Source organism: Denitraticella aggregata (assembly GCF_048158365.1).
Classification (GTDB): Bacteria; Pseudomonadota; Gammaproteobacteria; order Burkholderiales; family Rhodocyclaceae; genus Azoarcus_F.
Map to the genome: position 1 here is coordinate 1 of NZ_JBLLNL010000005.1, position 226888 is coordinate 226888.

At 64.7% G+C, this 226888-nt stretch carries 213 protein-coding genes, 1 tRNA gene and 2 pseudogenes (1 of these 216 cut by a window edge); 104 read left to right on the forward strand and 112 right to left on the reverse strand.

The genetic code is table 11. The annotated features are described in order from the left end of the window. The first annotated feature begins 182 nt into the window (after positions 1 to 182). From ACKVEX_RS07690 to ACKVEX_RS07700, 3 genes are all read left to right on the forward strand, one after another. Complete coding sequence (locus ACKVEX_RS07690; RefSeq protein WP_473215126.1) at positions 183 to 428, forward strand: type II toxin-antitoxin system Phd/YefM family antitoxin; 246 nt, start codon at positions 183 to 185, stop codon at positions 426 to 428. Then, a complete protein-coding gene (locus tag ACKVEX_RS07695) occupies positions 425 to 850 on the forward strand; it encodes a type II toxin-antitoxin system VapC family toxin (protein ID WP_473215127.1) in 426 nt (141 codons plus the stop codon). Before ACKVEX_RS07690 ends, ACKVEX_RS07695 begins: the two co-directional genes overlap by 4 nt. A 278-nt stretch (positions 851 to 1128) precedes the next feature. Beyond that, the gene (locus tag ACKVEX_RS07700; RefSeq protein ID WP_473215128.1) at positions 1129 to 1554 is read left to right on the forward strand and encodes a CBS domain-containing protein; all 426 of its coding nucleotides are present in this window, start codon (positions 1129 to 1131) and stop codon (positions 1552 to 1554) included. 21 nt (positions 1555 to 1575) lie between these two features. Here the strand turns inward: ACKVEX_RS07700 and ACKVEX_RS07705 are convergent, their stop codons facing one another. Then, the gene (locus ACKVEX_RS07705) at positions 1576 to 2013 is read right to left on the reverse strand and encodes a YqaA family protein (protein ID WP_473215129.1); all 438 of its coding nucleotides are present in this window, start codon (positions 2011 to 2013) and stop codon (positions 1576 to 1578) included. A gap of 238 nt (positions 2014 to 2251) precedes the next feature. Here ACKVEX_RS07705 and ACKVEX_RS07710 point away from each other — a divergent pair, with 238 nt between their 5' ends. Further along, the gene (locus ACKVEX_RS07710) at positions 2252 to 2368 is read left to right on the forward strand and encodes a hypothetical protein (RefSeq protein WP_473215130.1); all 117 of its coding nucleotides are present in this window, start codon (positions 2252 to 2254) and stop codon (positions 2366 to 2368) included. Positions 2369 to 2391: 23 nt separating this feature from the next. After that, positions 2392 to 3888, forward strand: a complete 1497-nt coding sequence (locus ACKVEX_RS07715; RefSeq protein ID WP_473215131.1) for a carboxypeptidase M32 — start codon at positions 2392 to 2394, stop codon at positions 3886 to 3888. Between the two features lie 45 nt (positions 3889 to 3933). Here ACKVEX_RS07715 and ACKVEX_RS07720 read toward each other — a convergent pair whose 3' ends face one another. Then, on the reverse strand, positions 3934 to 4134 hold the full coding sequence (locus ACKVEX_RS07720) for a hypothetical protein (protein ID WP_473215132.1): 201 nt from the start codon (positions 4132 to 4134) through the stop codon (positions 3934 to 3936). 339 nt (positions 4135 to 4473) lie between these two features. Here ACKVEX_RS07720 and ACKVEX_RS07725 point away from each other — a divergent pair, with 339 nt between their 5' ends. After that, positions 4474 to 5685, forward strand: coding sequence for a LysM peptidoglycan-binding domain-containing protein (locus ACKVEX_RS07725; RefSeq protein ID WP_473215133.1), 1212 nt, complete (start codon positions 4474 to 4476; stop codon positions 5683 to 5685). A 7-nt stretch (positions 5686 to 5692) separates the two neighbouring features. Here ACKVEX_RS07725 and ACKVEX_RS07730 read toward each other — a convergent pair. The 3 genes and pseudogenes from ACKVEX_RS07730 to ACKVEX_RS07740 all read right to left on the reverse strand — a co-directional run. After that, positions 5693 to 5875, reverse strand: a pseudogene (locus ACKVEX_RS07730) (pirin-like C-terminal cupin domain-containing protein); the annotation flags it as partial. 33 nt (positions 5876 to 5908) lie between these two features. Continuing rightward, positions 5909 to 7294 (reverse strand): nucleotide 5'-monophosphate nucleosidase PpnN, encoded by a 1386-nt coding sequence (gene ppnN / locus ACKVEX_RS07735; RefSeq protein WP_473215134.1) that lies wholly within the window; start codon positions 7292 to 7294, stop codon positions 5909 to 5911. A gap of 153 nt (positions 7295 to 7447) precedes the next feature. Further along, on the reverse strand, positions 7448 to 7708 hold the full coding sequence (locus ACKVEX_RS07740; protein WP_473215135.1) for a hypothetical protein: 261 nt from the start codon (positions 7706 to 7708) through the stop codon (positions 7448 to 7450). A 321-nt stretch (positions 7709 to 8029) separates the two neighbouring features. On the opposite strand from ACKVEX_RS07740, the gene ACKVEX_RS07745 reads away from it, so the two are divergent. After that, entirely contained in the window at positions 8030 to 9721 is a 1692-nt protein-coding gene (locus ACKVEX_RS07745; RefSeq protein WP_473215136.1) for a hypothetical protein, read from the forward strand. Between the two features lie 104 nt (positions 9722 to 9825). Here the strand turns inward: ACKVEX_RS07745 and ACKVEX_RS07750 are convergent, their stop codons facing one another. From ACKVEX_RS07750 to ACKVEX_RS07790, 9 genes are all read right to left on the reverse strand, one after another. Next, positions 9826 to 10524, reverse strand: a complete 699-nt coding sequence (locus tag ACKVEX_RS07750; protein ID WP_473215137.1) for a GntR family transcriptional regulator — start codon at positions 10522 to 10524, stop codon at positions 9826 to 9828. 139 nt (positions 10525 to 10663) lie between these two features. Then, on the reverse strand, positions 10664 to 12007 hold the full coding sequence (locus ACKVEX_RS07755; protein WP_473215138.1) for a TRAP transporter large permease: 1344 nt from the start codon (positions 12005 to 12007) through the stop codon (positions 10664 to 10666). 30 nt (positions 12008 to 12037) lie between these two features. Continuing rightward, positions 12038 to 12562 (reverse strand): TRAP transporter small permease, encoded by a 525-nt coding sequence (locus ACKVEX_RS07760; protein WP_473215139.1) that lies wholly within the window; start codon positions 12560 to 12562, stop codon positions 12038 to 12040. Beyond that, the gene (locus tag ACKVEX_RS07765; RefSeq protein ID WP_473215140.1) at positions 12550 to 13617 is read right to left on the reverse strand and encodes a C4-dicarboxylate TRAP transporter substrate-binding protein; all 1068 of its coding nucleotides are present in this window, start codon (positions 13615 to 13617) and stop codon (positions 12550 to 12552) included. Before ACKVEX_RS07765 ends, ACKVEX_RS07760 begins: the two co-directional genes overlap by 13 nt. Before the next feature lie 421 nt (positions 13618 to 14038). Further along, positions 14039 to 14497, reverse strand: a complete 459-nt coding sequence (locus ACKVEX_RS07770) for a DUF4399 domain-containing protein (RefSeq protein ID WP_473215141.1) — start codon at positions 14495 to 14497, stop codon at positions 14039 to 14041. A gap of 172 nt (positions 14498 to 14669) precedes the next feature. Next, positions 14670 to 15104 carry a CBS domain-containing protein gene (locus ACKVEX_RS07775; RefSeq protein ID WP_473215142.1) on the reverse strand — a complete coding sequence of 145 codons (435 nt, stop codon included), beginning with the start codon at positions 15102 to 15104 and terminating at the stop codon, positions 14670 to 14672. Positions 15105 to 15303: 199 nt separating this feature from the next. Next, positions 15304 to 16782, reverse strand: coding sequence for an aldehyde dehydrogenase (locus ACKVEX_RS07780; RefSeq protein WP_473215143.1), 1479 nt, complete (start codon positions 16780 to 16782; stop codon positions 15304 to 15306). Between the two features lie 37 nt (positions 16783 to 16819). Further along, positions 16820 to 16972 carry a hypothetical protein gene (locus tag ACKVEX_RS07785; RefSeq protein WP_473215144.1) on the reverse strand — a complete coding sequence of 51 codons (153 nt, stop codon included), beginning with the start codon at positions 16970 to 16972 and terminating at the stop codon, positions 16820 to 16822. Next, positions 16973 to 17203 carry a PIN domain-containing protein gene (locus tag ACKVEX_RS07790; RefSeq protein ID WP_473215145.1) on the reverse strand — a complete coding sequence of 77 codons (231 nt, stop codon included), beginning with the start codon at positions 17201 to 17203 and terminating at the stop codon, positions 16973 to 16975. It abuts the gene before it with no gap. 375 nt (positions 17204 to 17578) lie between these two features. Between ACKVEX_RS07790 and ilvD the strand changes: the two genes are divergently transcribed. After that, positions 17579 to 19261 carry a dihydroxy-acid dehydratase gene (gene ilvD / locus ACKVEX_RS07795; RefSeq protein ID WP_473215146.1) on the forward strand — a complete coding sequence of 561 codons (1683 nt, stop codon included), beginning with the start codon at positions 17579 to 17581 and terminating at the stop codon, positions 19259 to 19261. A 178-nt stretch (positions 19262 to 19439) separates the two neighbouring features. Beyond that, complete coding sequence (locus tag ACKVEX_RS07800; RefSeq protein WP_473215147.1) at positions 19440 to 19787, forward strand: endonuclease/exonuclease/phosphatase family protein; 348 nt, start codon at positions 19440 to 19442, stop codon at positions 19785 to 19787. 492 nt (positions 19788 to 20279) lie between these two features. Here the strand turns inward: ACKVEX_RS07800 and ACKVEX_RS07805 are convergent, their stop codons facing one another. Both ACKVEX_RS07805 and ACKVEX_RS07810 read right to left on the reverse strand, forming a co-directional pair. Further along, positions 20280 to 20690: a DUF4332 domain-containing protein gene (locus ACKVEX_RS07805; protein ID WP_473215148.1), complete on the reverse strand. Its 411-nt coding sequence runs from the start codon at positions 20688 to 20690 to the stop codon at positions 20280 to 20282. A gap of 362 nt (positions 20691 to 21052) precedes the next feature. Then, positions 21053 to 21129 (reverse strand) — tRNA-Arg (locus ACKVEX_RS07810). Positions 21130 to 21277: 148 nt separating this feature from the next. Here ACKVEX_RS07810 and ACKVEX_RS07815 point away from each other — a divergent pair. Continuing rightward, entirely contained in the window at positions 21278 to 21736 is a 459-nt protein-coding gene (locus ACKVEX_RS07815) for a c-type cytochrome (protein WP_473215149.1), read from the forward strand. Between the two features lie 112 nt (positions 21737 to 21848). On the opposite strand, the gene ACKVEX_RS07820 is transcribed toward ACKVEX_RS07815, so the two are convergent. Together ACKVEX_RS07820 and ACKVEX_RS07825 are read right to left on the reverse strand one after the other, a co-directional pair. After that, a complete protein-coding gene (locus ACKVEX_RS07820; RefSeq protein WP_473215150.1) occupies positions 21849 to 23840 on the reverse strand; it encodes a UvrD-helicase domain-containing protein in 1992 nt (663 codons plus the stop codon). 77 nt (positions 23841 to 23917) lie between these two features. Then, a complete protein-coding gene (locus ACKVEX_RS07825; protein ID WP_473215151.1) occupies positions 23918 to 25180 on the reverse strand; it encodes a D-amino acid dehydrogenase in 1263 nt (420 codons plus the stop codon). Between the two features lie 453 nt (positions 25181 to 25633). Between ACKVEX_RS07825 and dksA the strand changes: the two genes are divergently transcribed. Continuing rightward, a complete protein-coding gene (gene dksA, locus ACKVEX_RS07830) occupies positions 25634 to 26065 on the forward strand; it encodes an RNA polymerase-binding protein DksA (protein ID WP_473215152.1) in 432 nt (143 codons plus the stop codon). Between the two features lie 63 nt (positions 26066 to 26128). On the opposite strand, the gene lipA is transcribed toward dksA, so the two are convergent. From lipA to ACKVEX_RS07880, 10 genes are all read right to left on the reverse strand, one after another. Continuing rightward, entirely contained in the window at positions 26129 to 27076 is a 948-nt protein-coding gene (gene lipA / locus ACKVEX_RS07835; RefSeq protein WP_473215153.1) for a lipoyl synthase, read from the reverse strand. Positions 27077 to 27107: 31 nt separating this feature from the next. Continuing rightward, positions 27108 to 27725, reverse strand: a complete 618-nt coding sequence (gene lipB, locus ACKVEX_RS07840; protein ID WP_473215346.1) for a lipoyl(octanoyl) transferase LipB — start codon at positions 27723 to 27725, stop codon at positions 27108 to 27110. 86 nt (positions 27726 to 27811) lie between these two features. Further along, on the reverse strand, positions 27812 to 28078 hold the full coding sequence (locus ACKVEX_RS07845; RefSeq protein WP_473215154.1) for a YbeD family protein: 267 nt from the start codon (positions 28076 to 28078) through the stop codon (positions 27812 to 27814). A gap of 7 nt (positions 28079 to 28085) precedes the next feature. After that, positions 28086 to 29213 (reverse strand): D-alanyl-D-alanine carboxypeptidase family protein, encoded by a 1128-nt coding sequence (locus tag ACKVEX_RS07850; RefSeq protein WP_473215155.1) that lies wholly within the window; start codon positions 29211 to 29213, stop codon positions 28086 to 28088. Positions 29214 to 29318: 105 nt separating this feature from the next. Further along, positions 29319 to 30494 (reverse strand): septal ring lytic transglycosylase RlpA family protein, encoded by a 1176-nt coding sequence (locus ACKVEX_RS07855; RefSeq protein ID WP_473215156.1) that lies wholly within the window; start codon positions 30492 to 30494, stop codon positions 29319 to 29321. After that, positions 30491 to 31633: a rod shape-determining protein RodA gene (gene rodA, locus ACKVEX_RS07860; RefSeq protein WP_473215347.1), complete on the reverse strand. Its 1143-nt coding sequence runs from the start codon at positions 31631 to 31633 to the stop codon at positions 30491 to 30493. The genes ACKVEX_RS07855 and rodA overlap by 4 nt, the downstream gene beginning before the upstream one ends. 7 nt (positions 31634 to 31640) lie before the next feature. Further along, a complete protein-coding gene (mrdA, locus tag ACKVEX_RS07865; RefSeq protein ID WP_473215157.1) occupies positions 31641 to 33539 on the reverse strand; it encodes a penicillin-binding protein 2 in 1899 nt (632 codons plus the stop codon). Between the two features lie 19 nt (positions 33540 to 33558). Next, on the reverse strand, positions 33559 to 34080 hold the full coding sequence (gene mreD, locus ACKVEX_RS07870; RefSeq protein WP_473215158.1) for a rod shape-determining protein MreD: 522 nt from the start codon (positions 34078 to 34080) through the stop codon (positions 33559 to 33561). A 3-nt stretch (positions 34081 to 34083) separates the two neighbouring features. Further along, a complete protein-coding gene (mreC, locus tag ACKVEX_RS07875) occupies positions 34084 to 34995 on the reverse strand; it encodes a rod shape-determining protein MreC (RefSeq protein ID WP_473215159.1) in 912 nt (303 codons plus the stop codon). Between the two features lie 59 nt (positions 34996 to 35054). Beyond that, positions 35055 to 36098: a rod shape-determining protein gene (locus tag ACKVEX_RS07880; protein WP_473215160.1), complete on the reverse strand. Its 1044-nt coding sequence runs from the start codon at positions 36096 to 36098 to the stop codon at positions 35055 to 35057. A gap of 120 nt (positions 36099 to 36218) precedes the next feature. Between ACKVEX_RS07880 and gatC the strand changes: the two genes are divergently transcribed. The 7 genes from gatC to ACKVEX_RS07915 all read left to right on the forward strand — a co-directional run bounded on the left by gatC (position 36219) and on the right by ACKVEX_RS07915 (position 43947). Then, complete coding sequence (gene gatC, locus ACKVEX_RS07885) at positions 36219 to 36506, forward strand: Asp-tRNA(Asn)/Glu-tRNA(Gln) amidotransferase subunit GatC (protein ID WP_473215161.1); 288 nt, start codon at positions 36219 to 36221, stop codon at positions 36504 to 36506. Positions 36507 to 36573: 67 nt separating this feature from the next. Continuing rightward, a complete protein-coding gene (gene gatA / locus ACKVEX_RS07890) occupies positions 36574 to 38049 on the forward strand; it encodes an Asp-tRNA(Asn)/Glu-tRNA(Gln) amidotransferase subunit GatA (RefSeq protein ID WP_473215162.1) in 1476 nt (491 codons plus the stop codon). A gap of 27 nt (positions 38050 to 38076) precedes the next feature. After that, positions 38077 to 39546 (forward strand): Asp-tRNA(Asn)/Glu-tRNA(Gln) amidotransferase subunit GatB, encoded by a 1470-nt coding sequence (gene gatB / locus ACKVEX_RS07895; RefSeq protein WP_473215163.1) that lies wholly within the window; start codon positions 38077 to 38079, stop codon positions 39544 to 39546. Positions 39547 to 39680: 134 nt separating this feature from the next. Continuing rightward, on the forward strand, positions 39681 to 40811 hold the full coding sequence (locus ACKVEX_RS07900) for a YeeE/YedE family protein (RefSeq protein WP_473215164.1): 1131 nt from the start codon (positions 39681 to 39683) through the stop codon (positions 40809 to 40811). Positions 40812 to 40877: 66 nt separating this feature from the next. Further along, positions 40878 to 41699, forward strand: coding sequence for a class II glutamine amidotransferase (locus tag ACKVEX_RS07905; RefSeq protein WP_473215165.1), 822 nt, complete (start codon positions 40878 to 40880; stop codon positions 41697 to 41699). Positions 41700 to 41885: 186 nt separating this feature from the next. Further along, a complete protein-coding gene (locus ACKVEX_RS07910) occupies positions 41886 to 42290 on the forward strand; it encodes an HIT family protein (protein WP_473215166.1) in 405 nt (134 codons plus the stop codon). A gap of 40 nt (positions 42291 to 42330) precedes the next feature. Continuing rightward, positions 42331 to 43947: a hypothetical protein gene (locus ACKVEX_RS07915; protein ID WP_473215167.1), complete on the forward strand. Its 1617-nt coding sequence runs from the start codon at positions 42331 to 42333 to the stop codon at positions 43945 to 43947. Here ACKVEX_RS07915 and phoR read toward each other — a convergent pair. Continuing rightward, positions 43916 to 45262 carry a phosphate regulon sensor histidine kinase PhoR gene (gene phoR / locus ACKVEX_RS07920; RefSeq protein WP_473215168.1) on the reverse strand — a complete coding sequence of 449 codons (1347 nt, stop codon included), beginning with the start codon at positions 45260 to 45262 and terminating at the stop codon, positions 43916 to 43918. The genes ACKVEX_RS07915 and phoR overlap by 32 nt on opposite strands. 50 nt (positions 45263 to 45312) lie before the next feature. Beyond that, on the reverse strand, positions 45313 to 46014 hold the full coding sequence (phoB, locus tag ACKVEX_RS07925) for a phosphate regulon transcriptional regulator PhoB (protein WP_473215169.1): 702 nt from the start codon (positions 46012 to 46014) through the stop codon (positions 45313 to 45315). 239 nt (positions 46015 to 46253) lie between these two features. Here phoB and ACKVEX_RS07930 point away from each other — a divergent pair, with 239 nt between their 5' ends. From ACKVEX_RS07930 to ACKVEX_RS07945, 4 genes are all read left to right on the forward strand, one after another. Then, positions 46254 to 46676: a gamma-butyrobetaine hydroxylase family protein gene (locus tag ACKVEX_RS07930; RefSeq protein ID WP_473215170.1), complete on the forward strand. Its 423-nt coding sequence runs from the start codon at positions 46254 to 46256 to the stop codon at positions 46674 to 46676. A 2-nt stretch (positions 46677 to 46678) separates the two neighbouring features. Then, on the forward strand, positions 46679 to 47416 hold the full coding sequence (ubiE, locus tag ACKVEX_RS07935) for a bifunctional demethylmenaquinone methyltransferase/2-methoxy-6-polyprenyl-1,4-benzoquinol methylase UbiE (protein ID WP_473215171.1): 738 nt from the start codon (positions 46679 to 46681) through the stop codon (positions 47414 to 47416). A 76-nt stretch (positions 47417 to 47492) separates the two neighbouring features. Further along, positions 47493 to 48350, forward strand: coding sequence for a Tim44 domain-containing protein (locus ACKVEX_RS07940; protein WP_473215172.1), 858 nt, complete (start codon positions 47493 to 47495; stop codon positions 48348 to 48350). A gap of 36 nt (positions 48351 to 48386) precedes the next feature. Continuing rightward, on the forward strand, positions 48387 to 49010 hold the full coding sequence (locus tag ACKVEX_RS07945; protein WP_473215173.1) for a ubiquinone biosynthesis accessory factor UbiJ: 624 nt from the start codon (positions 48387 to 48389) through the stop codon (positions 49008 to 49010). 118 nt (positions 49011 to 49128) lie between these two features. Here ACKVEX_RS07945 and ACKVEX_RS07950 read toward each other — a convergent pair whose 3' ends face one another. The 9 genes from ACKVEX_RS07950 to ACKVEX_RS07990 are packed head-to-tail and all read right to left on the reverse strand — an operon-like array spanning position 49129 to position 56020. Next, positions 49129 to 49554, reverse strand: coding sequence for a F0F1 ATP synthase subunit epsilon (locus ACKVEX_RS07950; RefSeq protein ID WP_473215174.1), 426 nt, complete (start codon positions 49552 to 49554; stop codon positions 49129 to 49131). A gap of 57 nt (positions 49555 to 49611) precedes the next feature. Further along, complete coding sequence (gene atpD, locus ACKVEX_RS07955) at positions 49612 to 51009, reverse strand: F0F1 ATP synthase subunit beta (RefSeq protein ID WP_473215175.1); 1398 nt, start codon at positions 51007 to 51009, stop codon at positions 49612 to 49614. Positions 51010 to 51034: 25 nt separating this feature from the next. Beyond that, positions 51035 to 51904, reverse strand: coding sequence for a F0F1 ATP synthase subunit gamma (gene atpG, locus ACKVEX_RS07960; protein WP_473215176.1), 870 nt, complete (start codon positions 51902 to 51904; stop codon positions 51035 to 51037). Positions 51905 to 51925: 21 nt separating this feature from the next. Continuing rightward, a complete protein-coding gene (gene atpA, locus ACKVEX_RS07965; protein WP_473215177.1) occupies positions 51926 to 53464 on the reverse strand; it encodes a F0F1 ATP synthase subunit alpha in 1539 nt (512 codons plus the stop codon). 12 nt (positions 53465 to 53476) lie between these two features. After that, the gene (locus ACKVEX_RS07970) at positions 53477 to 54013 is read right to left on the reverse strand and encodes a F0F1 ATP synthase subunit delta (RefSeq protein WP_473215178.1); all 537 of its coding nucleotides are present in this window, start codon (positions 54011 to 54013) and stop codon (positions 53477 to 53479) included. 3 nt (positions 54014 to 54016) lie between these two features. Continuing rightward, complete coding sequence (locus tag ACKVEX_RS07975; protein ID WP_473215179.1) at positions 54017 to 54490, reverse strand: F0F1 ATP synthase subunit B; 474 nt, start codon at positions 54488 to 54490, stop codon at positions 54017 to 54019. Between the two features lie 37 nt (positions 54491 to 54527). Then, a complete protein-coding gene (gene atpE / locus ACKVEX_RS07980; RefSeq protein WP_473215180.1) occupies positions 54528 to 54773 on the reverse strand; it encodes a F0F1 ATP synthase subunit C in 246 nt (81 codons plus the stop codon). A 54-nt stretch (positions 54774 to 54827) separates the two neighbouring features. Next, a complete protein-coding gene (gene atpB, locus ACKVEX_RS07985) occupies positions 54828 to 55676 on the reverse strand; it encodes a F0F1 ATP synthase subunit A (RefSeq protein WP_473215181.1) in 849 nt (282 codons plus the stop codon). A 2-nt stretch (positions 55677 to 55678) separates the two neighbouring features. Then, on the reverse strand, positions 55679 to 56020 hold the full coding sequence (locus ACKVEX_RS07990; RefSeq protein WP_473215182.1) for an ATP synthase subunit I: 342 nt from the start codon (positions 56018 to 56020) through the stop codon (positions 55679 to 55681). A 249-nt stretch (positions 56021 to 56269) separates the two neighbouring features. Between ACKVEX_RS07990 and ACKVEX_RS07995 the strand changes: the two genes are divergently transcribed. Continuing rightward, entirely contained in the window at positions 56270 to 57604 is a 1335-nt protein-coding gene (locus ACKVEX_RS07995) for an MFS transporter (protein ID WP_473215183.1), read from the forward strand. Between the two features lie 7 nt (positions 57605 to 57611). Here the strand turns inward: ACKVEX_RS07995 and ACKVEX_RS08000 are convergent, their stop codons facing one another. The 7 genes from ACKVEX_RS08000 to tpx all read right to left on the reverse strand — a co-directional run bounded on the left by ACKVEX_RS08000 (position 57612) and on the right by tpx (position 65126). Beyond that, positions 57612 to 58463 (reverse strand): ParB/RepB/Spo0J family partition protein, encoded by an 852-nt coding sequence (locus ACKVEX_RS08000; protein ID WP_473215184.1) that lies wholly within the window; start codon positions 58461 to 58463, stop codon positions 57612 to 57614. Positions 58464 to 58486: 23 nt separating this feature from the next. Continuing rightward, the gene (locus tag ACKVEX_RS08005) at positions 58487 to 59257 is read right to left on the reverse strand and encodes a ParA family protein (RefSeq protein WP_473215185.1); all 771 of its coding nucleotides are present in this window, start codon (positions 59255 to 59257) and stop codon (positions 58487 to 58489) included. After that, positions 59257 to 59880: a 16S rRNA (guanine(527)-N(7))-methyltransferase RsmG gene (rsmG, locus tag ACKVEX_RS08010; protein WP_473215186.1), complete on the reverse strand. Its 624-nt coding sequence runs from the start codon at positions 59878 to 59880 to the stop codon at positions 59257 to 59259. Before rsmG ends, ACKVEX_RS08005 begins: the two co-directional genes overlap by 1 nt. Further along, on the reverse strand, positions 59877 to 61793 hold the full coding sequence (gene mnmG / locus ACKVEX_RS08015; protein WP_473215187.1) for a tRNA uridine-5-carboxymethylaminomethyl(34) synthesis enzyme MnmG: 1917 nt from the start codon (positions 61791 to 61793) through the stop codon (positions 59877 to 59879). The genes rsmG and mnmG overlap by 4 nt, the downstream gene beginning before the upstream one ends. Before the next feature lie 180 nt (positions 61794 to 61973). Continuing rightward, the gene (locus ACKVEX_RS08020; RefSeq protein ID WP_473215188.1) at positions 61974 to 63656 is read right to left on the reverse strand and encodes an ABC1 kinase family protein; all 1683 of its coding nucleotides are present in this window, start codon (positions 63654 to 63656) and stop codon (positions 61974 to 61976) included. Beyond that, complete coding sequence (locus tag ACKVEX_RS08025) at positions 63656 to 64330, reverse strand: DUF6781 family protein (RefSeq protein WP_473215189.1); 675 nt, start codon at positions 64328 to 64330, stop codon at positions 63656 to 63658. Before ACKVEX_RS08025 ends, ACKVEX_RS08020 begins: the two co-directional genes overlap by 1 nt. 295 nt (positions 64331 to 64625) lie before the next feature. Next, entirely contained in the window at positions 64626 to 65126 is a 501-nt protein-coding gene (gene tpx / locus ACKVEX_RS08030; RefSeq protein ID WP_473215190.1) for a thiol peroxidase, read from the reverse strand. Positions 65127 to 65424: 298 nt separating this feature from the next. Between tpx and ACKVEX_RS08035 the strand changes: the two genes are divergently transcribed. Together ACKVEX_RS08035 and mobA are read left to right on the forward strand one after the other, a co-directional pair. Then, positions 65425 to 66249 (forward strand): formate dehydrogenase accessory sulfurtransferase FdhD, encoded by an 825-nt coding sequence (locus ACKVEX_RS08035; RefSeq protein ID WP_473215191.1) that lies wholly within the window; start codon positions 65425 to 65427, stop codon positions 66247 to 66249. After that, positions 66246 to 66821 (forward strand): molybdenum cofactor guanylyltransferase MobA, encoded by a 576-nt coding sequence (gene mobA / locus ACKVEX_RS08040; RefSeq protein ID WP_473215192.1) that lies wholly within the window; start codon positions 66246 to 66248, stop codon positions 66819 to 66821. Before ACKVEX_RS08035 ends, mobA begins: the two co-directional genes overlap by 4 nt. A 24-nt stretch (positions 66822 to 66845) precedes the next feature. Here the strand turns inward: mobA and ACKVEX_RS08045 are convergent, their stop codons facing one another. The 10 genes from ACKVEX_RS08045 to ACKVEX_RS08090 all read right to left on the reverse strand — a co-directional run bounded on the left by ACKVEX_RS08045 (position 66846) and on the right by ACKVEX_RS08090 (position 76331). Beyond that, positions 66846 to 67361 carry a DUF6505 family protein gene (locus tag ACKVEX_RS08045; protein WP_473215193.1) on the reverse strand — a complete coding sequence of 172 codons (516 nt, stop codon included), beginning with the start codon at positions 67359 to 67361 and terminating at the stop codon, positions 66846 to 66848. A 126-nt stretch (positions 67362 to 67487) separates the two neighbouring features. Next, entirely contained in the window at positions 67488 to 68585 is a 1098-nt protein-coding gene (locus ACKVEX_RS08050; protein ID WP_473215194.1) for a formate dehydrogenase subunit gamma, read from the reverse strand. Between the two features lie 11 nt (positions 68586 to 68596). Beyond that, positions 68597 to 68791: a hypothetical protein gene (locus tag ACKVEX_RS08055; protein WP_473215195.1), complete on the reverse strand. Its 195-nt coding sequence runs from the start codon at positions 68789 to 68791 to the stop codon at positions 68597 to 68599. Between the two features lie 72 nt (positions 68792 to 68863). Beyond that, positions 68864 to 69451: a formate dehydrogenase FDH3 subunit beta gene (fdh3B, locus tag ACKVEX_RS08060; RefSeq protein ID WP_473215196.1), complete on the reverse strand. Its 588-nt coding sequence runs from the start codon at positions 69449 to 69451 to the stop codon at positions 68864 to 68866. A gap of 21 nt (positions 69452 to 69472) precedes the next feature. Continuing rightward, the gene (locus ACKVEX_RS08065) at positions 69473 to 72355 is read right to left on the reverse strand and encodes a formate dehydrogenase subunit alpha (protein ID WP_473215197.1); all 2883 of its coding nucleotides are present in this window, start codon (positions 72353 to 72355) and stop codon (positions 69473 to 69475) included. A gap of 49 nt (positions 72356 to 72404) precedes the next feature. After that, positions 72405 to 72614, reverse strand: a complete 210-nt coding sequence (locus tag ACKVEX_RS08070) for a twin-arginine translocation signal domain-containing protein (RefSeq protein WP_473215198.1) — start codon at positions 72612 to 72614, stop codon at positions 72405 to 72407. A 66-nt stretch (positions 72615 to 72680) separates the two neighbouring features. Then, positions 72681 to 73298 carry a TorD/DmsD family molecular chaperone gene (locus ACKVEX_RS08075; protein ID WP_473215199.1) on the reverse strand — a complete coding sequence of 206 codons (618 nt, stop codon included), beginning with the start codon at positions 73296 to 73298 and terminating at the stop codon, positions 72681 to 72683. A 5-nt stretch (positions 73299 to 73303) separates the two neighbouring features. After that, the gene (locus ACKVEX_RS08080; RefSeq protein ID WP_473215200.1) at positions 73304 to 75031 is read right to left on the reverse strand and encodes a 4Fe-4S binding protein; all 1728 of its coding nucleotides are present in this window, start codon (positions 75029 to 75031) and stop codon (positions 73304 to 73306) included. Continuing rightward, entirely contained in the window at positions 75028 to 75765 is a 738-nt protein-coding gene (locus ACKVEX_RS08085; RefSeq protein WP_473215201.1) for a DUF3306 domain-containing protein, read from the reverse strand. The genes ACKVEX_RS08080 and ACKVEX_RS08085 overlap by 4 nt, the downstream gene beginning before the upstream one ends. Next, the gene (locus ACKVEX_RS08090) at positions 75762 to 76331 is read right to left on the reverse strand and encodes a DUF3305 domain-containing protein (RefSeq protein ID WP_473215202.1); all 570 of its coding nucleotides are present in this window, start codon (positions 76329 to 76331) and stop codon (positions 75762 to 75764) included. Before ACKVEX_RS08090 ends, ACKVEX_RS08085 begins: the two co-directional genes overlap by 4 nt. A gap of 359 nt (positions 76332 to 76690) precedes the next feature. Here ACKVEX_RS08090 and ACKVEX_RS08095 point away from each other — a divergent pair, with 359 nt between their 5' ends. Further along, positions 76691 to 77638, forward strand: coding sequence for a sigma-54 interaction domain-containing protein (locus tag ACKVEX_RS08095; protein ID WP_473215203.1), 948 nt, complete (start codon positions 76691 to 76693; stop codon positions 77636 to 77638). A gap of 13 nt (positions 77639 to 77651) precedes the next feature. Here ACKVEX_RS08095 and apbC read toward each other — a convergent pair whose 3' ends face one another. Further along, positions 77652 to 78746: an iron-sulfur cluster carrier protein ApbC gene (gene apbC, locus ACKVEX_RS08100; protein WP_473215204.1), complete on the reverse strand. Its 1095-nt coding sequence runs from the start codon at positions 78744 to 78746 to the stop codon at positions 77652 to 77654. Positions 78747 to 78852: 106 nt separating this feature from the next. Here apbC and ACKVEX_RS08105 point away from each other — a divergent pair, with 106 nt between their 5' ends. Further along, positions 78853 to 79515: an ankyrin repeat domain-containing protein gene (locus ACKVEX_RS08105; protein WP_473215205.1), complete on the forward strand. Its 663-nt coding sequence runs from the start codon at positions 78853 to 78855 to the stop codon at positions 79513 to 79515. An 11-nt stretch (positions 79516 to 79526) separates the two neighbouring features. Here ACKVEX_RS08105 and ACKVEX_RS08110 read toward each other — a convergent pair whose 3' ends face one another. The 7 genes from ACKVEX_RS08110 to def form a co-directional block, all read right to left on the reverse strand. Next, a complete protein-coding gene (locus ACKVEX_RS08110; protein WP_473215206.1) occupies positions 79527 to 80231 on the reverse strand; it encodes a Rieske (2Fe-2S) protein in 705 nt (234 codons plus the stop codon). A gap of 81 nt (positions 80232 to 80312) precedes the next feature. After that, positions 80313 to 80891: a molybdopterin-guanine dinucleotide biosynthesis protein B gene (gene mobB, locus ACKVEX_RS08115; RefSeq protein WP_473215207.1), complete on the reverse strand. Its 579-nt coding sequence runs from the start codon at positions 80889 to 80891 to the stop codon at positions 80313 to 80315. Next, positions 80875 to 82281 carry a sigma-54-dependent transcriptional regulator gene (locus ACKVEX_RS08120; protein ID WP_473215208.1) on the reverse strand — a complete coding sequence of 469 codons (1407 nt, stop codon included), beginning with the start codon at positions 82279 to 82281 and terminating at the stop codon, positions 80875 to 80877. The genes mobB and ACKVEX_RS08120 overlap by 17 nt, the downstream gene beginning before the upstream one ends. 149 nt (positions 82282 to 82430) lie before the next feature. After that, the gene (locus ACKVEX_RS08125; RefSeq protein ID WP_473215209.1) at positions 82431 to 84530 is read right to left on the reverse strand and encodes a sensor histidine kinase; all 2100 of its coding nucleotides are present in this window, start codon (positions 84528 to 84530) and stop codon (positions 82431 to 82433) included. A gap of 35 nt (positions 84531 to 84565) precedes the next feature. Continuing rightward, the gene (gene htpX / locus ACKVEX_RS08130) at positions 84566 to 85411 is read right to left on the reverse strand and encodes a zinc metalloprotease HtpX (RefSeq protein ID WP_473215210.1); all 846 of its coding nucleotides are present in this window, start codon (positions 85409 to 85411) and stop codon (positions 84566 to 84568) included. Between the two features lie 63 nt (positions 85412 to 85474). Further along, positions 85475 to 86473, reverse strand: coding sequence for a methionyl-tRNA formyltransferase (fmt, locus tag ACKVEX_RS08135; protein ID WP_473215211.1), 999 nt, complete (start codon positions 86471 to 86473; stop codon positions 85475 to 85477). Beyond that, entirely contained in the window at positions 86470 to 86973 is a 504-nt protein-coding gene (gene def / locus ACKVEX_RS08140; RefSeq protein ID WP_473215212.1) for a peptide deformylase, read from the reverse strand. Before def ends, fmt begins: the two co-directional genes overlap by 4 nt. A 178-nt stretch (positions 86974 to 87151) precedes the next feature. Here def and ACKVEX_RS08145 point away from each other — a divergent pair, with 178 nt between their 5' ends. From ACKVEX_RS08145 to ACKVEX_RS08160, 4 genes are all read left to right on the forward strand, one after another. Continuing rightward, positions 87152 to 88300 (forward strand): LysM peptidoglycan-binding domain-containing protein, encoded by a 1149-nt coding sequence (locus ACKVEX_RS08145; protein ID WP_473215213.1) that lies wholly within the window; start codon positions 87152 to 87154, stop codon positions 88298 to 88300. A gap of 58 nt (positions 88301 to 88358) precedes the next feature. Next, entirely contained in the window at positions 88359 to 89486 is a 1128-nt protein-coding gene (dprA, locus tag ACKVEX_RS08150) for a DNA-processing protein DprA (RefSeq protein WP_473215214.1), read from the forward strand. 17 nt (positions 89487 to 89503) lie between these two features. Next, positions 89504 to 89971 (forward strand): Smg family protein, encoded by a 468-nt coding sequence (locus ACKVEX_RS08155; RefSeq protein ID WP_473215215.1) that lies wholly within the window; start codon positions 89504 to 89506, stop codon positions 89969 to 89971. Positions 89972 to 90274: 303 nt separating this feature from the next. Then, entirely contained in the window at positions 90275 to 92818 is a 2544-nt protein-coding gene (locus tag ACKVEX_RS08160; protein ID WP_473215216.1) for a DNA topoisomerase III, read from the forward strand. Positions 92819 to 92878: 60 nt separating this feature from the next. On the opposite strand, the gene ACKVEX_RS08165 is transcribed toward ACKVEX_RS08160, so the two are convergent. The 3 genes from ACKVEX_RS08165 to ACKVEX_RS08175 all read right to left on the reverse strand — a co-directional run bounded on the left by ACKVEX_RS08165 (position 92879) and on the right by ACKVEX_RS08175 (position 95465). Continuing rightward, entirely contained in the window at positions 92879 to 94027 is a 1149-nt protein-coding gene (locus ACKVEX_RS08165) for an NAD(P)/FAD-dependent oxidoreductase (protein ID WP_473215217.1), read from the reverse strand. Between the two features lie 142 nt (positions 94028 to 94169). Beyond that, positions 94170 to 95108, reverse strand: coding sequence for a hydrogen peroxide-inducible genes activator (locus tag ACKVEX_RS08170; protein WP_473215218.1), 939 nt, complete (start codon positions 95106 to 95108; stop codon positions 94170 to 94172). 135 nt (positions 95109 to 95243) lie between these two features. Next, entirely contained in the window at positions 95244 to 95465 is a 222-nt protein-coding gene (locus ACKVEX_RS08175) for a hypothetical protein (RefSeq protein ID WP_473215219.1), read from the reverse strand. Between ACKVEX_RS08175 and ACKVEX_RS08180 the strand changes: the two genes are divergently transcribed. Further along, the gene (locus ACKVEX_RS08180) at positions 95464 to 97395 is read left to right on the forward strand and encodes a TonB-dependent receptor plug domain-containing protein (protein ID WP_473215220.1); all 1932 of its coding nucleotides are present in this window, start codon (positions 95464 to 95466) and stop codon (positions 97393 to 97395) included. The genes ACKVEX_RS08175 and ACKVEX_RS08180 overlap by 2 nt on opposite strands. Before the next feature lie 74 nt (positions 97396 to 97469). Beyond that, on the forward strand, positions 97470 to 98924 hold the full coding sequence (locus tag ACKVEX_RS08185; protein ID WP_473215221.1) for a DegQ family serine endoprotease: 1455 nt from the start codon (positions 97470 to 97472) through the stop codon (positions 98922 to 98924). A 163-nt stretch (positions 98925 to 99087) separates the two neighbouring features. On the opposite strand, the gene ACKVEX_RS08190 is transcribed toward ACKVEX_RS08185, so the two are convergent. After that, entirely contained in the window at positions 99088 to 104904 is a 5817-nt protein-coding gene (locus ACKVEX_RS08190; RefSeq protein ID WP_473215222.1) for an excinuclease ABC subunit UvrA, read from the reverse strand. Positions 104905 to 104994: 90 nt separating this feature from the next. Here ACKVEX_RS08190 and ACKVEX_RS08195 point away from each other — a divergent pair, with 90 nt between their 5' ends. Next, positions 104995 to 105513, forward strand: coding sequence for an isochorismatase family protein (locus tag ACKVEX_RS08195; protein ID WP_473215223.1), 519 nt, complete (start codon positions 104995 to 104997; stop codon positions 105511 to 105513). 124 nt (positions 105514 to 105637) lie between these two features. On the opposite strand, the gene ACKVEX_RS08200 is transcribed toward ACKVEX_RS08195, so the two are convergent. The 4 genes from ACKVEX_RS08200 to ACKVEX_RS08215 all read right to left on the reverse strand — a co-directional run bounded on the left by ACKVEX_RS08200 (position 105638) and on the right by ACKVEX_RS08215 (position 107227). Continuing rightward, a complete protein-coding gene (locus ACKVEX_RS08200) occupies positions 105638 to 105943 on the reverse strand; it encodes a hypothetical protein (RefSeq protein WP_473215224.1) in 306 nt (101 codons plus the stop codon). A 378-nt stretch (positions 105944 to 106321) separates the two neighbouring features. Then, positions 106322 to 106717 (reverse strand): CBS domain-containing protein, encoded by a 396-nt coding sequence (locus ACKVEX_RS08205; RefSeq protein WP_473215225.1) that lies wholly within the window; start codon positions 106715 to 106717, stop codon positions 106322 to 106324. Between the two features lie 13 nt (positions 106718 to 106730). Continuing rightward, positions 106731 to 107078 carry a P-II family nitrogen regulator gene (locus tag ACKVEX_RS08210; RefSeq protein ID WP_473215226.1) on the reverse strand — a complete coding sequence of 116 codons (348 nt, stop codon included), beginning with the start codon at positions 107076 to 107078 and terminating at the stop codon, positions 106731 to 106733. Then, on the reverse strand, positions 107075 to 107227 hold the full coding sequence (locus tag ACKVEX_RS08215; RefSeq protein WP_473215227.1) for a DUF1538 family protein: 153 nt from the start codon (positions 107225 to 107227) through the stop codon (positions 107075 to 107077). The genes ACKVEX_RS08210 and ACKVEX_RS08215 overlap by 4 nt, the downstream gene beginning before the upstream one ends. 256 nt (positions 107228 to 107483) lie before the next feature. Between ACKVEX_RS08215 and arfB the strand changes: the two genes are divergently transcribed. The 10 genes from arfB (at position 107484) to ACKVEX_RS08265 (ending at position 115286) form a co-directional block, all read left to right on the forward strand. After that, on the forward strand, positions 107484 to 107897 hold the full coding sequence (gene arfB, locus ACKVEX_RS08220; RefSeq protein WP_473215228.1) for an alternative ribosome rescue aminoacyl-tRNA hydrolase ArfB: 414 nt from the start codon (positions 107484 to 107486) through the stop codon (positions 107895 to 107897). A 20-nt stretch (positions 107898 to 107917) separates the two neighbouring features. Further along, the gene (locus ACKVEX_RS08225; RefSeq protein WP_473215229.1) at positions 107918 to 108427 is read left to right on the forward strand and encodes a Na+/H+ antiporter subunit E; all 510 of its coding nucleotides are present in this window, start codon (positions 107918 to 107920) and stop codon (positions 108425 to 108427) included. Continuing rightward, on the forward strand, positions 108424 to 108738 hold the full coding sequence (locus ACKVEX_RS08230; RefSeq protein WP_473215230.1) for an MrpF/PhaF family protein: 315 nt from the start codon (positions 108424 to 108426) through the stop codon (positions 108736 to 108738). Before ACKVEX_RS08225 ends, ACKVEX_RS08230 begins: the two co-directional genes overlap by 4 nt. Next, positions 108731 to 109063, forward strand: coding sequence for a monovalent cation/H(+) antiporter subunit G (gene mnhG / locus ACKVEX_RS08235; protein WP_473215231.1), 333 nt, complete (start codon positions 108731 to 108733; stop codon positions 109061 to 109063). The genes ACKVEX_RS08230 and mnhG overlap by 8 nt, the downstream gene beginning before the upstream one ends. Continuing rightward, entirely contained in the window at positions 109063 to 109329 is a 267-nt protein-coding gene (locus ACKVEX_RS08240; protein ID WP_473215232.1) for a Na(+)/H(+) antiporter subunit B, read from the forward strand. The genes mnhG and ACKVEX_RS08240 overlap by 1 nt, the downstream gene beginning before the upstream one ends. After that, the gene (mbhE, locus tag ACKVEX_RS08245; protein WP_473215233.1) at positions 109326 to 110027 is read left to right on the forward strand and encodes a hydrogen gas-evolving membrane-bound hydrogenase subunit E; all 702 of its coding nucleotides are present in this window, start codon (positions 109326 to 109328) and stop codon (positions 110025 to 110027) included. Before ACKVEX_RS08240 ends, mbhE begins: the two co-directional genes overlap by 4 nt. A 21-nt stretch (positions 110028 to 110048) precedes the next feature. After that, positions 110049 to 110345, forward strand: coding sequence for a cation:proton antiporter subunit C (locus ACKVEX_RS08250; RefSeq protein WP_473215234.1), 297 nt, complete (start codon positions 110049 to 110051; stop codon positions 110343 to 110345). Then, on the forward strand, positions 110342 to 111808 hold the full coding sequence (locus ACKVEX_RS08255; RefSeq protein ID WP_473215235.1) for a complex I subunit 5 family protein: 1467 nt from the start codon (positions 110342 to 110344) through the stop codon (positions 111806 to 111808). The genes ACKVEX_RS08250 and ACKVEX_RS08255 overlap by 4 nt, the downstream gene beginning before the upstream one ends. Next, positions 111805 to 113304, forward strand: coding sequence for a complex I subunit 5 family protein (locus ACKVEX_RS08260; RefSeq protein ID WP_473215236.1), 1500 nt, complete (start codon positions 111805 to 111807; stop codon positions 113302 to 113304). Before ACKVEX_RS08255 ends, ACKVEX_RS08260 begins: the two co-directional genes overlap by 4 nt. Positions 113305 to 113540: 236 nt before the next feature. Then, entirely contained in the window at positions 113541 to 115286 is a 1746-nt protein-coding gene (locus ACKVEX_RS08265; protein WP_473215237.1) for a complex I subunit 5 family protein, read from the forward strand. Here ACKVEX_RS08265 and ACKVEX_RS08270 read toward each other — a convergent pair. Together ACKVEX_RS08270 and ACKVEX_RS08275 are read right to left on the reverse strand one after the other, a co-directional pair. Beyond that, positions 115273 to 115419, reverse strand: coding sequence for a DUF2256 domain-containing protein (locus tag ACKVEX_RS08270; RefSeq protein WP_473215238.1), 147 nt, complete (start codon positions 115417 to 115419; stop codon positions 115273 to 115275). The two genes, ACKVEX_RS08265 and ACKVEX_RS08270, sit on opposite strands and share 14 nt — an antisense overlap. Positions 115420 to 115554: 135 nt before the next feature. Next, the gene (locus ACKVEX_RS08275; protein ID WP_473215239.1) at positions 115555 to 116019 is read right to left on the reverse strand and encodes a DUF3429 domain-containing protein; all 465 of its coding nucleotides are present in this window, start codon (positions 116017 to 116019) and stop codon (positions 115555 to 115557) included. A 268-nt stretch (positions 116020 to 116287) separates the two neighbouring features. Between ACKVEX_RS08275 and ACKVEX_RS08280 the strand changes: the two genes are divergently transcribed. Then, entirely contained in the window at positions 116288 to 116437 is a 150-nt protein-coding gene (locus ACKVEX_RS08280) for an entericidin A/B family lipoprotein (RefSeq protein ID WP_473215240.1), read from the forward strand. A gap of 79 nt (positions 116438 to 116516) precedes the next feature. On the opposite strand, the gene ACKVEX_RS08285 is transcribed toward ACKVEX_RS08280, so the two are convergent. The 5 genes from ACKVEX_RS08285 to ACKVEX_RS08305 form a co-directional block, all read right to left on the reverse strand. Then, entirely contained in the window at positions 116517 to 117401 is an 885-nt protein-coding gene (locus ACKVEX_RS08285; protein WP_473215241.1) for a DMT family transporter, read from the reverse strand. 24 nt (positions 117402 to 117425) lie between these two features. Further along, positions 117426 to 117818 (reverse strand): hypothetical protein, encoded by a 393-nt coding sequence (locus ACKVEX_RS08290; RefSeq protein ID WP_473215242.1) that lies wholly within the window; start codon positions 117816 to 117818, stop codon positions 117426 to 117428. 256 nt (positions 117819 to 118074) lie between these two features. Beyond that, positions 118075 to 119187, reverse strand: a complete 1113-nt coding sequence (locus tag ACKVEX_RS08295) for an alpha/beta hydrolase (RefSeq protein WP_473215243.1) — start codon at positions 119185 to 119187, stop codon at positions 118075 to 118077. Between the two features lie 79 nt (positions 119188 to 119266). After that, a complete protein-coding gene (locus ACKVEX_RS08300) occupies positions 119267 to 120823 on the reverse strand; it encodes a GTPase family protein (protein WP_473215244.1) in 1557 nt (518 codons plus the stop codon). Next, positions 120820 to 122049 (reverse strand): YcjF family protein, encoded by a 1230-nt coding sequence (locus tag ACKVEX_RS08305; RefSeq protein ID WP_473215245.1) that lies wholly within the window; start codon positions 122047 to 122049, stop codon positions 120820 to 120822. The genes ACKVEX_RS08300 and ACKVEX_RS08305 overlap by 4 nt, the downstream gene beginning before the upstream one ends. Positions 122050 to 122352: 303 nt before the next feature. Here ACKVEX_RS08305 and ACKVEX_RS08310 point away from each other — a divergent pair, with 303 nt between their 5' ends. Beyond that, a complete protein-coding gene (locus tag ACKVEX_RS08310) occupies positions 122353 to 122751 on the forward strand; it encodes a hypothetical protein (protein WP_473215246.1) in 399 nt (132 codons plus the stop codon). A 60-nt stretch (positions 122752 to 122811) separates the two neighbouring features. Here the strand turns inward: ACKVEX_RS08310 and ACKVEX_RS08315 are convergent, their stop codons facing one another. The 4 genes from ACKVEX_RS08315 to ACKVEX_RS08330 form a co-directional block, all read right to left on the reverse strand. Continuing rightward, a complete protein-coding gene (locus tag ACKVEX_RS08315; protein WP_473215247.1) occupies positions 122812 to 123318 on the reverse strand; it encodes a hypothetical protein in 507 nt (168 codons plus the stop codon). A 193-nt stretch (positions 123319 to 123511) separates the two neighbouring features. Further along, a complete protein-coding gene (gene efp / locus ACKVEX_RS08320) occupies positions 123512 to 124069 on the reverse strand; it encodes an elongation factor P (RefSeq protein ID WP_473215248.1) in 558 nt (185 codons plus the stop codon). 64 nt (positions 124070 to 124133) lie between these two features. Then, on the reverse strand, positions 124134 to 125294 hold the full coding sequence (gene earP / locus ACKVEX_RS08325; RefSeq protein ID WP_473215249.1) for an elongation factor P maturation arginine rhamnosyltransferase EarP: 1161 nt from the start codon (positions 125292 to 125294) through the stop codon (positions 124134 to 124136). Positions 125295 to 125592: 298 nt separating this feature from the next. Then, positions 125593 to 126297: a 16S rRNA pseudouridine(516) synthase gene (locus ACKVEX_RS08330; protein WP_473215250.1), complete on the reverse strand. Its 705-nt coding sequence runs from the start codon at positions 126295 to 126297 to the stop codon at positions 125593 to 125595. Positions 126298 to 126662: 365 nt separating this feature from the next. Between ACKVEX_RS08330 and ACKVEX_RS08335 the strand changes: the two genes are divergently transcribed. Continuing rightward, a complete protein-coding gene (locus ACKVEX_RS08335) occupies positions 126663 to 127133 on the forward strand; it encodes an SRPBCC family protein (protein WP_473215251.1) in 471 nt (156 codons plus the stop codon). Between the two features lie 82 nt (positions 127134 to 127215). Next, complete coding sequence (locus ACKVEX_RS08340) at positions 127216 to 128142, forward strand: recombination-associated protein RdgC (RefSeq protein WP_473215252.1); 927 nt, start codon at positions 127216 to 127218, stop codon at positions 128140 to 128142. A gap of 320 nt (positions 128143 to 128462) precedes the next feature. Here the strand turns inward: ACKVEX_RS08340 and ACKVEX_RS08345 are convergent, their stop codons facing one another. Then, the gene (locus ACKVEX_RS08345; RefSeq protein WP_473215253.1) at positions 128463 to 129686 is read right to left on the reverse strand and encodes a CaiB/BaiF CoA transferase family protein; all 1224 of its coding nucleotides are present in this window, start codon (positions 129684 to 129686) and stop codon (positions 128463 to 128465) included. A gap of 2 nt (positions 129687 to 129688) precedes the next feature. Beyond that, the gene (locus tag ACKVEX_RS08350; RefSeq protein WP_473215254.1) at positions 129689 to 130876 is read right to left on the reverse strand and encodes an acyl-CoA dehydrogenase; all 1188 of its coding nucleotides are present in this window, start codon (positions 130874 to 130876) and stop codon (positions 129689 to 129691) included. A 182-nt stretch (positions 130877 to 131058) separates the two neighbouring features. On the opposite strand from ACKVEX_RS08350, the gene ACKVEX_RS08355 reads away from it, so the two are divergent. After that, positions 131059 to 131958, forward strand: coding sequence for a LysR family transcriptional regulator (locus tag ACKVEX_RS08355; protein WP_473215255.1), 900 nt, complete (start codon positions 131059 to 131061; stop codon positions 131956 to 131958). A 191-nt stretch (positions 131959 to 132149) separates the two neighbouring features. Continuing rightward, complete coding sequence (locus ACKVEX_RS08360) at positions 132150 to 132302, forward strand: DUF3309 family protein (protein ID WP_473215256.1); 153 nt, start codon at positions 132150 to 132152, stop codon at positions 132300 to 132302. Between the two features lie 18 nt (positions 132303 to 132320). Here the strand turns inward: ACKVEX_RS08360 and ACKVEX_RS08365 are convergent. Beyond that, positions 132321 to 132842 (reverse strand): annotated as a pseudogene (locus tag ACKVEX_RS08365) (prenyltransferase); the annotation flags it as partial. Between the two features lie 396 nt (positions 132843 to 133238). Here ACKVEX_RS08365 and ACKVEX_RS08370 point away from each other — a divergent pair. The 8 genes from ACKVEX_RS08370 to ACKVEX_RS08405 all read left to right on the forward strand — a co-directional run bounded on the left by ACKVEX_RS08370 (position 133239) and on the right by ACKVEX_RS08405 (position 142801). After that, the gene (locus ACKVEX_RS08370) at positions 133239 to 134882 is read left to right on the forward strand and encodes a peptidoglycan-binding domain-containing protein (protein WP_473215257.1); all 1644 of its coding nucleotides are present in this window, start codon (positions 133239 to 133241) and stop codon (positions 134880 to 134882) included. A gap of 60 nt (positions 134883 to 134942) precedes the next feature. Continuing rightward, positions 134943 to 135485, forward strand: coding sequence for a ferritin-like domain-containing protein (locus ACKVEX_RS08375; protein ID WP_473215258.1), 543 nt, complete (start codon positions 134943 to 134945; stop codon positions 135483 to 135485). Positions 135486 to 135694: 209 nt separating this feature from the next. Beyond that, a complete protein-coding gene (locus ACKVEX_RS08380; protein ID WP_473215259.1) occupies positions 135695 to 136993 on the forward strand; it encodes a helix-turn-helix domain-containing protein in 1299 nt (432 codons plus the stop codon). A gap of 54 nt (positions 136994 to 137047) precedes the next feature. Then, positions 137048 to 139645: a chemotaxis protein CheB gene (locus tag ACKVEX_RS08385; RefSeq protein ID WP_473215260.1), complete on the forward strand. Its 2598-nt coding sequence runs from the start codon at positions 137048 to 137050 to the stop codon at positions 139643 to 139645. Positions 139646 to 139774: 129 nt separating this feature from the next. Further along, entirely contained in the window at positions 139775 to 139996 is a 222-nt protein-coding gene (locus ACKVEX_RS08390) for a hypothetical protein (protein ID WP_473215261.1), read from the forward strand. 404 nt (positions 139997 to 140400) lie between these two features. Then, positions 140401 to 141126, forward strand: coding sequence for a proteasome-type protease (locus ACKVEX_RS08395; RefSeq protein WP_473215262.1), 726 nt, complete (start codon positions 140401 to 140403; stop codon positions 141124 to 141126). 53 nt (positions 141127 to 141179) lie between these two features. After that, positions 141180 to 141920 carry an N-formylglutamate amidohydrolase gene (locus tag ACKVEX_RS08400; protein WP_473215263.1) on the forward strand — a complete coding sequence of 247 codons (741 nt, stop codon included), beginning with the start codon at positions 141180 to 141182 and terminating at the stop codon, positions 141918 to 141920. Positions 141921 to 141979: 59 nt separating this feature from the next. Beyond that, positions 141980 to 142801: a transglutaminase-like domain-containing protein gene (locus tag ACKVEX_RS08405; RefSeq protein ID WP_473215264.1), complete on the forward strand. Its 822-nt coding sequence runs from the start codon at positions 141980 to 141982 to the stop codon at positions 142799 to 142801. 10 nt (positions 142802 to 142811) lie between these two features. Here ACKVEX_RS08405 and ACKVEX_RS08410 read toward each other — a convergent pair whose 3' ends face one another. Next, entirely contained in the window at positions 142812 to 143792 is a 981-nt protein-coding gene (locus ACKVEX_RS08410) for a diguanylate cyclase domain-containing protein (RefSeq protein ID WP_473215265.1), read from the reverse strand. A gap of 618 nt (positions 143793 to 144410) precedes the next feature. Between ACKVEX_RS08410 and ACKVEX_RS08415 the strand changes: the two genes are divergently transcribed. From ACKVEX_RS08415 to ACKVEX_RS08470, 12 genes are all read left to right on the forward strand, one after another. Beyond that, on the forward strand, positions 144411 to 144995 hold the full coding sequence (locus ACKVEX_RS08415; protein ID WP_473215266.1) for an outer membrane lipoprotein: 585 nt from the start codon (positions 144411 to 144413) through the stop codon (positions 144993 to 144995). Positions 144996 to 145228: 233 nt separating this feature from the next. Beyond that, positions 145229 to 145402, forward strand: coding sequence for a hypothetical protein (locus tag ACKVEX_RS08420; protein WP_473215267.1), 174 nt, complete (start codon positions 145229 to 145231; stop codon positions 145400 to 145402). Further along, the gene (gene atpD / locus ACKVEX_RS08425; protein ID WP_473215268.1) at positions 145399 to 146910 is read left to right on the forward strand and encodes a F0F1 ATP synthase subunit beta; all 1512 of its coding nucleotides are present in this window, start codon (positions 145399 to 145401) and stop codon (positions 146908 to 146910) included. The genes ACKVEX_RS08420 and atpD (ACKVEX_RS08425) overlap by 4 nt, the downstream gene beginning before the upstream one ends. Continuing rightward, positions 146897 to 147301, forward strand: coding sequence for a F0F1 ATP synthase subunit epsilon (locus ACKVEX_RS08430; protein WP_473215269.1), 405 nt, complete (start codon positions 146897 to 146899; stop codon positions 147299 to 147301). Before atpD (ACKVEX_RS08425) ends, ACKVEX_RS08430 begins: the two co-directional genes overlap by 14 nt. After that, complete coding sequence (locus tag ACKVEX_RS08435; protein WP_473215270.1) at positions 147294 to 147638, forward strand: AtpZ/AtpI family protein; 345 nt, start codon at positions 147294 to 147296, stop codon at positions 147636 to 147638. Before ACKVEX_RS08430 ends, ACKVEX_RS08435 begins: the two co-directional genes overlap by 8 nt. Further along, on the forward strand, positions 147631 to 147993 hold the full coding sequence (locus tag ACKVEX_RS08440) for an N-ATPase subunit AtpR (protein WP_473215271.1): 363 nt from the start codon (positions 147631 to 147633) through the stop codon (positions 147991 to 147993). The genes ACKVEX_RS08435 and ACKVEX_RS08440 overlap by 8 nt, the downstream gene beginning before the upstream one ends. Continuing rightward, positions 147990 to 149138, forward strand: coding sequence for a baeRF3 domain-containing protein (locus tag ACKVEX_RS08445; protein ID WP_473215272.1), 1149 nt, complete (start codon positions 147990 to 147992; stop codon positions 149136 to 149138). The genes ACKVEX_RS08440 and ACKVEX_RS08445 overlap by 4 nt, the downstream gene beginning before the upstream one ends. Positions 149139 to 149161: 23 nt before the next feature. After that, positions 149162 to 149872: a F0F1 ATP synthase subunit A gene (locus ACKVEX_RS08450; protein ID WP_473215273.1), complete on the forward strand. Its 711-nt coding sequence runs from the start codon at positions 149162 to 149164 to the stop codon at positions 149870 to 149872. A 31-nt stretch (positions 149873 to 149903) separates the two neighbouring features. Continuing rightward, positions 149904 to 150185: a F0F1 ATP synthase subunit C gene (locus ACKVEX_RS08455; RefSeq protein WP_473215274.1), complete on the forward strand. Its 282-nt coding sequence runs from the start codon at positions 149904 to 149906 to the stop codon at positions 150183 to 150185. A gap of 4 nt (positions 150186 to 150189) precedes the next feature. Then, a complete protein-coding gene (locus tag ACKVEX_RS08460; RefSeq protein ID WP_473215275.1) occupies positions 150190 to 151044 on the forward strand; it encodes a F0F1 ATP synthase subunit delta in 855 nt (284 codons plus the stop codon). Beyond that, positions 151041 to 152690 (forward strand): alternate F1F0 ATPase, F1 subunit alpha, encoded by a 1650-nt coding sequence (locus tag ACKVEX_RS08465; protein ID WP_473215276.1) that lies wholly within the window; start codon positions 151041 to 151043, stop codon positions 152688 to 152690. The genes ACKVEX_RS08460 and ACKVEX_RS08465 overlap by 4 nt, the downstream gene beginning before the upstream one ends. Continuing rightward, the gene (locus tag ACKVEX_RS08470) at positions 152687 to 153586 is read left to right on the forward strand and encodes a F0F1 ATP synthase subunit gamma (RefSeq protein WP_473215277.1); all 900 of its coding nucleotides are present in this window, start codon (positions 152687 to 152689) and stop codon (positions 153584 to 153586) included. The genes ACKVEX_RS08465 and ACKVEX_RS08470 overlap by 4 nt, the downstream gene beginning before the upstream one ends. On the opposite strand, the gene ACKVEX_RS08475 is transcribed toward ACKVEX_RS08470, so the two are convergent. Then, the gene (locus ACKVEX_RS08475) at positions 153583 to 154674 is read right to left on the reverse strand and encodes an AI-2E family transporter (RefSeq protein ID WP_473215278.1); all 1092 of its coding nucleotides are present in this window, start codon (positions 154672 to 154674) and stop codon (positions 153583 to 153585) included. The two genes, ACKVEX_RS08470 and ACKVEX_RS08475, sit on opposite strands and share 4 nt — an antisense overlap. A gap of 426 nt (positions 154675 to 155100) precedes the next feature. Here ACKVEX_RS08475 and ACKVEX_RS08480 point away from each other — a divergent pair, with 426 nt between their 5' ends. The 8 genes from ACKVEX_RS08480 (at position 155101) to ACKVEX_RS08515 (ending at position 171128) form a co-directional block, all read left to right on the forward strand. Next, the gene (locus tag ACKVEX_RS08480; protein WP_473215279.1) at positions 155101 to 155340 is read left to right on the forward strand and encodes a prenyltransferase; all 240 of its coding nucleotides are present in this window, start codon (positions 155101 to 155103) and stop codon (positions 155338 to 155340) included. Positions 155341 to 155484: 144 nt separating this feature from the next. Beyond that, the gene (locus ACKVEX_RS08485) at positions 155485 to 157860 is read left to right on the forward strand and encodes a phosphoketolase family protein (RefSeq protein WP_473215280.1); all 2376 of its coding nucleotides are present in this window, start codon (positions 155485 to 155487) and stop codon (positions 157858 to 157860) included. Beyond that, the gene (locus ACKVEX_RS08490; protein ID WP_473215281.1) at positions 157857 to 166670 is read left to right on the forward strand and encodes a glycoside hydrolase family 94 protein; all 8814 of its coding nucleotides are present in this window, start codon (positions 157857 to 157859) and stop codon (positions 166668 to 166670) included. Before ACKVEX_RS08485 ends, ACKVEX_RS08490 begins: the two co-directional genes overlap by 4 nt. Before the next feature lie 147 nt (positions 166671 to 166817). Continuing rightward, positions 166818 to 167837, forward strand: a complete 1020-nt coding sequence (locus ACKVEX_RS08495) for an extracellular catalytic domain type 1 short-chain-length polyhydroxyalkanoate depolymerase (RefSeq protein ID WP_473215282.1) — start codon at positions 166818 to 166820, stop codon at positions 167835 to 167837. A 121-nt stretch (positions 167838 to 167958) separates the two neighbouring features. Then, positions 167959 to 169074: a PRC-barrel domain-containing protein gene (locus ACKVEX_RS08500; RefSeq protein ID WP_473215283.1), complete on the forward strand. Its 1116-nt coding sequence runs from the start codon at positions 167959 to 167961 to the stop codon at positions 169072 to 169074. Positions 169075 to 169283: 209 nt separating this feature from the next. Next, positions 169284 to 169931, forward strand: a complete 648-nt coding sequence (locus ACKVEX_RS08505; RefSeq protein WP_473215284.1) for an alternative oxidase — start codon at positions 169284 to 169286, stop codon at positions 169929 to 169931. A 265-nt stretch (positions 169932 to 170196) separates the two neighbouring features. After that, positions 170197 to 170352 (forward strand): DUF3096 domain-containing protein, encoded by a 156-nt coding sequence (locus tag ACKVEX_RS08510; protein WP_473215285.1) that lies wholly within the window; start codon positions 170197 to 170199, stop codon positions 170350 to 170352. A 32-nt stretch (positions 170353 to 170384) separates the two neighbouring features. Further along, entirely contained in the window at positions 170385 to 171128 is a 744-nt protein-coding gene (locus tag ACKVEX_RS08515; RefSeq protein ID WP_473215286.1) for an alpha/beta fold hydrolase, read from the forward strand. Positions 171129 to 171152: 24 nt separating this feature from the next. Here ACKVEX_RS08515 and ACKVEX_RS08520 read toward each other — a convergent pair whose 3' ends face one another. The 3 genes from ACKVEX_RS08520 to ACKVEX_RS08530 all read right to left on the reverse strand — a co-directional run bounded on the left by ACKVEX_RS08520 (position 171153) and on the right by ACKVEX_RS08530 (position 172038). Next, the gene (locus ACKVEX_RS08520) at positions 171153 to 171467 is read right to left on the reverse strand and encodes a BON domain-containing protein (RefSeq protein ID WP_473215287.1); all 315 of its coding nucleotides are present in this window, start codon (positions 171465 to 171467) and stop codon (positions 171153 to 171155) included. A 142-nt stretch (positions 171468 to 171609) separates the two neighbouring features. Further along, positions 171610 to 171786, reverse strand: coding sequence for a hypothetical protein (locus ACKVEX_RS08525; protein WP_473215288.1), 177 nt, complete (start codon positions 171784 to 171786; stop codon positions 171610 to 171612). Between the two features lie 72 nt (positions 171787 to 171858). After that, positions 171859 to 172038: a CsbD family protein gene (locus tag ACKVEX_RS08530; protein WP_473215289.1), complete on the reverse strand. Its 180-nt coding sequence runs from the start codon at positions 172036 to 172038 to the stop codon at positions 171859 to 171861. Positions 172039 to 172370: 332 nt separating this feature from the next. On the opposite strand from ACKVEX_RS08530, the gene ACKVEX_RS08535 reads away from it, so the two are divergent. After that, a complete protein-coding gene (locus tag ACKVEX_RS08535) occupies positions 172371 to 172919 on the forward strand; it encodes a phasin family protein (RefSeq protein ID WP_473215290.1) in 549 nt (182 codons plus the stop codon). Positions 172920 to 173001: 82 nt separating this feature from the next. Here ACKVEX_RS08535 and ACKVEX_RS08540 read toward each other — a convergent pair whose 3' ends face one another. The 3 genes from ACKVEX_RS08540 to ACKVEX_RS08550 are packed head-to-tail and all read right to left on the reverse strand — an operon-like array spanning position 173002 to position 174177. Continuing rightward, positions 173002 to 173400: a hypothetical protein gene (locus tag ACKVEX_RS08540; protein ID WP_473215291.1), complete on the reverse strand. Its 399-nt coding sequence runs from the start codon at positions 173398 to 173400 to the stop codon at positions 173002 to 173004. Continuing rightward, positions 173400 to 173837 (reverse strand): hypothetical protein, encoded by a 438-nt coding sequence (locus ACKVEX_RS08545; RefSeq protein ID WP_473215292.1) that lies wholly within the window; start codon positions 173835 to 173837, stop codon positions 173400 to 173402. Before ACKVEX_RS08545 ends, ACKVEX_RS08540 begins: the two co-directional genes overlap by 1 nt. A gap of 13 nt (positions 173838 to 173850) precedes the next feature. Next, positions 173851 to 174177: a hypothetical protein gene (locus tag ACKVEX_RS08550; RefSeq protein ID WP_473215293.1), complete on the reverse strand. Its 327-nt coding sequence runs from the start codon at positions 174175 to 174177 to the stop codon at positions 173851 to 173853. Positions 174178 to 174512: 335 nt separating this feature from the next. Between ACKVEX_RS08550 and ACKVEX_RS08555 the strand changes: the two genes are divergently transcribed. Both ACKVEX_RS08555 and ACKVEX_RS08560 read left to right on the forward strand, forming a co-directional pair. Continuing rightward, entirely contained in the window at positions 174513 to 176693 is a 2181-nt protein-coding gene (locus ACKVEX_RS08555; protein WP_473215294.1) for a phage holin family protein, read from the forward strand. 72 nt (positions 176694 to 176765) lie between these two features. Further along, positions 176766 to 177002 carry a hypothetical protein gene (locus tag ACKVEX_RS08560; protein WP_473215295.1) on the forward strand — a complete coding sequence of 79 codons (237 nt, stop codon included), beginning with the start codon at positions 176766 to 176768 and terminating at the stop codon, positions 177000 to 177002. A gap of 34 nt (positions 177003 to 177036) precedes the next feature. Here ACKVEX_RS08560 and speB read toward each other — a convergent pair whose 3' ends face one another. The 3 genes from speB to ACKVEX_RS08575 form a co-directional block, all read right to left on the reverse strand. Continuing rightward, a complete protein-coding gene (gene speB, locus ACKVEX_RS08565) occupies positions 177037 to 177996 on the reverse strand; it encodes an agmatinase (RefSeq protein WP_473215296.1) in 960 nt (319 codons plus the stop codon). 152 nt (positions 177997 to 178148) lie between these two features. Further along, the gene (locus ACKVEX_RS08570; RefSeq protein WP_473215297.1) at positions 178149 to 179831 is read right to left on the reverse strand and encodes a flavin monoamine oxidase family protein; all 1683 of its coding nucleotides are present in this window, start codon (positions 179829 to 179831) and stop codon (positions 178149 to 178151) included. Beyond that, complete coding sequence (locus tag ACKVEX_RS08575; RefSeq protein ID WP_473215298.1) at positions 179828 to 180634, reverse strand: carbon-nitrogen hydrolase family protein; 807 nt, start codon at positions 180632 to 180634, stop codon at positions 179828 to 179830. The genes ACKVEX_RS08570 and ACKVEX_RS08575 overlap by 4 nt, the downstream gene beginning before the upstream one ends. A 227-nt stretch (positions 180635 to 180861) precedes the next feature. On the opposite strand from ACKVEX_RS08575, the gene ACKVEX_RS08580 reads away from it, so the two are divergent. Then, the gene (locus ACKVEX_RS08580) at positions 180862 to 182382 is read left to right on the forward strand and encodes an AAA family ATPase (protein ID WP_473215299.1); all 1521 of its coding nucleotides are present in this window, start codon (positions 180862 to 180864) and stop codon (positions 182380 to 182382) included. A 21-nt stretch (positions 182383 to 182403) separates the two neighbouring features. Here the strand turns inward: ACKVEX_RS08580 and ACKVEX_RS08585 are convergent, their stop codons facing one another. After that, on the reverse strand, positions 182404 to 182751 hold the full coding sequence (locus ACKVEX_RS08585; protein ID WP_473215300.1) for a hypothetical protein: 348 nt from the start codon (positions 182749 to 182751) through the stop codon (positions 182404 to 182406). 190 nt (positions 182752 to 182941) lie between these two features. On the opposite strand from ACKVEX_RS08585, the gene ACKVEX_RS08590 reads away from it, so the two are divergent. The 3 genes from ACKVEX_RS08590 (at position 182942) to trmA (ending at position 188133) form a co-directional block, all read left to right on the forward strand. Next, positions 182942 to 184081 carry a metallophosphoesterase family protein gene (locus ACKVEX_RS08590; protein WP_473215301.1) on the forward strand — a complete coding sequence of 380 codons (1140 nt, stop codon included), beginning with the start codon at positions 182942 to 182944 and terminating at the stop codon, positions 184079 to 184081. After that, a complete protein-coding gene (locus ACKVEX_RS08595; RefSeq protein WP_473215302.1) occupies positions 184078 to 186813 on the forward strand; it encodes an AAA family ATPase in 2736 nt (911 codons plus the stop codon). Before ACKVEX_RS08590 ends, ACKVEX_RS08595 begins: the two co-directional genes overlap by 4 nt. A 231-nt stretch (positions 186814 to 187044) precedes the next feature. Beyond that, on the forward strand, positions 187045 to 188133 hold the full coding sequence (trmA, locus tag ACKVEX_RS08600) for a tRNA (uridine(54)-C5)-methyltransferase TrmA (protein ID WP_473215303.1): 1089 nt from the start codon (positions 187045 to 187047) through the stop codon (positions 188131 to 188133). Positions 188134 to 188182: 49 nt separating this feature from the next. Here trmA and ACKVEX_RS08605 read toward each other — a convergent pair whose 3' ends face one another. From ACKVEX_RS08605 to dnaA, 4 genes are all read right to left on the reverse strand, one after another. After that, on the reverse strand, positions 188183 to 188641 hold the full coding sequence (locus ACKVEX_RS08605; RefSeq protein WP_473215348.1) for a diguanylate cyclase domain-containing protein: 459 nt from the start codon (positions 188639 to 188641) through the stop codon (positions 188183 to 188185). Positions 188642 to 188665: 24 nt separating this feature from the next. After that, positions 188666 to 191155, reverse strand: coding sequence for a DNA topoisomerase (ATP-hydrolyzing) subunit B (gyrB, locus tag ACKVEX_RS08610; protein WP_473215304.1), 2490 nt, complete (start codon positions 191153 to 191155; stop codon positions 188666 to 188668). A gap of 161 nt (positions 191156 to 191316) precedes the next feature. Continuing rightward, positions 191317 to 192423: a DNA polymerase III subunit beta gene (dnaN, locus tag ACKVEX_RS08615; protein WP_473215305.1), complete on the reverse strand. Its 1107-nt coding sequence runs from the start codon at positions 192421 to 192423 to the stop codon at positions 191317 to 191319. A 69-nt stretch (positions 192424 to 192492) separates the two neighbouring features. After that, positions 192493 to 193914 carry a chromosomal replication initiator protein DnaA gene (gene dnaA / locus ACKVEX_RS08620; RefSeq protein WP_473215306.1) on the reverse strand — a complete coding sequence of 474 codons (1422 nt, stop codon included), beginning with the start codon at positions 193912 to 193914 and terminating at the stop codon, positions 192493 to 192495. A 291-nt stretch (positions 193915 to 194205) separates the two neighbouring features. On the opposite strand from dnaA, the gene rpmH reads away from it, so the two are divergent. The 17 genes from rpmH to ACKVEX_RS08705 all read left to right on the forward strand — a co-directional run bounded on the left by rpmH (position 194206) and on the right by ACKVEX_RS08705 (position 213222). After that, the gene (rpmH, locus tag ACKVEX_RS08625; RefSeq protein WP_002926183.1) at positions 194206 to 194340 is read left to right on the forward strand and encodes a 50S ribosomal protein L34; all 135 of its coding nucleotides are present in this window, start codon (positions 194206 to 194208) and stop codon (positions 194338 to 194340) included. Between the two features lies 1 nt (position 194341). Continuing rightward, on the forward strand, positions 194342 to 194704 hold the full coding sequence (gene rnpA, locus ACKVEX_RS08630) for a ribonuclease P protein component (protein ID WP_473215307.1): 363 nt from the start codon (positions 194342 to 194344) through the stop codon (positions 194702 to 194704). Next, entirely contained in the window at positions 194698 to 194931 is a 234-nt protein-coding gene (yidD, locus tag ACKVEX_RS08635; RefSeq protein ID WP_473215308.1) for a membrane protein insertion efficiency factor YidD, read from the forward strand. The genes rnpA and yidD overlap by 7 nt, the downstream gene beginning before the upstream one ends. Positions 194932 to 194935: 4 nt before the next feature. Next, positions 194936 to 196594 carry a membrane protein insertase YidC gene (yidC, locus tag ACKVEX_RS08640; RefSeq protein WP_473215309.1) on the forward strand — a complete coding sequence of 553 codons (1659 nt, stop codon included), beginning with the start codon at positions 194936 to 194938 and terminating at the stop codon, positions 196592 to 196594. Further along, entirely contained in the window at positions 196563 to 197924 is a 1362-nt protein-coding gene (gene mnmE, locus ACKVEX_RS08645) for a tRNA uridine-5-carboxymethylaminomethyl(34) synthesis GTPase MnmE (protein WP_473215310.1), read from the forward strand. Before yidC ends, mnmE begins: the two co-directional genes overlap by 32 nt. Before the next feature lie 234 nt (positions 197925 to 198158). Beyond that, positions 198159 to 198932 carry a TSUP family transporter gene (locus ACKVEX_RS08650; protein ID WP_473215311.1) on the forward strand — a complete coding sequence of 258 codons (774 nt, stop codon included), beginning with the start codon at positions 198159 to 198161 and terminating at the stop codon, positions 198930 to 198932. A 201-nt stretch (positions 198933 to 199133) separates the two neighbouring features. Further along, a complete protein-coding gene (speD, locus tag ACKVEX_RS08655) occupies positions 199134 to 199520 on the forward strand; it encodes an adenosylmethionine decarboxylase (protein WP_473215312.1) in 387 nt (128 codons plus the stop codon). Further along, entirely contained in the window at positions 199520 to 200407 is an 888-nt protein-coding gene (gene speE / locus ACKVEX_RS08660) for a polyamine aminopropyltransferase (protein ID WP_473215313.1), read from the forward strand. Before speD ends, speE begins: the two co-directional genes overlap by 1 nt. A 42-nt stretch (positions 200408 to 200449) precedes the next feature. After that, complete coding sequence (rsmB, locus tag ACKVEX_RS08665; protein WP_473215314.1) at positions 200450 to 201763, forward strand: 16S rRNA (cytosine(967)-C(5))-methyltransferase RsmB; 1314 nt, start codon at positions 200450 to 200452, stop codon at positions 201761 to 201763. Positions 201764 to 201794: 31 nt separating this feature from the next. Further along, positions 201795 to 202331 carry a DUF4390 domain-containing protein gene (locus tag ACKVEX_RS08670; protein WP_473215349.1) on the forward strand — a complete coding sequence of 179 codons (537 nt, stop codon included), beginning with the start codon at positions 201795 to 201797 and terminating at the stop codon, positions 202329 to 202331. Continuing rightward, the gene (locus ACKVEX_RS08675; protein WP_473215315.1) at positions 202328 to 204445 is read left to right on the forward strand and encodes a sensor histidine kinase; all 2118 of its coding nucleotides are present in this window, start codon (positions 202328 to 202330) and stop codon (positions 204443 to 204445) included. The genes ACKVEX_RS08670 and ACKVEX_RS08675 overlap by 4 nt, the downstream gene beginning before the upstream one ends. A 38-nt stretch (positions 204446 to 204483) precedes the next feature. Next, complete coding sequence (locus ACKVEX_RS08680; protein WP_473215316.1) at positions 204484 to 205728, forward strand: sigma-54-dependent transcriptional regulator; 1245 nt, start codon at positions 204484 to 204486, stop codon at positions 205726 to 205728. Positions 205729 to 205846: 118 nt separating this feature from the next. After that, entirely contained in the window at positions 205847 to 206461 is a 615-nt protein-coding gene (locus tag ACKVEX_RS08685) for a hypothetical protein (RefSeq protein ID WP_473215317.1), read from the forward strand. Positions 206462 to 206509: 48 nt separating this feature from the next. Then, positions 206510 to 207913 carry a Trk system potassium transporter TrkA gene (gene trkA, locus ACKVEX_RS08690; protein WP_473215318.1) on the forward strand — a complete coding sequence of 468 codons (1404 nt, stop codon included), beginning with the start codon at positions 206510 to 206512 and terminating at the stop codon, positions 207911 to 207913. A 2-nt stretch (positions 207914 to 207915) separates the two neighbouring features. Beyond that, positions 207916 to 209373, forward strand: coding sequence for a TrkH family potassium uptake protein (locus tag ACKVEX_RS08695; protein WP_473215319.1), 1458 nt, complete (start codon positions 207916 to 207918; stop codon positions 209371 to 209373). A gap of 183 nt (positions 209374 to 209556) precedes the next feature. Further along, a complete protein-coding gene (gene hemE, locus ACKVEX_RS08700; RefSeq protein ID WP_473215320.1) occupies positions 209557 to 210630 on the forward strand; it encodes a uroporphyrinogen decarboxylase in 1074 nt (357 codons plus the stop codon). 405 nt (positions 210631 to 211035) lie between these two features. Further along, positions 211036 to 213222 carry a primosomal protein N' gene (locus ACKVEX_RS08705; protein ID WP_473215321.1) on the forward strand — a complete coding sequence of 729 codons (2187 nt, stop codon included), beginning with the start codon at positions 211036 to 211038 and terminating at the stop codon, positions 213220 to 213222. Positions 213223 to 213284: 62 nt separating this feature from the next. Here the strand turns inward: ACKVEX_RS08705 and ACKVEX_RS08710 are convergent, their stop codons facing one another. The 4 genes from ACKVEX_RS08710 to ACKVEX_RS08725 form a co-directional block, all read right to left on the reverse strand. Continuing rightward, complete coding sequence (locus ACKVEX_RS08710) at positions 213285 to 214226, reverse strand: ROK family protein (protein ID WP_473215322.1); 942 nt, start codon at positions 214224 to 214226, stop codon at positions 213285 to 213287. Beyond that, complete coding sequence (locus ACKVEX_RS08715; RefSeq protein WP_473215323.1) at positions 214223 to 214969, reverse strand: uracil-DNA glycosylase family protein; 747 nt, start codon at positions 214967 to 214969, stop codon at positions 214223 to 214225. The genes ACKVEX_RS08710 and ACKVEX_RS08715 overlap by 4 nt, the downstream gene beginning before the upstream one ends. 2 nt (positions 214970 to 214971) lie before the next feature. After that, positions 214972 to 216267, reverse strand: a complete 1296-nt coding sequence (locus ACKVEX_RS08720; RefSeq protein ID WP_473215324.1) for an AmpG family muropeptide MFS transporter — start codon at positions 216265 to 216267, stop codon at positions 214972 to 214974. 68 nt (positions 216268 to 216335) lie between these two features. Further along, on the reverse strand, positions 216336 to 219206 hold the full coding sequence (locus tag ACKVEX_RS08725; protein WP_473215325.1) for an EAL domain-containing protein: 2871 nt from the start codon (positions 219204 to 219206) through the stop codon (positions 216336 to 216338). 359 nt (positions 219207 to 219565) lie between these two features. On the opposite strand from ACKVEX_RS08725, the gene ACKVEX_RS08730 reads away from it, so the two are divergent. Beyond that, positions 219566 to 219883, forward strand: a complete 318-nt coding sequence (locus ACKVEX_RS08730; RefSeq protein ID WP_473215326.1) for a hypothetical protein — start codon at positions 219566 to 219568, stop codon at positions 219881 to 219883. 35 nt (positions 219884 to 219918) lie between these two features. On the opposite strand, the gene metW is transcribed toward ACKVEX_RS08730, so the two are convergent. The 6 genes from metW to ACKVEX_RS08760 all read right to left on the reverse strand — a co-directional run bounded on the left by metW (position 219919) and on the right by ACKVEX_RS08760 (position 225257). Further along, complete coding sequence (metW, locus tag ACKVEX_RS08735) at positions 219919 to 220527, reverse strand: methionine biosynthesis protein MetW (RefSeq protein WP_473215327.1); 609 nt, start codon at positions 220525 to 220527, stop codon at positions 219919 to 219921. Beyond that, entirely contained in the window at positions 220524 to 221651 is a 1128-nt protein-coding gene (metX, locus tag ACKVEX_RS08740) for a homoserine O-succinyltransferase MetX (protein ID WP_473215328.1), read from the reverse strand. The genes metW and metX overlap by 4 nt, the downstream gene beginning before the upstream one ends. Positions 221652 to 221912: 261 nt before the next feature. Then, positions 221913 to 223643, reverse strand: a complete 1731-nt coding sequence (gene ptsP, locus ACKVEX_RS08745) for a phosphoenolpyruvate--protein phosphotransferase (protein ID WP_473215329.1) — start codon at positions 223641 to 223643, stop codon at positions 221913 to 221915. Positions 223644 to 223647: 4 nt separating this feature from the next. Continuing rightward, positions 223648 to 223917 carry an HPr family phosphocarrier protein gene (locus ACKVEX_RS08750; RefSeq protein WP_473215330.1) on the reverse strand — a complete coding sequence of 90 codons (270 nt, stop codon included), beginning with the start codon at positions 223915 to 223917 and terminating at the stop codon, positions 223648 to 223650. A gap of 7 nt (positions 223918 to 223924) precedes the next feature. Continuing rightward, complete coding sequence (locus ACKVEX_RS08755) at positions 223925 to 224308, reverse strand: PTS sugar transporter subunit IIA (protein WP_473215331.1); 384 nt, start codon at positions 224306 to 224308, stop codon at positions 223925 to 223927. 79 nt (positions 224309 to 224387) lie between these two features. Further along, entirely contained in the window at positions 224388 to 225257 is an 870-nt protein-coding gene (locus ACKVEX_RS08760; protein WP_473215332.1) for a hypothetical protein, read from the reverse strand. A 337-nt stretch (positions 225258 to 225594) separates the two neighbouring features. Here ACKVEX_RS08760 and ACKVEX_RS08765 point away from each other — a divergent pair, with 337 nt between their 5' ends. Next, positions 225595 to 226888, forward strand: the 5' portion of a protein-coding gene (locus tag ACKVEX_RS08765) for a BCCT family transporter (protein ID WP_473215333.1). Its footprint extends 338 nt past the window's final position; only the first 1294 of its 1632 coding nucleotides appear in the window; its start codon is at positions 225595 to 225597; its stop codon lies beyond the right edge, outside the window.

Sequence of the window (226888 nt, forward strand, 5' to 3'; positions counted from 1 at the left end):
GAGGTCCGGCGACAATTGGGTCGTATCAATGCGTACCGGGGGCTCTCAGCCCTTGAGCGGTCCCTGCACCACTGGTGCGCCGTTGGCGAACGAATTGGAGGCCAGCGCCATGCTGACAGAACGCCGTTCTTGATTCCTTCTCAACTGGTCTATAGACTGGTCTATATCGACCGGAGAACATCATGAACCTTGAAATCGGCTCGTATGAGGCCAAAACGAAACTCCCGGAGTTGCTCCGCGGCGTGCAGGCGGGCAAACGCTACACGATCACCCTGCGTGGCGAGCCGATTGCCGATCTGGTGCCGGCCGAAGGCACCAAACAAGCGGATCTCGTGGCGGCCGTCGAGGCAATGCGTCAGTTCATGCGCGCAGCGCCGCCCGTCACGGGTATCGATCTCAAGGCGCTGATCAACGAGGGGCGGGCATGAGCTTCGTGCTCGACAACTCGGTAGCGATGTGCTGGCTGCTGGTTGATGGAAAGCCTGCTGACGTGGCTTACGCCGAAACCGTGCTGGGCGCACTGCGTGAACGGCAGGCGCTGGTCCCTTCTCTGTGGGCTCTGGAGGCTTCCAGTGTCATCGCCAGAGCTGAGGCCAAAGGGCTTCTTACCGAGGCCCGATCACAGGCGTTCGTCTTCCTCCTGGAGCGGCTGAATATCGCGACGGATACGGCCACGGCGGCGCACGCCCTGAGCGACACCCTGCACCTGGCGCGCCGTTACAAGCTGCCGGCCTACGACGCGGCGTACCTGGAATTGGCTCTGCGAACCGGCTCACCGCTTGCAACGCTGGACGCAGATCTCAAGAAAGCGGCGAAGGCCGCGGGGGTCAAACCGTTCGTCCCTGATTGACCCGCGGAGAGTCGGCACCCAGCCCATTGCCAGTCCAACGCCAAGGCTGCTGGCGAACACAGCAAGCGCCTCGTGCGGTTGGATCGGCAGCCACATGCCGGCACTCGCGTGTCCCGCCGGGAAGCAGTACCCTGCCTGCCAGCCTTGCGGTACCGCGTCGAGCAGGCGCAGGAGCGGGCAGGGGCCGCCGTACCCGAACCCCGCTGGGTGCCTGTTCTGCCGGATCGTTCCGGCCTAGAATGTGGATGAATCCCTGCACAAGCCTGACGGAGCCCCTCATGACCAACCGGACAATATCCTTCATCGTCAAGGACCAGAACCCGCTGGTGCTGCGTCCCACTGACACCGTGAAGCACGCCTGCGAATCCATGTACGAACGGCGGGTCGGCGCAGTGCTGGTCGTGGACGGCCACAGGAAGCTGCGCGGCATCTTCACCGGACGCGACGTGGTGCGGGTGATGGCGAGCAATCCCGCCGGCGGCGAGACCCTGCTGAAGGACGTGATGACCCAGGCGCCCGACACGATACTGGCCGGCAGCACGGCAATCGAGGCCCTGCGCGCGATGGGCGACGGCGGCTACCGCCACCTGCCGGTGCTGGACGCCGACGGCAAGGTGCTCGGCATCGTGTCCCGCAGCGACTTCAAGGGCCTGGAACTCGACAAGTTCGAGGACGAAGTCAGCCTGTGGGAACGGATCTGCTGAAGACAGCGAAACCCGGGCGCATCAGCCGAGCACGCCCTGCGTCAGCGCGGCCAGCACGAGGTAGCGCCCGGCCTTCGCGACGGTCACGATGAGCACGAAGCTCCACAAGGGTTCGCGCATCACGCCCGCGATTACCGTGAGCGGGTCGCCGATGATCGGCATCCAGCTCAGCAACAGCGACCACCTGCCGTAGCGGTGGTAGTTCGCCTGGGCCTTTTCGAGGCGCTCGGGCCGCACCGGAAACCACGGCCGGTCGCGCCAGTGTTCGAGGTAGAGCCCGAGCAGCCAGTTCACCACCGATCCGAGCACGTTGCCGGCGGTGGCCACCACGATCAACGCCCACGGCGGATGCGCGCCATTGACCAGCAGGCCGACCAGCACCGCCTCGGACTGCAGCGGCAGCAGCGTGGCCGCGCCGAACGCGGACAGGAACAGGGCGACATAGGCTGCAGAGATCATCGGGGAAGGCTCGTGACGGTCATGCACGGACTGCGCCGTGCGGGATTGGTTCGGATCCGGGGCTGCGCTGCCGCCGGCGTTCGCACAATCGTACGCCTGGCGCCCGTCATTCTTGGCGGACGCGCGCTTTCGGGCCATCATCGGGCAGAAGCCCGCTGAGGGCGGATTTCAGCGAAAGGCGCCGCCGACGAACGCATGCGGCCGGCCGCCGACGACCAGCAACCGACGGGAGGCGACGATGATCATTGGCGTGCCGCGAGAGATCAAGGTGCATGAATACCGCGTGGGGCTCACGCCGGCCAGCGTGCGCGAGGCGGTGGCGCACGGTCACCATGTCGTCTTTTGCAATCACTGACCCCGACCGCCCGGAAGACACCCATGCCCACATCGCCCGCCTACGCCGAACTGGTGTCCGTTCATGCCCGGCTGTATCGACTCGAGCATGTCGAATCGATGCTGTCGTGGGACCGCAGCACGATGATGCCGCCTGGCGGCAGCGCCGCGCGGGCTGCGGCGGATGCGGAGCTACGCAGTCTGATCCACGGCATGCGGCGCGCCCCGCGGCTTGCCGAGTTGATCCAGCGCGCCGAGGACGAGCCGCTCGACCCGTTCGAACGTGCGAACCTGCGCGAGATCCGACGCGACTGGCGCGACGCCAACGCGCTGCCCGAAACGCTGGTGGCCGCCATGTCCTTGGCCGCCGCGCGCTGCGAACACGCCTGGCGCAGTCAGCGCCCCGCCAATGACTGGGCGGGTTTTCTGGACAACTTCCGCGAGGTGGTGCATTTCGCGCGGGAGGAGGCGCTGCGCCTGGCCGATGCGACCGGACTCGCCCCTTACGACACGCTGGTCGACCGGTACGAACTGGGCATGACCGGTGCGTTGCTCGACCGTCTGTTCGGTGCGCTGCAGGCCTGGTTGCCGGACCTGATCACGCGTGCGCAGCAGGTGCGGCGTGACGAGGCCGTCGTCGTTCCCGCAGGGCCGTTTCCGGTCGACACTCAACGTGCGCTGGGCCGCGCGGTGATGGACGTGTTCGGTTTCGACTTCGACGCCGGACGGCTCGACGAAAGCACCCATCCGTTCACCGGCGGCGTGCCGGAAGACGTGCGGGTCACGACCCGCTATCGCGACGATGACTTCCTGTCCGCGCTGTACGCGACGATTCACGAGACCGGCCACGCGCGCTACGCCCAGGGCCTGCCGCGGGCGTGGCTGGGCCAGCCGGTGGGGCGGCCGCGCTCGTACGCGATCCACGAGAGCCAGAGCCTGTTCCTGGAGATGCAGGTAGGGCGTAGCCGCGCCTTTGCCGAGGTGCTGGCGCCGATGCTGCGCACTCACCTGGGCAAACGGGCCGGATTCGATGCCGACAACCTGTACCGGTTGCTGACGCGGGTCGCCCCCGGGAAGATCCGGGTGTCGGCCGACGAACTGACCTACCCCGCACACGTCATGGTGCGCTACCGGGTCGAGCGCGCGCTGATTTCGGGCGAGATCGAGGCCGAGGACATCCCGGCACAATGGGACGAGGGCATGATGACGCTGCTCGGCGTCGATACCCGCGGCGACTACCGTGACGGCTGCATGCAGGATGTGCACTGGCCAGGAGGTGCGTTCGGCTACTTCCCGACCTACACGCTGGGCGCGATGTATGCCGCGCAATGGGCCGCCACGCTGCGATGCGCGGTACCGGACGTGGATGCACGCATCGCTACAGGCGACCTGCACCCGCTGTTCGACTGGCTCGGCACGAACGTCTGGTCGCAGGCCAGTCGCTGGGAGACGCGCGAACTGGCGCGGCAGGCGAGCGGATCGAACCTCGATCCGGCCCATTTCCGCACGCATCTGGAGGCACGCTACGGCGGCACGCCGTGACGCACCATGACGCGCGACGACGTCAGGCGCCGCGCGCCGATCCGGTCATTCGATGCGGGTCGGATGGTGCCGTTTCAGGATCTCGACGACCCCCGCTTCGATCGCCTCCGGGACCATGACTTTCAACTGCGTCTTTTCGTCGTCGCGATACAGCTCTTCGCTCGGCAAACCGTCGGCGACCAGTTCATTGACCGCGTTGGTCAGGGCTTGTGCGTTGTCGTAGGTTGCGGTGATGGTCTTGCTCATGGAATCCTCCTGTGCGTCGATCGTCGATGGAAGAACGCGCAGCCGCCTCCCCTCTGACTTTAGTTTGCATGTTGCCGGTTTTCAATCGCGGTCCGGCCAGACCCGGATGCGCGGTCATTTAAAACCGGAACGTTCCATCCGGTTCAATGGGTCTAGACTGGCACGCTAGCGGCGACCGAAACACTGCCCCCGATCCTGGGAAATGGCAATTCGTCGCCGAGATGCTTTAATGGAAATTCAGCCAAGACGTATGGACGCTCGAAGTTCGAGCACGCACGGGCGCAGCCAGACCACCGGGTCCGAACAGCCCGCCCGCCAGCAATGAAAGGGGAGAATCAGATGGTGCCGGGCAAACTCGAAACAACACCGATTACGACACGCTCACGACCCGCACGAAATCCGATCGCGATCGGGTTGGCCGTGTTGCTGACGCTGTCCTTGCACACGGTTGCACTGGCGGATACGCATCAGGCGGCGCCGGCGGGCGCGATGCAGGCCGATGATGCGGTGAAGGCACTGGATCAGCAGCTCACCGCAGCCCAGGAAGCCACGCGTGCGGCCGAACTGCAACGCGACGAGGCCCTAGCGCAGGTGATTGCCGAGCGGCGCACGCGCGAGGAGGCCGCGGCGGCCCTCGCGGCGCGCGAGGCCGAACTCGCAGAGGCCGGCAGGACGGCCGCCGCGAGCGCAGACGAGCTCGCTCAGTTGCGCGGGGCGCTGGAGGCGGCGCAGGCCCGCGTTACCGAAGCCGATGCCGCGTACGCGGCACTCGAAGCCGAACTGGCCAGCGCACGCAGCGCTGCCAGCGCCAGCGAGTCGGAACTGGAACGCCTGCGCACGCAACTGGTCGGCGCCGAGTCGGCCCGCGACGAAGCGACCGCGATGCTCGCCACGCGCGACGCCGAACTCGCCGAGGCGCGCACGGCCGCCGCCACCGGCGCGGAGGAGCTGGACCGGTTGCGTTCTTCGCTCGACGCGGCCATGTCGGAGCGCGACGCGGCGCGGTCGGAACTCGACTCGGCGAGCAAGCTGCTGGCCGAGGCCGAGGCGGGTCGCCAGGCGCTCACCGACCAGCTGGCCGCGGCCGCGCGCGACGCCCAGGCGCTTGCTGCACGCGCAGACGCCGCGACCGCGGAAATTGAGTCACAGCGGGTGGCACTGTCGTCTCTGCAGGCCGAGCTCGAAGATGTGCGCACGCGGCTCGCGCCGGACGAGGGCGGGACGGCATCGGTGGAGGCGGCGCGGGTCGCCGCCGCCGAGGCGACGGCAATCTACGTGGAGCTCGCGCAGCGCTACCGTCGCAACGTGACGCCGGAGCAACGGATGGAGCTGGAGGAAGCCGCAAAGGAACAGGCCGCCGCCCAGACCTTCGTCGCACGCATCACCGGGGCCCGAGGCCTCTACTTGGTCCGCCCGCTGGACACGCTGGCCATCATCGCGACGCGATTCTATGGCGACAGCGCGCTGTGGCCGCGACTGCACGATGCGAACCGCCATGTACTCGGAAACCCTGACCACGTGGAGACCGGCCTGACGCTTGTGGTGCCCTGAGCAGCGCTCATTCGGGCAACGGGATGAATTCGATGTCGTCGCCCGGAACCTTGGGAAAGCGCCCTTCCTCCCAGTCGCGCCTGGCCTGTTCGATGCGGCCCTTGCGGCTCGCGACGAAATTCCAGTCGATGAAGCGCGAGCCGAGGTGTGCGCCGCCGATGACCGCGATGCGCGATTCCTCGGTCGCGTCGACGACGACGCCCGGCGCTGTTCGCCGGTTCGCTCACGCCGTGTCGGTGACGACCTTGTAGCAGGGACGATAGGCGCTGCCGGCCAGTTTCATCCGGCCCTGCTCGACGAACGACGACAGCAGCACGTCCATCGGGCCCATGATCGCCGGGTCGCCGAGGATCTCGAACAGGCCGTGTTTCTCAATCGACAGGATGCCCTCGTTCTTGACGTTGCCGGCGACGACCCCGGAGAAGGCGCGACGCAGGTTCGCGGCCAGCAGATGGGCCGGCTGCTTGCGGTGCAGGCTGAGCTTGCGCATGTTCTGGTGCGTGGGCCGGAAGGGTTTCTGGAAGTCGTGGTCGATGCGCAGCAGCCAGTTGAAATAGTAGGCGTCTCCGGTGTCCTTGCGATGGGCGCGCACGTCCGCGATGCCGGCCTGGATCTCGCGCGCGACCGCCACCGGGTCGTCGATGATGATCTTGTACAGTCGCTGGGCCTCGGCCCCCAGGGTCTGGCCGATGAAACCGTCGATCCGCCGGAAATACGCCTCGGCACTGCCGGGCCCGGTGAACACCAGCGGAAACGGCACGCCCGCGTTGTCGGGATGCAGCAGGATGCCGAGCACGTACAGGATTTCCTCGGCCGTGCCGACGCCGCCCGGAAACACGACGAAGCCATGACCGGCGCGAACGAAACCTTCGAGGCGCTTCTCGACATCCGGGAAGATCACCAGCTCATTGACGATGGGGTTGGGCGCCTCGGCCGCAATGATGCCCGGCTCGGTGAAACCGAGATAGCGTGCATGGGCCAGCCGCTGCTTGGCATGACCGATCGTGGCGCCCTTCATCGGTCCCTTCATCGCCCCCGGGCCGCAACCGGTGCACACGTCCAGACCGCGCAGCCCCAGCTGGTATCCGACCCGCTTGGTGTAGTCGTACTCCTCGCGACTGATCGAATGCCCGCCCCAGCAAACGACCATGTTCGGATGGTCGATCGGCTGCACGACGCCAGCGTTGCGCAGAATGTGGAAGACCGCGTCGGTGATGCCCTCGGAGCTGCCCAGGTCGAAGCGCGCACCCGTGCTGCCGCCGATCTCCTGGCTGGCATAGATCACGTCGCGCAACACCGTGAACAGGTGTTCCTGGATGCCGCGGATCATCACGCCATCGACGAAGGCGCTGGCCGGTGCGCCCCGGATGTCGAGCTTGATGCCGCGCGAGCGCTGCACGATGTCGATCTCGAAGGAGCGGTAGCGCTGCAACAGTTCCCGACCGTCATCGAGCTCGTTGCCGCAGTTGAGCACCGCCAGCGAACAATTGCGGAAGAGCTCGTGCAGGCCGCCCTGGCCGTGATCGGACAAGGCGAGCGCCTCGGCGCGGGACAGCACCTCCATGCGTCCGACCGGAGAGATCTGCGCATCGACGACTTCAGAGTCCATATTGGGGTTCTTCATGCTTGAGTAAAGTGGTCAGCCCTGTTGATCATCATTTGGACCCGAACCACCGCCGGTCGTTGTGGTCCTTGCGATCGCCTAGCCTCACCGCGACGCCGCGCAGTGCAGTGGGCCACGAAGGGTATCGGAGATCGGCCTTCAGCGCGACTTGTGCGCGCGCGGCTTGTGTTCCCGCGGCCTGGGTTGCTTGTACTTTCTGAATATCTCGCGCACGTCCCGCTGCGCCCGCTCCAGCGTGCACAAGCCGGGATCGTCATCATGCAGCGTGAAGAAGTCGTCCGCCTGCGCACGCATCACCAGCTGGATCGCCGCATCTTCCTCCATCGTGTAGATTTCGGTGAGCAGGGTCGCGACCTCGTCGAGATAGGCCTCGTAGGTCATGTGTTCGGCTTGGGGCATGGTCATTCGCTCGATGGACGATCGGTGGCAGGGTGCTGCGGACTGCGATTGTGCCACCGTGACCGGGCCGAATGCGCAACTGTGCGTGTCATCGGCCATTCGATGTCGAAGCGGTCGGACGAGTTCTGCGGCGATGTTCGTCCCCTTGCACTCAAATCGGTTGGCATCAATGCCGCGGGGAAGCCTGCGGCCTCAAAAAGGCGACCCGTCATTGCGTGCAAAACTTACTATATACGGGCCGATTAAAGAACACATGCTTGACGCAGATCCATTTCTGCATGCAATCTAGAGCCACCCTTGACGAAATGGAGAGAACGTAAAATGCTCAACTCTCACTCCTCGGCTACCCTTCGCTCTGAAGATGTCCAGTCGCTGCGTTCGCCCCCTTCCGGCCTGCCCGTTCATCCGCAACCACCGCTGCTAGGCTCCCGACCCCCGCGGTGCCCGCCATTCGTAGAAGTAAGCAGCGTCGATCAACTGCTGCCCTACCTCGAGCATGTCGCACAACGCCCATACAACCACGGACTCAACGCGTGCTGGGATCTAAAACCCGGTGAGCGTGTACTGCTGCGGGTGGACAACTGGCACAGCGAACTGACGATACAGGCGTGCCAGCGCATCCTTGAGAAATACCAGATCAAGTACGACATTCAGAAGATCGATCGTGGTCCGGTGCCGCAGTGGGTGGGTTCGGACGAGGTAGAGTACTACTTGTTCCGGACCAAGGAACTGGCCGAATGGATGGACATGTGGGAAGAGGAGGAGAAGAAGCAGAAGTACGACAAGATCTTGATGGGTTATGGTGGCCCGGTTCTGGCCGAACGCTTCATTAAGATCCAGCGCATGCCCTTCATCACGCCCGAGATTCTCGCCTCGCCGGCGCATGCGATGCCGATCGAGGTCATCAATGCGATGGACGCGTGGGCCTGGGAGCGGATCCGAAGTGCACGCCGGGTCCGGATCACGGATCCGGAAGGCACGGATATGTCGTTTACGAACCACGACGAGTACTGGGATGCGAAGCGCGAGTTCTACAACCCGGAACTGACCGCCAACACCTGGCGCGGCAACGAACACTTTGGCAAGACCTACCTGCCCGGACATATCACCGGGCGCCCGTGGATGTTTCACCCGACCAAGGAAGACGGCTGCGGTGTCATCGCCGGCACGACAAACCACATCGCGCCCTGCGACTGGACGCAGCTGATCGTTGAGAACTCAAAGATCACCAGAATCAATGCCGGCGGGGCCTTCGGCGACAAACTGCGCGAGGTCATGGAGCTCACCAGAGACTCACAGTATCCCGGCTTTCCGGACAAGGGAATCATGCACTGGTGGGAAGCGTCGATTGGAACGAATCCCCACATTCACCGCCCGCGCAAAGATTTCCCGTCCGGCTTTGTAAACTGTCTTTATGAACGTGTGCGTTCCGGCGTCATCCACATGGGTTTCGGAACCATCATCTCGTCCATGACCGAACGTGAAGCGGCGCGCATGGGCCTGTTGGTAGGCCATTGGCATCTGCACCTCTACTTCCCGACCTATACGGTGGAACGCTCGGGCGACAACGAGAACGTCATCGAGAACGGTCGTCTGCTGGCGCTGGACGATCCGGCCATCCGCAAACTGTGCTCGAAGTATGGCGACCCCGACCTGTGGCTGGACGAGAGCTGGAATCCTGCGGTTCCTGGAATAAATATGCCAGGCGGATACTGGGAGCATTATGCGAAGGATCCGCTCCACTGGGTCAAGACCGAGCTGGAAGTGTGTCGCAACTACCATCCGATGTTCATGCGGATGGTGGGCGCCGACAACAAGTATTGTCAGGGTGAAGGCGCTCGCTGGTGGAAGGGCGGCTGCTGCGAACACAGTGGCGTGCACGCCCCGGTGCTTCCCGGCAACTGCTGCGACACCGAAGCAGCGACAGAGCCAGGAAGCGGCTGCTGTCACGCACCGGACGCCGAAGCCAAGGCGCACCGTGACGAGGTCTGGAATCCCCTTGCGGGTGTCTGACCGAGCCATGCCCGGCGTCCGAGCGGCGACCTCGTCCGGGCGCTGCGCACCTACGCTGACTTTTCGATCATCGACCGGCCGCGCAGAACGGGCTTCCGGCAGCCCTAGCCCGATAACAGGCCGATCTGTTGAGCCAGCGCACGCTTGTTCTCGCGACTTCGCCGGGCATGCTCTCGCATCAGCGCTTCGGCACGGGCTCCCTCGCGACGGACCAGTGCAGTCATCAGGTCTTCATGATCGCTTTGCGCCCGCTCCAGAAACGACAAGGCCAGCATCGGGTGAGCGCCGCTCAGGCCGAGAGCGCCCGCTGCAGCCAGCGGCATCTTGATCACATACTCGAGTGTGGCGCGAAGCACGTCGCTGCCCGCGGAATCGACCAGAATCCGGTGAAAGCGCGCATTCATGTCGGCCCACCGGGCGGTATCCAGCGACGCATCGCCATCGCTGGCTGCCCCGAGGATCGATCGACCCTCTTCGATGCATCCGATCAGTCGCGCATGGGCCTCATCGCTTAAACCGGCCTCCGCGACCATTCTTGCGGCGAGACCCTCGAGCGCACCGCGAACATCGACCGCCTCGGCCACTTGATCCAGCGTCACACGGCGGACCTGGAACCCGCGTTTTCCGACGCGCTCGACCAGTCCTTCCGTTTCGAGTTCGCCCAGCGCCAGGCGCAGCGGGGTCCTCGAAACGCCGAGCTCTGGGGCAAACTCAAGTTCCCGAATACGCTGACCAGGCTCCAGTTCTCCGCTCAGTATCCGGCGCCGCAACTCGGTCGCCACCTGCTCGATCAGTGAACTCATCGTGATTCCGAAGCAATATCCAAGTAAGGGTTGGCCTGATCCGGCCAACAACGCGCCGAGGACGCTCACGCCGTGATTCACCCGGATCGGAGTACGCAAAATCTTAACATGCCAGCGGCGACCCCTTTATAAGTCAATGTCATCCGGACATTGACGGGATCAGCAGCGAGATCTGCGGGAAAAGCAGGATTGCCGCGAGCACGACGAAATCCAGGATCAGGAACCAGCCTATACCTCGAAACACATGCTCCAGACGTACCTCGCGTGGCGAAACCGACTTGATCACGAACACGTTCAGTCCGACCGGCGGGGTAATCAGGCCGATCTCGAGCAGCTTGATGACCACGACGCCGAACCAGATCAGATTCAGGCCATAGCCATCGACGATGGGAATTACGAAGGGGAGCGTGAGCACCAGAATTCCGATCGAATCGAGAAACATCCCGAGAACGATGTATAGCAGCACGAGGGCCAGAATCACGACGACGATCGATGCGCCCGTGCCCTGAACCCAGTCCAGCAGTCTGGGCGCGATGCGTGTCAGCGACGCGAATGACACGAAGATCTTCGCGCCGAGCGCGATCATAAAGATCATCGCGGTCTGCCGGGCAGTCTCGCTGAAGGCCGCGTAAAGATGCTTGAGACTGAGCCTGCGGCGCATGAATCCGATCAGAATCGCAACAGTAAGGCTCACCCCTGCAGCCTCCGTCGGGGTGAAGAGTCCGAAGAATAGGCCTCCGACAATGATTACGAGCAGCAACAGAGTCGGCCAAAGGCCCACAACCGCGCGAAGATGGTCGGCACGACTGTAGCTTTCGTCGGCCATTGGGGCATCCTGGGGCCGCAAGCGCACCCACACCCATGTCGTGACGAGATAGGACAGCAAGGACAGCAGGCCCGGAAGAATGCCGGCGAGAAAAAGCCACTTGACCGACTGCTCCGTGAAGATCGCATAGATCACGAACAGCAGGCTGGGTGGCACAAGCGAACCCAGCGTGCCGCCAGCTGCAACCGCCGCGGACGCTAGCCTCGGGTCGTAGCCAAAGCGCAGCATCTCGGGGACGGTGATACGCCCCATGGCAGCTGCGCAGGCTACGCTGGAACCCGAAACTGCGGAGAACCCGCCGCATCCCATGATCGACGCCATCGCAAGGCCGCCGGGCATCCTTGCCAGCCAGATCCGCAGCGACTGATAGAGGTCAGTCGTAATTCCGGCATGATAGGCCACGTGTCCGAGACCGATGAACAGCGGAATCATGCTCAGAGGGTAGTTATGGACGAAATCGAACGCTGTTGTTCCGATCACCGAGAGGGTCGGCGTCAGTCCGCGATCCGAATCAAAGCTTGCTCCCGGCCTCCACGAGAAGAACAGAAACAGACCCACGGTTGCGACACCACCCAGGGCATACGCGATCGGCACGCGCAGCACGAGCAGCATGACGACTGCGCTCAAGGCCAGCCCAACGAGGAGATTGGGGTCCATCTGCGAGCCTTTACCGAAGACGAGCTTCTTCTAGGATTGCGCTTTCCGGCGGGACATGGCGCCGTTCAGGTCGATCAGCAGCATCACGACAAGCCGCAGGACGAATGCGGCGGCACCCAGCGCGAACACTGCGTGACCGATCCACATCGGTATGTCCAGTGCGCCGTAATAGTATTCACCGGTGGCCAGGGAGCGCATCAGCAATCGGCTGCTCGCCCACAACAATACGCCCCCGAAAACCAGGCCCACCACATGTCCGACCGCGGCTAGCAGTCGCTGCGAACGCTCGCCTGCCCGTTGCGTGAACACTGTGACTGCGATCTGCTCGCGCATCGCGGTGAGCACGGCGAGCGGGAACAGGATGACCAACACCATCATCTCCTGGACCAACAGCACGCTGTCGGGAATCAGGGGTTGGCCGAGCAGTCGCGACAGCACGCTCACCGTGACGAGCACGCACAACATTGCCACCGCCGCGGTCGCAATCTGTGCCAGAAGCCCCTCGGCCCAAGTGGCCCGAGCGGGCTTCAGTTCGTCTGCACTCAGCGGGTCCATGGATAGCCGTTGCCGTCCAGCTCCTTCGCATGGACGGTAATATATGCGAGATAGGCATCGAGTATCGCTCGACCGTCCAGGCCATCCGCATTGGCTTGTTCGACCCATTTCTGCACGTGATGCTGACCGGCTTCGAGCAACCCGCGCCGCTCGTCTTCCGGAAGCACCTTCACGGAAACGGCATTTCCGTCTATGCCCTGCTCCATCGCGGCCTTGTCCGTGTCGCTGCTTTCCTGCAGCGCATGCGAGAAGCGGTCGATGAACTCGCTCCCAAGTTCGTGAATGGTCGCCTTGTGCGCGTCACTGAGGCGATCATAGGCAAGCTTGCTCATGAACACGCCGAAGGACAGGTTCTGCCCCCAATCGAGCGCAAGCACATGAGGCGCAACCTCGTATTGCCGATAGGCGCGAATCGAGTAGTAGTAATTCTGGTTGCAGTCGACCAGGCCGCTATCGAGCGCCTGATAGACGTCCGCCTGCGACATGCGTTCGATCTGGGCCCCCAGATCCGCCAGCGCATCGCCGTACGGTCCCGACGCTCGAATGCGCAAGCCGCGGATGTCCGCGAGACTCTGGATTTCCTGACGACATACGAGTTGAATCGGGCCGGTGGAAAAATTCGTGATGTACACGACGCCGGCGCGTTCAAACTCAAGCTGAAGCGCCGGATGCTCTCTCGCGAGATCGTAGATCGCGCGCTGCCCCACCCAGATATCGGAGTTCTCGACCGGGAGATCACCAATGTTATAACCACGCAGCTCGCGGGGGTGTGCGAAGCCAATCACGGTTCCCGCATCAGCCACCCCGGATCCGAGACCCTCGAGCGTGGCCCGCATACCGAGCAAGGATCCTCCCCAGTGAAACTCGAACTCCACCTCACCACCGGTGCGCGCCTTGGCTTCATCGGCGAACCACTGCAGTACTTCGGCACGCGTGCCTCGGTTGGGTCCGTAATCCGAGAACCTAAGGGTTTCGGCCACGACGTGCGTCGCCATCAGCGCAGTGGTCGCAAGGATTGCCGTCAAAGCAGATTTTTGCACGATTCTTCTGATCATTATTCGTCTCCTACTCCTTTGAGCTGAGGGGGCCACATGTCCCATGCAAAAAAGTGCAGTGCCCGGAAGTCACGATATTGATCCACCTGCAGCAAAACATCGCCGGATCCGCACATCTTCATTTATTGCATGCAAACAAGTTCTTTTTCTCGAATGTATCACAGCCGAGATCGTTGTAAAGACGATTATGCATGCAATCTATCGCATGCGCTGCACTTGATGATGAGCATTAACGGCGGCGGTCGCCGAGCGGCTTGAGGAAGAAACGAGTCGTGACAGGATTTGGAATACCCGAATGATCGATGCGCACGGACTCACGCCGTCGATTCGGGCACGCGGGATATGCAGGTCGGGTCCGCCCCCCGCCGGTTCGAGCCGAGCCTCGGGCCGACCGGCGCCGGCAGGACGGCCCGGTTTGCGACTACTGGGTCACGGTGATCGTGATCCTGTCGCTCATGAGCGGCGGATCATGCGGGATGTGGTTCTTGTCGCCGAGAAGCAACTGCAATGTATGCGTGCCGGCGGGCAATTCGAGCGTGGTCTCGGTCTGACCGCCGCCGAAATGGCGGAACTGGTCGGTCGCAGCCAGCGGCGCATCCATCGGAGGCAGTTCGGTCACATTGACCAGGATGTGGTGATGGCCGGTCTTGTCCATGTCGACGCCGGCCGGCGCCACACCGATGCCCCGCAGGCCCATGACGACCTTCACCGGACCGGCGATCGTCGCACCGTCGCTGGGCTCGATGAAGTAGACGCTCGCGCCTTCCGGCGCAGGTGTTCGAGGCACCTCGGCGAAGGCCGATGCCACGAGCAAGGCCGTCGCAACGGCCGCCGTACCGAATCGAAGCAAAGAAGAGCTGCGGCTACGCAATGTCGTCATGATTTGTCTCCTGTTGGATGATCGGAGTCACCGGTGGTATTCCCGGCGCTCGCCGCGACCCGGGCGCGCGGTGCTGACGCCTCCGGGTCGCAAGCCCTTTTATCCGACTTATTCAGTCGGGTATTTGAAACATAGTCGGCTCATCCGCCTGGGTCAAGCAGCGACCGACGCATCAGAGTATGGTCGTGATCTCTTCGCGCAGCACCAGTTCCTCGCTGAACGCAAGGGCGTCGAGGGATAGCGCGTCGCGCGCGGTGACGATACCGACCGGAATCCGTCCGCCGGTGACGATCGGGATATGACGGACCTGGTTCTCGTACATCATGTGCAACGCGTGGCCGAACGGACGCTCCTCGGTGAGCGTCATCGGGTCGACGGTCATGACCTCGGACACCGGCGTGGCGTCCGGATCCAGGCCGGCGGCGAGCACCCTGAAGGTCGCGTCGCGCTCGGTGAAGATCCCGGCCAGGACACCGTCAGTGGTGATCAGCGCCCCGCTGCAACGCTGCTCGGCCATCATGCGGGTCACCGCACGCACCTGCGTCGAGGCATCGACGCACACGAACGGGCGGCCGTTCAGGATTTCCTTGATCGGATGGGCTGGCATGCTGGTCTCCTGCGCTCGTTCACCGGGACGCCTCGTGCCAAGGGCTCCGCCCGGACCGGCCTGCGCCAATACCCGGACGCCATTAGTACGAGAGTATGCGTTGAATTGTAGCCTGAGCATCTGACACTGTATGCAAAAATGATTTTTTACAAAGATGGTGCGGCCTGGTCGATGCGTCCGCCCCGCGCGCCCCGTTCGCTCAACCCAGAACAAACGGATTCGCGATTTCCTTGTTCGTATTGATCCAGATGCTCTTGACCTGCAGATACTCCTTGATCATTTCCTGTCCGTTCTCGCGCCCGATGCCCGAACGCTTGTAGCCGCCAAACGGGGACATGTAGCTGACCACGCGGTACGCATTCACCCACACCGTGCCGGCACGAATCCGTTTGGTCATCTTCAGCGCACGCCCGATGTCCGAGGTCCAAACCCCGGCCGCCAAGCCGTACAGCACGTCGTTCGCGATCTCGATCGCCTCTTCCTCGTCCTTGAAGCGGATGATGGACAGGACCGGACCGAATACTTCCTCCTGCGCGATGCGCATGTCGTTGCGCACACCGGTGAAGATCGTCGGCTCGACGAACCAGCCGTCGCCGCACTCGGGGCCGCTTCCCGGCTTGCCGCCGAGCACGCAGGTGGCCCCCTCCTGCTTCGCGATGTCGATGTAGGACAGGATCTTCTGGTACTGCGGCTGGGTGGTCACCGGACCGACCTGAGTGATCATGTCCATCGGGTCGCCCATCCGGGCGGTGCCGGCAAGCGCGACGAGTTTCTCGACGAACGCGTCATGAATGCTGTCCTGAAGCAACAGCCTCGACCCGGCCAGGCAGGTCTGCCCGGTCGCCGCGAAAATGCCCGACACCGCCCCCTTCACCGCGTTGTCGATGTCCGCGTCGGCAAAAACGATGTTCGGCGACTTGCCCCCGAGTTCGAGCGACACGTGCTTGAGACCGCGTGCCGCGGCCTGATAGACCGCGACACCGCCCGCCTCCCCACCGGTAAATGCGACCCTCGCCACCTTGGGATGCTCAACCAGCGCGGAGCCGACTTCGGCGCCGTAGCCGGTGACCACGTTGAATACACCCTTCGGAAAACCAGCTTCTTCCACGAGCTTCGCGAATTCCAGCATCGACGCGGACGTGAACTCCGAAGGCTTGACGACGACGGTGTTGCCGGCCGCCAGGGCAGGTGCGATCTTCCAGCTTGCCAGCAGCAACGGCGAGTTCCACGGCGTGATGATGGTGACCACGCCCAGCGGTTCGTACTGGGTGAAGTTGAACATGCCCGGCTTGTCCGATGGAATGGTCGCTCCCTCGACCTTGTCCGCCAAGCCACCGAAGTAGTAATACCACTCCGGCATGTAGCGCATCTGCCCGAGCATCTCCGCCTTGAGCTTGCCGTTGTCGGTGACCTCGACGTCCGCGAGATGCTCGGCCTCCCGCGCGATCAGGTCGCCGAGTTTCCTCAGCAGCGCGCCGCGCGCACTGGGGGTCATGTCGGCCCACGCACCGCGATCGTAGGCCGCATAGGCGGCATTCACCGCTGCGCTCGCGTCCTCGGTCGTGCCCCGCGGGATCAGGGCCCAAGGCTGACCGGTAAACGGGTTCTGGGATTCGATGTACCCGCCGGAAGATGGACCCTTCCATTCGGCACCGATATACATCTGGTATTTTTTCATCGTCGCTCCTGTCTGGGAGTGATTGTCCGAGCCTTCATCATTGCGGGTAGCCGCCCGGTCTGAGCGGCAGCGCCGAAGGCCTCGAGGAGGTGCGCAGCTCGATCATGTCGTCTTGGCCGCGCAGACGAGGCTCGAAGCCGAGTCCGGCGATCTTGATCGGACCCATGCGCCACTGCGCTGCGGTCGTCACTCATCCTTGCAAGGCTTCACTTGGAAGGTGGTGAAAGGCCGCCGCCTCGTTGAGACGACGGTCGAGACTGGCCAGGCGTGCCCCGGTTCTGTGCGCAACGGCCAGATGCAGGGCGTCTCCGGTGCGCAGCGCCAGCGGCGAATCGATGAACACCGCCGCGGTGCGAAAATCGGCCGAACTTCGCACCGCGGAGATCGAGCCGGCCGATTTCCGCACCGCGGCGGTGTTCATCGGTTCAACTCGCGACAACATGGTCAACTAGACCCGTATATTCGCACTCGTTGACCACCGAGTAAACGGTTGCTGCGCCCGGTTTCAGCCAACCAGCCTGATCGGCGTTAGTCGCTAATGAAAACAGCCACCGCACAAAGGCGCTGGTCGCCGTTTCTCGCCAGGGGATCAATGACTCCGACCCCATTGATCCAGGTCGCACGAGGTCGTGTTTCAACGGAACCTTGAACGATTGATGGCTGATAATGGTCAGGGCGATATGAATGCGACCGCATCCCGACGATCCGGTTGCGAAGAGGTGCGGAACCAGAGCTACGCGTCGTCTGGTCCGCGCAAGATGCCCGAGGATTCGGGCGACCACCTGAGCCTATCACGATGACAAAAATCACCGAAAACATGCGCAAGTACTCCTCGAAAGTGGTCGATGGCGTCGAGGCCGCCCCGGCGCGTTCCATGCTGCGCGCAGTCGGCTTCACCGACGAGGACTTCAACAAGCCGCAGATCGGCATCGCCTCGACCTGGGCCAACGTCACGCCGTGCAACATGCACATCGACAAACTCGCAGAGGAGGCTGAGAAGGGCGCCAACGCCGCGGGAGGCAAGGCGGTGATCTTCAATACGATCACCATCTCCGACGGCATCGCCAACGGCACCGAGGGCATGAAGTATTCGCTGGTGTCGCGCGAAGTCATCGCGGACTCGATCGAAACCGTGGTCGGCTGCGAAGGCTTCGACGGGCTGGTCGCCGTGGGGGGGTGCGACAAGAACATGCCCGGCTGCCTGATCGGCATGGCTCGCCTCAACCGCCCATCGATCTTCGTCTACGGTGGCACCATCCGGCCGGGCAGCGGGCACACCGACATCATCTCGGTGTTCGAGTCGGTCGGCCGGCACGCCTCGGGGGAGTTCAGCCTGGCGCAGGTCAAGCATGTCGAGGAGACGGCCATTCCCGGACCGGGCTCGTGCGGCGGAATGTACACCGCCAACACCATGGCCTCGGCCATCGAAGCCCTGGGCATGTCCCTGCCGGGGTCTTCGGCGCAGGACGCGATCTCGACCGACAAGGGTGCGGACGCTTTTCGCGCTGGTCAGCAGGTGCTGGAACTGCTCGCCCGCGACATCAAGCCGCGCGACATCATGACCCGCAAGGCCTTCGAAAACGCGATCCGCGTCATCATCGCACTGGCCGGCTCGACCAATGGCGTATTGCATCTGCTGGGCATGGCGCACGCCGTCGGCGTGGAACTGACGCTGGACGATTTCACCGAGATCGGCAAGACGACCGCGGTGCTCGCCGATCTGCGCCCGAGCGGCCGCTACATGATGTCCGAGCTGATCGCGATTGGCGGCATACAGCCGCTGATGAAGCGCATGCTGGATGCCGGGATGTTGCACGGCGACACGCTGACCGTCACCGGCAAGACACTCGCCGAGAATCTGGCCGACGTTCCCGATTATCCCGCTGACCAGGACATCATTCGCCCGTTCGACAACCCGATCAAGAAGGATTCGCACCTGGTCATCCTGCGCGGCAACCTGGCACCCACCGGCGCGGTCGCCAAGATCACCGGCAAGGAAGGGCTGCGGTTCTCGGGCCGCGCGCGCGTCTATCACGGCGAGGAAGCGGCGCTGGCCGGCATCCTCGGCGGCGAGGTCGTCGCCGGTGACGTCATCGTGATCCGCTACGAGGGGCCGAAGGGGGGCCCGGGCATGCGCGAGATGCTCTCGCCGACTTCCGCGGTGATGGGCAAGGGGCTTGGCAAGGAGGTCGCACTCATCACCGACGGGCGCTTCTCCGGCGGTTCGCACGGTTTCGTGGTGGGACACATCACCCCGGAGGCCTTCGAGGCCGGCCCGATCGCGTTGATCGAGAACGGCGATGCCATCACCATCGATGCCGAGACCCGCGAAATCATCCTCGACGTGCCCGAGGCCCAACTCGCCGAGCGCCGGGCACGCTGGACCCAGCCGAAGCCGCTCTACACGCGCGGGGTGCTGGCCAAATACGCGAAACTGGTTTCGAGCGCGTCGGAAGGGGCCGTCACCGACAAGCAATGATTTCCTGCCGACGGTGTATCGCTACATCGCACTGAACCCAGTGCGCGCCAACTTGGTGAGCCGGTCTTCGGCGTCTATGCCAAAGTGAGCGCCGGCGGCGGAATCGAGGCCGGTGCCAGTGTCAGCTCCCCACGAGGCAGCGGCCGCTTGCGCGACTGCTCCGACTGCAGCGGTCGCTATGACGCAAAGCTTCACCGTCGTGAGTGCGAACCTTCACCTCGGACGGAAGGATCTGGATGCCCTGCACCGTTGGGTCGATAGCATCAGTGCGGACGTTTTTGTGCTCCAGGAGGTCAATGGAGAGGCGGCAGAAACCATCAAACAGTGGCAGGACTATCCCTACCAGCTCGTGACCCCAGAAGAAGGGCCATTCGGTCTTGCGGTGCTGTCCCGACATCCGCTCGGAGATACCGAAGCACTCGAATCCATTGAGCAGCCGCTTCGCCATCGGACCTTCGTCGGCTGGCAGGACAAACAGATCGCGCTCTCGGCCATCCATCCCATGCCGCCGATCAGTCCGCTGTAACACGAGCGGCGAGCTCAGATGCTCGCAGATGAAGCCCGCTGGGCGCGTTCGGTCGAGGTTCCCGCCATCGTCGCGGGTGATCTCAACGCAAGTCCGTAGTCATCGGCCATGCGGCCAGTCGCTGCCAACGGGCTGAATCGTGCAACCACACTGGCGCCGACATGGTGCTCCCCGTGATTCCGATCGATCACGTTCTGACGAGCACCGGGTGGCAACTGGTCAAATCAGGGGTGGGACCGGACATCAGCTCGGACCACCGGCCGGTGTATGCGGTGTTGAGACTGGGTGAGTCATGAACGAGTTGGAACGCCGAGGCAAGCGCTGACAATCAGCGCTCTTAGTCTGGGGCTGAGGGTCTCGTCAATGACCATTGTCGGCCAACTGCTGGCTGCCATCCGCCTGCTGAGCGGCGAACGCAAACTTGCACCGGCGGCGGTGTCGCTCTGATTCATGCCGCCAGCCGGCAGCGACGTGATCGGAAAGTAAGAACGCTCAGTATTCGAGCATGCGCGGCAATTCCTTGGCCTGCGCGATCCATTTGGTCACTTCGGTTTCCGTCGGCACACGGCGGGTCAGCTTCTTCTGCTCGTTCACTTCTGCCATCGCGGTCGTCAGGTTGGCTGCATTGCGCCGGGCCAGCTCAGGCACCGTGTCAACGCCGGCAGCTTCGAGCAATTCGGCGTACTCGGAGCCAACACCGTTGATCCGGTAAAGGTCCACCATGTTGGCGAACTTCAGCACCAGCTTGTCGGTCAAGCCGGCCTTTTCCGCCAGATCCTTGCGCTGCTTTGGCGTGCGGGCGTTTTCGAGCAGACCGTCTGTATCCTTGACGCCAGCGCTACGCAGCTTTTCGCCGGTGACCGGACCAATGCCTTCAACATCCTCGATTTTTTTGTTTGCCATTCTGTGACTTCCGTCTGGTTAAAAATGGAAGGCGCAGTTTAAGGCAAATAACTAAGCCATAGGTAATGCTATATATCTTTTTGGCATAACTTTGGAGAAAATTCGACCAAGTTTCCAGGGGGCAGCCGCTGACATCAAACGACCAGCCTGAGAATTGCCGAGCGGGCCACGACAACCTGAAGCAAGGAAAGGACTACGAGGTTTTTTCCGATGCTGGAAACAACCCCCCAAGGTGGCCGCCCATAACAAAAAACCGACACAAGGCCGGTTCTCTGCTCTTGAACCTAGGTCTAAACCCGAAACTCTGTTTCCGTACTCATTCCGTACGACTCAGAGTAACTTAACCTAAGTCCTTGATTATATGGCGCGCCCGGCGCGATTCGAACGCACGACCCCTGCCTTCGGAGGGCAGTACTCTATCCAGCTGAGCTACGGGCGCGGGGGCTTGACAGCCGGATACGGATGTATCCGACACAAGGCGCGAAAGGATATACCGGAATTATCTGCAAGTCTATGCACTGCGGCACAAAAAGGTTTTTGTGACGTTATAATCGTGATTCCGCTCCGGCCAGTCAAAAGGATCAAGCATGTCGAAAACCCGTGTTCAGCCTGCCGCCCGGCGGCACTCCAGCTTTGTGCTTCCTGTTGTCGGTCTGCTCGCGGCCGCGGTCATGGCCGGCTGCGGCAGGGCGCCCGAGGTCGATGTCGAGCGCACCGCGAGCCTTATCCAGCCGGTCGCGCGAATCGAGCTCCAGCGGGTGCAGGTGGCCGCGGGCAACCGGACCGGTTCGGAGATCTACCAGGCCCTGTGTACCAGCTGCCATGCGGCAGGCCTGCTCGCAGCGCCGAAGACCGGCGACGCCGCGGACTGGGCCGACCGCATCGCGCAGGGCTTCGACGCGATGGTGACGTCGGCCATCAACGGCAAGGGTGCGATGCCTGCACGGGGTGGCGGCGCCGACCTGACCGACACCGAGGTCGCGCGTGCGGTGGCCTATCTGCTGAACACCGCGGGTGGGGACTTCACCGAACCGCCGGTCGAATAAACACGACGCCCGATGCTGCATTGATCGAGAAGGGTGGCTGTTGGTCACCCTTCCCGTTTTCCGGACACACGGCAGCTACCGGGGTGCGCATCTTCGGCCCGTCCCACGCGCATCAGGACTTGCCGCGCGCCTCGAGCATCGCCCACAGGTTGGCCGCCCGGGCACGCCCATCCTCGCGGGAGACCGGCTGGTTGGACTTGCGGTCGTGGATCTTCACGTCCTCGCCCATCTCCTCGATGAAGCGCGACGGCTCGCACACGCGGCTGTCCTTGCCCGCCTTGCGCCGTTCGCACCATGTGATGTTGAGCGTGCGCTGCGCGCGCGTGATGCCGACATACATCAGGCGTCGTTCCTCGTCGAGTCTGTCCTCGTCGATGCTGGACTGGTGCGGCAGCAGACCTTCCTCCACGCCGATCATGAACACGTGCTTGAACTCCAGGCCCTTGGACGCATGCAGCGTCGCGAGTTGCACGCCGTCGAAATCCGGATCTTCCTTGTCCAGCATCGAGATCAGCGCAATGGTCTGCGTGAGTTCGATCAGGTTCTTGCCGTCCTCCTCGCCCTTGCGCCCGAGCCAGCCGACGAAGTCGCGCACGTTGTTCCACTTGGACTCGGCCTCGCGTGGGTCGAGGTGCTCGAACAGCCACGCCTCATAGCGGATCGCCGCGAGCAGGTCTTCGAGCAGTTGCGCGGCCGGTTCGCGCGGCGCCCGGTACTGCAGCCGGTTGATGAAGCCGGCGAAGGCCTGCACCAGTTCGAGCTGATGCGGCTTGAGATGCTGGACCACGCCCTCCTCGAAGCATGCGGCGAACAGACTGACATGGCGCCGGCCGGCGTAGCTGCCCAGCGCCTCCAGCGTGGCGGCGCCTATACCGCGGCGAGGCATCGTGATCGCGCGGATGAAGGCGAGATCGTCGTCCTCGTTGACCATCAAGCGCAGATAGGCGATCAGGTCGCGAATCTCGGCCTTGTCGAAGAAGGACTGGCCGCCCGACAGCACATACGGGATCTTCTGATTGCGCAAGTGTTGCTCGACGATCCGGGCCTGATGGTTGCCACGGTACAGGATCGCGTAGTCGGAAAAGCGGGTGCGCTGCTCGAACCTGTGCGCCGAGATCTTCATCGCGATCGACTCGGCCTCGTGCTCGGCGTCGCGGCAGGCGGTCACCACGATCTGCTCGCCGGCACCGTGCTCGGACCACAGGCGCTTGTCGAACAGTTTCTCGTTGTTCGCGATCAGCGTATTGGCCGCATGCAGGATGCGCGCCGACGAGCGGTAGTTCTGCTCCAGCTTGATGACTTTCAGTTCCGGATAGTCCTGCTTGAGCAGCTTCAGGTTCTCGACGTCCGCGCCGCGCCAGGCGTAGATCGCCTGATCGTCATCGCCGACCGCGGTGAAGGCGCCGCGCACGCCGGCGAGCAGGCGCAGCAGCCGGTATTGCGCGCGGTTGGTGTCCTGGTATTCGTCGATCAGCAGATAACGCAGCCGGTTCTGCCATCGCTCGCGCACTTCCGGGTGTTCATCCAACAGCCGCACCGGCAACGAGATCAGGTCGTCGAAGTCCACCGCCTGGTAGGCCCGCAGCGTGCGCTCGTACTCCTTGTACAGGACGGCGGCCGAGCTGGACAGTTCGTTCTCCGCAAGTTGCGCCGCCTCCTCCGGCGTGATCATCGCGTTCTTCCACGACGATATCTGCCACTGCATCTGCTTGGCGATGCCCTTGTCGGCATCACCGGCGATGTCGGCGACGATCTGCACCGTGTCGGACGCGTCCAGGATCGAGAACTGCGGCTTCAGCCCGCAATGTGCCGCCTCCTGACGGATGATGCGCACGCCCAGCGCGTGGAAGGTGCATACGGTCAACCCCTTGGGCGCCCGCCCGCCCATCAGCCCGGCGACCCGCTCCTGCATCTCCCGGGCCGCCTTGTTGGTGAAGGTGATCGCGGCGATGTTGTTCGGATTGATGCCGCACTGGTCGATCAGCCACGCGATCTTGTGCGTGATGACCCGCGTCTTGCCGCTGCCGGCACCCGCAAGCACCAGGCTGGGTCCGTCCAGATAGCGGATCGCCTCGCGTTGCGGTGGGTTGAGATGGGCAGACATGCGGGCGGCGGCCGGACCTGGGTGAAGGCTGGGGGAGGCACAGTGTACCCGAGCGGGCATGCCCCGGCACCCGGTCTTCAGGTCTCGCCGTAGCCCCTCAACTCGACCGCCGGCGTGTCGCCGGAGATCAGATCGCCGAGCGCCGCACCCGAACCGCAGGCCATGGTCCAGCCCAGTGTGCCGTGCCCGGTATTGAGCCACAGGTTCGGGTAGCGCGATCGACCGACGAAGGGCACGCTGGACGGAGTGACCGGCCTGAGGCCGCACCACAGGGCCGGTTCGGCCGATGGTCTGAGCTGCGGAAACAGTGCGTGGGTTCGACGCAGCAGGGCCTCCGAGCGCGAAGGGTTCGGTCGCAGGTCGTAGCCACAGAACTCGGCGGTCCCGGCCACGCGCAGACGGTTCCCGAGCCGGGAGAACACCAGCTTGTGCGCATCGTCGGTCATGCTCGTGACCGGGGCGACGCTGTCCTCGGACAGCGGGATCGTGGCCGAGTAGCCCTTGGCCGGATAGACCGGCAGCCGAATGCCGAGGGGGCGCAGCAGCAGCGGACTGTAGCTGCCCATGGCGACGACGAAGCCGTCGGCGACCTCGGTGTCACCCTGCAGCGTCGTGATCGATGTGATCCGCCCGCCGCTCTCGTTGATTGCGCTCACGGTCGTGCCATAGCGGAACTGCACGCCGCGCAGTCGACAGCGCTCGGCGAGTTGGGTCGTGAACGCCCGGGCGTCGCCCGATTCGTCCGCAGCGGTGAAGTCCCCGCCCACCAGCTGGCCGCGAATCGCCGACAGGGCCGGCTCGATCGCGACGCATTCGTCGGCCGAGACCACGCGACGGTCGCAGCCCAGCTCGCGCAGCGTCGCAACCGCGTCGACCGCATGGCGATATTCGTCCGCATCGGTATAGATGTGCAAGATGCCGCGTTCCAGCTGATCGTAGGCCAGCGGTTCGCCGTCGCTCGCCAGGCGGGCGCGCAGGCGCTTGAGCTCCTGTTCGCTGTACAGCGCCAGCTCGACGATGCGACGGATGTTGGTCCGCGTACGTGACGGCAGGCACTCGCGCAGAAAACCGGCCGTCCATGCCAGCAGCGCCGGGTCGGGACGCAGTCGGAACAAGAGCGGCGCGTCTTCGCGGCCCAGCCAGCGCAACGCCTTCAGCGGTGTGCGCGGATTGGCCCACGGTTCCGCATGCGAGACCGAGATCTGCCCGCCGTTGGCAAAGCTGGTTTCCAGGGCCGGGCCGGGTTGCCGGTCGAAAACGACCACATCATGACCCTTGCCGGAAAGGTACCAGGCAGTGGTCACTCCGACCACGCCGCCACCCATAATTGCGATCTTCATTCGGACATCCTATCCAGTCCGGCAAGAATGGCCGGACGCGAACCTCACACGCCTGCGCGCCCGCCTGCTGAAGCACGGCAACGCTCCGCGGTCACGCCCTCTTCGATGCGGGTCTCGGGCTGCTGAACCGGGTCGCGGACCGACAGGTCGCATCGGAGTCGAAGCACCGGAGCGTCGTACCGGAAGGCGAAGCGACGGGAACGAGGGGCTCAATCCTACCGTCTTGTGACGTTTCTGGTGGACAAGTCGTGCGGGTCGGGCTCAAATACCCGGACAGCACCGCCGGACGATGGGCGAATGCCCGGATCGTCCGGTCGGGCAATGAACGGCGGGCCTGGCGGGCAGCACTGTTCGACATGCCATGGCCGGCGACGACAAGCGTCGGAATCCGCGAGGATCCGTCCGCTCATGGCCCATAATGATTTTGCGGACCTTGTTCAGGAGTGGTCGAGAATGATGAAAGAAAACCCTTCGGAGACGTCCGGCCCAAGCGCGGAAGAGATTCTGGCGATGCCCGACAGCGACTACATGAACGCCACGCAACTCGACTTCTTCCGCTCGATGCTGCAGCGAATGCGCGACGAGCTGCTCGAGAACGGCCAGTCCACGATCGCCCATCTGCAGGAAACGGCGGCCACGCCGGACGAGGCCGATCGCGCGACGCAGGAAGAGGAGCAAGTGCTCGAGCAACGCATTCGCGACCGGGAGCGCAAACAGATCCACAAGATCGACAGCGCGCTCGACCGGATCGCCAACGGCACTTATGGCTACTGCGAAGTGTCGGGCGAACCGATCGGCTTGCGCAGGCTGATAGCCAGACCGACCGCCACGCTCAGCATCGAGGAGCAGGAGCGGCACGAGCGCGAGGAGCGGATGTTCCGCTGACGCGGGTGTGCGTGCCTGCTCCGGACACCTTACGGAGGCGTAACACCGCCGTAGGCGCCGTCACTACACCACCCCGGCGCCTTGCGCCTGCTGGTCGGCCCAGTAGCTGGACCGCACCATCGGCCCGCAGGCCGCGTTCCTGAAGCCCATCTTCAGCGCCTCGGTTTCGAACATCCTGAACACGTCGGGATGGACGTAGCGCAGCACCGGCAGATGACCGGGCGACGGTTGCAGATACTGGCCGATGGTCAGCATCTCGACATCATTGGCGCGCAGGTCCCGCATCACCTCGAGGATCTCTTCATCGGTCTCGCCCAGGCCGACCATCAGGCCGGACTTGGTGGGCACGTCCGGATGACGGCGCTTGAACTCCTGCAGCAGCTTAAGCGAATACGCGTAGTCCGAACCCGGTCGGGCCTGCCGGTACAGCCGGGGTACGGTTTCGAGGTTGTGGTTCATCACGTCCGGCGGGGCCTGGTCGAAGATCTCCAGCGCAATCTCCATGCGTCCGCGGAAGTCCGGCACCAGGACCTCGATGCGGGTTCCGGGCGAGGCTTCGCGAGTGGCACGGATGCACTCGACGAAATGCTGGGCACCGCCGTCGCGCAGATCGTCGCGATCGACGCTGGTGATGACCACGTAGTTCAGGCGCATCGCGGCGATGGTCCTGGCGAGATCGGCCGGTTCGTTCTGGTTCAGCGGCTCCGGGCGGCCATGACCGACGTCGCAGAACGGGCAGCGACGGGTGCAGATGTCTCCCATGATCATGAAGGTCGCGGTGCCCTTGCCGAAGCATTCGTGAATGTTCGGGCAGGACGCCTCTTCGCACACGGTGTGCAGCTTGTGCTCGCGCAACGTGGCCTTGATCTCGTTGAAGCGCTCGACCTCGTCGCCGGCGCCGAGCTTGATGCGGATCCAGTCCGGCTTCTTCAGGCGCTCGGCCGGGACGATCTTGATCGGGATGCGGGCGGTCTTGTCGGCGCCGCGCTGCTTGCGCGTTGTTGTTTCCATTTTTTACTCTTTTTCAGGTCGTTCTCTGTTCTCAGGGGTGCGTCGTCACCGGCGGCAACAGCCGGCAAAGGTGATCGAGCAGTCGTTCACCCGCCTCTTCGACACTCACGGACACGCCGAATTCCGCGAGCTGGACGGTTTTCAGGCCCTCGTAACCGCAGGGATTGATCCACGTGAACGGCGTCAGATCCATATCGACATTGAGGGCCAGACCATGATAACTGCAGCCGTTTCGAACGCGAAGGCCGAGGGCGGCGATCTTGGCCTCGGCGACATACACGCCCGGGGCGCCCACGCGGCGTTCGGCATGGAGTCCGTAGTCGGCCAGACAATCGATCAGGGCCTGTTCCATCAGGTACACCAGCTCGCGGACCTTGAGCCTGCGTCGCGCCAGATCGATCAGCAGATACACCACCAGCTGACCCGGCCCGTGGTAAGTGATCTGTCCGCCACGGTCGATCTTCACCAGCGGGATGCCGCCATCGCGCAACAGGTGTTCCGGCCTGCCCGCCTGGCCTAGCGTGTAGACCGGTGGATGCTGCAGCAGCCAGATCTCGTCGGGCGTCGCCGAGTCGCGGGCGTCGGTGAACCGACGCATCGCGGTCCATGTGGGTTCGTATTCGACCCGGCCGAGACGACGCACCGCCAGCAGCCCGGACCGCCCCTCGACTTCGAGCGGGGTCTGCGCGGCGTGGACATCGGCTGCGGTAGACAATGCGCTCGCCGGCGAGACCGTCACAGCACCACCTTGACCAGCGGATGGCCGCTCAGTGCGCGATAGAGCCCATCGAGCTGCCCCTGCGAGACCGCACGGACGGTGCAGGTCAGCGACAGATAGTTGCCCTTGCTCGACGGCCGCATCTCGACTGACGCGGGGTCGAAGGTCGGATCGTGCCTGAGCACGACCTCGACGATGGTCTGTGCGAAGCCCTCGACGCGGGCGCCCATGACCTTGATCGGAAAGTCGCACGGGAATTCGATCAGGGTCTCGCGCTGACTCATCTCCGACTCACAGGCTCTTGATCCACAGCACCAGTGCGTCCCACAGACGCCCGAAGAATCCGGCGACCTCGACGTCCGCCAGCGCCACGACCGGATATTCGCCGAGCAGGCGGCCATCGAGACTGAGGGCCAGCACACCGATCGGCTGTCCCTGCTGGATCGGCGCCATGACCGGCTGGTTGCTGGTCAGCGCAGCCTCGACACGCTGGGACTGATCCTTGGGCAGCGAGATCACGAAGTCTTCGGTGAAGCCGACCGACACCTCGTTGACCTTGCCCTTCCACACGCGAAACTGCGACAGGTCCTGCCCGGCGGTGTAGAGGCGCACGGTGTCGAAGAACTGAAAACCATAGTTGAGCAGCTTCAGGGACTCCTGCGCCCGGATCGTCTCGGACTCCGATCCGAGCACGATCGAGATCAGTCGGCGCGGCCCCCTGAGGGCGGAAGACACCAGGCAGTAGCCGGCTGCACGCGTGTAGCCGGTCTTCATGCCATCCACGGTCGGGTCCAGCCACAGCAGGCGGTTGCGATTGGGCTGCGTGATATCGTTGTAGGTGTACTCGCGCTCGGAATACAGCGTGTAAAACTCGGGAAAATCGCGAATCAGCGCGGATGCGAGCAGCGCGAGGTCGTTGGCGGTGGTGTACAGCCGGTCATCGGGCAGGCCCGAGGAGTTGGTGAAATGGGTGTTGCGCATGCCGAGACGCTCGGCCTCGCGGTTCATCAGGTGGGCGAAGGCCTCCTCCGAGCCGGCGATCAGCTCGGCCAGCGCGACACAGGCGTCGTTGCCCGACTGGATGATCATGCCTCGGATCAGCTGTTCAACGGTCACCGCCTTCCTGGGTTCGATGAACATGCGCGAACCGATCATCTTCCAGGCCTTCTCGGACACCGGCACTTCCCGCTCGAGACTGATCGTGCCCGCCTTCAGCGCGGCAAACGTGACATAGGCGGTCATCAGCTTGGTCAGCGATGCGGGCTCGATGCGTTCATCCGGATTGTGCGCGGTCAGGACCTGACCGGTATTGTGGTCGAGCAGCAACCATGCATTTGCGGCCAGTGACGGCGCCGGCGGCGTCTGGGCCGAGGCGTTGAGCGAGAAGACGACGAGGAGCAGGGTGATCAGAAAGCGCATAGGAGAGTCAATTCAAAGGGGCGGAGTGAGGGAGTGCGTCATTGTACCGGCTGAACGCTCAGCGGCGACCCAAGCACATGGCAGACCGCCGACGGACCGTACGGTTCAGCGAACGACCACGAACGGTTGCAGCTCGAGCAGGGTTCCGATCCGCTGCGCTTCGACGCGGGCATGATCGGCCGACGCGAACGGGCCGAGTTGCAGCCGATAACGCCCGCCGTCGTCGAGCAGCTGCAACCGGTCGGCGAACACCGCCAGTTCGCTGCGAATTCGCTCGACCAGCGTCTCGGCGTTGGCCGGGGTCGAGAACGCCCCGAGCTGCAGGTAGGCGCCTTCCTCCTGCGCAGCGACCGGAATCACCTGGACCGAGGACGGCACAGCGACTGAAGCCGGCGCCGGATCAGCGGAAGCGACCGGCGGCCGCATCGGCTGGGGGCCAAGATCCAGTGCGGCGACCTGCATGAACCGGGGCGGTGGCGCCCTTTGAGTCGGCCCGGAGGGCACGGGCGGTGCCTGTGCGATCGCAGTGCCGGCGGCCAGACCGGGCACCGCCAGGACGCCGCGCGCCATCGCGACCTCGATGTCGCGATGGGTGATTGTCTCGACCTCGACATGCGCACTGCCGCTGTTGATGTAGCCGAGTCGGTGCGCGGCGGCATAGGAAAGATCGATGATGCGACCGCGCAGGAAGGGGCCGCGGTCATTCACGCGCACGATCACCGAGCGGCCGTTGCCGAGATGGGTCACGCGTACATAACTCGGGATCGGCAGGGTCGGATGCGCCGCGGTCATCGCGTACATGTCGTAGCGCTCGCCATTGGACGTCGGATTGCCGTGGAAACGACGGCCGTACCAGCTCGCATGCCCGCGCTGCGAGAACGGGCGCAGCTCGGTCATCGGCACGAAGCTCTGGCCGAGTACCGTGTACGGCCGCAGGGCCGGTCGATGCAGGGGTTCGATACGCGGCGTCGCATCCGGGATGTCGTCCAGATTCGCCGGCACGACGTCATGCGGGCCGTCGTCCTTGTAGTAGGCCCCGCCACGACTCGAACCGCCGCTGGCCGCGGCGGTGCTCGCGACTGCGGCCGGACCGCTGTCGGACACACGCGGCGCCTTGCCGCCACAGGCGCTGAGCACCAGCGACAGCAGCAATGCGATCGCAATCCCACCCGCCTGGCCGCCGCACGCACCGTACAAACGGTGCCGGAGACCGGTCACGCCCACATCGCGACCGTGCGAATCGTCCCCATCACATCCCGAGTACTTTTTCACACGCATCATTCCTTCGCAGCCACACGACTGCGCTCTATGCTCATCAGCATACCCATCCCGATGCACAGTGTCACCAGTGCGGTGCCGCCGTAGCTCACAAACGGCAGGGGCACCCCCACCACCGGCAGGATACCGCTGACCATGCCCATGTTAACAAAGGCATAGGTAAAAATGATCATCGTGATCGCACCGGCAAGCAAACGGGTCGCGAGCGTCGGTGCGCGCGCGGTGATGATGAACCCGCGCAGGATCAGCAGCAAATAGGCGCCGAGCAGGACCAGCGCCCCGATCAGGCCGAACTCCTCGGCGAGCACCGAGAAGATGAAATCGGTGTGGCGCTCCGGAATGAACGCCAGGTGCGTCTGCGTTCCGTCCAGCCAGCCCTTGCCGAGCAGCCCGCCCGAACCGATCGCAATCGTGGACTGGATGATGTGGAAGCCCCTTCCGAGCGGATCCTGGGTCGGGTCGAGCAGGGTGCATACCCGCTGCTTCTGATACTCACGCAATATCCGCCAGTCGAATTCCGGCTGGCACAGCATGTCGCCGAATCCGACGATCGCGCCGATGCCGACCATGCCCAGCACGACCACCGGCACGATCAGCTTCCAGGACAGGCCGGCGAAGAAGATCACGTAAAGCCCGGCCGCAGCCACCAGCAGGCTGGTGCCCAGATCGGGCTGGATCACGATCAGCCCGAGCGGCACCGCAAGCAGCACGGTCGCGACGACGAAGGTCCCGAAGCGGATCGTGCCCTCACGCTGCTGGAAATACCAGGCCAGCATCAGCGGCACCGCGATCTTCATCAGCTCCGACGGCTGGATGCGGGCCACGCCCAGATCCAGCCAGCGTTTGGCCCCCTTGGAGGTGTCGCCGAACAGGACGACCCCGACCAGCAGCAACACGCCCACCGCGTAGAGCGGCACGGCCAGCGACAGCAGCCGCTTGGGCGGAATCAGCGACACAACCCACATCGTGCCCAAACCGGCGACCAGGTGAATCTGCAGCGTCGGCAGGCGCTCCGGCGAGGCGCTCGTCATCAGCACATACGCGAATCCGAGCAGACCGGTCAGGACCAGCAACAGAAACGGATCGATCGGACGCAGTCCCGCCTGGATCAGCATCAGGGGGTGGAGTCGCCAGTTGCTCACGTCGCGCTCACTGTTCCAGTTCGGCAGCCAGCCGCTCGTCGATTTCATCCACGGGCACTTCGATCGGCTTGCCGAGCACATGGAAATCCATCACCTGGCGCGCGATCGGTGCCGCGGACTGCGAGCCGAAACCGCCGTTCTCGACCAGGACCGCGAGCGCAATCGTCGGATTCTCGGCCGGGGCGAAACCGATGAACCAGGAATGGTCGCGCAGCCGCTCGGCGACATCGCCCTCGACATAGCGCTGGCCCCTGAGCGAGAACACCTGCGCGGTGCCGGTCTTGCCACCTGACGAATAGGCGGCGTCCTTGAATACCCTCGCTGCGGTGCCTTTGACATTGACTTCCACCATGGCCGCTATCACCGCGTCGAAATTGCGCTGATCGAACGGAATGCGCGCGACCGGCTCCGGCTCGACCGGACGCCGCTCTCCGGTGACCGGATCCACGACGTGGCGCACCACGTGCGGCCGGTAGATCTCGCCACGGTTCAGCATGGCCGCCAGCGCGTTGGCCATCTGCAGCGGCGTGTAGGCGTTATAGCCCTGACCGATGCCCACCGAGATCGTCTCGCCGCCGTACCAGGTCTGATGTTCGCGCGACGAGAAGCGGGCGCGCTTCCACGCCGGTGACGGCAGCACACCGGAGGCTTCGCCGGGCACATCGATGCCGGTGCGCTGGCCGAAACCGAAGGGCCGCATGAAATCCGCGATCGCGTCGATGCCCAGTTCATGAGCCAGCTGGTAGTAGTAGGTGTTGCAGGAGTAGACCAGCGTCTTGTGCAGGTCCACATTGTTCTGGCAGTTCGACTTGCGGTCGACAAAACGGTGACCGACGAAGGTGAACAGCCCCTGGCCGTTGAAGCGCTGGTCCACCGTGCGACGGCCGCTCTCGAGGCCGGCCAGCGCCATGAAGGGCTTGAAGGTGGAGCCCGGCGGATACGCGCTGTACAGCGCGCGGTTGAGCAGCGGATGCTCAGGCGAATCGCTCAGCGCGCGCCAGTCGGCCACCGAGATGCCGTCGATGAACAGATTGGGGTCGAATGACGGCGTGGACACGAGGGCCAGCACGCCGCCGGTCGAGGGCTCGATCGCGACCACCGCCCCGCGGCGATCACCGAGCGCAGTCTCGGCCGCGCGCTGCAGACCCATGTCCAGCGTCAGTTCGAGATTGTTGCCGGATACCGACGGGGTCCGCGACATCAGCCGCACCGCCCGGCCGCCCGCGTTGATCTCGACCTGCTCGATGCCGGTCGTTCCGTGCAACTCGGCCTCGTAGCTCGATTCGAGCCCGCTCTTGCCGATGTACTCCGAGCCGCGGTAGTTCGCGGTTTCGCCGCGCTCGTCGATGCGCTGCAAATCCCGTTCGTTGATCCGCCCGATATAGCCGACCACATGGGCGGCAGACTGGCCGGTCGGATAGTCCCGGTACTGTCTCGCCTGCACCTCGACACCCGGGAACTGATAAAGGCGGGCGACCACGCGGGCCACTTCCTCGTCGCTCAGATGGGTACGGATCGGTACGCTTTCGAAGTACTTGGTGTCGAGCACGAGGCGACGGAAACGGCGTCGGTCACGCTCCTCGATGCTGATGATGCGCGACAAGGCGTCGATCGTCGCGTCGAGCTGCCTGACCCGGGCGGGATTGATCTCGAGCGTGTAGACCGAGTAGTTGCGCGCCAGCAGTTCTCCGTTACGGTCGAAAATCTCGCCCCGACCGGGGACCACCGGCAGCACCGCGACCCGGTTGCCTTCGGCCCGCGCATGGTAGTAGTCGAACTTGACCACCTGCAGGTAGTAGAAGCGCGCCGCGAGCAGACCGAAACACATCACGACGAACAGCATCGAGACCACCACGCGGCGGCGCAATGCGCAGAGTGCCTCTTCCGGGCGTCGAAATTCGGTCATGTACGCAGAATCGGCCGCATCAGATCGGTCGGTTGTCGTCGCGCTCTACCGGCTGATACTGCGGCAGTAACAGCAGGAAACTGAGCGGTGCCCACAATAGTGCACCGGAAAGGCTGGAACCGAAATACCACCAGCCCGGAAACTCCGCCCCGCCGAGCAGGCGAACCGCCACCATGATGAGCTGCGCAAACAGCAGGATCGGCAACACATGCACCGCCTGTTGCATGGCGGAAAACCACAGCACCCGCCGCGACATGGCCCCGGCCAGGTAGCAGAGCACGACATAGGCCAGCGCATGCTGGCCCATGGCCGCGCCATGGCCGATGTCGACCAACAGGCCGAACATGAAACCAGTGCCCATGCCGACCCTGAGCGGTTCGCGCATGCACCAGAAGGCGAGGACCAGCGCGACCCAGTCGGGCACGCCCGGCAGTCGTCCGGTCGGAATGTAGATCAAGCCCAGCGCCGCCAAGAGGCTCGCATAAATGAACCAGGTCCGGGCAGGCTGCAGGATTCGGTTGGATCGATGGGTGGGCTGCATGATCTACTCGGGCTGCGGTTCCGGGGCAGTGTCGGCCGACACATCGACTGCGTCGGACGGGCGCGGAACCGGCGCGGCCGGCTGTGCGCGCCCGAGCACCAGCACCTGAGCCGCCCGCTCCACCCGCGCCAGGGGCTCGCCGAACACCTTCAGGAAAACCTCGCCATCGGGCTCCACGCTAACCACGCGTGCGACCGGCAGTCCCGCAAGAAAGATCCCGTCCAGTCCGGACGTGACCAGACGATCGCCGGGCAGGATGTCGGATCCGGCGGTCACGAAGCGCATTTCCAGCAAACCCTTGCCACCACCGACCAGCACGCCGCGCAGTTCGTTTCGCTCAACCTGGACCGGGATTGCCTGCTCCTTGTCGGTAATCAGCGTGACCTCGGCCTGTATCGGATAGACCCGGGTCACCTGGCCGATCATGCCGCGCGCGTCGGCCACCGCCAGACCGGCGACAACGCCGTGATGGGTTCCCCTGTCGAGGATCACCTTGCGTGCGAACGGATCCGGCGCATCGTACAGAATCTCGGCCGCAAGACTGTGGACGGTCAGCGAGCGCGACATCACCAGCAGCCGCCGCAACTCCTCGTTCTGACGTTCAAGGTGCTCGAAGCGCAGCAGGCGCTGCGCGGCCTCGAGCTGGTGGCGCCTGAGTTCGGCATTCTCGACCTGCACCTCGACCAGGGTCGCGAAATAGACGCCGGCGTTTCGCAGAAAATCCACCGGCGCGGCCGCGGCGAGCTGTAGCGGATGCGTGACGACCGAGATCGCCTGACGCACGACCTCGAGATAGCGGTAGCGAAGATCGGCGACCAGCATGACGAGGCAGACCACCACCAGCACGAGCAGGCGCGCAAACGGCGTGGGGCCACGCTTGAAAAACGGCGGTGACTGGTGACCTGCCAGGGACATCGGTGGACTCGCGGTGAAAGCGGATGAACCGAATCATCCGCCTCCGGCCGCACTACCCGTTAGTCCGACGCGAAGATGGAGCCGAGCGCATCCATCTTCTCGAGCGCCATGCCGCAACCGCGCGCGACGCAGGTCAGCGGCTCGTCGGCGACGAAAACCGGCAGACCGGTCTCTTCCATCAGCAGGCGATCGAGATCGCGCAGCAAGGCACCACCCCCGGTCAGCACGATGCCGCGCTCGGCGATATCTGCCCCGAGTTCGGGCGGCGTCTGTTCGAGTGCGATCTTGACCGAGGAGACGATCTGATTGAGCGGCTCGGCGACCGCCTCGAGCACTTCGTTGCTCGATATCGTGAAGCTGCGCGGAATGCCCTCGGCGAGGTTGCGCCCCTTGACCTCGAGCTCGCGCACCTCCGAACCCGGAAAGGCCGAGCCGATACCCTTCTTGATGTTCTCGGCGGTGGTGTCGCCGATCAGCATGCCGTAGTTGCGGCGGATGTAGTTGATGATCGCTTCGTCGAACTTGTCACCGCCGACGCGCACCGAACCGCTGTAGACGAGCCCGCCGAGCGAGATCACGCCGACCTCGGTGGTGCCGCCGCCGACGTCCACGACCATCGAACCGGTCGCATCCGACACCGGCAATCCCGCGCCGATCGCAGCCGCCATCGGCTCCTCGATCAGAAAGACCTGGCTTGCGCCCGCCGCCAGCGCGGCGTCGCGGATCGCGCGACGCTCCACCTGCGTGGATCCGCAGGGTACGCAGATGATGATGCGCGGACTCGGCGAGAACATCCGCGAATCGTGAACCTTCTTGATGAACTGCTTGATCATCTGCTCGGTGACGACGAAGTCGGCGATCACGCCGTCCTTCATCGGCCGGATGGCATTGATGTTGCCAGGCGTCTTGCCGAGCATCTGCTTGGCAGCCGTACCGACCGCCTGAATCGTGCGCTTGGCGTTCGGACCCCCTTCGGTGCGGATCGCGACCACCGACGGCTCATCGAGCACGATTCCCTTGCCCCTGACGTAGATGAGGGTATTGGCCGTGCCCAGATCGATTGCCAGATCACTGGAAAAATAGGAACGCAGAAAACCAAACATGGGGTAATTCCGAAAACCGGTGTAGATGAGCTGCAGACGAGCTGAGGTATCCCGCCCGAACAGGCGAAAGCGTTTATGATAACCTACAACGCTTTACGGATTAAGCGCATTTGTAAACGTATGTCGCTATCGATCGAAGACGTCCAAAAGATCGCCGGGCTCGCCCGCATCGAGCTGACCGATGGCGATGCCGAGGCCACCCGTGACAAGCTGAACAGTATCTTCGGCCTGATCGAACAGATGCAGGCCGTGGACACCCGTGCGGTCGAGCCGATGAGCCATCCACAGGACGTCGCGCAGCGTCTGCGCGACGATGCGGTCAGCGAAACCGACCAGCGTGAGGCCTTCCAGCGGATCGCGCCGCAGACCGAGGCAGGCCTCTATCTCGTTCCTCGCGTCATCGAATGAGCGGGCGGCCCCAGCGCCTCCATCCGACCTCCGCGCCCCCCTTCCCTGACCGAGCCTGTCCGCCCACATGATCAACGCCAGCCTGACCGATTTGCGCGCGGCGCTGGACGCTGGAAAGACGTCCAGCGTCGAGCTCGCCACGCTGTTCCTGGACCGCATCGCACAGCTCGATCCGGCCCTCAACGCATTCATCACCATCGACCGTGACCGGGCGCTGGCGGCGGCCCGCAACGCCGACGCACGTATCGCCGCGGGCGAGGCTGGTCCTCTGACCGGGATCCCGATCGCGCACAAGGATGTGTTCTGCACCGAGGGGATTCTGACAACCTGCGGGTCGAAGATGCTGTCCGACTTCGTCAGCCCTTACGACGCCCACGTCGTCGCGCTCCTCAAGGCGGCCGGCACCGTGATGCTGGGCAAGACCAACATGGACGAGTTCGCGATGGGCTCTTCCAACGAGAATTCCCATTTCGGTCCGGCGCGCAACCCGTGGAATACCGGCCGGGTGCCCGGTGGCTCCAGCGGCGGCTCGGCCGCCGCGGTTGCGGCCCGCCTGGTGCCGGCCGCAACCGGTACCGACACCGGCGGCTCGGTGCGCCAACCCGCCGCCCTGACCGGCGTGACCGGCATCAAACCCACCTACGGCGTGGCCAGTCGTTACGGCATGATCGCATACGCGTCGTCCTTCGATCAGGCCGGCGTGTTCGGCGCGTCGGCTCAGGACTGCGCGCTGATGCTGTCGGCGATCGTCGGATTCGATCCGCGCGACTCGACCAGCCTGAAACGGCCGGCCGAGGACTACGCCGGTTCGCTGCCGTCGGACGCAGGTGGCGCAAGGCCCCTCGCCGGCCTGCGCATCGGGCTGCCGCAGGAGTTCTTCGGCGAAGGCATGGCCGACGACGTGCGTGCTGCGGTCGAGGCCGCGCTCGACGAATACCGGCGTCTGGGTGCGACCACGGTCGCGGTCGGGCTGCCGAACGCGAAGCTCGCGATTCCGGCCTATTACGTGCTCGCGCCGGCCGAGGCCTCGAGCAACCTGTCGCGCTTCGACGGCGTTCGCTACGGGCACCGCGCGGCCGACTACACCGATCTGGACGACATGTACCGCAAGAGCCGCGCGGAGGGCTTCGGTGCCGAGGTCAAGCGCCGCATCCTGGTGGGCACCTATGTACTGTCCCACGGCTATTACGATGCTTATTACCTGCAGGCGCAGAAGCTGCGCCGGCTGATCGCGGAGGACTTTCGCCGCGCCTTCGAGACCTGCGACGTCATCGCCGGTCCGACCAGCCCGAGCACCGCGTGGGCGATCGGCGAGAAGACCGACGATCCGGTGCAGATGTATCTGTCCGACATCTACACGATCGCGGTCAATTTAGCGGGCCTGCCCGGTCTTTCGCACCCCTGCGGCTTCGGGGCGGACACGCTGCCGGTGGGCGTGCAACTGATCGGCGATTATTTCGATGAATCGCGGCTGCTCGCCACCGCGCACCGCTTCCAGCAGGCCACCGACTGGCATCTGCGCCGGCCGGCACTGGCAGCCTGAACCCGCCGCCCGAAAGAGGCCGAACACATGAGCAGAAACGACTGGGAAGTGGTCATCGGACTGGAGGTCCATGCCCAGCTCAACACCGTCTCCAAGATCTTTTCCGGCGGCTCGACCGCATTCGGCGCCGAACCCAACCGCCAGGCCTGCGCGGTGGACATCGCGCTGCCCGGCGTACTGCCGGTGCTCAACCGTGGCGCGGTCGAGCGCGCGATCCGATTCGGTCTCGCGATCGGGGGCCGAGTAGCGCCGAAGAGCGTGTTCGCACGCAAGAACTACTTCTATCCCGATCTGCCCAAGGGCTACCAGATCAGCCAGTTCGAACTGCCGGTCGTGTCCGGCGGTTCGATCACGATCCGGGTCGGCGAAGGCGACGACAGCTACGAGAAGACCGTCAACCTGACCCGCGCCCATCTCGAGGAAGACGCCGGCAAGAGCCTGCACGAGGACTTCCGCGGCATGAGCGGCATCGACCTGAACCGCGCCGGCACGCCGCTGCTGGAGATCGTGTCGGAGCCGGAGATGAGCTCCTCGGCCGAGGCGGTCGCCTATGCGCGTGCCCTGCACGCGCTGGTGCGCTGGATCGAGATCTGCGACGGGAACATGCAGGAAGGCTCGTTTCGTTGCGACGCCAACGTATCGGTCCGCCGTCCGGGCGCAGCACTGGGCACGCGGCGCGAGATCAAGAACCTGAACTCGTTCCGTTTTCTGCAGCAGGCGATCGATTACGAAGTCCAGTGGCAGATCGAAACCCTGGAAGACGGCGGCCGCATCCAGCAGGCCACGGTGCTGTTCGACCCGGACAGCGGCCAGACCCGGGTCATGCGCACCAAGGAAGACGCGCACGACTACCGTTATTTTCCCGACCCCGACCTGTTGCCGCTGGTCATCGCACCTGACTGGATAACCCGGGTGCGCGGCGAGATGCCCGAGCTTCCGCAGGCGATGAAGGCGCGCTTCATCGCCGATTTCGGCCTGTCCGCCTATGACGCCGCGACACTGACCGCGTCGCGCGAGATCGGCGGCTACTACCAGGCGACGGTCGACGCGGCCGGGACCGCGCAGGCCAAGCCCTGCGCCAACTGGGTCATGGGCGATCTCGCCGCACGCCTGAACCGGGCGGAGCTCGACATCGCCGACTCACCGGTCACGCCGGCACAACTGGCCGGCCTGGTCCGGCGCATCGCGGACAACACGATCTCGAACAACATCGCGAAGAAGGTCTTCGACGCGCTGTGGAACGGCGAAGGCGGAACCGGTATCGATGCCGCGGATCGAATCATAGCCGCGCAGGGCCTCAAACAGGTCACCGACAGCGGGGCGATCGAGGCCATCGTCGACGAGGTTCTTGCCGCCAACCAGAAGTCGGTCGACGAATTCCGTGCCGGCAAGGACAAGGCCTTCAACGCGCTGGTCGGACAGGTCATGAAGGCCAGCCGCGGCAAGGCCAATCCAGCCCAGGTCAACGAGATCCTGCGCCGCAAGCTCGAGGACTGAGCCGGCATGCGGTAACGGGGAGGCGGCCGGTGCATGCCGGTCCGTTGAGCGCGATCAATGAAACTGCTTTCCCTTTCATGCATTCTGATCTACTAATATAGATCGTGCCCATCCCACACGGGCAGGAGAATGCAATGCCCGATCTGATTGACATCATCGAAACGCTGGGCGAGGACCGAACCCTCGCGCTCGGCGGATTGTTGATCGGCGCGCTGTTCGGCTTCTTTGCTCAGCGCTCGAAGTTCTGCCTGCGCGCGGCCAGCGTCGAGGTGGCGCGCGGGCAGTTCGGTCCCAAACTCGCGGTGTGGCTGCTCGCGTTTTCGGCCGCGATCGTCGTCACGCAGTTGCTGGCCCTGTCCGGCCAGTTCGACACGGCCAACGTACGTCAGCTGTCGAGCCAGGGCAGCCTGTCGGGTGCGCTGATCGGTGGCCTGCTGTTCGGTTCCGGCATGGTGCTGGCACGCGGCTGTGCCAGCCGGCTGCTGGTGCTCGCCGCGAACGGCAACCTGCGTGCATTGCTGTCCGGACTGATCTTCGCGGTCGCCGCGCAGGCTTCGATGGGCGGTGCGCTCGCCCCGCTGCGCGAGGCGATCGGGTCATGGTGGACCATCGATGGCGGAACCGGGCGGAACCTGCTCGCGGTGGTCGGCATCGGCAACGGCGGCGGCGTGATCTTCGGCCTGGCGTGGCTGCTCGCAGGCGCCTGGTTCGCGCTGCGCAACAGAGTCGCACCATGGGGCTGGATCGGCGGTATCGCCGCCGGTGTCGCGATCGCGGTCGCATGGTGGTTCACGTTCCGGCTGTCGGGCCTGACCTTCGAACCGACGCCGATCAAGAGTCTGTCGTTTACCGGCCCGTCGGCCGACATGTTGATGCGGGTGCTGTCTCCGGTCGGCCAATCGGTCAGTTTCGACACCGGCATGGTGCCAGGCGTGTTCGTCGGATCGTTCATCGCGGGTTGGCTCGCACGCGAGCTGAAGCTCGAGGGCTTTCAGGGCGGGCGCGCGATGCGCCGCTATATCGCCGGAGCGGTGCTGATGGGTTTCGGCGGCATGCTCGCCGGCGGCTGCGCGGTTGGCGCCGGCGTGTCGGGCGCGGCCGTGTTCGCGGTGACCGCGTGGGTCACGCTGTGGAGCATGTGGGCCGGCGCCGCGATCACCGACTGGCTGATCGATCGCCACGTCCACGACCCGGCACCTGTGCCGAACCCGCCGCAGACGGCCGTTGCCGGCCGTGCGGAAGATACGATGCTCACCCATCCGTGACCCCGTGCGCGACCCGCTATAATCGAGCCTTCAGCTCGTGTCCCCTGTGCAGCGAGGAGGTCCCCGATGTGTCAGTTGCTTGGCATGAACTGCAATGTGCCAACCGACATCTGTTTTTCGTTCACCGGCTTCCGGGCGCGCGGCGGGCTGACCGATCATCATCGTGACGGGTGGGGGATCGCGTTCTTCGAAGGACGTGGTGTGCGGATGTTCCTGGACCCACAGTCCAGCATCGAGTCTCCGGTGGCCGAGCTGATTCGCAGCTATGCGATCCGCTCGCTGAACGTCATCGCGCACATCCGGAAGGCGACCCAGGGCGACATCCGACTGGACAACACCCACCCGTTCCAGCGCGAGTTGTGGGGGCGGTACTGGATCTTCGCGCACAATGGCAACCTGATCGACTACCGGCCCAAGCTTAAAGGGCGCTTTCTGCCGGTCGGCAGCACCGACTCCGAGCTCGCTTTCTGCCATCTGCTGCAAAGCCTGGCCGATCGCCATCCGGACGGTCCGCCCGCGCCCGAGCTGCTGCATGCGAGCCTGCGGGAACTGGCGGTGGAGATCGGCGGCCACGGCGAGTTCAACTTTCTGCTGTCCAACGGCGAACGCCTGTTCGCGCACTGCGCGTCGCGGCTGGCCTACATCGTGCGCCAGGCGCCGTTCTCCACTGCGCACCTGTCGGACGAGGACGTCAGTGTCGATTTCGACCAGCTCACCACACCGGCGGATCGGGTCGCGGTGATCGCCACGCTGCCGCTCACCGACAACGAGACCTGGACGGTCATGCCGCCGGGCACGCTGCTGAGCTTTCGCCACGGAGCGCCCGAGCGTCTGGGAGAGGCAGGAACGCTGCCCTTCACCGGACGGTCGGTCACGCTCGGCGCATGAGCGTGAGGCGGCGGCAGGGCCGGAATTCGATCCGCCCCCTTCGCAGCATCATTCCAACAGACTAGACTAGCGGCTTTCGGGTGACTCGAGAGATCGGCGCGAAGCAGGGCGAAAAGCGGGCACATGCCGGGCCGCACGCTCCCGACACGCCCGCAATTGACTGGACCAACCTGAGTATCGCGCGCCATGACCTGCTCCCTGTGCAGCCCTGCGGACGAAAACCTGATCTGGCAGGACGGGCACTGCCGCGTGATCCGCGTGGATGATCCGGTCTATCCGGGTTTCTGTCGCGTGATATGGAAGGATCATGTCGCGGAGATGACCGATCTCGGGATCGAACAGCGGCATCATCTGATGAAGGTGGTCATGGCGACCGAGCAGGCCTTGCGCACGCTGATGCGACCGGACAAGATCAATCTCGCCAGCCTCGGCAACTTCGTCCCGCACCTCCATTGGCATGTGATACCCAGGTTCCGGGATGACACTCATTTTCCGGAAGCGATCTGGAGCAGTCCGCAGCGCGTAGGCGTGATGCGTGATGCGCCGGCCATCGCGCAACTTTGCGAGCAGATCGCCGGGGCGGTCGGGTAATCGGCAAGGACAACAAACAAGAAAGGAGTATCGAGCCCTCATGGACTACCGAAATCCCGCTGAATGCCTGGAACTGATCAAGCGCCTGAACCCGGTCAACGCGGATCAGACGCAACGTGCCCTGGCGGCCATGGTCGAGGGCCTGCTGGATGCCGCACCTGCGGCGAACCAGCACCTCGAGGTGCTCGAGAATGCGCGCATCCCGGTCGATCTGGTGCAGGATCAGCTCGCGCGACGCTATGCGGCCCATCCGCTGCCGCCGGACAGCGCCGAGAACGAAACGCTGCTGCGCGTCGTCGCGCTGTGGAAGCTGCTGGCGCGCTCCTATGCCGAGATCACCCGTCGGGATGCGGCCACCGGCACGCTGGACGACCAGCGTGCCCTGTTGTCGCAGCGCCGAGTGTATTACTCGGGCCTCGCGCTGACCGAGTATTTTCGCGCACATCGCTCACCGCCGGCCGGTGTATGGGCCGAATTGCACGAGAGCTTCACGATGGCCGAGGCGCAGGGCGTGGCCAGCGTGCGGGTCGCGGACCCGCTCAACGAAGTCTGGCGGGCACAGAGCGCGACGGAGTCCTTCATCTCCTTTCTGCTCGTGGATCTGTCGAATCCCTTCGGTCGCGGCGAGCGCGATTTCAACTGGATCTGCCGCTGGGCGCAACGATTCGCACCCTATTGCAGCCTGGTCGCGACCAGCCGCTCCGACGCCGCGGCCAAACCGACCGGATATGCGCTCGACCTCGCCAGCGAAGGCGGACTCAAGCCCGTGTCCGTCCTCGACCCGGACAGCAAGAGTCTGCGTCGCTTCGACGGCAGCCGGCTCGCCGGGCAGATCCAGGCCGTGTTCAAGCAGTTCAAGCAGGGGGTCAAGCCGTCTGCGCTAGGCCTTGGTGAGGATTGCTCGATCGAGGCCAGCGGCAAGCTGCTCGTATCCCTGTACCGCCCCTGGGGACTCGCATCGGTCGGCCGGCGTTTTCCGCGACGGGGCGGACGGGGCCATGTCGAGCTCACCGGGGACTGGCTGGGGATCGGTTTTCATGTCCAGGGCCGACGCTTCGAGCAACCGGGCGGGGCAGCCGTCACGCGCAGCCTGCGCAGCGACATCAATCTGCTGACCTTTGGCGAGCGGGTCACCGAAGCAGACGAACGCAACAGTGGTCAGCATCGCCGACAGGAGGCCCAGCGCCTGGGCTTCGTGTGCGAGTCCTGGACGATGCTGGACCAGTCGGTGAATGGTTTCCGGCTATGCCGAACCGATCATGGCGAGCGCGTGGAGCACCATCAACTGGTCGGAGTGCGTCCGCCTGACGGCGAGCACTTCCTGCTCGGGCAGATCAGCTGGCTTATGTACCGTAACGACGGCGCACTGGTGGGCGGCATCAACATGCTCAACGGCATGCCTAGCGTCGTGGGGGTGCGTCTGGTGGGCGCTCAGCCGGGCATGCATGCCTCGGCTTTTCAGCAGGCTTTCATGCTGCCGGAGACGCCGGCGCTGAAAACGCCGCGCACCCTGGTTCTGCCCGGCGGCTGGTTCAAGCCGCAGCGCGCGCTGGAGATGTTCGACGGCAAGCTGCAGCAGTATCGCTTGCTGGATCTGATCGTGCGGGGTACGAACTTCGATCAGGTCAGCTTCGAGGTATTGCCCACGACCGCCTGAGGCGACTCGCCGGAAAGACGACGCAGAAGCGGCTGCCCTTGCCGGGCGCGCTGTCGATTCGCAGTTCGGCCTGGTGGCGGGACACCACGTGCTTCACGATCGCGAGGCCCAGACCGGTGCCACCGGTCTCACGCGAGCGTCCGCGGTCGACCCGGAAGAAGCGCTCGGTCAGACGTGAGATATGTTTGGGGTCGACTCCGATTCCATTGTCCGAAACGCAGAACTCGCCGCCCTCTTCGGTACTTTTCCAGCCCAGCCTGATCCAGCCGCCTTGCGGCGTGTAGCGCACCGCGTTGCTGGCGAGGTTCGCGAACGCAGAATGAAGTTCCTTCTGACTGCCCAACAGGACGTCACCCTCGTCGCGCGCATCCAGATCGAGCACGAGTTCGTGACGTCCGGCCGACAGCACTTCGGTCTCGTGGTGCACCATGCGCACCAGCTCCAGCACGTCGACGTGTTCTTCCTTGGGCGCCGGGGCACCGGTCTCGAGCGCCGACAGCGCGAGCAGGTCCTCGATCAGGCGCTGCATGCGGCTCGACTGGTCGAGTGCGAGTTTCAGAAAGCGAAGGATGTCCTCACGGTCGAGATCGTCCAGCCCGTCCATGACGGTCTCCACGAAACCCCCGACCACGGTCAGCGGCGTCCTCAGTTCGTGCGACACGTTCGCGATGAAATCGCGGCGCATCGTCTCCAGCTTCTCGATCTGCGTGATGTCGCGCGACACCAGCATGCGCTGATCGCTGCCGAAGGGAACGAGCTGGATCAACAGACGCGTATCCGGGCGACGCGGCGACCAGATCACCAGTGGTTCGTCCTGCCTGGGCGGGTCCAGATAACGCAACAGCTCGCGCTGCCGTGCCAGCCCAGAAAGAGGGCAACCGAGATCACGGGCGTGACTCAGCCCGAAATGCTGCTCTGCCTTCTGGTTGATCCATTCGATGGTGTCCCGGCCGGACAGATAGATGACGCCGTCGGGCATCGCCTGGCTCGCGGTTCGAAACCGCTCAAGCGTCGCGGTGAGCTGGTCCTGCCGGTCACGCAAGGCGCGGATCCGCCGGTCCAGCCCGGACAGCACCGGGGTCCACAGCCCGGTGCCGCCGGGAATCGTCACCAATTGTCCCGCCTCGACCCAACGATGCAGACGGTCGAGATGTCGTGCGTGATGCAGCACCAGCAAAAACATCAGGACTGCGAAGACGGCCATGCCGCTCGTCGGTCCGACAAGGAGCCCGACCAGGGTCGCGATCAGGGCGGCCAGTCCAAGCAGGCGTGCGGTCCCGGCCCATACCGAGCGGTTAACTGGAAATTTGAACAATTTGGATACGCATCGTCGTGCCAGAGCGGATTATCCCACGCACGAAACCGTCACGCGTCCGTATCCACCTGCAGCGAGAATCGATAACCACTGCCCCGTACCGTCTGGATCAGGCGGTCGTGGCCGGTCTGTTCGAGGGCGGAGCGCAGACGCCGGATGTGGACATCGACGGTACGTTCCTCGACGAAGACATGATCGCCCCAGACCTGGTCGAGCAGCTGGGTGCGCGAATGCACGCGCTCCGAATGCGTCATCAGGAAGTGGAGCAGGCGAAACTCGGTCGGACCGAGGGACAGCGCCTGGCCCGCCGCGCTGACCCGATGGGTGCTCGGATCGAGCCGCAACCCGCCGAGGTCCACCGGATCTTCGGTCACCTGCGGCGAGCGCCGGCGCAACACCGCCTTGATTCTCGCGACCAGCTCGCGCGGACTGAAGGGCTTGGTGATGTAATCGTCGGCGCCCGTCTCGAGACCGGTGATCTTGTCCTGCTCTTCGCCACGGGCGGTCAGCATGATGATCGGAATCGTCCGGGTGCGCTCATCGGCACGCAGGCGACGGGCGAATTCCACACCGGACATGCCCGGCAGCATCCAGTCGAGAAGAACGAGGTCGGGCAATGCATCCCTGACCAACCGCTGGGCACTCTCCGCATCGGACACCCTGACCACGTGATGCCCGGCGCGGGTCAGGTTCACCGCAATCAGCTCCTGAATCGCCGGTTCGTCTTCCACAAGCAGAATGTTTGCGGGCATGACATCGCTCCATGTGAGAGTCGCAAGTGTATTTCAGCTAGTTGACGTTTTCATGACAGGTCATCGCGATGCAATGACCCACCGGCCGCGGACGACGCCGTCACGCCGCATACGCAAGCATCGACACGGCCCGGGGGCGACGCCGAGGGTTACGGACCGCTCATGCCGCGGCCCGACGCCCGAGGTGATTCAGGTATGATTGTCCCTGTCGTTCATACACAGAGAACTCGAGCGAAATCATGGCAGGACTGGATCAGAATACGCCGCAGCCGACCGGGATCACGTTGCACCGCAAGTCGCGCCTGCTCGAAATCGCATTCAACGACGGCAGCACATTTTCGTTGCCGTTCGAATATCTGCGGGTTTTTTCGCCGTCGGCCGAGGTGCGGGGCCATGGCCCCGGGCAGGAAGTCCTGCAACTGGGCAAGCGCGACGTGCTGATCGCCGAACTGGACCCGGTCGGAAACTATGCGATCCGCCCGGTGTTCTCGGACGGACACGACACCGGTCTGTACTCCTGGGACTATCTCTATATGCTCGGCAAGGAGCATGAACACTTGTGGCAGGAGTATCTGCAGCGTCTCCAACAGGCTGGCGGTTCGCGCGATCCGGCGCTGGTACCGCCCCCGGCGCCCAAGGGCGGCGGCTGCGGAAAGCACTGAGCATGACCGACAAGAACACCCACTTCGGTTTCCAGACGGTCGCCGAGGACGAGAAACACAAGAAGGTGGCCGAAGTGTTCTCTTCGGTTGCGCAACGTTACGACGTGATGAACGATCTGATGTCGTTCGGCCTGCACCGCGTGTGGAAGGCCTTCACGATCCAGATCTCGGGCGTCGGCAAGGGCGATCGCGTCCTGGACGTGGCCGGCGGCACGGCCGACCTTTCGCTGGCGTTCGCGAAACGGGTCGGTTCCGAGGGGCAAGTGTGGCTGACCGACATCAATCACGCGATGCTGTCGCGTGGGCGGGATCGCCTGGTCGATCACGGCTTCGTGTCGCCGGTCGCGCAATGCGACGCCGAGAAGCTGCCGTTTCCGAGCAACTGGTTCGACTGCGTGACCGTGGCTTTCGGCCTTCGCAACATGACGCACAAGGACATGGCGCTGGCCGAAATGATGCGCGTGCTGCGCCCGGGTGGCCGTCTGCTGGTACTCGAGTTCTCCAAGGTCTGGGCGCCGCTGTCGCCTGCCTACGATTTCTACTCGTTCAAGATCCTGCCCTGGCTGGGTTCCCGGGTCGCCAAGGATGCCGACAGCTACCGTTACCTGGCAGAATCGATCCGCATGCACCCGTCGCAGGAAGAACTGAAGGCGCTGATGGAACGAGTCGGCCTCAAACGGGTCGATTACTTCAACATGACAGGCGGTGTCGTCTGCCTGCATCGCGGCTACAAGTTCTGATCGCAACACGGTCTGCGCAAGCGGATCTGGTGTCCGCCGACCGGGTCGCGACCATCCACAAGGAGAATCTCGCATCATGAAACATCTGCTGCTCAGCCTCATCGTCGCCGTCTTAACGCTTGGCACGGTCATTCCCGAAGCCGAGGCCCGTCGACTGGGCGGTGGTGGCAGCTTTGGCATGCAACGTCAGGCCACGCCTGCGCCCGCACCCCGTCAACCCGCCACGCAACCGGCCGCACGCCCGGCCCAACAGCCGGCCACGGCGGGCAACCGTTCCTGGATGGGCCCGGTTGCCGGTCTGGCGGCCGGCCTCGGCCTGGCGGCGCTGTTTGCGCATCTCGGACTGGGCGAGGAGTTCGGTTCGCTGTTGTTGCTAGCCTTGTTCATCTTCGGCGCCGTCATGTTGTTCCGCATGCTGTCCCGACGCGCGCAGGGCGCGCAGGGCGTCCAGCGCATGCAGTACGCCACGGCGACCGCATCGTCGGGCAACGGTGCTACGAGTCAGCGTACGGCCTTCGACACGACTCCAGTAAGTCATGTGTCTTCGCCGGTTGCGAGCGCGCATCCCGACTTCGATGCCGAGGGCTTCGCACGTCAGGCCAAACTGAACTTCATTCGCCTGCAGGCCGCGCATGACGAAGCCAATCTGGACGATATCCGCCAGTTCACGACGCCCGAGATGTTCGCCGAGATCCGCCTGCAGCTGACCGAGCACCACAGGCCCGGCCAGCGCACCGATGTGGTGGATCTCAACGCCGACGTGATTGAGGTCGTTGAAGAGGACGATCGCTACATCGTCAGCGTTCGCTTCAACGGGCTGATCCGTGAGGACCGCGACACCACCCCTGCTGTCTTCGATGAGGTTTGGCATCTGACCAAGTCCAGGAAGGACGACCGCGGCTGGCTCATCGCAGGTATCCAGCAGATCGCCTGAGCGCCGCATTCGCTGATTTACCCACGGACATTGACGATGGAGTGGACCTCATCGGGGGTCGCCCGGGTCATCAATCATCTGCTCGGGCGCGCCCCATGGGCGCGCGAGCGTCTGATGCCATACGCAGGCAGCTCGCTGTGCTGCCGGATCTCGCCCATTGAGCTGGTTTTCCACATCGAGGCCGATGGCTACCTGGCGGCGGGCCGGAGCGAGGACGCCGCCCGGCCGGCTGATGTCACGATCACGGTACCGCTCGCACAGCTTCCCGGCGCGCTGGTCGGAGACGCCGACAAGCTGATGGCGGCGGTCAATCTTCAGGGCAATGCCGAACTGGCCGATTCGATCGGCTTCGTGTTCCGGAACCTGGAGTGGGATGCAGAGGAGGATTTGTCGCGCGTGCTGGGCGACATTCCTGCACGCCGGCTGGCCGAGACCGCGAGGGCGATGCGACGGACCCATCAGCGCGCCTTGTCGTCTCTCGGCGGCAATCTCGGGGAGTATTTCGCGGAGGAACAGAGCATGCTCGTCACGCACGGCGCGCTGCATGTCTTCACGGACGACGTCCGGGCGCTCCGGGACGATCTGGCGCGTCTCGAGAAGCGTGTCGAACGCAGCCGACGGGCGAAAGGACCGGAGCGCGGCTTACCCAAGCTTAGATAGCCCGGACCGGTTCCCTATAGCTTCGCCGGACCAGCCCCTCGGCCCTGCACGCATGTTGCGCAGGTGAAAAAAAAGCATCCAGAACGGATGCTTTTTTCGATCGGGCGGGAAACCCCGCTCAGTGACCGCGCTTGCGTAGCCGCTGAATCGCCGAAATCTGGGCCATCGCCTCGGCCAGCTCTGCTTGCGCCTTCGCGTAGTCGACCTTGGCACTCTGGTTCGACAGCGCCTCCTCGGCCAGCTTCTTCGCCTCGATCGCCTTAGCCTCGTCAAGGTCCGAGCCACGAATCGCCGTGTCGGCCAATACGGTCACGAGACCGGGCTGCACTTCCAGGATGCCGCCGGCAACGAATATCAACTCTTCTTCAGCCTGGTTCTGTACCTTGATTCGGACTGCGCCGGGCTTGATTCGGGTCATCAGAGGCATGTGTCCCGGCAGAATCCCGAGCTCACCGGCTTCTCCCGGCAAGGCGACGAATTCGGCCAGTCCGGAGAAGATCTGCTCTTCCGCGCTGACGACGTCAACATGAACCGTCATTGCCATAGTGTTGTCCTTGTGGTGACCACGCGCCAGCAAACCGCCGACGCGTGGGTTGCCCTATCAGAGCTTCTTGGCCTTCTCGATCGCCTCTTCGATGCCACCGACCATGTAGAACGCCTGTTCGGGCATATGGTCGCACTCACCGTCTACGATCATCTTGAACCCCGCGATCGTGTCCTTCAGCGACACATACTTGCCCGGCGAGCCCGTGAAGACCTCGGCGACGTGGAAGGGCTGGGACAGGAAACGCTGGATCTTGCGCGCACGACCGACCGCCAGTTTGTCGTCCGGGGACAGTTCGTCCATACCCAGAATCGCAATGATGTCGCGCAGTTCCTTGTACTTCTGCAAGGTCTGCTGCACTGCCCGTGCCACGCTGTAGTGCTCTTCACCCACGACCAACGGGTCCAGCTGACGTGACGTCGAATCGAGCGGATCGACGGCCGGGTAGATACCCAGCGCAGCGATGTCGCGCGACAACACGACGGTGGAGTCTAGGTGCAGGAAGGTGGTTGCCGGCGACGGGTCGGTCAAGTCATCCGCTGGCACATAGACGGCCTGGATGGACGTGATCGATCCGACCTTGGTTGAGGTGATCCGCTCCTGCAGGCGACCCATCTCGTCGGCCAGCGTCGGCTGGTAGCCGACCGCGGAAGGCATACGACCGAGCAGCGCCGACACTTCGGTACCGGCCAGTGTGTAGCGATAGATGTTATCGACGAAGAACAGGATGTCACGGCCATCGTCGCGGAAGCGCTCGGCCATGGTCAGACCGGTGAGCGCGACGCGCAGACGGTTGCCCGGGGGCTCGTTCATCTGACCGAACACCATCGCAACCTTGTCGAGAACGTTGGAGTCCTTCATCTCGTGGTAGAAGTCGTTGCCCTCGCGGGTACGCTCGCCCACACCGGCGAAGACCGACAGGCCCGAGTGCTGTTTCGCGATGTTGTTGATCAGCTCCATCATGTTAACGGTCTTGCCGACGCCCGCACCACCGAACAGACCGACCTTGCCGCCCTTGGCGAACGGACAGATCAGATCGATGACCTTGATGCCGGTCTCGAGCAGTTCGACCGACGGCGACAGCTCGTCGAACTTCGGTGCCTTCGCGTGAATCGGGCGAAGCTCGTCCGAGTCGATCGGGCCAGCCTCGTCGATCGGACGGCCGAGCACGTCCATGATGCGTCCCAGCGTGCCGGGACCGACCGGTACGGAAATCGGCGAGCCGGAGTCGACCACCTTCATGCCGCGCCGCAGACCATCGGTCGAACCCATCGCAATCGTGCGCACCACACCGTCACCGATCTGCTGCTGCACTTCGAAGGTCAGACCCACTTCGGCAAAGGGGCTGCTCGTGTCGTCGAGGCGCAGCGCGTAAAACACTTTCGGCATCGAATCGCGCGGGAACTGAATATCCACCACAGCGCCGATACACTGAACGATCGTACCAGTACTCATCGTCGTTTCCTTAAATCAAAAATCGTTAGACCGCCGCGGCACCGCCGACGATTTCGGACAATTCCTTCGTGATTGCGGCCTGGCGGGTCTTGTTGTAGACCAGCTGAAGCTCGCCAATCACGTTCTTTGCGTTGTCCGACGCCGCCTTCATGGCCACCATGCGCGCGCTCTGCTCCGAAGCGAGGTTCTCGGCCACCGCATGATAGACCAGCGCCTCGACGTAACGCAGCAGCATCTCGTCGATCACCACCTTCGGATCCGGCTCGTAGAGGTAGTCCCACGAACTGTCAGGCGTACCCAGCTGCTCGCCGGTCAGCGGCAACAGTTGCTCGAGCACAGGCTCCTGCTTCATCGTGTTGATGAACTGGGTGTACGCGATGTAGACCGCGTCGAGCTCGCCGTTCTGAAACGCGTCGAGCATGACCTTCACCGGACCGATCAGCTTCTCGAGATGCGGCGTATCACCCAGCTGAACGGCATGCGAAACCACCTTTGCGCCGATCCGCTGCATGAATCCGAGACCCTTGTTACCGATGCAGCTTGCATGGATCTCGGTGGTTCCAGCCGCCTCCCACTCCTTCATCGCCGTGATCGCGATACGCTGGATGTTGGTATTGAGACCACCGCACAGGCCCTTGTCGGTCGTCACCAGAATCAGGCCGACACGCTTGTTCTCGGTCGTCTGGACCAGGAAGGGATGCTTGTAGTCGGTGACATTGGCCCGTGACAGATTCGCGGCGAGTCGGCGGATCTTCTCGGCGTACGGACGGGCGGACCGCATCCTTTCCTGCGCCTTGCGCATTTTGGATGCGGCCACCATCTCCATGGCCTTGGTGATCTTGCGCGTGTTCTGAACGCTCTTGATCTTGGTTCGGATTTCCTTACCGCTTGCCATATTCCGTCTCCGTCAGCGCGCTCAGGACCAGGTCTTCTTGAACTCGGCGATCGCGCCGGCCAGTTCAGCTTCGCCGTCCGCGTCCAGGTCGCGCTTGTCGAGAATCTTGGCGACGAGCGCCGCGTGATGACCCTTGACGTGCTCGATCAGTGCGTGTTCGCACGGGAGCAGGCGTGCGACCTCGACGTCGTCGAAATGCCCGTTGTTCACCGCGTACAGCACGACTGCCATTTCGGCGATCGACATCGGCGAGTATTGCGCCTGCTTCATCAGTTCGGTCACACGGCGACCGCGCTCGAGCTGCTTGCGGGTCGCAGCATCGAGATCCGAAGCGAACTGGGCAAACGCGGCGAGTTCGCGGTACTGCGCGAGGTCGGTACGAATACCGCCGGACAGCTTCTTGATGACCTTGGTCTGAGCCGCACCACCGACGCGTGACACCGAGATACCCGCGTTGATCGCAGGACGGATACCTGCGTTGAAAAGGTCGGTCTCGAGGAAGATCTGACCGTCGGTGATCGAGATCACGTTGGTCGGGACGAATGCGGACACGTCGCCGGCCTGAGTTTCGATGACCGGCAGCGCGGTCAGGGAACCGGTCTTGCCAGTGACTTCGCCGTTGGTGAACTTTTCGACGTAGCCGGCGTTCACGCGTGCGGCGCGCTCGAGCAGACGGGAGTGCAGATAGAACACGTCGCCCGGGTAGGCCTCACGACCTGGCGGACGGCGCAGCAGCAGCGAGATCTGGCGATAGGCCCAGGCCTGCTTGGTCAGATCGTCATAGACGATCAGCGCATCCTGGCCGCGATCGCGGAAGTATTCGCCCATGGTGCAACCGGCATAGGCTGCCAGATACTGCATCGCCGCGGACTCGGAGGCCGAAGCCGCGACGACGACGGTGTATTCCATCGCGCCGTGCTCTTCCAGCTTGCGGTAAACGTTGTTGATGGTCGAGGCCTTCTGACCGATCGCAACGTAGACGCAGAACATGTTCTGGCCTTTCTGGTTGATGATCGTATCGACCGCAACCGCGGTCTTGCCGGTCTGGCGGTCACCGATGATCAACTCGCGCTGACCGCGGCCGATCGGCACCATCGAATCGACCGCCTTCAGGCCCGTCTGAACCGGCTCCGAAACCGACTGGCGCGCGATGACGCCCGGCGCGACCTTTTCGATCTTGTCGGTCATCTTCGCGTTAATCGGCCCCTTGCCGTCGATCGGCTGGCCCAACGCGTCGACGACGCGGCCGAGGAGCTCGGGACCCACCGGCACTTCCAGAATGCGTCCGGTAGTCTTGACCGTCGCACCCTCGGTGATGTGCTCGTAGTCGCCGAGCACCACGACACCGACCGAGTCACGCTCGAGGTTGAGCGCGAGCCCGAACGTGTTTCCGGGGAACTCCAGCATTTCGCCCTGCATCACGTCCGCAAGGCCATGTACGCGACAGATGCCGTCAGTAACCGATACTACCGTGCCTTCATTGCGCGACGCGGCGGTAAGCTGCAGGTTCTGGATCCGGCTCTTAATCAGGTCACTGATTTCAGAGGGGTTGAGTTGCATGTATATATGCTCCTAGTTCTTAAGCGCAGCGGCCATGTTCGCGAGCTTGCCGCGTACCGAGGCATCGATCACTTCGTCGCCGATCGCAATCCGGACCCCGCCGATGAGCTCGGGATCGAGGCGTACTTGCACGTTCAGCTTGGCCTTGAAACGTGCCTCAAGGTCGGCCTGCAGCTTTGCCAGACTTGCGTCGTCAATCGGAAATGCGGAGGTGATGTCTGCCTCCTTGACACCTTCATGTCCGTTCTTCATCGAAACGAACAGGTCACGGATCTCGGGAAGCACTGTGAGGCGTTCATTCTCGACGAGAAGGCGAACGAAGTTCTGCATGTCAGGGTCGAGTACCGGCCCCGCCACTTCGACGATCAGGCCATGGACCTGGTCGTCGCTGAGTTGCGGATCGGATATGCATTGCTTCATTGCCGGATCGATGATGATCGCAGCCAGACGTTCGAGTGCTTCCGACCAAGGCCCCAGCGCACCGGCCCCTTTAGCCAGCTCGAAGGCGGCATCGGCATAGGGGCGCGCGATGGTGACGTTCTCGGCCATGACTTATTGCAGTTCCTGTTTCAGGTTGGCAAGCAGATCGCCGTGGACCTTCGCATCGATCTCACGGCGCAGGATTCGCTCTGCGCCAGCGACGGCAAGGTTGGCGACCTGATCTCGGATCTCTTCCCGCGCACGCTGGGCAGCGGAGGCAGCCTCTCCCTCGGCCGCTTCGCGGGCTTGGGCGATGATGCGGTTGGCTTCGGACCGCGCGTCATCCAGAATCTTGGCAGCCTGCTTCTCGGCTATGCCACGCACATCACCCGCAGATTCGCGGGCCTTGCGTAATTCTTCGACGACCTTCTTCTCGGCAAGCGCGAGATCGGCCTTGGCCTTGTCCGCAGCTGCCAGCCCGTCGGCGATCTTGCCCGCACGCTCATCGAGTGCCTTCATGATCGGCGGCCACACGAATTTCATCGTGAACCAGCCGAGAATGAAGAACACAACGATCTGGGCTATCAGGGTTGCGTTCAAATTCACTGTTCTGGGCCCTCGGTTGAGTTTAAGGGAGGACCGATCAGACGACGAACGGGTTGGCGAAGGCGAACATCATCGCGATACCGACACCGATCAGGAACGCGGCGTCGATCAGGCCGGCCAGCAGGAACATCTTGGTCTGCAGCGCGTTCATCAGCTCAGGCTGACGAGCGGATGCTTCGAGGTACTTGGAGCCCATGATACCGATACCGATACAGGCACCGATGGCGCCCAGACCAATGATCAGACCAGCAGCCAGCGCGACAAAACCCAGGGTAAGTTCCATGACAACTCCTTCAAGTAAAGGTGACTAAAGTGACGACTCGGGATGATACAGAAATCAATGGCCTTCGTGCGCCTGACCGACATAGACCAGCGTCAGCATCATGAAGATGAATGCCTGAAGCACGATGATCAGGATGTGGAAGATCGCCCAGATCGAACCGGCAATCAGATGTCCGAAAAACCCGAGCACGGTCGCCGTCCCGCCGAGTAGCGCGATCAGCACGAACAGCAACTCCCCGGCGAACAGGTTGCCGAACAGACGCAGGCCGTGCGATACGGTCTTGGCGAGGAACTCGATCATCTGCATGACGAAGTTCACCGGCCACAGCACCGGATGCGCACCGAACGGCGCCGTGAAGAGTTCGTGCACCCAGCCACTCAAACCCTTGATCTTGATGTTGTAATAGACGCACATCAGAAAGACCGAGATCGACATGCCAAGCGGGACATTGATGTCGGCAGTGGGCACGACGCGCATGTAGGCGTGACCCGGGTCGATTCCGACTGCGGTCAGGCCGCCCGCCCAGAGCGTCGGGATCAGATCGACCGGCAGCAGATCCATCACGTTCATCAGGAAGACCCAGATGAACACGGTCAGCGCCAGAGGTGCAACGAATTTTCGGGACTCGGCGCTATGGATGATGCCCTTGGCCTGGTCATTGACCATTTCGACCAGCAACTCGATGAAGCCCTGGAAGCGCCCGGGCACGCCGGATGTCGCGCTGCGCCCGACCCGCCACAGCATGTAGACGGTCAGGACGCCCAGACCGAAACCCCAGAAGACCGAGTCGAGGTTTATGTAACCCCAATTGACGATGTCTTCCTGAGCATGACCGGTCTGATTCAGGTTGGTCAAGTGGTGTACTACGTACTCGGAAGCGGTGGGAGCGTGCCCTGTAGCCATGGTTATGTCTTCACCAAAAATGCAAACAAATTCGCCTTAAGTGCCAGAATCAGGCCGACGAACAGACCCCCCCAGTGAAGGTCGTCATAGACTGCCCGAATCAACACCAACAATCCCACTATCGCCGCGATCTTCACGAACTCGCCGACGATGAACACAGTCGCCGCGGGCGACCCGCCCTTGACCGCGGCCAGCCGGAGCCGAAACGCAAACAGTGCGTTTGGCACCGCACAGGCCAGGCCGGCCAGGCCAGCGGACGCGGCCCCATGCAACCCGAAAAAAACGGCCGATATGGCCGTTGCTACGAGTGTTGCGCCGAACTGCAGGAGTACCATTTTGAACATCGGTTCATTGGCGCCCTGCGGGGGTGATGCGCCGCCTGCCTTGAAAAATTGTCGCAATGTTAGGGCTTAACCAGGACAAAGTCAAACCGGTTTTGCAGTGCACCATAAAATTTCGAGCCAGTCCTGGATCTTATACATGTTTCGTCTGAAGATGAGTTCATCATGCTCTAATTTATCGCCGGTCGTGTCCGCAAATGCGCGCTTCGGCGGGCGCGACAAGCACCGCCGAAGCGCGACCGGAACCCGTCGATGATCAAGACCCACAAGGCTGGCAGACCCGAGATCTTTGGCTGGTGCATGTTCGATTTCGCGAACCAGGCCTACACGCTGCTGATCGTGACCGTGATCTTCGGCGACCTCTACAGCCGCGTCATCGTGGCCGATGCACCGGATTACCGTCTCGGCAACCTGCTGTGGAGCCTGTCGCTGTGCCTGAGCTATCTGCTGGTGGTCGTCAGCGCCCCGCTGCTCGGGGCGATCATGGACTACGCGCAGGCCAAGAAGCGCATGCTGTTCATCAGCTATCTGCTCACGGTCGCGAGCACGAGTCTGCTGTACTTCGTCGCGCCCGGTTTCATCTGGCTCGGCTTCGTGCTGATCGTCATATCGAACACCGCGTACTCGGTCGGCGAATCCTTCATCGCGAGCTTCCTGCCTTCTCTCGGCGATCCGGACGAACTGGGCAAGATCTCCGGGCTGGGCTGGGCGCTCGGCTATGCGGGCGGACTGGTCGCAGCCGGATTCGCGCTGCTGTTCCTGGGCGAGGTGAGTGCCGACAACTTCGAGCGCATCCGCTGGGTGGGTCCGTTCGCGGCGGTTTTCTTCCTGCTGGCCGCCATCCCGACCTTCGTTTGGGTGCGCGAACCGGCAATCGGACGCCGGCGCGCGCTGGACCCGAGCTTCGTCCGGGAGGGTTATGGACGACTGCGGTCGACACTCCGGTCGATCTCGCGTTTTCCGGACCTCAGTCGCCTGTTCCTGTCCATCCTGTTCGCGATGGCGGGCGTATATGTGATCGTTGCGTTCTCGTTCATTTATGGCGCACAGGTCATCGGCTGGAGCGAGGCGACACGCAACCTGATGTTCATCGTGGTCCAGATCACCGCGCTGCTCGGAGCACTGGTTTTCGGCTGGATGCAGGGGCGATGGGGCGGGCGCAGGACCTACGCGCTGACGCTGCTGCTGTGGATCGCCGCCATCCTTGCGATCTTCTTCGTGCGCGAACTGACCGGCTGGCTGGAGCGAGCGCTCGGCATCGCACTGTCGGTCGAACAGATGTTCCTGTTCGCGGGGCTGCTCTCGGGACTCAGCCTGGGATCCAGCCAATCGGTCGGACGCGCGCTGGTCGGCGCGTTCTCACCGGAGAACCGCGCCGCCGAACTGTTCGGTTTCTGGGGGATGTTCTCCAAGCTCGCGGCCATCTTCGGCCTGTTCGGCGTCGGGCTGTTGCAGTACGCGCTGGGCCTGGAGGGCGCGGTGCTGTTCTGCATCGTGCTGTTCGCGGCCGCACTGATTCCGCTCGCCGGCATCGACGAGGCACGCGGACGCGCTGCGGCGGTAGCCGCATCGTCGAGCGACGACTGAGCGCCGCTCAGCGCAGGCGGCTCAACAGGCCATCGAGCTGGTCCAGGTCGCTGAAGCGGATGCTGAGCTCACCGGCACCCTTGCGATTGGCTTTGATTCTGACCGTGGCCCCGAGCGCGTCCGCGATCTCCTCCTGCAGACGCATCAGATCGCGATCCGGTTCGCTGCGGCCCTTGGCCGCCCTCGGGTTGAGCAGCTTGTGCACCAGCCGTTCGGTATCCCGCACCGAAAATCCGCGGGCGGCCACCTGATTGGCGACCTGGATCTGACTGGCCGGATCGAGCGGCAACAGTGCCCGCGCATGCCCCATGTCGATATCCCCCGCCATCAGCAGTTCCTGCACCTGACCGGCGAGGTTGAGCAGGCGCAGCAGATTGGACGCCGCCGGGCGCGACCGACCCACCGCGTCGGCCGCCTGCTGATGGGTCATGCCGAACTCATCGATCAGACGCTGGATGCCGCCGGCCTCTTCGAGCGGATTCAGGTTCTCCCGCTGGATGTTCTCGATCAGCGACATCGCCAGTGCAGCCTCGTCCGGAATCTCGCGGACCAGACATGGCACGTCGTCGAGCTCGGCGAGCTGTGCGGCCCGCCAGCGACGTTCGCCGGCGATGATCTCGAAACGGTCGTTCCCGACCGGGCGCACCAGGACAGGTTGCATGACCCCCTGCGCCTTGATCGAAGCGGCCAGCTCCTCGAGCGAACCGGGGTCCATGCGCGTGCGGGGCTGGTACTTGCCGGGTTGCAGGCAATCCAGCGCGAGCGTCTGGAGCTGGCCCTTCTCGACTTCATCGTCACGGTCGCCGGCGAGCAGCGCATCCAGGCCGCGACCGAGGCCCTTGAGTTTGGGTGGTGTCATGGCGGGTCTCGTGTTTCGCGTGTTCACAACTTTTTCATGCGTTCGATCATCTCTTCGGCAAAAGCCATGTACGCCTGCGCACCCTTCGCGTTGCGGTCGAAGACAACGCCGGGCATGCCATGGCTGGGCGCCTCGGCGAGCCGGACGTTACGCGGCACGATCGCGCGGAACACCTTGTCGCCGAAATGACTCTCGAGCTGGGCGGAGACCTGCTGCTGCAGCGTCATGCGCGCATCGAACATGACCCGTAGCAGGCCGATGATCTTGAGATCCCGATTGAGGTTGGCATGCACCTTCTTGATCGTGTTGACCAGATCGGACAGGCCCTCAAGCGCGTAGTACTCGCATTGCATCGGGATGATGACACCATGCGCGGCGCACAGGCCGTTCAGTGTCAGCATCGACAGCGACGGTGGGCAATCGATGAGCACGAAGTCGTAGTCGTCCGCATGCGACCTCAGCGCATGCTTCAGGCGATGTTCGCGCTGGTCCAGTGTCACCAGCTCGACCTCGGCACCGGCCAGATCACGGTTCGCCGGCAGCACGTCGAAGCCCCCGGTGGGCGATGTTGCGCGCACGTTTTCAAGATCGGCCAGGCCGACCAGCAGATGATAGACCGAGCGCCGCACGTCGCGCTTGTCGATGCCGCTGCCCATGGTCGCATTGCCCTGCGGGTCGAGATCCACCAGCAATGTGCGCTGCCCCGCCTCGTGCAGCGCGGCAGCGAGGTTGACGCAGGTCGTGGTCTTGCCCACGCCCCCTTTCTGGTTGGCAATGCAGAAGATACGGGCCATCAGATGGAATCCAGAATCAGCAGATGTCGCTCGGCATCGAGGCCCGGCACTGCGAGCGGATGGACTTCGGCCACGCGCACGTTCGCGGGCAGGCGGGCGATTTCGGCCTCAGGATACACGCCTTTCATCGCGAGAAATCGGCCACCCGGCCTCAGCAGCCCCGAGGTCAGCCGGACGAAATCGGCGAGTTCGGAGAAGGCACGCGAAATCACCGCGTCAAAAAGCGGATCGGGACGCAGGTTCTCGACCCGCGCGTTGACCACGTCGAAGTTGCGCAGCTCCAGTTCGATACGTGCCTGCTGCTGGAAGCTGGCCTTCTTGCTGACCGCTTCGATCGAGGTCACCGCAAGATCGGGACGTACGATCGCCAGCGGGATGCCCGGCAAGCCACCGCCCGAACCCACATCGGCCATCCGTGCGTGCCGCGCGACGAAAGGCGCCACCGCCAGCGAATCGAGCAGGTGATGGGTGATCATCTGCGCAGGATCCCGGATCGAGGTGAGGTTGTAGACGCGGTTCCATTTCAGCAGCAGCGCAGCAAACGCGATCAGGCGCTGGCGGTCGGCCACGGACGGCGTCAGTCCGAGCGCCAGCAGCCCCTGCTCGAGCACGGCCTCGTTCATGCGGATTTCTTGTCGGCCGGGGTTCCGAGCGTGCGCATCATCTCGTAGCGCTTGAGCCACACCAGCAGCAGGGACACCGCCGCCGGGGTCACGCCCTGGATGCGACCGGCCTGGCCGATGGTCTCGGGTTTATGCAGATTGAGCTTCTGCTGCACTTCGCGCGACAGGCCACGCACCTCGGCGTAATCGAAGTCGGGCGGCAACGGGGTGCCCTCGGCCTGCAGCTGGCGTGCGACTTCGTCCTGCTGGCGATCGATGTAGCCCTGGTATTTGGCGGCGATCTCGATCTGCTCGATGACCTGCGGATCGGTCGCCGGGTCGTCCGGCGCGCCGGGCAGCGTCATCAGGTCGGCATAGGTGGTGCCGGGACGGCGCAACAGGTCGAAATGGCGATACTCGCGCTCCAGCGCCTTGCCGAACAGGCGCTCGGCGTCGGCCGCGGCGATCCGCTCGGGATGCGCCCAGGTCGCGCGCAGCCGCGCGGTCTCACGCTCGATCGCGTCACGCTTGGCGCAGAAGGCCGCCCAGCGTTCGTCGTCCACGAGGCCGAGTTCGCGCCCCTTCTCGGTCAGCCTCAGGTCGGCGTTGTCCTCGCGCAGCTGCAGCCGATACTCGGCGCGCGACGTGAACATGCGGTAGGGTTCGGACACGCCACGGGTGATCAGGTCATCGACCAGAACGCCCACATAGGCCTCGTCCCGACGCGGGCACCAGGGGCCGCGTTGTTGGGCCTGCAGGGCCGCGTTGGCGCCGGCGAGCAGGCCCTGCGCCGCGGCCTCCTCGTAGCCGGTCGTGCCGTTGATCTGTCCGGCGAAGAAAAGGCCGTGAAAGGTCTTGGTCTCGAGTGATGACTTCAGATTGCGCGGGTCGAAATAGTCGTACTCGATCGCATAGCCGGGGCGCAGGATATGCGCCTGCTCCAGGCCGCGGATCGACCGCACCACCGCGAGCTGAACGTCGAACGGCAGCGAAGTCGAGATCCCGTTGGGGTAGATTTCGTGCGTGTCCAGCCCTTCCGGTTCGAGGAAGATGTTGTGGCTGGTCTTGTCGGCGAAGCGGTGGATCTTGTCCTCGATCGACGGGCAGTAGCGCGGGCCGACACCCTCGATGACGCCGGAGTACATCGGCGAGCGGTCGAGGTTGTTGCGGATGATGTCGTGCGTGCCCTCGTTGGTGTGCGTGATCCAGCACGGCAACTGACGAGGATGCTGGCTGGCCGAGCCGAGGAAGCTGAACACCGGAACGGGGTCGTCGCCCGGCTGCACCTGCATCACCGAGAAATCGACGCTGCGCCCGTCGATGCGTGGCGGCGTACCGGTCTTCAGCCGCCCCTGCGGCAGCGCCAGTTCCTTCAGACGACGGCCGAGCGAGATGGCGGGCGGATCGCCGGCGCGACCGGCCGAATAATTGTCCAGACCGACATGGATCAGACCGTTCAGGAAGGTCCCGGCGGTCAACACCACGGTGGGCGCCTCGAAGCGGATACCGAGCTGCGTGACCACCCCGGTCACCCGGTCGGCATGAACCGTGATGTCGTCCACCGCCTGCTGGAAAAGCGTCAGGTTCGGCTGGTTCTCCAGGCGTCGGCGGATCGCGGCGCGATACATGACCCGATCGGCCTGCGCCCGCGTGGCGCGCACCGCCGGACCCTTTGACGCATTCAGGATCCGGAACTGGATGCCGGCCTCGTCAGTGGCCGCGGCCATCGCACCGCCCAGCGCATCGACTTCCTTGACCAGATGGCCCTTGCCGATCCCGCCGATCGACGGATTGCAGCTCATTGCACCGAGTGTCTCGATGTTGTGGGTGAGCAGCAGCGTGTTCGCACCCATGCGCGCAGCCGCCAGCGCAGCCTCGGTGCCGGCATGGCCGCCGCCGACGACGATGACATCGAAACGGGTGGGATAGAGCATGGCGCACCCCGGCATGGATGAATCTGGAAGGGCTAGGATTCTACGCTGTTGCGCTGCAAAAGCCTAGCGTTTCTCAGCGTGTTTCACGAAAAAATTCCTTTCAAACAGTTACTTGCCATGCAGGTAGCGGGTGAAACGGTGACATGGACGAGGCCGCCGTCGAGCACGCCGTGCCGCCGGTCAGCCGCGCCCCTTGCCACCCCGCCAGATCGACACGAGCACCGCGATTCCCCCGATCACGGCGGCCACGAAACCAAGAATCGCAAACAAGGGCGTGCCGGACGACGCATCTCCGGCGACCGTCATCACGATCGACGACCCGATGATCAGCGCAGCGGTGACGATGCCCAGCGTCAAGCGGCTGAAGGCCCGATCGATCTGGTCGCCGAACTGCTTGAGCGGCACCACATCGACCTGCACCCGGAAGCTGCCGCGCCTCACCATGCGCAGCACTCGAACCAGATCCCGGGGCAATCCGGTGATCAGTTCGAACGCACCGAGCGTCGATCGCCAGCCGCGCCGGGCCAGTGCCTCGGGCGAGTGATGAGCCAGGATACAGCGCTTCAGGAAGGGCCCCGCGACACTCGACATCTCAAAGTCCGGATCCAGCTGCCGGCCCATGCCTTCCAGCGTGACGAAGGCCTTGATCAGCAGCGTCAGGTCGGGCGGTAGCGACAACGCATGCTCGCGCATGATCGCCATCAGATCGGACAGCATCATGCCGAGATTGAGCGACTTCAGCGGAACCCCGTGATACTGATCGATGAAGGCGTCGATCTCGCCGTGCAGGGCGCTGGCATCCGGATCGCTGCCGGAACCCCATTCCAGAAGCACTTCGGCGGCCGCCTCGGCATCGCGACTGACCAGGCCATCGAGCAGCAGCGCGACCTCATAGCGACGCGCCTCCGTCAGACGCCCGACCATGCCGAAATCGACGAAAGCGATGCGGTTGCCGGGCAGGTAGAAGACGTTTCCCGGGTGAGGATCGGCATGAAAGAATCCGTCCTCCAGCATCATCTTCAGCACCGCCTCGGCGCCACGCCGCGCAAGCAGGCGGCGATCGAGGCCTGCGTCATCGAGCGCAGCGAGGCGTCGCCCCGGAATGCCGTCTATGAAATCCTGGACGTTGAGCCGCTCGCAGGTCCATTGCCAGTGGATGCGGGGAACGACGATGTCGTCACGACCGGCGAAGCTGGCTGCGATCCGCTCGGCGCTGCGACATTCCGCGGCGAAGTCCATCTCGCGGCGCAGCGACAGCGTCAGCTGCCTGACGATCTCGCGCAGGCGGTAGCGATGCAGGTCGGGTGCCTCGGTCTCGAAGATCTCGGCGAGACGGGCAAGCAGTCTAAGGTCGGCCTGGACGACCGGCCAGATATCCGGACGGCGCACCTTGAGCACGACGGCCGTGCCGTCGATCAGGCGGGCACGATAGACCTGGGCGAGCGAGGCCGCCGCCAGCGGCTGCGTGTCGAGTTCCGCGAAGACGGCCTCCGGCGCTTCGCCCAGATCCTCCACGAGTTGCGCGCGAATGCGCTCGTAGGCGACCGGGGGCACCGCATCCTGCAAGGCCTCGAACTCGGCGATCCACTCGGGCGAAAACAGATCCACCCGCGTCGCCAGCATCTGTCCGAGCTTGATGAAGGTCGGACCCAGTTCCTCGAGAGCGCGGGACACGCGCGCCGCCGGCTCGAGCAAGGCCAGATCGGCCGGCACATGCCAGTGCAGCGTCCTGCCCGCGCGCTCGAGCGCACCGGCCATGCCGACACGGCGCACCACATCGCCAAAACCGTAGCGGATCAGGACGGCGGCGATGTCATGGACGCGCCCGAGGTCGCGTGCGGCCTTGACCGCCTGCCACAGCATCAGTCGTGCGACTGTGGCGGTTCGGCGTCAGTCCTGGCGCTGCGCTCGGGTTGCAGGCGTTCGGCGATCCCGGCGAGGAAGCCCGAGGCCATGCCTGCCAGCAGCGCGCCGCCGCTGCGCAGACCGTGTGCGCCAGCCTCGAGCTGCGCCCTGGCCAGATCGCCGACCGTATCGCGCAACTGGCCGAGTGACGCGGCCACCCGACCGCCCACATGGGTGCCGCTGTTGCGCGCATGATCGGCCAGATCGTGAAGCGTGGCGGACGCGAATCCGGTCGCCCCCTTCGCCGCATTGCGCATGGTCTCGATGAACATCGCCTCAAGTCCGGTCAGGTCGTCCAGGGTGCGGTGCAGTTCCTGGCGGGTGAACTCGCTGCCGCGTGTGGCGGCCTCGCGCAAGGCCAGCTCGGTCGCTTCCGCGGCCGCGGCCAGCGCCTCGTCCAGTCCGCTCATCGCCTCGGACAGGGTCTGTCGCTCCCGATCGCCGAGCGCGGCGGAGCCTCTTCGCGCCCCCTCCACCACCGAATGCATCACATGCCTGAGCGCCTCGGTGTCGAGCCGACCCTCCGACAAGGCCTCGAGCGTGATCCGCCGCACCTCCTCGCGCACGCCGGCGACATCGCCCGCGACAGCCGCCTGCACATCCTCTTCGATCCGATCTGCATCACTGCTCATGTCGCCACCTCCATATCTACAGCATAGAAGATTGCACCGGAATGCACACGGTCGCCGCCCTTATCAGGAGGGCAATCGCACGAACACGGTGATGCGCTGTGGGCCGGGGAGGGCGCCTGTCCTCGCGGCGACTCGGCCCGAGCGCATGCCGCTGTTGGCGAGCGTAGCGTCCGCGATCCCTGCTGTCTGAGCGCGAAGCGCGAGTTCAGGGATCGCAGCGAAGCGAGCCTTACAGCGGCAGCGCGAGTGGCCGTCGGAGCCGCGAGGAAAGGCGCCCTCCCCGGCGAGCACCTACTTACTTCAGCGCCGCCAGCGCCGCCGCATAGTTCGGTTCGTTCTTGATCTCAGGCACGAGCTCGGAATGAATCACCTTGTTGTGCTCGTCGAGCACCACCACCGCACGGGCGGTCACGCCGGCGAGCGGACCAGAGGTGATCTCGACACCGTAATTGCGCATGAACTCGCGGCCGCGCATCGTGGACAGGCTCACCACGTTGGCCAGGCCCTCGGTTTCGCAGAAACGCTTCATCGCGAACGGCAGGTCGGCGGCCACCACCAGCACCACGGTGTTGGCCAGCGCGCCGGCCTCGGCGTTGAACTTGCGGGTCGAGGTCGCGCAAGTCGGTGTATCCAGGCTGGGAACGATATTCAGCACCTTGCGCTTTCCGGCATAGGTGTCGAGCGTGACGTCGGCGAGATCGACACCCACCAGCGAGAACGCCGGTGCGGCATCGCCGGGCTGAGGGAACGTGCCGGCCACTTCGATCGGGTTACCACCCAGGGTTACAGTACTCATCTTGAAGTCTCCATTGCTTGAGTCGGGCTGTTCGGATGTGTCCACTGCGGGAGAGTTCGTTCACCCGGTCGGACTGCAGCAAGAGTGCAGGAGTTCGGCGCATTCGGCAAGTCGGCGCATGCCCGGTCGAACTGCCACCATCCGGTTTCCCCGGGGCACCGGCCACGCCCTTCAGCCGCATCACCGGGGGCGCACGAACAGGCCTCGTTGCCCCGGTCCGACCGGCAGAAGTCTCGCCGGGAGGCGTTAGAATGCAGGGCGGAAGGCTTCAACCCTGAAGATGGAAGCGAACGATACGATGGCTACAGCTGAAAGACCCCTGCTGAGCGAGGCAAAGCGCGCGCTGACGATCACGATACCGGCCGAGAACGAGCACGGCGAGGTCGTGCCGACCTCGATCGCAGGCGAATACCCATTGACCGTCTATGTGGATAAGCGCGAGATCGTCACGCTGATGACGCTGGGCGCCGCGCCCGAAGCGCTGACCATCGGCTGGTTGCGTAATCAGCGGCTGGTCGGCAGCCTGGACGAGATCGCGTCGGTGCAGGTCGACTGGGAGGTGGATGCGGTATCGGTCACGACCCGCGGCGGTCTGAAGGACGTGGAGGCGCGTCTGAGCACGCGCACGGTTACCACCGGCTGCGGTCAGGGCACCGTGTTCGGTGACCTGATGGAAGAGGTGGACAGCATCGCGCTGCCGGACGACGTGGCGTTCTCGGAGAGCAGGTTGTATGCGCTGATGGACGCGGTTCGCAAGCACGAGTCGATCTACAAGCAGGCAGGCGCGGTGCACGGCTGCGCGCTGGCGGCCCCGTCGGGCGACGATTGCGAAATCCTGATGTTCTTCGAGGATGTCGGCCGGCACAACGCGGTCGATGCAATCGCCGGCCAGATGTGGCTGGACGGCCATGAAGGCGGCGACAAGATCTTCTACACCACCGGCCGGCTGACGTCCGAGATGGTGATCAAGACCGCCCAGATGGGCATTCCGGTACTGGTATCGCGTTCCGGGCTCACGCAAATGGGCTGGGAGATCGCGCGCCGCATCGGATTGACGATGATCGGTCGCGCGCAGGGCAAGCACTATCTTCTTTTCACCGGCCAGGAGAGGTTTACACGATGAAGATCAGCGCAGTCATTCTGGCCGGCGGACAGGGACGGCGCATGGGCGGGGTCGACAAGGGTCTGGTCGAACTCAACGGCAAGCCCATGGTGGAGTGGGTGCTCGAGCGCCTGCGTCCGCAGGTCGATGAGGTGTTGATCAATGCCAACCAGAATCTGGATCGATATCGCGCCTTCGGCGTGCCGGTCTTTTCGGATGCCATCGGCGGTTTTGCTGGTCCGCTGGCCGGGCTGCATGCCGGACTCGCACAGGCGGGTTGCCCGCTCGTGGTGACCGCGCCATGCGACTCCCCGTTTCTGCCCACCGACCTGGTGTCGCGACTGGCCGACGCACTCGACGCGAACGCGGCCGATTTGGCCGTGGCGCACACTTTCGAGCAGGCGCATCCGGTGTTCTGCCTGTGCCGGCGCGACCTGCTGCCGCATCTCGAGGTCTTCCTGAACGCGGGCGGACGTAAGATCGACCGCTGGTATGAGACGCTCAAGGTGGTAGCAGTCCAGTTCGACGATCAGGAAGAGGCCTTCCGCAACATCAACACCCGCGAGGAACTGGGGGCCGCCGACAGCGCTTGATCGAGCCGGGCCAACCGGTCCGGCTCAGGCCTTGCTGCCGTTCTCCGGAAACATGTCCCAGATCCGTATCTCGCCACTGTGTCCCTGCCAGTCGGCGACTTTTTGTTGCGGCAATACCCGTTTGAACGCTTCATGGATGCCCTCGTCGTCCGACCTGCGTTCCAGCACCAGCATCGTCCCGGGCTCGTATTCGCACAGGCTGGCGGCGTAATCGACTTCCTGCCGCGCGACCGGCAGGGCCTCGTCGAGCGACGGCGCGCCGAACGCGCGGACCAGATGACGGGCCAGCGATTCAATCGCCCCCTTGTATTCCGCTTCGCTGACCTCGGCGATGCTGACCACGGTCGCCCAGCCGAAGCGCTCCAGGCTCAGGAAGCCATTCCGGAACGCCTGGCGGGCCTTGCCCGTCAGTTGCTCGGGATCCTCGTCCGAAAAGGCGAACACGAAGCTTCCGGTGACCGCCAGTTCACCCGCCTGTGCGGCCGGGGCAAAGACGTGGTCGTCGGTATCGTCGAGGCGTGCCACGCGCAAAAGCTTCATCGTGTCTTCCTGTCGTCCAGCGTTGTCGTGAAGGGAGAGCGGCCGGGTGTGAAACCCTGCCGCTCGGATCGGGGCGCTCTTGTCGGCGCCCTCAAGTCGAAAGCACTCGGTCGCAAGACCGAAGCATCAGTGACTCGGCTGGCCGATCGGTGGCGCCGTAGCACCCGGGCCCGCGCCGCTGTCGGCCGGCACCGGCTTCACCCCTTTCGCGAGTTCTTCCTCCAGCCACAGGTCGTGATGCTGCTTCGCCCAATTGACGTCGACCCGGCCGGACGTCATGCCCTCCAGCGCGCCCTCCGTGCCGAGCGTGCCGATATAGGCATGCCCGAAGAAGAAGGCTATCCAAAGCAGCGACCCGATCGCATGCACCGCCTGGGCCAACGCCATGTCGGCGCGGGTCTGGCCGAACAACGGAAAGTTCAGCAGGAAGCCGGACACGCTGACGGCGATGCCGAGCACGACGATGCCGAGCCAGAACCAGATCTTCTCGCCGCCGTTGAACTTGCCGGCCGACGGATGCTTCTTGCCGAAAATGCCGCCGCCGGCGGCGAACCACTTCAGGTCGGTGCCGTTCGGAATGTTGTGCCGCACCCACATCACGATCATCAGCAGCACGCCCACCGAGAAGGCCGGTCCGACATAATTGTGCACGACCTTGCCGACATCCGCCCATGCGGCGAAAGCCTGGTGCCCCATCAACGGAATCAGCACGGTGCGCCCGAACAACAGGCTCAGACCGGTGATCGCGAGCACGATGAAACTGATTGCGGTGAACCAGTGCAGGAAGCGCTCGAAGGGTTTCCAGCGCTGGATCGTCATCCCGGCGCGGCCATGGACGAGCTTGATCCGGCCGACCACGGTGAATACCAGCGCCACCAGCACCAGCGCGCCGATCAGCAGATAGCCGCCGTAGGCGATCAGCGGGCCCATGCGAAACTGCCGCCAGGTCTCGCCGGTGTTGGAGATCAGCGTGCTGGTCACATAGGGGCCGGTCTGCGTCGTGACCCCGCTCTGGCCCTCGCGTGCGTCGCGCCACATGTCGGAGCGCGGGTTGGTCGCTCGTTCAGCGCCGAAACGCTGCTGTTGCTGCTGCATGCCCTGTCCCCCGGACTGCGCGAGCGCATAACCCAGCGGCAGCGCGATGGACAGCAGCAGGATGAGCGCGAGGCTCCACATCATGGAGCGGCGCCTGCGCCGCGCACTGCTCGAGATTGCATCCTTCATGGCAAAGACTCCTAACGGTCGGTCATGCCGGTCATGGCGCGTTCGCGCAGCTGTTCCTGCCTGCGCTGCGCGGCCTCCTGGGTCGCCGTTTCGTCGTGCTTGCCCTTGTAGACACCCGGTTCGTGGAACACGACCTCCTGATCGCAGGCGGTCAGCAGGGACAGGCTGGCCACCGCCAGCACTACAAGCATCGCTTTGTACGGCATCGTTGCACTCCTTTCGTCTTTCCGATCAGGCTCACTTACAAGGGACGGACCCCGACCGGGGTCCATCCCTTGTCAGGCGGTGCCGTAGGCCGCCTGCCAGCCCCAGGTCTGCGGCCGCCCACCACGACGCATCACGCGCTGGCGGTAGATATCCGAGACCACGTCGCCGTCGCCGGCGAGCAGGGCCTTGGTGGAACACATCTCGGCGCACAGCGGTAGCTTGCCCTCGGCAATCCGGTTGGCGCCGTACTTCACGTACTCCGCCTCGGAGTGGGTCTCCTCGGGCCCGCCGGCACAGAAGGTGCACTTGTCCATTTTGCCGCGCACTCCGAAAGCCGATTGCTGCGGATACTGCGGTGCGCCGAACGGGCAGGCGTAAAAGCAGTAGCCACACCCTATGCACAAGTCCTTGTCATGCAACACGATGCCGTCGGCGGTGGTGTAGAAGCAATCCACCGGACAGACCGCCGCGCACGGGGCATCGCTGCAGTGCATACAAGCCACCGACACCGACTTCTCGCCCGGTACGCCGTCGTCCATGACGATGACCCGGCGGCGGTTCACGCCCCAAGGCACCTCGTGCTCGCTCTTGCAAGCGGTGACACAGGCCTGGCACTCGATGCAGCGCTCGGCGTCACAGAGAAATTTCATTCTGGCCATAATGGCTCTCCTACATCCGTCTTATGCGGGCACCACACGGCAAAGCGTGGTCTTGGTTTCCTGCATCATCGTGACTGCGTCGTAGCCGTAGGTGGTGGCGATGTTGTTTGATTCGCCACGCACGTAAGGCGCCGACCCCTCGGGGTACTTGGCAAGCAGGTCCTCACCCTGGAAGTGGCCCCCGAAGTGGAAGGGCGTAAACACCGTGCCACGACCCACCCGAGGCGTCACCAATGCCTTGATCCTGATGCGACCACCTTCCGGACCCTCGAGCCACACCGTCTGACCGTCGCGAACATTCGCGTTGTTCGCATCGGCCGGGTTGATCTCGACGAACATTTCCTGCTGCAACTCGGCCAGATAGGGGTTGGAGCGGGTTTCCTCACCCGCGCCCTCGTACTCGACCAGACGGCCGGAGGTGTGGATGAGCGGGAACTCGCGCGAGTAGTCCTTGGCCTGTACCGACTTCCAGCGTGTGGGCAGACGATAAAACACTGCCCGGTCTTCATAAGTCGGGTAGTCGGCCGTGAGATCGTGACGCGGGGTGTAAAGCGGCTCTCGATGCACCGGTACCGGGTCGGGAAAGTTCCACACCAGCGCACGCGCCTTGGCGTTACCGAAGGGATGACAACCATGCTTCATCGCGACACGGATGATGCCGCCGGACAAGTCGGTCGTCCACGACTTGCCTTCGGCTTCGACCTTCTCCTCCGCGGTCAGGTCATCCCACCAGCCCAGTTGCTTGAGCAGATCGGCCGTGAATTGCGGATAACCACCCTCGATTTCAGCGCCCTTGGACCAGGAACCCTCGGCCAGAAGGGTTTCGCCATCGCGCTCGGTACCGAAATTGGCGCGGAAGTTGCCGCCGCCTTCCATGATGTGCTTGCTCGTGTCGTACAGCACATGGGTGCCCGGATGCTTGAGCTCCGGCGTGCCGTAACACGGCCACGGCAGGCAGTACGTCTCGCCGTCCAGCGGACCACCTTCGGCCTTCAGGCTGACCACGTCGAAGTGACGCTGGTTGGCCATGTGTTCCTTCAGGCGCTCCGGGCTCTGACCCGTGTAGCCGATGGACCAGGCGCCGCGGTTGATTTCGCGCAATACGCTTTCCGGTGTCGGCATGTTGTTCGCGATCTCGTAGTTCTTGAACATCTCGTCGGCGAAGCCGAGCTTGCGTGCAAGCAAATAAGCGATCTCGGAGTCCGGCTTGTGTTCGTAAAGCGGGGCGATGACCTGTTCGCGCCACTGGAGTGAGCGGTTCGATGCGGTCACCGACCCAGCCTGCTCGAACTGCGTCGCTGCCGGCAGTAGATAGGTGTTGTCCTTGCGGTCGTGCATGACCGCAGCGACCGTCGGATACGGGTCGATGATGACCAGCAGATCGAGCTTCTCGAATGCACTTTTCATCTCAGGACCACGCGTCTGCGAGTTCGGCCCCATGCCCCAGAACATCACTGCACGGATGTTGTCGCGTTGGGCAACGTTGGCCTTGTCCTCGAGCACGCCATCGATCCAGCGCGACACCGTAATACCCGCCGTAAACATCGGCTTGGCGGTGCCCCCGCGCCCGTTGGAATATTCCATCTGCTCGAAACGCGCCGAAAGCCAATCGTAGTCGGTCCCCCAGACACGCGACCAGTGACGCCAGCCCACTTCATTGATCGGATAATAACCGGGCAGGTTGTCGGGGTTGGGGCCGACGTCGGTGGCACCTTGCACGTTGTCGTGCCCGCGGAAGATGTTGGCACCGCCGCCTTCCTTACCGATGTTGCCGAGCGCGAGCTGCAGGCAGTTGTACGCGCGCACGTAGTTGCTGCCGATGGTGTGCTGGGTGCCACCCATGCACCACACGAAAGTGCCGGGACGGTTGTCGGCCATCATTTTGGCCACTTCATACATCGCCTCACGGCCAACACCGGTGACCCGCTCGACTTCCTGCGGATTCCACTTGGCCACCTCCTCGCGCACATGGTCCATGCCGTAGACGCGTTGTGCGATGTACTCCTTGTCTTCCCATTCGTTTTCAAAGATGTGCCACAGCAAACCCCACATCAGCGCCACGTCGGTACCCGAGCGAAAGCGCACATACACGTCGGAGTGCGCCGCGGTACGGGTGAAGCGCGGGTCCATCACGATGAGTTTGGCGCCGCCTTCCTTGGCGCGCAGAATCATCTGCATCGCCACCGGATGGGCCTCGGCGGCATTGGAGCCGCACATGATGATGGCCTTGGCCTTGTTGATGTCGTTGTACGAGTTGGTCTGCGCGCCGTAGCCCCAGGTGTTGGCCACGCCGGCCACCGTGGTCGAATGGCAGATCCGGGCCTGGTGATCACAGTTGTTCGAACCCCAGAAGGCGGCGAACTTGCGCTGCAGATAGGCGCCCTCGTTGTTGGCCTTGGACGACCCTGCGAACCACAGCGCATCCGGACCGGACTCCGCGCGGATCGCGAGCAGCTTGTCGCCGATCTCGTTGATCGCCTGTTCCCAGCTGATCCGCTGCCAGCGGCCATCGACCATCTTCATCGGGTACTTGGTGCGCTTCAGGCTGTGGCCGTGGTTGCGCAGCGCCGCACCCTTGGCGCAGTGGGCACCGAGGTTGATCGGGCTGTCGAAGGCCGGCTCCTGGCCGATCCACACGCCGTTCTGGACTTCCGCAATGGTGCTGCAGCCGACCGAACAGTGGCCGCACACCGTCTTGACCTGCTTGACCTCGGCACGCGGGTCCGGCACGCGCTTGGCCGCCCTGGCCTTTCTGACCATGGTGCCCGGTACGACGCCGGCCACCGCGACCCCGCCGACCGCCAGGCCGGAGTTGCGCAGGAACGCACGCCGGCTCAATGGCTTGCCGCGCAGTCCGGTGCCGGAAGGCGTCGCAGCCGCAGCGTTTTTCTTGACCAATTTCATGGTGAGTCTCCTTCACTGACGACCGTGACCGAACACGGTCAGGGCCATTCTAGAACTGCGCCCGAGCGTAGTAGTCCCTGATGTGCTGGGTTTCGTGATAACCCTCCAGCGCCTGCGCTTCGAGGGCGGGTGCCGCTTCGACCTCCGCCGCACCGGCCTGGCCCACCGTTGCCGCGACCGCCACACCACCACCGGTCAGGGCCACGGATTTCAGGAATTTTCTGCGGGACTCGCGTCCTTCATCGTCTCTCTGTTTCATCACCGACTCCTTCTCTTCGCTGACTCTGAAGCGATCTGATCGTCGCACCTTGCTGCTCTGGCCGGCTCAAGCCGACATTTCGTAAAACCGCTTCTCCTCGTTCAGGAACGCGCGCCCGAGCGCGGCCACCGACCGATAGAAACATGCACTGGGCGCGGCCTCGACATCGTCGACAAAGCGGTCCATCCAGCTCGCGACATGGCGTCGGAACAAGTCCTTCTGCCAGTCGAAATCCACGTCTTCGTCCTGAATCACCAGGGCCATGATCTCGCACAGCATGGCGGCATGGTCCTCCGGTTCGCTGCAGTCCTCGCGTGCCGCAAGTCCGAGCTGCTCGAGGTCGTCCCGCAACTGCACCAGCGGTCGATCCATCAGCGTCCCGGTCAGGTACCAGGACGCGTACGGCGTGACCTCGCCGCCCCCGACCCCGATGAACACGTTCTGAAACTCGACCTGCAACGCGTCCGGATCGACCGTGCGCGCGGCTTCGTGCAGGCCGGCCCAGGCCTGCGCCAGCGCATCGACCTCACCTGCAGGCAGCTCGATGCGGCGCAGGCGCTGCAGCAAGTCGGCCGAGGGCTCGTCCATCAGCAGGCGTCCGAGCAGCGTCCAGATGCCGGCACGAAGCGCATCGGCCTCGCCCACCTCGATCACGGCTACAGGGGCTTCGGTCGTCATCGTCATCGGTCTCACCTCGGTCCCAGCCAGCGCGGCTTGGACCCGCCTTCCAGGTCCTTCGCGAACATGTCCACCACCCGGCAGTCTCCGCACATCTTCAGGCGCCTCAGCGCTTCGTCGGACTGGAACATGTGGTGGCCCTGCAGCCTTTCGGTCATCCGGCCGATCATGCTTTGCGTCGCGAACGGCTTGCCGCAGCTGATGCAGCAGAACGGCTCCTCCTCGTTCAGAACGACTGGCTTGCGCCGTTGTTCCCAGTCGAACACGAAGCGCGGTTCCAGCGTGATCGCGTTCTCGGGACAGGCTTTCGCGCACAGCCCACATTGCACGCACAGGTCCTCGGTGAATGACAACCTGGGGGTGTCCCCGGCATCGGTCAGCGCACGGGTCGGGCAAACTTGCGGACAGGACATGCACAGCGTGCACGCCTGGCGATCCACGAACACCTGTCCGAACGGCGCACCGGCCGGCAACGCGGCCAATGCAGGACGCTCCGGTGCCTGCCCATGGAGATGCTCGAGCGCGAGCCGAAGCGTGGTCCGCTTCTCGTTGTGGGTGTCGAAGCTGGCCGGATGCACGACCGCCGGGGCCTGCGCCGCGACGAACACCTCCGCCGCGTCGCGGTCTGTGTCGAACCAGCCGAGCCGGCTGCCGGCCAGCCCCATCGCGTCGAGCAGCGGACGCGCGAAATCGAGCTGGGCCCGCATCGCGGCGCGCACGGTCGGCGCGACCGCGTCGGTGTCGAGCATCACGACTTCCGAAGCGCCATAAGCCAACGCCGAGAACCAGACATCCATGCCGACCGCACCGATCTCGCTGATCTGGACCGGCAGCACCCGTTCCGGTAACGCCTCCGCGATCGCCATCAGCCGCTCCAGGCCAGCTTCCTCGTCATGGAACAGGATCACCGCCGACTCTCCGCCGGCTTCGCGGTAGGCCGCAAGCATGCGCTTGATGCGGCCGATCTGGTCGCGCGGCGCCGGATAGGCGTAGGTCATCGCGCCGGTCGGGCACACGCTGGCACAGGTGCCCGCACCCTGGCAGATATACGGGTCGACCTCGACCAGATCCCCGAGCGAGCGGATCGCGCCGGTCGGACAGGCGTCGAGGCAACGGGTGCAGCCGCTCAGGCCGCTGTCGCCATGGGCGCATATGTCGGGGTCGTAGGCGAAAAAGCGGGGCTTCTCGAACTCGCCGACCATGTCCGGCATCGCAGCCAGCATGCGATGAAGCTTGGCAGGGTCGCCGGCCGGCGCGTAGTAGCCGAACGGCGGAATCTCGTGACGCAGGCCGGGTTGCTTGCGCAGATCGAGCACCAGATCGAAGAATGGGTGCTCGGGACGGGTCAGCGCCGCCGGGGATACCGATTGACCATCCGGCAGCGTCATCGTGACCGAGAACTGCCCCAGGTGTCCGGCCAGGTCGCCTGGCTGACCCCGCAGCACCACCACGCGGGCCTCGTCCGCCCGCGCGGCGACCGCCGCATCGGACAGTCCGGCGTTCGCCGCGTCGGTCGCGATCAGCGTGCAGTGCAGCTGCGCGCGCAGTTCGGCCGCGCACTCGAGCCCGTCGCGCTCGCTGCCGATGATCAGCACGTAACCGGCCGATCGGTACGCGACCGGCGCGGACGCCTCGGACACCATGTCGCCACCAGCCTCGAGCGCGGCGCGGCGGGCCGTGCCTGCGAGCCCTTCGGACCGGAATGCGTGCTGCGGGTAAGTACCGACCTGCTCTGTCATGTTCGCTCTGTGTCGCTCCGCAAGACCGTCTGCGAAGGCTGTATCGGGTTCAGGGTATGCAGCATGTCGCCGTTTTCGGCGTGGCCCGTCGGCGGTGCACCGGCATCGCCGGCTTCGCCGGCTTCGGCCACAACCCGGTTCCAGTCCGGCTCCGCCATCCGGTCGCCCCGGAACTCGGCGGCAGCCCGGGCCTGGGCCTCATCAGGGGTGATCGTCAGCCCGCGTTCGGCGAACCGCTCGAGCAGCTTGGCGCCTTCCCGGACGATCGCCTGTTTGAGATCATGCGGAACGATGTCGCCGAGCGGCACAAAATTGGTGTAGTCGTCCGCGTACTCCGCACATATGCAGATCTGGTTGAACTTGGGCGAGTGGAACACCTTGGTCAGCGCCTTCGTCCGCAGCGCCTGCGAGACCTTTTCCGCAAGAAACACGGACAGGTCGGCGTTCTCGTCCAGCGTGTCGATGTCGGGCATGTCCTCGTCGGTCAGCTCGGACAGCGGCTTGCCGGTGCGCGGGTCGATACGCTGCTCGGCCTCGGCCTCGGGCACGGGTCCGGGCGAAGCCGAAGCTTGCGGCTCGAGTGCCAGCGCGGGCTCCGTCGCGGTCTTTTCCGGTTCGGGCGATACCTCCTGACCGAGCTTGCGCCGCGACCAGCGCGCCAGGAACGGCAGTTCTCCGTCCCCGTGAACGGACCTCGCGTCCAGCGAACCGCTCCGGTCCAGGTCGGCACTCATGTCTGTTCTCCGCTCCAGTCGCCGACTTCGGCATCGTAGGCGGCCTTGCTGCGGCGCTTGCCTCGTCCCTTGCCCTTGCGTCTCGGCTGGTAATGCACCGTGACGAATTCCTCGAGCCAGCGGCCCACCTCGGACGGCATGGGCGCACTGAGCACGATCTCGTCGGAGGTGCGCAGTTCGGTCGAATCCAGCCTTTGAGCGTCGTCCAGACTGACCGTCACCTCCAGAGGCTCGAATCCGCTCGTCGGGTCGAAACGCCCGATCACGAACACCTCGGGACGGTCACCGCCCAGATTGAGCGCGTAATCCTCTGCCTGATCGGGCCGCAAGCGCAAAGAGAAACCCCGCCACAGGAACAATTCTCCGGAGGGTCCGCTACGCACCCGGGAGGCCTCGCGCGTCGCCGATGCAAACTGTGCTCCGACGACCACGCCGCTCACGTGCCAAGACAAGGCGTCGGACGCATGTGGGGCGGGCGGCGACGCGATCATCACCGCGACCGGCAGCACGGCGTCGTGCGACCAGCCCGCAGGCCCTGGGACATCAACGGTCGTGTCGAGCGTCAAGCAGCGTCTCCTATGAACGGTTTTGCTTATCTTTTTATAGACGTTAGCAACAGACATGCCAACAAGCGCCGAACTGTAAAACCCTGCAGTTGCTGGGGTTTGAGGTCGAGACCCACTTGATGATCTGGACGAATTGACCCACTATCGACCCGGATGGGACAAAATGCACCATGGTGCACGACAGCAGGAACTCGCCCTGGTCGTCCGGTTCATAGACGCCAGGTCATACCCTTAACGAACGCCAGGACTGCCCACCCGGGCACCGGATGACTCGCCCAGACTGCAACCCCGACTTGCCCGGCAACCCGGCCGGATCTGCCCTCACCACCGCTTGCCGCGTGCATGCGGACAGTGGCGTCTTGCCGACCGAATCGCTTGAAGGGCTGGTCGGACGCAGCGCAGCGATGCGAACCCTCATCAGCGTGATCCAGCGCGTCGCCGGGTCGTCGTCGACCGTGCTGCTCGAGGGTGAATCCGGCACCGGCAAGGAGGTCACCGCCGTGAATATCCACAGGCTGAGTGCTCGCAGCGGCCCATTCGTCGCGATCAACTGCGGCTCTATGGCGGCCCGATTGCTCGACAGCGAACTGTTCGGCCATGCACGGGGGGCCTTCACCGGCGCCACTCAGGATCGCGAGGGGCTGTTCCGTCATGCCGACCAGGGCACACTGTTCCTCGACGAGATCGGCGAGATGCCGTTGTCGCTGCAGTCGAAGCTGCTGCGTGCGATCGAGACGCTGAGCATCCGCCCGGTCGGATCGGAGGCCGAAGTCGCGGTCGATGTGCGGATCGTCGCCGCGACCAACCGCTCGATGGCGGAACTGGTCGAACAGGGCAGGTTCCGCGCGGATCTATATTACCGCCTGAACGTGCTGGCGCTGCGGGTGCCGCCGTTGCGCGAGCGGGCGGAGGACATCGGTGACCTGGTCGATTTCTTCTCCGCCACACTTTCGGCCCGACTCGGTCTGTCGCCGCTGCGACTGGACGCGACCGCACTGCGAATACTGCAGACACACGCCTGGCCGGGCAATGTTCGCGAGCTCAAGAATCTGGTCGAACGCGCGATGCTGCTCGGGTCCAGCCCCGATGCATGCCTTCGCGTCCGGCCGGTCGATGCGGTCGCCGATCAGCAATCCGGCGCAAGCGGGTACCCGCTCGAACTGAACCTGGCCGAAGTCCGCAAGCTGCATATGACCCGTACGCTGGCCGCATGCGGCGGCAACAAGTCCGAGGCCTCACGCCGCATGGGAATCTCGCGCAAGACGTTGGAACGCAAACTGCGGGAATGGGGGGCAGGCATCGAGTGAGCGTCACCGGATCTCAGTCGTCCTCGATCGCGATCTTCGGAAACGACTGTCCGCTGCCACCCGCTGCCAGCAGCGACAGCTTCGCTGCGATCCTGCGTGCGATCGTGCGGTAGGCCTGCGCGACCGGGCCATCGGGATCGGCGACGACGGTCGGCTTGCCACCATCGGCCTGCTCCCGGATGTGAATGTCCAGCGGCAGGGCGCCGAGCAGTTCCAGTCCGTAGCGGGCACTCATTCGCGCGCCGCCGCCATCGCCGAACACATGTTCCTGATGGCCGCAGCAACTGCATACGTGCAGTCCCATGTTTTCGACGATGCCCAGCACCGACACGCCCACCTTCTCGAACATCCTGTAGCCCCTGCTCGCGTCGAGCAGCGCGATGTCCTGCGGCGTAGTCACGATCACCGCGCCCGCGACGCTGACGTTCTGCGCCAGCGTCAGCTGGATGTCCCCGGTGCCGGGGGGCATGTCCACCAGCAGGTAGTCGAGGTCCTTCCACTCGGTCTCGCGCATGAGCTGATCGAGCGCCTGCGTCACCATGGACCCGCGCCAGATCATCGGCTCCTCCTCGTCCATCAGGAATCCGGCCGACATCACCTGCAGCCCGTAACCGGTCAGCGGCTGGAAACGCTTGCCGTCGCGCGACGACGGACGGCCCGAGATACCGAGCATGCGCGGCAGGCTGGGACCATAGATGTCGGCGTCCAGCATACCGACCCGCGCGCCCTCGTCGGACAACGCGAGTGCGAGGTTGACCGCGGTCGTCGACTTGCCGACACCCCCCTTGCCGGAGGCGACCGCGATGACGTTGCGCACACCGACGACGCGGCCGACGTCATCGTCGGCCCGATGCGCGGCGACCGCAGTGCTCAGATCGATATCGACCGAAACGACGCCCGGCACCTGAGCGAGCACGCCGCGAACCGCCTCGCGCAATCCGCCGGCCATACGCCTGACCGGGAAACCGAAGCGCAGGTCCAGACTCACACGACCGGCGTCGATGCCGATCGCCTCGACACAGCCGGCCGAAAGCAGGTCGCGCTGCAGATGCGGCTCCACGTAACGGGACAGCGCCGCTTCGACGGCCTGCCGGGACACTTGACTCATGCTGAACTCCTGTTGGGCGGCAGCGCGGGTGCGTGATACCGCTTGCCCCACACCGCCGGATCTGCTAACTGATGAGTGAACACGGGTGAATCTTGAAGGACACACCATGACGAACCGGCTCTGGTCCCTGTTGCACGCGCTGACGCTGTTGCTGATCGCGGCCAGTGCGGGTGCCTCGTCCGGCGACGCGATGCTCGACGCGATCGTCGATCGTCAGACACAACGGGTCGAGATCCTGCTCGATCAGGGCGTGTCGCCGGAGACCGCCACCGCGCAGGGCGAGCACAGGGGCAAGACCGCGCTGATGTGGGCCGCCGAATCCGGCCAAGTGCGCATCGTGGAGTCGCTGCTGCGGTACGGCGCACAGGTCGATCGCAGCAACGCCAAGGGCGGCACGGCACTGATGTATGCCGCGGTGGCCGGACAGACCGACACGATCCGCGTACTCGTGGGTGCCGGAGCCGACCCGAACCACAGGGTCAGGCATGGGTGGACACCGTTGTTGCTGGCGACGTCGAAGGGACATGTGGAAAGCGTGCGGGCGCTGGTCGAACTGGGCGCCGACGTCACCACCCGCGACGTCTACGGCTGGACGCTGCTGATGCGGGCGACCGAGCGCGGCGATGCGGCGATGGTCCAGGCGCTGCTTGAGCTGGGGCTGAATCCGTGGGACGCCGATCCGAACGGTCTGAGCGCGGTGGCGCTGGCCCGACGCAACGACAGTCCGGACCTGCTCAGGCTGATGACCGCCACCCCGAACACGCACTGAAACGCCCGGGCTCAGCACGACACGACGTTGGCGCTGAAATTTTCGAGGCGCCGCACGTGGACATCGTCGGCAATCGGCATGCGCGGATCTGCTCCGGGGTGCTCCAGGCTCAATCGCGCCGCGAACTCGCTGAAGAAGCGCTGGAACATCTCCGCGCCCAGCGTGCCGACGGCCAACAGTTCCTGGCTAGCTGCATCGTGCTCCAGCAGGATCGCCGCCAGCGGCTGCGGCGCGGGCCCGGACAGGACCGCAGCGCCGGCATAGGGATCGTAGCGACTGTTCTCGGCACAGCAGCTGATCACGCCGGTCTCGGGGTCCTCGCCGCCTTTCGCTTCGCGAAAGCTGATGTAGCTGATGACCCGGGTTGGATGCGCCATCTTGTGCGCGCAGATCGCGGAGTACGCGACGATCGAGCGGGTCGGGCCGACGCCGCCAGGCCAGTCGTAACGCTCACCGCCGTCGGTTTTCAGGCCCGGCTGGCCCGGCACCGGCCGACCGAGATTCAGCAGAAAGCACGGCGTCGCCGCAAACGGATAGTGGAACACGTAAGCCTGACCGGCCACGATGTCGCCCGGCCGCAGCACCCGCCCATCATCGCCGACCAGACGAACGCGACGGTAGGCATGCGCCGATGCGCCGGCAGGCAAGGTCAATCCACCCGCCGCAATCACGCCGACCCCCACGCTGCACGATTTCACGAACGCACGACGATCCATTCCCGCCTCCCGGACGATTCGATCGAAGCCAGACCGTTCTTCGCGGATGCCGACCTCACTGCAAGCACCCTCGCGGACCCCTCAGCCCACCTGGCTCAACTCATGCCGCCGGCCGAAACAATGCGACACAACGAAATCCGCGACCGCCTCCGCCACATTGATGTCCAGTCGTGGCAGCGCGCCGGTATCGAGCGTGGTCGAATCGGTCGCGACCGCGACGATGTGCGGGTCGTCGGGAAACAGCAGGGATTCGCATGCCTCCTCGCGATATACCTCGATCTTGGGGATGGGCGCATGCTTGAACCCTTCGACCAGTGCGAGATCGCAATCCGACAGGCGCGTGAGCAGCTCGTCAAGCGACATCTCCTGTTCGTCCCTGAGCTCGTGCACCAGCGACCAGCGATTGCGCGAACTGATCAGCACCTCGCGGCAACCCGCCTGGCGATGCCGCCAGGAATCCTTGCCGCGATGGTCGATGTCGAACGAGTGATGGGCATGCTTGACCAGCGACACCGCCAGGCCGCGTGCGGTCAGCACTGCGATCACCTGCTCGACCAGCGTGGTCTTGCCGCTACCGGACCAACCTGCGAAACCGATCACCTTCATCATGCGGCTCCTGTGGCAGGCCTTGATGACGAGTTGTTCATGCAGTCGTTTCACTCCAGTCGGCGCACTTTCGGTCCAACGTCTTGCGCGACACGCCGAGGCGGCGCGCGGCCTCGTTGCGGTTGCCGCCGCAGGCCTCCAGCGTCTCGAAGATGTGGCGTCGCTCGACCTCTTCCAGGGTCAGGACCGGGTCGGCCGGGGTCCTGACCGGGTTGGGCGACACGCCCAACCCATCGAGGACGAAGTCGCCCAGAATCAGCGAACGTTCGACCAGATTGCGCAGCTCGCGCACGTTGCCCGGCCACGGGTAACGGCACAGCGCATCGATCACGTGCGCTTCGACCGCCAGCGGCGGCACGCCCAGGCGCTGCGACAGCAGCGTGATGAAGTGCCCGACCAGGCCCGGGATATCCTCGCGGCGCTCGCGCAGCGGCGGGATGTGCAGGTCCACCACGGCCAGGCGAAAGTACAGATCCTCGCGAAATGCGCCGGCCCGCACCGCATCGAGCAAGTCCCGGTTGGACGCGGCGATGATGCGCACATCTACCGGCACCTCCCGCTCGGACCCGACCGGACGCACTTTTCGATCCTCGAGCACCCGCAGCAGCCTGCTCTGCATCGGAAGGGGCAGTTCGCTGATCTCGTCCAGAAACAGCGTGCCGCCATGCGCATAGTAGAACAGGCCGTTGCGGCTAGCTGTGGCGCCGGTGAAGGCGCCTCTGACATGGCCGAAGAGTTCGCTCTCGATCAGCTCGGATGGGATCGCGGCGCAATTGATCGGGACGAAGGGACGCTCACGGCGCGTACTCATGTGGTGCAGCGCGCGTGCGACGACCTCCTTGCCGGTGCCGGACTCGCCCTGCAACAGCATCGTGCACGAGGTCGGCGCGACCCGCTGCAACACGGCCCGCAGCGCCTGCATCGGTGCCGACTGGCCGACCAGCCCCTCGATATCGGCTTCGCGCACCGAAAGTTCGCGCCGCAACACGAAATTCTCGCGCGCCAGCGTCGCACGCTGAAAGCAGTTCTTGATCGCATTCAGGATCTGGTCGCAGCGAAACGGCTTCAGGATGAAGTCCGAAGCCCCGGCACGCAGTGCGTCGATCGCACTCTCGAGGTCGGCGAAGGCGGTGATCAGGATCACATCGACACCGACCCCCTGGTCACGCAATTCGTGCAGCCACTCGATGCCGGATTTGCCCGGCAGCGCGATGTCCAGGATCAGCAGGTCGAAGTGCACCCTCTCCATCAGGGCGCGCGCCTGTTCGACGTCGGAGGCGACCTCGATGCGGGCGCAGCGTGATCCGAGCGCACGCGCGAGGAAGCTTCGCATCCCCGCCTCGTCGTCGACGATCAGGATGCTGCGCCCCGGCCACGCGAGTTCCTGCTCCGGCGCGGAACCGGGCGCGAGGCGATCCGGTTCCATCGCGTCTGGGTGCTGCATCGTGTCTCCTCCGGACCGGCTCATGGAGCGCCACATGCGCTGCATCTGGCCGGCTGTTCTTCCGAATACTGCGTTAAAAGTGCAAAACGCCGACAGTTCCCGCCACCGGCGTTCTGGTGCGCATCATAACCGAGGGCGACGCCGCGCCGTCAAACCTGCCAGCGTTTCATGAAACCGGGCGCCTCGGGCCCGCTCTGGAAGTGCGCGTCGCGATGCAGACAGACCTGGAACTCGGTGCCCTCGCCCGGCGTGCTGCTGACCGTGATCCGCCCGCCGTAGCGCTCGACGATTGTGTAGGTGACCGACAGACCGAGCCCTGTACCGCTCTCCTTCTTGGTCGTGAAGAACGGGTCGAAGATCGTCGCCAGATGCTCGGGGGCGATGCCATGCCCGGTATCGCCGACCTTCAGCACCACGCCCAGCACGTCGCCGTCGTCGTCCCGCCAGTCCTCGGTGCTCAGGCTGAGCCGGCCGCCGTCGGGCATCGCATGCGCGGCATTGACGATCAGGTTGATCAGCACCTGCTGCAGTTCGCCGCGATTGATCTCGACGCGGGTGCCGGAGTCGAACCGCGTGACCACGCCGATGGCGTTCTTGTCCAGCGTGTGTCGGGTGAGCAGCACGCAGTCCTGCACCACCGCGTCCACATCGACTGCTTCCGTGTAACCTGCGAAATCGCCCGGGCGCGCGAACTGCAACAGCTTGGCCACGATCAGCCGGATCCGGTCGACCTGTTCGTGGATCAGGCGGATCTCGTCGCGCACCGGCTCGGCCGCCGGACCGAGCACGTCGCGCAACACGTCGAGATTGCCCTGGATCACCGCGACCGGGTTGTTGACCTCGTGCGCGACACCGGCCGTGAGTTCGCCGATGGCGGCCAGCTTCTCGCTCATCACCAGTTGCTGCTGCGCGCGTCGCAGGGTCTCGTTGGCCTGCTCCAGCTCGGCGGTGCGTTCCGCCACCTTCCGGTCGAGTTCGTCGGCCCAGCGCTGCAACTCCTCCCGTCTTGCGGCCAGGCTGTCCAGCAGCGCGTCGAACTCGCCCGCCAGGCGGCCAAGCTCGTCGCGGCTGGCCACCGGGCCGACCCGGGCATCGGCATCGCCGCGCTCGATGCGCTGGATCACGTCATTCATGCGCTCGATCGGCAGGAACACACTGCGCGCCCAGCGCAGGCTCAGAATCGTGCCGAAGACACTGATCAGCACGAACAGTGCGAACAGCGCGATCATCGCGCCATGCATCGCGGTGCGCAGCGGTGCCTCGAGAAAGCCCACGTAGAGCATGCCGATGCGCTCGCCGCGCCCGTCCTCGATCGGCTCGTAGCCCGACACATACCAGTCGTTGACGACGAAAGCGGTACCGAGCCACAGCTCACCGTCGCCGAGCACCCGATCGCGCACCGCCTGCGATACGCGCGTGCCCAGCGCCCGCTCGCCCTCGAACAGGCGCACGTTGGTCGCGATCCGGGTGTCTCCGAGGAAGAGCGTCGCGGTGCCCTGACTGCCCAGCGGCAGCGAGCCTTCGCGATACACGATGTCGTTGATCCGGTCGACCAGTTCGAGATTGCCGTTCAGCAGCACGCCCCCCTCGAGCACCCCGACCAGGCTGCCAGCGCGGTCGTACACCGGCGCGGCCGCATGGATGACCATGCCGCGGTCCTCGGCGGTACGCGGGTCGGGGGCGGCGGCGAGTGTCGGCACCAGCGGCTGCCATGCGCGCCGGCGCAGTGCAGGGTCCAGCTCTTCCAGTGCATCCGGACTGAAGCGCTCGACCGTGACCCGCGCACGTTCATGCAGCGCCGCGCCCACGACCGGCCAGCCGGATCGGACTTCGAGCGGCAGACGCGCGCCGCGCGTGGTCGCGATCGGTTGCCCCCGCGGGTCCAGAAACAACAGGAAGTCGAGCCGGTGTCGTTCGGCCAGATCCGCGAGCAGTTCCTCGAAGCCGACGCGGCCGGTCTCGGCCAGGCCGCTCACCAGCCGGCTCGACTCCGACAGCGCGGCGATGTCGCGACCCACGCCAACACGCACACGCTCGAAGTAGCCGTTCGCGGTGATCATGTCGGACGCGACCTTGAAGGTCAGCAACCGCTCGTAGGCCTGATTGCCCCAGGTCCACACCAGCCCGAGCAGCACCGGCACGCCGACCAGAAGGGGCACGAGCACCAGTACCAGCAGCTTCAGACGGACCGAGCGGCGGATGCGGCCGATCAGACCGCCGCCGGCCGCGGTCGAAACCGGCGGCCGCACGGCGTGTCGTCCGCGATCGTTGCGGGTCGGTCGACTCAGACCCGACCGACCATCGCGCGCAGCTTCGCGATCCGGTCCTGCGTGGCCGGATGGGTCGAGAACAGCCCGCGCAATCCGCCGCCCGACAGCGGATTCATGATCATCATCTGCGCGGTCTCGGGATGGCGCTCGGCCACCTGCATCGGGATGCCCTTGGCGTAGGCCTCGATCTTGGCCAGCGCGCTGGCCAGCGCCTCGGGATCGCCGGAGATCTCGGCGCCGCCGCGATCCGCGCCGAATTCGCGGGTACGCGAGATCGCCATCTGGATGACCATCGCGGCCATCGGCGCGAGGATCATCATCAGCAACGCGAACGCGGGGTGCGGCCGGTTCTCTCCGCGCCCGCCGAAGAACATGCCGAACTGTGCCAGCATCGAGATCGCACCCGCCACCGTGGCCGACATCGTCGAGATCAGGATGTCGCGGTTCTTCACGTGGGCCAGCTCGTGCGCCATCACGCCGCGCAGTTCGCGCTCGGACAGCATGCGGATGATGCCGGTGGTCGCGGCCACCGCCGCGTTGTCCGGATTGCGCCCGGTCGCGAACGCGTTCGGCTGCGCCTCGTCGATGATGTAGACCTTGGGCATCGGCAGATTCGCGCGCTGCGTAAGTTCCCGCACCATGTTGTAGAGATAGGGCGACGAGCTCGGGTCGACCTGGCGCGCGTTGTACATCTTGAGCACCATCTTGTCCGAGAACCAGAACGCCCACACGTTCATCGCGCCGCCGAACAGCAGCGCCATCAACATGCCGTCGCGGCCGCCGATCATCGCACCGACCGCCCCGAACAGCGCGACGATGCCCGCCATCAGGATTGATGTCTTCAACCAGTTACCGAACATTGCAGTAATTCCTGTCAGAAAAGCTGTGGACTTGCGCCGAAGATGGGGACTTGTGCCGAATTTTCAAGCAGTTCGCTGACCGACACCGGTCTTCCCGACCACGAAGGATTCGCCACCAGAGACCGGAAATCCGCGCAGGAATTCCCCGGCCGGCATCCGACGGCTACCCGGTCGTTGCAGTTCGAGCAGCCGCAGCGCCCCGTCGCCGCAAGCCACCATCACACCATGCTCGTCCGCGGCGAGCACGGTCCCGGGCCGACCGCTGCCCGCGACAGGTTCCGCCTGCCAGACCTTGATCACGGTATCGCGCAGCACCCCGTTCGCGACCGGAAAGGGATTGAACGCCCGCACCGCGCGGTCCACCTCCCGGGCCGGCCGATGCCAGTCGATCGCCGCCTCTTCGCGGCTGATCTTGTGCGCGTAGGTGACCCCCGCCTCGGGCTGGACGGTCTCGCTCTGCCGGCCTTCGACCAGCGCCTGCAATGCATCGACGACCAGCTCGGCGCCCAGCGCCGCGAGACGGTCATGCAGCGAACCGGTGGTGTCGCGCTCGGTGATCGGGATCGCGCGTTGCATCAGCATCGGCCCGGTATCGAGACCTTCGTCCATGCGCATGATGGTGATGCCGGTTTCGACATCGCCGGCCTCGATCGCGCGATGAATGGGCGCAGCCCCGCGCCAGCGCGGCAGCAGCGACGCGTGGATGTTGATGCACCCCAGACGCGGCAGGTCGAGCACCGTCCGCGGCAGGATCAGGCCATAGGCGGCCACCACCAGCACGTCGGACGCACAGGCTGACAGGCGCGCCCGCTGCGCGTCGCTGCGCAGCCGCTCGGGCTGATCGACCGGGATTCCGTGCGTCAGCGCGTGTTGCTTGACCGGGCTCGCGACCAACTTCAAACCGCGCCCGGCGGGCCGGTCGGGCTGAGTCAGCACCAGCGGCACGTCGAAGCCGGCGGCGACGATCGCGTCCAGCGCGGCCGCGGCAAACTCGGGCGTCCCGGCAAACGCAACCCGGAGAGGCCGATCGGCAATCCTGTGCACGCCCGCCCCGGCACTCACGCGGTGATCCGCGCCTTCTTGACGAGCTTCGCCTTGATGCGGTTGAGCTTCAGGTTGGACAGGTACTCGACGAACACCTTGCCATCGAGATGATCGATTTCATGCTGTATGCACACGGCCAGCAACCCATCGGCCTCGAGCTCGAAGGACTGACCGTTCGCGTCCAGCGCCCTGACCTTGACCCGCTCGGCACGGGTCACGCTTTCGTAGATGCCGGGCACCGACAGGCAGCCTTCCTCGCAGGTCTGCTCACCATCCCGCGCAAGGATCTCGGGGTTGATGAAGGCCATCAGCTCGGACTTGTCCTCGGACACGTCGATGACGATGACGCGCTCGTGCACATTGACCTGGGTCGCCGCCAGGCCGATACCAGGCGCTTCATACATAGTCTCGGCCATGTCGGCCACCAGTTGGCGGATACGATCGTCGACGGCCGTCACCGGCACCGCGCGTCGATGCAGTCGGGGGTCGGGATAGCGAAGAATTGGGAGTAGGGCCATATTGAATGCTTGCCGCGTTAAGTCTTTACGTGCAGAATTTCAAGTGCTTTGGCATGCCAAGCCACGTTGTGCCGCGTATTCTATTTGCAATTGAATCGAGATTGCGGATTGGACCCTTCGCCGGAGGTCGGTGTTCCGGTGACGGGAGATTCCGGTCTGCTCCAATCGGAAGCGAGCAATGATCCGCATTATATTCCCACTCCTGTTCGCCGTTGCCACCCTCATCGGCGCGCCGGCCCTGGCCCAACCCGTCGCGCTGGCCGACAATGCGCCGGATTCCTATACCGTGGTCCGGGGCGATACGCTCTGGGGCATCTCGGGGCGATTCCTGCAGCAACCGTGGCGCTGGCCGGAAGTCTGGCGCTTGAACCGGGAGCAGATCCGCAATCCGCACCTGATCTATCCGGGACAGGTCATCTTCCTCGACCGCAGCGGGCCCTACCTGTCGATCGGGCGGCGGGTCGGCGGTGATCAGCGGCTGTCCCCGAGAGTCTATTCGGAGCCGGTCGATGCCGCGATCAACAGCATCCCGCTACAGGACATCGAACCCTTCCTGATCCGTCCGCTGATCGTCGACGAAGCGGAGCTGGTCGGCGCCGCGACGATCGTCGCGACCGAGTCCGAACGTGTGTTCATGGGCAACGGCGACACCGTCTTCGCCAAGGATGTGACCCCGGCGACGGGCACCTGGCAGGTCTTTCGCCAGACCAGACCCTTGATCGACCCGGTCACCAACGAGATCCTCGCCTACGAGGCCGATTACCTCGGTACCGCGCGCGTGGTCGCCCCCGGCACGGCGCCACCGCAGGACGTTGCACCCGCGCACGTCGTCTGGCGACATCCCAGCACACTCGAAGCCCATGAGGAGCCGTGGTCGTCTCCGGATGATCGGACCGGGCGCAGTCGGTTCGGCGGTGTGCCGGCGACACTCGAGATCCTCAGCGCGGTCGAGGAAATCGGCACCGGCGACCGCATGCTGCTCAGCGATCGTTCCCCGGTCTTCGCACACGTGCCTCGTGCGCCCGAGATGCAGATCGACGGTCGCCTCATCGGCATTTATCGTGGCGTGATCGCCGCAGGGCGGCACAGCGTCGTGACCTTGAACGTCGGTGCCCGCGACGGTCTCGAGCAGGGTCACGTGCTCGCCTTGTATCGCAATCGCGGCAGCGTCGACTACACGGAAGGGCGCGTGACCGAAACCTTCGATCTGCCCGAGAATCGCTACGGGCTCGCTTTCGTCTTCCGTGTGTTCAACCGTGTCGCCTACGCGCTGGTCATGGATAGCGACGGCCAGGTCACGATCGGCGACAGCGTCCGCACGCCCTGAAACGACGACACATCGGCCATGCGTCCGACCGCAGGGTCGGGCCGCGGCAACGCCCCGAATGAGTGATCTCGCGGACTGGATCCGGCTCACCCGCAGTCAGGGCCTGGGACCTGCGGTCCAGCGTACGCTGCTGGCCGCCTTCGGCCTGCCTGAAGGCATATTTTCCGCGGGCCGCAGCGCGCTCGTGTCGGTGGTGGGCGCCGAAGCCGCCGACCGGGTGCTGGCGCCGGCCGACCAGGCCGCAATCGAAGAAGCGCTCACGTGGAGTGAAGATCCCGACAACCACATCGTCACGCTCGCCGACGGCACCTACCCCCAGTCGCTGCTGACGATTCCCGACCCGCCGGTAGTGCTCTATGTCAGGGGCAACCCGGCCAGGCTGGCTGAGCCCGGTCTGTCGGTCGTGGGCGCACGATCCGCGACGGCACAGGGTGTCGCCAACGCCGAGGCCTTCTCACGCAGTCTGGCCGAGGCCGGACTGGCCATCGTCAGCGGACTCGCCCTCGGCATCGATGCCGCCGCGCACCGCGGCGCGCTCGCGGCCGACCGCACGACCATCGCGGTGATCGGCACTGGCGCGGACCGGGTCTATCCGGCGCGCAATCGCGCCCTTGCACATCAGATCGCCGCGCACGGGGCGATCGTCAGCGAGTACCCGTTGGGCACGCCGCCGTTGCCGCACAATTTTCCGCGCCGCAACCGCATCATTGCCGGCCTCGGTCTCGGCGTGCTGGTGGTCGAGGCAGCCGTGGGCAGCGGATCGCTCATCACCGCGCGCCTGGCTGCAGACTGCGGGCGGGAGGTGTTCGCGATCCCGGGGTCGATACATTCACCACTCGCGCGTGGCTGTCACCGGCTCATACGCGACGGCGCAAAACTGGTCGAGACCGCGTCCGACGTTTTCGAGGAGCTGGGCTGGAGCGGCGTCACCGGCGAACGCACGCCGATCGCAACGCGGTCCGTTCATACGGCCAGGACGGTGCCTGCGCAGGCCTCTCTCGCCCCTCCGCCCGACGACGACCAGACCCGCCGGGTGATCGACGCACTGGGCCATGATCCGACCGACCTCGACACGCTCGCCAGCCGCTCCGGCTTGACGCTGGATGCGCTGTACGCCATCCTGCTGCCATTGGAACTGGACGGCCACATCAGCCGCATGCCGGGAGGCCGGTTCCAGCGCCTTTGAATTCCGTGTGCCCAAACATGTTCGACATCCTGGTCTATCTCTTCGAAAACTATGTCCGCGCGGATGCCTGCCCGGAATCGCATCATCTAGCGCGCAAGCTCTCGGCCGCGGGCTTCGAGGATGAGGAGATCTCGGAGGCACTGCAATGGCTGTCCGGCCTGCGTGACACATCGGCCGCACGACCGATGATCAGTGCCCCGAGGGCGGACACGATCCGCCTGTACGCACCGGAAGAGGAAGCGCGGCTCGATGTGGATTGCCGCGGCTTCGTGACCTTTCTCGAGAGCGCCGGTGTGCTCGACCCGACCATGCGCGAACTGGTCATCGATCGGGCGCTCGCGCTGGACGGATTCAACCTCAATCTCTATCGCCTGAAAGTGATCGTGCTGATCGTGATGTGGCAGCAGGACCGTCCGCTGGACACGCTGATCCTGGACGAATTGCTGACCGGCGAAGAGGACGAGGAATACGTCGTACTGCAGTAGGCTGCGCCGACTCCGCGGCCCGGCGTCGAAACACCCGGGTCAAACCTCCGTGCTTGCATGGCCTGCCATGGGGTGCTTATCATGCGCCGCATTCGGGCCGTCATGCGCGCCGGTTCACGGTCAGACCGGTGCAGCACGATTTCAGGGGCGCCTTGAGCAGCGCATGCGCCGCTTCGGGAACTGCAGCGGCGCAGGAATGACCGAAACAGACGGATTGCGCAGGACGGACCTCGATCGCCGTTCGGATCGTCGCACACAGACTAACACCGGAGCCCGAACCGGCTTCGCAAGGTACCCCACAGCATGAGCAAGCAACTGATCATCGCGGAAAAGCCTTCGGTCGCGCAGGACATTGCACGCGCGCTGGGCGGGTTCACCAAGGAAAAGGACTATTTCGAGTCCGACCAGTACGTGCTGTCGTCCGCGATCGGCCACCTGCTCGAACTGGCCGTCCCGGAGGAGTTCGAGGTCAAGCGAGGCAAATGGACCTTCGCTCATCTGCCGGTGGTTCCACCGCATTTCACGCTCAAACCGATCGACAAGACCGGCGACCGGCTCAAACTGCTGACCCGTCTGATCAAGCGCAAGGACGTGGACGGATTGATCAACGCGTGCGACGCGGGACGCGAGGGTGAGCTGATCTTCAACTTCATCGTCGAGCATGCCAAGGCCAGAAAGCCGATTCAACGCCTGTGGCTGCAATCGATGACGCCGGCTGCGATCCGCGATGGTTTCGAGCAGTTGAAATCCGCCGAGGAGGTCGAAGGCCTCCGTTCGGCTGCCGTATGCCGCGCCGAAAGTGACTGGCTGATCGGGATCAACGGCACCCGCGCGATGACCGCGTTCAATTCCAAGACCGGCGGCTTCCACCTGACCACGGTGGGACGGGTGCAGACACCGACACTGGCGATCGTGGTCGAACGTGAGGACCGCATCCGCAAGTTCAAGCCCAGGGACTACTGGGAACTCGAGGCGCGCTTCGGTTGCCGTGCCGGGCATTATGCCGGACGCTGGTTCGACGAGGGGTTCAAGAAGCGCGACGGCGACGAGCACGCCACCGCGTTCCGGCTGTGGGACGCGGACAAGGCCGAGGCGATCCGCGCCAGGTGCGATGGCAAGCCAGGCAGCGTCTCCGAAGAGGCCAAGCCCTCCACGCAACTCTCGCCGCTGCTGTTCGACCTGACCAGCCTGCAGCGCGAGGCCAACGGACGCTTCGGCTTCTCGGCGCGGGCGACCTTGCAGATCGCACAGGCGCTGTACGAGCGCCACAAGGTGCTGACCTACCCGCGTACCGACGCCCGGGCGCTGCCGGAAGACTATATCGACACCGTCACGACCGTGATGCGGGATCTGCCGCAGGCGTACGCACCGTTCGCGAACGAGATCGTCAAAAGCGGCTGGATCCGGCCCAACAAACGCATCTTCAACAATGCAAAGGTGTCGGATCACTTCGCGATCATCCCGACCGGCACCGTGCCCAAGAGCCTGTCCGAGCCGGAACAGAAGATCTACGATCTGGTCACCCGGCGCTTCCTGTCGGTGTTCTATCCGGCCGCCGAATACCGCATCACCACCCGAATCACCCGGGTCGAGGGCGAGGCCTTCAAGACCGAAGGCAAGGTGCTGGTCAATCCCGGCTGGCTGACGGTTTACGGCAAGGAAGCCGCGAAAGTCGACGACGACAAGGACGGCGGCGCGCAACTGGTGCCGGTCGACCCCGGCGAGACGGTGTCCACCGACGAACTGCTGGTCAAGGCGCTCGCCACCAAACCCCCTGCCCGCTTCAACGAGGCGACGCTGCTGTCGGCCATGGAGGGGGCGGGCAAGATGATCGACGACGAGGAACTGCGCGCGGCGATGGCCGATCGCGGCCTCGGCACACCGGCCACCCGCGCCCAGATCATCGAGGGTCTGATCGCCGAACGATACCTGCACCGCGAGGGACGCGAACTCATTCCGAGCGCCAAGGCCTTCTCGCTGATCACGCTGCTGAAGGGACTGGGCGTGTCCGCGCTGACTTCGCCGGAACTGACCGGGGAGTGGGAGCACAAGCTCGCCAGCATGGAGCGCGGCGGCCTGTCCCGCCCGGAATTCATGCACGAGATCGCCGAGATGGCGCGCGAGATGGTCGAACGCGCGAAGCGCTATGAATCCGACACGGTGCCCGGCGATTTCGTCACGCTGGGTGCGCCGTGCCCGAAATGCGGCGGCGTGGTCAAGGAGAACTACAAGAAGTTCGCATGCCAGGCCTGCGACTGGAGCGCGTGGAAGATCGTCGCCGGCCGGCAGTTCGAGATCGATGAGATCGAGACCCTGCTGCGGGAAGGCAGGGTCGGTCCGCTGACCGGTTTCCGCAGCAAGATGGGGCGATTGTTCAACGCAGAGATCCGCCTCAACGACGACAGGCAACCCGAGTTCGACTTCGGCCAGCCGAAGGAGGGCGAGGCCGAGGAGGCGGTCGATTTCTCCGAGCAGCAGCCGCTGGGTGCGTGCCCGAAATGCGGTGCACACGTCTTCGAGCACGGCATGGCCTATGTCTGCGAGAAGTCGGTCGGACCGGAGAAGACCTGCGACTTCAGATCGGGCAAGATCATCCTGCAACAGGCGGTCGATCGCGATCAGATGAAGAAGCTGCTGACCGACGGGCGCACCGACCTGTTCAAGGAATTCGTGTCAGCCCGCACGCGGCGCAAGTTCTCCGCCTTCCTGGTTCGAGGCCCCGACGGCAAGGTCGGCTTCGAGTTCGAACCGCGCAAACCCAAAGTGGCCAAGGGCGAAGGGGTCGATACCAGCAGCGACAAGGCCGCACCCAAGCCGGCTGCGAAGAAGGCCGGACGCAAGGCCTGACGAGCCGCGTCGGTCGGCGGCGGATTCTGTCCGGAGAGCAAGCTCGCTGCTGCGACCGGCTCAACCAAGCACGCGCTTGGACCAGGCCTCGGTCTGATCCACCGTGTCTCCGACCAGCGCGAAGCCGCGCAAATCGCCACTGCGATCATGAAAACTGGCCTTCACGCCACGCGGTGTCGCCGTTTCCAGCCACTCACCCGCAACCGGAGGCGGCTCACACAGCACCACCGGGCAGGCTTCGAGTTGAAGCCGGTGCAGACGCGGTTTCCAGCGCATGCGTGCGCTGCCACCGCACAGATTGTCGGCAAGGATCCGGCAGCTGGCCTCGATATCCTCCGGCAGGTAAAACAAGCGGCCGCCAAGCTCGACGCATTCACCGATCGCGAAGATGTTGGGGTCGTTCGTCGCCAGCCCTGCATCCACCGTGATGCCACGCCGCGACGCCAGCCCGGCCTCGCGCGCGAGCTGGGTTCTGGATCGATTGCCCAGCACCGCGATCACCAGATCGGCCGACAGCCGGGCGCCGGAGAGGGTGGTCAACTCCAGATCATCCGGGCCCTGGTCCACCCGTATCAGTCCGTCTTCGAGCATGACCCGGACCCCCGCATCGGCAAGGGATCCTGCGAGCCGTGCCGCACACAGCGCGGGTAGCCGGTCACCGAGCAGACGCGTGCCGGCTTCGAACAGCGTGACCGAACGGCCTGCGCGGCGCAGATTGTCGGCAAACTCGCAGCCGACCACGCCGCCGCCCAGGATCACGACGTGCCTGCGACCCGCCAGTTCGTGGCGGAAATAACGGTACTCGTCCAGACTGCCGAGCGTGAGGACCTGCTCGCGCGCCGATCCGCGCAGATTCGACGGGCGCAACGGCTCCGCGCCGCAGGCGAGCACCAGTGCGCCAAAAGACAGCTTTCCGCGTTCGGTGATCAGCAAGCGGTCGTTGCGCTCGATGCGCAACACGCGTGTGCGGGTGCGCACCACCGCATCGAAACGATGCGCCATCTGCTCGGCACTGGCGAGCACGAGCTCGCCCGCATCCTTGCTGCCCGACATGCCGAACGGAAACTGCGCGCGGGAATAGGCGGCACCATCATCAGCGCTGACCAGCGTGATGTCGCGGCCCGCGTCCTTGCGACGGATGGCGCGCAATAGCCCGTACCCGGCCAGTCCGGTTCCGACGATGACGATGGGAGGTGAATGCTGGAACATTGGGCTGCTCCTTTGCGCCCGACGCGGAAGCAAACGCAAATCTCGAGAGCGGGCGCCGAAACGCGTTGTCTGCCGACCTTGTCAGCGAATCCCTACGGAAACTCGCGCCGCACGCGGCCGGCCGTGCAGGTTGAATGCTGCTTCAGGCCGCCTCGGCGGCAGGCAGACCGCCGACCGGCGTCACGCCGGGCAGGGCGCTCTCCATGATGGCAGTGCGCAGCGCGTCGATCGCGCCGCTGCGCGGGTACGTCACGCGCCACGCCAGCGCAACCCGACGCGTAGGCTGCGGTTCGGAGAAAGGTCTGACCGCGACCAGGGCGTTCTGCTCAGGCAAGTCATCTGCGGCGGCACTGGGCAGCACCGTCACGCCCAGTCCGCTCGCCACCATGTGGCGGATCGTCTCGAGCGAACTGCCTTCGAGCGTCCGCTGCAGCCCGCTGACGTTACGGCAGTGCGGACAGACCTCGAGTACCTGATCGCGGAAACAGTTTCCGGCACCGAGCAGCAGCAACTGGTCGTCCGCCAGTGTATCGGGGGCGATATGGCTCAGCGCAGTCCACGGATGATCCGCCGGCATCAGGACCCTGAAGGGTTCGTCGTACACCGGCTGCGCGACGACGCCCGGCTCCTCCAGCGGCAGGGACAGGATGATGACATCGAGCTCGCCGCGTTTGAGCGCCTCCACCAGCCGGGTCGTGAAATTCTCCTGGATCATCAGCGGCATGCGAGGCGCATGGCGATGGACCAGCGGAATGAGTCGAGGCAGCAGATAAGGACCGATCGTGTAGATCACGCCGAGCCGCAACGGACCGGACAGCGGATCCTTGCCGGCCGCCGCGATCTCGGGAATCTGGGCCGCCTCGAGCAGAACCTTTTCGGCCTGATTGACGATCCTCTGGCCGGTCGCCGTGATCTTGACCTCGGTCGCACTGCGCTCGAACAGTTGCACGCCGAGTTCATCTTCGACCTTCTTCACCGCCACCGACAGGGTCGGCTGGCTGACATGGCATTTCTCCGCAGCACGCCCGAAGTGGCGCTCGCGAGCGAGGGCAACGAGATAACGAAGATCGGTTAGTGTCATGGAGGATGCATGCCTTCTTGCGTTGCGTCGAATACGTTGCCCGAATGATGCCATGTTAGCGGAATCGCTGTTCATACGACATCTGCCGAATCTGCAACAAAGCGAAACCTCGATGCCACTGGGACCGCTCGAACGTCAGTCGGTTCGGCGCAGAACGCTTCCCGCGTTATAATCCTTTTCGCATAACAACACGAGCAGAACGTCCTCACTCACCACCATGCGGTTGATTTCATGCGCATCGGGCCTGATGCCGACCCTCTTGACATTGGCATCTAGCTCACCGACTTTGGCCCATGCCGAGCACATGGAATCGTCATTTCTGGAAGCACTGCCGGTGGTGCTGTCGGTATCCCGCATGCCGACCGCGCTCCAGGACGTCCCGGGTGCGGTTTCGGTGATCGATCAGGACCTGATCCGGGCCACCGGCTACCGCAGCATCGCGCGACTCTTCCGTCTCGTACCCGGCATGCAGGTGGGGCAGGAACGCGGCAACGACGACTGGGTGACCTATCACGGGCTCGGCCAGGATTTTCCGAACAACATGCAGGTCCTGATCGACGGTCGCTCGGTGTATTCCCCGCATTTCTTCGGCGGCGCAAACTGGGGGGCGCTGCCGATCGACCTGGCCGACATCGAGCGCATCGAGGTCATCCGCGGTTCGGACTCGGCTACCTACGGGTCGAATGCCTTTCTCGGCGTGGTCAATATCATCACGCACCACACCCGCGAGGACCGCGGACCGTCGGTCGGGATCCGGGTCGGCCAGTCGGGCATTCGCGATGCCTCGGCGCGCATGGTCGCACACCAGGGTCCGCTCGGCGTCAGGGTGTCGGCCAGCAGCCGCAATGACGATGGCTTCTCCAGGCTGCGTGACGACAGCCGCATGAACACGGGCAATCTGCGCGCCGACCTGCGCCTGGACGCTGCCAGCGAAATCAGCCTCTTCGCAGGGATCAGTGAAGGCCGCAACGGGCTTGGTCATCGCGGCACCCCGTTCAACGGCTCGGGCGAGCGCGATGGACACATCGACGACACCTTCGTTCATCTGCGCTGGACCCATGCGCCCAGCGCAGACGAGGCGATCACGCTGAGCTGGTACCAGAACCGCGAGAAGACGCGCGACAAGTGGGAAGTGGACGCGCCGGCCCTGGGGCTGACCGGCATCCCGGTGAACCAGAATCGCAGCAGTCGACGTGACAATCTCGAACTCGTGCACCGCCTTGCGACGGCCGGTGGTCTGCGCGTCGTGTGGGGTGCCGAACTGCGTCGCGACTCACTCGACGCACCGATTCTGTTTCACGGCAGCAACAATGAGAGCGAGCGCCTGTTCCGCCTGTTCGGCAGCCTGGAATGGCGGATCGCCAACGACTGGCTGCTCAACGCCGGCGCGATGGCCGAGCGTTTCGAGAATGATTCGCCGCGTCTGTCGCCCCGACTGTTCATCAACTGGCAGCCGGACCCGAAACAGTCGTGGCGTGCCGGATACTCCCGCGCCTACCGGCATCCGTCGCTGTTCGAGCGCAATGCGGATGTTCGCGTGCTGTCACCCGATGGCGAATTGCTGCACCAGCGGCATATCGCCAACCCGCGCATCGATGCACAGCACATCGACACGCTCGAGCTGGGCTATCGCGGTGATCTGCCGTTCGTCAGGGCCAGATTGGATGCGCGACTGTTTCGTGAACGCATCTCGGAGCTGATCTGGCGGCAGCGCATCGATGCCTTCGAACCGATCGACGCCGCCCGTCCGTATGTCGTAGTCCCTGCGCCGGGCAGCCGGCATGCCGCGATCCAGCAGACGCTGGGGGCAACCCGCTGGTTCAACCTGCCTCGGCATGTGGACCTGACCGGACTCGAGTACCAGCTGCGCTTCTCGCCCTGGAATAATGGCGAGATGACGTTCAATCACGCCCTGATGCGCATGAGTGCACCGTCGATGCCGCAGGTCGAGCGTAGCGTGGCCCCCTATGTCGCAAGCCTCAGCTGGCAGCAGCGCGGTAAGCTGTGGCGCAGCATGCTCACGTTGATGCGCATGGGGCCGATCGATGCCGGCAGCGGCTATGTCCCCGACTATCGCTACACCGTTCCGGCCTACACGACGCTGGACGCGAGCATCGCGCGCAGCTTGAGCGTAGCGGGTATCCCGGCCGAGGTTCGTCTGACCGGTCTCAACCTGCTCTGCAAGCATCAGGAACTGGCCCATCGTCCGTTGCAGAGCCAACGCGACCGACGGGACGGGAACCAGGTCGAACCGCAGGTCTATCTGACGCTGACTGCGGACTTCTGAACACCTTCGGGAACATGCGGGACTCGCGCTCGTCTACGCATGCTGATCGACCAACCAGAAAGGTAGCGAGGAACATGCGAACAATGATTCTGTCGGCAGTGCTTACGGTACTGCTCGTGGCCGGCCTGCCCAACACCCCCATCCTGTCGAACGCGCTGGCCGACACGCACGCAACGCTGGTGCAGCCCAATCGGTTCGGACTCCCGGACTTCGGCGATATGGTCGAGGAAGTGGGAGACGCGGTCGTCAACATCATTGTCGTCCGCCGAGTCGCGACCGCCGAGCGCAGTGGCGCACCCGCTCCGGACGATCCGATGTTCGACCTGTTGCGTCGTTTCGGCATTCCGTTGCCGGGCATGCCCGGCCAGGAGCGCGGCCCGCGCAGCAGTCGCGGCATCGGTTCCGGCTTCATCGTCAGCCAGGATGGCTATGTGTTGACCAACGCGCATGTGGTCGCCGAGCGGGGCGCGGATACGGAAGTCACGGTACGGCTGATCGACCGGCGCGAATTCACCGCCGAAGTGATCGGCAGCGACCCGCGTACCGACATCGCGCTGCTCAAGATCGACGCTGCAGACCTGCCGACGGTACGCATCGGGGATCCGGAACAGTCGCGCGTCGGCGAATGGGTGGTCGCGATGGGGTCACCATTCGGCTTCGACAACACCGTAACTGCCGGCATCATCTCGGCCAAGGCGCGACGCCTGCCTGCAGAGACCTATGTGCCGTTCATCCAGACCGATGTCGCGATCAATCCGGGCAACTCGGGCGGGCCGCTGTTCAACCTCGCTGGCGAGGTCATCGGCATCAATGCGCAGATCTACTCGCCGTCGGGCGGCTTCATGGGCATCTCGTTCGCAATCCCGATCGATGTCGCGATGAACGTCAAGGATCAGCTGATCGAGTTCGGTCGGGTCCAGCGCGGCAAACTCGGCGTGACGATCCAGGCGGTGGACGCCGATCTGGCACAGACCTTCGGACTGTCCGAACCGGCCGGGGCGCTGGTCTCCAACGTCGAGCCGAACAGCGCGGCAGCCAAGGCCAAGTTGCAGCCGGGCGACGTCGTGCTGTCGGTCGACGGCGTGAAGGTCGCCGATTCGGCCGATCTGCCTCGCATCATCGGCGAGAAGCGGCCGGGAACGCAGATTCGAATTGAGATCTGGCGTGACGGCCGCAGCCGCGACATCACCGCCACACTTGACGAGATGCAGTCTGAAACCATCGCCACTGCAGCCATGCCGGCACGCCCCGGCGAGGATGCCGGCAGTCGGCTCGGTCTCACCGCCCGGGCGCTCACCGCCAACGAGGCCAGCCAGGTCGACGCGGCCGGCGGGCTGATGGTCGAGTCCGTCACCGGTCCGGCGGCCAAGGCCGGGTTACGCCAGGGCGACGTGATCCTTGCGCTGAACAATCAGCCTGTGAGCACGGTCGAAGCGTTCCGCAGCCTGCTCGGCCAGGCCGGTGATCGCTTCGCGCTGTTGATCCAGCGCGGCGGTTCGAGGCTGTTCGTGCCGGTGCGCATCGAGTGATCGCCAAGGGGATCGTCTCGAACGATCCCGGGTCGAACATCGACTTCCGTCCCCCGCTGCGAGGCTCTACGAGGACCTCGCAGCGGGGGATGAATCCTCATGGCAGCGTGATCGCCGACTGATCCATCCGGCCGCGACCGATCACCTCCATCGCCTGTGCAGGTCATGCACTGTTTGCGTCCGAAGGTTCGACGCGGCGTTGCCGCATGAATTCACCCAGAATGCGCGCGGTATGCGAGACGGGCTGGTCGCACACCGATTCCACCGGCCCCTGCGCGACGATCTCGCCGCCGTTCTCGCCGCCTTCCGGACCGAGATCGATCAGCCAATCTGCCTCGGCCATCACATCGAGGTCATGCTCGATCACCAGCACCGTGTGACCGGCATCCACCAGGCGGTGCAGCACCCGGATCAGCTTCTCGACATCGGCCATGTGCAGACCCACGGTCGGTTCGTCCAGCACATACAGCGTGTGCTTTTCGGGCGGCAGCGGCCGGCCGCCGGTGGGCAGCCCCTCGCCGGCGCGGCCGCGCACCTTGGCCAGTTCGGTCACCAGCTTGATCCGCTGTGCCTCGCCGCCCGACAGCGTCGGACTCGGCTGCCCCAGCGTCAGATAGCCCAGCCCCACATCGTTCAGCAAAGACAGCGGATGCGCGATCGACGGATGCGCACCGAAGAATTCCACCGCCTCCTCGACCGGCATCGCCAGCACGTCGGCCACCGACTTGCCGCGCCATTTCACCGCCAATGTCTCCGGGTTGAAACGGCCCCCGCCGCACACATCGCAGGGCAGCTTCACGTCCGGCAGGAAGTTCATCTCGACAGTGATCTGCCCCTGACCCTCGCATGCCGGACAACGGCCCGCACCGGTGTTGAACGAGAAGCGTGACGCGCTCCAGCCGCTGGCCCTGGCATCGAAGGTCTCGGCGAACAGCTTCCGGATCGCATCCCAGAAACCGACATAGGTCGCCGGACAGGAACGCGGCGTCTTGCCGATCGGCGTCTGATCCACTTCCAGCACCCGCCCGACCGCCTGCCAGCCGTGAATCGCATCGCAGCCCAGTGGCTGGAAGGTCGCGGCCGACACAGCGACCGGAGCGGCAAACTTCGACGCCGCCGCGCCCTTGCGCCCCCTCGCAGGGGCACCCTCGGTCGCGGCGGCGCTACGACCGGCCTGCTTGCCGGTCCGCGCGCTCGCCGCCCCGCGCACCAGCGACGCCAGCAACACGTCGCGCGCCAGCGTGGACTTGCCCGAGCCGGACACGCCGGTGACCACGGTCAGCCGGCCGAGCGGCACACGCGCGTCGACCGCGTTGAGATTGTGCAGCGTCGCGCCCTCGACCGTGATCGCCGGGTGGTCGTCGCCGACCGTGCGGCGCGGCTGCACCGGATGCCTCAGCGGCGCGCGCAGGCACGCGCCGGTCGCGGATTCGGGCGATGCGACCAGATCGGCGAGGCGACCTTCGGCCACGACCCGGCCACCGCGCACGCCGGCACCCGGGCCGAGATCGATCACATGGTCGGCACGCCGGATCGTCTCCTCGTCATGCTCGACCACCAGCAAGGTGTTGCCCCGATCGCGCAATGCCTCGAGCGTGTCGAGCAGCAACTGATTATCGCGCGGGTGCAGGCCGATCGTCGGTTCGTCCAGGATGTAGCACACGCCCCGCAGGTTGGAGCCGAGCTGTGCCGCGAGCCGGATGCGCTGCGCCTCACCGCCGGACAGCGTCGGCGCGGCACGGTCGAGGGCCAGATAGCCCAGACCGACCTTTCTCAGAAACGCGAGCCGCCCCTGTATCTCGTCCTTCAGATCGCGGCCGATGTCGGTCTCGCGGCCCGCCAGTACGAGCTGGTCGAAGAAACCGGAGACCCGCTCGACCGACAATGCCGACAGCGCGTGGATGCCCTGCTCGCGAAAGCGCACCGCGCGCGCCACCGGGTTCAGCCGCGCACCGGCGCAGGCCGGGCAGACCGTCCCACCGCCTTCACCCGCGTCCAGCACGTCGGCCGCATCGCCCAGGTCCAGCGCATCCGGATCCTCGACCCGGCCAGTGATCTTCAGCCCGGTGCCATAGCAGCTGGGGCACCAGCCGTGCTTTGCGTTGTACGAGAACAGCCGCGGATCCGGTTCGGGAAAGCTCGTGCCGCAGCATGGACAGGCGCGTCGGGTCGAGAAGGTCACCGGGTTGGCACCGAGCGCACCGAGCTCGAGCACCTTGACCACGCCCTTGCCGTGCTCCAGCGCGTCGCCGAGCTGGATGCGCAGCGTCGCCTCAAGCTCCGCCCTGACCACCAGCATGCCGACCGGCAGGTCGATCACATGCTCCTTGTACCGGTCCAGCCGCGGCCATTTGCGGGTCGGCAGATATTCGCCATCCACGCGCAACTGTTCGTACCCCTTGCCGCGCGCCCATTTGGCGAGATCGGTGTACAGGCCCTTTCGATTGACGATCAGCGGCGCCAGCACCTCGATCGACTTGCCCGCGAAATCACGCTGGATCTGGGCCACGATCGCATCGAAGCTCTGCGGCACCACCGGCACGTCGCACTCCGGGCAGTACTGGGTGCCGAGCTTCACATACAGCAGACGCAGAAACGGCTGGATCTCGGTCAGCGTGCCGACCGTGCTCTTGCGCCCGCCACGACTGACCCGCTGCTCGATCGCGACCGTCGGCGGGATGCCGAACAGGGCGTCGACGTCCGGCCGGCTCGCCGGCTGCACGAACTGGCGCGCATACGCGTTCAGCGACTCGAGGTAGCGCCGCTGGCCTTCGCCGAACACGATGTCGAACGCGAGCGTGGACTTGCCGGAGCCGGACAGGCCGGTGATCACCGTGAACCGGTCGCGCGGGATGCGCAGGCTGACATCCTTCAGGTTGTGCTCGCGGGCATGGCGGATCTCGATCGCGTTGTCACGTACCACCGGGTAGGCGGCACGCGCTTCGGCCGCGATCGGCTGCGGCGAGACCGGGTCGGCGGCACGCGCCAGCGCGTCGGACCACGCGCGCATCGCGCGGCCGGTGTGCGATGCGGCACAGCCCATCACAGTCGAGGGCGTGCCGGTGGCGATGACTGCGCCGCCCTCCTCGCCGCCTTCCGGGCCGAGATCGATGATCCAGTCGGCGGCGAGCAGCACATCGAGATTGTGTTCGATCACGACCAGCGCATGACCGGCATCGAGCAGTTTGTCGAACGCGAGCAGAAGCACCGCGACATCCTGGAAGTGCAGGCCGGTGGTCGGCTCGTCGAACAGGAACAGCAACCGGTCGGTCTTCACATCCTCGCCCGGCTTCGATAAGGCTTTGCGCGGCCGGGCTTTCGCGTAACCGGCCGGTTTCCTGCGTCCCGCCTCGGCCAGGTGACCGGCGAGTTTGAGTCGCTGCGCCTCGCCGCCGGACAGGGTCGGCACCGGCTGGCCGAGACGCAGGTATTCCAGGCCGACATCGGCCAGCGGCGCGAGCACCCGCTGGATCTCCGCATCGTCGGCAAAGAAGCCCAACGCTTCCGATACGGTCATGTCGAGCACATCCGCGACCGACCGGCCGCGCACCTGCAGTTCCAGCACTTCGGGGCGGTAGCGCCTGCCGTCGCAGTCGGGACAGCGCAGGTACACATCGGACAGGAACTGCATCTCGACGTGCTCGAAGCCGGAACCTGTGCAGGTCGGACAACGCCCGGTGCCGGCGTTGAAACTGAAGGTGCCCGGCGTGTAGCCACGGCTCTTCGCGTCCGGCAGGCCGGCGAACTGCTTGCGGATCGCGTCCCATGCGCCGACGTGGCTGACCGGGGTCGAGCGCGCGCTCTTGCCGATCGGTGACTGGTCCACCATCACCACGCCGGAAAGATGCGCCAGACCTTCGAGCGCTGCATGGGTCCCGGGGGTCTCGCCCGCCTGGCCGAACTGGCGCGCCAGCGCCGGATGGAGCACGTCCTGGATCAGCGTGGACTTGCCCGAGCCGGACACGCCGGACACGCATACCAGCGAACCGAGCGGAATGCGCACATCGATGGCGCGCAGGTTGTGCTGCGCGGCCCCGATCAGCGTGAGCGCCGGCCCGTCCGCCTCGACCGGCCGGCTTCGACGACCGGCATCGACACGACGGCGGCCCGACAGATAGGCACCGGTGACCGAGTCCGGGTTGGCCGCGATCTCGGCCGGCGTCGCATAGGCGACGATCTCGCCGCCGCGTTCGCCGGGGCCGGGTCCGATGTCGAGCAGGCGGTCGGCCGCGAGCATGACCTGCGGATCGTGCTCCACCACGACCAGCGTGTTGCCGGCGTCGCGCAGGCGGGTCATCACGCCGAGGATGCGGTCGATGTCGCGCGGGTGCAGGCCGATCGACGGCTCATCGAGCACGAACAGCGTGTTGACCAGCGATGTGCCCAGCGCAGTGGTGAGGTTGATGCGCTGCACTTCGCCACCGGACAAAGTGCGTGACTGGCGGTCCAGTGTCAGATAGGACAGTCCGACGTCGGCGAGATAGTCGAGCCGGCTGCGCAACTCGCCCATCAGCAGATCGGTCGCTTCGTCCAGCGGTACTGGCAGCTCGAGTCGCTCGATGAAGGCCCGGACCTTGCTGATCGGCAGCGCCATCAGTTCGTGGATCGCCAGGCTGGTCAAGCTTCCGTCGATCAGGTTGGCGCCGTGCGTGGTATCTGCGCCGGCCACGGGGGGCGACGGGCTTCGTTCGCTGCGGGGCAGAGGCCTCAGCCCGTCGTCCCCCCCGTCCAGCGCTGTCGCCGCGGGACGCCTTTCTCCCAGCCGCCATAAGAGTGCCTCCGGCTTCAGACGTGCCCCATGACAGGCCGGACATTCCGTGTAACTCCGGTAACGCGACAGCAGCACCCGGATGTGCATCTTGTAGGCCTTGGTCTCCAGCCATTCGAAGAATCGCCGCACGCCGTACCATTTGCGCGGCCAGGACGATTCCCAGCTCTTCCAGCTGTCGTCGCCCTCGAGCAGCCAGTGGCGATGCTCGGGCGACAGCTCGCGCACCGGGACGTGCATCGGGACGCCGTACTTCTTCGCCATCTTGTCGAGATCGTCCTGGCACTCCCTGAAGCTCGGACTCTGCCAAGGCTTGACCGCGCCGTCGGCCAGCGTCCTGGATTCATCCGGGATGGCCAGGCCGAAATCGACGCCGATCACGCGACCGAAACCACGACAGGTGTCGCAGGCACCGACGGCCGAGTTGAACGAGAACAGGCCGGGGGTCGGATCGGAATAATGGATGTCGCAGTCCGCACAGTGCAGATCGCGGCTGAAGCGCCACAGGGTCTCGGCAGGTTCGGTCAGGGCATGCACCGCGATGCGCCCCTTGCCGTGTTCCAGCGCGGTCTCGATCGCGTCTGTGATACGGCTGCGCTCGGCGCTTCCGATGCGAAAGCGATCCTGCACCACGTAAAGCACGTCCCCCGTCTTGCCGGGCATCCGTGTATGGATGCGGGTATAACCCTGGCGCTTGAGCAGGTCGGTGATCTCGGCTTCGCTGAAGCTGGCCGGGATCGGCACCGGGAAGCTGACGACCAGACGCGGATCATGCCCGGCACAGCGTTCGGCCAGCGCGGTGACGATGCGGTCGGTGTCGTCGCGCGTGACCCTCGCCCCGCAGCCGCGGCAGCAGAGGTTCGCGGCACGCGCATACAACAGCTTGAAATGGTCGGCGAGCTCGGTCATCGTGCCGACGGTCGAGCGCGAGGTCCGCACCGGATTGGTCTGGTCGATCGCGATCGCCGGCGGGACGCCTTCGATGCGGTCCACCCGCGGTCGGTCCTGGCGGTCCAGGAACTGGCGCGCATACGGCGAGAAGGTCTCGACGTAGCGACGCTGGCCCTCGGCATACAGCGTGTCGAACACCAACGAGGATTTCCCCGAACCCGACACGCCGGTGACGACGGTCAGTTCGTTCAACGGCAGATCCAGCGACAGATTCTTCAGATTGTTCTGGTTGGCGCCGCGAATGCGAATCGAGTCGGACATGGGCGAGGGGCGGGCTTAAACTGTGAGGGACCGGAGACAGATTCTATCGCCGCGTCCAGGTTCCCTTCGGAAAACAATTCTGAGTGCCGCATGACACACGCTGCCCTGCTCATCGTCGACGTCCAGCACGGCTTCATCAACGATGCGACCGCGCATATTCCAGCGCGGGTCCAGGCCTTGCAGGCGACCTACCCGCTGGTGATCGCGACCCGTTTCCTGAATCTGCCGGGTTCCAACTACCGTCGCCTGATCCACTGGCATCGTTTCGGGCCGGACAGCGACGACATCGCGCTCGCATTCGAGCCCCGGGCGGATGCGGTACGGCTCGACAAGCCACGCTACACCTGCGTGGATGGCGACTTTCTCGCGCTGCTGGATGCGCATCGGATCGACGCGATCCATGTGTGCGGCATCAACACCGACATCTGCGTCACCAAGTGCGCGGTCGATCTGTTCGAGGCGGGGCGCACCCCGGTGGTGCTCGCGCACTATTGCGCCAGCCATGCAGGCCAGGACTTTCATGATGCCGCACTGCGCATTCTGGCAAGATTCATCGGCCGCGATCAGATCCGCTTCGGCGAGGCCGGGCACACCGGTGTCGGGGCCTGATTCAGGCCAGGATGAGCCTGCCGGATCGTTCGTGACAGGAACGGCCCGTCCGTAAAAAGTCGGGGCCCGGACGACTTTCGTCGTCCGGGCCCCGGGATTCGCCGAAGCGAATGCGTTCGGTGAATTACTTGCCGAGCTTCTGGAACTGGGCCATCGCCGTCTGACTGGCCTGGGTCGCCAGCGCGGTGAAAGCTTCGCCCTGGGACTTCATCAGGTTGAACAGGCGGGTGTTGGCGTCGACATTGAATTTGACGACATCTTCCGGGGTCTTCAGGCTCTTGGCCTTCTCGACTTCGCTCTGGAAGAAGGCCATCAGCTCTTCGCCGGACTTCTTCTGCAGTTCGATGGACTTGCCGATGGCTTCGGCTTGCATGGCCATGAGGGCCTGGATGGCTTCGACGGGCTTCTGGAAATCAAGTTTGGTAGTCATATTCGTTCTCCGGTTTATGAAATGTTGCAGTGCACAATTGACACTATATACATCTGCACCCGAGAGTCAAGGACAATCGTAAGAATATTCTTCATGGGTCAAACTCGCACGTCGGATCAGGCGCAGTTGAACTCACCCGGACTTTCGTACCGACCCTGTGCGCGATGGTCAGGTTTGCCGGCAATCCGGTGCTGTCCGGCGCGCTGGCCTCGGGCATCGGGTAAGCGGCCTGGTACACCCGTGCTGCGCGCCGCCTGACCCGGAGATTCGGCACCTGCCGCTGAGGGTGCGACGCGGCTTCGTCCGGGCGGGCGTGTCAGTGGGCGAATGCAGACCGCGGACAGCCCCGTGGGGGCATGCGGCCCGGACCACGGCGCGTCAGTCGTCTTCTTCCGCCATCTCCAGAATCGCACCGACGATGTCGTTCATCGTGACGATCCCGGCAAGCTCGTTGGTCGCGGTCACCAGCAGGCGGCGAATGTTCATGCTCACCATCAGGCGTGCCGCATGTCTGACGTCGAGTTCGCGTGATATCGTCAGCGCCGGCTTCGCGCAGATGTCGTAGACGTTGATCAGATCGATGTCGCCTTCCTCGGCGACGATGGTCTTCAGGATATTCGTATAGGTGATGATGCCGAACGCGTCGTGCTGGTCACGCTTGTCGACCACCAGCGACTTCACGCCGCGCTGCTTCATCACGCGCATCGCGTCCCGGATCGTCGCCAGCGGCGAGATGGTCACGACCTCGCGAACCATGATGTCTTTTACCAGCATGCCGATCCCCCTGTCAGAGTTCGTTCTTGATGTGCTCTTCGAACTGGTGAATCTGCGTCAGGTCGATGCCGGCGATATGTTCGAGCGGTATCGTGAACACCACGCCCTTGGTGTGGTTCCTGAGATCCAGTTCCTTGCTGATGTCCTTCAGTATCGTAAGCGACAGTTTCTTTTCGAGCACGAAGACCAATACCGACTGGCTGCCCTCGTAGGTCAGTCCGAAGAAGGTTTTCTTCTCCTTCGCGCCGATTCCGCGGGCATCGAGAATGGTGACGCCGCCGGCACCGGATCGCTTGGCCACATCGATGGCCTTCTCCTCCAGATCTTTGGCCAGGATCGCAACGAGTACCGAGAATTTCACGATGTTTCTCCTTTGCTCCGGGTAAGCCCTGCAGCGTAAAGAGCATAAAGCATCACGGTCACGATGGGAAAAATGGACGCGAACGCGATCAGGCCGAATCCGTGGGCGAGCCATGGCGCCGCGGGAGCGACCAGCAAAGCCAGGCCCATGCACCGCCCTCGGATACGCTCATGTTTTCAGGATAATGCAGCACCGACGCGGGGGCAAAGAAGATCGCCCGCCGGACCGGGATCAGCCACCCGGGTGACGGTGCACGCCGTGGCATCCGACTCGCCCGACAGATGCTTTTGCGCTAATGTGTTCCGGGCGGATCGATCCGCAACGACACATTCCGATCGATCCATCGAACCCTTGCGATCCGGCCGCGTGCGGGCGCGGTCGGTCCTCGAATGCCAGGACTCCGACATGTCGATCATCACGCCAGGCTTGTGCATACGCGACGACGAAGTCGACATCACCGCGATCCGGGCGCAGGGCGCCGGCGGGCAGAATGTGAACAAGGTGTCGAACGCGGTACACCTGCGCTTCGACATCCGGGCCTCGTCGCTGGACGACGCGCTGAAGGCGCGCCTGCTGGCGCTGAACGACGACCGGATCACCCGTGACGGCGTAATCGTGATCAAGGCGCAGAAATACCGCAGCCTGGACAAGAATCGCGAAGACGCGATGCTGCGGCTGCAGAAACTCGTGGACAGCATCGCGACGCCCCCGCGCCCACGCAAACCGACCCGTCCGACCGCCGGATCACAACGCAAGCGCCTGGAGCGCAAGCAGTTGCACGGTCGCCTGAAGGCAAGCAGGGCTCGCGTGCACGAGTAGGAAACGATGCGAGGACAACGATGAACGCGCTACCCGGACCTTATTCCACCGCCTTTGCGATACGCGGCCTCGGGCTGGCGGCGCTGTGGTGGGTGCTTGCCGGAGGCGAAGCCTGGGCGGCCGGCGGCGTGCTGGCGCTGCTGATCGCGGGGATTAGCCTGTTGCATACGCCACCGTCCGAATATCGCCTCGCGATCCGCCGTATCCCCGGCTTCACGGTGTTCTTCCTGACCCAGTCGCTGCGCGCCGGTGTCGACGTCGCCCAACGCACGCTGGACCGGTCGCTGCCCTTGGAGCCGGCAATGCTGCGCGTCCCGCTGCGCCTGCCGGCCGGTGCGCCCACCTGGTGGCTGATGCTGGTGATCAGCCTGCTGCCGGGCACCCTGAGCGTACGTCTGGCGGGCCGGACGCTGGAGCTGCATTGTCTGGACGAGCGCCTCGACGTGCTCGCCGATCTGCGTCGCGCCGAAACCGCGATCGGGCGTCTGTTCGACTGCGAGCCCGCTGCGGACGGAGCCGGCCCACGATGAGCCTGCCCGTGGATGCGCTGCTGGATCTGTTCGCGCTCGCATTGCTCGGGTCGCTCGCGCTCGGGCTGATCCGTATCTGGCGCGGCCCGGGGTTCGCCGACCGCATGCTCGCCGCGCAACTGCTCGGCACCACTGGCGTGGCGCTGCTGATCGTGCTGGCCGAGCGCATGGCACAACCGGCGCTGCGTGACGTCGCGCTGGTGTTGGCCCTTCTGGCGCTGCTCGCGGTGCTGGCCTTCGTCGCCCGGGTGTGGACCCCGGACGATGTCGCCAGGAACGAAACACGACGCAAGGGGCCGCCCGATGATTGAGTGGCTGCGCATGCTGCTGATCGCGACCGGGGTCGGATTCTTCATCGTCGGCTCGGTCGGCCTGCTGCGCTTTCCGGATGTGTACACCCGGGTGCATGCACTGACCAAGGCGGACAACCTCGGCCTGGGCCTGATCGTGCTTGGCCTTCTGCCTGGCGCGGATTCGATCGCGGCCGGGGCGAAGCTGGTGCTGATCTGGTTGCTCGCGCTGGTCGCGTCGGCCTGTTCCGGCTATCTGGTCGCGCGCACCGCGCGTCGGCGCGGGGTCGCACCGTGGCGGGCCGCCGCCAGCCGGGACGCGCGTGCGCAGGGAGATGAACGGTGATGGGCTGGTTCGACGGCCTGCTGGGACTCACGTTGTGCGTGACCGCCGCGCGCGCATTGAGCTCGCGCGACCTGTTTCGCGCGGTGGTCATGTTCATCGTGTTCGGACTGCTGATGGCACTGGTCTGGATCCGGCTCGACGCGCCGGACATCGCACTGGCCGAGGCGGCCATCGGTGCCGGGCTGACCGGCGTGCTGCTGCTGGATACGCTGGGTTACCTGCGCCGTCGCTTCGAGGCCCGCGAACACGAGGCGGACGAGCAATGAGGCCGCGTCTGTGGATCGCGGCGGTTGCGAGCCTGCTGGTGGCGCTCGCGCTCGGTTTCGCAATCCTCGAACGACCGGTGCCGACCGAAAATCTGCCGGCACGAACCGCCTCGGCGATCGGCGACGCCGGTGTCGCCCATCCGGTGACCGCGGTGCTGCTCGAGTTTCGCAGCTTCGACACGCTGCTCGAGATCGCGGTGCTGCTGGTCGCGGTGGTGGTCGCGCTGGCGCTGCGCGAGGCGCAGCCCGATGGCGCCGACCGCATGGGCCTGGACAATCCATTGTTGCACGCGGTGATCGGCCTGCTGCTGCCCTTGATGCTGCTGGTCACCGCCTATCTGCTGTGGGCCGGGAGTACGCGACCCGGCGGGGCCTTTCAGGCCGGCGCGGTGCTCGCCGCCTGCGGGGTGCTGCTGCGCCTGTCGGGCACGACGCTGCACGGGCTGGAGCATGGCGCATCGCTGCGCATCGGTCTTGCGGCCGGACTGCTGGTTTTCGTCGCGGTCGGCGCCGCGCCCATGATCGGCGGCGGCTTGTTCCTGGACTACCCGGATGCCTACGCCGGCGGCCTGATCCTGTTCATCGAGGTCGCGCTGACGCTGTCGATCGGGCTCGCCCTGCTCAGTCTCTTCCGGCTCGCGCCACCGCAGTCGGACAGCCCGCACTTCGATGACCGGCGACTCGGCAAGCGCGAATGAGATGCCGATGAGGAGGACGTCATGAGCAGCGCAGGGTTTTACGCGTGGATCGGCGTCGTGCTGTGCGGCCTGGGGCTGTTCGGTTTCATCGCGCACCGCCATCTGCTGCGGCGGCTGCTCGCATTCAATATTATGGGCAGCGGCAGTTTCCTGATCCTGGTCGGGCTCGCGCAGCACGGACGCGGACCGGATCCGGTGCCGCAGGCCCTGGTGCTGACCGGCATCGTGATCGCTGTCGCCTCGACCGCGCTCGCGCTGGTGATCCTGCGTCGCTGGTATCGCATCAGCGGCGAAAGCACGCTGCCGGAGGACGTGTGACCGCCGGATGGGCGCTTCCCTGGCTGTTCGTGGTGCCGCTGATCGGCGCGCTGTTCAGCCTGCTGACGGTGGAGCCGTGGCGTGCACGGCTCAGCCTGGCCCTGTTGCCAGCCCTGTGGTGGGCCACCGTGGCGCTGATCGTCGCACTGGTCGAACACGGCGTGATCGCCTATGCACCGGGCGGCTGGGACGCGCCTCTGGGAATCGCGCTGCGCGCCGACGGACTGGCGGTCGGCATGGTGGTGCTGACCACGGTGGTCTTCAGCCTGTGTGCGATCTACTCGTTCGGACAGGCGCAACGTGCCGACGGCCATGAGCAGCTGTGGCCACTGGCCTGGTTTCTGCTGACGGCGCTGAACGGCATCTGGTTGTCGGCGGACATCTTCAACCTGTATGTCGGGCTGGAACTGCTCGGTTTGGCCGCCGTCGGGCTGGTCGCGCTGAAGGGCAGTGCCGAAGCGCTGCCCGCTGCGATGCGCTACCTGCTCGCGGCGCTACTCGGTTCGCTCGCCTATCTGCTCGGCGTCGCACTCCTGTACGCCGCCACCGGCAGCCTCGCAATCGCCGATCTCGCTGCGCTCGGCGCGGACAATGTCTCGACGCGGATCGCACTGGCGCTGATGGCGCTGGGGCTGATGCTGAAGACCGCGCTGTTCCCGCTTCACACCTGGCTGCCACCGGCTCACGGCGGTGCGCTGCCGCCGGTGAGCGCCTTGCTGTCGGCGCTGGTGGTGAAGGCTTCGTTCTACATCCTGCTCCGGCTGTGGCTTGCGCTCGACGCCGAAACCGGCATGGTCGCCGCCGCGCAACTGCTCGGTCTGCTCGGCGCAGCCGCGGTGTTCTGGGGCGGCTGGATGGCGTGGCGCCAGACCCGACTCAAGTATCTGGTCGCATACTCCACGGTCGCGCAGATCGGCTACCTGTTCCTGTTCTTTCCACTGGTGACCGGCACCGCGCGCGAGGCCGCGCATCTCGCGTGGGACGGCACGCTGCTGATGCTGATCGCGCACGCGCTGGCCAAGGCCGGCATGTTTCTCGCGGCCGGCAATCTGGTGTTCGCGATGGGCAGCTCGCAGATCGCCGATCTGAACGGTATCGGACGCTTCCGGCCGCTGTCGCTGCTGAGCTTCGGCGTGGCCGGCGTGAGCCTGATGGGCCTGCCGCCCAGCGGTGGTTTCACCGCCAAATGGCTGCTGTTGCAGAGCGCACTCGCCAGCGGTCAGGGCGCATGGGTCGCGGTGCTGATGCTGGGCGGCCTGTTGAGCGCGGTCTATGTGTTCAAGGTGCTACGCCATGCCTTCGTCGAGGGTCCGACCCGCGACACCTTCCGCTCGGCGCCGCTGGCGATGGAACTGAGCGCGCTGCTGCTCGCATTCGCGAGCCTGCTGATCGGTCTCGGCGCGCATGAGCTACTGATCTGGCTGCGGCTCGGCAGTCCGTTCGAAGCGGGTGGTTCGGCATGATCGACTGGAAAGCGTGGCTTCCACTGCTCGTGGTCGGGACGTCGCTGGTGGCCGCGATCGGCATCTTTCTGCTGCAGGAGCACCGGCACAGCTTGCGCACCACCTTCAACCTCGGCGCGGCGCTGCTGAAGCTCGCGCTGGTGGTGTGGATGGCAGTCGGCGTGCTCGACCAGGTCCGCCACGAAACCCGTTTCCAGCTGGTCGAGGGCGTGAGCTTCATCCTGCGCGCCGATGCGCTCGGCATCATGTTCGCTGGCCTGTCGTCGGTGCTGTGGCTGTTCACGACGATCTACGCGATCGGCTATCTCGAGAACGCCCCCAACCGCAGCCGCTTCTTCGGCTTCTTCAGCCTGTGCGTCGCAAGCACGGTCGGCATCGCACTGGCCGGCAACCTGTTCACGTTCTTCCTGTTCTATGAGCTGCTGACCTTGTCCACCTATCCTTTGGTGGTGCATCGCGGCACCGAGAAGGCCTTGCGCGCCGGACGGGTCTATCTCGCCTACACGCTCGGCGGCGGGGCGGTGCTGCTGCTCGGCGTGGCCAGCCTGCACGCGCTGGCCGGCGACGTGGAGTTCGCCGCCGGTGCCGGCCTGCGCGCGCTCGATCCAGCGCTGCACCCCCTGCTGGCGGTGATCTTCGTGTTGCTGATCATGGGCTTGGGTGTGAAGGCGGCGCTATTGCCGCTGCACGGCTGGTTGCCGACCGCGATGGTTGCGCCGGCACCGGTCAGCGCGCTGCTGCATGCGGTGGCGGTGGTCAAGGCCGGCGCATTCGGTATCGTACGGGTCGTCTATGACGTGTTCGGTATCGAATTCGCGTGGCGACTGGGTCTGCTCGAACCACTGGTGTGGCTCGCTTGCGCGACCATCCTGTACGGGTCGATCCGCGCACTGGCGCAGAGCGACCTGAAGCGGCGGCTGGCCTTCTCCACGGTCAGCCAGGTTTCGTACATCGTGCTCGGGGTCGCGCTGTTCGGACCGATCGGCACGGTGGGCGGGCTGGTGCACCTGCTGCATCAGGGTCTGATGAAGATCACGCTGTTCTTCTGTGCGGGCAACTACGCGGAGACGCTGGGCGTGCATCGCATCGACGAACTCGACGGTGCCGGACGCCGCATGCCGGCGACCAGCGTCGCGTTCACGATCGGGGCCTTCGGCATGATCGGCCTGCCGCCGCTGGCCGGTTTCGTGACCAAATGGTATCTGGGCATCGGTGCGATCGACGCAGGCATGACATGGGTGGTCGCGGTGCTGATCGTGAGCAGCCTGCTGAACGCAGCCTACTTTCTGCCCATCCTGCAGCGGATCTGGTTCCGGCCGCAGCGCGCAGCATGGCCGGACGAGCATTTCCGGGACTGCCGCGACACCCACCCGTGGCTGCTGCTGCCGACGCTGGCGACCGCGTCATTCAGCGTCGCCGCGGGCCTCTTCGCCGGCATGCCGTTCTCGCCGCTGTACTGGGCCGAGGTCGTCGTATTGCGGGAGTACCTGCCTTGAACCCAGAAACCGCAGTTGACCGCTCATTTGTTGCCTGAATAATTGATGAATACTGACGTTCTTTTCTTCGAAAAGGCTCACCAGATGGATGAACGCGCTACGCACCCGATTGCACGCCTGACGCGCCGCCTGGCTGCGTTGCTCCTCGTTGCAGGGCGTGACCATGCGGCCTCGTCGCGCCTTGCCAGACGACGCGCCAGACGCACACTCGGGCACGTCCAACTGCGGTTTCTAGGTTGAACGCCGCGATCGACGGCTTCGGTCTGGTCCTCGCGCCGACACTGCCGCTGGTGATGCTGATCGCGTGGTGCGTGCCGGGTTTTCGCGGCCGGATCGCGTGCTGGCTTCCCTATGCCGCGGTGCCTGCGCTGCTGCTCGCGCTGGGCGGCGAGAGCGGCGCAGTGGCGCGGCTGGACGGGTTCCTGTTCGGCGCGGTGCTGGCGCTGGACGAATTGAACAGGGTGTTTCTCGCCTTCACCGCGCTGCTGTGGCTGGGCGCCGGCTGGCATGCCCGCGGCCATCTCGCCGGCGATCCTGATGCCGACGGCTTCCGGCTGTTGTGGTTCGCGACCATGTCCGGCAACTTCGGCCTGATCCTGGCGCAGGACGTCGCGAGCTTCTACGCAGCGTTCGCGCTGATGACCTTCGCCGCCTACGGGCTGGTGATCCACAGTCGCTCGGCCGACGCGATCCGTGCCGGCCGGATCTACCTGATCATGGCTATCCTCGGCGAGGCCCTGATCCTCAGCGGGCTGCTGTTCGCCGCCGCCGGTGTCGCTGCACCGCTGACGGTACTGATGTCGGAATTGCCCGGCGCGATCGCGGTATCGTCCCGACGCGACCTGATCATTGCCTGCCTGTTCGCCGGCTTCGGCATCAAGGCCGGGCTGCCGCTGCTGCACCTGTGGCTGCCGCTGGCGCATCCGGTCGCGCCGGTGCCGGCCAGCGCGGTGCTGTCCGGCGCGATGATCAAGGCCGGCCTGCTCGGCTGGCTCACGACGCTGCCGCTGGGCCTGGTCAGCCTGCCCGGCTGGAGTCTCGCGGTGATGCTGACCGGCTTCATCGCCGCCTTCGGCGCCGCACTGATCGGCGTGAACCAGCGAACACCTAAGGCCGTGCTGGCCTACTCCAGCGTCAGCCAGATGGGACTGATGACGGTCGGGGTCGGCGCAGCCCTGCAGGCACCCGAGGCCTGGCCGGTACTGGCGTCCGCGATCGCGCTATACGCGCTGCACCATGGCCTGGCCAAGGGCGCGCTATTCCTCGGCGTCGGCATCGCCGCGCGGGCCGGCGGCCGCTTGTCGAATCCGCGATCACGCTGGCTGTGGCTCGCACTGGCGCTGCCGGGACTGTCGCTGGCCGGCCCGATGGTCAGCGGCATGGCGGCCAAGACCAGCCTGAAGGCCGCGTTCGAGGCCGGGCTACAGCTGCCGGCGTGGTGGACTCAGCTGCCACTGATGATGGGCGTGGCCGCAATCGGCACGACCGGATTGATCGCTCGCCATCTGTGGCTGTTGCGCGACATCGCGCAGGGCGAACCCGCCAGCCGCTCCGAATGGCTGGGATGGGGCTTCACGCTGGCCGCAAGCAGCCTCGGCCTGATCCTGCTGCCGTGGCTGCCGGTCCCGACGCCGTGGCCGGACGCGCTGCGCGCGCTGCCGGACCTGATCTGGCCGGTGCTGGCCGGGGGACTCCTCGCGGTACTCGCCCACCGTCACCTGAAGACCTGGCCGATCCCGGCCGGCGACGCGCTGATCCCGATCGAAGGCCTGATCCGCCGGTTCCGGATCGGCTGGCGCAAGACTGCACGGGGCATGGGCCGGTGCCTTCAGACCATGCGGACCGGGCTGTCCGGGTGGATCCGGATGCCGGACCTCACCCGTGAATACGGCTCGCCGCTGGAGCGCGCCGGGCGACGCGAGACCGGCCTGGCGTTCGCGGTGTTGCTTGTGCTGATGCTGATCGCGCTCATGTTCGGATGAGCCGGCGCGCCCGGCGACAACGATCCGAACAGTAACGGACTTCGTCCCAGACCTTCGCCCATTTGCGCCGCCACGCGAACGGTCGGCCGCACACGGCGCAGGTCTTGTCCGGCAGGTTCGGCTTGCGATGCATCAGGCATACGCCGGCCTGGAACCGAGCAGCACCCGATACAGACCGGCCTCGCGCAACCTATCGACGCTCATGTGCAGCTCAGGATCGCTCCAGGTCACCTGGGCCGGATTCACGGGCAGTAATCGGCCGGTCGTGTCAGATCGCGGTCAGTCCGCCGACCAGGATGCACAGGCTGGCTACCGTGGTGAGCCCGAAACGCAAGGGCAGATACCAGGCAGGCAGTTCTGCGCGGCGCGCAATCACCCGGTCCTGCAGGTAGTGCATCCAGAAACCCAGGATCAGCAGCACGACCGCCGCAAGCGGTTGCATCGACATCGCCACCAGTGCGGTCCATCCGATCAGCGCCGGCATCACGCTCCACGCGAATCGGCCGCTGCGCTCGGCATCCGACAGACCGCCCGCGGTCATTGCAAACGCCCAGTGCAATGCACCGACGAAGCTCAGGATGATCGCGCCATAGGCCATCAAGGCCTGAGTCCATTGGGCCGACCGGCCCGGGTCAGCCAATGCCGCCACAGCAAGTGTGGCGAAAGGAATCAGACCGCCGATGCCGAGCCAGCGGGCGGAATGTGGAATCTGGTGCTGGAAAAGGACGTTCATGATCTCCTCGGGATTCAGGGCGAACAGCTGGGGTCGGCCATTGTATGAATTTGCTGCTTGTTGTCCTAGACAAATTGCAGCCGCAAAGTTCCATTCTTCGGATCGTGCGCTCGGCCCTCGCCGCCAGGCGTCTGTTCCTCCTTCAAAAGCGACGTCTTGCTGTCGCGACAGCCATGCTATGGTTATAAGCGTGGACCACGACTGTGAGCGTCGATGGCCCGCACAGGGCAGTGAATGAGGTTCCAATCACAACAGGAGGAGCAGTCAAATGATCAGGAAGGTTGTTTCTGCGCTACTCGCGCTTGGCATGCTGGTCTCGGTGTCCGCCTGCAACACGTTCGCGGGTGCGGGCAAGGACATACAACGCGGTGGCGAGGCCATCGAGGGCGCCGCCAAGGACACGCAAAAGAACATGTAACTGACCGCGAGCGGGCCGATCGAGGGGTTGGCCCGCCCGGCGGAGCGCCGCCGTCGATTGACGCTGCGCGCGGGTGTGGTCAGCGGCCCCCCCGCTGCTGATAGATCACGCCCGCGATGATCATCGCCAGACCGATCCAGGTCGCCGGCACGATGGCTTCGCCGAGAAAGGTGCTGATGAAGAACAGCGACAGGAACGGCGACAGGAAGATCAGATTGCTGACCCGCGCGACCTGCTCGGCACGCCGCATCGCGGCCAGCCACAGCATGAAGGTCACCCCCATCTCGAACAGGCCGACATAGAGCGCACCGGCCAGGCCCGTCAGCGCCGGCCAGTGGATGTCGCCCTGCCATCCCATCACCGCCCACACCATCGGCGTGCCGAACGCGAAGCACAGGAACAGCGATACCGCGGCTGGCGCGATCGCGCGCGTGTTCAGAATCCAGTACAGGGCCCACAGCACCGTGCTGCCCAGCGCAAGCGCGACGCCGAGGCCGCTGTCGAACCGGAACGCCAGCAGATCGCCCCGGGTCGCGATCACAAGCGCCCCCGCATAGCCGATCGACAGCGCGAGCAGATCCCGCCCGCCGAGGCGCTGCTTCAGCAGTGGCACCGCGAGCAGCGACAGCGTCAGCGCCCACGTATAGTTCAGGGCCTGGGCCTGCTGGGCCGGCAGCAAGTCGTAGGCGCGGAACAGCACCAGGTAGTACAGGCAGGGATTCAACGCGCCCATCGCGACGTAGTACAGCGGGCGATCGCGAAGCACCGACGCCACCACGGTCCACTGCCGCTGCCCGGTCACGCACACCGCCAGCACCACGGTCGACACCAGCCCGGCCCACCCGAGCAGCTGCGTCGGAGTCATGACCTGCAGGGACAGCTTGAACGCGGTCGCGACCGTGGACCACAGCAAGACCGCCGCCATCCCGAACAGCATCGCGTGGCGTTGATTGGTTTCGTGCATCGGGATGGAACTCGGGCCCGTGCGCTAAGGATGCCGCCAATAGGCGCAGGACTGGAAGCGAGGTTCCAGCCGCTTGGTCATGATGACCAGACCGGTGAGGATGTCGTCGTCGCCCAGGCAGGTCTTGGGCCCATGCGCCTTCTTCAGCGCTTCCGACAGGCGCACATCATCGAATTTCGCGCGGATCAAACCCTTGCGCAACAGGCTCTTCTCGAACACCGCATTGCCCAGGTCGAAATAATCGGCCAGCCGAAACCCGGTTCCGGCGCCGTGTCGCTCGCGCAGGATGTCCTCGAGCCGCTGAAGGATGGCCACCGACAGGATGCCGCGAAGGCCGCCACGGTCGAGCGCCAGAATGCGTTTGGGGTGCCCGTCGTTGCCGAAATGCTCGTCGCGTGACTGAACTCTATAGGTCATTCGTCCTCCTCCTGCACTGATGCGCACAATGCGTTCGATGAAACCGACGTCCGATCGGCCCCTGCATTTACCCAACTCGGCTCGTGACGATCGCTCAAGTCCTACAGCCTCCTGGCGGTAACTGAACCGCCGTGCGCCCGCGTCGCTGTACTACACCGCGAGCGATCAGACGCTGTCGATCACGCTGTTGATGTGTGCCCGGCAAGGCGCGATGGCGGAGCAAGCTCCGGACGCAGTGCGGCCCGCGTCCGCGTCCCTATTCGAACAGATACATGTTGCGCCCGATGTCGAAGCGCAGCCGCTTCTCGGCGAAGTCGCCCTTGATCGCGTCCTCGAAGAACCTCCTGACCTGCCTGTTGCGTAACGGGCGGTCCTCGAAATACGCATGTGACGTCGTCACATGGGGCTGGTCGGTGAAATCCACGTAGACCGCCTGACGTGAATCCAGTCGATACGGGTAGTGCCCGAGGCGTGCCTTCTGCTGCTCGCCGAGCTTCATGCGTGATGCGGACAGCGCGCTGTCGCGCTCGTTGATCGTGATGTAGATCCTTCCACGGCATTGAATCCGGTCCACCCATTCGACATGGTTCTCGTTGTTGGTGTCGGCCGCGACCATCAGCACGTTGTCGAACACCAGATGCTCCCCGTGATAGACCGACGACTTCAGCAGGTGCTTGAACACGTAGTTGCCCATGCTGTGCAACATCATGTTGATCGTGAACGGGCACCACTTGTGCGCCTGCGCGCTGAAGAAACGATCCCACTTCTCCGCGTCGTCCGGAAATCGCCTGTTCGCCTCGGCTTCGACCTGGCGAACGTGCTCCTCATGAATGCCCTTGAGGATCTCGGCGAGACGGCCGAGACAGCGATCCAGCGCGCCGGTGGAGGCGAGCGCGTCCCGCTTGTCGCTCTTGTAACTGACCACGCCGCGTGCGCCGCCACCGTGCGCCGGCCACGTGAACGGAATGACCTCGACGCCGTAGTTCGCTTGCAGGCGTTCGGCACGGTCGAGCACCGACTCGACGTCATTGTTGTAGCCGTGAACGAAGAACAACAGGTTCCTGCCCTTGCCGGATCCACCTGCGGACTTCGGACTGACCCGCTCGAGCACCTTGCGTGCGACATAACTGCTCGCGTAGGTCGGCAGCGTATCGCCGGTTTCCCGGTCGATGCGTGGCTGCAGCCCGACCTCCGCCATCATGTCGGGGGTGAGCTGGTCCGGGAGGATGCGGACCCGCCACCGTTTCCCGGTTCGGGTCGCCTCGGCGAAACGCAATTCGTTCGGGCCACGGGGATTCGGATGAGACTTGAACGCCTTGGCCACTTCGCTCTGCGTTTCATCCACGTCGCGATTGGTCACGATGAACATGACCGCCCCTCCATCTCATTGACATGTCTTGAACTGCCCGATCAATTCACTATGGAAGGGCGGGCCCCCGATACAAACATCACCGCTCGTCGCCATCGCGCCATTTTCTCGGCAGGTCACGCAGCAAGCGGCCGGTTGCGCGCAATTGCCGCCCCACCAGTTGCCAGTTTTCCTCGCGCCGGCGCGCCTCCATGCAGCGCAAAAGGCGCGTGTGCAGGGCCGCGTCCTGTTGCGACAGGATCGCTGACCATAGCGCGTCGTCAACATTGTAGATTCGAGCTTCGGCGGTACATACAGGTACGATCGAATCGAGCGGAACGTCCAGATCGGCGGCGAGTGCCTCGACCGCCGCACGCATCTGGACCGCCTTGGGTCGCTTCGGATCGGCGAGATCGTAGGGCGGCTGCCACTCGGCGGCGGGCCGCAACTGGTCGATGTGCGTCGCGGCCGCGAGGATCGGTGGCGGACGGCGATGCGGGTGTGCGGCCAGTACCGCCCGGACCCGGTCCAGGTTTCTGCGTTCGACGTCGCGGTCGGGTCGATTGACCGCGCTGACCCACAGGATCAGATCGGCATCGCGCACGGCATCGTCGATCTTCGCAGGCTCGAAGCGCTCGGTATCACAGCCCGGGGTGTCGAATACGAGCGCCCGGGTCAGGCCTTCGCGTTCGAGCGCGAAGGGCTTGATCGAAGACGTGGTGTCCGGCAGCGCGTCGGTCGCGCTGACCAGACGACCGAACAGCGCGTTGATCAGGCTGGACTTGCCGGCGTTCGCGCGTCCGAGCACCAGAATACGCAAGGGTTCGCTTTCGTCACGCGTCGCAGCCGCCGCGGCGGTGTCGCGGTCGGAGCGCGACCGGCCGGTCGGGGCTTCCGACACGGACGGCTCGCTCAACGGCAGCCGGCCGCTGTACAGATCGATCGCGTAATAACCGACCTTGCGTACGAAGGCACGCAGCAGCCAGCGGTGGATCTCGCCCTGGGCCAGACCGAAGCTGCGGTCGCGCAGATGGCGCCAGGCCTCGCCGATCAGCGCATCGAGCGGATTGACCACCATCCGTCCGGCACGATACACATCGAAGGCCGTTTCGGCGGTTGCCTTCCAGCGTTGAATCCTGAACAGATCACCGATCGTCAGCCGATGGCTGAACGGAATGTTGTCGGTGACGTCGGAGCGCAGGTCGCGGCTCGCCCGTTCGATGATCAGCAACGCGTGCGGCACCGTGAGCTCGAGCAAGGGCCGCTCGACCTCGGGGTGATAAGTCCGGGCAACCGTATCGAGCGTACGCCGTCCCAACTCCAGCACACGACTGCCATGGTCGAGCGGCCAGTCCTGCGGTTCGCATGCGAGCGCGAGCGCATCGACCCGTTGCCACGCCGCATCCGCGCTCGGCGGCCAGTCCGGGTTCGGGTCGGTGATCGCGTCGGCCAGCAAGCGGCGGTCGCGCCGCACCAGCCACTGCTGCAGCACGTAACCGAGTGCGCCACAGACGGCAAAGCCGATCAGCCACAATACGACCTTGTCCGCGCGCCACAACCAGTAGATTCCGAGGCCGAACACGATGACCCCGGGCAGCACCAGCAGCACAAGCGCCAGCAGGCGCAGCGGATCGATCTGTCGAAGCAGGGACTTCATCCGTCGCGCCCCCGCAGGCGATTCTTCAACATGTCGCGGCCGGCCTCGAAAGCGTCCGCGTAGACTTTGCGCAGCGGACCGGTCTCGACATTCAGGCCATCGCGTCGACGCACGAAGAAATAGACCGCCGCCTTGCCCAGCGCGTAGGTGCTGGCGCCGCTGGAACTCGCGCCCCACACCGCGCCTATGGTCTGACCCCAGAACGGGATCAGCTTTGCGACGCTGCGCCCGACCATGCGTGCTAAATAGGCGCTCGCAAAACCCGTTCCGATCAGGCCGAGAAACTCGGTCACCGTGTGCCGGTCGAGTCGCTGACCGTAGATCACCGCCAGCGCGTGCATCAGCTTGGCCTGCACACCGGTGACCGCCACCAGATCGACGACCGGCAGTGCGCCCAGCCCTGCTGCGGTGATCGCATGACCGACGATCTGCTGATGCGCACTGCGCGCATAGAGGTCGCGCACCGACGGGTCAGCGCCCAGTTGCTGGCGCAACCCGAACGCGGAAAGCGCCTCGATCGCCTGCCACAGCGCCTCGATGCCGTAGTCGCTGGGCGCGTAGCCATCCTCCGGCAGCGTCAGGTCGATCGCAACCGACTGCACCGGCGCGGTGCCGGGCAGATCGGCCACGCTTTCCCGCTGGGCCAGCAACGCGCGGCGGAGATCCGCCGGCACCGTGTCCGGCAACGGGCTGCGGTCGAACGGCCACGGCACGATGTGCGCCCTACCGGGCGGATACAATTCGTGAAGTCCGGTCAGCGCGACCAGCACCGGCCAGTCCGGATGGCGCCGCCTCAGCGCGTGCAGCACATCGAGCAGCGCTTTCTGCTCCAGATCGGCCACCTTCATCACCGCCAGCACCAGATGCGCGCGGGATTCGCAATAGCGAATGTCGTCATCCGGATCGTAGGCGCGCTCGCCGAGCCCACGCGTGTCCAGAAATCGCACGACGGGCGCATCGGCCGGATGATCGTAGATCAACGCACTACGGGTGCAGGGCTGGAAGCCATTGCCTATCTCGGCGGCGGGGCTGCCGGTCAGCGCACGGATGATCGAGGTCTTGCCGGCCTGAGTCTTGCCGAGCAGCCACAGCACCGGCACCGGTGCCCGCGCACGCGCTTCCCGCAGGGACGCAGCCAGCGCGGCCTCGTCCACCGACGGGGTCAGCAGCGCGTCGCGCAATCGCCTCCAGTACTCGGTCCAGCGTTTGGAATCAATCGATGTCATCGGTTCGATGCGGCCATCATGGGCGGACGCGCATGTCACACACCCACGCCATGCCCGTCACGATATCGTCCGGAACCTGGGTGAGCGTCTGCGGGTCCGGCGAGACCCCAGCTTACAAGCCGGCCGGCGCCGAGTCGAGCCGCCCGGGTGAATCGGTCCTGCATGCGACGCATGATTGGCGCACTGCCTTGACCAGGGGCCGGCACGTTACTTGCGTTGGATGTCGGGCGCAAAAGTCCATGTGGATGTGCGAAACATCCTGATCTTCCAATAATCGAATAAGGATCAGGAACTTGATGATCCATGCCGACCGGCACGACGCCGCGATGGCATGGTCATGACGATGGCAGCGCGCCATACTGGTGCGGGGGTTTCCCGAAACGGTGCGCAAAGCGAGGCATTGACGCCGTCGTCGAACAGGAGGTGACCGCCATGCTAAGCCTGACCGACTGTCTGGATTTCATTGATCTGGACCGTACCACGATAGAAGTGATCGCCGAACACCAGCACATTCCGCCGGTCGTCGCAGCCGAACTCGGCGACAAGCTGCTGGCCAGTGCGAAAGGTATTTATCGCATCCATGAAATGCATCGTGACCTGATCGCGAAAGCGGCGCAGACCGGTCCTCTCGAACGCGAGAAGGAATTACGCAGGGTCTACACCGGTTTCACGCGCAAGTATCCGATGCCGAAGCATCTGTGACCGGGCGATGTTCCGACCCCGAAGGATGTGCGCAGGCAATTCCGCCAAGCGCCGTCGGACTCATTCGGCCGGATCGGTGCTCGCGCCGCTCGCTGCAAGTTCGTCCGATTCTTGCTCGTCCTTGGAACGGGTCGAACTGTCACGCACGGACTGAACCGCGCCCAGCCCCACTTCCTTGATCTTGTTGGCCGCACCCAGCGTCGCATCCAGAATCTTGCGGGCTGCCTCTTCCGCGGCTTCCTTGGCATCGCGCACGCCGCCATCGTTGCCGCTGTTGCCATCGACCGAAACCGGCTCGGATCCGGCCGTCGAATCCTCGATCTTCCCCGACGTCTGCTCTACGTTCGCGTCGGCAAGCTGCGCACCCGCGCTCGTGCTCGCAGTGGTCGAATCATGACTGGAGTCCTTCGTGACAGGGGGGAGGCGGACACCGTTGTCGATGCTCGACGCCGTCCGTTCATCAGTTTGCACACCGGACTGCCCCGCAAGCTCGGACGACTTGTCCATCGTGCATGCGCCAAGGGCCAGGCTGATTGAAGCGGCCAGAATGACCGCACCCCGTCTCATCGTTTTCTCTCCTGAAGGAACAGCGAATTACATGTTTTCAAACTATTCCTACGACAGGAAAAATCAAGCTAAATTCGCCGAAATCCAACACCTTGTTGCACAAATAAAACACGGAGTGTGAAAAAAGCCCGCACAAGGCGGGCTTTGCACTGACCGGACAGGCTTCCAGCCCAATTGGGCCTGACGTCACTTGTCACTTGACGCGATTCTTGTACTCGTCGGTGCGGGTATCGATCTCGATCTTGTCGCCGATCTCGACGAAGGCCGGCACCATCAGCTCGAAGCCGGTAGCAATCCGGGCCGGCTTAAGCACCTTGCCCGACGTGTCGCCCTTGACCGCCGGTTCGGTATAGGTCACTTCCCGCACCACCGAGTTCGGCAGTTCCACCGAAATGGCCTTGCCGTTGTAGAAAACGACTTCGCAGGCGAGTCCGTCTTCCAGATACTTCAGCGCATCGGTCATGTTCTCGTCTTCGACTTCGTACTGCTCGTAGTCGGCATCCATGAACACGTACATCGGATCGGCGAAGTAGGAGTAGGTCACCTCCTTGCGATCGAGCTGCACTACCTCGAACTTGTCGTCAGCCTTGTAGACCGATTCCGACGGCGCGCCGGTGAGCAGATTCTTGAGTTTCATCTTCACGACCGCGGCATTGCGGCCAGACTTGTTGTACTCGGTTTTCTGCACTACGAGCGGGTCGGCGCCGACCATAATGACGTTACCGGAGCGGAGTTCCTGAGCGGTTTTCATGCTGTTTCCTGAAGATGGGTCGTCAGGGGCGCTCGCCACCTGGCATACGACTTTGAAAAACCCGCTACTCTACAGCACCCCTGTCGATTTTGACCAGCTCTGCTGCAAGATCCGGACGCGCGCCCAGGTGCTGCGCCCATCGCTCGCCGTGTCGCCGCAAGGCTGGCAAGGCGGCAGCGAATCCTGGCCAGGTGTCCGGAATGGACCCAAAGCCATTCCAGGCGTGCCAGAAAGTTCGCAATGCGGCAGCCGCCACCGGGTCGAGGCCGTCGCAGAAACAGCGCAGAAACGCGTCCAGCTTGACGCGGTGCGCATCGGCATCCTGGCGGTAGATGTGCCATGCGAACGGCACACCCGCCCACTGCGCGCGCACGAAGGAATCCTCGCCGCGCACGAAATTCAGATCGCAACTCCACAGCAGACGATCGTAATCGACCTGGCTCAGGAACGGGATGAGCCGTAGCTGCAATCGACCCCGCTGCAAAAGCGCAGCCTCCTCGCCGCAGGAACCGTCGAACCAGGCCTGGACGTCCGCCACGATTCGGCCTTCGGGCACCAAGAGCAGCACCGGTCGCTCGCCGCGCGCCCACGATTCGAGCAGTGAGTCCAGTTCCGGTTGCGCATAAGCGAACAGCGAGACCACCAGCGTGTCGCGGGGCGGTGTATCGCATCCCAGGGCCCGCAGGAACAGGTCACGCGCGCTCGGATCCGAGCGGAATCGGTCGCGCGTGCCGAGCAGATCGGGCTCACGCAACAGTCCGCCCGTGCCCGCTACGAAACCGGGAAAGAAGAAGACCTTGTCCAGACCCAGACGGGGATGAGGAGAGTGCCGCAGGTGGCATTCGCCGACCCAGGGCTCGGCACTCAGGTACTCGAGATTGACCCACAGCGGCTGCGGCTCACGCCGCGCCATTGCTTCGACATAGGACGATGGCGGATCACAGGCGAAGGCCTCGATGACGACATCCGCGGGATCGACCTCCGGGAACGGCACCTGCCAGCGCAGAACCTCGACACCGTCGAACAGACTGCACGATGCCGATCGTGGCGCACCCGGGCACAACCGGTAGAACACATCCAGTTCATCCACCCACAGTCGGACCGAACGACCATGATGCGCCGCGAGGGTGCGCGCCAGCCGCCAGCACACGCCGATATCCCCCATGTTATCCACAAGCCTGCAGAAGATGTCCCAGCGTGACCCGAAGCGGCCTTCAACACCCATCGTTCAACCTGTACAGATCCGGTATCGGCTGTGAAAGCATTGTGGAAAAAGGGCTCCACAGCCGACGGTGAAAGATTCAGCCACAATTGTCACAGCGTCTCCAAGGGCATTCGACACTACTTTAGTACAGCATCGGATCGGGCATCTTTGCTGAATGTGCCCGGCTTATCCACAGAAAAGCACGATGCGCAAACATCCGTGTCAACTGGATCAAAAAGAGGGAACGGCAAACATCATGAGAATCGGCACAACCGATAGACGAAAACAGCGTCGCGTCATGGCCCGGCATGGCGCCGGTTCAGAACTCGGCGAGTCGAGCAAGCTCGGCGTCGTCGAGCCAGCGCCATGCACCCGGCTCCAGATCCGGTGGCAACGCAAGACCTCCGACCTTCGAACGATGCAGCGCCTCGACCCGGTTTCCGACGGCCGCAATCATGCGCTTGACCTGATGATATTTGCCTTCGGTGACGGTGAGTCGCAACGTGTCCTCTCCGGTCCTTTCGCACGCCGCGGCCAGAATCGGCGCGGGCTCGTCATGCAACTGCACACCGGTCATCAGGCTCGCGATCATTTCATCGCTCACAGCGTGCTTCAAGGTGACCTCGTAGACCTTCGGGATGCGCTTCTTGCCCGAACTCCAGTAGTGGATGAACTGCCCGTCGTCGGACAGCAGCAACAGCCCGGTGGTGTCATGATCCAGCCTGCCGACGCACTGGACGTCGCGTCGCACGAGTTCGATCGGAAACAGCGAAAACACCGACGCATGGTGCTGAGGCTTGTGCGAGCACTCGTGGTCGGTCGGCTTGTTCAGCACCAGGTAGGCCTTTTCGAGAAAACGCCACGACTGCCCGTCGACTTCGAACACCAGGCCGGCCACGTCGATCTCGGCGAACGGGTCCTCGATGATCTCGCCGGCGACACCGAACAGACCGGCACGGATGATGGCACGGCACTCCTTGCGGCTACCGAAGCCCTGGGACTGCAGGATGCGTTCTGTTTTCATGCGCGGATCTTACCGCGGGGCGAGTTCAGCGCGCGCGTTTTCGACAATGCGGTGGGTAAGGTACACGTTTCGACTGTAGTGATTGTGGACAAGCGGGCAACAAGGCTGCCCACGCAAAACGAATCACATTCCCTGCACACCTGTCAGACCTGTTTATGAACGGCTTTGTACATGCGTCAAGCAACTGAAATAAATGATGAAAATATGCTTGTCCACAGATTCTGGCCGTACATAATGATCTTTGTTATTTAAATATAAGAACAACAGATCAACACCAACGCCATGCCAGCGGAGCTGTTCGAACGGGATTTTCCCGCAGGCGGAAAGCGGGTTAAACTGCGCCCGCAGAGTCAGGAGTGGCGTCGTTGAAGTTTGAGCATTTGGTGATCATCAATGAGCCGGACAACCCGCTGGTCAGCGATCTCAGTCGGGAGGAGCTCTGGTTCGGGCTGCTGTGCCGGGCCGAGAATCCGCGTCCGTTTCTGCCGGGTCTGGATTCGTGCATGATTCTGGAGCGACAGGGAAATCTTCTTCTTCGGGAACTGCAGTTCGGAAATCTCGTGATTCGCGATCGCGTGACACTGGAGCCGATGGTCTCGGTCACGTTCGAGACCGAACGCACCGAGGAACATGCGGGCGGACGCTTGAGGATCAGCATCGAGGAACCGGGGCCGGAGGAGCTGGTATTGCGGTTCCTGTATCGGACCACGCTGGCCGAGCGACATCACGATCCGGACCAGCCCTATGCCGAGTTCGTCAAGTCGGCCTACCACGAGTCCGATATCGATACGGTCAGGGTGATCCGGATGATCGCCGAATCCGGGCGGATCCAGTAGCCGGGTCATCCGTTTCAAACCCGTTTCAACCTTTCCGGGAAGCCTGCCCCGGCTTCCGGTCTTTTCTTTTGGAATCAATCGAATGTGGTTCAAGAACGTTCAGGTTTATCGTTTGCCGGCACAGTGGGACATGAGTGCCGACCGGCTCGAGGATCAGCTCGCGCGCCGGCGCTTCCAGCCCTGCGGCAGCCAGGATCAGGAGAGCCGCGGCTGGGTGTCTCCGACCAACGACGACTTCCTGGTTCATCGGGTCGGCGGGCACTGGCTGATCGCGCTCGGCTTCGAGCAGCGTCTGCTGCCGTCGTCGGTGGTCAAGCAGGAAGCCGAGGAACGGGCCGAGGACATTGCGGCGCAGCAGGGCTACAAGCCCGGCCGCAAGCAGATGAAGGAGTTGCGCGAGCAGATCATGCAGGAGTTCCTGCCGCGTGCGTTCACGCGGCGCAGGAGGGTCCATGCATGGATAGACCCGGTCGGTGGATGGCTGGGCATCGACGCGCCCAGCCAGACGCGTGCGGAGGACGTTCTGGAGGCATTGCGACAGGCCATGGACAGCCTGCCCCTGTCGCTGTTGCGCACCGAGCGTTCGCCGACGTCGGCGATGGCGGACTGGCTCGCCAGCGGCGAGGCGCCGGCCGGGTTCACGATCGACCAGGACTGCGAGCTGCGTTCGGTCAGCGAGGACAAGGCGGCAGTGCGTTATGTGCGGCACACGCTGGAAGGCGACGAGGTTCGCGGCCATCTCGAGTCGGGCAAGCTGCCGACCCGTCTGGCGCTGACCTTCGACGACCGGCTGAGCTTCGTGCTGACCGACAAGCTCGAGATCAAGCGTCTGGACTTTCTCGATGTGGTCAAGGACAAGGTCGAGGAATCGGGTGCCGAGGATGCGCGCGCGATCTTCGACGCCGGCTTCATGCTGATGGCGGCGGAACTCGCGAACATGCTGCCGGCGCTGATCGATGCGCTCGGGGGCGAAATGAAGGTTGCGGAACCGCTGGCTCAGGCGGCCTGAGCTACAGCGTGTGATGCTCAGTGCGCAGGTCGGCGTCAGGGGTTGCCTGTTCGGCTCCGATGCCACTCGCGCTGCCGCTGTAAGGCTTGCTTCGCTGCGATCCCTGAACTCGCGCTTCGCGCTCAGACAGCAGGGATCGCGGCCGCTACGCTCGCCAACAGCGGCATGCGCTCGGGCAAAGTCGCCGAACAGGCAACCCCTGACGCCTGGTCACTACGCTGTGCCTTCCTCCTGGGAAAACCTTGCTTCACCGATTTTCTTGGAACGCCTCACCGCGCTGGCGATATTTTTGATGCTCAGCGTGCGTTTTTTTGATGTGATCAGACGATGCCGTCCTGCCTGAGCCGCGCGATCTTGCTCTTGTCGAGCTTCAGCAGCGATGCGAGCACCTCATCGGTGTGTTCGCCGAGCAGCGGCGGCGGGCTGCGGTATTCGACCGGTGTCTCGGACAACCGGAACGGGCTGGCGACCTGCGGGATGGTGCCGATGGCCGGATGGTGCATGTCCACCTTCAGGCCACGGTGCCTGACCTGTTCGTCGTCGAACACGTCGGCGATGGTGTTGATCGGGCCGCAGGGCACGCCGACCTTTTCCAGCGTTGCGATCCAGTCGGCGGTGCTGCGCTGGATGGTCAGCTTGTTCAGCAGCGGGATCAGCGTGTCGCGGTTTCCGACCCTTGCCTTGTTGGTCGCATAGCGCGGGTCGGTGGCGAGTTCGGGGCGTCCGGCGGCCTCGCAGAAGCGGGCGAACTGAGCGTCGTTGCCGACCGTGACGATCATGTAGCCGTCATCGGTCGGAAAGTCCTGGTAGGGCACGATGTTCGGATGGGCGTTACCGAGCCGCTGCGGCGAGCGGCCCGAGGTCAGGTAGTTCATGGCCTGGTTCGCCAGGCACGCGATCTGCACGTCGAGCAGCGCGAGATCGATGTACTGCCCCTGGCCACTGCGTTCCCGCCAGGCCAGTGCAGCCTGGACCGCATTGGCTGCATACAGGCCGGTGAGAATGTCGGTCAGCGCGACGCCGACCTTCATCGGACCGCTACCGGCTTCCGAATCCGGCCGGCCGGTGATGCTCATCAGTCCGCCCAGACCCTGGATCAGGAAGTCGTATCCGGCGCGCGCGGCGTAGGGCCCGTCCTGACCGAAGCCGGTGATCGAGCAATACACCAGGCGTGGATTGACCGCCTGCAGCGACGCGTAGTCCAGGCCGTAACGGACCAGACCATCCTTCTTGAAATTTTCCAGCACGACGTCGCATTCCCTCGCGAGCCCGCGCAGCAGACGCTGCCCTTCTGGCCGCGTCATGTCCACCGTGATCGAGCGTTTGTTGCGGTTCGCACACAGGAAGTAGGACGCGACTTCGGTGTCCTCGCCGTCGGCATCCTTCAGGTAGGGCGGACCCCAGCTGCGGGTGTCGTCTCCGACGCCGGGCCGTTCGACCTTGATCACGTCGGCGCCCAGGTCGGCCAGGATCTGGCCGGCCCACGGTCCGGCCAGGATGCGCGACAGGTCGAGGACCCGGATGTGCGAGAGCGCGCCGGCCATGGTCAGTTCGCGAAGGCCGGGATGTCGGTGATCGCGCGGCCGAGGATCAGCGCATGGATGTCGTGGGTGCCTTCGTAGGTATTGACGACCTCGAGATTGACCAGATGACGGGCGACGCAGTATTCGTCCGAGATGCCGTTTCCGCCGAGCATGTCACGCGCGACCCGTGCGATGTCGAGCGCCTTGCCGCAGGAGTTGCGCTTCATGATCGACGTGACCTCCACCGGCGCGTTGCCGGCGTCCTTCATGCGGCCCAGTTGCAGGCAGCCCTGCAGGCCGAGCGTGATCTCGGTCAGCATGTCGGCGAGCTTCTTCTGGATCAGCTGGTTGGCGGCGAGCGGGCGGCCGAACTGCTTGCGATCCAGCACATACTGGCGTGCGGTGTGGTAGCAGTCCTCGGCGGCACCCAGCGCACCCCATGCGATGCCGTAGCGGGCCGAGTTCAGGCAGGTGAAGGGACCCTTCAGGCCGGTGACCTCCGGGAACATGTTTTCGGCCGGCACGAACACCTCGTCCATCACGATCTCGCCGGTGATCGACGCGCGCAGGCCGACCTTGCCGTGGATCGCCGGCGCGGACAGACCCTTCCAGCCCTTCTCGAGGATGAAACCGCGGATCTTGCCGTCGTCGGTCTTGGCCCACACGACGAACACGTCCGCGATCGGACTGTTGCTGATCCACATCTTGGCGCCGGACAGGCTGTAGCCGCCATCGACGCTGCGGGCGCGGGTAACCATGCCGCCCGGGTCGGAACCATGGTTGGGTTCGGTCAGGCCGAAGCAGCCGACCCATTCACCGGTCGCGAGTTTCGGCAGGTACTTGAGCTTCTGCGCGTCGGTGCCGAACTCGTTGATCGGCACCATCACCAGCGACGACTGCACGCTCATCATCGAGCGGTAGCCGGAATCGACCCGCTCGATCTCGCGCGCGATCAGGCCATAGGACACGTAATTGAGGCCGGCCCCGCCGTATTCCTCGGGGATGGTCGGGCCGAGCAGCCCGAGTTCGCCCATCTCGTTGAAGATCGCCCGATCGGTCTGCTCATGGCGGAATGCCTGCTGCACCCGCGGCAGGAGTTTCTCCTGGCAGTAGTCGCGCGCGGTGTCACGCACCATGCGCTCGGTTTCGGTGAGCTGGCTGTCGAGATGGAGCGGATCGGCCCAGTTGAATGTCACGCGGTTCGTTGCCATGAGGTCTCCTCGATGTGCTGGATTCTGTTCGGGTGTGCAGCTGACTGTACTGTAGACAAACAACAGGGCTGGAAACAAACGATACTTTGGAAGTATCTTGTGCGAAGAACGCACTTCGAAATTCTGACGATCCGTTCCGCACGGGCTCCCGGTGAGTCGATCGGAACGGAGCCGGAGCGTGCATGCGCAGAAAGATCCCCAATACCGCGGCGCTGGTCGCGTTCGAACGTGCCGCCCGGCATGAGAGCTTCACGCGGGCAGCGGAGGAACTCGCGCTGACCCAGAGTGCGGTATGCCGCCAGATCGCCGGACTGGAGGACTTTCTGGGGTTGCGCCTGTTCAAGCGCACCCGGCGCGGGGTCAAGCTCACCGAAGCCGGACTGAGCTACAGCCGCCAGATCGCCTCACGGCTCGATGCGGTCGAACGCGACACCTTGTCGCTGATGGCCCATCACGGACAGGGGGTGACGCTGGAGCTGGCGGTCGTGCCGACCTTCGCGACCCGCTGGCTGATGCCGCGCCTGGGCGGCTTTCATGCGATCTACCCGGATGTGACCGTGAATATGACCACGCAGACCCGGCCCTTTCTGTTCGGCGACACCGAGTTCGATGCGGCGCTGTATTTCGGCGATGCGGGCTGGCCGGGCACCGACGCGCATTTCCTGATGCACGAGGACGCGGTACCGGTGTGCAGTCCGCAACGCCTGGCGGGACGGACCGGCCTGATCCCCGAGGAGATCGCCGAACTGCCGCTGCTGCAGCAGACCACCCGGCCCTATGCGTGGCGAACCTGGTTCGAATCGCTCGGAATGCGGGTTGCGCACGACATGACCGGCACCCGGCTCGAGCTGTTCTCAATGCTGGCGCAGGCCGCGATGCAGGACATGGGCGTCGCGCTGATTCCACCCTTCCTGATACGCGACGAACTCGACCGCGGGCGGCTCGCGATCGCGATGCCGCATGCCAGCCCGAGCGATAAGGCCTATTACCTGATCATCCCCGAACGCAAGGCCGAAACCGACGCGATGACAGGGTTTCGTGACTGGCTGTGCGCCGAGGCGAGTCGCTATCGCAGCGCTTGACTCCGGAACGCCCGTCGACACGACTCGCCGCACCGCGCACTGCCGCCCGGCAGTGCGCGGCCGTACTGTGTTCGATAGCGAACAGACGACGATTGCGGTTCGCGTAGCATTTGTTCCAGGTACATGGATGGTCCGGGCGGTCGATGTGATGCCAGCCTCGACCGAAAACATCAACTTGCTGGAGCACTGCAATGGGAACAATTCTGCTAGTCATTCTGATTCTGCTGCTGATCGGTGTCCTTCCGGCCTGGCCTCACAGCCGGTCTTGGGGATACGGACCGACCGGTGGCATCGGACTCATAGTCGTCATCCTGCTGATTCTCGTGCTGCTCGGCAAGATATGAAGGCTGGCGGCGCACCGCCAGCGTTCGCTTGCCGGCGGCGGCGTCAGCGTCCAGATCGGGGATGCCCGACAATGTGATCGACGGCAGGATCGCCAACAGCAGCGGCAGACTCAGCAGCCACGGCAGCACGTCGTGCCAGACCCCGCCCATGAACACGTAGCCGCACACGATCACGCCAATGCTGTGTGTCACCGCCACGTCCAGCGCGCCCAGTCCCCGATAGCACAGCTTCAGCGGCGGCGCGGTGTAGCCGATCGCGAGTATCGCCATCACGCCCAGCACCGCGACCACCGCGAACAGCATGGCCGGGGTGACGGCAAGCAGCCAGGCCGAAGCGGCAATGAAGCCCATCAGGGCGACGACGATGCCGGTCCGGACTTCGGCGGGACTGAGCAGCCCTTCCACCAGCACCCGCGATCCGCCGGTAAAGGTACTGAAGAAGCGGTTACGGCGGTCGCTCGGATAGTCCACCGTCTCGTTAATCAACACGGTGGCCACTTCGAGCAGGAACAGGCACAGGTAGCCGATCCAGTACACCGGATTGCCGGATACGCCGCTCTGCGGCGACGCGGCGCGGTCTCAGCGCAGCCCGAAAAATCCCAGAATGACCAGCACGATGACGACGAGGCCGACGAGATAGATGATGTTGTTCATGATTGTGCCCCTTGCACGGATTGAGTGACCGACGCGCATCGACGCGCGGTTCGGCAAAGATCAGTCTAGTCGCCGGACTGACCCCATTCTGTGCGCTGCCGCACGCAGGATCGGCCCGGTTCGGCAACCCGGTCCCTGAGCCGGATCGGCAGCTCGAGGCTGACGAATCCCGCCACTTGCATCCCAGGCGGTGAATGTGCGCGGCCGTACAGATCGGCCCGGGACGGCCCCCTATGATGCTTCGACACGCTATCGGAAGTTTCCCGCAGGAGGGACCGCATCATGTTAGTTCAACGCAATGGTTTTGCTTACCCTGCGCTGCTGCTCGGTCTCGCCGCATCGTTCGGCCTGCCCGGTCCGGTGTTGGCACAGTCCGGCGCGGATCTGGCGGGTTCGCATTTGAGCGGGTCGGCCTATCAGGTTGCACAATACTCCTCCACCGTGCTCGGGCTTCAGCGCGAGCTGAACCAGCTCGGCTTCGATGCCGGACCGGCCGACGGACTGATGGGTGCGCGCACCCGCAGCGCGATCCAGGCCTACCAGCGCGACAACCAGCTGCTCGTGGACGGCCAGCCCACCGCGAGCCTGCTGTCGCATGTGCGCGCCACCGCCCAGAGCCGGACGCCCGCGCCTGCCGCGTCGAGATCGGAGCTGTCGTCCCAGCAGGTCGCGGACATCCAGGAAGCGCTGCGCGGCCTCGGTTACACGACCGGACGGGCATCCGGTCGGCTGGACGACGAGACCCGTGCGGCGATCCTTAGCTACGAATCCGACCACGGCTTGCTGATGTCGGGTGAGCCGAGCACGGAACTGCTCCGGCACATGCGCGAGCGTGCCGGCACCGCAGCGGCTGCGAGCCCGGTGCCGGTGGATGCGAACACGCTGGCACGGATACAGACCGAACTGCGCGTGCGCGGTTACCCGATTCCGCTGATCAGCGGCCGGATGGATGCCCCGACCCGCCAGGCCATTCTTGAGTATCAACAGGGGCAGGGCGTGCCGGTGACCGGGGAACCCAGCCAGGCGCTGCTCGAGGCGTTACGCATCGGCAGCGCGGAAACGACGCCCGTTGTGGCGCTGAGCCGCGAACAACGCGCAGCGGCGCAGCGGGCCCTGAATGCACGCGGCTACGACGCCGGGCCGCCGGACGGCGTGCTTGGTCCGCGCAGCCGGGTTGCGGTCCGGAACTTCCAGGCTGCGAACAACATAGGTGCGACCGGTGAACTCGATGCACCGACGCTGGAGCGACTGGGCGTCGGTACCGTGGCCACGGTACAGCCGCCGGTCGCCGCCGCGTCCTATCAAGTGCGCGTCCGGGACGACTTCTCCGACGGCGACCACACCCGCAATCCGGCCTGGCGCATCGCGTCCGGTCGCCTCGACGTGCGCAACGGTGGTCTGAACTCGGTGGTCACCCCGTCCGGGACACGCCCGCAGGACGCGGGCCGCCAGATGCTGGAGGACTTGCTGAAGCAACGGCTCGGCGTCGAGCGTCCCGGTCAGGATGCGGCGGTGGCCGCAGTGGCCTATCTGCCGATCCAGGTGGCACCGGTGTTCCGCATCACGATGCTGGTGTCCGGTTCCGCGGAGCCCTACAGCCATGTCGAACTCGGTCCCTATCGCGGCAACGGATTGAATCACGGCTATCGACTCAGTCATCGCGGTGACCAGCCGCTGCAACTCATCTTCACCGACGAGCGCGGCACCTCGGTCATTGCCAGCGCGCGCTACCGGCTCGCGAACAGCGTGCCGCAGCGCCTCATCTGGCAGCGCGATGCCGACGGCCGCATGACGGTGACCCGGGATGACGAGGCGCTGATCGACGTCGTAGACCGCAAGGTGAGCGACGGTTTCGATGGTTTCTCGCTGATCAACGCTGGCGGCGAATGGACGCTGCACGAGCTCATCGTCGAGGATCGCAGCTGACATGGGTTCGGAATCCGCGCGCCGGATGTCCGGCCGCACCAGACCACCACAGGACGACAAATGACCAAGACAGATGTTCAATCCGACGTTCAGGGCGTGCGCGTACGTGCCCGCCAGCACATCGAACAGGGCGCGGTGACCGCGCGCTACAGCGCACATCTCGCAACCGTGCTGACGCGCCTCAATGATGCGCTCGCGACCGAGCTGGTATGCGTGCTGCGCTACCGGCGTCATCATTTCATGGCGCGCGGGATCCATTCGCAGGCGGTGGCGGCGGAGTTCCTGGCGCATTCGAACGAGGAGCAGGCCCACGCCGACCAGCTGGCGGCCCGCATCGTGCAACTCGGCGGCGAACCGGATTTCTCGCCCGACACCCTGGTCCGACGCAGTCACGCCGAGTATGTGGAAGCCGCCACGCTCACGGACATGATCACCGAGAACCTGGTCGCCGAACGCATCGCGATCGACAGCTATCGCGACTTCATCCAGTACGTCGGCGATCAGGACCCGACCACGCGGCGCCTGCTGGAATCCATTCTCGCAATGGAAGAGGCGCACGCGGATGAACTGGCCGACCTGCTGCACGACCGTCCGCAGCGGTAGGGCGCCCGCCTCGTCGCAGCACCGTCACCGACCGATCGACTCCAGGAGAAGGGATGCTCAAACGACATCGTCCTTCGACCCTTCCGCCCATCGCAAAGAGCGACACTGAAGGTACGTCCCGGCGTTTCTGGGCTATTCTTGCCCATGCGGACGGCACGCCATCGTCAGGACTCGATGCGGGAGTTCCGCGTCAAACGAGGAAGACCGGCATGGCATCGTCCCCTCCCGAGCATGACCCGAAGCGGAACCGCATCCTGGCCGGGTTACCCGATGCGGACTACTTTCGGCTGCACAACGACCTCGAGCGGGTACCGCTGAAGCTCGGACAGGTGCTGTTCGAGCCCGGGGACAGGCTGGAGCACGTGTATTTTCCGATTGCCGGGATCGTGTCCATGGTGTTCACCACCGAGGATGGATCATCGGCCGAACTGGCGATGACCGGCAACGACGGTCTGGTCGGCACGCCGGTGATCCTGGGCGGAGAGACCACGACGTACAAGGCGGTGGTGCAGAGCGCCGGCTGCGCATATCGCCTGCGCGCCGACATCGTTGCATGGGAACTCGAACAGGGCGGCAGCCTGCTGCAGCTGGCGCTGGCCTATGTGCAGGCACTGATGACCCAGATGGCGCAGGGCGTGGTGTGCAATCGTCACCATAGTGTCGACCAGCAACTGTGTCGCTGGCTGCTGCTCAGTCTGGACCAGCTGCCCGGCGATCAGCTCGACATGACGCAGGAACTGATCGCGAACATGCTCGGCGTGCGCCGCGAAGGCGTCACCGAGGCCGCCGGCAAGCTGCAGGCCGCCGGCCTGATCCGATACAGCCGTGGCCATATCACGGTGCTCGATCGGCCGGGACTGGAGCAGCGGGTGTGCGAATGCTATCGCGTGGTCCGGTCGGAGTACGACCGGCTGTTCGGTCTGAGGCCGGTCCCGCAGCTCAGGGGGCGGGTACGCCCCAATCCGGCCACGCTGCGTCAGCGCGCCGAGAAGCGGCTGCAGGAAGCCCGTCCTCCGCTGCCGGACACCGCCTGGGATACCGCGCGCCTGATGCATGAGCTCCAGGTGCATCAGATCGAGCTGGAGATGCACAACGAGGAGCTTCGCAGTGCCTACGACGAAGCCGATGCGTTGCGCGCCCGCTATGCCGATGTCTACGATTTTGCGCCGGTGCCTTATCTGACGCTGGACACCGACGGTGCGATCCTGCAGCTCAATCTCGCCGCGGCGATTCTGCTCGGCATCAAGCGCTCGCAGAGGGGTCGCCATCGCTTTGCCGCATCGCTGACCGAGACCTCGCTGCCGATCTTCGACCGCTTCCTCGACGACGTACTGATCGGCAGGAACAAAGGCTACTGCGAAGTCGTTCTGGTCGCGACGCCCCAGCATCCCGAGACGCTGGTCAGGCTGGAGGGGGTTCCGGACGAGGATGGACGGGAATGCCGGATCGTGATGATGACCATCCGCTCCGACCAGCCGGGTCACGCCGATCGACGACAGCACAATTAGGCGGGCACATGGTCGCCGCATCCGATCCTCACCCTCGCCGAATGGCCCCCCGTCATGGATGAACACGAAGCGCCCCGAACCTCCGTCACGGCGGCCGATGCGCCCGGTTCGTCGCCGGGTGAAGGTTTTCCGGTAGTCGGAATCGGTGCGTCGGCGGGCGGGCTCGAGGCGCTGGAGCAGTTCCTGTCCCGCGTGCCACCGGACAGCGGCATGGCCTATGTGGTCGTCCAGCACCTCGATCCCACCCACAAGGGCATGATGCCCGAGCTGCTGCAGCGTGCCACGCCGCTGCCGGTGGTGCAGGCTAAGGACCGGCTCAAGGTCAGGCCGGACCATGTCTACGTGCTTCCGCCCAACCGCGACATGTCCATCCTGCGGGGTAAGCTTTATCTGTTCGAGCCGACCGCACCGCGGGGCCAGCGGCTGCCGATAGACTTCTTCCTGCTGTCGCTGGCCGAGGATCGCCGTCAGCACGCGGTCGGCGTGCTGCTGTCGGGCATGGGCTCGGACGGCAGCGCCGGCCTGCGTGCGATCAAGGAGAACGCCGGACTGGCGCTGGTGCAGGATCCGGCGGCCGCGGCGTTTTCGTCCATGCCGCAGAGCGGCATCGATACCGGCATCGTGGATATCGTCGCACCGGCCGAGGAACTGCCGGCGCGCATCATTGCCCGCCTGCGCGTAGGCCCGACCGCCGCCGAATCCGCGCATGACGCCGATGGCCAGCTCAGGAGCGGGCTGGAGAAGGTGCTGATCCTGCTGCGTGCGCACAATGGCCAGGATTTCTCGCATTACAAGAAGAGCGCGCTGTATCGTCGCATCGAACGGCGCATGGGCATCCATCAGATCGGGCGCCTCGCCGACTATGTGCGCCTGTTGCAGGAAAACCCGCAGGAACTCGACCTGCTGTTCAAGGAATTCCTGATCGGCGTGACCAGTTTCTTCCGCGACCCGGCCGCCTGGGACAGCCTGCGTGACATCGCATTTCCAGCGCTGTTCGCACGCAGCTCGTCGGGCCACGCCTTGCGTGCCTGGGTCCCGGCCTGCTCCACCGGCGAGGAAGCCTACTCGCTGGCGATCGTCTTCAGGGAGGCGCTCGAACGATACCGGCCGGCCGGGCGTTACTCGCTGCAGATCTTCGGCACCGACCTCGCGCACGACGCGATCGATCATGCGCGTCAGGGCCATTACCCGGCCAGCATCGCGGCCGAGGTGTCCGCCGACCGGCTGGCGCGTTTCTTCATCGCCATCGATGACGGCTATAAGGTCGGCAAGGAAGTGCGCGACATGGTGATTTTCGCGTCGCAGAACATGGCTCAGGACCCGCCGTTCACCAAGCTGGACCTGCTGTCATGCCGCAACGTGCTGATCTACTTCGGGTCCGAACTGCAGAAGAAACTGCTCGCGCTGTTCCATTACAGCCTGACCCCGGGCGGGGTACTGTTCCTGGGCAATTCGGAGACGGTCGGTTCCGACACCGATCTGTTCGCGCCGCTCGATGCGAAAGCGCGGATCTACCGCCGCCTCGACATGTCACCTCACACGCTGGAAATCGATTTTCCGACCCGCTTCCGCATGCTGCCGGGCGCAGCGAGCGAACTTCCGGCGACCCCGCCCGCCGCGAACCTGCAGGCGCTGGCCGATCAGCTGCTGCTGCGTCAGTTTGCGCCGGCTGCGGTGCTGGTCAATAACCGTGGCGACATCATCTACATCAACGGCCGTACCGGGCGCTACCTGGAGCCGGCCTCCGGAAAGGCGAACTGGAACGTCTACGCGATGGCGCGCAACGGCTTGCGTCAGGCGCTCGGCAGTGCGCTGCAGCAGGTGGTCAGCGATTTCGGCCGGGTCGAGTGCAACGATGTGTCCGTCAAGGACGACGGGAAGACGCACGGAATCGATCTCACCGTGCAATACATCGAGGACCCCGAGCCACTGCGCGGCATGATCATGATCGTGTTCGCCGAACGGCGTTCAAAAGCCCTGGCCAGGCGCCGGGCCGGGACGAGGACGCGCTCTTCGAAGGAGGCCGAACTCGAGGACGCGCTGCAACAGGCGCGCGACGAGATCGGCAGATTACGCGACCAGATGCAGACCTCGGGGGAAGAGCTGAAGTCGACCAACGAGGAATTGCAGTCGACCAACGAGGAGTTGCAGTCGACCAACGAGGAACTGACCACGTCGAAGGAGGAGATGCAGTCCCTGAACGAGGAGTTGCAGACGGTCAACATCGAGCTGCAATCCAGGGTGGACGACTTGTCACGCATCAACGACGACATGCAGAACCTGCTCAACAGCACCGAGGTCGCCACCGTGTTCCTCGACGAGCGCCTGCATGTGCGCCGCTTCACGCCGCAGGTGGCCCACATCATCAAGCTGATCGATGCGGATGCCGGGCGCCCGTTATCCGATCTGGCGAGCGATCTGGACTATCCGGAACTCGAGGACGATGCCCGCAAGGTATTGCATACGCTGATCTTCTCTGAGAAACAGGTCGGCACGCGCGACGGCCGCTGGTTCACGGTGCGCATCATGCCGTATCGCACGATGGAGAACGTCATCAGCGGCGTCGTCATCACCTTCATCGACATCAGCGTGGCCAAGCGCCTCGAAGCGGAACTGCGCGCGACGGTCGCGCGTATCGAGGGTAGGTCCTAGGGCCTGTGCGTGAACAGCCCACCGCCCGCCTGCGCCCGGGGGAGGCTGCTATGTTCGACACCGAACAGACCTTTCCGGGTGGTCGGATTAATTTTGCATACATGAAGTACTCAAACCGGAGCCATTGAAATGAACGCAGTCAGAATTGCAGCCATTGCGCTGATCGTCGCAGGCGTGCTGGGCCTGATTTACGGCGGTTTCACCTATCCGAAGGAAACCCACCGGGCCAGCGTCGGGCCGCTCGATCTGTCGGTGACCGAAGAGGGGTCGGTCAATGTTCCGATCTGGGCGGGCGTCGGGGCGATCTTGATCGGTGGCGGATTGCTGGTGTTCGGCGGCAAGGGCCGATAGGCCGAGCACCCGATCGTCCGTCTTGTTTGCGTCGAGGCAGGGAGGGCGGCACGGTCGCGCCCTCCCTGCCCTTCAAGGGGTGGATGGCGGCACGGTCACTCCCTCCCTGCCCTTCAAGGGGTGGAGGGCGGCACGGCCGCTGCCTCCCTCCCCTTCAAGGGGAGGGCTGGGGAGGGGATGGGTTTGACTAGCGTCGCAGTAACCCATCCCCCTCCTGACCTCCCCCTTGAAGGGGGAGGAAATGGTGCCGACACTGACGTCACGTATTCGTTAATAGGGTGTCCCGGCAATCTGCTTTTGGCGGCATCCGTCACCCGCCTGCCCGCGGCATCAACAACCAGCCTATCGACGTGTCCCGGCAATCTGCTTTCGGCGGTACCCGCCACCCCTATCGAGGAACAGCAATGACTTATTGCGTCGGCGTCATGCTCGACGGCGGACTGATCTTCGCGTCCGACTCGCGCACCCATGCGGGGGTCGACAATTTCGCGAGCTTCTGCAAGATGAACGTGTTCGAGCGCGCCGGCGACCGGGTGATCGTGCTGCTGAGTTCGGGCAACCTGGCCGGCACGCAGGCGGTCATCGGCCTGCTCAGGCAGCGCGCGTCCAGGCCGGAAAGTCCCAGTCTGTGGAGGGCCGAATCCATGTTCGACGTCGCATTGCTGGTGTCGGACGCGATGCGCGAGGTCGATCGGCGCGACGGCCAGCACCTGACCGACAGCGATGTCGGGTTCAACGCGTCGTTCATCCTCGGTGGCCAGATCGCGGGCGAGCCGCCCCGCCTGTTCCGGATCTATGCCGAGGGCAACTTCATCGAGGCGGGTGACCAGACCCCCTATCTGCAGACCGGCGAAACGAAGTACGGCAAACCGATCATCGAACGGGTCATCACCCGCTCGACCTCGCTCAGCGACGCAGTCAAGTGCGTGCTGGTGTCCTTCGAGTCGACGATGCGCAACAACCTGTCGGTCGGCATGCCGATCGACCTGATCTGCTATCAACGGGACAGTCTGGAGGTGCGCAAGCGTCGCCGCTTCGAGTCGGGCGATCCCTACTTCACCACGCTCGGCCGGCAATGGAGCGAAGGCACGCGCGAGGTCTTCGCCCGCTTGCCGGACCTCGACTGGTAGGGTCCGGCATGTGGGGCGATGGGAGCGCCGGGGTGCAGGATGCGCCGAAGCACGTGACATTCGGCGGCGCTGCACTCGTGATCACCTGCGAGCACGGTGGCAACCGCATTCCCGCGTCCTATCGCGCGCTGTTTGCGCCTCACCGGGCCTTGCTCGCGTCCCATCGCGGCTTCGACGCCGGCGCGCTGGTCATGGCACGGGCGCTCGCGGCGGCATTCGAAGTACCGCTGCTGTCGGCGACGGTCAGCCGCCTGCTGGTCGACCTGAACCGTTCGGTCGGGCATCCGCATCTGCATTTCGAGCCGGTCCTCGAATTGCCCGGTCCCCGGCGGCAGCGCATCCTGAAGCGTCACTACCGGCCGTATCGCAGCCAGGCCGAGCAGCTGATGGACGACGCGATCGCCGCACACGGGCGCGTCATCCACCTGTCCTGCCACAGTTTCACGCCGGAGCTGCACGGCGAACGGCGAACCGCCGACATCGGCCTGCTCTATGATCCGGCCAGACCGGGCGAGAGGGCGCTGTGCGCGCGCTGGAAGCGCGCGCTCGAGACCCATGCGCCCGAGCTCGCGGTGCGGCGCAATTATCCCTATGCGGGCCGCAACGATGGCCTGACCGCGTGGCTGCGCAAGCACCATCCGCCCGAGGCCTATGTCGGCATCGAACTCGAACTGAACCAGAAGCACATCACGCGCACGACGCGCCAATGGGCCGCGCTGCGCGAGGTGGTGATCTCGTCCCTGCAGCGCGCGCTGGCCAGCGACGGCGACCATGCGGCCACGCGCACCACCTGATCCATCGAATCGCGATGCGCGGTCTCCGAACCGGCGCGTCGCACAAAAGGAGTGTCAACATGAAGATCCGCATAGGCTTTGACCTGGTATACGACTGCCCGCAGCCGACGCCGATGATCCTGACGCTGAACGTGCATTACACGCGGGCTTCGGACCTGCTCGCGCCGGACCATCTGATCGCCGATCCGCCGGTCCCGATGTCGGCGTATCGCGACGGTTTCGGCAACTGGTGTACCCGTATCGTCGCCCCTGCGGGCCTGCTGCGCCTGTCCACCGATACGGTGGTGCGCGACACCGGGCTGCCGGATGTGGTCGTGCCGCAGGCGCGCCAGATGCCGGTGCAGGCGCTGCCCGACGATACGCTGCAGTTCCTGCTCGGAAGCCGGTATTGCGAGACGGATCGCCTGTCGGACATCGCGTGGTCCCTGTTCGGCAATGCGCCGGAGGGCTGGGCGCGGGTACAGGCGATCTGCGACCATGTTCATAACCATATCGAATTCGGCTATCAGCATGCGCGATCGACCAGGTCGGCCTGGGAGGTCTTCCATGAGCGGGTCGGAGTCTGTCGCGACTACGCGCATCTGGCGATCGCATTCTGTCGCTGCATGAACATCCCGGCGCGCTATTGCACCGGCTACCTCGGCGACATCGGCATGCCGCCGCCCTATGGGGTGATGGATTTCGCCGGCTGGTTCGAGGCCTACCTGGATGGGCAGTGGTACACCTTCGACGCGCGCAACAACATGCCGCGCATCGGGCGGGTCCTGATCGCGCGGGGCCGCGACGCCGCCGACGTGCCGATCAGCAATGCCTTCGGTCCCAACATCCTGCAACGCTTCGAGGTGCGCACCGACGAGGTCGTCGACACGCCGAACGCCTGAACCCGATCGCCTACAGCGTTGGATCGAACAAGCGGACCTGGTTGCGTCCGGCCGACTTGGCCTGGTAGAGGGCCCGGTCGGCTTGCTTGAGCAGGTCCTCGACGCTCTCCCCCGGTCCGAACAGGCGCACGCCGATGCTGGTGGTGCATTGAAACTCGACGCCCCCGGCAGCGACCCGGTGCGCAATCGTGCGGTTCAACTTGTCACCGATCTGCTCGGCGAGCACGGCCGCGGTATGCTCGGACATGTCCAGCCCTTCCAGGATCATCACGAACTCGTCCCCGCCGATGCGTGCCACGGTATCGCCCTCGCGCAGCGTACTGCGCAGGCGCTGCGCGATCTCGATCAAAAACTGGTCGCCCGCATCATGACCGTGCGCGTCGTTCAGCGCCTTGAAGTTGTCGAGATCCAGAAACAGGATCGCGCCATACAGCCCGTTGCGCCTGCTGGCCGCGACCGCGTGCGCCAGGCGATCCTGAAACAGACGGTGGTTGGGCAATTGGGTGAGCGAGTCGTGATGCGCCAGACGTTGCATCTCGGCCGCAGCCGTGCTTTGCTCGGTGTTGTCGAAGAGTGCGATCCGCATCATCGCAGGGCAGTCGGGTCGATCCGTTGTCATGCAGTGAAGTTGAGCCGTAAACTGCAATCCGGCGGCGTTCCTGAGCAGCAGCTCGAGATCCGGAAACGGCGCGCCGGGCGCCTGCCATGCTGCGTCTGCATGCCTGTGCCAGCGATCGAGGTCGTGCGGAGCAATGAAGCGGTCGAGGCGTTGCTCGACCAGTTCCGACCGGGACACGCCGAGCCCGCGGGCTGCGGCGAAATTCGCTTCGGTGATATGGCCGTCACGCGAGACCGTGATATAGGCCACCGGTGCGCAGTCGAACAGGTCGATGTAGCGGTCACGCGCGACTTCCAGCGCGAGCTGGGTCTTCCTGAGCGCCTCGTTCTGCATCTGCAGTTCGATCTGATGCACCTGCAGCTCGTGCAGCAAGGCCCTGTCCTGCGGGACGGGCTCGTCTGACGCTGGGGCGGCGTGACGCACCTGCGCCTCGGCGGCGGTTCTCAGTGCGTTCCGCCGTGCATTCCTGTCGCTTTGATCGTCAGCCACCGGTCCTTGTCCCCGCATATCACGGTCGAGCGCTCCTGGCGGAGTCATGCGCGTGAAGTTGTGCAAACCGGGTTCCAGGTAATGGGTGGATTTCTGATGCCGCATGGTCGGTGCTCCCGCTATACCCGTCGTCATTGCTGCGGGCCTGTCCATCGTGCGTTGCCGTGACGGCGCTCCATCATCGAGGGCTGAGCCTACGCAGCCGGGTGCGGGGCGTCTGTTCGCTTCCTAACAAAGTTCCGTGCCGCGCCCGGCGTCGTTGCGCGGGACGAACGAATCGCAGGCGTCGCAGCAGCGATGAGGGTCGGCTCGGGCCGATCCGGTCGGAGCGCTGGCGCACAGACGGCGCCGGTCCGGATCGCCATGCTGATTGCAGATCGATCCAATCCACGGCCATCGTGCAGTGCCTGTCGGCTGACAAGCCCGGGTGGCCGCGGTGACCTCGACCCGTAGCCGCAGCATCGCGCGGTTGCCCATTCAGTTCCTGCGAAGAGGATCATCATGAAATCGAACAACCTGATCGGCCCCGCGCTCGGCCTGCTGGCCGCCCTGACACTGGCGGCATGCGGCACGATGAACGACCCGTTGTATGGTGGCAGCACGACGCCCGCGTCCCAGGTCGGCACGTCGGGCGGCAGTTATCCAGCCACGACCTATCCTTCCGGCACCTATCCGGTGACGACACAGCCGGCCGACACTTATCCGACCCAGACCTACTCCGGATACGGCGTGGTGCATTCGGTCGAGCGGGTCAGCCAGGCGCCGACCGTCACCGGTGGCGGTGGTAGCGGCATCGGCCTCGGCACCGTTGCAGGCGCAGTCGTCGGCGGGCTGATCGGCAGCCAGATCGGATCCGGAAGCGGCACCACCGCTGCGACGGTGGTCGGCGCGGCGGGCGGCGCCTATGTCGGTCACGAGATCGAGAACCGTCAACAGGCACAACAGGTGCAGGCCCAGCCCGATGTGCTCAAGATCACGGTGCGCATGGAGGACGGATCGTATCAGGACTTGCTGCAGCCACTCGACGCCGACTTCCGGGTCGGTGACCGGGTGCGGGTCGGAGACGGCGTTCTGCAGCGCTACTGAACAGTGGGAGGCCCTCCCGCAGCACATGCGACCAACAAGTCAGTGCATGGCCGCTACGAGGCAGGGCCGAAGGCCGGGCGTGATGCGAGCTGCGTGAAGAATGCATGGCAGAATGCATAGCAGTACTATGTTCGACACCGAACAGACGGACACGATCTCCAAGCTTAGTTTTAAACTTTTGGGGACGTTATCAGTCGGGACGTTCGAGATCCTGCAGTCATCGGAGAGCGCCAATGAGGGGTAGCAAGCCGCTCATCGTGATTCTGCCAGCCGTGCCGACCGCCCTGGGCGACATGAAAGGCGGGCGGACGCCCGATCGGTTCTGGTTGCGAACGATCCGCAAGATGCTCGTGCCGTTGACCCTGGGCATCGCGCTGGTGCTGGGCCTGGACTGGGCGCTGAGGTGAGCATCGTTTCGAACGAAGCCTTGGACCGTTCCGGGGCGGATAAGCCACCTGACGGTGGTGGTGACGGCGTCGTGGTGGCGGTACGCGGCAGCGTGGTCGATGTGCGCTTCGACGCAGGCCTGCCGGCCATCCATTCGCTGCTCAGGGCCGGCGAGCAAGGCCAGATCGCGATCGAGGTGCTGAGTCAGCTCGATGCGCAGCAGGTGCGCTGTATCGCCCTCACGCCTACTCAGGGACTGGCGCGCGGCATGCCGGTGATCCACACCGGCGGGCCGTTGCGCGCACCGGTCGGCAAGGGCATCCTGTCCCGCATGTTCGACGTGTTCGGCCATCCGATCGACCGCCAGCCACCGCCGCAGGACGTGGCATGGCGCTCGGTGCATCGGCCACCGCCCCCGCTGGCCAGGCGCTCCACCCGTTCCGAAATCTTCGAGACCGGGATCAAGCTCATCGATGTGCTGGTGCCGCTGGAACGCGGCGGCAAGGCCGGCCTGTTCGGCGGTGCCGGTGTGGGCAAGACGGTACTGCTGACCGAGATGATTCACAACATGGTCGCCCACCATCAGGGCGTGAGCATATTCTGCGGTATCGGCGAGCGGTCGCGCGAAGGCGAGGAGCTCTACCGCGAGATGACCGAGGCTGGTGTGCTGCCCAACATGGTGATGGTGTTCGGCCAGATGAATGAGCCGCCGGGCGCACGCTTTCGCGTCGGGCACACCGCGCTGACCATGGCCGAGTACTTCCGCGACGACGCGCACCAGGATGTGTTGCTGCTGATCGACAACATCTTCCGCTTCATCCAGGCCGGCTCCGAAGTCTCCGGCCTGATGGGTCAGATGCCGTCGCGGCTGGGCTATCAGCCGACCATGGGTACGGAGCTGGCGGGACTGGAGGAGCGCATCGCCAATACCGACAGTGGCGCGATCACGTCGATACAGGCGGTCTATGTGCCGGCCGACGACTTCACCGATCCCGCGGCGGTGCATACCTTCTCGCACCTGTCCGCCTCCATCGTACTGTCGCGCAAGCGCGCCAGCGAGGGCCTTTATCCGGCCATCGACCCGCTTCAATCGAATTCCAGAATGGCCTCGCCCAGCGTGGTCGGCGAACGCCATTACCGGCTGGCACAGGAGGTGCGCCGCACGCTTGCGCAATACGCCGAGCTGAAGGACATCATCGCGATGCTCGGCCTCGAGCAGCTGTCGCCCGAGGACCGCAACGTGGTCGGCCGCGCGCGCCGTCTGGAGCGATTCCTGACCCAGCCTTTCTTCACCACCGAGCAGTTCACCGGTCTGAAGGGCCAGCTCGTCAGTCTCGAAGACGCACTCGACGGTTGCGAGCGCATTCTGGCCGATGAGTTCAAGGACAGCCCTGAAAGGGCGCTGTACATGATCGGGGCAATCGACCAGGCGAGGATGAAGCAGCGCAGCAACGCGAAGGACGAGGCCGAAGACGGTGCGCCGTGCGCACCGCAACCCGAAGAGGAGGTCGAGCGTGCCAGCCAATAGCATGAGCCTCAAGGTTCTGCTGCCGTTCCGCACCTTCGTCGAGGAAACCGGTGTGCTGCGGATCGTGGCCGAGACGCGCGCAGGGTCCATGGGTCTGCTGCCGCGCCGGCGCGACTGCATCGCGGTGTTGCAGCCCGGCATCCTGATATTCGAGAGCGAGGCGAGGGGTGAAGTGTATGTGGCCGTCGATCAGGGCGTGCTGGTCAAGACCGGTCCCGAAGTGCGGGTTTCGGTGCGGCGCGCGATCATGGGAACCCAGCTGGCCGAGTTGCGCGATGCGGTCGAAGAAGCTTTCCTGACGCTCGACGAGCAGGAGCGCAGCGCACACCTGGCCATGGCAAAACTGGAAAGCGGCTTCCTGCGTCGTTTTGCGAGTTTTCGCGATGAGTGACGACCACGACGCGCGCGACAAGGATGCCGACAGGCCGCCGTCACTGGCCGGGCAGATCGGCACGAAGGCCACACGCAAGCTCAGGGCGCAACGCCATGTCACGCGCACCGTGTGGTTCGGCCTCGGCATGATGGGGCTGGTGGGCTGGTCGGTGGCGGTACCGACGCTGCTGGGCGCCGGCTTCGGCTTGTGGCTGGACGAACACCATCCTGCATCGCATTCATGGACACTCACGCTGCTGGTCGTCGGCCTCGTGCTCGGCTGTGTGAATGCGTGGCACTGGATGAGTCGCGAGGACAGGGAGATACGCACCGAACAGGAGAACGACGATGAATGAGACCGTGAGTCTGTTGCTGGCACTGGCCGCCGGCGTCATGCTCGGAGGCTTCTTCTTCGGGGGTCTGCTATGGACCGTGCGCCATGGTCTGTCGGCCCGTCAGCCGGCGCTGTGGTTTCTGGTCAGCCTGCTGGTGCGCACGCTTACCGTCCTGGCAGGCTTCTATTACGTTTCCGCGGGTCACTGGCAGCGGATGCTGCTGTGTCTGCTCGGATTCTTCATCGCCCGCCTGATGGTGACGCGGCTGAGCGGACGCACCGCCACGGCCGACGATCCCCCTCTCACGCAGCACCTGCATGCGGCTCACGCGGAGCGAAGCTCGATCTCCGATTCACTGAAAGGAAACAGCAAATGACCCTCCTTACCGACGATTTTGCCGCTGCGCTCGAGGGCGCCGAACCCCCCTGCCTGTCGCTCTACCAGCCCACCCATCGCTCCCATCCCGCCAACCAGCAGGATCCGATTCGCTTCCGCAATCTGCTGAAGGCTCTGGAGCAGTCACTGCGGCAACAATACCCCGATGCGGAAATCGCCAGCCTGCTGGCACCGTTCGAGGCCCTCGCCGACGACGAGACACACTGGAAGCACACGCTGGACGGGCTGGTGGTGTTCGCAGCACCGGGCCTGTTCCAGGTCCTTGCCACCCAGCGCCCGGTCGAGGAGCTGGTCGTGGTGGCGAACAGCTTCCACACCAAGCCGCTGCGGCGTCTTCTGCAAAGCGCCGGGCGCTACCAGGTGCTGGGATTGAGTCGTGATGCGATCAGACTTTTCGAAGGCAATCGCGAGGCGCTGGACGAGATCGATCTCGTCACCGGTGTTCCGCGTACGATCACCGAGGCGCTGGGCGACGAACTCACCGACAAGCATCAGACGGTTGCGTCCTACGGCGGGGCCGGTCCCGGGAGTACACCGATGCACCATGGCCATGGCGGCAAGAGCGACGAGCTGGACGTTGATGGAGAGCGTTTCTTCCGTGCGGTGGACCATGCGGTTCTCGAGCGCTATTCACAGCCTTCGGGGCTTCCCTTGATCCTCGCCGCGCTGCCCGAGCATCACGCGCTGTTCCATCGGATCAGCAAGAATCCACATCTGGTCAAGACGAGCGTCACGGTCAACCCCGACGCGGTATCCATCGAGGAACTCCGCGCCCGTGCGTGGGAAGTCGTCGAGCCTCAGTATCGCGCACGGCTCGCGGCGCTCGGCGAAGTGTTCGGGCGAGCTCGTGCCCATGAACTGGGCAGCGACGATCTCGCCGAGGTTGCGGCGGCGGCGGCGGCCGGTCGCGTCGAGACACTCCTGATCGAAGCCGATCGACTGGTCCCGGGCCACCTGGACGAGACGACCGGGCAGATCGTCCGGGGCGAACTCGACGACCCGATGGTGGATGACCTGCTCGACGACCTGGGCGAGATGGTGGCGAGCATGGGGGGTCAGGTGTGGGTGGTTCCGGCCGAGAACATGCCCGTACCGACCGGTGTTGCCGCGACCTTCCGCTTCTGACCGACAGCCCCCGGCTTGAAACCATGCGCCTGAGCCCTGACGAGACCATTATCTGGCAGTTCGGAGAGGTCATCCGACTCAACGCCACGATCGTGTTCACGTGGGCGCTGATGCTGGTGCTGGTGGTCGGCTCGATGCTGGTGACGCGCAGGTTGTCGCGGGATCTGCAACGTTCGCGCTGGCAGAACCTGCTGGAGATCGTCGTGACCGCCATCGAGAAGCAGATCGAGGAGGTGGGCCTGAGTCAGCCGCGCAAGTATCTCGGCTTCCTGGGCAGTCTGTTCCTGTTCGTGGCCGCCGCCAGCCTGTTCACGATCGTGCCGGGCTACGTGCCGCCGACGAGCTCGCTGTCGACCACGGTGGCGCTCGCATTGTGCGTGTTCGTGGCGGTCCCGCTGTTCGGTATCGCCGAGCAAGGCGTGCGCCGCTATCTGATGGCCTATGTCCAACCGAATTTCATCATGCTGCCGTTCAACATCATCAGCGAACTCTCGCGCACTCTGGCTCTGGCGGTTCGCCTGTTCGGCAACATGATGAGCGGCGCGATCATCGTCGGCATCCTGCTGAGCATCACGCCCTTCCTGTTCCCGATCGTGATGAGCCTGCTGGGCTTGCTCACCGGTATGGTCCAGGCTTACATCTTCACCATCCTGGCCACCGTCTACATCGCGGCGGCGACACGCGCCGGTCCGGGCGTCGATGACGCGGCACCCGAACCCGTATCGAAACCCTGATGGACACGACACCACACTCACCGGAGACCCCATGGACAGCCTGACCCTCATCGCAGTGGCCTCGATCGTCACCGCCGGCATCACCACCGGATTCGGCTCGCTTGGACCTGCACTGGGCGAAGGCCGCGCGGTTGCGACCGCCCTGACTTCGCTGGCTCAGCAACCCGACGCCTCCGCCACCATCACCCGGACGCTGTTCGTGGGTCTGGCGATGATCGAATCGACAGCGATCTACTGCTTCGTCGTATCGATGATCCTGATCTTCGCCAACCCGTTCTGGAACCAGGCCATCGCGCTCGCCGCCGGAGGCTGAGTCGATGATGATCGACTGGTTCACCGTCGCTGCGCAGACACTGAACTTCCTGGTACTGGTCTGGCTGCTGAAGCGCTTTCTGTACAAGCCTATCCTCGATGCGATCGACGCGCGCGAACAGCGCATCGCCACCGAGCTCGCGAACGCGGCGGCGACGATGGCCGAAGCCGGCGAGGCGCGGGCCCGGTTCGAGCACATGAATGCCGAGTTCGACCGGCAGCGCCACGAAATGACCGCGAGCGCAGCGGAGGAAGCGAAAGCGGAACGCCGACGGCTGCTTGCCCGCGCCCGCGAGGATGCGGAGACGGAGCGAATCAAATGGCAGCAGGCACTGAGCAATGAACGTCGCGACCTGAACGATGCGCTGAGCCGGTGCGCACGTGAGGAGGTGTTTGCGATCGCGCGCAAGGTGTTGACCGACCTGGGGTCGACGAGTCTGGAAGAGGTTCTGGCCGACGCGTTCATCCGCCGCCTGTGTGCGATCGATGGAAACGCGAAAGCCGAGTTTGCCACGGCGCTCGAGACGGGCGACGGTACGGCGCGGTTGCGCAGCGCGTTTGTGCTGCCCGAAGCACAGCGTGCCGCGATCCAGAACGCGTTCAACCAAACCTTCGGCACCGGCACCACGCTCCGCTTCGAGACCACCCCGGATCTGGTCGGCGGTATCGAGCTGACCATGAACGGGCAGAAGCTCGCGTGGAGCATCGGGGCGTATCTGGTGGCGCTGGAGCGGCATGTCGACGCGCTGCTGAAGGCGCAGGCCCGACCCGAGGCCGGCGCGGCACGTCGAGCCGGCCGGGAAACCGACCCCGATGGTCGAGCCGTCCCCGCAACCGGATCCCAGGCCGAAGCATCGTGACGAGCACCACATCCGACAGCCTGGCGCAGGTCTTCAAGCGCACCTTTACCGGGCTTGGCGACGCGCGCGAGGGCTTCGCGCCATGCTTCGCACCGCGCGAAGTGGGGACCATCACCCGGGTTTCGACCGGTATCGCGATGGTCTCCGGCCTGCCCGGGGTCGGGTACGAGGAACTGCTGAGCTTTCCGGGCGGCGTGTCCGGCATCGCTTTCAACGTGGACGCGGAAGAGATCGGTGTCGTGTTGCTCGGTGAGTACTGGCACCTGCATGCAGGCGACGAGGTCGAGCGCACCGGTCGCGTGATGGATGTCGCGGTCGGCGAGGGGGTGCTCGGACGGGTGATCGACCCGCTCGGCCAGCCCCTCGATGGCAGGGGCCCGGTCGCGGCCAGCATGCGCATGCCGATCGAACGTGCGGCTGCCGCGATCATGGACCGCGCGCCGGTCAGCATGCCCTTGCAGACCGGACTGAAGGTGGTCGATGCGTTGATCCCCATCGGCCGCGGTCAGCGCGAACTGATCCTGGGTGACCGCCAGACCGGCAAGACCGCGATTGCGCTCGACACCATCCTCAATCAGCGCGACCAGGACGTGGTGTGCGTGTATTGCGCGATCGGGCAGCGCTCCGCGTCGGTGGCCAAGGCGGTGGCGATCCTGCGCGACAAGGGGGCGCTCGGCTACACCGTGGTGGTCGTGACCGAGGGCAGTCAGCCGCCCGGCCTGTCCTATATCGCTCCGTACGCCGCGACCACCATCGCCGAGCATTTCATGGAGGCGGGCCGCAACGTGCTGATCGTGTATGACGATCTGACCCAGCATGCCCGTGCCTATCGCGAGCTGTCACTGTTGCTGCGCCGACCACCGGGGCGCGAGGCTTTCCCGGGGGACATCTTCTATATCCATTCCCGCTTGCTGGAGCGGGCAACCCATCTGAACGACGCCCGCGGTGGCGGTTCGCTCACCGCGCTGCCGATCATCGAGACCGAGGCGCAGAACATCTCCGCCTACATCCCGACCAATCTGATCTCGATCACCGACGGTCAGATCGTGCTGTCGCCGTCGCTGTTCGCGCTGGGTGTGCTGCCGGCGGTGGACGTCGGTCAATCGGTCTCGCGTGTCGGTGGCAAGGCCCAGCGGGCCTCTTACCGCGCGGTGGCGGGTGACCTGAAGCTGGGCTACGCGCAGTTCGAGGAACTCGAAACCTTCGCCCGCTTCGGTGCCCGCCTGGATGCCGACACGCGCAGGATCATCGAGCATGGACGTCGTATCCGCGCCTGTCTCAAGCAACCCGAGTTTGCGCCGGTGTCGGTGCCGGCGCAGATCGCCGTTCTGCTTGCGTTGGAGGCCGGGTTGTTCGATCAGGTGCCGCTGGAGCGCATGATCGAGGCCGAGGCCGTGGTACAGGCTGCGGTGGCCGATATTCCGGCGGCGGTGCGCGCACGTCTGGACACCGCCGCCAAGCTGACCGACGAGGATCGCGAAGCGATCGTCGCCATCGCGCGCCGGGCGCTGTTGCCGCACCGGCCCGAACCCTCCGACAGCTCGGGCAAGGGCGAAGGCCTGCATGCGTCGGATGCGATTGCGGCCGCCGCGTCCGTGGCGCCGCCCGAAGCCGCGGCGGTGAAACCGGCGCGGGCGCATCCATGAGCGACACGATGGGCGGCCTGCGGCGCAAGATCGGCAGCGCCGAAGATCTGCGATCGGTGGTACGCACGATGAAGGCGCTGGCTGCGGCGAGCGTCGGGCAGTACGAGCAGTCGGTACGGGCGCTCGCCGACTATACCCGCAGCGTGGAACTGGGTCTGGGTGCGTGCCTGCGGGAGCTGGACCCGGCTGCCGTGATCCCGCAGATCACGCCATCGGCCGACGCCGGGACGGTGGGGGCGATCGTGTTCGGCTCCGATCAAGGCCTGGTCGGCCAGTTCAATGACGTCATCGCCGAGTTCGCACTCGAGGCGCTGGCGGCATTGCCGGGCAGATCCGTGCTGTGGGCGGTGGGCGAACGGGTTCATGCGCGGCTTGCGGACGTGGGCCAGAGGCTGGCGGGCGGTTTTGCGGTGCCGGGATCGGTCGATTCGATCGCCGAACTGGTCGGGCAGATCCAGATCGAAGTCGAACGCTGGCAGGCCAGCGGCGAGGCCCTGCAGATCTATGTCTTTCACAACCGTCCCACCGCTGGTGCGCTTTACGAGCCGTTCGGCCTGCGCCTGTTGCCACTCGATGAACGGTGGCAGCGCGAGCTGGTCGCAGTGCGCTGGCCCACCCGGATCCTGCCCGAACTGATCGCCAGCCGTGGCGCCACACTGCGTGTACTGATTCGCGAGCATCTTTTCATCTTGCTGTTTCGCGCCTGCGCCGAGTCACTCGCGAGTGAAAACGCCAGTCGCCTCGCCGCGATGGAGCGTGCGGATCGGAACATCGACGACCTTCTGGTCGAGCTCAACAGCAGCTTCCATCAATTGCGTCAGGGTGCCATAGACGCAGAGCTGTTCGACGTGATCGCGGGCTCCTCGATGAGACCGTCCGATCGACGCGCGCGTTAATCGCCGAGCAGTTCACCCACGGGTTTCAGATCCTCGACCCGGTCGCATACCACCTTGATGACCATGATGATGGGTACGCCCAGCAACAGGCCCCACAGGCCCCACAGCCAACCCCAGAACAGCACCGCCGTGAAGATGACGACCGGGTTCATCCGGCTCGTACGGCCGATCAGCCAGGGCGTCAGCAGGTAGCCTTCCAAGGACGTGATGAGCAGCGCGATCCCGGAAACGAAGAAGGCCATGCCGAATGTTCCGAACTGCAGAAAGGCGACCAGCAAGGTGCCACCGGTCACGATGACCGGACCGAGATAGGGAATGATCTTCAGTACGCCGGCGGCGATGCCCCAGATCGCCGCATACTCCATGCCGATCCACAGGAATGCGAGCCAGGTCGCCGCACCGACCACGATGCTGGTGAGGATCTGGACCAGCATGTAACGCTGTATCTGCCCGTTGATCTCATCGAGCACCTGCAGCGTGATCTTCTTGTTGGTTAGCGTCGGCCCGGCCAGCCTGACCAGTTTTCGCCGGAACTTGTCGCCCGACGCCAGAATGAAGAAGGCCAGGAACAACACCATCGCGAGCTGAGCGGCAAAGGCGAGTGCCCCCTTGGTGCCCATCCACAGGTAGTCCTGCACGTTGAGTCCGGGCTTCTCGATCTGCACCCGCGTCACGCCGCGCGGAGCGGCGGGCGCCGGGGCGCCGGTTTCGCTTGCAACCTGCTCGAGCTCGCTGGCGGCGCGTTGCACTTTCTCCATCGTGCCTTCGGACTTTCCCTTGCCGCTGAGCAGTGCCCCGCGAAGTTTCTGCACCGCATCGGGCAGGGTTTCGATCAGGCGACTGGTTTCGCCTCCAAGGGAATAGACCGCGGTGCCGGTTCCGCCCACGATGGTGAGCAATAGCAGTGCCGCGCCGAGCGCCCGCGGGATGTGCCATGTCTGCATCAGATTGACCGGGGCCGACAGCGCGTAGCTGATCATCACGCCAAGCATCAACGGGATGAAGACGGCCTGGGCCCAGTGCAACGCGAACACGACTGCGATGACTGCCAGCACGGTCAGCGCGATGCGGTATGCATCTACCGGCATGGGAAGGGTCGCCGGGGGTTGCGGCGCCGTTTCCGGATTTCCGTCGGGGACATCGCGTTGCAGGGGCGAAAGCTTGCCCGTCATGACCGAATGCTCCGTACGCGATTGCGCGCTGCCAGATGACGGCGCCAAGGCTCAGGAGACGGCGCCTAAGCTCATCATGGCACGCCATTCCCTCCATCCTCTGTGCGATAGCGAACGCTCGCGTGTGACAGGTCCGGGGTGCAAGCGCCACCTATGTGCGACAGCGGACAGACGGGATGGCATCACCCCCCTCATGCTCGTTTCATCGCAGACAGTCGTCACGACATGCCGGTGGCAAAGCCAGTCGCGTGGATTCGAGACGATCAGGTCATTGCGAGGAACGGTGCCTGCCGGTTTGCCCGCAGTGCAGCGTTCCCCACTTCACTCCATCGAGGAATCATCATGAACACATTCAACAACAGTCCGATCAGCTCATCGCGGAAGCGCCTGCTCGGTGTCGTCGCCGTTGTCGCACTGCTGGGTCTCGGCGGCTGCGCCGGCATGTCCAGTCAGGACAAGAGTACCGCGGCCGGCGCCGGGATCGGCGCGGTCGGTGGTGCGGTGCTTACCGGCGGAAGTGCGGTCGGAACCGTGGGTGGCGCAGCGGTGGGTGGCGTCATCGGTCACGAAGTCGGCAAGTAACCGGCCCCTGACCGGTGCGATCGCCCGTGTCAGGGGGGATCGTCGATCGGATCCTGAACCTGTCCGGCTTTGATCGCTTGCCGGCGAACGGGCCGCAAGGCCCGTTCTGTCCGTTGACACCCGAAATCAGCCAAGGAGAACGGCATGGCCTTGACGGCTACGGTGCTTGACACCGAGATGCTCGCACGGATGGACGCTTGGTGGCGTGCCGCCAACTACCTGTCGGTCGGGCAGATCTATCTGTTCGACAACCCGTTGCTGAAGGAGCCTTTGCAGCGATCGCACATCAAACCGCGTCTGCTGGGTCACTGGGGGACTACGCCGGGGCTGAACTTCATCTATGTGCACATGAACCGGGTCATCACGGAGCAGGATCTGTCGATGATTTTCATTGCCGGACCCGGCCACGGCGGCCCTGCAGTGGTCGCGAACACCTGGCTCGAAGGCAGCTACAGCGACGTGTATGCCGACATCTCGCAGGACGAGGAAGGCATGCGTCGCCTGTTTCGGCAGTTCTCGTTTCCGGGGGGCATCCCGAGCCACGCCGCGCCGGAGACGCCCGGCTCGATCCACGAGGGTGGCGAGCTGGGTTATGCGCTGTTCCATGCCTATGGGGCGGTGTTCGACAACCCGGCGCTGATCGCCTGCTGTGTGGTCGGCGATGGCGAGGCCGAAACCGGCCCGCTGGCCGCATCGTGGCACTCGAACAAGTTTCTGAACCCGCGCACAGATGGGGCGGTGCTGCCGATTCTGCATCTCAATGGCTACAAGATCGCCAATCCGGCCATCCTCGCGCGAATCAGTCATGCCGAGCTCGAAAGCCTGTTCATCGGTTACGGTTACAAACCCTACTTCGTCGAAGGCGACGAGCCCGAGACCATGCATGCGCTGATGGCGGCGGCAACCGACACGGCGATCGGCGAGATTCGCGCGATTCAACGGGCTGCGCGGGCAGGCGGTGAATTGACCCGTCCGATGTGGCCGATGATCGTGTTGCGTTCGCCCAAGGGCTGGACCGGTCCGAAGGAAGTGGACGGTCAACGAAGCGAAGCTTACTGGCGGTCGCACCAGGTTCCGTTCAGTGACATGGAGAAGCCGGAACACGTCCGGCTGCTCGAGCAGTGGATGAAGTCCTACCAGCCGGAAACGCTGTTCGATGCCGGAGGCAGGCTGGTGCCCGAACTGGCGTCGCTCGCCCCTGTGGGTGTGCGACGCATGGGCGTGAATCCGCACGCCAACGGCGGCACGCTGCTGCGCGATCTGCGCTTGCCGGATTTTCGCGATTACGCGGTGGCGGTCCCCGAACCGGGTGGCGCGATGGCCGAGGCCACCCGGGTGATGGGAACCTACCTGCGCGACGTGATGCGCGGGAACATGGACAATTTCCGCGTGTTCGGACCCGACGAGACCACCTCCAATCGGCTCGGCGCCTTGCTCGAAGTGACCGACCGCGCGTGGATGGCGGAGCGTTTCGACTACGACGATCATCTCGCACCCGACGGCCGGGTCATGGAGATCCTGTCCGAACATGCTTGTCAGGGCTGGCTGGAAGGCTATCTTCTGACCGGACGGCACGGACTGTTCTCATGCTACGAGGCCTTCATCCACATCATCGATTCGATGTTCAACCAGCATGCCAAATGGCTCAAGGTCTGTGGCGAAATTCCATGGCGGCGCCCGATCGCGTCGCTCAACATCCTGCTCACTTCGCATGTCTGGCGCCAGGACCACAACGGTTTCTCGCATCAGGATCCCGGCTTCATCGATCATGTGGTCAACAAGAAAGCCGACATCATTCGGGTCTATCTGCCGCCCGATGCCAACACGCTGCTGGTGGTGACCGAGCAGTGCCTCAAGAGTCGCAATCTTGTCAATGTCATCGTCGCCGGCAAGCAGCCCGAACGCCAGTGGCTGGACATGGACGCCGCGATCGACCACGCCGGGGCCGGCATCGGTTTGTGGGAATGGGCGTGCAACGATGAGGACGGCGAACCGGACATCGTGCTGGCGGCCGCGGGGGACGTCCCGACGCTGGAAATGCTGGCGGCGATCGACATCCTGCGCGAGCTGACCCCTGAGCTGAAGATCCGTTTCATCAACGTGGTCGACCTGATGACGCTGCAGCCGCAGGAGGAGCACCCGCATGGCCTGTCCAATACCGAATTCGTGTCGCTGTTCCGTCCCGACACGCCGATCCTGTTTGCCTACCACGGCTACCCGTGGTTGATTCACCGACTGACCTACCGCCGCAGCAATCATGCCAATCTGCACGTGCGCGGCTATAAAGAGGAGGGCACCACCACCACGCCCTTCGACATGGTGGTGCTCAATAACCTGGATCGCTTCCACCTGGTGATGGACGTCGCAAACCGGGTTTCGATGCTGCAACCCCGTGCCGCCCACATCAAGCAGTGCATGCGCGACAAGCTGAACCGGCACACCCGCTACATCCATGAGCATGGTGAAGACATGCCGGAGATTCGCGACTGGAAATGGCCGTCTGCGACGACCAGGACATGAGCCGGAAATCGGAAACCCCGTTCGGCAAACGGTGGCGCCATTTCTTGGCGTGGCTTCGTGCATCCGGGCGATTGCCGCCGCCGGCCGCGGAGGAGCCGCCGCTACGCGCCGAGCTGTTCAGCGCCGAACAGATGGCCCAGCATGGCAAGGCGCTGGCGGCCTCGCACAAGGCCGTCGCACGGCCGGCGGCGGACCAGCTTCTGGCGCGGCTCGCCGCCAACGAACGGATTCTGGTCGAGGTGTCGCAGCGGCTCACCGAAGCGGTCACCGAGAATCAGCGCATCACCCCGGCCGGGGAATGGCTGCTCGACAACTTCTATATCATCGAAGAGCAGATCAACACGGCCAAACGACACCTGCCCAAGGGTTACAGTCGTGAGCTTCCGCGTCTGACTGACGGCCCGTCGGCTGGATATCCACGTGTCTACGACATTGCGCTGGAGATCATCGCCCATGGCGATGGCCGCGTGGATGCGGAAAGTCTGAGCCGTTTCGTCAAGTCCTATCAAACCGTCACCGCACTCGATCTCGGCGAGCTTTGGGCCATTCCGATCATGCTGCGTCTGGCTCTGATCGAGAATCTGCGTCGTGTCGGCGTGCAGGTGGCCGCGGCATGGGACGCGCGCAAGCTGGCCAATGCGTGGGCGGAGCGGATGGTGGTCACCGCCAGCCACGATGCCAAGAGCCTGATTCTGGTGATTGCGGACATGGCGCGATCCGATCCGCCCATGGTCAGTGCCTTTGTGGCCGAGTTCGTGCGCTGCCTGCAAGGTCAGGGTCCCGCGGTGGCGCTGGCTCTGTCATGGATCGAGCAACGGCTCGCCGAGACCGGCCTCACGATCGAACGCCTGGTGCAGGCCCAAAGCCAGCGACAGGCTGCCGATCAGGTCTCGATCAGCAACAGCATCGGCAGCCTGCGGGAACTGGGTGCGATGGACTGGCGGGCGTTCGTCGAGGCCATGAGCATCGTCGAGCAGACGCTGCTCGAGGACCCGGGCGGCGTCTACGGCCGCATGGATTTCGCCACCCGTGATCGCTACCGTCATGCCACCGAGCGAATCGCGAAGCGGACCCACCTGTCCGAAAGCGACGTGGCGCGCAAGGCGCTGGCGCTGGCGCAAGCGGCGGCGGCGGACGAGGACGGCGCCGGCGAGGCTGGGTACCGCCGGGGTCATGTCGGCTTCTACCTGATCGACAAGGGTCTGCCGGCACTCGAGGCCGCAGCACAGGTACGCCCCCGCGTCATCGATGCGATTCGTCGGATCGCCGGTCGTCTGCCCTTGGTGCTGTATCTGGGCCTGATTGCGCTGATCACCGTCCTGCTCGCTGTCGGTCTGCTGGTGCTGGGCGAGGCGGCTCGGGCACCGCTGTGGCTGGCCGTGCCGACCGGTCTCGTCGCGCTGCTCGCCGCGACTCGATTGGCGGTTGCCCTGGTGAACTGGCTGGCGACCGAGCTGGTCCGCCCCGCTGCGCTGCCCCGCATGGATTTTTCGGCAGGCATTCCGCCGCATGCGCGCACGCTGGTGGTGGTTCCGACCATGCTCACGAGCACGTCGGCGGTCGAGGATCTGGTCGAGGCGCTGGAAGTGCGGTTTCTGGCGAACCGTGACGAGCGTCTGCACTTCGCGCTGATCACCGATTTTCTCGATGCCGCACAGCGTACGCTGCCCGAGGACGGCCCGTTGCTGGAGCTCGCGCAGTGCCGGATCGAGGCGCTGAATCGCAAGTACGCGAGCGGCCGGGGCCTGATCGGAAACGACCAATTCTTTCTGTTTCATCGGGCACGTCGCTGGCACCCACGGGACCGCGTGTGGATGGGGCATGAGCGCAAGCGCGGCAAGCTGGAGGCACTGAACGCGCTGCTGCGCGACTACGCACGGGGTGTCCATCAGGCCGCCAGCGATGGCTTCGCGCTCGTGGTCGGCGATACCGCCGTGCTGTCCGCGGTGAAGTACGTGATCACGCTGGACACCGACACGCAGCTTCCGCGCGATGCGGCGCGCCAGTGCGTCGGGGCGATGGCGCACCCGCTCAATCGGCCGCAAGTCGACGCGGCCAGGGGTCGTGTCACGGAGGGCTACGGCATTCTGCAGCCGCGCGTGGCGATCAACCTGCCGAGTACCAACCGCACGCGCTATGCGCGGCTGTATGGCGGGGACCGGGGCATCGATCCGTACACGCGTGCGGTGTCGGATGTTTACCAGGATGTTTTTGGCGAAGGGTCGTTCGTCGGCAAGGGGATCTATGATGTCGCGGCCTTCGAGCAGACCCTGGGTGGAGGGCGCCTGCCCGAGAACCGCATCCTCAGCCATGACCTGCTGGAGGGTTGTTATGCGCGCGCCGGGCTGCTGAGCGATGTCTGCCTTTACGAAGACCAGCCGGCACGCTACAGCAGCGACGTGAGCCGGCGCCGGCGCTGGATTCGCGGTGACTGGCAACTTGCCGGCTGGCTGCTGCGGCGCGTGCCGTGGGGCGCCGACGCCGTGGATGCAGGGCCGTATCCTGCGATGCCGCCGCTGCCTCGGCGGATGAATCCGCTGTCAGCGCTTTCCCGATGGAAACTGATCGACAACCTGCGCCGCAGCCTCGTCCCCGCCGCGCTGACCTTGCTGCTGGTATTGGGCTGGACGGTATTGTACTCTGCGTGGTTATGGACGCTGGCGGTGATCGGCGTGATGCTGGGCCCGACCCTGTGCATGACGCTCGTCGAGGTTGGCCGCAAGTCCGAAGACGTGCTGTGGAGCCAGCATCTGGCAGCCGTCTGGCACTCGACCGCGCGTCGCTTCACGCAGGCGGGTTTCGAACTTGCCTGTCTTCCGTACGAGGCCTGGTTCAGTCTGGACGCGATCATCCGCACCCATTGGCGCCTGCTCGTGACGCAGCGGCGGCTGCTCGAATGGAAGCCATCGAGCGAGGTCGAGCGCGAATCCGCCGGACAAGGCCAAGATGGCCTGGGCGCTTCGCTGCGCGCAATGTGGGTGGGTCCCGGCCTCGCCGTCGCGCTGTTCATCGCACTGGCGTGGGTGAATCCTGCGGACTTGATCGTGGCCGCACCGATCCTGCTGCTGTGGTTCGCGTCACCGGTCTTCGCATGGTGGATCAGCCGCCCGCTGACGCCTCGCCAGGCGAGCCTGTCGGGTGAACAGGTCCGCTTCCTGCGTGCGATCTCGCGGCGGACCTGGGCGTTCTTCGAGCACTTCGTCCGTGCGGAGGAGAACTGGTTGCCGCCCGACAATTATCAGGAATACCGGGTCGCCGCGATCGCGCATCGCACCTCGCCGACCAATATCGGTATGGCGCTGTTGGCAAACCTGTCTGCCTATGACTTCGGCTATGTTCCGGCGGGCAAGCTGGTCGAACGGACCGGCGCCACCCTGCGTACGATGAAGACCCTGGAGCGCTACCGGGGGCACTTCTACAACTGGTACGACACGCGCACGCTGCAACCCATGGCGCCGCTCTACGTGTCCACGGTGGACAGCGGCAACCTTGCAGCCCATCTGCTGACCTTGCGTGCCGGCCTGCTGCGGCTGGTCGACGACCGGATCATCGGGGCGCAGCTTTTCGAGGGCCTCGGCGATACGCTCGACCTCATCATCGACAAGGACGCCGCTGCGGACGACGACGTCGGGCTCAAACTGGCGGCGCTGGCGCGCGATCTGGCGCGCTGTCGGACGACGCCCGCCGACAGCGTCGCGGCGCTGCGCCTGTCCCTGTCGGGACTGGTCAAGGCTGCGGCCGAACTTGCGGTCAAGGTGTCGGCGGGCACCGATGCGGCCCTGGGCGACACGCCGGCCGATTGGGCGAACGCGTTGATGCGCCAATGCCTCGACGCGCTGGAGGAACTCGACCGGTTCGGTAGCGATTGCGCCGAGCATGCGATCGTGGGCGTTCCGAGTCTGCGCGAACTGGCCGCGGCCGGCAGCGTCCGGGCGCGCGAGCGGATCGCAGCCATCGAGCGTCTCGCGGCGCACGCGGGCGAGCTTGCACGGATGGATTTCGAGTTCCTGTACGACAAGACGCGCCACCTGCTGACCATCGGATACGACGTCTCGGCACACAGGATCGATGCGAGCTACTACGACCTGCTCGCGTCGGAAGCGCGATTGAGCAGTTTCGTCGCGATTGCGCAGGGACAACTTCCACAGGAAAGCTGGTTCGCGCTGGGTCGGCTGCTCATCGATTCGGGCGGCGATCCGGTGCTGCTGTCGTGGAGCGGCTCGATGTTCGAGTATCTGATGCCGTTGCTGGTGATGCCGACCTATGAGAACACCTTGCTCGACCAGACCTGCATCGCGGCGGTGGCCCGACAGATCGAATACGGCAGGCAGCGCGGTGTGCCATGGGGGATGTCGGAGTCCGGCTACAACACGGTCGACGTGCAGCTCAACTACCAGTACCGTGCGTTCGGTGTGCCAGGCCTGGGGCTCAAGCGCGGCTTGGCCGACGACGTCGTGATTGCTCCCTATGCGTCCGCCCTAGCGCTGATGGTGGCGCCCGAGGCGGCCTGCAGGAACCTGCAGCGGCTGGCCGCCTCGGGCTTCGTCGGCCGGTTCGGATTCTTCGAGTCGATCGATTACACGCCGGCACGGCAGCGGCGCGGACAATCGCATGCGGTGGTGCGCTCCTTCATGGCCCATCACCAGGGCATGAGCCTGCTCGCACTCGCCTATCTGCTGCTCGACCGTCCGATGCAGCGGCGCTTCGAGTCCGAGCGGCTGTTCAAGGCCGTCATGCTGCTGCTCCACGAGCGGGTTCCGCGCGCGATGGCCTTGTTCTCGCATACCGCGCAACTGTCCGAGGTGCACTCCACGTCGATGGCTGCCGAGGCGCCGCTACGGGTATTCACCCACCCCGACGGACCGACCCCGCAGGTGCAGTTGCTATCGAACGGCCGCTATCACGTGATGCTCACGCACGCAGGCGGGGGCTACAGTCGCTGGTCGGATCTGGCCGTGACACGCTGGCGCGAGGACGGCACCCGCGACGACTGGGGCAGCTTCTGCTACATCCGCGAGACGAGCGATGCGAACGCCGCGGGAGGCGGGCGATACTGGTCCGCCGCCTACCAGCCGACGCTCGTGAAACCGCTGAGTTACGAGGCGATCTTCTGCGACGGTCGCGCGGAGTTTCGTCGTCGCGATGCGGTCGGCGATGGCGAGGTCCGGGCCGACGGCGATTTCGAGACGCATACCGATATCGTGGTGTCGCCCGAGGACGATATCGAGCTGCGCCGCGTGCGCATCACCAACCGCTCGGGAGAACGCAGGCAAATCGATGTCACCACCTATGCCGAAGTGGTCATCGCGCCACAGGCGGCCGACGCGCTGCATCCGGCCTTCAGCAATCTGTTCGTGCAGACCGAGATCCTCCGTGAGCGCGGCGCCATCCTGTGCCGGCGCAGATCCCGCTCGGCCGGTGAGCGGCCGCCGTGGATGCTGCATCTGGTCGCGGTGCACGATGCGGAGCCCGGCGAACTGTCCTTCGAGACCAATCGGGAGCGTTTCATCGGTCGGGGTGGAAGCCCGGTCGCACCGCGGGCGATGACGAATCCGGGGCCGCTCGCGGGCACCGACGGCTCGGTGCTGGATCCGATCGTCGCGATCCGCTGTCCGATCTCGCTCGATCCGCAACAGACGGTGACCATCGATATCGTGTCGGGAATCGCCGAAACACGCGAACTTGCGATCTGTCTGCTGGGTAAATACCAGGACCGGCATCTGGCCGACCGCGTGTTCGAGCTGGCGTGGACCCACAGTCAGGTGGTGCTGCAGCAGCTCAACGCCAGCGAGGAGGACGCACAGTTGTATGCCCGCCTGGCCGGCGCGGTGCTGTATTCGGGGGTCGCGCTGCGCGCCGATGCCACGGTGCTGCTGCGCAATCGGCGCGGACAATCCGGCCTGTGGGGGTTTGCCGTCTCGGGCGATCTGCCGATCGTGCTGCTGCAGGTCTGCAGCGCGGCCAATATAGACCTGGTGCGTCAGCTGGTGCAGGCCCATGCCTATTGGCGTCTGAAGGGGCTCACGGTGGATCTGGTGATCTGGAACGAGGATCGCGCAGCCTATCGGGAGCGATTGCACGAGCAGATCATGGGCCTGATCGCCTCGGGCATCGAGGCGAGCCTGATCGATCGGCCGGGCGGCATCTTCGTGTGCTCCAGGGAGCATATCTCGAGCGAGGACCGTATCCTGTTCCAGGCGGTCGCGCGCGCGGTGATCAGCGATGATCGCGGCACGCTGGCAGAACAGCTCGACTACCGCCGCGTCGCGCCAGCGCAGATGCCGAAGCTCGTAACCAACCGCATGCTGCACGCGGACACTGCGTCGACCCGGCCGTTCGAGGCCGCGTCGGACGCATCCTCCACTGGCGGGTCCGATGAGGTGTCGCGGCGCGCGCTGGTCCTCGACAACGGGCTGGGGGGATTCTCCGCGGATGGGCGCGAATATGTGATCACGCTGGCTCCCGGTCGGGTGACGCCCGCGCCGTGGGTGAACGTCATTGCGAACCCGGGCTTCGGTACGATCGTGTCCGAGCGCGGGGCGGCCTTTACCTGGAGCGACAATGCGCATGAATTCCGCCTCACGCCGTGGCACAACGACCCGGTCCGCGATCGCAGCGGCGAGGCCTTCTACCTGCGTGACGAGGACAGCGGCCAGGTGTGGTCCCCCACCGCGTCCTGGCCGCCGACATCGGCGCCCTGTGTGGTGCGGCACGGTTTTGGTTACACGGTGTTCGAGACTCACTGTGGCGGCATCCGCTCCGAGCTCCGGATCTATGTGGCCATCGATGCGGCGGTCCGCTTCTCGGTTCTGAAACTGTCCAACGCGTCGGGTCGGCCGCGCAAGCTGTCCGCGACCGCTTACGTCGAGTGGGTGCTCGGAGACCTGCCGTCGAAATCGGCGATGCACGTGATCACCGAGATCGCGCCCGGGAGCGGCGCGCTGACCGCGCGCAACGCGTTCAACCCGGAGTTCGCGGAGCGCGTGGCCTTCTTCGACGTCGACGACGCGCGGCGCACACTGACCGGCGATCGTGCCGAATTCCTGGGTCGCAATGGCACGATGCGCGATCCGGCCGCGATGAAGCGCAGCCACCTGTCCGGCAAGGTGGGTGCCGCGCTCGATCCGTGCGCCGCGATCCAGACGCGCTTCGATCTGGCCGATGGCCAGACGCGCGAGGTCATCTTCCGGCTCGGCGTCGGTCGCAACGCGGACGACGCCGAGCAGCTCGTACAGCGTTTCCGTGGGTCGCAGGCGGCGAGTGATGCGCTCGATGAGGTGACGCGGTACTGGGCGCACACGCTCGGCGCGGTCCAGGTCGAAACCCCCGATGCGTCGGTGAACGTGCTGGCAAACGGCTGGCTGCTATACCAGACGCTGGCGTGCCGCGTATGGGCGCGCAATGGGCTCTACCAGTCCGGTGGCGCCTTCGGTTTTCGGGACCAGCTGCAGGACGTGATGGCGCTCGTCCATGCCCGACCCCTGCTGGTGCGCGAACACCTGCTGCTGTGCGCGAGCCGTCAGTTCCGCGAGGGCGATGTTCAACACTGGTGGCATCCACCGTCCGGGCGGGGTGTGCGCACGCAGTGTTCGGATGACTACCTGTGGTTGCCGTTGGCTGTGAGCCGTTATGTGAGCATCACCGGTGACGCCGCGGTGCTGGATGAAGCAGTGCATTTTCTCGAAGCTCGCCCGGTTGGTGTGGATGAAGAATCCTACTACGACCTGCCCGGTCGCTCGGCCGAGGCGGCCAGCGTCTATGACCACTGTGTGCGGGCCATCCGCCATGGTTTGCGCTTCGGCGAACGCGGTCTGCCGCTGATCGGCTCGGGTGACTGGAACGATGGCATGAATCGGGTCGGCATAGAGGGCCGGGGCGAGAGCGTATGGCTGGGCTTCTTCCTGTTCTCGGTGCTCGGGCAGTTCGCGCCGCTCGCCCGTGCGCGTGGCGACGACGCGTTCGCCACGACCTGTGCGGAGGAAGCGGAGCTGCTGCGGCGGAACATCGAGCAGCATGGCTGGGATGGTCAATGGTATAAGCGTGCCTGGTTCGACGACGGCACGCCGCTCGGGTCGGCCGCCGGCGCCGAATGCCGGATCGACTCGATCTCGCAGAGCTGGTCGGTGCTGTCCGGGGCCGGCGAGGCCGCGCGGGTGCGCATGGCCATGGATTCGGTCGACCGGCATCTGGTGCGACGCGACGATGGCCTGGTCCAGCTGCTCGATCCGCCCTTTGATACCGCGCCCCTGGACCCCGGCTACATCCGGGGCTACGTCCCGGGCGTCAGGGAGAACGGCGGGCAGTATACGCATGCCGCGATCTGGGCTGCGATGGCGTTTGCCGCGCTGGGCGACCGGGAGCGTGCGTGGGACCTGCTGCGCCTGATCAACCCGGTGAACCACGGTGGGTCTGCCGCGGCGATCGACACCTATAAACTCGAACCTTATGTGGTCGCGGCCGATGTCTATGCGCTGGAGCCACATGTCGGCCGCGGAGGCTGGAGCTGGTATACCGGCTCGGCAGGCTGGATGTACCGGCTCGTCGTCGAGTCGCTGCTGGGTCTCACGCTGGCGGGCGATCGCATGATTCTGGCGCCATGTCTGCCAGCCGACTGGCCGGCGATCGGCATCCGCTACCGCTATCGGGAGACCTTCTATGACATCACCGTTTCGCAGGTGCGCGGCGCCGACGCAGCGCTTCGCGCGAAGGCACGGCTGATGGTCGATGGCATCGAGCAGGACCCCCTGTTCATTCCGCTCGTCGATGATCGACAGTCCCACCATGTCGAGCTGATCCTGCAGAACGACTGAAGATCTGCGTGCGCATCCGGGCTCGAAATGCGCGCAAGGCTCAGCCAGAAGGCTTTGCGCACGATCGAAGCGGCTGCGCATTCACCGTCAAACAATGGAGCGAGCAATATGGTCAAACGTTACCGCAGAACCTCATGGAGCCGAATCATGTCGCGCGGGCTGTCTGCGGTGACACGAAGTGCGGTGCGTGCAGGGACCCGCGGAACCCGCGCAGTCACGCAAGCAGGCACCCGTGCAGTCACCAAGGCGCTCAAGCCGAGCGCGGACAAGAACAAACCTCCACCGGGTCCGGGTGACTGGATAAGCGGGATGGTGGTCGGGACCGCGGGCGCGCGGCGCTTCCGCCTCTACCGCCCGCCCGGCGTCCGCGCGGACGAGCAGCTGCCGCTGCTGGTGATGCTGCACGGCTGCGGCCAGGACGCCCGCAGCTTTGCGGTGAGCACCCGCATGAACCGGATCGCGGCGCGCGAGCGCTTTCTGGTGCTCTACCCGGAGCAGGACCGCCTGGCCAATCCCCAGGGTTGCTGGAACTGGTTCGATACCACGGCGGGGCGCGCGTTCGGCGAAGCCGCGCTGATCATGAAGGCGATCGATCAGGTCTGTCTGCTTTATCCGATGGATCGTGCGCGCGTCGCGGTGGCGGGCCTGTCGGCCGGTGCCAGCATGGCGGTGCTGCTGGTTTCGCGCCATCCGGAGCGCTTCAAGGCGGTGATGATGCATTCCGGCGTTCCGCCCGGAACAGCCCATTCGACGATGTCGGCGGTCGGCGCGATGCATGGACGCCGTTCCGCGGGGCGGCTGAAAGCGACGCCGGCGTCGATGGCCGAATCATGGCCGCCCTTGCTGGTGATTCATGGGGAAAGGGACACCGTGGTGGCCGCGAGCAACGGACAGGCAGCGGTACAGGCCTGGGCCGACGCGGCCGGGGCACGCAAGTGTGCGGCGCGCAGCCTGCAGCGCGGCAAGCGCTATCCGATGACCGTGACGGACTTCAAGTGTGGCGCGAGAACGGTGGCGACGATGGTCGAGGTCGACTCGCTCGGGCATGCGTGGAGCGGTGGCACGGCCAGCGCTGCGTTCAGCGACGCGCGCGGACCCGACGCGTCGCGCATGGTGTGGGCGTTTGCGGCGAAGCACTTTCGTATGACCGGCACGCTCGGTGCCTGAGCGTACATACGGCGGTCATGATCACTGCGACACTGGCCCAGCCCTTGGGCATGCACTGATGTTGGCCCACCGGGTCGGCATGCGGGTGTGGTCCGGGCCCGGGGCATTTCAGGAGAACGGTATGAACATGAAACTATCAAGGGTTCTGATCGTCGGCGCAATTGCCGCAATGAGCGCAGCACCGTTATGGGCGGCCAGTCACACAGTGCAGAAAGGTACCGATGCGGCGACCAGTGATGCAGCCAGAGCTACCGATAAGGCCACCAAAACCGACCTCGGTCAGCCGACGCGCGCCGAAGAGCGAACGATGGGCGCGACATCCGGGGCGGCTGTTGATCAGCATGCCATGACCTCGAACTATCGGATGGGTGACACGGCGCTTTACGCGCTGTCCGCGGATGAACTGGACGGGATGGAGGTTGTGGACCGGGTAGGAGACAAGGTCGGCACGATCAAGAGCATCGTATTGGCCCCCGACCGCAAGAGTGCACATGCGGTGATCACCGCGGGCGGCTTTCTCGGCATGGGTGCACGCCACGTCCTGGTGTCGCTCAGTGATCTCAGGCAAGCGGGCGATGTATTGCAGATCAGCGCAACCAAGGAACAGATTGTGGCGCTCCAGGATTACAGCGCGGATCCGTATGTGGAGCTGAAGGGTGACGATCCGATCGGTGTGTCCTTCGTCGAATTTTCGGCGTTCGAGTCGGGCAAGGACCTGCCTCAGCCGCGCGCCCAGGCAGCCCCCGGATCCGAGACGGGTCAGGCCGCGCGTGAACAGCAAGCGGCCGGACAAGCCGCAGTGACGAGGGCGCAGATGCGGTCCGAAACCCGCGCTGCGACTGCCGGCTCCGGGGCAGGCGACAACCCGCTCTATACCCGCTCGGCCGCCAATCTGAATGGTGTGGAAGTCGTCGATGCCGAGGGTGAGACCTTCGGCAAGATCACGCGTGTGGTCCTCGCGCCGGCGCGAAACAGCGCCTATGCAGTGGTCTCCGCTGGTGGCCTGCTCGGCATGGGGGCACGTAACATCATGCTCTCGCTGGATGAGCTGACGCCGGTGGACGACAAGTTACAGTTGCACGCCACCAAGGAGCAGATCGACGCGCTCAAGGACTACACGCCCGCAGAGTATGTCGAGATCAAGGGTGGAACGCCGATCAGCGGTTCAATCGTCGATTTTTCGGCATTTGAAGCCGGCAAGGATGCAACCAGGCCGAAAAGCCCGAAAGCGCAGTGACAAGCAGCGTCGCGCTGCGGCCATAAAACGCGCCCCTTCGCGACCACGAGTCGCAAGAGGGCGTGACGAAACCCCGGCATGCGGATTCGGATGCCGGGGTTTCGCATTTTTCTTTTTCCGCTGAATTCTGAAGTGACACGAAGCCATCCGGCGTCGATGCCCGTACGGGCGGCGCTTCGCCGATGCATCCAGCGCACAGGAGACGCACCATGACCCAGTTGACCCCGAATGACGACAGATCCGCCGAACTGCAGCGGACACACACGCCGCAAGACCTGTCCGACCGGATTGCGCGCGGTTTCACCAAGTTCATGCGCTTCTTCGCCGATACCTTCTTCCAGCGACGCTATGGACACCGCGCGGTGGTCCTCGAGACGGTCGCGGCCGTGCCCGGCATGGTGGGCTCGACCTTGCAGCATCTGAAGTCGCTGCGACAGCTGTCGGACGACCAGGGCTGGATTCGGGTGTTGATGGAGGAAGCGGAGAATGAACGGATGCACCTGCTGACCTTCATCGAGATCGCCAGGCCGAACCGGTTCGAGCGCTGGATCATCATCCTCGCACAAGGCGTGTTCTACAACGGCTTCTTCCTGCTGTATCTGATCTCGCCGCGCACGGCGCATCGCGTGGTCGGTTATTTCGAGGAGGAAGCGGTGATCAGTTACACCGAGTATCTCGCCGAGATCGAGGCCGGCCGGCATCCGAACGGGCCGGCGCCGCAGCGTGCCATCGCGTACTGGAATCTGCCGCAGGATGCGAAGTTGTCGGATGTGATCATCGCGGTACGCGCCGATGAGGCCGGACACCGCGACGTCAACCATGCGTTTGCCGACCAGCTCGCCGGGAGAAACGCATGAGCGCCGCCATTGGTGCTGCGTTTTGACAGTGTGACGCGATCAAGGTGCGCCGGGCGTGCATCGCGGTCCGAGCGGCGGCTCGCTTAGCGCGGGCTGAATTGATCGCGGGGCGGGCGCCTCGGTTTTCGCCGGATCCAGCCTGGCGGGATTCTTCCACCAGCGTCCACACCTACGTCAGCCATGGGGCGCGTACGCCAGCGTACAGAGCCGAGTTCGTACGTGGAGTAGCTTGAGCCTCGATCCAAACCAATCCAAAGGTGCAACTATGAACGTCAATCTCGCCCTTGCGCCGCTGGTGTCACTGATTGCCGGGATCCTGATCCTGATCATGCCGCGCCTGCTCAACTACATCGTCGCGTTCTATCTGATCATCATCGGTGTGATCGGGATCTTCGGCGCCGGCAATTTCAACTTCCGCTGAACGCGGTTAACCGGATTCCGAAGACGGGCAGCATGAAAACCGTCCGAGGGATCAAGGGATGGACGACTATGGACAAGATGAACATGCTGTTACTGCCTGGGCTGCTCAACGGGGCGAGCCTCTTCGAACACCAGGCGGACGTGCTTGCGGACGTCGTTGGCGTGTCGATCGCCGACCTGACCGGTTCGGATTCGATCGCCGGTCTCGCGAGGGACACGCTGATGCACGCGCCCGAAGGGCCATTGGTGCTCGTCGGGATGTCGATGGGGGGTTACGTCGCACTCGAGATCATGCGCCAGGCCCCGGAGCGCGTATCGGCGCTGGCGCTCCTGAGCACCAGCGCTCGGCCCGACACACGCGAAGCCACCGCGACCCGGAGGGAATTGATCGAACTCGGCGCGAGGGATTTTCCCGCGGTCATCGAAAAGCTGCTGGCACGCATGGCGCATCCCGAGCATGCGAACATGCCCGAGGTGAGGGGCGTGTTCCATTCGATGGCGACTGCACTGGGGTACGAGGTGTTCGTGCGTCAGCAACACGCCATCATCGGACGTGCGGATAGCCGACGGGCGCTGAAGAACATCGAGTGCCCGACGCTGGTAGTGTGCGGACGGGAGGATCTGGTCACGCCGCTGGATGATCACCGGGAACTGGCTGCCGGGATTGCCGGGGCGCAGCTCAGGGTCATCGAAGAATGCGGTCACCTGACGCCGCTGGAACAGCCGGAGCAGGTGACCGAAATGTTGCGCAAATGGCTGGGCGGGCTCGGCGCATGAAGCGCCGAGCCCCCGAGCACGGGCTTACTTGAGGTTCATGTTGTTCTTGACCGATTTCACGCCTTTGACGCCACGGGCCAGCTGCATGGCCTTGTTGATGTTGGCCTGTGAGCTGACGAAGCCGCTCAGCTGCACGACGCCGTCGAAGGTCTCGACCGTGATCTCGTTCATGCGCACGTCGGGATCGTCGAAGATCGCGGCCTTGACCTGCGTCGTGATCACGGTGTCGTCGATGTATTCGCCGGCGGTCTGCTGCTTGGCAGGTGCTGCGCAACCGACGACGGCCACCATGGCGAAGGCCAGCAGGATTGCAGTGACATAATTGCGAAGGTTCTTCATTTTTGGAGCTCCATACAAGATGAAAGGAGAAAGCGCCGGATGACCGCGCTTCCGGGACGATCGGGACAGGCTAGATGCCACCCGCGTCTGATATCAGCATTGCCGCTGCAGCCGACAGAGTCTGTGCGTTCTCGTACATAGATCAGGCCGACGGTGGATCGGGCAGGCTTCCGCCCTCGTCTTCCCATGCGACCAGCGATTCCTTCAGGCTTCTTGCCCGGGGATGGGGCGCGTAGGGCCCTGTGCGCATGAAGGGCTTGGAACGCGCCGGCTCCGCGTGTGGCGTCGAGGGCGCCGGCAGGCGTGTGTAAGTGCTCATGTGGTGCTCCTTGAAGCTCAGCCGGGAAAGACGGCCGGATCAAGATCGTTGCGATGCTGATCCGGCGATCGGCTAGTCGGTGGCTTTCTTGATGTCTTCCTTCAGGTCACCGTAGCCGGCCTGAACCTTGCCTGCGGTGCCCTGGACCTTGCCTTCCACTTCCAGCTCCTTGTTGCCGACGGTCTTGCCGGCAATCTCCTTGACTTTGCCTTTGACTTCTTCGGCGCGTCCTTCGACCTGGTCCTTGTTCATGGTGTCCTCCTGGTGGAAACGTTGATTGGCGACGACCCGACATGCCGCGAGCGGCATGCCTGTACATCGAAATCCACTCTAGACCGTGCGCGGCGAACAGTCCGTTCGCTGGAGCACATTGACAGCCTCCTGGACGGGTCGAACCGCGATGCGCGGCCGCTCCAGCCGCAGCGGGTCCGGATCGACGCGCGATCATGGTTTCCGCGAGCAGACATGCATTCATGTGCTTACAAGTGATCCTTTGACTCTGGCGATAGACGGCGGATACTGGGTCCATGCCTGCTGCGTCGCAGCAACTATCCGCCACGAGCGGACGAGCGTCTCCTTCTCGGATGGCACAAAACCATGAGGCGGATGCTTGGATATGTTTGACCATAGGGAAATCAATGATGAACACCAAGTCACAAAGCAGTAATGGCGCTGTTTTCGCAAGCGAATCGGTCGATGCCTTCCTGTCGATCGCGGGGATCTGTCTGGACAGTTCCGAACGGCTGGCCGAGCTCACGCTCGCCGCGAATCGTCAGGCGCTCGATGACTTCGTCGCTCAGAGCAGAAAGCACCCCGACACCGGCGCCGAGCTGATGTCCGGACAGTTCGACGCCACCCAGATGCAGCCGATGATCGAACGGGCGGTCACCTACTCGAGCAACGTCATGGAAGTTCTGATGCAGGCGCAAGTCAATGCCGGAAAGATTCTCGGCCAGCACCTGATCCCGCAGATCATCCGTTTCCCGACTTCGGGCGAATGGAGCGCTGCTGTCGATACCATGTCGGCAGGCGTCCGGGACTTCTCCGATCGCGGTGCAGCAGCGGTGGCTTCGGCACAATCGCAGGCGCGTAGCGTGACCGAGGCGGTGACGAAAGCGGCCAAGGCCGCCTGAGCACGCTTGAAGATGGATCCGGCCCTTGCGGGCCGGCATCAATGACAGGCGCCTCGAGCGACTGATGCAATCCGGACACCCCTCACGAAGGGGTGTTTTTTTTCGACTGGGGTTCTGTGGCCGATCGCTCGCGCCCGGTGGGCGGCGAGTCGGCTCTGAATCTCTGCCACAGGGTCATGACCGACCCGGTCAGCGACACCCACGACACGATCGTCGACAGCAACTGAACGCCGTCGGCGCGTGGCGGCGCTTCGGCGGGAGGCTGCGCGTGTTTCGACACTCTGGACGGGCCCATCGCGAAACCGACACCGGCTGCCAGCAACAGCGCGAGCGGCGAGGTCATGCGGTCGCGCAGCTGGGCTCTGAACAGGACCAGTCGCGCCTTCGACGACGCGCGGTGCCGAATCATGCGTTGTTCGACGATGCGAATCTGCTGATCGAGCGACGCACCGTCCGGCAGGCGGTTTTGATTTCTGGGCATCATGAATCTCGTGCAGGCTCGGTGCGTGCCGGTTCGCCGCCAGCGGGGTCTGGTTCGAACGCGCGCAGTGTCGCCGGAAAGAGCAGGACGTGGCTCTTGCGCCGCATCAGCAGCGCGAATCCGAGCGCGCCCAGCAGATTGATCGCCGCACCCAGCAGCAGCGCCGTGCTCGCACCCAGCCCGTAGTCGATCAACCACAACACCAGCGCACCGGCCACGACCAGCCAGGTGGCCGCGACCAGCATGCCGATCACGGTGCCGTAGATCGCAATCCAGACGAGGCTCAGCACCGCGCGCTGGGCTTCCAGTGCGGCAAGCTGCAGGTGGTCGTGTGCGCTGCCGCGCAGCTCCGCCCACAGCGCCCCGAGATTCTCGATCAAGCCCGGGACGGGTGCGGGCGCGCCTGCATCATCGGGCGGAGGACTCTGCGGGTCCATTGAACCGGGTCGCCTAGCGCTGCTTGAGCCACCAGTTCAGCATGTACCCCGCTGCAACCGCGATTCCCAGCGTGGCGATCGGATGATCGCGCAGCTGTGCGCGACAGCTCTCTGTGAGGCGCCCTTGCAGTGCCTGCAACTCGTCACCCTTGCCTTCGAGTGCCTGGGCGACGTGGGCGGCCGAGCCGGCGAGCGAGTCCACCGCATGGTGGGCACCCGATGCGAGCTCATCGACGGCCGGGCGGGTGACCGCCGAAGCCTTGTCGATCGCGTTGTGCGCGCTGGTGCTTGCGTGGTCCACCGTGCGTTCTACGGCGCTGGTCATTTCGTTTGTGCTCATGTTCGGTTCTCCATTGGACGCGATGCGTGTCGCGTCAGGCTCGATGTGGAATCGGAAGCGACGAAGGAAAGCCGCATCCGTGCTGGCCGATGCGCGCAGCACCGGAATCACGCGCCATGGTGCGCTCCCCGGGTAGACTCATCTGTACGTTGCCGCACATGAAGCACAGGTCGCGCGCCGTGCGGCAGGCTCGTTCAGGCGTGTCCGATTCCGGTCTGAGCACGCGATGCGGGACACCGCGTGCGCGCTGCTCGAAGTAGAATCGGAAATCGGAAATCGGAAATCATATTCACACAGGCCGTCATGGACGGCCGGTCCTGACAGGGAGATGACGGATGAGTGCACCGACTGGCACCGAAGCACCCCATAAATGGCGTTTTTTCCGCTCCGGCGGGTTCGATCAGGTACGCATCGACACGGTCGACGACCTGCGTCATCTGGGCGAGCTCGATCAGAAGCTGTGGTCGGTGCTGGCCTGCCCGACCTCCGGTCTGGAGTTCGATACCCGCACGCTGGAACTGCTCGACGCCGACGGTGACGGACGCATCCGTGCGCCCGAGATCATCGCCGCGGTGCGCTGGGTGTGCACGGTGCTGAAGGATCCCGGGGTGCTGTTCCAGGAATCGGAAGGCTTGCCGCTGGCTGCGATCGCGGACGACTGCCCCGAGGGTGCGAAGCTGCTTGCGAGCGCCAGTCGGATCCTCGCCTATGTAGACAAGCCGGATGCGGATGCGATCTCGGTGGCCGATGTCGGCGATACGACCCGCCTGTTCGCACCCGATCACTTCAACGGGGACGGGATCGTGACGGTGGAACTCGCGGGTGACGAGCGAATCGCGAAGGCGATCGGGCATATCATCGAGACGCTCGGATCCGAAACCGACCGCAGCGGCGAGCCGGGCATCGACCAGGCACGGCTGGACGCCTTTTTTGAGCAGGCGAAGGCGCTGGTGGAGTGGAATGCGAAGGCCGCGGCTGCGGCCGACCTGATCCTGCCGCTGGGCGATGCGACCGCCGTCGCGGCCGACGTGTTCGAGACGGTGCGCGAAAAGGTGGATGACTATTTCACCCGCTGTCGACTGGCGGCCTTCGATGAGCGTGCTGCGGCGGCGCTCAATCCGACGGATGAGGCCTATGCCGATCTGACCGAGCAGTCGCTGGATGCGGCCAGCGACGGCATCGCCGCGCTGCCGCTGGGACTGGTCGCCGCCGACCGTCCGCTGCCGCTGGTCGAAGGGGTGAACCCGGGCTGGACCGAACGGATCGGCCGCTTGCGCGACGACGTGATCGAGCCGGTTCTGGGCGAGCGCTCGGTGCTGTCGTTTGCCGAATGGCAGGATCTGTCGGCGCGTTTCGCAGCCTACCGGGCATGGAGCGCCGAGAAGCCGGCCTCGCCGGTGGCCGCGGTCGCGCTCGAGGATCTGCGTGTGATGCTCGAGGACGACACGCACGGCGCGCTGGCCGAACTGATCGCGCGCGACAAGGCGGCCGAAACCGCGGCCGAGCATGTCGAGGCGGTGGAGCGGCTGACCCGCTACCAGCGCGACCTGGTCACGCTGCTGCGCAATTTCGTGTCGCTGTCCGATTTCTACAGCGCGCGCAAGAAGGCGATCTTTCAGGCCGGCACGCTGTATCTCGACCAGCGCAGCTGCGACCTGTGCCTGCGCGTCGCCGACATGGACCGCCATGCTTCGCTCGCGCCGCTGTCGGGAACCTATCTGGTGTACTGCAACTGCACTCGGCAGGGTGAAACACCGATGACGATCGTCGCGGCGATGACCGGCGGTGATGCGGACGAGATGATGGTGCCCGGTCGCAACGGGGTGTTCTACGACCGTCAGGGCCGCGACTGGACCGCCAATGTGCTCCGGGTGGTCGAGAACCCAATCAGCGTAAGGCAGGCCTTCTGGTCGCCATACAAGCGCATCGGCCGCATGATCAACGAGCAGATCGAGAAGTTCGCCGCATCCAAGGACAAGGCGATCGAGGAGCGTTCGGCCGCAGGAATTGCCGAGACCGCGGAGAAGGCGGGTGCGGGTACGCCGCCGGCCGCGCCGCAGGCCTTCGACATCGCCAAGTTCGCCGGTATCTTTGCCGCGATCGGCCTGGCGCTGGGTGCGATTGGCACCGCGCTCGCGGCCATCGTCGCGGGTCTGCTGTCGCTGCCCGTGTGGCAGCTGCCGCTGGTGATCGCCGGCGTGATGCTGCTGATCTCCGGCCCGTCGATGCTGCTTGCGTGGCTCAAGCTGAGCCAGCGCAATCTCGGCCCCCTGCTCGATGCAAACGGCTGGGCGGTCAACACCCGCGCGCGGATCAACATCCCGTTCGGTGGCGCACTGACCGGCACTGCCAACCTGCCACCCGGATCGGTCCGCTCGCTGGACGACCCCTATGCCGAGAAGAAGACCCCGTGGAAGACCTATCTGGTGCTGATCCTGCTGGTCGGGATCGTCTTGTGGCTGTGGTGGGCGGATCTGCTGCCGATACCGTCGTTGCAGTCTTTGTCGGGAATGTGAGCTTGGCTGGATGCGCAGACAGGATCATTGCGGTACGAACCGCATTCGACGTCATATCAATGGACATGCCAGATGCCCAAGTGGACCCTCAAAGTCGCCTTCATCGTCTTTCACATCTTTCAGTACCTGGTGACCTGGAACGCGGGCCTGGCCGTTTCCAGCGTTGTCGCGGCCCTGCTGCTTGGGGCTCAGGTGCTGCCGCGCGAGCATTTCGAGAAGACCTTCCGCGCCAATCCGATGCGGGTCAGTCAGTTCGGCAGCCTGGTGTGGATGGCGGTGGCCTTTCTTGAGATGACGATTCGGGGCTGAACGCGGGCAAGTGCGCCTGATCGGCGCGCGGGTGTCAGGCCCCTGACCCGGGGTCGACTCCGGGCAGGACGCACAGCATCTCGAACAGCAGGTTCGCGGCAATGAGCGCGGTGTTGCCGGAAGGGTCGTAAGGCGGTGACACCTCGACCAGGTCCGCACCGACGATCGCGAGGCCGGCGCAGCCGCGGATGATCTCGAGCGCCTGTGGCGTGGTCAGGCCCGCGATCTCAGGGGTGCCGGTTCCGGGTGCAAAGGCCGGATCGAGGCCGTCGATGTCGAAGCTCAGGTAGACGGGGCCGCCCAGCAGCGCGGGCCGCAGCTCGGCCATCAAAGGTGCAAGCGAACGGTACCAGCACTGCTCGGCCGGCAAGATGCGCACGCCGCGCTCGCGCGCCCAGTCGAAGTCGCTGGTCGCATAACCACTGCCGCGCAGGCCGATCTGGACCATGCGGGCGGGGTCGATCAGGCCCTCCTCGATCGCCCGCCGGAAGGGTGTGCCATGCGTGACCGGCTCGCCGAACATGTGCTCGTTCATGTCGGCATGCGCGTCGACATGCACCACGCCGAGCGGCCCGTGAAGCCGTCGCATCGCCCGCAGGACCGGCAGACTCAGCGTGTGGTCGCCGCCGAGCGTGAGCGGGATGCAGCCGGTCGCGACAATCTCGTCATAGGCTGCCTCGATGATGCGCACGCTGTCGGCGAGGTTGAAGGTGTTGATCGCGACGTCGCCGATGTCGGCGACCTGCAGGGCGTCGAACGGCGCGGCGCCGGTGGCCATGTTGCACGGTCGCAGCAGTGCGGACTCGGCCCGGATCTGGCGCGGACCGTAGCGCGCGCCGCTGCGATTGGAGGTGCCGATGTCGAGCGGCACGCCGACGAAGCAGGCATCCAGGCCGGATGCGTCGTCCCGGATCGGCAGGCGCATCATGCTCGCATGGCCGGCGAAGCGCGGCATGCGATTGCCGCCCAGGGGCTGATTGTGGCTTGGCTCCATTTTGCGGATCTCCACTGGTGCTGCCGACGGCGCCCGAGGGCCGGGAATCGGGTCGGGACATCGGTGTAAAAGTGGACAGTCCCGGGCGCTGCGAATTCAGCGTGCTGCCCTGCCGGTACCGCCGCGGTGGGACCTGGCCGGGCGGTCCGCGCTCAGTCCGGCAGCGACAGCGGCGCGAGTGTGTCGAAGCGGTCGCCGGGGCCGGGATTGTCCGCGTGGGTCCGTCCACCCAGATGATGGACGATGCCCCATACCGCATTCAGCGCGGTGCTGACCGCCCCTTCCACCCAGCCCGGAATCCAGCCGACATCGTCGCCGGCGAGGAAGATGCCACGCTCGGCCGGCGGCAGGCGATCCTGCATGAAATGGCAGAACATGCGGTGGTTGTAGCGGTAATGGCCAGGTAAGGCGCCCTTGAAGGCACCCAGGAAATTGGGGTCGTCCTCCCACGACACGGTTATCGGATCGCCGACGATGTGCCGTGCCAGATCGACGTCCGGGTAGATCCTGGCGAGCGTCTCGAGCGCGAGGCCGACCCGCTGGTCGACGCCGAGCGGCAACATCTTGAGCGCGTCGCTCATCCATGAATAGGACAGGCAGATCACGCCCGGACGGTCGTCGCCGAGGTCGAACAGGTAGGTGCCGCGGGTCACGCGATCGGTCAGTGTCATGCTCATGCGGTCGCGCCCGGTCGCGGCGTCGTGTTCCTTCCAGAATGGACGGTCGACCATGACGAAGGTCTTGGCCGACTGCATGTAGCGGGTGCGATCGAGCGCCATCCACAGCTTCTGCGAGAACAGGCTTTCGTCGGTGCGGATGTGGGTGGTCAGCAGCCAGCTCTGGCACGTGACCAGCACCGCCTCATAGCGTCGGCGGTCGCCCCAGCGGTCGACCACGTCGATGCCGCGTCCGTCGGCGTGGCGTTCCAGGCGCGCCACGCCCGGCCGGGTCGCGCCGCCGTGCAGGCCTTCGAGCGAGGTGCCACCCGGCCAGTGCGCCAGTATGGGTGGGCGTTCGCGCCACAGGCGGCGTGGCACCTGCTCGACGCCGCCGACGATGAAGTGCTGGTCCTCCTCGCAGTTGGTGAACACCACCCGCAGGATCTCGAGCATCGAGTTCGGAAAATCGGTATCCCAGCCGCCGGTGCCGAAGCCGACCTGGCCGAAGACCTCGAGATGGCGGAAGGAATGCTTTCGGAATGCGGCGGAGGTCGCGAGGAAGTCGTAGAAGCTGCGGTTGTCCCACTGCGGGACCAGCGTGTTCCAGATCTGCTTCACCGTGGTGGCATCGCGATTGCGGATTGCGGTCTGCATCGCGCTGAACGAGGCTTCCTGCTCGAGCGCCTCGCGCCATGCCTGGCCGACTTCGTGCAGCAGTGCCGGCAGGTCGGCACCCGACTCGACGTAATGCGGCTGCCCTTCTAGGTCGATCACCGTGCTCGGGGTGTCCGGTGCGAGCGGATTCGGAAACGGGCAGGTGTCCAGGCCGAACCGATCGACGTAATGATAGAAGGCAGTGGAGGCGCGTGGAAAACGCATGCCGCCGAGTTCGGCGACGATATCCTCGGCGCATTTGAAGGGTTCCGACTGCAGCCGGCCGCCTATCCGGCGGGACTCGTAGATCACCGGCCTGAGGCCGAGTTTCATCAGTTCGAACGCGGCGGTCATGCCGGCCATGCCGGCGCCGATGATTGCGACCTCGGTGCCGTGCTGGTCTGCCGGCACGCTTCCGAGCCCGGCCGCATGGCCCAGCCAGTCGTCGTACGCGAACGGAAAGTCCGGCCCGAAGATCGTGACCGGACGTTCGTCGTCGGGGCCCGGCCGCGGCGGCGTCATCGGTCTGTGTTCGCGAGATCCGCGTATAGCTCGGGGCGGCGATCGCGCAGAAAGGTGTTCAGGCGGCGTGAGTCGGCAAGGCATTGCTTGTCCAGCGTGGCGACGATGAGGTCCTCGCCGTCGCCGGCACGCGCGAGGTCGCTGCCGTCCGGTGCGACGATGCTGCTCAGTCCGGTGTAGTCGAAGTCGCGTTCGCGGCCGCAGCGGTTGGCATACGCGACGAACACCTGGTTTTCGAATGCGCGGGCGGCGACCAGGGTCTGCGGCACGAACGCGTACGGGTGCATCTGCGCGGTCGGCACCGCGATCAGCTCCGCGCCAGCCAGTGCGAGCAGGCGCGCGTTTTCGGCAAACTCGAGGTCGTAGCAGATGAGCACGCCGACGCGCAGCCCATCGATGTCGACGATCGGCGAGTGGCTGTCGCCGGCACTGAAGCAGGAGCGATCGACCGTGCCGAACAAATGCGTCTTGCGGTAGTTCATGCATTGGTTGCCGCTTGAATCGACCAGACGTGCAGCGTTGAACACCTCGCCGCCCGCGCGCTCCGGGTATCCGTACAGAATCGCGACGCCGGTGTCACGGGCGATCGCGTCGATACGGTGTGTGGACGCGCCGTCAGCAGGCTCGGCGAGGCGATTCACGCTCTCGCGGCCGATGTGGTACCCGGTCAGGAACATCTCCGGCATGATCAGCAGCTGCACCGCCTGGGTCGCGGCATGCGCGGCGGCATCGGCGAGCAGATCGAGATTCGGCTCGACCCCGCCGGACCTTCCGGCGGTCTGACAGATCGCGATCTTCATCATGGCCCCCTCTACTGCGCTGGATCGATGCCAGTATTGCATTGAAAGCGCCGGCTCGAAAGGCTTGTGCCGCGAGATCCGGTGGCGGTCGGGTCCGATGAATTCGTCACCAGGCAATCTTCGAAGGAAGCGGGCGTTGCGGTTAGGATACGAACCTGACGGCAATGGTCACCGGGCGGCTCGGTCTGTCCGGGTGCTTCGATCAACGGCACTGTGAAGAGAACCTGCGAGTGAATGCATTCGAACCCGCGCCCACGCGCGCCAACCCCACGCTGGCTCGTATCCGCAAGGCGCTCAGCGCGGGCTATCCGCTGGTCTATGTGCGATGTCATGAGGAGGACCGACTCGAGCGCATGCTGAACGGGCTCGCCGACGCGCATTTCGGGTCGGTCCGGCCGGTGGTGAGCTGGTCGCTGACCGACGGGTTCGGTGATCGGGCGGCCGAAGCCCGTCCGGATCCGCTCGAGGCGCTGCGCCAGATCGCGCAGGGCGGGCAGGAGGCGTTCTATCTGTTGAAGGACTTTCCGCTGCTGCTGGCCGGCCGGCCGGAGCTGGTGCGCGGCCTGCGCGACCTCTATCGCTCGCTGCTCGGCAGCCGGCGCTGCGTGTTCCTGTCCTGCTCCGAGCTGTGCATTCCGGATGCGCTGTCGCGGCAGGTGTTCCTGGTCGAGCTCGGCGCACCGGACCAAGCGGAGATTCTGGCCGAGCTGAAGGATCTGGGCGCTGTTGGCGACGCCTGCAGTACGCTCACCGACGGCTGGTTCGCTCAGGTCGCGGCATCGATGAAGGGCATGATGCTCAACGAAGTCCGGCATCTGATGCGGCGGCTGGTGGCCGAACGCCGGCTCGACATCGATGTCGCGCTGACCGAGGTGCGCGAGGAAAAGGCTGCGGCGCTGATGCGCGAAGCCTGCCTGAAGTACATCGCGAGCACGGTGGACATCGATCAGGTCGGCGGGCTCGAGAATTTGAAGGACTGGGTGTTGAGCCGGCGCAGCTTCTTTACCGGGGAGGACGTGGCCGCCGGCGTGCCCTTGCCGTCGGGCGTGCTGTTCATGGGGGTCAGCGGCTGCGGCAAGAGCATGGCGGCCAAGGTCATCGCGAGCGCGTGGAAGCTGCCGCTGGTGCGCCTGGACATGAACCTGGTGCTGTCCGGCGCGTTCGGTTCACCGGAATACGCGTTCGACCATGCGCTACAGGTGGCCGAGCAGATCGCGCCGATGGTGCTGTGGATAGACGAGATGGAGAACAGCTTCGGTTACGACTCGGATCTGCGGGGCGGCAACAACCCGAACATCTTCTCGAGCTTCCTGACCTGGATGCAGGAGAAGCCGGCTGGCGTGTTCGTCGTCGCGACCGCGAACCGGATCGAGAAACTGCCGGCCGAGGTGATCCGCAAGGGCCGCTTCGACCAGCTGTTCTTCCTCGACCTGCCGACCGAGGCGGAGCGCACCCGCATCATCGACATCCATCTGCGCGCGGCGGGCGCCGATCCGGCCGCCTTCAACCTGAAAACGCTGTCGGTGGTGACCAGGAACTGGAGCGGGGCCGAGATCGAACAGGCGATCAAGGCCGCGGTCGTGCATGCGTGGCAGGAGCAGCGCGCGTTCAACGAGCGCGACGTGCTGTGGAGCACGTCCCGCATCGTGCCGCTGTCGCACACGATGGCCGAGCAGATCAAGGCCTTGCGCAACTGGTCGCAGGAGCGGGCGACACCGGCGTCGCGCAAGGCGGTCGCGGGCGCCGAATAGTGCGCTCGCCGAAGGCCGCGTTCAGCGCACCGGCTCGAAGGGTTCGATGCTGATGATGGCGATCCGCCGCCCGCGATCGCGCGCATACGTGAAGCGCCCGACGATGCTGGCTTCCCGCCCCAGGTGCGGTGCGATCTGCTCGGGTGGCATCAGGCCGACGCGGTTGATGTGAGCGTCCTCCAGCCAGTAATGGCGGGGATCGTCGAAGCCGCGCACGGTGCCGCGGGTGCGCACATCGCGCCCGTCGTAGGCCTGCGGGTTGGCAGCGAGTTCGGCCAGCGTGACGTCGGACACGCCGTCGCTGTCACACGCAACGATGGTCAGCATCGCGGCGAGTCCGGTCAGCAGCAGGCGCGACAGCGTGTTCAAGGGCGTGTCCAGCGAAGCGAAGTCGATTCGTGACGGGAGTGGGCCCGAATTGCGGCTCCGGGTGACATTTTCGGCGTGTGAGCGGCGTTCGGCAAGGCGGATGTCAGGGCGCGCAGCGTGAATCGATTCGGTATAGTGCCGAGCCAGTCCCCGTGTTTCCGAACCCCTCTCGATCGACAGGCTTGATCCGATGCCCAGATTCCTGCATACCGCCGACTGGCAGATCGGCAAATTGTTCGGCCAGTTCGAATCCGACGAGGCCGCGCTGCTGGCCGAGGAGCGTTTTGCCGCGGTCGAGCGGCTGGCCCAGCTTGCCGCGGTGCAGGGCGTGGATGCGGTGCTGGTGGCCGGGGACGTATTCGATGCGCAGACGGTGGCCGATCGCACCATTCATCGGCTGTTCCATGCGATGGCCGGCTTCGGCGGGCGGTGGCTGATGATTCCGGGCAATCACGACGCGGCGCTGGCCGAATCGGTGTGGACCCGCGCCGAGCGGCTGAAGGCCATTCCGGCCAATGTGACCGTGTGCCTGCGCGCGCAACCGCTGCTGCTGGAGTCGGCCCGCGTGGCGGTGTTGCCCGCGCCGCTGACCCAGCGCAACACCCATGTGGATCTCACCGAATGGTTTGCGGCCGCCGAGACCCCGCCCGGCTTCATTCGCATTGGACTTGCCCATGGCAGCGTGCAGGGCATTCTCGCCGAGGATATCGACTCGGCCAACCCGATCGCGGCCGGACGCGCCGGCCAAGCCCGCCTCGACTACCTTGCGCTGGGCGACTGGCACGGCACCCGTCAGGTGGACGACCGGACCTGGTATGCGGGTACGCCGGAGACCGACCGTTTCCGTGCCAACGACTCTGGCCAGGCGCTGCTGGTCGAACTCGCTGCAGCAGGCGCGCTGCCGACGGTGACCCCGGTGGCGATCGGCCGCTACCGCTGGCAGGCCACCACCGTGAGCCTGCAGGTGGCGAGCGATGATGACCTGCTGCTCGCGCGCCTCGCGCAATACGGGCCGGCCGACGTGGTGCAGCTTACGGTCGGCGGCCGCAGCGATCTGGCCGGCCATCGCCGCCTGACCGATGCGCTCGGCCAGGCAAGGGGCCGCGCGCGCAGCCTGATGGCGGATCTGGGCGCGCTTGAGCTCGAACCCACGACCGAGGATATAGAGGCGCTCGCCGCCGACGGTTATCTGAACGAAGTCATCGTCGAATTGCAGGCCGCCCAGCACGACGCGGACGCCGGGCGCGCCGCCACCGCGCGCGACGCGCTGGTGCTGCTCGCCGGCCTGCTCGACGCGCGCCGGCCGGCTGCGAAGGGGGCGACGCAATGAAGCTAATCCGGCTGCGCATCGAGCAGTTCCGTCAGTTCCGCACTCCGATCGAGATCGGCGATTTCGCGCCCGGCCTGAACCTGTTCACCGGCCCGAACGAGGCGGGCAAGAGCACGATCGTCGCGGCGATCCGGGCCGCGTTCTTCGAGCGTCACCGATCCGGCAGCGTGGAAGACCTGCGCCCCTGGGGCGATTCGGCCGCGGTGCCGACCGTGGAGCTGGATTTCGAGCTGGACGGCGAGGTCTGCCGGCTGGTGAAAAGCTTTCTCGCGAAGAAGCGCTGCGAGCTGACGATCGGCTCGCACGGCCTGGACGGGGCCGAGGCCGAGGACCGGTTGGCCGAATTGCTCGGTTTCATGCACGCCGGCAAGGGTGCGAGCAAGGCCGAACACTGGGGCATCCCGGGCCTGCTGTGGATACAGCAGGGGGCCGCGCACGAATTGCGCGATGCGGTCGGTCATGCCACCGACCATCTGCGCAGCGCACTCAACGAGTCGCTCGGCGAGGTCGCCGCCAGCGGTGGCGACGAGTTGCTCGCTACGGTGCAGACGCAGCGCGGGGAGCTGCTCACCGAGAAGGGGGGTCACCCGCGCGGCGCATACAAGGACGCATTGGACAGGGCCGCCGAACTGGATGCCGTGCTGCGCGAGCTGGATACCGAGATCGACCGCTACCGTCAGCGTGTGGACGCGCTGGCGAAGCTGCGGGTCGAGCATGCGGCCGATGAGGCCGAAAGGCCGTGGCTGGACTTCCGCGCGCGCCAGCAGGCTGCCGGCGAACGTCTGGCCGAGATCCGTCGGGTCGAGACCACGCTCGCTACCGAACTCGAACGCGCGGTCCAGGTGGAGGGACGCATCAACTTGCTGCGCAGCCAGATCGACGCCTTCGTGCGTGAGGAGCAGGCGGCCGACAAACGCGCGGACGCGCTGGAACAGGCGCGTCAGGCGCTCGTGGCCGCGGGTGCTCCGGTCGAACAATGGACCGCCCGCCGCGCGGAATCCGCACAGGCGCTGGAGCGCGCCCGGGCCGCCCTGTACGCGGCACGCCGGGCCGAAACCCGTGCCACGCTGATCCGCGAGGTCGAGGACACCCGTGCCAAGCTGGAAGGCGCAGCCGCGCAGCTGGCCAGGGCCGAGTCCGCACAGCGGAACGCGCTGGCGCTGCAGGGTCGGGCCGCCGCCTGCGAGCTTCGGCCTGCGGAGCTGAAGGCGCTGCGCGCGCAGGACCGAGAGCTCGCGGATCTCCGTTTGCAGCAGGCCGTCGCCGCGACGCGTCTGAGCTATGCGCTGGAGCCCGGCCGCAGCATCGAGATCGGTACGCAGACACTGACCGGTAGCGGCGAGCAGCGCCTGCTGGCCGAGACCACGCTGATCCTGCCCGGTCTCGGTCGACTCGAGATCGCCCCGGGCGGGGCCGATCTCGCCGAGCTTGCCGCCCGTGCGGCGGACCTGGAGGTCCGTCAGCAGTCGCTGCTCGCCCGCCACGGACTGGCGTCCCTGGATGCGGCCGAAGCGCGCCAGCTGGAACACGCGCGCCTGCAGGCGGCGCTCGATTCCGCGCAGGCGACGCTGGCCGCGCTGGCGCCCGAGGGTCTGGATGCGCTGCGCGCCGAGCACGCCCGACTGCAGGCGCGCGCCGAGGAGGCGTCGCAGAAGCTGGCGGCGCTTGCGGCCTCATCCGAAGCCCTGACCGGGGCGCGCGCGGGGGTCGGATCGAGCTTAGGGGCGGACGATGAGGACCGGGATGCCACCCGACCCATCGCGCGGGACGCGGTCGCCGTCCTCGGCGTCGCCGACGCGGAAGCGGCTGAACGGCATGCCGCGCACAGCAACACCTCGATCCAGCAGAAGCTGCACCAGGCCGAGCTTGCGGCCGCCAACGCGCAGACCGCGTTCGATGCCGCCGCGCGCGAGCTCGCGTCCGCACGCGCGGTGATCGACGCGCCGGACCGTGCCCTGCGGGTCGCCGCAGCCAGTCGCGACCTGACCGACGCGCGCGCCGAACAGGCCGCGGTGAACGCGCGCATCGCGACGCTACAGCAACGGGTCGCCGAGGCCCGCCCGGACATCCTGCAGCAGGACGTCGAGCGTTACCGCAACAGTGCCGACCAGCTGGAGCAGCGGCACCGGGATCGCCGCGACGAGCTGATGCGCCTGGAGGTCGAACTGCAGACCGAAGGCGCCCGGGGTCAGGAGGAGCGGCGCGCCGAGTTCGCCCGTGACCATGCCCAGGCTGCTCGCCGCGCCACCGAGCTGGGTCGTCGTGCGCAGGCGCTGGACCTGCTGCTGAGGCTGCTGCGCGACAAGCGCCGCGCGTTGACCCGTCGTCTGCAGGCGCCGCTGCAGAAGCACCTGAACCATTACCTGCAGCTGCTGTTCCCGCAGGCGAACCTGGAGATCGACGAGAATCTCACCCCCGGCCCGCTCACCCGCCCGACCGCAAGCGGTAACGAGACGGGCGAGTTCGAGGCGCTCAGCTTCGGCGCCCGCGAACAGATGGGCGTGATCAGCCGCCTCGCCTATGCCGATCTGCTCGCCGAAGCCGGCCGCCCGACGCTGGTGATCCTGGACGACGCGCTGGTGCACAGCGACGCCGAGCGTCTCGCGCAGATGAAGCGGGTGCTGTTCGACGCCGCCACGCGGCACCAGATCCTGCTGTTCACCTGTCATCCGGCGAACTGGCGGGATCTGGGTGTCGCCGCGCGATCGCTGGAAGGCTTCCGGATGGGGTGAAGCCTTGCCGGTGAGACCGAGTCCGGTCACACTGGCCGGGCGAGCCGGGCCAGCCACCTGCCGGCCTCGGAGAACGGGCGGCTGGATCGCTCGGATGTCGGCGCCATGCCGCAGAATCTGCGAACCTTGCGGGCGTCCTGCCGGCACGGAACGCCGATGTCCGCCGATCTTTGAGACAATGGCGCACTTCGTGCGGCGCAAGCGTCGCCGTTCCGATCACCTGGACGCCAGATGCCGCTTTCCCGTATCAATCCCGCCGCCTGCGGCGAGTTGCTCGACGACAAGGTCGCGCGTTACAGGCGTAACTTTGCCGAACTCGATCTGCCCGAGCCGGCGGTCTTCCCGTCCGAGCCCTTGCACTATCGGCTCAGGGCCGAGTTCCGGCTCTGGCATCAGGCGGGCGGCATTCATTACGCGATGTTCGATCGGGCCGATCCGAAGACCCCGGTGCTGATCGACGACTTTCCGGTCGCGACGAGAAGGATAGGCGATGCGATGCCGCGTCTGCGCGATGCGCTGAACGCGAACGAGGCCCTGAGAAGGCGGGTATTCCAGGTGGACTTTCTCGCGACGCTGAGCGGCGAGCTGATGGTGACGCTGGTCTATCACCGGCCCCTCGACGACGAATGGGAGAACGCCGCGCGCGAACTGGCGGCGACGCTCGATGCCCGGCTGATCGGGCGCAGCCGCAAGCAGCATGTGGTGCTCGATCGGGACTGGGTGCTGGAATCCTTCGAGCTCGACGGACGGGAGCTGGTCTTTCAGCAGATCGAGGGCAGCTTCACGCAGCCCAACGGCGGCGTGAATCGCCATATGCTCGGCTGGGCCCGGACGCAGGCCCGCGGCATCGGCGGCGATCTGCTCGAACTGTATTGCGGCAACGGCAATTTCACGATCGCGCTGGCGCCGCTGTTCGGCAGGGTGCTCGCGACCGAGATGAGCAAGCCGTCGGTGCGCGCCGCCGAATACAATCTGGCGGCCAACCGCGTGGACAACGTGACGATGGTGCGCATGTCCAGCCACGAAATCAGCGATGCGCTTGCCGGCGGTCGCGCCTATCGACGCCTGAAGGACGTGGACCTGCGCAGCTACCGATTTTCGACGCTGTTCGTCGATCCACCGCGGGCCGGGCTGGACCAAGGCACGGTGGCACTCGCGTGCGGCTTCGATCGCATCCTCTATGTCTCCTGCAATCCCGACACGCTGCGCGACAACGTCGCCGCGCTGCATGCGACCCATCGCATCGTCGCAGCCGCGGCCTTCGATCAGTTCCCCTATACCGATCATCTGGAATGCGGCTTGCTGCTGGCACACCGGTAGTCGATCGCGGCCGCCAGCGGGTCGGGGACGTCGATGCCCGGATTTGGGTTCAGAGGGCCGGATCGAGCAGATTCATGCTGCGCCGGACCGCGAGGGCACGCAGCGCGTCGACGGGAATCGCCGGACTGAACAGAAAGCCCTGCGCCTCGTCGCCTGCGGCATGGCCCAGCGAGTCGTTGATCAGCTTGAAGCGGTCGAGATTCAGGAACAGCACGCCGAGCCGGGTGCCGGAGTCGCGGCAGTTCGCGATCGACTCATCGAGACGATCGGCCAGCATCGGGCGATCGACCAGGCCGGTCAGCTGGTCGTTGAGCGTGAGCTGGCGGAGACGCTCTTCCACTTCCTTCGACACGCTGATGTCGGTGATCGTGACGACATGACTGAGCGTCGCACCATCGCTGTCGCGTATGGCCCGCACCGCCACCAGGGCGGGAAAGGCGTCGCCGTCGCGACGCCTGATCCACGCCTCGCCGCGCCAGCGCAGTGCAGGCTTGAGGATCGCATCGATCCGCTCAGGGGATGACTTCGAGCCTCACACGTCGATATTTCGCGCATACAGCGCGTTGCCCTCGATGAACGCCCTTCTCGGCTCGACATTGTCCCCCATCAGCGTCGTGAAAATCTCGTCGGCCGAGATGGCGTCTTCGATCTGCACGCGCAGCAGGCGGCGGACGGCGGGATCCATCGTGGTTTCCCACAGCTGGTCGGGGTTCATTTCACCGAGGCCCTTGTAGCGCTGCTTGTTGAGGTTGCGTTCGACCTCGGCGAGCAGCCAGCGGATCGCCTCGGCGAAACGCTTGACCGGCTGGCTCTTGTCGCCGCGGCGGATCTCGGCGCCGGTGCCGATCAGGTCCGAGATCGATTCGGCGGCGGTGCGGATGCTGCGGTAGTCGCCGGAGACCAGGAACTCTTCCTCGATCCAGCCGAAGCGGCGGTTGCCGTGGTGCATGCGCTCGATGGTGAGGCGCCAGCCTTCCGACTCGTGGTGATACTCCGGGTAGATCTGGACTTCCGGCGGCAGATGGGCCTGGATGCGCTCGGCCGACGCGCGGGCGGCGGCTTCGTCTTCCAGGCTGACCGTGATGTCCTGCGCGAGCATCGCATGCAGTACCGCCGGATCGATGTAGCTGGCGAGGCGATTGATGACCGCCTCGGCGAGCAGGTAGCTGCGGGCCAGACCGCCGAGCGCCTCTTCGACGATCAGGTCGCCGCCCTCGCGCGGCAGCAGCGCAGCGCCGTCGAGCGCGAGCTTGAGCAGGTGCTGGTTGAGTTCGTTGTCGTCCTTGATGTACATCTCGGTCTTGCCGTGCTTGATCTTGTACAGCGGCGGTTGCGCGATGTAGATGTGGCCGCGCTCGACCAGCTCCGGCATCTGCCGGTAGAAGAAGGTCAGCAGCAGCGTGCGGATGTGTGCGCCGTCGACGTCGGCGTCGGTCATGATGATGATGCGGTGGTAGCGCAGCTTCTCGGGCTTGTAGTCCTCCTTGCCGATGCCGGTGCCGAGCGCAGTGATCATCGTCGCGATCTCCTGGCTCTGGAGCAGCTTGTCGAAGCGCGCTTTTTCGACGTTCAGGATCTTGCCCTTCAGTGGCAGGATGGCCTGGAACTTGCGGTCACGGCCCTGCTTGGCGGAACCGCCGGCGGAGTCACCCTCGACCAGGTAGATTTCGCACAGCGCCGGGTCCTTTTCCTGGCAGTCGGCAAGCTTGCCGGGCAGGCCGACGCCGTCGAGCAGGCCCTTGCGGCGGGTCATCTCGCGCGCCTTGCGAGCGGCATCGCGCGCGCGCGCGGCCTCGACGATCTTGCCGCAGATGGTCTTGGCGTCGATCGGGTTCTCGAGCAGGAAGTCGTTGAGCTTGTTCGCGACGACTTCCTCGACCGCCGGCCGGGCCTCGGACGACACCAGCTTCATCTTGGTCTGAGACGCGAACTTGGGGTCGGGCATCTTCACCGACAGCACACAGGCGAGGCCCTCGCGCATGTCGTCGCCGGAGATGTCGACCTTGGCCTTCTTCGCGATCTCGTTGATCTCGATGTACTTGTTGATCACGCGGGTCATCGCGGCGCGCAGGCCGGTGAGGTGCGTGCCGCCGTCGGCCTGCGGGATGTTGTTGGTGAAGCACAGCACCTGCTCGGCGTAGGAGTCGTTCCACTGCATCGCGACCTCGACCGACAGTTCCGCGTCGAGTCCGCCTCCGGTGGGGATGCGGGTTTCGCCGGATGCATGGAAGACGTTGGGATGGAGCACGGTCTTGCTTCGGTTGATGTACTCGACGAAGCCTTTCACGCCGCCGGCGAAGGCGAAGTTCTCCTCCTTGGCGGTGCGCTGGTCGACGAGGCGGATCTTGACGCCGTTGTTCAGGAAGGACAGCTCCCTGAGCCGCTTGGCGAGGATGTCGTAGTGGAACTCGAGGTTGCCGAAGATCTCCTCGTCCGCCAGAAAGTGCAGCTCGGTGCCGCGCCGGGTGGTGGGTTCGCCGACCACGCGCAGCGGGCTGACCTCGACGCCGTCCACGACCTCGATCACGCGGTCCTGCGGTACCCCGCGATGGAACTCGATGAAATGTTTCCTGCCGTCGCGGCGGATGGTCAGGCGCAGCCACTTGGACAGCGCGTTGACGCAGGACACGCCGACGCCGTGCAGGCCGCCGGAGACCTTGTAGCTGTTCTGGTTGAACTTGCCGCCGGCATGGAGCACGCACATCACGATCTCGGCGGCCGAGCGCTTGGGCTCGTGCTTGTCGTCCATCTTGACGCCGACCGGGATGCCCCGGCCATTGTCGGACACCGAGATCGAGTTGTCCGGGTGGATCGTGACGACGATGTCGTCGCAATGGCCGGCCAGCGCCTCGTCGATCGCGTTGTCGACGACCTCGAACACCATGTGGTGCAGACCGGTGCCGTCCGACGTGTCGCCAATATACATGCCGGGACGCTTGCGCACGGCTTCCAGCCCTTCGAGCTGCTGGATGCTGGATTCGTCGTAGTCTTCGTTGAGCGGGCGGTTCTGCATTTCTGACATGGTCTATCTCGGGTGATTCGCGAATGGGCTTTCGGGCGATGCGGGTGGCCAGCACCCGGGGTGTTGCGGGCGGTGGCCACCCGCCGGTGCAGGGGCACGTCGGAGCGGAAGCGCGTCGGCTGTCCCGATTCGCCGCAGGCGGATCCGGCGCGATGAATGGATCAGATGCGCATCGGCATCACGACATACTTGAAGTGTTCGTTGCCCGGCACGGTGAGCAGCGCGCTGGAGTTGCCGTCGTTGAAGCGCCACTCGATCTGCTCGGTACCGACATTGTTGAGCACGTCGAGCAGATAGGTCACGTTGAAGCCGATATCCAGCGGATCACCCTGGTAGTCGACTTCGAGTTCCTCCTGTGCCTCTTCCTGCTCGTTGTTTGAACTCACGATGCGCAGCAGGCCGTCCTCGAGCACCAGGCGCACGCCGCGGAACTTGTCGCTGGTCAGGATCGCGACCCGCGACAGCGCGGCCAGCAGCGGCGCACGATCGAAGGTGATCATCTTGGGGTGATGCTGCGGGATCACACGCTCGTAATCGGGAAACTTGCCGTCGATCAGCTTGGTGACCAGCTCTATCGGCCCGAAGCGGAACACTGCCTGGTTGCCCGCCAGCACGACCTCGAGCATGTCGTCGGTGTCGGCGAGCTGGCGACCGAGTTCCATCACGGTCTTGCGCGGCAGGATCACTTCGGTGCGCGGCAACTCGGACTCGATCTCGCTGGCGGCATAGGCGAGGCGGTGGCCGTCGGTCGCGACCATGCGCAGCTCGTTGCCGGACGCGATCAGCAGCAGCCCGTTCAGGTAGTAGCGGATGTCCTGCTGCGCCATCGCATAGGCAACCTGCGCAAGCTGGTGCTTGAAGGTTTTCTGGTTGACGGAGAAGCGCGCGCTGTCGCCTTCTGGGAGGTTCATGCGCGGATAGTCGGCGGCCGGCAGCGTCTGCAACTGGAAGCGGCTCTTGCCCGCCTTGACCGTCAGGCGCTTGTCGTCGAGCGTCAGATTGACCGACGCGCCGTCCGGCAGCGCCCGCAGGATGTCCTGCAATTTGCGCGCACCGACCGTCAGACTGGCGTCGTCGCCGCCGAGGTCGCCGGCGGTCGTGGTGCGGATCTGGATCTCGATGTCGGTGGCCAGCAGCGTGAGCTGGTCGCCGACCTTCTCGATCAGCACGTTCGACAGAATCGGCAGCGTATGGCGCTTTTCGACGATGCCGGCAACCGATTGAAGCGGGGCGAGCAGGGCATCGCGGGTCGTGGTGAGCAAATGCATGGCGTCAGTATGTTGTGTTGTTGGTTGTACAGCCGTTACGCGAGGTTCGGGCGGAGCGGGCGACTTGCTTCATCCGCGCAGCACCTGGGTGAGCACGTGAACATCGTGGTTGAGTTGCGGATCGCCCAGCCGCAGATCGGCGATCGTGCGACACGCGTGCAGCACCGTGGTGTGGTCGCGGCCACCGAAGGCGTCGCCGATCGCGGGCAGCGACATCGGGGTGAGTTCCTTGGTCAACCACATCGCGATCTGGCGCGGCCGTGCGATCACACGAGTGCGCTTCTTGGAGTGCATGTCGGCGATCTTGATCTTGTAATAGTCCGCGACCGTCTTCTGGATGTGCTCGATGGTCAGTTGCCGGTTGTGCGCGTTGAGCAGGTCCTTCAGCGCCTCCTTGGCGACCTCCAGCGAGATCGAACGGCCGTGGAAGCGCGCAAAGGCGACCACCTTGTTGAGCGCCCCTTCGAGCTCGCGCACATTGGAGCGCAGGTTCTTCGCAATCAGGAAGGCTACGTCGTCATCGAGACCCACCCGCAGCGCCTCGGCCTTCTTCTTCAGGATCGCGACGCGCATCTCGAGTTCGGGCGGTTCGATCTGGACGGTCAGACCCCAGTCGAAACGCGAAATCAGTCGATCCTCGAGCCCCTGGATATCCTTGGGGTAGGTGTCGCAGGTGATGACGATCTGCTTGCGCGCCTCGGTTAGGGCATTGAACGCGTGGAAGAACTCCTCCTGCGTACGGTTCTTGTTGTTGAAGAACTGGATGTCATCGATGATCAGCAGGTCGAGTGACCGGTAGTAGCGCTTGAACGCGTCGAAACTCTTCTGCTGATAGGCGCGCACCACGTCCGCGTAATAGTCCTCTACATGCACATAGCGGATCACCGCCTGCGGATTGTGCCGGTAGACGGCGTTGCCGATCGCGTGCACCAGGTGGGTCTTGCCCAGGCCGACACCACCGTAGATGAACAGCGGGTTGTAGGACGTACCTGGATTCTGTGCCACCTGCATTGCCGCAGCGCGGGCGAGATCGTTGGCACGCCCGGTGACCAGTGTGTCGAACGTGAAATACGGGTTCAGACGGGTCTTCTCATAACTCGCCTCGGCCGCCGCGACGGCATGTTCCCTGGGCGTCATCGTCCTGACGGTCGGCTCTGCAGTGGGTCCGGGCGTCGCGTTTTTGGGGGCTTCCGCGCGCCGAGCCGCCGCAGGCTGAGTGCTCGGGGCAACGTCCTTCGGGGCGCTCGGCAGCGTGATCTCGAGTTCGATCGGGGTTCCGTGGAACTCGGTGCCCAGTTCGCTGATCCTTTGCAGATAGCGCTCGCGTACCCACTGCAGAACGAAACGATTCGGCGCCAGAAGGCGCAGAAACGGTTGCCCGGTTGCCGGGACGCCGTCCGCCTGCAGCGCCTTTATCCAGGTGCTGAACTGCTGGGGTGGCAGTTCGCTCTCGAGGCGCGACAGGCAGAAAGACCAGAAATCTTGAGTCACGAGTGGATCGATATGTGCTTGATGCAAAGTATCCGAGTGCGCATGGCCATCGGGTTGAGCCGACGGCAAGACGTCCAGTGTCGAATTGGGTGGTGAGTCCGGGTATAGTGGTCGCCGGCTTTCCAGGTGCACGCCGGACCGGCCGCAAAGCGGAAGAACCGATGCATGCCGATCGTTGGATTCTACCCGTCCGGGACGCACTTATCCACAGCTACGACCAAAAAATATTCTTGACAAACAGGCTATTATGATTTTTAATGCTGCGTTTGACTCAAATACTGGCCAACAAACATGAAACGCACTTACCAACCTTCCGTCGTTCGTCGCAAGCGCACCCATGGTTTCCTGGTCCGGATGAAGACCCGTGGAGGTCGTGCGGTGATCCGCGCTCGTCGCGCGAAGGGTCGTCACCGTCTCGCCGTCTGAAGTGATCGGCCCGTCAGGCGCTGATCAGGGGTTTCCCGGCGCCTACAGATTACGAAAAACGGATGAGTATTCATCCGTTTTTGCTTTTCGGCGGGTACTCAAGGGTCGGTATCTGATCATGAATTTCCGTCCCAACGGTCTCGGTACTGCCCGACTGGGGGTCGTGGTTGCGAAGCGACTCGCCAGACGTGCGAACCTGCGCAATCTGGTGAAACGTATCGTCCGGGAACAATTCCGGAAGAATCGCGCCTCACTTCCTGCGTTCGATCTGGTGGTGCGTTTGAATGCATCGGTCACGCTCGCGACGCGTGCGATGATCAACGATGATATGGTTCGGTTGCTCGACCGCTTGCGAAAATGTTGAAGAAGCTGCTTCTAGGTCTGATCGGCATGTACCGTTACGGCATCAGCCCGATGCTGGGCCGTAATTGCCGGTTCCATCCGACCTGTTCGGAGTACGCCATGGAGGCGATCAAGCTGCATGGCTCACTGCGTGGAAGCTGGCTTGCCCTGAAGCGGGTGGGCAAATGCCATCCGTTCCATCCCGGCGGGTTCGATCCCGTCCCCGAACACCTTCAAAACGAAAAATAGTCCGATGGATCAGCGCCGCATCATTCTTTTTCTGATTTTCTCCTTCGCCCTCGTGATGTTGTGGGATGCCTGGCTCAAGGATCAGCGTCCTGCAGCTACACCGACACCCGTGGTGGCGAGCGATACCCCTGGCGCTGTCAGCCTTCCGACCCCGAGTGCCGGACTGGCCGCCGATTCGGCGGCCGGGGTTCCGGGGGTGGGGATGTCCGAGGTCACGGCAGCGGAAAGAGCCGTGGTCAGGACCGACATGTTCGATGTGGAGATCTCGTCGATTGGCGGCGAAATCGTCAAGCTCGAACTCACGCAGCACCGTGACAGCGAGGACCGTTCTCGCGGCTTCCGGCTGTTCGACGACGGCTTGCGGCACGTCTATTCGGCGCAGTCCGGGTTGATCGGCGAGGGATTGCCCAACCACCGTACTCCCTACACTCTGCAGGCGGGTGAACATGTGTTGCAGGACGGGCAGGACAGCCTCACGCTGCGTCTGGAGGCGCCCGAGCAGGATGGCGTGCGGGTCACCAAGCTGCTGACCTTCAACCGCGGCACTTATGTCATCGACGTCGATTTCGAGATCGAGAACAGGAGTGATGTCAGCCTGTCGCCGCATGCCTATTTCCAGTTCGCACGCGATAGCAAGCCAGCCGAAGCGGTCGAGGTTTTCGGGGTGCGGACCTTCACGGGTCCGGCTTTCTATACCGATGCCGACAAGTTTCAGAAGGTCGATTTCGACGACATCGAGCGGGGTCGGGCAAAAATCTCCGGCCCTTCGAGCGACGGCTGGGCTGCGATGGTGCAGCATTACTTCGTCGGTGCGTGGCTCCCGCAGGGTGACGTGCAGCGCGAATTCTTTGCGCGCAAGGTCGCCGGGGACCTCTACACCGCGGGGCTGATTCTGCCGGTCAGCACGATCGGTCCGGAGCAAAGTGGTCGGGTGGGTTCGCGGCTCTATGCAGGGCCGCAGGAGCAGGACCACCTTTCCGAGATCGCGGACGGGCTCGATCTGGTCGTCGACTACGGCTGGCTGACCGTGATCGCCGCGCCTCTGTTCTGGGTGCTGTCCTGGCTGTACGGCCTGACCGGCAACTGGGGCTGGGCGATCATCCTGGTGACGGTGCTGATCAAACTGGCGTTCTTCCCGCTTTCGGCCGCAAGCTACAAGTCGATGGCGAAGATGCGCGTGCTCGGCCCTCGGATGCAGCGCCTGAAGGAGCTGTACGGACATGACAAGCAGAAGATGCAGCAGGAAGTCATGGAGATGTACCGCAAGGAGAAGATCAATCCGCTGGGCGGCTGCCTGCCGATCCTGGTGCAGATTCCGGTCTTCATCGCGCTGTACTGGGTGTTGCTCGGTAGCGTCGAGATGCGTCATGCGCCATGGTTGGGCTGGATTCAGGATCTGTCGGCCAAGGATCCGTACTTCATTCTCCCGGTCATCATGGGCGCATCGATGCTGATCCAGATGAAGCTCAACCCGGCGCCGCCGGATCCGCTTCAGGCCAAGATCATGATGGCGCTGCCGATCGTGTTCACTTTCATGTTCATGTGGTTCCCCTCCGGCCTGGTGTTGTACTGGGTCGTGAACAACATCCTGTCGATTGCACAGCAGTGGCAGATCACGCGGATGATCGAGCGTGGAAAGAAGCCAGGCGCCAAGCCCGCGTGACACGATAGCCGCGATTGCAACGGCACCCGGGCGCGGTGGCATCGGCGTCATCAGGGTGTCGGGGCAGTCGTTGAGCGCGTTCGCGATCGACCTCTGTGGTCGAGAACCCAAACCCCGCCATGCGGGGTTTGTTCGTTTTCTGGGCCCGGATACACAGACCATCGACGAGGGCTTGCTGCTTTACTTCCCCGCCCCCGCGTCATTCACGGGGGAGGACGTGCTGGAGCTGCAGGGACATGGTGGACCGGTCGTGATGCAGTTGCTGCTTCAACGGTGCGTCGAGCTGGGTGCGCGAATGGCCGAGCCCGGGGAGTTTTCGCGGCGCGCATTCCTGAACGGGCGGATGGATCTCGCGCAGGCCGAGGCGGTGTGCGATCTGATCGAGGCCTCGACAGCAGCGGCGGCACGGTCGGCGGTGCGATCGCTGTCGGGGATTTTTTCGGAGCGCGTTAATCGCCTTCGCGATGAATTGGTTGACCTTCGCATGCTGGTGGAGGCGACGCTGGACTTTCCGGAGGAGGAACTGGATTTTCTGGAGAAGGCGCGGGCCTTCGAGCGCCTGGCGGCGGTACGCGCTCGGCTTGCGGAGTTGCTGGATCGCGCCTCGCAAGGCGCGTTGTTGCGGGAAGGGATGCGGGTCGTGCTGGTGGGGCGGCCGAACGTCGGCAAGTCGAGCCTGTTGAATGCACTTGCGGGGGATGATCTGGCGATCGTGACCGATGTTGCCGGCACGACGCGCGATGCGGTCCGCGAGACGATTCAGGTGAAGGGTATCCCGCTGCACATCATCGATACCGCGGGATTGCACGCATCGGACGATGTGGTCGAGCGCATCGGTATGGAGCGTACCTGGAGTGAGATCGCCAAGGCCGACCTGATTCTCAGATTGCTGGAGGAGCGTGAGACGGATACGTTGGGTGACGCCGAGATCGATGCGCGCTTGCCAAGCGGTGTTCCGCGGATCATGTTGTTCAACAAGATCGACCTGATCGGAACCGAAGCCTGTCGATCGCTCGCAGCGGACGGGTGCGTGATCATCCATCTGTCCGCCAAGACCGGTGAAGGCGTCGGGTTGTTGCGCGATGAGATTGCCAGCGTGGCCGGTTGGCATTCGGACGGCGAGGATGTGGTACTTGCGCGCGAGCGGCATCTGGCGGCACTCAGGCTTGCGCAAGGGCATCTCGGCGAGGCGGTGGGGTTGGTTGCATCGCTGGAGCTGTTTGCGGAAGAACTCAGGCTTGCCCAGGAGGCTTTGGGCGAGATTACAGGCGAGTTCAGTTCGGATGACCTTCTGGGCGTGATCTTTTCCAGGTTCTGTATCGGCAAGTAGCACGACTTTTCCAGAAGGCTTCAGGCGGTAGTGCATTGTTTCACGTGAAACGCTGCGCGACGTGCGGACATCGTGCGCCTCGCTCGACGTGCATTTGGCGACGGTTCCGTGTGACGCAAGATCCGCTACGCCGACGTGAGCGGTCATCTGAGATGCGCCGCATTCCCGCGTTCCGTCGTCAGCGCGGCGGCATGCTTCAACGCCACATGTCACGAGTCTGTGACCCGAACGAGAATGAGTGAATTGGACGCGCTGTTTCTGATGCTGGGTATCGCAGCCTTCTTCGCGGGATTCGTCGACGCCGTGGTGGGGGGCGGTGGACTGGTGCAGATACCCGCGTTGTTTGCAGTGTACCCGGGCGGACAGGTTGCGACGCTGCTTGCGACGAACAAGGTGGCGAGCATCGTCGGCACGAGTAGTGCAGCCGTTCAGTATGCGCTTCGAGTTCGCATTCCATGGGGAATAGCCCTGCCCGGCGCGATCGCCGCTCTGGTGGGTGCGTGGTTTGGAGCGCGGGCGGTGGCGTATCTGCCGGGCGAGTTTCTGCGACCGTTGGTGCTGGTGCTCCTGGTCGTCGTAGCCGTCTACACCTTCGCGAAGAAGGACTTTGGACAAACGTCGACTGCGCGACGGCGCAGGTCGGTGGAGATGCCGATTGCGCTCGCGATCGGGGGCGTGATTGGCTTCTACGATGGATTCTTCGGACCTGGCACCGGAAGCTTTCTGATCTTCCTGTTCGTGAGGGGGTTGGGGCTGGATTTTCTTCGCGCGTCGGTGACGGCCAAGATCGTCAATGTGGCAACCAACTTCTCGGCCTTGAGCTTCTTCGTGCTGAACGTGGAGGTACTGTGGAAAGTGGGTCTCCTGATGGCCTGTTGTAATCTTCTGGGTGCGCTGACCGGTTCGCGAATGGCGCTCACACATGGTGCGGCCTTCGTACGCAGGATGTTCCTTGGCGTGGTGGCTGTCCTGATTGCGAAGCTCGCCTTTGATCTCCTCCGTGCCTGAATGTTTCTCTACCACGACTGCACACGGTTTCACGTGAAACATCGTGGATCGCCCAAACCGCCGGCATTCGCAACGCCAGAATCCGATCCCGTTTCTGTCATGGCTGCACATCCACTTTGCCCAAATGTTGCAGCGTGCCGTGTGCATGCATCGCCATGTTAGAATCGAGCGCTTTAGCTGTGGTTGGATCGAAGGAGAGAAATGAACGGACTTCATCTGATTGCGGATCTCTACCGCTGCCAATGTCCCCCGAAGGTGATGCTCGACCGGGCGGTGCTGGAGGACATCTGCGTCACCGAATGTCGCGACGCCGGCCTTACGCCACTGGGGGCCTATTTCTACCAATTTACCCATGACGACGGCCAAGCGGCCGGTGTGACCGGTACAGTGGTCCTGGCTGAATCGCATCTCGCGATTCATACGTGGCCCGAAACCGGTGATGTCACCCTCGACGTCTACGTCTGCAACTTTTCACGCGACAACAGCGACCGTGCGAGACTGATCTTCACGCGGCTGATCGATCTGTTCAACCCGGAAGAGTCCGCCTGCCACGATGTGCTGCGCGGCCATCTTCCGGCTGCCGTCTGATGCCGATGACCGAACACGACCCGATCCGGCCCGAACCTTTGGCCGAGGATCTCAACGAGCATGCCGGTTTCTTCATCAGAGGGGGGCGCCTGCTCGAGTCGGGCCACTCGGCCTACCAGCACTACGAGGTCTGGGACACCCCGCAGTTCGGACGCCTGTTCAGGCTCGACGGCTATTTCATGACCTCCGAGCGGGATGAGTTCTTCTATCACGAGAATCTGATCCACGTACCGGCCATCGCGCATCCGTCTCCGTCGACCGCGCTGATCATTGGGGGCGGAGATGGCGGGTCGGCGGAGGAACTGCTGAAGTATCCGAGCATGAACCATGTGGTGCTCGTGGAACTCGACGCGAAGGTCGTCGAGATCGCGCGCGCTCATCTCCAGTCGGTGCATCGCGGCGCACTCGACGATGCCCGACTTGAACTGCGCATAGAGGATGGTCTGAGCTATGTTCGCGAGATCGCCCCGAATGCCGACCGACGGTTCGATCTGATCGTGCTGGATCTGACGGACCCGATCGGGCCGGCCGAAGCCCTGTACACCGAAGCCTTCTTTCGCGACTGCAAGGCACTGCTGGGCGACAGGGGTGCGATCACGCTTCATATCGGTGCCCCGATCTTCCAGCCAGACCGACTGTTGCGACTGATCAAGAATCTGCGCGCGGTATTCAATGGAGTCTTTCCGTACTTCATGTACATCCCGCTTTATGGCAGCCAGTGGGGCATGGCGGTCGCGTCCGATACGCTCGATCCGACCGCATTATCCGAGGCGCAGGTGGACGAACGGCTCACCGGTCGCAGCATTGACGCGCTGCAGTATTACAATGGTGCCATGCATGTCGCGCAGTTCGCGTTGCCGAACTACCTGCGCAAGCTTCTGGCCTGAGTCCCGGTTGCGGCTTGCGCGACGCCACCGGAATATCGATTCGTGAAGCAGACCCACAGCAGACCCACTCCTGTTTCAATTGCGCAGGACAGTCTCGCGTATTCCATCCGTCAGGCCGCGCAGCTGGTCGGGGCGGTGCTCGGCGGACGCAATCTTACCGACGCTTTCGAGCATGCCCGGAGCCGCCACCCTGAATGGAGCGACGCGACCCGCGGTGCGATCCGGGATCTGGCCTGGGGCTGCCTGCGCGACTATGGCCGCGGAGACCTGGTGCTGTCACACCTTCTCGCCAAGCCGCTTCCGATCGAAGTCAAGGCCGTACTGCTGGTTTCATTGCACCGTCTCGAGGTGCGTCCGACGCAGTCCCACATGATCGTCGATCAGGCGGTCGATGCAGTGGGCAGTTTCGCCCCGGGTCTAAAGGCCGTGGTCAATGGCGTGCTGCGCAACAGTGGCAGGCGCAGAGCCGAGTTCGAGGCCCTGCTGGATGCGACATCGGTGTGCCGGTTTCGCCATCCGGCGTGGTGGATACAACGGATCCACAAGGATCTGCCCGAGCACTGGGAGCAGTCACTGATGGCCGCCAACCAGCGACCGCCGATGTGTCTGCGCGTGAATCGGCGTCGCGCGGACGTGGCGTCGGTACTGGATTCCCTCGATGCTGCGGGCCTCGCCGCACGGCCCCTGACACAGAATGCGATCCTGGTCGACACCCCGGTTCCGGTGTCCCGTCTGCCCGGTTTCGCCGCTGGTGCGGTGTCGGTTCAGGATGCCGGTGCGCAATGGGCTGCGCCTTACCTCGATCTCGAAGCCGGGCAACGAGTGCTCGATGCTTGTGCCGCTCCCGGGGGGAAAACCGCGCACATGCTGGAATGCGCCGATGTGGACCTCCTGGCGCTCGAGATCGACGAACGGCGTGCCGAGCGCGTTCGAAGCAATCTGGACCGACTGGGTCTGCAGGCCCGCATTCAGGTCGCGGATGCGCGCCAGTCGTCGGTGTGGTGGGACGGGCACCCGTTCGATCGCATCCTCGCCGACGTCCCCTGCAGCGCGTCGGGGGTGACTCGACGCCATCCTGATATCAAATGGTTGCGACGCTCCGAAGACATCCGGCGCTTTGTGGTGCAGCAGCGTGAGATACTCGAGTCGCTTTGGCAAACGCTGGCCGCGGGTGGCAAAATGCTCTATGTGACCTGCTCGCTTTTTCGCGAGGAGAATCACGCTCAGATCGAGGCCTTCTGCGCCAGACATGCGGATGCACGAAGTCTGATGCTCGACGGCCAACCGGATCGACAACTGTTGCCTGCGCCAGAACATGATGGCTTCTATTACGCATTGCTGGAAAAGCGTGGCTGACAGGCTCAGTTGGAGTGCGTCCGGGTGGCTCATGGTGTTGGCCCTGGCGATCGCACCATGGCTCCATGCGCTGGCCGATACGCGAGTGCGCTATGCAGAGATCTTGGCTGCCGAGGACGGCTATGTGGTCAATGCCGATATCGAGTTCGAGCTGAACGCGCGCCTGATCGATGCAATCTCGAAGGGGGTGTCCCTGCATTTCACCGCTGACCTCCAGATCGAGCGTGCGCGCTGGTACTGGTTCGACAGGATGGTCGTCGAACGCAGCCTGCACTATCGCTTGTCCTATCATGCGATCACCCGCACCTACCGACTGTCCATAGGGAATCTCCACCGCAGTTTCGATACGCTCGATGCGGCTGTCCGGACGATGCAGAGGATACGGAACTGGCATATAGCCGATCGGGACGCCCTTGAATCCGGCATGTCATACAACGTCTCGCTGCGCATGCGTCACGACACCAGCATGCTGCCGCGGCCCTTCCAGGTCACTGCGCTCGGCAATCGTGACTGGAATCTTGCCACCGACTGGACTCGCTGGACCTTCCTGGCGGGGGCGGTGCGGTGAAGCGCATATCGATCGTCGTCATCGCCGCATTGGCGGGCATCTCCCTGTTCCTGCTCGCATCGGCGAGCGCCAACACCGACTTGTTCTCGGGGGCGTATCCGTTTCTGCTGGCCCTCAACGGCGCCGTCGCGGTCGTACTCGCAGGTCTGGTAGGGATACAGTTGCGTGACCTTTGGCGCGAGTACCGGACGCGCCAGTTCGGCTCCCGCTTGAAGTACCGCTTGCTGCTGATGTTCGCACTGATGGCCGTGGTCCCCGGGGTCGTCCTGTACGCGGTGTCGCTCCAGTTCGTCGTGCGTAGCATCGATTCGTGGTTCGACGTGAGGGTGGACCGCGCGCTCGAAGGCGGGATCGCGCTCGGTCAGAATGCGCTCGACTATCTGGTTTCGCAGGTCAGCGACAAGGCGAGCGATATGGCGTTGGAGCTGGATGCATCAGGATTGATGTCCTCTTCGCATCTGAATCGTCTGAGGGAACAGGCTGGCGTTGCGAGTGTCACCGTGGTGGGTGCAAACGGTCAGCTACTGGCCACCGTGTCCGATGGCGGCGGTGGCTTTTTGCCCGACCTGCCGACCTCGGTTCAGATGCGTCAGGCGCGCCAGGCACAATACTATCACCTGGTGGAGGCGCGGCCCGGTAACGGCCTGCTGATCAGGGTTGTGGTACCGGTTCCGTCGCGCTCGCTGCTGGCGGAGCCCTCCTACCTTCAGCTCACGCAACCGGTCCCGGAAACCTTCACGCGCCATGTCGACGCAGTGCAGGAGGCGCATCGCGAGTATCAGCAACTGGTCCTGGGTCGGATCGGTTTGAGTCGCATCTACTCGTTGACGCTGACGCTGGCACTGCTGCTCGCGCTGCTCATGGCGGTCGCAGTGGCCTTCGTGCTGACGCGCCGACTCGTGGCGCCGCTGCTGATCCTGGCCGAAGGCACGCAGGCGGTGGCCCAGGGAGATTTCAGTCCCCGACAGGCACTGCCTGCCCGGGATGAACTCGGTGTGCTGACGCAGTCGTTCAATCAGATGACGCGACAGTTGCAGGAGGCACGCGCGCAGGCCGACCGTAACCGCGGCGCGGTCGAGGCCGCACGAGCCTATCTGGAAGGTGTGCTGGCCAATCTGTCCACCGGAGTGCTGGCTTTCGGTGCCGATGGTTGTCTGCGGGCGGCCAATCGCGGCGCGATGGACATTCTGCGCGACGACCTGATCGGGTTCGAGGACTTTCCGCTGGCCGAATGGCCGCGACACCAGCAGTTTCGCGACTTCCTGCTGAAGGGTTTTGCCGACAACTCGGGTGACTGGCATGAACAGTTCGAGCATGCGTTGCCCGACAGCGTGCCCCAGACCCTGCTGATTCACGCCGCACGCCTGCCCGAGAGCTCGGGGGGTGGTGCAGTGGTGGTTTTCGACGACATCTCCAGCCTGGTGATGGCACAGCGCACCGCCGCCTGGGCAGAAGTCGCGCGACGGCTCGCACACGAAATCAAGAACCCGCTGACACCGATTCAGCTTTCGGCCGAGCGACTTGCGTACAAACTGGCGGACAAGCTCGATGAGCCGGGTCGGGAGATCTTGGAACGGGGGACCCGAATGATCGTGAATCAGGTCGAGGCGATGAAGAATCTGGTCAATGCCTTCCGCGATTACGCGCGCATGCCCAGTCCGTCGCTCGGCCCGGTGGATCTTAACGCACTGATTGCAGAAGTCCTGGGTCTGTATGAGAGCTCGCCACTGAAGATCACGACCCGGCTCGCATCCGATCTGCCTATGGTCAGTGGAGATGCGGCACAGATCCGTCAGATCATTCATAATCTGCTGCAGAATGCCGAGGACGCGCAAGCGAGCGATGCGGGAGGCACCTTCTTCGTCATGACCCGGCAAGAGGGTGGCGACCGGGTCCTCATGGTCGCGCAGGACGGTGGTCATGGTTTTCCGTCCGAGGTCCTGGCGCGGGCCTTCGAGCCCTATTTCACCACCAAGACCCGAGGCACCGGGCTCGGCCTCGCAATCGTGAAGAAGATCGTGGACGAGCACGGAGGCGACGTCCGTCTCCAGAACCGCGACAATGGCGGTGCCGAAGTTCAGATCCGGTTGCGCACCGCACCGTCGGAATCCTGACGGTGGTCATGCAGGAATGAAGCACGCGGGTTAAACAGATGGCAAATATTCTGATAGTTGATGACGAAGCCGGGATACGGGAGCTGCTTTCCGAAATTCTCGGCGACGAGGGTCATGACGTGGTGCTCGCCGAGAACGCGGCGGCGGCGCGCGCTCACCGTAATGCGAAGCGCCCCGACCTGGTTTTGCTCGACATCTGGATGCCCGACACCGATGGGATCACATTGCTCAAGGAATGGTCCGCAAACGGGCAACTGACGATGCCGGTGGTCATGATGTCCGGACACGGAACGATCGACACCGCGGTCGAGGCGACCCGTATCGGCGCTATCGACTATCTCGAGAAACCGATTGCGCTTCAGAAGCTGCTGTCGGCGGTCAAGCGTGGCCTGCAGCGTCCCACCGCATCGGGCCAGCCGTCGGCCCTCACGCTGGCCGCTTTTCCGCGCTCGGCGCCACTGAGCGATCTCAGGCGCCGCCTGCAGCAGATCGGAGCGAAGTCCCGCATCCTGCTGTTGCGCGTGGGCCCGGGTAATCTGGTCGATCTGGCGGCGCGCAGCGTCAAACCGGACTCGGCGGGCTGGCTGGATCTGGCAACGGTCACGGCCCCGCTCGACGTGAAGCAACTGCAGGCAGTGCATGGCGGAACCGTGTATGTGCCCGAGCTGGGGCGCTTGAGTCGGATTCAGCACAAGAATCTGACCTTTGCGATCGAGCGACTGGAGCGCTTCAACCTGCACCTGGTCGTCGCCACGGAGTACGGCAGTGAAACGCTGCTGGCCGATGGTTGGGACGAAGGGATCGTCAATCGCCTCTTCGAGATCAGCTTCGCACCGCCGGCGCTGGCCGACGTGCAGGACGACGTGCCCGAGATCGCGGCTCAGCTGCTGCTGCACCTGGTCGAATCCGCGGAGGTGCCGCGGCGTCGCCTGTCGACTGCGGCGCTGAATCAGCTGCGCACGCAGAGCTGGCCGGGTGGTCTGGCCGAACTACGTGCGGCGGTGAAGTCGCTTGCACTCGGCACCCTGGACGAGGAGATCAGCGCAGCCGACGTGCGACGCGTGCTGCCGCCACCGGTCGAGAGCGTGCATTCGGTGTCCTTCGACCAGCCGCTGCGCGAAGCCCGGGAAGCGTTCGAGCGCCTGTATTTCGAGCATTATCTGCGCCTGGAAGGCAACAACATGACCCGGATCGCTGAAAAATGCGGCCTGGAGCGCACTCATCTGTATCGCAAGCTCAAGCAGCTCGGCTTGCAGGTAGGGCGCAAGACTGAGGAGAGCTAGCATCCCGATCGCGCCAGAGCGTTCGTCCGGTTTCGGCCGCATTCGTGCGGCGCTCGAAGAGGTCGGACTGAGACCACTGGCGGCCTTCGCGGTCGACGAGCGAGATGCGGTCCCCGTCATGCCCGACGGAACAGCCGGTGCGGCGCTGGTGCTGGCCGGAAACGCCGGTTCCTCACTGTGGCCGGTGTTCGTCGACTCGCCTGAATACCGCGACCGGAAACCCGATCCGCTCGATCGATGGAGCCGCCGGATCGGTGACGCGCTGGCCACGCGCTTCGGCGCGCGCGCGATCTTTCCGTTCGAAGGCCCACCCTTTCATCCGTTTCAGGCCTGGGTCGCACGGCATGGCGTGCTGGCGCCGTCGCCGCTCGGTGTGCTGGCCCACCCGCGCTATGGCCTCTGGCATGCCTACCGCTTCGCGCTGGTTCTGCCGGGCGTCCCGCCCGATCTGCCCGCGCCCGAGCTCGACAGCTCGCCGTGCCTGAGCTGTATCGAACGGCCCTGTCTGACGTGCTGCCCCGCGGAGGCGGTATCCGCCCAGGGCTACCGATGGGAGGCCTGCATCGACCATCTTCGCGCGGACGCGACCATATCGTGCCGCTCGGATGGCTGCCTTGCCCGGCGGGCCTGTCCGGCCGGCGCTTCGTGGCGCTACGAACCGGCGCATGCGCGCTTTCACATGGATGCCTTCCTGGCTTCGACGGAGCGGATACATTCTGTTTCAGGTGACTGAGCCAGCAAGTACAATGAGCGTTTCAGCCACAAGCGGCATCATCGTCAAGTGAAGATCATCATTCTCGGTGCGGGCCAGGTGGGTGCCTCGGTGGCCGAAAACCTGTCATCCGAGGCGAACGACATCACGCTGGTGGATACCAGCGCCGAGTACCTCGAAGTGCTGCGCGACCGGCTCGAAGTCCGGACGGTATGCGGCAATGCCGCCTCGCCCTACGTGTTGCGTGATGCGGGTGCAGACGATGCAGACCTGCTGATCGCGGTGACCCAGTCCGACCAGACCAATCTGTGCGCGTGCAAGGTCGCCAAGACCCTGTTCAATCTTCCCACCCGGATCGCACGCCTGCGCTCCGGCGATTTTGTCGATTATCCCGAGCTGCTGAACGACGACAATTTCGCGGTCGGGTTTTCGATCTGCCCGGAGCAGATCGTCACGGACCACATCAAGCGCCTGATCTCGTTTCCCGAAGCCCTGCAGGTGCTCGAGTTCGCCAACGGGATCGTGAGCCTGATCGGTGTGCGGGCGTTCGAGGGCGGTCCGCTGATCGGACATCCGCTCAAGGCCCTGCGCTATCACATGCCGAACGTGGAGGTCAGGATTGCCGCGATCTACCGTAACGGTGAACCGATCATTCCCGAGGGCGACACGGTCGTCGTGCCGGGCGACGAGGTGTTCTGCCTGGCCGCATCGGTGCATATCCGGCAGGTGATGCGCGAACTCAGGCGCTCGGACCGTCCTATCCGGCGGATCATGATCGCAGGCGGGGGAAACATCGGTTTCAGACTCGCGCGCTCGATCGAGGCGGATTACAACGTCAAGCTGCTCGAACTCAATCCGCGCCGCACCGATATGCTGGCGACCCACCTCAATCACACGCTGGTGCTGAAGGGCGATTCGACCGACGAGAAGCTGCTCGAGAACGAAGGCATCGACGAGACCGACCTGTTCGTGGCGCTGACCAACAACGAGGAAGACAATATCATGTCGGCCTCGCTCGCGAAGCGGATGGGCGCCCGTCGTACGCTGGCGCTGATCAACCGCAAGTCCTATGTGGATCTGGTCCAGGGCGGACCGATCGACATTGCGATCTCGCCGGCGCAGATTTCGATCGGCACGCTGCTGGCGCATGTGCGTCGCGGCGACGTGGTCTCGGTGCACAGCCTGCGGCGCGGTGCGGCCGAGGCCCTGGAGATCGTCGCACACGGCAGCGAGAAGGAATCGAAGGTGGTCGGCAAGCCGATCGATCAGATCCAGTTGCCCAAGGGCGCGACGATCGGCGCAATCGTGCGCGAGGAGAAACGCGATGACGGCAGGATCATCAGGCACGAAGTGATCATGCCGCACCACGACACCGTCATAAAGTCCGATGACCATGTGATCGTCCTCTGCACCCACAAGCGACTGGTGCGTCAGGTCGAGAAGCTGTTCCAGGTCGGTTTCACCTTCCTCTGACGATGCGTAGTTATTACCCTGTATTGAACGCGATGGGCCTGATCATCATGATCTTCGGCCTGTTGATGGGTTTCCCGATCGCGGTTTCCTATTACGTACAGGACGGCGCGCACATCGCGTTCGATGAGGCGGTACTGATCACGTTCACAGTCGGGCTGGTGCTGTGGCTGCTGACCCGCGGCAAGCGGCGCGACTTGCGGGTGCCCGACGGTTTTTTGCTGGTGGCGGCCACCTGGCTCGTACTGCCGATCTTCGGCGCGATTCCGCTGATTCGGCATGTACCCGAGCTGACCTTCGTCTATGCGTATTTCGAGGCGGTGTCCGGATTGACTGCGACCGGCGCGACCGTGATGTCCGGTCTGGACGACATGCCGATCTCGATCAACGTGTGGCGCACCTTCATGCACTGGATCGGTGGCATGGGGGTCATCGTGCTGGTGGTGGCGATCCTGCCGCTGCTCGGCATCGGCGGACGCCAGCTGTTCAAGGCCGAAGTGCCGACGCCGATGAAGGAGTCGAGTCTGACGCCTCGCATCACGGAGACCGCCAAGGGCTTGTGGATCACCTATATCCTGCTCACCGTGGCCTGCGGGTTCAGCCTGTGGCTGGCCGGACTCGACGGCTGGGACGCGCTGATCCATGCGTTCACGGTGACCGGCCTCGGCGGTTTCTCGAGCAAGGATGCGTCGCTCGGTCATTTCAACAGCGTCCCGGTCGAGATGGTGGTGATCGTGTTCGCGCTGCTTGCGGGTCTGAACTACGCGACCCATTATCTCGCGCTGATACGCCGCAGTCCGCGCCCCTATCTGCATGACCCGGAGATCCCGTTCTTCTTCGGTGTACTGGTGCTCAGCGTCGGGATGCTTACCGCCTATCTGATGCAGTACAACGCGCATACCGATCTGATCACGACGCTGCGTTATGTCGCCTTCCATGTGGTGTCGATTTCGACCTCGCTCGGCCTGGCCACCTACGACTACACGCTGTGGCCGATGTTCGCGCAGCTGTGGATCCTGTTCCTTGGCAGTTTCGTCGCGTGCTCCGGGTCGACCGGCGGCGGCATCAAGATGATGCGTGCGATCATCCTGTACAAGCAGGTTTTCCGGGAGATCGTGCGGTCGCTGCATCCCAACGCGGTTCATCCGGTGCGCATGGGTGGCCAGCGGGTGTCCGACCAGATCCTGCACGCGGTGCTCGGCTTCAGTTTCATGTACATGGTCTCGATCGTGACGCTGACGCTGGTGCTGGCCGCATCCGGGCTGGACATCATCACGGCCTTCTCGGCGGTGGTGGCCTGCATCAACAATACCGGGCCGGGCCTCGGGGCAGTCGGGCCCGCCGCGAACTACGCCGGGCTGGACGTACTACAGATCTCGGTACTGTCCTTCACGATGATTCTCGGCCGGCTGGAGATCTTCACCTTTCTGGTGGTGCTGACGCCGGTGTTCTGGCGTCGTTGATCGTCTGCGCTGAACGGACGTGCGTGCGCGGTCCGATCGTGGCCGGGCATGACGGGTGATCGACGTCCGGCGCGGACCTGCCGCCGCCAGGGTCGGGCTGAATCGACGTCGGGGTCGGCACCCGGTCTGAAAACCGGGATAATCCGGGGTTGAACCGAATCGCCATAATCAAAGGATCCCAACGTGAGCCGCCTCGCCAACGACACATTCTTGCGCGCACTGATGCGCGAGCCCACCGAATACACGCCGATCTGGCTGATGCGTCAGGCCGGGCGATATCTGCCGGAATACTGTGAAACGCGCCGTCGCGCCGGCAGCTTTCTGCAGCTGTGCAAGAACAAGGATCTGGCCTGCGAGGTCACGTTACAGCCGCTCGCGCGCTACGACCTGGATGCGGCCATCCTGTTTTCGGACATCCTCACCGTACCGGACGCGATGGGTCTGGGCCTGTATTTCGCCGAAGGCGAGGGGCCGCGCTTCGAGCGCCCGCTGCGCGATGAATGGGAGATCCGTAACCTGTCGGTGCCCGATCCCCACGCCGAACTGCAGTACGTGATGGATGCGGTATCCGAGATTCGTCGCGCGCTCGATGGCAACGTACCCTTGATCGGCTTCTCGGGGAGTCCGTGGACGCTGGCCTGTTACATGGTCGAGGGCGGGTCCTCCTCCGACTATCGCAAGGTCAAGAGCCTGGCCTACAGCCGGCCGGATCTGATGCACCACATCCTGAGCGTGACCGCCGACGCGGTCACCGCCTACCTGAACGCGCAGATCGAATCAGGCGCCCAGGCGGCGATGGTGTTCGACTCCTGGGGCGGGGTATTGTCCGAGGCCGCCTATCATGCGTTTTCGCTCCCATACCTCAAGCGGGTGGTCGATGGCCTGATCCGCGAGAACGACGGGCGCCGAGTCCCCAGCATCGTGTTCACCAAGGGCGGGGGCTTGTGGCTGGAGAGCATCGCCGCACTGGGCAGTGACGCGGTGGGCCTGGACTGGACGATGGATATCGGCCGTGCCCGGGCCTTGGTCGGCGACCGGGTGGCGCTGCAGGGCAATCTCGATCCGAACGTGTTGTTCGCTCCGTCCGACGTGGTCGCGAGCGAGGCGCGCAAGGTGCTGGACGCCTTCGGGCCGCATCCCGGTCATGTGTTCAACCTCGGACATGGCATCTCTCAATTCACTCCGCCCGAGTCGGTCAGCGTACTGGTCGATACCGTTCATGAGCACAGCCGCTCGCTGCGGGGCGCCGGCAGCTGAAACCTGCTTCCGGAAGGACCGTCGGTCTTTGCTACGGACGCATCAACAATGGTCAAACCAAAGTTCCCGGCGTGTTGTCAAGGCCAAAAGTTTTTGTTTTACGCTTGACTTATACACATCGCGGTGTTCCAGACAGAGCATTTGTGGAAAAGTTGTGCACGGCAACATGATTTTTTCAAGTGTCTGATTTAAAACGGATATGTAAATGCCTATTGTTAAGGCAAAGTGACAGAGTGGCTTGTACTTAGGCGCTTTGAGGCCGTTTCGCCCACGCTATGCACAAACTTATCCACAGAATGTGTGGACAAACAAACAAGAGGTTTTGTGGCAAGCAGTTAGTCGCGTTTGCACATTACTTTCTCAGAGTTGTCTTATAACATATTGATAATAAAGAGGTTGATATAAATGGCGGATTCCGGGGAACGCATCGTCCGGGTGGCGTTGCCGGTTCCTGTTCCGCAGCTGTTTGATTACAAAGCAGAAAATGTCGAAGACGGCGATGTCGGCCGATGCGTGCGTGTTCCGTTCGGCAAAGCCCAGAAGACCGGTCTGATCGTGGCCCTGCCCGCCGAGTCGGACGTCGATCCGGTCCGACTCAGATCCGTGCATCACATTCAGCGCGAGGTTCCCGCGTTGCCGGCGGACTGGCTAGCGTTGGTACGGTTCGTGTCCCACTACTACCATGCCCCGCTCGGAGAAGTCGTCGCGCTGGCCTTGCCGCCGGGTTTGCGGCGCGCCGACGCGGTCAGCAGCGACCCCCTCGATCCCTTCCTGTGCATCACCCCTGCCGGCCGCGCGGCACTCGATGCGACGCCACGCGCGAACCGGGCGCTGGCCTTGTTGCGCGAACTGGCGTCATCCGGGCTGTTGCGGCGAAGCCAGGCGCGTGCCCTGCCGAACGGCAAGGCGCTCGCGGATGCACTGAAGCGTGGCTGGATCGCGCCGACCGATGCCCCGGACCGGGCCGCGACCGGCCTCGTGCGTCCGCCGCTCACCGACGAGCAGACGCGGGCGCTGGCGGCGGTCCAAGCCGCGGGGCCCGGCTTCGCCTGCTGGTTGCTGCAGGGCGTGACAGGTAGCGGCAAGACCGAGGTCTATCTGCGCCTGGCCGAGGAGCGCCTGGCGCGAGGGCGGCAGGTTCTGATGCTCGTGCCGGAGATCGCGCTGACGCCGCAGCTCGAAGGACGCGTGGCGGCCCGCTTCCCGTCAGCCAATGTCGTGAGTCTGCACTCCGGACTGGCCGAGGGTCCCCGCTCACGGGGCTTCGTGCAGGCCTTGGAGGGTGCGGCCGACATCGTTCTCGGCACCCGCTTGTCGATATTCACGCCGATGCCGCGGCTGGGTCTGATCCTGATCGACGAGGAGCATGACGCGTCCTACAAGCAGCAGGAAGGTCTGCGCTATTCGGCGCGCGATGTCGCGGTGTGGCGGGCGCGTCAGTGCGATGTGCCCGTCGTGCTCGGCTCCGCGACGCCGTCGCTGGAGAGCTGGCAGCATGCGCGCAGCGGACGCTATCGCAGCCTGCGCCTGAGCACCCGTGCGATCTCCGATTCATTGCCCACGGTTCGCTGCCTCGACACCCGGCGCGTACGCCTGGACGAAGGCATCAGCCCGGCGCTGAAGGCCGCACTGGAACACGGACTGGCTCGCGGCGAGCAGAGTCTGGTGTTCCTGAATCGTCGCGGCTATGCGCCGGTCCTGTCCTGCCCGTCCTGTGGCTGGATCAGTCATTGTCCCCACTGTTCGGCCAACCTCGTGGTCCATCTCGCGGATCGACGCCTGCGTTGCCATCATTGCGGTTGCGACAGCGCCATCCCGCCGGCCTGCCCGGTGTGCGGCAATCAGGACATCCAGCCATTCGGTCGCGGCACCCAGCGGATCGAGGCACGACTGATCGAGCTCTTTCCGGAAGCCAGGGTGTTGCGAATCGATCGGGATTCGGCGCGCACACGCAAACAGTGGGAAGGACTGCTGGCCCGGATCGGCGCCGGCGACGCCGACATTCTGGTCGGGACGCAGATGATGGCGAAGGGGCATGATTTCCCAAAGCTCACACTGGTCGGCGTCATCGGTGCCGATGCGTCGCTGCATGCGGCCGACTTCCGCGCCCCGGAGCGCCTCTTTCAACAGCTGATGCAGGTCGGCGGACGCGCCGGGCGCGCGCACCTGGCCGGAGAGGTGCTGATCCAGACCGAGCATCCGGACCATCCCCTGTACCGTTGCCTGGTCGCCCACGATTTCGACCGGTTCGCCGCGCGCGAACTCGAGGAGCGCAAGCAGGCCGGGTTTCCGCCGCATACCTTTCAGGCGATGCTGCGCGCCGATGGACCGGCGCTGGAGGATGTGCAGCGTTTTCTGGCCCATGTCCGGCGACTTGCGCTGGACATGGCGCCGGCAGGTGTGCGCGTGTTCGACGCGGTACCGATGCGCCTGACCCGACTGGCCCGGCGGGAGCGCGCCCAGCTGCTGGTCGAAGCCGACGAGCGGCGGCCGCTGCATGCCTTCCTGTCCGAATGGTTGCCGGTGGTGCGCGCACAGCGCCTGCCGCGTGATCTGCGCTGGCAGATCGACATCGATCCGCTCGAGGTCTGAGCCGGCATCGTCGGGTGAGCGGATCGGGTCGTCACCGAAGACGCCTGTCCGGCGATTCGCAGTCAGTCTCGCGCGGCGAGCGGCCATAAGCGGGCCGCGCCGCGCACACCCGATGAATCGCCATGCAGGCTTTTCACGAGTCGCGTGCCGACCACATCGGAGAAAATGTGCTCCCGCCACAGGCGTGGCACGCTTGCGTACAGGCGGTCCATGTTCGACAGACCTCCGCCGAGCACGATCACATCCGGATCGACGATGTTGATGACCGTCGCGAGCGCGCGAGCCAGTCTTCGTTCGTAACGTTGCAGCGTGTCTTCACAGTCGCGATCACCGTGCGCTGCGTGCGTGACGATCTCCGACGGCGCGAGATGCGGACCGTTCAGGGCGGCGTGCTCGGCCGCCATGCCGGGGCCGGACAGCCGGGTTTCGATACAGCCGACCCGGCCGCAATAACAGCGCACGCGATCGAAGCGGTCGTCGTCGCTGAACGCGAGCGGATTGTGTCCCCATTCGCCCGCGATGCGGTTCGCTCCTGCGAGCAGGTGGCCATCGACCACGAGTCCTCCCCCGACGCCGGTTCCGAGGATCACCGCGAAAACGGTTCCGGGCCCCCTGCCCGCGCCGTCGGCGGCTTCGGATGCCGCGAGGCAGTTCGCGTCGTTCGCGATTCGTACGTCGCGACCGAGTCGCGCGCTCAGGTCGGCCAGCAGGGGCCAGCCGTTCAGACAGGTGGAGTTGGCATTGCGCATGCGTCCGGTCGCGGGCGACAGTGAGCCCGGCGTGCCCACGCCGACGCTGGCGCGGCACGCGAGCGCCTGTTCGGCCTCCGCCACCAGGCGCACCAGCATGTCCAGTGTTGCAGTGTAATCGTCGGGCGGAGTGGGCACGCGTCGGCGCAGCAGCGTGCGGTCGGCATCGTCGAGCGCGATGATCTCGGTCTTGGTGCCGCCCAGGTCGATGCCGATGCGCGGCCTGAAGCGATGAGTCGTCGAGCTTCGGTTCACGAGGGTTCCATCCAGACACCCAACGCCGTCAGCTGTCGCGTCGCCGCCTCGGCCCAGCCGCGATTGGCGGCCGGACTCGCCGGACTCGGGTGCAGCACGCGCCCGATGTGAACACGCGCACGCAGGGCCGGGTCTGTGTCGAGCGCGGCGGTCGCACGCGCTTCGGCCCAGGCGCCGATGCCGATGATCCACTCGGGCTGCAGAGTGCCCACGACCTGCCGCAGATGTCGGTCGCAGGCCTTCAGCAGCGGACCGGATTCGGCCGCCAGCAGCTTGTCCGGCGTGACATTGCGCCCGCCGTCGAAGAACACCAGCGGGCAGTAGTTCGCGACATAGTGCTCGGCAAAGAACGCGTCGGGCGCCCCGAAGCGCGCGCGAAACAGCCCCCACAGTCGTCGCCCGGACACCTCCGAGCGGGTGCAGGCAAAGCCCTCGACCGGACGTTTCGGATTCTCTCCGGCGGGCTTGCGTACCGGACCTTCCAGTTTCAGCCAGTCGCGTACTGCCCCGATCTCGCCGAATGGCACCCCGGTCTGGGTCATGCCGAACGGACCGGGATTCATGCCGATGAAGAGAACTCGCCGTGGACCGTCCGCATACCGGGCGACATAGGCATCATGGATGGCGCCGGCGTAGTCGAGCGGGTTGTAGACATGCGTGACCGGCGGTGAGAAATGCAGCCGAGCGACCTCGTCGGACAGTGCGTGCGCGGCTGAAATCAGGTCGGTTGCAGTGGTGTTCATGTTCAGGCTCTCCCCGGCATGGCCGCGATCGCTGCATTTTCGCCGTTCCACGGCGCCACTCTCAACAGCAGCAGCATGCCGGGGAGTGCGAGCGCAAAGCAGGCCCAGAAGAACGTGGTCCACCCGAGCTGTTCCACCAGCCAACCGGCCGATGCGTTGATGAAGGTACGGGGCACGGCCATCAGGCTGGTGAATAGCGCGAACTGGGTCGCCGTGTAGGCAGGATGGGTGGTGCGCGCCATGAATGCGACAAAGGCGGTGGTGCCGAGTCCGGCCCCGAGTGCCTCGCCGGTGATCACGACGGCGAGCATGACCAGGCGGCCGCCGTCCGAAGGCGCAGGCCCCAGCCAGGCCAGCCACACGAATCCGAGGATGGTCACCAGCTGCACCACGCCGAACAACCAGAGTGCGCGATTGATGCCGAGCTTCACCATCCACAGCCCGCCCAGGATGCCGCCAAACACCATCGGCCACAGTCCCGCGTTTTTCGCGATGACGCCGATGTCCGTCATGCTGTAGCCCATGTCCAGGTAGAACGGCGTGGCCAGCGCGGTACACAGCGAATCGCCGAGCTTGTAAAGGAACAGGAACAGCAGCACGAACAGCGCCGAACGCACGCCGTGCCGGCCGAAGAACTCGCGGAAGGGTTCGATCACCGCGTCGCGCAGCGTGCGAGGCGCGCCCGACGCGGCCCGTGGTTCGCGCACCATCAGCGTCATCGCGACGCCGGGCAGCATGAACATTGCGGTGATGATGAACACCTGATCCCATGGCAGTCGATCCGCGAGGATCAGCGAGATCGAACCGGGGACGAGTCCTGCGATCCGGTACGCGTTCACGTGAATCGCATTGCCGAGCCCCAGCTCCAGGTCGGGCAGGATCTCCCGCCGGAATGCGTCGAGCGCGATATCCTGGGTCGCGGACAGGAAGGCCAGCGCCGCGGTCAGCGCGACCACCAGCGCGAGATGATCGACCGGCGACAGCTGGCCGAGCCATGCGATCGAGGCTACCAGACCAAGCTGGGAAACCAGCATCCAGCTGCGTCTGCGTCCCAGCCACGGCAGGATGCCGTACCGATCCAGAAGCGGCGCCCACAGGAACTTCCATGTGTAGGGAAACTGGATCAGCGCAAAGGCGCCGATCGCGCGCAGACTCAGCCCTTCGGTACGCAGCCACGCCGGCACCAGGTTGAGCAGCAGATAGAGCGGCAGGCCGGATGCGAAACCGGTGAAGATGCAGATCAGCATCCTGCGATTCAGCAACGGGGCGAGCCAGGCAGGACAGCGGGTCGATGACACGGGGGACTCGGCGTGGGGCGGGTGTCCGGATTATCCCAGAATGGCGGGCCGGGCGTGGGCGCGAAGGATCAGGCGGGTTTCCAGGCTGCACGGTGCGCGCGCAGGTAGGCCTCCGCCTCGGGAGCGGGCAGGGGCTTGCTGAAGTGATAACCCTGCAGTTCGTCGCAACCGAGCTCGCGCAACCTGGCCACCTGGGTGGCGGTTTCCACCCCCTCGGCGATCACTCTGAGGCCGAGGTTGTGCGCCAGCGAGACCGCGGCCGTGACGATGGCCGCGTCGTTGGGGTCGGTTTCGATGTCGGACACGAAGGAGCGATCGATCTTGAGACGGTCCAGCGGGAACAGCTTCAGATAGGACAGCGAAGAGTAGCCCGTGCCGAAGTCGTCGATCGCGATGCTGACGCCCGAGGCCTTCAGCGCATCGAGCAACTCGATCGCCTCGGTGGGGCGTTCCATCACCGAACTCTCGGTGATCTCGAGTTCGAGCGCGCTCGGCGACAGCCCGTTGTGGCTGAGTGCCCGGGCGACCGTGTCGGTCAGTCCGGAGTCGCGTAACTGGCGAGCCGACAGGTTGACCGACATGCGCAGGCCGTCCAGTCCCATGGCCTGCCAGCTCACCAACTGACGGCAGGCCTGGTCGATGGCCCAGTTGCCGAGCTCGACGATGACGCCGGTCTCTTCGGCGAGCGGGATGAAGCGCTCCGGTGAAATCAGCGTGCCGTCCTCCTGTCGCCAGCGCAACAGCGCCTCGAAGCCGGTCAGGCGCTGGTCGGCGGCGTCCAGCAGCGGCTGGTACCAAAGCTCGAATTCCTCGCGCAACACCGCCCGACGCAGCTTGCCCTCGAGCTTCAGGCGCTCGGTCGCCGCACGGTTGAGCTCCTCGGTGAAAAACTGGTAATTGCCGCGTCCGAGTGCCTTGGCGTGATACATGGCCGCATCGGCGTTGCGTAGCAGACCGGTTGGCGTGTTGCTGTCGTCCGGGTAGAGGCTGATGCCGATCGACGGAATCGCATGCAGTTCGACACCGTCGATCATGTAGGGTGCGGACAGACCGGACAGCAGGCCGCCGGTGACATGGGCCGCGGCGGCCGAGTCCGAGATCCCTTGCAGCACGATGACGAACTCGTCGCCGCCGAGTCGTGCCACCGTATCCGCTTCCCGCACCGATGCCAGCAGGCGCCGACCGACCTCCACCAGAAGCGTATCGCCGACATGATGTCCGAGCGAGTCGTTGACGTTCTTGAAGCGATCGAGATCGAGGAACAGAACCGCCAGCGACTGTCGGTTTCGCTTCGCGTCGGCGATCGACTGTTCCAGCCGTGCGTAAAGCGAAAAGCGGTTGGCCAGCCCGGTCAGCGCATCATGATGGGCGAGATGCTGAATATCGGCCTCCGCGCGCTTTCGCTCGGAGATGTCGGTGAAGATCGCAACGAAATGCGTGATCTTTTCGTCCTTGTGGTCTCGCACCGTGGTCATCGTCAGCGCGCGCGGGAACACGGTGCCATCGGCGCGGCGCCCGAGGGTTTCGCCGACGAATGTTCCCTGCTTCTCGAGTATCCTCCAGATCGTGTCCGAATCGAGTGCGCCGTTGTGTCCGCCATCGTCGTGGCCCGGACTGAATGGCTGGCCGACGACGATGTCTGCGTCCAGGCCGGTCATGCTCAGAAAGGCCGGGTTCGCAGACACGATGCGGTGATGCAGATCGATGATCACGATCGCCTCGGGCGTGTTCTCGAAGACCTTGTCGGCCAGCATCCGACCGCGTTCGGCCTGCTTGAGCTCGGTGATGTCGTTGTAGATCGTGACGAAACCACCGTCAGGCAGAGGTTGTCCCCGCACATGAATGACCTTGCCGTCCGGACGTACGCGCTCGAAGCTGTGCGGCCGGGGGTGCTTCGCCCGTTCGGCAAGATCACGCGCGAGGGCCTGCGGGTCGCCCGGGCCGTATTCCCCACGGATGGCATTGAAGAGCAGCAAATCCTGCAGCGTGACCTCGTCCCGCTCGAACAGCTCGTCCGGAAAATCCAGTACCCGCTTGAGCTCGTCGTTGTACGCAAGCAGGCGCATGTCCTGGTCGAACAGCGACACCCCGCACGGGATGTGATCGATGATGGACTTCAGCACATGGTTTTGCCGCTCGAGCGTGCTTTCGACCGTCTTCTGCTGTGTGATGTCGGTATAGGTGGTGATGAAACCCGCGATCCGACCATCGATGTGCATCGGTTCGCCGATGACCAGATGGGTGCGTCCGTTGGGCCGGGTGCGCTCGAAGCGGTGGGCCTCGAAGCGCAGTGCGAGTTCGCGCCGTGCACGAACCAGTTCGACCGGGTCACCCGGGCCATACTCGCCCCGTTCGGCCGGGACCATGATCAGATCCTCGAAACGGACGTTGCGATACAGGAGCGCCTCGGGCAAGCCCAGCACTTCCGCAAGCTGCGCATTCCAGTACTGCAGCCGCAGGTGTTCGTCGAACACGCTGATGCCCTGCGGCAGGTGATTGAGAATGGCCGTCAGGTAGCCGGTCTGACGTCGCAGTTCCTCCTCGACCGCAACCTGGACCGTCACGTCCTGAATCGTGCCGATCGCCCGTGCAGCGCTGCCGTCTGCTGCGGTCTCGACCCGCACGCGTGACTGAAATCTGCACACCAGTCCGTCCGCGCGCAGCACGCGAAAATCCTGGTCCTGCGAGGTGCCATTGAGGTAGGCATTGGCGAGATTGGCGCGGACCGCGTCCCGGTCGTCTGGATGGATGCGTTCGAGCACGCATTCTGGTCTGGCCGGCGCATCCAGCGGTATGCTCAGCAAGGCCCTGAACTCGTCCGACCACCATACCTCGCCGCTGACCAGATTCCGCTCCCAGGTGCCGACCTTGGCGATGTCGTGCGTGTAGCGCAGCAACTCCTGCAGGCGTTCGGCATCGATGCGCTGCGATAGCCGCATCGTCAGCACGTTCCGAAACCGTTGTCGTGCGAAAGGACGACCCGCGGTCGAAGCAGGTCGGAGATGTTCGGATCGGCCGCTGCGGCAACCAGAACATGATGCAGGAAGGAGCGTAGGGTCATGTGCACGGATGGGGTTCGTTCGCCGGTCGGCTCCGCAATGTACCGCAATAGACGGGCTCACGCGTGGTTGCCGGCTGCATTTTCAGGCGGAAACGAGTCACCACCGATTCTCCCAACACGCATGACGCTTTACAATCGTGCAATGCAGCGATACGGTAGCGTATGGGGTTGCCTGCGAGGGCAGGGAAGCCGAGAATGCAGCATGGTTGAAATTTCGGGCAAACAAGGGAGGTCGAAATGAGCTACACCATCACCGTATCGTTCGCGCAGGACCGGGAATACGACGTCGTCCTGCACGATGCGGACGTCAACAACATGGGCAAGGATCAGGCGCGCGCATGGTTCGCCAAGGAATTCGAGGACCTGGAGTGCACGCCGTCCAACCCGATGGGCAAGGTGCTGGTGCTGGACATGGTGCTCAATGTCGCGAAGTTCGGCGGCGAAGAGCGATTCAAGAGTGGTGGCGAATGGCCCAAGGCATTCGCCACCGCGGTAGCCGCTGCGCTACAGCGTCCGGCGATCAAGGTTGACGTCGCCAACTTCGTGGTGGGCTGAGTGCGATGATCTGAAGGTCGGCGCGCCAGTTCGCCTCAGGCGCGCAGGCCGTCCGGCGCTGCGAAGCGCCCCAGACGATACACCGCGACGCTGGCTTGAAAGTTCGGCTCGTCCGTGACCATCCTGCCGTCGTCGAAGGCGAGCCGCTCGCGTACCGCGATGCCGTTGATCTCGCACAATGCGTCGAAATCCGAGATCGTGAAGAAACGCACGTTCGGCGTGTTGAACCACTGATGGGGCAGGCTTTCCGAGACCGGCATGCGACCGTTAAGAATGCTCTGCCGATGGCGCCAATAGCCGAAGTTCGGGAAACTCACCACCGCCTCCCGACCGACACGCAACATTTCGGCCAGGATGCCCTGCGTGTTGTGTATGGCCTGCAGCGACAGGCTCATGATGACATGGTCGAAGAAACCATCCTCGAAGCCGGCCAGGCCCTTCTCGAGGTCGACCTGGATCACATTGATGCCGTTCTCAATGCAGGATACGACGTTGTTCACATCGTTCTCGACGCCATAACCCTGTACCTGGCGAACCTGCATCAAGTGCTTCAGCAGGGTGCCGTCGCCGCAGGCGAGGTCCAGCACCTTCTCGCCCGGATCGATCCACTGGGCGATCACATCGAAATCGTAACGGTAGCTCATAGTTTCATCCGGTCGAAATAGCTGCGCAGCACCGCGTGGTAATGCGGGTCGTCGAGCAGGAACGAGTCATGGCCTGCCGCGCAGTCGATCTCCGCGTAACTGACGTTGCGCTGGTTGTGCAGCAGGGCATAGACGATCTCGCGGCTGCGTGCCGGCGAGAAACGCCAGTCGGTGCTGAACGACACCACCAAAAAGTCCGCGCTAGAGCGCGCCAGCGCCGCCGGCAGATTGCCGCCGTGCTCGAAGGCCGGGTCGAAGTAATCGAGCGCCTTGGTCGTGAGCAGATAGGTGTTGGCGTCGAAGGTCTGTGCGAACTTGTCGCCCTGATAACGCAGGTAGGACTCGATCTCGAACTCGACGTCGAAGTTGTACATCGTCTTGCCGTGACGCAGGCTGCGGCCGAATTTCTCGGCCAGCGAATCGTCCGACAGGTAGGTGATGTGTCCGATCATCCGCGCGAGCTTGAGGCCGCGCGTCGGTACGATGCCGTGCGCATAGAAATCGCCCCCATGAAATTCCGGATCGCTCAAAATCGCCTGACGGGCGACTTCGTTGAAGGCGATGTTCTGCGCGCTTAGCTTGGGCGCGGATGCGATCGCGACCGCGTTGGCGATCCGGTCGGGGTACTGCAGCGACCATGAGATCGCCTGCATGCCGCCCAGGCTACCACCGACCACGGCCGCGAAGCGTTCGATGCCGAGCCGGTCCGCAAGCCTGGCTTGGCTGGTCACCCAGTCCTCTACGGTCACGAACGGGAAGTCCGCGCCCCAATGCCGACCGGTGGCCGGATTGATCGAGCGTGGTCCGGTGCTGCCGTGGCAGCCCCCGAGGTTGTTCACGCCGATCACGAAGAACCGTCGGGTATCCAGTGGTTTGCCGGGCCCGATCAGATTGTCCCACCAGCCGATGCTGCGCGCATCGTCGACATGGATTCCGGCCACATGGTGAGATCCGGACAACGCGTGGCAGACGAGCACCGCGTTGGTGCCGGCGGCGTTGAGTTGGCCGTAGGTTTCATAGACGAGTTCGTATGCGGGCAGCACGCCGCCACTTCGCAGCGTCAGCGGTTCGGTGAAATGCGCACATTGCGGCGTCACCACACCAATGGATTGGGGTTGGATCATGGTCGTCGTCGGTAAACAGAAAAACCCAGCCGGCTCTAAAACGCGGACTGGGTCGCCCTCGCTTTAGCCGAATTTATTGAGCGCCCGCAAGCTGTGGTTCAAATCGGCGCTATGAAAGCCAAACTAGCCTTACTCGATAGGATTGTCAAACCTGGCGTGCTTCGTCAGCGGCTCATCGTGCATGTCGAGCGAGCCCGGCATGTGCGGCCTCGCGATGTCGGCGCGCGCCACGCCGCGTCATCGATCCCGACGCCCGCGTGTTCAGCCGGTCAGGCGCGACACCGCATCGTGCACCTTGGCCTGTTCGTCCATCTTGAGGATGCGCTGCACCTTCGGAGCGAGTTCGCCGACGTCGGCCCGAAGAACCTGCTGCTTGATCTCGAGGATATTGGCCGGATGCATCGAAAAGTTTCGCAGACCCATGCCCAGCAGCAGCAGCGTGTACTTGGGATCCCCCGCCATCTCGCCGCATACCGACACCTGCAGGCCGTAGCGTGCGCCCGCCTGTATCGTGCCGCCGATCAGCTTCAGCACCGCTGGATGCAAGGGGTCGTAAAGGTGCACGACCGCTTCGTCGGAGCGGTCGATCGCCAGTGTGTATTGGATCAGGTCGTTGGTGCCGATCGACAGGAAGGACACCCTGCGGATGAACATCCCGAGCGCCAGCGCCGCGGCGGGGACCTCGATCATCGCGCCGATCTCGAGCTTCTCGTCGAACTTCAGGCCTTCGGCGCGGAGTTCGACGCGGGCCCGGTCCACCAGGGCAAGTGTCTGGTCGATCTCCTTGGCGTGGGCGAGCATCGGGACCATGATCTTGAGCTCGCCGTGCACCGACGCACGCAACAGTGCGCGCAACTGGGTCAGGAACATCTTGGGCTCGGACAGCGAAAAACGGACCGCACGCAGGCCGAGGGCCGGATTGGGTTCGAAGCGGGTGCCGGGGTTGTTCAGCGCCTTGTCCGCACCGACGTCGAAGGTCCGTATGGTCACGGGCTTGCCCGGCATCGCCTTGAGCACCGCACGGTATGCCTCGTACTGCTCGTCTTCGTCCGGCAGGCTGTCGCGCCCGATGAACAGGAACTCGGTCCGGTACAGGCCGACGCCGTCGGCGTTGACCGCACGGATCTGGCCGATATCCTTGGGGCCTTCGATGTTGGCGAGCAGATTCACGTGCTCGCCGTCCAGCGTGGTCGGCGGGGTATCCTTGAGCCGGTTGAGCTTGGTGCGCTCCAGTTCGAGCTCGGTGCGACGCAGACGATACTCTTCGACGATCCTGTCGTCGGGGGCCACGATCACGACGCCGCGGGTTCCGTCGATGATCAGCAGTTCGTCCTCTTCGACCAGATGGCGAATGTGATGAAGGCCGACTACCGCGGGGATCGACAGGCTGCGCGCGACGATCGCGGTATGACTGGTGGGACCGCCCACATCGGTGACGAAGCCGGCGATGTTGTGATCCCGGAATCCGATCGTGTCGGCCGGCGACAGGTCGTGCGCGACCACGATGGTACCCAGGCCGTCGCGACGCCTCGGCGGCAGATGTCCGGGATAGCCGAGCAGCACCTTGACCAGCCGCTCGACCACCTGCACGACGTCCGCCTTGCGCTCGCGCAGATAGGGATCCTCGATCTGGTCGAACTGTTCCACCAGATGCTCCATCTGCTGCACCAGCGACCATTCGGCGTTGCAGCGCCTGTCCTCGATGTGCCCGCGCGCGGCATCGATCAGCATCGGATCGGCGAGCATCATCATCTGCAGGTCGACGAAGGCGCCGACTTCGGTGTGGGTGTGGCCGGACGTGGCGGCAGCCTTCAGGCCGACCAGTTCGCCCTGCACCGTCGCGACCGCACCATCGAGCCGGTCGAGTTCCTCGGGGATGTACTTTTCGGCGATGTGATAGTGATTGACCTCGAGCAACGCGTGCGACACGAGGTGCACATGACCGATCGCGATGCCGGATGACACCGGCAGGCCGTGGATCGTGAATGCCATCGAGTCATTCCTCCTCGCCGAAGCGCTCGCCGATCAGCGAGACGAGCGCCTCCATGGCCTGGTCGGCATCGTCACCCTCGGTGTCGATCACGATGCTCGAACCCTTCGCGGCCGCCAGCATCATGACCCCCATGATGCTCTTGGCGTTGACCCGGCGCCCGTTGCGCTCGAGCCAGACATGCGAACCGAACTGGCTGGCGGTTTGCGTCAGCTTGGCCGAGGCGCGCGCATGCAGGCCCAGCTTGTTGATGATCTCGACTTCCTTGCGCGCCATCCGCTCGTCACCTCATCTGTATCACGCCGTCACATCCACCGCTGATTGCGCGATGCACGAGCGTGTCCATGTCCTTGTCGCGATGCGTCAGCACGCGCAGCAGCATCGGCAGATTCACGCCGGCGACCCCCTCGATCCGGCCGGGCTGCAGCAGCTTGATCGCGAGGTTGGCCGGCGTCGCGCCGAACACGTCGGTCAGCACGATGACGCCGTGGCCGTGATCGGTCCAGGCCAGCATGTCGCGCGCGATCGGCAGCAGGTCGAGCGGGTCGTCCTGGGACGACACGCCGAGCTGCGCGATCGCTGGCGGGCGCTTGTTGAGCACATGACAGGCGCACTGTACCAGCGCCTCGCCCAGCGTGCCGTGCGTGATGAGAAAAATGCCGATCATTGGGGCTCCCGACGACAAGGCCCCAATTCTAGCCGAGTCGCCGGGGCCGGAGGCATGCGGCGTATCGGCCGCGCGTCGCTCAGCCGATGAGGGCGCGGGCCTGTTCGACCCAGTTGTCTCGCTTGATGCGTCCAGGGAAGCGGATCACGGTCTTCTCCAGTTCGGCGATATCCGCATCGGTGAGCGCCGCGATCTGCGCGAAGCTGGTCAGTCCCCGGGCCTTCAGCTTGGCTTCCAGGCCTGGACCGATGCCCGAAATCCGCTTCAGGTCGTCGTCCGAGGGTGCCGCCGTGGGTGCCGGCGCCGCAACCTTGCCGGGCCCAGGCTTCTTCGCCGACGTTCCCGCCGGTGCCGCAGACTGCGCGACCGAGGCCGGTTCGACCGGCAGATTACCGAGCCAAAGGCTCCACAGGCGTTGATGGGTCTCGATCGACCGCTGCATGGTCTTCACGATCTGCTCCGAAAGCTTGTCGAATTCCTTCAGCTTCATCGATTCCATGTTCGTCATCCGTGACCAGTCTTCCAGCAGCGCCATCTGGCGCTGCATCGCATCCCGGAACGCATTCTCGACCTCGCCAAGATTCGGCATTCCAGTGGCACCGCCGCTGTCCCTGAGCAACTGCGCCCACTGATTCCAAAGCCGCTGCTGGTTGTCCAGCCAGTTGCTGGCGGAGCGGTGAGCTTCGGCATTGAGCGCCGCGAAACCCTTGGGCTTCAGGTCCTTGCCGTTGGCACGCTCGGCCCATTGCGTCAGCCATGCGCGTTGCAACTCCAGCGACTGGGAGACAGCCTGACCGGCCCACGCGTTGAAACTCTCCAGCGTCTTCTGCTGCCACTCATCCACTCCGGTCGGCACCATCGCACCGGGCACCTGTGCCAACGAATCGTTCCACAGCTTCTCCTGCACTTCACGCAGGCTCTTGAACATCGCCTTGTAGTCCTTGAACATTTTGGGCTCTCCGGTGTTTTCAGACAGGTCGTGCGGCCCGTCGAAGCGGTTCATGACAAGTGGCCAAATGGACGTCGATGCAAGCTGCGTCGACCGTGGGTGATGCGCTGCACGATGTTCACACTAATGCCAGTGTCCGGCTTGTCAAGCCTGTGACGATGAAAGCGCCCGTGAGGCGGTCGGACATGCCCGTGCGCATCCCGTCGTCGAAGCATGTCGCCGGTGCGTGCTACCCTAAAAAAAGCGCGCCTGCCGGCGAACGGCCGGAAGCGGCCGTTGCGTGGCAGGCCAGGCAGGCGCACGAAGTGATTCGGCTACAGCAGAGGAGGACAACAGGATGGCGGAAAAGCAGGATCTGATGATCCCGGATGGCGACGTCACGCCGATCGATACCGACTATCAGATCGGCCAGGACAACGTCGTCGTCAATATCGGACCGCTCGGGCTCGATATTCACAACCGTGTCTTTGCGATATCCGGTCTGACGGTGATCGCGTTCGTGCTGCTTACGGTGATCTTCCACGATCAGGTCGAACCGCTGTTTGCCGGCCTCAGGGGATGGCTCACGACCAACCTGGACTGGTTCTTCATCGCTGCGGGCAACGTCTTCGTGCTCGTGTGCGTCGGACTGGCGGTGTCGCCGCTCGGAAAGGTGCGCATCGGGGGCACCAAGGCGACGCCGGATTTCTCCTACCTGGGCTGGTTCTCGATGCTGTTCGCGGCCGGAATGGGCATCGGCCTGATGTTCTTCGGGGTGTCGGAGCCGCTCTCCCATTTCGGCAGTGCGTTCGGGGGTACCTCGATCGAGAATGGCGTGCGCACCGACTGGGCACCGCTGGGGGCCGCTGCGGACGACGCCGAAGCCGCGCTGCGCCTGGGCATGGCGGCGACCATCTTCCACTGGGCATTGCATCCGTGGGCGATCTACGCGATTCTGGCGCTGGGTCTGGCCCTGTTCTCGTTCAACAAGGGCCTGCCGCTGACCATCCGTTCAGTCTTCTATCCGCTGCTCGGCGAGCGGGTGTGGGGTTGGCCGGGACATGTCATCGACATTCTGGCGGTCTTCGCGACGCTGTTCGGGCTGGCGACGTCACTCGGCCTGGGGGCCTCGCAGGCAAGCTCCGGCCTGAACTATCTGTTCGGCGTGCCACTCGGGACCACCACCCAGGTGGTGCTCGTGACCGGCATCACCGCGATCGCTCTGATATCGGTCGTGGCCGGCCTGGAAGCCGGTGTCAAGAGGCTGTCCGAGATCAACATGATCCTGGCCGTCGTGTTGCTGCTGTTCGTCATCATCGTCGGTCCGACGCTCGCCATCGCTACCGGGTTCTTGTCCAATCTCGCGGCCTATGTGCAGAACCTGCCGGCGCTGTCGAATCCGGTCGGGCGCGATGACGCCAACTTCGCCGCGGGCTGGACTGCATTCTACTGGGCATGGTGGATCTCGTGGTCGCCCTTCGTCGGGATGTTCATCGCGCGCGTGTCGCGCGGGCGCACCGTGCGTGAATTCATCGTGTCGGTGTTGATCATCCCGTCGCTGGCCTGTGTGCTCTGGATGACGGTGTTCGGCGAGACCGCGATCAGCCAACTGGTGAAGGATGGTTATACCGCGGCGGCTGAGGCCGCGCTGC

Bases quoted from the DNA above. Each gene is read 5' to 3' on its own strand.
- ACKVEX_RS07690 (WP_473215126.1), top strand. From the start codon at position 183: ATGAACCTTGAAATCGGCTCGTATGAGGCCAAAACGAAACTCCCGGAG.
- ACKVEX_RS07695 (WP_473215127.1), top strand. From the start codon at position 425: ATGAGCTTCGTGCTCGACAACTCGGTAGCGATGTGCTGGCTGCTGGTT.
- ACKVEX_RS07700 (WP_473215128.1), top strand. From the start codon at position 1,129: ATGACCAACCGGACAATATCCTTCATCGTCAAGGACCAGAACCCGCTG.
- ACKVEX_RS07705 (WP_473215129.1), bottom strand. From the start codon at position 2,013: ATGATCTCTGCAGCCTATGTCGCCCTGTTCCTGTCCGCGTTCGGCGCG.
- ACKVEX_RS07710 (WP_473215130.1), top strand. From the start codon at position 2,252: ATGATCATTGGCGTGCCGCGAGAGATCAAGGTGCATGAATACCGCGTG.
- ACKVEX_RS07715 (WP_473215131.1), top strand. From the start codon at position 2,392: ATGCCCACATCGCCCGCCTACGCCGAACTGGTGTCCGTTCATGCCCGG.
- ACKVEX_RS07720 (WP_473215132.1), bottom strand. From the start codon at position 4,134: ATGAGCAAGACCATCACCGCAACCTACGACAACGCACAAGCCCTGACC.
- ACKVEX_RS07725 (WP_473215133.1), top strand. From the start codon at position 4,474: ATGGTGCCGGGCAAACTCGAAACAACACCGATTACGACACGCTCACGA.
- ppnN (WP_473215134.1), bottom strand. From the start codon at position 7,294: ATGGACTCTGAAGTCGTCGATGCGCAGATCTCTCCGGTCGGACGCATG.
- ACKVEX_RS07740 (WP_473215135.1), bottom strand. From the start codon at position 7,708: ATGCCCCAAGCCGAACACATGACCTACGAGGCCTATCTCGACGAGGTC.
- ACKVEX_RS07745 (WP_473215136.1), top strand. From the start codon at position 8,030: ATGCTCAACTCTCACTCCTCGGCTACCCTTCGCTCTGAAGATGTCCAG.
- ACKVEX_RS07750 (WP_473215137.1), bottom strand. From the start codon at position 10,524: ATGAGTTCACTGATCGAGCAGGTGGCGACCGAGTTGCGGCGCCGGATA.
- ACKVEX_RS07755 (WP_473215138.1), bottom strand. From the start codon at position 12,007: ATGGACCCCAATCTCCTCGTTGGGCTGGCCTTGAGCGCAGTCGTCATG.
- ACKVEX_RS07760 (WP_473215139.1), bottom strand. From the start codon at position 12,562: ATGGACCCGCTGAGTGCAGACGAACTGAAGCCCGCTCGGGCCACTTGG.
- ACKVEX_RS07765 (WP_473215140.1), bottom strand. From the start codon at position 13,617: ATGATCAGAAGAATCGTGCAAAAATCTGCTTTGACGGCAATCCTTGCG.
- ACKVEX_RS07770 (WP_473215141.1), bottom strand. From the start codon at position 14,497: ATGACGACATTGCGTAGCCGCAGCTCTTCTTTGCTTCGATTCGGTACG.
- ACKVEX_RS07775 (WP_473215142.1), bottom strand. From the start codon at position 15,104: ATGCCAGCCCATCCGATCAAGGAAATCCTGAACGGCCGCCCGTTCGTG.
- ACKVEX_RS07780 (WP_473215143.1), bottom strand. From the start codon at position 16,782: ATGAAAAAATACCAGATGTATATCGGTGCCGAATGGAAGGGTCCATCT.
- ACKVEX_RS07790 (WP_473215145.1), bottom strand. From the start codon at position 17,203: ATGAACACCGCCGCGGTGCGGAAATCGGCCGGCTCGATCTCCGCGGTG.
- ilvD (WP_473215146.1), top strand. From the start codon at position 17,579: ATGACAAAAATCACCGAAAACATGCGCAAGTACTCCTCGAAAGTGGTC.
- ACKVEX_RS07800 (WP_473215147.1), top strand. From the start codon at position 19,440: ATGACGCAAAGCTTCACCGTCGTGAGTGCGAACCTTCACCTCGGACGG.
- ACKVEX_RS07805 (WP_473215148.1), bottom strand. From the start codon at position 20,690: ATGGCAAACAAAAAAATCGAGGATGTTGAAGGCATTGGTCCGGTCACC.
- ACKVEX_RS07815 (WP_473215149.1), top strand. From the start codon at position 21,278: ATGTCGAAAACCCGTGTTCAGCCTGCCGCCCGGCGGCACTCCAGCTTT.
- ACKVEX_RS07820 (WP_473215150.1), bottom strand. From the start codon at position 23,840: ATGTCTGCCCATCTCAACCCACCGCAACGCGAGGCGATCCGCTATCTG.
- ACKVEX_RS07825 (WP_473215151.1), bottom strand. From the start codon at position 25,180: ATGAAGATCGCAATTATGGGTGGCGGCGTGGTCGGAGTGACCACTGCC.
- dksA (WP_473215152.1), top strand. From the start codon at position 25,634: ATGATGAAAGAAAACCCTTCGGAGACGTCCGGCCCAAGCGCGGAAGAG.
- lipA (WP_473215153.1), bottom strand. From the start codon at position 27,076: ATGGAAACAACAACGCGCAAGCAGCGCGGCGCCGACAAGACCGCCCGC.
- ACKVEX_RS07845 (WP_473215154.1), bottom strand. From the start codon at position 28,078: ATGAGTCAGCGCGAGACCCTGATCGAATTCCCGTGCGACTTTCCGATC.
- ACKVEX_RS07850 (WP_473215155.1), bottom strand. From the start codon at position 29,213: ATGCGCTTTCTGATCACCCTGCTCCTCGTCGTCTTCTCGCTCAACGCC.
- ACKVEX_RS07855 (WP_473215156.1), bottom strand. From the start codon at position 30,494: ATGATGCGTGTGAAAAAGTACTCGGGATGTGATGGGGACGATTCGCAC.
- mrdA (WP_473215157.1), bottom strand. From the start codon at position 33,539: ATGACCGAATTTCGACGCCCGGAAGAGGCACTCTGCGCATTGCGCCGC.
- mreD (WP_473215158.1), bottom strand. From the start codon at position 34,080: ATGCAGCCCACCCATCGATCCAACCGAATCCTGCAGCCTGCCCGGACC.
- mreC (WP_473215159.1), bottom strand. From the start codon at position 34,995: ATGTCCCTGGCAGGTCACCAGTCACCGCCGTTTTTCAAGCGTGGCCCC.
- ACKVEX_RS07880 (WP_473215160.1), bottom strand. From the start codon at position 36,098: ATGTTTGGTTTTCTGCGTTCCTATTTTTCCAGTGATCTGGCAATCGAT.
- gatC (WP_473215161.1), top strand. From the start codon at position 36,219: ATGTCGCTATCGATCGAAGACGTCCAAAAGATCGCCGGGCTCGCCCGC.
- gatA (WP_473215162.1), top strand. From the start codon at position 36,574: ATGATCAACGCCAGCCTGACCGATTTGCGCGCGGCGCTGGACGCTGGA.
- gatB (WP_473215163.1), top strand. From the start codon at position 38,077: ATGAGCAGAAACGACTGGGAAGTGGTCATCGGACTGGAGGTCCATGCC.
- ACKVEX_RS07900 (WP_473215164.1), top strand. From the start codon at position 39,681: ATGCCCGATCTGATTGACATCATCGAAACGCTGGGCGAGGACCGAACC.
- ACKVEX_RS07905 (WP_473215165.1), top strand. From the start codon at position 40,878: ATGTGTCAGTTGCTTGGCATGAACTGCAATGTGCCAACCGACATCTGT.
- ACKVEX_RS07910 (WP_473215166.1), top strand. From the start codon at position 41,886: ATGACCTGCTCCCTGTGCAGCCCTGCGGACGAAAACCTGATCTGGCAG.
- ACKVEX_RS07915 (WP_473215167.1), top strand. From the start codon at position 42,331: ATGGACTACCGAAATCCCGCTGAATGCCTGGAACTGATCAAGCGCCTG.
- phoB (WP_473215169.1), bottom strand. From the start codon at position 46,014: ATGCCCGCAAACATTCTGCTTGTGGAAGACGAACCGGCGATTCAGGAG.
- ACKVEX_RS07930 (WP_473215170.1), top strand. From the start codon at position 46,254: ATGGCAGGACTGGATCAGAATACGCCGCAGCCGACCGGGATCACGTTG.
- ubiE (WP_473215171.1), top strand. From the start codon at position 46,679: ATGACCGACAAGAACACCCACTTCGGTTTCCAGACGGTCGCCGAGGAC.
- ACKVEX_RS07940 (WP_473215172.1), top strand. From the start codon at position 47,493: ATGAAACATCTGCTGCTCAGCCTCATCGTCGCCGTCTTAACGCTTGGC.
- ACKVEX_RS07945 (WP_473215173.1), top strand. From the start codon at position 48,387: ATGGAGTGGACCTCATCGGGGGTCGCCCGGGTCATCAATCATCTGCTC.
- ACKVEX_RS07950 (WP_473215174.1), bottom strand. From the start codon at position 49,554: ATGGCAATGACGGTTCATGTTGACGTCGTCAGCGCGGAAGAGCAGATC.
- atpD (WP_473215175.1), bottom strand. From the start codon at position 51,009: ATGAGTACTGGTACGATCGTTCAGTGTATCGGCGCTGTGGTGGATATT.
- atpG (WP_473215176.1), bottom strand. From the start codon at position 51,904: ATGGCAAGCGGTAAGGAAATCCGAACCAAGATCAAGAGCGTTCAGAAC.
- atpA (WP_473215177.1), bottom strand. From the start codon at position 53,464: ATGCAACTCAACCCCTCTGAAATCAGTGACCTGATTAAGAGCCGGATC.
- ACKVEX_RS07970 (WP_473215178.1), bottom strand. From the start codon at position 54,013: ATGGCCGAGAACGTCACCATCGCGCGCCCCTATGCCGATGCCGCCTTC.
- atpE (WP_473215180.1), bottom strand. From the start codon at position 54,773: ATGGAACTTACCCTGGGTTTTGTCGCGCTGGCTGCTGGTCTGATCATT.
- atpB (WP_473215181.1), bottom strand. From the start codon at position 55,676: ATGGCTACAGGGCACGCTCCCACCGCTTCCGAGTACGTAGTACACCAC.
- ACKVEX_RS07990 (WP_473215182.1), bottom strand. From the start codon at position 56,020: ATGTTCAAAATGGTACTCCTGCAGTTCGGCGCAACACTCGTAGCAACG.
- ACKVEX_RS07995 (WP_473215183.1), top strand. From the start codon at position 56,270: ATGATCAAGACCCACAAGGCTGGCAGACCCGAGATCTTTGGCTGGTGC.
- ACKVEX_RS08000 (WP_473215184.1), bottom strand. From the start codon at position 58,463: ATGACACCACCCAAACTCAAGGGCCTCGGTCGCGGCCTGGATGCGCTG.
- ACKVEX_RS08005 (WP_473215185.1), bottom strand. From the start codon at position 59,257: ATGGCCCGTATCTTCTGCATTGCCAACCAGAAAGGGGGCGTGGGCAAG.
- rsmG (WP_473215186.1), bottom strand. From the start codon at position 59,880: ATGAACGAGGCCGTGCTCGAGCAGGGGCTGCTGGCGCTCGGACTGACG.
- mnmG (WP_473215187.1), bottom strand. From the start codon at position 61,793: ATGCTCTATCCCACCCGTTTCGATGTCATCGTCGTCGGCGGCGGCCAT.
- ACKVEX_RS08020 (WP_473215188.1), bottom strand. From the start codon at position 63,656: ATGCTGTGGCAGGCGGTCAAGGCCGCACGCGACCTCGGGCGCGTCCAT.
- ACKVEX_RS08025 (WP_473215189.1), bottom strand. From the start codon at position 64,330: ATGAGCAGTGATGCAGATCGGATCGAAGAGGATGTGCAGGCGGCTGTC.
- tpx (WP_473215190.1), bottom strand. From the start codon at position 65,126: ATGAGTACTGTAACCCTGGGTGGTAACCCGATCGAAGTGGCCGGCACG.
- ACKVEX_RS08035 (WP_473215191.1), top strand. From the start codon at position 65,425: ATGGCTACAGCTGAAAGACCCCTGCTGAGCGAGGCAAAGCGCGCGCTG.
- mobA (WP_473215192.1), top strand. From the start codon at position 66,246: ATGAAGATCAGCGCAGTCATTCTGGCCGGCGGACAGGGACGGCGCATG.
- ACKVEX_RS08045 (WP_473215193.1), bottom strand. From the start codon at position 67,361: ATGAAGCTTTTGCGCGTGGCACGCCTCGACGATACCGACGACCACGTC.
- ACKVEX_RS08050 (WP_473215194.1), bottom strand. From the start codon at position 68,585: ATGAAGGATGCAATCTCGAGCAGTGCGCGGCGCAGGCGCCGCTCCATG.
- ACKVEX_RS08055 (WP_473215195.1), bottom strand. From the start codon at position 68,791: ATGCCGTACAAAGCGATGCTTGTAGTGCTGGCGGTGGCCAGCCTGTCC.
- fdh3B (WP_473215196.1), bottom strand. From the start codon at position 69,451: ATGGCCAGAATGAAATTTCTCTGTGACGCCGAGCGCTGCATCGAGTGC.
- ACKVEX_RS08065 (WP_473215197.1), bottom strand. From the start codon at position 72,355: ATGAAATTGGTCAAGAAAAACGCTGCGGCTGCGACGCCTTCCGGCACC.
- ACKVEX_RS08070 (WP_473215198.1), bottom strand. From the start codon at position 72,614: ATGAAACAGAGAGACGATGAAGGACGCGAGTCCCGCAGAAAATTCCTG.
- ACKVEX_RS08075 (WP_473215199.1), bottom strand. From the start codon at position 73,298: ATGACGATGACGACCGAAGCCCCTGTAGCCGTGATCGAGGTGGGCGAG.
- ACKVEX_RS08080 (WP_473215200.1), bottom strand. From the start codon at position 75,031: ATGACAGAGCAGGTCGGTACTTACCCGCAGCACGCATTCCGGTCCGAA.
- ACKVEX_RS08085 (WP_473215201.1), bottom strand. From the start codon at position 75,765: ATGAGTGCCGACCTGGACCGGAGCGGTTCGCTGGACGCGAGGTCCGTT.
- apbC (WP_473215204.1), bottom strand. From the start codon at position 78,746: ATGAGTCAAGTGTCCCGGCAGGCCGTCGAAGCGGCGCTGTCCCGTTAC.
- ACKVEX_RS08105 (WP_473215205.1), top strand. From the start codon at position 78,853: ATGACGAACCGGCTCTGGTCCCTGTTGCACGCGCTGACGCTGTTGCTG.
- ACKVEX_RS08110 (WP_473215206.1), bottom strand. From the start codon at position 80,231: ATGGATCGTCGTGCGTTCGTGAAATCGTGCAGCGTGGGGGTCGGCGTG.
- ACKVEX_RS08120 (WP_473215208.1), bottom strand. From the start codon at position 82,281: ATGCAGCACCCAGACGCGATGGAACCGGATCGCCTCGCGCCCGGTTCC.
- htpX (WP_473215210.1), bottom strand. From the start codon at position 85,411: ATGTTCGGTAACTGGTTGAAGACATCAATCCTGATGGCGGGCATCGTC.
- def (WP_473215212.1), bottom strand. From the start codon at position 86,973: ATGGCCCTACTCCCAATTCTTCGCTATCCCGACCCCCGACTGCATCGA.
- ACKVEX_RS08145 (WP_473215213.1), top strand. From the start codon at position 87,152: ATGATCCGCATTATATTCCCACTCCTGTTCGCCGTTGCCACCCTCATC.
- dprA (WP_473215214.1), top strand. From the start codon at position 88,359: ATGAGTGATCTCGCGGACTGGATCCGGCTCACCCGCAGTCAGGGCCTG.
- ACKVEX_RS08155 (WP_473215215.1), top strand. From the start codon at position 89,504: ATGTTCGACATCCTGGTCTATCTCTTCGAAAACTATGTCCGCGCGGAT.
- ACKVEX_RS08160 (WP_473215216.1), top strand. From the start codon at position 90,275: ATGAGCAAGCAACTGATCATCGCGGAAAAGCCTTCGGTCGCGCAGGAC.
- ACKVEX_RS08165 (WP_473215217.1), bottom strand. From the start codon at position 94,027: ATGTTCCAGCATTCACCTCCCATCGTCATCGTCGGAACCGGACTGGCC.
- ACKVEX_RS08170 (WP_473215218.1), bottom strand. From the start codon at position 95,108: ATGACACTAACCGATCTTCGTTATCTCGTTGCCCTCGCTCGCGAGCGC.
- ACKVEX_RS08180 (WP_473215220.1), top strand. From the start codon at position 95,464: ATGCCGACCGCGCTCCAGGACGTCCCGGGTGCGGTTTCGGTGATCGAT.
- ACKVEX_RS08175 (WP_473215219.1), bottom strand. From the start codon at position 95,465: ATGCGGGATACCGACAGCACCACCGGCAGTGCTTCCAGAAATGACGAT.
- ACKVEX_RS08185 (WP_473215221.1), top strand. From the start codon at position 97,470: ATGCGAACAATGATTCTGTCGGCAGTGCTTACGGTACTGCTCGTGGCC.
- ACKVEX_RS08190 (WP_473215222.1), bottom strand. From the start codon at position 104,904: ATGTCCGACTCGATTCGCATTCGCGGCGCCAACCAGAACAATCTGAAG.
- ACKVEX_RS08195 (WP_473215223.1), top strand. From the start codon at position 104,995: ATGACACACGCTGCCCTGCTCATCGTCGACGTCCAGCACGGCTTCATC.
- ACKVEX_RS08200 (WP_473215224.1), bottom strand. From the start codon at position 105,943: ATGACTACCAAACTTGATTTCCAGAAGCCCGTCGAAGCCATCCAGGCC.
- ACKVEX_RS08205 (WP_473215225.1), bottom strand. From the start codon at position 106,717: ATGCTGGTAAAAGACATCATGGTTCGCGAGGTCGTGACCATCTCGCCG.
- ACKVEX_RS08215 (WP_473215227.1), bottom strand. From the start codon at position 107,227: ATGGGCCTGGCTTTGCTGGTCGCTCCCGCGGCGCCATGGCTCGCCCAC.
- arfB (WP_473215228.1), top strand. From the start codon at position 107,484: ATGTCGATCATCACGCCAGGCTTGTGCATACGCGACGACGAAGTCGAC.
- ACKVEX_RS08225 (WP_473215229.1), top strand. From the start codon at position 107,918: ATGAACGCGCTACCCGGACCTTATTCCACCGCCTTTGCGATACGCGGC.
- ACKVEX_RS08230 (WP_473215230.1), top strand. From the start codon at position 108,424: ATGAGCCTGCCCGTGGATGCGCTGCTGGATCTGTTCGCGCTCGCATTG.
- mnhG (WP_473215231.1), top strand. From the start codon at position 108,731: ATGATTGAGTGGCTGCGCATGCTGCTGATCGCGACCGGGGTCGGATTC.
- ACKVEX_RS08240 (WP_473215232.1), top strand. From the start codon at position 109,063: ATGGGCTGGTTCGACGGCCTGCTGGGACTCACGTTGTGCGTGACCGCC.
- mbhE (WP_473215233.1), top strand. From the start codon at position 109,326: ATGAGGCCGCGTCTGTGGATCGCGGCGGTTGCGAGCCTGCTGGTGGCG.
- ACKVEX_RS08250 (WP_473215234.1), top strand. From the start codon at position 110,049: ATGAGCAGCGCAGGGTTTTACGCGTGGATCGGCGTCGTGCTGTGCGGC.
- ACKVEX_RS08260 (WP_473215236.1), top strand. From the start codon at position 111,805: ATGATCGACTGGAAAGCGTGGCTTCCACTGCTCGTGGTCGGGACGTCG.
- ACKVEX_RS08270 (WP_473215238.1), bottom strand. From the start codon at position 115,419: ATGCATCGCAAGCCGAACCTGCCGGACAAGACCTGCGCCGTGTGCGGC.
- ACKVEX_RS08275 (WP_473215239.1), bottom strand. From the start codon at position 116,019: ATGAACGTCCTTTTCCAGCACCAGATTCCACATTCCGCCCGCTGGCTC.
- ACKVEX_RS08280 (WP_473215240.1), top strand. From the start codon at position 116,288: ATGATCAGGAAGGTTGTTTCTGCGCTACTCGCGCTTGGCATGCTGGTC.
- ACKVEX_RS08285 (WP_473215241.1), bottom strand. From the start codon at position 117,401: ATGCACGAAACCAATCAACGCCACGCGATGCTGTTCGGGATGGCGGCG.
- ACKVEX_RS08290 (WP_473215242.1), bottom strand. From the start codon at position 117,818: ATGACCTATAGAGTTCAGTCACGCGACGAGCATTTCGGCAACGACGGG.
- ACKVEX_RS08295 (WP_473215243.1), bottom strand. From the start codon at position 119,187: ATGTTCATCGTGACCAATCGCGACGTGGATGAAACGCAGAGCGAAGTG.
- ACKVEX_RS08300 (WP_473215244.1), bottom strand. From the start codon at position 120,823: ATGAAGTCCCTGCTTCGACAGATCGATCCGCTGCGCCTGCTGGCGCTT.
- ACKVEX_RS08305 (WP_473215245.1), bottom strand. From the start codon at position 122,049: ATGACATCGATTGATTCCAAACGCTGGACCGAGTACTGGAGGCGATTG.
- ACKVEX_RS08310 (WP_473215246.1), top strand. From the start codon at position 122,353: ATGCCGACCGGCACGACGCCGCGATGGCATGGTCATGACGATGGCAGC.
- ACKVEX_RS08315 (WP_473215247.1), bottom strand. From the start codon at position 123,318: ATGAGACGGGGTGCGGTCATTCTGGCCGCTTCAATCAGCCTGGCCCTT.
- efp (WP_473215248.1), bottom strand. From the start codon at position 124,069: ATGAAAACCGCTCAGGAACTCCGCTCCGGTAACGTCATTATGGTCGGC.
- earP (WP_473215249.1), bottom strand. From the start codon at position 125,294: ATGGGTGTTGAAGGCCGCTTCGGGTCACGCTGGGACATCTTCTGCAGG.
- ACKVEX_RS08330 (WP_473215250.1), bottom strand. From the start codon at position 126,297: ATGAAAACAGAACGCATCCTGCAGTCCCAGGGCTTCGGTAGCCGCAAG.
- ACKVEX_RS08340 (WP_473215252.1), top strand. From the start codon at position 127,216: ATGTGGTTCAAGAACGTTCAGGTTTATCGTTTGCCGGCACAGTGGGAC.
- ACKVEX_RS08345 (WP_473215253.1), bottom strand. From the start codon at position 129,686: ATGGCCGGCGCGCTCTCGCACATCCGGGTCCTCGACCTGTCGCGCATC.
- ACKVEX_RS08350 (WP_473215254.1), bottom strand. From the start codon at position 130,876: ATGGCAACGAACCGCGTGACATTCAACTGGGCCGATCCGCTCCATCTC.
- ACKVEX_RS08355 (WP_473215255.1), top strand. From the start codon at position 131,059: ATGCGCAGAAAGATCCCCAATACCGCGGCGCTGGTCGCGTTCGAACGT.
- ACKVEX_RS08360 (WP_473215256.1), top strand. From the start codon at position 132,150: ATGGGAACAATTCTGCTAGTCATTCTGATTCTGCTGCTGATCGGTGTC.
- ACKVEX_RS08370 (WP_473215257.1), top strand. From the start codon at position 133,239: ATGTTAGTTCAACGCAATGGTTTTGCTTACCCTGCGCTGCTGCTCGGT.
- ACKVEX_RS08375 (WP_473215258.1), top strand. From the start codon at position 134,943: ATGACCAAGACAGATGTTCAATCCGACGTTCAGGGCGTGCGCGTACGT.
- ACKVEX_RS08380 (WP_473215259.1), top strand. From the start codon at position 135,695: ATGGCATCGTCCCCTCCCGAGCATGACCCGAAGCGGAACCGCATCCTG.
- ACKVEX_RS08385 (WP_473215260.1), top strand. From the start codon at position 137,048: ATGGATGAACACGAAGCGCCCCGAACCTCCGTCACGGCGGCCGATGCG.
- ACKVEX_RS08390 (WP_473215261.1), top strand. From the start codon at position 139,775: ATGAACGCAGTCAGAATTGCAGCCATTGCGCTGATCGTCGCAGGCGTG.
- ACKVEX_RS08395 (WP_473215262.1), top strand. From the start codon at position 140,401: ATGACTTATTGCGTCGGCGTCATGCTCGACGGCGGACTGATCTTCGCG.
- ACKVEX_RS08405 (WP_473215264.1), top strand. From the start codon at position 141,980: ATGAAGATCCGCATAGGCTTTGACCTGGTATACGACTGCCCGCAGCCG.
- ACKVEX_RS08415 (WP_473215266.1), top strand. From the start codon at position 144,411: ATGAAATCGAACAACCTGATCGGCCCCGCGCTCGGCCTGCTGGCCGCC.
- ACKVEX_RS08420 (WP_473215267.1), top strand. From the start codon at position 145,229: ATGAGGGGTAGCAAGCCGCTCATCGTGATTCTGCCAGCCGTGCCGACC.
- ACKVEX_RS08435 (WP_473215270.1), top strand. From the start codon at position 147,294: ATGAGTGACGACCACGACGCGCGCGACAAGGATGCCGACAGGCCGCCG.
- ACKVEX_RS08440 (WP_473215271.1), top strand. From the start codon at position 147,631: ATGAATGAGACCGTGAGTCTGTTGCTGGCACTGGCCGCCGGCGTCATG.
- ACKVEX_RS08445 (WP_473215272.1), top strand. From the start codon at position 147,990: ATGACCCTCCTTACCGACGATTTTGCCGCTGCGCTCGAGGGCGCCGAA.
- ACKVEX_RS08450 (WP_473215273.1), top strand. From the start codon at position 149,162: ATGCGCCTGAGCCCTGACGAGACCATTATCTGGCAGTTCGGAGAGGTC.
- ACKVEX_RS08455 (WP_473215274.1), top strand. From the start codon at position 149,904: ATGGACAGCCTGACCCTCATCGCAGTGGCCTCGATCGTCACCGCCGGC.
- ACKVEX_RS08460 (WP_473215275.1), top strand. From the start codon at position 150,190: ATGATGATCGACTGGTTCACCGTCGCTGCGCAGACACTGAACTTCCTG.
- ACKVEX_RS08470 (WP_473215277.1), top strand. From the start codon at position 152,687: ATGAGCGACACGATGGGCGGCCTGCGGCGCAAGATCGGCAGCGCCGAA.
- ACKVEX_RS08475 (WP_473215278.1), bottom strand. From the start codon at position 154,674: ATGCCGGTAGATGCATACCGCATCGCGCTGACCGTGCTGGCAGTCATC.
- ACKVEX_RS08480 (WP_473215279.1), top strand. From the start codon at position 155,101: ATGAACACATTCAACAACAGTCCGATCAGCTCATCGCGGAAGCGCCTG.
- ACKVEX_RS08485 (WP_473215280.1), top strand. From the start codon at position 155,485: ATGGCCTTGACGGCTACGGTGCTTGACACCGAGATGCTCGCACGGATG.
- ACKVEX_RS08490 (WP_473215281.1), top strand. From the start codon at position 157,857: ATGAGCCGGAAATCGGAAACCCCGTTCGGCAAACGGTGGCGCCATTTC.
- ACKVEX_RS08495 (WP_473215282.1), top strand. From the start codon at position 166,818: ATGTCGCGCGGGCTGTCTGCGGTGACACGAAGTGCGGTGCGTGCAGGG.
- ACKVEX_RS08500 (WP_473215283.1), top strand. From the start codon at position 167,959: ATGAACATGAAACTATCAAGGGTTCTGATCGTCGGCGCAATTGCCGCA.
- ACKVEX_RS08505 (WP_473215284.1), top strand. From the start codon at position 169,284: ATGACCCAGTTGACCCCGAATGACGACAGATCCGCCGAACTGCAGCGG.
- ACKVEX_RS08510 (WP_473215285.1), top strand. From the start codon at position 170,197: ATGAACGTCAATCTCGCCCTTGCGCCGCTGGTGTCACTGATTGCCGGG.
- ACKVEX_RS08515 (WP_473215286.1), top strand. From the start codon at position 170,385: ATGAAAACCGTCCGAGGGATCAAGGGATGGACGACTATGGACAAGATG.
- ACKVEX_RS08520 (WP_473215287.1), bottom strand. From the start codon at position 171,467: ATGAAGAACCTTCGCAATTATGTCACTGCAATCCTGCTGGCCTTCGCC.
- ACKVEX_RS08525 (WP_473215288.1), bottom strand. From the start codon at position 171,786: ATGAGCACTTACACACGCCTGCCGGCGCCCTCGACGCCACACGCGGAG.
- ACKVEX_RS08530 (WP_473215289.1), bottom strand. From the start codon at position 172,038: ATGAACAAGGACCAGGTCGAAGGACGCGCCGAAGAAGTCAAAGGCAAA.
- ACKVEX_RS08535 (WP_473215290.1), top strand. From the start codon at position 172,371: ATGGCACAAAACCATGAGGCGGATGCTTGGATATGTTTGACCATAGGG.
- ACKVEX_RS08540 (WP_473215291.1), bottom strand. From the start codon at position 173,400: ATGCCCAGAAATCAAAACCGCCTGCCGGACGGTGCGTCGCTCGATCAG.
- ACKVEX_RS08545 (WP_473215292.1), bottom strand. From the start codon at position 173,837: ATGGACCCGCAGAGTCCTCCGCCCGATGATGCAGGCGCGCCCGCACCC.
- ACKVEX_RS08550 (WP_473215293.1), bottom strand. From the start codon at position 174,177: ATGAGCACAAACGAAATGACCAGCGCCGTAGAACGCACGGTGGACCAC.
- ACKVEX_RS08555 (WP_473215294.1), top strand. From the start codon at position 174,513: ATGAGTGCACCGACTGGCACCGAAGCACCCCATAAATGGCGTTTTTTC.
- ACKVEX_RS08560 (WP_473215295.1), top strand. From the start codon at position 176,766: ATGCCCAAGTGGACCCTCAAAGTCGCCTTCATCGTCTTTCACATCTTT.
- speB (WP_473215296.1), bottom strand. From the start codon at position 177,996: ATGGAGCCAAGCCACAATCAGCCCCTGGGCGGCAATCGCATGCCGCGC.
- ACKVEX_RS08570 (WP_473215297.1), bottom strand. From the start codon at position 179,831: ATGACGCCGCCGCGGCCGGGCCCCGACGACGAACGTCCGGTCACGATC.
- ACKVEX_RS08575 (WP_473215298.1), bottom strand. From the start codon at position 180,634: ATGATGAAGATCGCGATCTGTCAGACCGCCGGAAGGTCCGGCGGGGTC.
- ACKVEX_RS08590 (WP_473215301.1), top strand. From the start codon at position 182,942: ATGCCCAGATTCCTGCATACCGCCGACTGGCAGATCGGCAAATTGTTC.
- ACKVEX_RS08595 (WP_473215302.1), top strand. From the start codon at position 184,078: ATGAAGCTAATCCGGCTGCGCATCGAGCAGTTCCGTCAGTTCCGCACT.
- trmA (WP_473215303.1), top strand. From the start codon at position 187,045: ATGCCGCTTTCCCGTATCAATCCCGCCGCCTGCGGCGAGTTGCTCGAC.
- gyrB (WP_473215304.1), bottom strand. From the start codon at position 191,155: ATGTCAGAAATGCAGAACCGCCCGCTCAACGAAGACTACGACGAATCC.
- dnaN (WP_473215305.1), bottom strand. From the start codon at position 192,423: ATGCATTTGCTCACCACGACCCGCGATGCCCTGCTCGCCCCGCTTCAA.
- rpmH (WP_002926183.1), top strand. From the start codon at position 194,206: ATGAAACGCACTTACCAACCTTCCGTCGTTCGTCGCAAGCGCACCCAT.
- yidD (WP_473215308.1), top strand. From the start codon at position 194,698: ATGTTGAAGAAGCTGCTTCTAGGTCTGATCGGCATGTACCGTTACGGC.
- yidC (WP_473215309.1), top strand. From the start codon at position 194,936: ATGGATCAGCGCCGCATCATTCTTTTTCTGATTTTCTCCTTCGCCCTC.
- ACKVEX_RS08650 (WP_473215311.1), top strand. From the start codon at position 198,159: ATGAGTGAATTGGACGCGCTGTTTCTGATGCTGGGTATCGCAGCCTTC.
- speD (WP_473215312.1), top strand. From the start codon at position 199,134: ATGAACGGACTTCATCTGATTGCGGATCTCTACCGCTGCCAATGTCCC.
- speE (WP_473215313.1), top strand. From the start codon at position 199,520: ATGCCGATGACCGAACACGACCCGATCCGGCCCGAACCTTTGGCCGAG.
- ACKVEX_RS08670 (WP_473215349.1), top strand. From the start codon at position 201,795: ATGGTGTTGGCCCTGGCGATCGCACCATGGCTCCATGCGCTGGCCGAT.
- ACKVEX_RS08680 (WP_473215316.1), top strand. From the start codon at position 204,484: ATGGCAAATATTCTGATAGTTGATGACGAAGCCGGGATACGGGAGCTG.
- ACKVEX_RS08685 (WP_473215317.1), top strand. From the start codon at position 205,847: ATGCCCGACGGAACAGCCGGTGCGGCGCTGGTGCTGGCCGGAAACGCC.
- ACKVEX_RS08695 (WP_473215319.1), top strand. From the start codon at position 207,916: ATGCGTAGTTATTACCCTGTATTGAACGCGATGGGCCTGATCATCATG.
- ACKVEX_RS08705 (WP_473215321.1), top strand. From the start codon at position 211,036: ATGGCGGATTCCGGGGAACGCATCGTCCGGGTGGCGTTGCCGGTTCCT.
- ACKVEX_RS08715 (WP_473215323.1), bottom strand. From the start codon at position 214,969: ATGAACACCACTGCAACCGACCTGATTTCAGCCGCGCACGCACTGTCC.
- ACKVEX_RS08725 (WP_473215325.1), bottom strand. From the start codon at position 219,206: ATGCGGCTATCGCAGCGCATCGATGCCGAACGCCTGCAGGAGTTGCTG.
- ACKVEX_RS08730 (WP_473215326.1), top strand. From the start codon at position 219,566: ATGAGCTACACCATCACCGTATCGTTCGCGCAGGACCGGGAATACGAC.
- metW (WP_473215327.1), bottom strand. From the start codon at position 220,527: ATGAGCTACCGTTACGATTTCGATGTGATCGCCCAGTGGATCGATCCG.
- metX (WP_473215328.1), bottom strand. From the start codon at position 221,651: ATGATCCAACCCCAATCCATTGGTGTGGTGACGCCGCAATGTGCGCAT.
- ptsP (WP_473215329.1), bottom strand. From the start codon at position 223,643: ATGGCATTCACGATCCACGGCCTGCCGGTGTCATCCGGCATCGCGATC.
- ACKVEX_RS08750 (WP_473215330.1), bottom strand. From the start codon at position 223,917: ATGGCGCGCAAGGAAGTCGAGATCATCAACAAGCTGGGCCTGCATGCG.
- ACKVEX_RS08755 (WP_473215331.1), bottom strand. From the start codon at position 224,308: ATGATCGGCATTTTTCTCATCACGCACGGCACGCTGGGCGAGGCGCTG.
- ACKVEX_RS08760 (WP_473215332.1), bottom strand. From the start codon at position 225,257: ATGTTCAAGGACTACAAGGCGATGTTCAAGAGCCTGCGTGAAGTGCAG.